Below are 230,686 nucleotides of genomic sequence, written 5' to 3' on the forward strand. Positions count from 1 at the left end.
GCGAAGCCACGGTGAAGCGCTTCAAGCGCGAGGACGGACACGTGTGGCTGCTGCCGCACAACTCCGCGTACCAGCCGATCCCCGGCGACGAGGCGACGATCCTCGGGAAGGTCGTCGCCGTACTGCGGAGGGTGTGACACCGCGACGGGCGGACCTCCGCCCCCGCCCCTGACCGGGCCCCGGAACCAACTGCGCCGGTTCCGGGGTCCTGTGCGTTCTCTGGCCGGGGGCCTCGACCGGACTCGCGGTCCTTCGATCTCGGGGTGCCGGGGTTCCCCAGGCCCCCGTGCCCACGGAGCCATGTGCGCCACGCGGCTCGTGGGTGCGGGCTCCGCGTGGCTCGTGGGTGCGGGGCCACGGGCCCCACGCGGCTCGTGGGCACGGGGTACCTGGCCACTCCCGGGCATGAGGGTGCGGGTTCCGCGTGCCTCGTGTGTAGGGGGCTCGGGTTCCGTGCAGCTCCCGGGCACGGGGCCACAGGCTCCGCGTGCCTCGTGAGCACGGGGCTCGGGTTCCGTGCAGCTCCCGGGTGCGGGGCCACGGGCTCCGCGTGGCCCCTGTGTGCGGGGTACCTGGCTACTCCCGGGCATGAGGGTGCGGGCTCCGCGCGGGTAGGGGGCTCGGGTTCACCGCGGCTCGTGTGCCAGGTCCGGGGAGCCGTGGGCCGGGGCCTTGGCGTTACGCGTCCGCCGGCTCGCTCGGGGGCTCTTCGGCCTGGCCTGCCGCCTCCTCGGTCGCCCTCGCCCTCTCGTCGATCGCCGCGAGGGATCTACGGACCTGGTTCGGATCCGTGGTGTACCAGAAGTCGGGGAGCGAGGCCTTGAGGTAGCTGCCGTACCGAGCCGTGGCCAGCCGTTGGTCCAGTACCGCCACCACTCCCCGGTCCCCGGAAGCGCGTACGAGGCGGCCGGCGCCCTGGGCCATGAGGAGCGCGGCGTGGGTGGCGGCGACGGCCATGAAGCCGTTGCCCCCGTTGTCCTCGACGGCCTTCTGGCGGGCGCTCATGAGCGGGTCGTCGGGACGGGGGAAGGGGATCTTGTCCATCACCACCAGCTGACAGCTGGGGCCCGGCACGTCCACGCCCTGCCAGAGCGAGAGCGTGCCGAAGAGGCAGGTCTTCGGGTCGGCCGCGAAGTTCTTGATCAGCTCGCCGAGTGTCTCCTCGCCCTGGAGCAGGATCGGGTACTCGGGGATGCGGCTCCGCAGTTCCTCCGCCGCGAGCTGGGCCGCGCGCATCGAGGAGAACAGACCGAGCGTACGACCGCCTGCGGCCTGGATCAGCTCGGTGAGCTCGTCGAGCATGTCGCCGCGGTCGGCGTCCCGAGCGGGGCGCGACAGGTGCTTGGCGACGTAGAGGATGCCCTGCTTGGGGTAGTCGAAGGGCGATCCGACGTCGACGCCCTTCCACTGGGGAAGGTCCTCGCCTTCCGTACCTTCCGGGGCGAGCCCCATCGACGCTCCCACGCCGTTGAAGTCACCGCCGAGCTTGAGGGTCGCGGACGTCAGGACGACCGAGCGGTCCGCGAAGAGCTTCTCCCTGAGGAGTCCGGACACGTTCATCGGAGCCACCCGGAGCGAGGCTCCGAAGCGGTCGTGACGCTCGTACCAGACGACGTCCCATTCGGAGCCGTTGGCGATGCGCTCCGCGACGGCGTGCACGGCTTCGACGGACGCCAGCGCCTGCTTGCGTACGGCGTCCTCGTCCTGGACGGACTTGTCGCGGGTGGAGCCGATCGCGGAGATCACCGTACGGGCGGCGTCGCGCAGCGCCATCAGCGCGTACCCGAGGTCCTCCGGGATCTCCTCCAGACGTCCCGGCAGCGCCAGCTCCATCAGGCGCTCGAAACCCTCGGCGGCGCTCTGGAGCTGGTCGGCGGCCTTCTCGTTGGCGAGCTTCGCGGCGCGGCGCACGGCTCGGTTGACCTGTCCGGGCGTGAGCTCGCCGGTGGCGACGCCGGTGACCCTGGAGACCAGCTCGTGGGCCTCGTCGACGATCAGCACATCGTGCTGCGGGAGGACCGGCGCGCCCTCGATGGCGTCGATCGCGAGCAGCGCGTGGTTGGTGACGACGACCTCCGCGAGCTTGGCCCGCTCACGGGCCATCTCGGCGAAGCACTCCGCTCCGTAGGCGCATTTGGTGGCGCCGAGACACTCCCGGGACGACACCGAGATCTGGCCCCAGGCCCGGTCGGAGACACCGGGTGTGAGGTCGTCGCGGTCACCGGTCTCGGTCTCGTCCGACCAGTCGCGCAGCCGCATCAGGTCCTGGCCCAGCTTGCTGGTCGGCGCGGCCGCCTCGAACTGGTCGAAGAGTCCCTCTTCCTCGTCCTGCGGCACGCCCTCGTGCAGGCGGTGCAGACACAGGTAGTTCGACCGGCCCTTGAGCATCGCGAATTCGGGGCGGCGGCGCAGCAGCGGGTGCAGCGCGTCGACGGTGCGCGGCAGGTCCCGCTCCACGAGCTGCCGCTGGAGCGCCAGGGTGGCTGTCGCGACGACCACCCGCTCCCCGTGCGCGAGCGCGGGGACCAGGTATCCGAGTGACTTACCGGTACCGGTGCCCGCCTGGACCAGCAGGTGGGAGCTGTCGTCGATGGCACTGGCGACGGCTTCGGCCATCGTCACCTGGCCGGGGCGCTCCGTACCGCCGACGGCAGTGACGGCAGCATGCAGGAGTTCGGGGAGTGAGGGCTTCGTCATAGCGATGCCAGCCTACGGGGCAGCACTGACAACCGAGCGATCAAGGCCGGAACCGGCGGCGTGATCAAGGCGTGCGGTGGCCCGGGGATCACGGCTGGTGAGCGGGGTGCGCGACGGGCACGCGTGAGGTCACGGACGGGACCGAGGCCAGGACCGGCTCCCGGCGGCCCCGGCACGATCGTCTGCCCGTACGCGCACTCACCGAACGTGGTCGCCGACGGGCGCCGGCCGGCAGGCTCCCGGCGGTCCCCGCGCGGCTCGGGTGGGTCGTACGGCGCGGGCGTCTCCCCGGGAGCCGGGGCGGCGGATGGATACGACACGAGACTCCTCGACAGGGAACCGGTTCGGGGCGAGCGGTGTACCGGGGGTGACGGCGCTACAGCAGCTCGCGCAGGGCCCGGTCCCGGACCATGAGGGCTGCCCGCTTGCCGGGCAGATCGACCTCGGCGGAGAACCGGAAGCCGGCGCTCAGGAAGGCGGACACGGAGGGGGTGTTGCGGAGATCGGGTTCCGCGACGACCCGGGCGCACGAGGGGCGCTTGTCCAGTACGCGGTCGGCGACGGCTCTGAGCAGGGTGGAGCCGAGCCCCCGCCCGCGGTTGGCGACACCGCCGATGAGGAGGTGGATTCCGGTGTCGTGCGGTCGGGCGGGGTAGTGGCGGGCCAGGGGGTCGAGGTCCGCGCGGTAGATCTCCCAGTAGCTCATCGGGGTGCCGTCCAGCACCCCGAGGCAGGGCACGCTGCGTCCGTCACCGCCGAGTTGCCGGAGGACGTGTTCCTCGACCACGGACTCGGGTCCCGCCAGTTCCCAGAACGCGGCGACGGCCGGGTCGTTCATCCAGCGGGCGAGGAGAGGGAGATCGCGCTCGGCCCGGACGGGGACGAGCTGGAAGACGCCCGCGGGTGTCCTGGCCGGCCCCCAGCCGCCGACCCGGTCGAGCAGATCGTCCCCGTCCGGAGACCCGTCCCGGGATCCGGTGTCTCCGGCGAACAGCGCGATCAGTTCGTCGGGGAGGCGCAGGTCGAGTGTGTCCTCGCAGTCCGTGCCGCCGCCGGGGTCGGATCCGGGGCCCGCGTCGGGTCCGGGACCGGATCCGGGGTCGAGTCGGGTGGCGCGGGCGGTGCCGGCGTCGGTGCTCGCATCGGGGGGAGGCACGACGACGCTCCTCTCAGGAGACGGGATGGGTCATGTTCCTCAGGAATGAAGGGGGTTGGAGATCGTGACGTAGACCGACTGGGTGTCGACGGGACCGACGAGTTCGTCGAGGCCGTGCAGCCGGGTGAGCAGGTTGGCCTTGCAGCGCAGGACGGGTGAGTCGAGCAGCAGGGCGGGCAGCGGCGTCCGCAGCCGGTCCGGGCCGGTGGCGACGCCGGTGAGGAAGCGCCGGAAGGCGGCGAGCAACAGGCGTTCGTCGGCGAGGCGTTGGGAGCCGAACGCGCCTACGAGGCCGAGCACGTTGTTGATCGCGAGGTAGTAGGCGAAGCGTTCGTCGGTTACCTCGTCGGGGACGAAGGTGTCGCTGTGCGCCCCGATGCCGGGCAGCCGGGCGTCGAGTTCCGCGCGCCGGGACTCGCGGAAGTAGTAGCCCTGGTTGTCGCGGTAGCGGCCCCCCGCGGGCCAGCCCTGCGCGTCCAGAAGGAGCAGGGTGTTCTGCTGGTGCGCCTCCAGAGCGATGCCCGCCTCGCTGTCCAGCCAGAGCACGGGGCGTACGACCTGTTCGAGATAGCGCAGGAACCACTCGGTGGCGACGGCGGCGAGCGAGCGGCCGGTGCGGGCGGCGAGCCCTGTGACGATCTCGGCGAGCCGGGACCGCATGAAGGGACCGCCCGCTGCCGGGTCGTGCGTTCCGGGACGGACGTACGGCCGGGGTGAGACCAGTCCCGCGACGCACCCGACGTCGTCCGTCGGCCCGAACGGGTTGTGGCGGATCATCACGTCGAGCCCGGGAAGCGGTCTGCCGTCCGGGCCGTCGACGGCGAGCCAGGATGGGTCGCGGACGACGTCGAAGCCTGGGTGGACCGCCTGCCACTGCTTGAACAGGCCGCCGCGCAACAGGCGGTGGACCTCCACGCCGCGGTGGAGTTCCTTGCGGAGGTTCTCACGGCGGGAGTTGGTGATGCGCAGGCCCAGCGACAGCTTCAGCATCGCGGGGGCGCCCGAGCGGTAGACGGTCCGGACGGAGGAGGTGGGGTGCCATGGGGCGCCCTGCGGACCGAGGTCCTGGAGCAGCCCGGCGTCCAGCAGGGCGGCGGTCTCCTGCCGGTGCCGGACCTCGCGCATCTGCCACGGGTGCAGTGGGAGCGCGGCGGTGTATCCATCGGGGAGCGTCAGGCCGGGCCCGGCCAGCCGCGTGGTCAACTGCTCCGCCGACACGGGGCGGCCGCGTTCCGTCCATGCGGAGTCGGACGCCAGTACCGAGGGGGCGACCGCCATCCAGTGCAGGGGGAAGGAGCCGCGCAACTCGGGTGAGTAGAGCCGGCCTTCCGCCTCGGAGAGGCCGTCGCGTCCCTTCGGGGTCGGGTGCAGGGGGTGGCCGAGGAGGAGGGCCTGCTCCGCCGCGAGGAAGAGGTCCGGCGTGTCGGTGGGGTGTGCCCTGCGGTCCGTGATGAACACCGCGGTGCGCCGGACCGAGTCGGCGACGCGGCCGACCAGGTCGGTGCCTTCACCGGCCGGGCTGTCCGAGTGCCGGGGCTCGGGCCGGCTCGGCGCGGCTGCCGCCGGCCGGGTGGCGGGTGCCGCGGTGGCCGCGTCCACGGACGTCGGCGTCGGGGACGCCGGGTCCGGGGAGGCGGTGGGGGCGGAGACCCGGTTCGCGGTCGGTGTTCCGGCGGCCGTCTGCCGTGCGAGGAGGGCCGCCACGGTCACCGCGTCGACGGCCGGTGCCCGGTCGGGAGCTTCGGCGAGGAGGGGGAGGCCGAAACGGTGCCAGCCGGAGGGGGACCAGTGGCGGACCGGGACGAGCAGGGTCGATCCGCTGGCCGGCAGGGGGATGCGCAGGGTGCCGTCGTCGGGGGCGGGCAGGTCGTTCTCCCGGACCCAGCAGCGCAGCAGGTTCTCGACCGCCGCCGCCTGGGCCGCGATCCGGATGGCGGGGTGGTCGAGCGGGTCCAGCGCGTCCGCAGCGACCCCGGGTGGCCGTCCGGACGCCTGGGCCGCCTCCTTCTGCCGGGGGATGGACTCCCCCTTGGGCAGGTACGGGACCGGTGTGCCGCAGACCGCCCGTTCGTACGGGGAGGGAGGGCTGTCGGGTGCGGGGGTGGCGTTCACGAGCATTCCTTGAAGGTCGTTCGGGCTCGTGCGGCGACGAACCGGGGCGGTACTGGTCTGCGTCGGACGCCGGGCGTCCCTGGTCGGCGACTGTGGACGGGAAGGCGGCGGGGTGGGCAGGCGTGACGGGGGGGGCAGGCATGACGGGGGCGTGGAGGAACGCGGAGGCCGCACCGGAGCGGACGCCGACACGGACCCCCGACGGGACCGCGGCGGGGGACGGCCGCGGGCCGGAGTGGTCCGTTGCCGCTTCTGTGCGCCGACGTGGCGGCCCCCGTCCGGCCGGGATTCGAGCGGACCAGGGGTTCCACCAGGCCCCGGCCGAAGACGTACGCCATGTGTCGAGCCGTTCAGACCGTCACGGCGGGCCGTCGGCACCCTGTGCCCCGTCCCTCCCGACCCGCCGGTTCCCCTGGGCCACCGCCCGCACCGCGTCCGCGAGCCGGTCGAGGACGGCGGACGTCTGTTCGTCACTGATCGTCAGGGGCGGAAGGAGACGGACGACACTCGACCGGCGGCCCCCGAGTTCCACGATCAGGCCTCGGTGCAGGCACTCCCGCTGGACGGCGGCGGCGAGCTCGGGGGCGGCCGGGCGGGGGCCGTCGGGGGTGGGATGCGGAGGCCCTTCGGGGTCGACCAGTTCGAGGCCGAGCATGAGGCCACGGCCGCGCACCTCGCCGATGCAGGGGAACTCGGCCGCCAGGCAACGGAGTTGGGTCAGCATGCGGGCTCCGACGGTGGCCGCGCGTTCGGCGAGGCCGTGTTCGCGGACGTAGGCCAGGGTGGCCGTGCCGGCGGCCATGGCCAGTTGATTGCCGCGGAAGGTGCCGGCGTGGGCCCCGGGCTGCCAGACGTCGAGGTCGTCGCGGTAGACGATGACCGCCAGCGGCAGACTGCCCCCGATGGCCTTGGACAGGACCATCACGTCGGGTGTGATCCCGCTGTGTTCGACCGCCCAGAAGGCGCCGGTCCGGCCCACTCCCGTCTGGACCTCGTCCACGATCAGCGGGATGGACCGGGCCGCCGTGATCTCGCGCATCCGCCGTGTCCAGGTGTCCGGCGCGGGAAGGACCCCGCCCTCGCCCTGGACGGGTTCGAGGATCATCCCGGCGGGGAGCGGCACGCCCGACTTGGTGTCGTCGAGGAGTGACTCGGTCCAGCGCGCGCCGAGTTCGGCGCCGGGGTCGCCGCCGACACCGAAGGGGCAGCGGTAGTCCTGGGGATAGGGCAGGCGCGCGACGCGTGCGTCGGTCGCGCCCCCGGAGGCTTCGAGCGCCCCGGCGGTCATCCCGTGGTAGGCGCCGGTGAACGCGAGCATGCCGGTGCGGCCGGTGGCGGCGCGTACGAGCTTGAACGCGGCCTCCACGGCGTCCGTCCCGGCCGGTCCGCAGAACTGGACCCGCGCGCGCTCGGCGAATCGCGGGGGAAGGGTACGGAACAGTTCGGTGGTGAAGGCGTCCTTGACCGGTGTCGCGAGGTCCAGGACCTGCAGGGGCGCACCCGAGTCGAGGACCTTTCTGATCGCTTCCAGGACGACGGGATGGTTGTGCCCGAGGGCCAGGGCCCCGGCTCCGGAGAGGCAGTCGAGGTAGCGGCGTCCGTCGGCTCCCTCGACCGTCAGCCCGCGGGCCCGGACCGGAACGATCGGGAGGGCGCGCGCATAGGTTCGTGCCGCCGATTCGCGCGCCGACTGACGGCGCAGAATCCCCTCGTGCGCCGCGCGCGCCCGCTCGGTCGCTCCGGGGCCCCCGTCCCGCGCCCCCTCGGGCTCCCCGGGCGCCCCCACCGGCACCACCGCTGACTCGGTCACGGCCACGACTTCAGGTCCTCCCGCTGTCCAGAGGCGAGTTGGCAGGGGGTCCGAACGCAGGCGTCAGGCCCCCCGTACGTACCAACGACGCCGCTCGCGTTGGGAAGCGGGTGAATTCGAGGTTCCTTGCCGGTTTCTCACCGGGTTCGGAACCGTGGCCACCGGCCGGGACGCGGCCGAAGTGCGGCGTCCCGGCACGGCGACCGGGGCCCGGGTCCGCCTCCGCGGCCCCTCGATGCCATCGGTCGCCGGTCTCGGCGCGGCCCGCACGAGGACGACGGGCACGGAGGAGCCAGAGATGACGGAGGAGCCAGGAGTGATGGAGGAGACGGCGGTGACGGAGGAGCCAGGGGACACAGAGGAGGAGACGGCGGCACGGAAGGCAGTACGGCCGACCGCTGGTCACACGCCGTCAGGGCAGCGGCCCCGGCGGACCACCCCCCGTAGCTGAACCGTTGCCGTTCCGTCGGACGTCCCCCATAGGGACCGCATAGTGTTTGATGCCGTTCGGCCGGACCGAACCAGCCGCTCGGGCGCCCGCACACGCACGCGCACCGCACAGTTCCCATACGTCCAGGGGGAGTTACACCATGCGATCCATACGCCCGCCCTTCGCCGCCCGTCGAGGCAGGAGCGCGCGCCGCAGAACGTCCCCCGTCCTGGCCGCCGTCGGACTCGCCGCGGCCCTCACGCTGACCGCCACCGCCTGCGACTCGGGCGGCGACACGGCGAGCGGTCGGCCGACCGCCTCCGCGTCCCAGGGCGGCGACGGCAAGATCCAGATCCCGGACGACATCAAGAACAAGCTCAAAGAGCACGGCATCGACGTCGACAAGTGGAAGCGCGGCGCCTGGAAGAACTGGGACCGGCGCGAATGGCTGCGCCAGGCCGACGACTTCATCAACCCGATCATCAAGGGCCTGTGGGACCCGGCCCGGATGCGCGGCGCCGACGACCCGGACAGGAACAAGGGCGTCGACGACACCGATCTCACGGGTGACCAGGGCGTCACCGACCCCGAACCGGCCCCGGTGACGGCACGGGCCGTGCGGACGTCGTACCACGCCAACGTGCCCGAGGCGGGCAAGGTGTTCTTCGACTCCCCCGAGGGCACGATGGTCTGCTCGGCGACGGTGGTCGAGGACCCGGCGCACCCGGGCAAGTCCAACCTGGTGTGGACCGCGGGCCACTGTGTGCACGCCGGCAAGAAGGGCGGCTGGTACCGCAACATCGCCTTCGTGCCCTCGTACAACGACTCCGGCAGGACGGCGGCGCAGTTGGAGAGCGCACCACGCCAGGAGGTCGCTCCGTACGGCGTGTGGTGGAGCGACTGGGCGCAGACCTCGGACCAGTGGATCGAGCAGGGCGGTTCCACGGGCGGCCAGGGGGCCTCGTACGACTACGCCGTGCTGCATGTGAAGCCGGAGAAGGGCAACGGCGGCAAGTCCCTTGAGGAGACGGTGGGTTCGGCGCTGCCGGTGAACTTCAACGCTCCGGCCGTGCCCAAGGTGTCGAGCATCACGGCGACCGGCTACCCGGCCGCGGCGCCGTTCGACGGCCAGAAGCTGTACCAGTGCACGGACAAGCCGGGGCGGCTGTCGGTGGCGCAGGCCGACCCGACGATGTACCGCATCGGCTGCACCATGACCGGCGGCTCCTCGGGCGGTGGCTGGGTGGCCGCGGGTTCGGACGGCAAGCCGGCGCTGGTGTCCAACACCTCCATCGGCCCGGTCAAGTTCGGCTGGCTGGCGGGTCCGCGACTGGGCTCCGTGGCCAAGGGCGTGTACGACTCGGTGAGCGCGAAGTTCGCCGGGCGCTGACGCCCGGGACGCAAGCCGGGCAGTGACGCGCACGACGTAACAGGGTTCGGACGGACGGCGGCGGGAACGGGGCACGGGAACTGCCACCGGCCCGCCGCCGTCCGTTCCCAACAGGGGGCGGGCCCGGTGGGGTGCCGCGTTCGGCCGGGTTCCCCGGCACGTCGCCCCACGCCCGACCGGCACGGACACAGAGCTTCAACCGGGGGGTACACCCATGCGTTCCTCAGGACGGCGTCCCGCAGTCCTCGCCGCCACCGGCCTCATGGCCGCCCTGGCGCTCACCGCGACCGCCTGCGGTTCCGGTGGCGACGGGCCGGGCGGCGGGTCCACCGTCTCCGCGTCGCGGGCATCGGGCGGTGGCGACGACACCATCCGGATTCCGGACGACATCAAGGACCGGCTCAAAGAGCACGGCATCGACGTCGACCGGTGGAAGAAGGGCGCCTGGAAGAACTGGGACAAGGACAAGTGGCTCAGTGAGGCCAAGGACTTCGTCAATCCGGTGATCGACGGTCTGTGGAAGCCCGCGCGGATGAAGTCCGCCAAGGACCCGGACAAGACGATCTCCGCGCAGGACGCGGCGGCCGACCAGGGCGTCAGCGATCCGGAACCGGCTCCGGTCGCCGCCCGGGCCGAGCGGACGCCGTACCACGACCACGCGGCGCCGGTCGGGAAGGTCTTCTTCGACTCGCCCGAGGGCTCGATGGTCTGCTCGGGCACGGTCGTGAAGGACGTGAACCATCCCGGCAGGTCCAACCTCGTGTGGACCGCGGGCCACTGTGTGCACGCCGGCAAGAAGGGCGGCTGGTACCGCAACATCGCCTTCGTGCCGTCCTACAACGACCAGGGCCGGTCCGCGGCCGAGCTCGGCGGCGCCACCGCCTCGGAGATCGCGCCGTACGGCCAGTGGTGGGCGGACTGGGCCTCGACCTCCGACGAGTGGATCGTCGGCGGGGACGAGACGGGCGGTGCGGGCGCCCCGTACGACTACGCCGTGCTGCACGTGAAGCCGGAGCAGGGCGCCAAGTCCCTGGAGGAGACCGTCGGGAACGCGCTGGACGTGGACTTCTCCGCGCCGTCCGCCCGGGACGCCGGCACGATGGGCGCCTGGGGCTACCCGGCCGCGCCGCCGTACGACGGCCTCAGCATGTTCAAGTGCGTCGACCGACCGGGCCGTCTGTCGCTGAGCCCGGCACTGCCCACGATGTACCGCATCGGCTGCACCATGACAGGCGGTTCGTCGGGCGGCGGCTGGTTCCGGGTCGTCGACGGCAGGACCGAGCTGGTCTCGAACACCTCGATCGGTCCGGCGGCCCACACCTGGCTGGCGGGACCGCAGTTGGGCAAGGGCGCGCAGGCGCTCTACGAGCGGATGAGCAAGGAGTACGGCGGCCGGTAGGCGGCCGCACCGACTAACGCCCGCCAAACGCGCCCCGGGGCCGGTGCGGACACCCGCCCACGCACACCCCGCGCCGGTACGGATGCACGCCCACACGCGCCCCGCGCCGGTGCGAGCGCCCGCCGACACGAACCCGCGTCGATCAGGACAGCCGCCGAGGCGCGCGCCAACGGCGAAGGCCCGCCCCCTCCGCGGGGGCGGGCCTTCGTGCGTCCGGAGCGCTCGCTCACCGGCGGGCGTCCGCGGTGGTGCCTATCGGAGTGCGGGGGCCGGGACGAACGGTGCGAGGTCCGCCGCCAGCTCCTCGTGGACGCGCAGCTTGAGCAGCGTGCCCTCCCCGGTGTGCTCCTCGGAGAGCACCTCGCCCTCGGTGTGGGCGCGGGCGACCAGTTTGCCGTGCGTGTACGGAACGAGCGCCTCGATCTCGACCGAGGGGCGCGGCAGCTCGTTGTCGATGAGCGCGAGCAGTTCGTCCATGCCCTGGCCGGTGCGCGCCGAGACCGCGATGGAGCGCGTCTCGATCCGCATCAGCCGCTGGAGCACCAGCGGGTCCGCCGCGTCCGCCTTGTTGATCACCACGATCTCGGGGACCTTGGTCGCGCCGACGTCACGGATGACCTCGCGCACCGCGGCCAACTGCTCCTCCGGAGCCGGGTGCGAACCGTCCACCACGTGCAGGATCAGGTCGGAGTCGCCGACCTCCTCCATCGTGGAGCGGAACGCCTCGACCAGGTGGTGCGGCAGGTGGCGCACGAAACCGACCGTGTCGACCAGCGTGTACAGCCGTCCGCTCGGCGTCTCGGCCCGGCGCACGGTCGGGTCGAGGGTCGCGAACAGGGCGTTCTCGACGAGGACGCCCGCGCCGGTGAGGCGGTTGAGCAGGGACGACTTGCCGGCGTTGGTGTAGCCGGCGATGGCGACCGAGGGCACCTTGTTGCGACGGCGCTCCTGGCGCTTGATCTCGCGGCCCGTCTTCATGTCCGCGATCTCCCGGCGCATCTTCGCCATCTTCTCGCGGATACGGCGCCGGTCCGTCTCGATCTTGGTCTCACCGGGACCACGGGTGGCGAGGCCGCCGCCCTTGCCGCCGCCCATCTGACGGGACAGCGACTGACCCCAGCCGCGCAGCCTCGGCAGCATGTACTGCATCTGCGCGAGCGCGACCTGCGCCTTGCCCTCTCGGGACTTGGCGTGCTGGGCGAAGATGTCGAGGATCAGGGCCGTACGGTCGATGACCTTGACCTTGACGACGTCTTCCAGGTGGATGAGCTGGCCGGGGCTCAGCTCACCGTCGCAGATCACGGTGTCGGCGCCGGTCTCGATCACGATGTCCCGGAGCTCGTTGGCCTTGCCGGAACCGATGTACGTGGCCGCGTCGGGCTTGTCCCGGCGCTGGACGACGCCGTCGAGCACGAGGGCTCCGGCGGTCTCCGCGAGCGCGGCCAGCTCGGCGAGGGAGTTGTCCGCGTCGCGGATGGTCCCCGTGGTCCAGACGCCGACGAGGACGACGCGCTCCAGACGGAGCTGTCGGTACTCGACCTCGGTGACGTCCTCGAGCTCGGTGGACAGGCCCGCGACGCGGCGCAGGGCCGCCCGCTCGGAGCGTTCGAACTGCTCGCCGTCCCGGTCTCCGTCGATCTCGTGGCTCCAGGCGACGTCCTCTTCCATCAGGGCATCGGCCCGAAGACCTTCGGGGTAGTTCTGCGCGGAGTTCTGCGCGTCCTGGGAAGGGGAAGAAGAGGAGGTCATTGGATCCTTACGTAGGTGGGGAGAGCCGCGGGCCGACGAATGCCGTCCGTCACAGGGAACAACGTCCGGGGCCACCGGGAGATTCCCGGTTCCGGCCGGGCCAACCCTCCGAGGGGGGCCGCGCCGCCGACTGGAAGATGGTCGCACGGTGCGGCCCGTCCCGTCACTCGACTTATCGGGACCGGCCGGACCCCGCGGGGATCACTCCCGCGGGGGGTCACGGTGCGTCCGGTCCCGTCGGTGGGCGGGCCGCCGGGCGTCGCTTCCTCAGGCCTCAGGCGCCCTTGCGTGCCTTCGGGGCGTCGCTCTTCCAGTCCGGATGCCCCGGCATCGGCGGTGTCTTCTTGGCGTACAGCCACTCCTTGAAGAACCCGCTCAGATCGCGAGCCGCTACGGCGGAGGCGAGGTCCTCGAAGTCGGCCGTCGAGGCCACACCGTCGCGGTTGACGCTCACCCACGTCCGTTCCAGGCGCTCGAAGGCCGGGCGCCCGATCGTCTGGCGCAGCGCGTACAGGGCCAGGGCCGCGCCGTCGTAGACGTTCGGCCGGAAGATGCTGATCTTGTGGCCGGGCTCGGGTGCCTTGGGCCTGGCGGGCGGCCCGCCGGTGGCGCGCCAGGAGTCGGACAGCCGGTAGGCGGCCTTCATCCGCTTCTCCATGGGCTTGTGCGCCTTCTCCTCGGCGTACAGGGCCTCGTACCAGGTGGCGTGCCCTTCGTTGAGCCACACGTCGGACCAGGTGCGGGGGGTGACGCTGTCGCCGAACCACTGGTGCGACAGCTCGTGCACCATGATCGACTCGACGTACCACTTCGGGTACGCGGGTTCGGTGAAGAGCTCCTTCTCGAAGAGCGACAGCGTCTGTGTCTCCAGCTCGAAGCCGGTCTGCGCCTGGGCCATCAGCAGCCCGTAGTTCTCGAAGGGGTAACGCCCGACCTTGCTCTCCATCCAGGCGATCTGGCCGGGCGTCCTGCGGAGCCACGGTTCGAGCGCCGCGCGGTCGCCGCTGGGGATCACGTCCCGTACGGGCAGTCCGTGCGGGCCCCGCCGGTGGAGCACGGTGGAGCGGCCGATGGACACCTGGGTCAGCTCGGTGGCCATGGGGTGCTGGGTCCGGTACGTCCAGGTCGTGGCCCCGCGGGCCCGGTGGGTGCCCTCGGGCAGGCCGTTGGCGACGACCGTGTAGGCGTCGGGGGCGGTGACGTGGACGGTGAACATCGCCTTGTCGGAAGGGTGGTCGTTGCAGGGGAAGACCAGGTGCGCGGCGTCGGCCTGGTCGGCCATCGCGAGCCCGTCCTTGGTCCGTACCCAGCCGCCGTCCTGGCCCTTCGCGCTGACCGGATCGCTCGTGTGACGCACGGTGATGTGCAGCGGGCTCCCCGCGGACAGCGGTTCGGCGGGGGTCACCACCAGGTCGTCGCCCGCCCTCGCGAAGTCGGCCGGGGCTCCGTCGACGTCGACCGAGAGCACCGTTCCGTGCGCGAAGTCGAGGTTGACGCGGTCGAGCGGGGCGGTGGTCAGGGCGTCGATCGTGGTGACGGCCGTGAGCGGCTTGTCGTTGCTGCCGCCGTAGGTGAAGTCGAGGTCGTACGACTCGACGTCGTACCCGGGGTTGCCGAGGGTGGGGAAGAGGCGGTCACCGACCCCCAGGGGCACGGCCGGGTCCGGGGCACTCGCGGCGATCAGGCAGACGGAGACGGCCGAGGCGAGCAGGGCCGCCGTGACGCGGCGGCTCCTCGGACGTGCTGACGTGGGGGTGGGGTTGAGCGACATGGACCACGGCTACCAGCGCACGCGGGTTCCGCGCCGCCGACTCGCGCCCGTCCCACCCGAACGGGTCGGTCCTCGGACTCATTGGGGCCAGCTTGCGGCAGTCCGTGCCCGTCGCCGGATGCCTTGTCCCTACGGGGCCGCCGTCGCCCGGTGTCCGCGGGGTGGCGGCCGCCGGCCTACTGGGCGGCCGTCGCCGGATGCTGGGCCCGGCTGACGTCGTACACGCCGGGCACGTTGCGCATCGCCCGCATCAGGCCCTGGAGCCGGGCCGCGTCGGGGAGTTGGAGCGTGTAGGTGTGGCGGACGCGCTGCTGGCTGGGGGGTTCGACGGTCGCCGAGACGACGGCGACCCCCTCCGCCGCGATGGCCTCGGTGAGGTCGGCGAGCAGATGCGGGCGTCCGAAGGACTCGGCGACCAGGGTGACGCGGCACTCGGTGGTGTCCCCCCAGCGCACACCGACCTCCGGGCGCCCCGCGCTCTTCATGCGCGCCGCTCCGGCGCACTCCACGCGGTGCACGGTGACCACTCCCCCGCGGACGGCGAAGCCGGTCACCTCGTCGGGCGGTACGGGCGTGCAGCAGCCGGCCATGCGTACGGACGCTCCGGGCGGGTCGGCGACGGCACTCGCGGGGCGGGAGAGCTGCGCCTCGGCGGGACGCGCCGGGGCCTCGGCGGGCGGCCTGGGGCCCGTCGCGGAGGTCCCGGACGTCTCCTCGTCGCCGGGTGCGGGATGCGTCGCCATCCAGCGCTGGATGGCGATCCGCGCGGCGGCCGTGTGCGCGTGCTCCAGCCACTCCCTGGACGGCTCGGAGGCGGGGTCCTGGCCCATCAGGAGCTGGACGGTGTCGCCGTCCTTCAGGACCGTACTCAGCGTCGCCAGACGGCCGTTGACGCGGGCGCCGATACAGGCGTGCGCGTCCTCGCCGTACTGCGCGTACGCCGCGTCGACGCAACTGGCGCCCTCGGGAAGGCCCAGCGAGCCCCCGTCGGCTCGGAAGACGGTGATCTCCCGGTCCTGGGCGAGGTCTTCGCGGAGCGTCGACCAGAACGTGTCCGGGTCGGGGGCGCCCTGCTGCCAGTCGAGCAGCCGGGAGAGCCAGCCGGGGCGGGTCGGGTCGGCGCGCTCGCCGTCGAAGGGGCGCTCCCCGCCGCCGTCCGGCTGGTCCTCCGACGGCGGCGCGTAGGGATTGCCGAGCGCGATGACGCCGGCCTCGGCGACCTTGTGCATCTGGTGCGTGCGGATGAGGACTTCGGCGACCTGGCCGTCGCCCCGGGTGACGGCCGTGTGCAGCGACTGGTACAGGTTGAACTTGGGGACGGCGATGAAGTCCTTGAACTCCGAGACCACCGGGGTGAGACAGGTGTGCAGTTCGCCGAGGACGCCGTAGCAGTCCGCGTCCTCGTTCACGAGGACCAGCAGACGTCCGAAGTCGGCGCCGCGCATCGGACCGCGCTTGCGCGACACCCGGTGCACGGAGACGAAGTGCCTTGGCCTTATGAGGACTTCGGCCTGGATACCGGCATCGCGCAGGACCGTGCGCACCTCCTCCGCGATCTCCGCGAGGGGGTCGTCGTCGCGGCCCGCGTTCGCCGCGATCAACTCCCGGGTGTGCTCGTACTCCTCGGGGTGCAGGATCGCGAAGACGAGGTCTTCCAGTTCGCTCTTGAGCGCCTGGACACCGAGGCGCTCGGCGAGCGGGATGAGCACGTCCCGGGTCACCTTGGCGATCCGCGCCTGCTTCTCCGGGCGCATGACGCCGAGGGTCCGCATGTTGTGCAGCCGGTCCGCGAGTTTGATGGACATCACCCGGACGTCGTTGCCCGTCGCGACGAGCATCTTCCGGAAGGTCTCCGGTTCGGCGGCGGCGCCGTAGTCGACCTTCTCCAGCTTGGTGACGCCGTCGACCAGATAGCAGACCTCGTCGCCGAACTCCGCACGTACCTGATCCAGTGTCACTTCCGTGTCCTCGACGGTGTCGTGGAGCAGGGAAGCGGTCAACGTCGTTGTCTCGGCGCCGAGTTCGGCGAGGATCAGGGTCACGGCGAGCGGATGGGTGATGTACGGCTCGCCGCTCTTGCGCATCTGGCCGCGGTGCGAGGACTCCGCGAGCACGTAGGCCCGGCGCAGGGGCTCCAGTTTGGCGTCGGGGTGGTACGCGCGGTGGGCCTCGGCCACATGCCCGATCGCGTCCGGCAGCCGGTCGCGGGTCGCGGGCCCGAGCAGTGCGGCCCGCCCCAGCCGGCGCAGGTCGATCCGGGGACGCGACTTCCTGCGGTGCGCCGGGGGCACCTCCGGCTCCAGCGACGCCGAACGCTGGGGGGCGGGCGTTGCAGGGCCTGGCGTCGCGGGATTCGTCGCCTCCGCACTCATGGGCACCTCCGGCTGCGTAAGACCGGCGGACGGGTGCCCCATGGCGTACTCGGCTCAGGGGATGGTGTCGATCCCCCGTCCGGGCCGGTGCTTGATGCTACCGACCCCACCACGCCCGGTTGACCGCCTCTCGCCGAGCGTGAAACGGATCACCCATTCGAGCGAAGGTTTTGGGGTTTACGATTTCGAATTTCTGGAAGGGACGGCATGCACGTACGACGTCCGACCCATGACGTCGGCCGCACGGTTCAGCGCAGGGCGCCGTCCAGCCACTCCGCGTCGATCTCGCCCTCGGCGACGATCACCGCGGGACCGGTCATCTCGATCTCGCCGTCGGCGCTCTCGGTGATCACCAGGCGTCCGCCGGGCACGTCCACGGTGTAGGTCGCCGGGGTGCCGGTCACGGCGGGGTCGGCTTCGTCGCGGCGCGCCGCGGCGACCGCCACGGCACACGCGCCCGTGCCGCAGGAGCGGGTCTCGCCGGAGCCGCGTTCGTGGACCCGCAGGGCGACGTGCCGGGGCCCCCTGTCGACCACGAACTCGACGTTGACGCCGTCCGGGTACGCCGCGGCCGGGCTGAACGGCGGCGGAGTGAGCAGATCGCCGGCGTGCGCGAGGTCGTCCACGAAGGCGACGGCGTGCGGGTTGCCCATGTTCACGTTGCGCGCGGGCCAGGTGCGCTCGCCCACGCTCACCGTGACCTCTCCCTCGGGGAGGAGCGCCTTGCCCATGCCGACGGTGACGTCTCCGGTCTTGGCGATGTGCACGGTCTTCACGCCCCCGCGCGTGGCGACCGCGCTGTCTCCTTCGGCCACATATCCGGCACGGTGGAGGTAGTGGGCGAACACGCGCACTCCGTTGCCGCACATCTCGGCGACCGAGCCGTCGCCGTTGCGGTAGTCCATGAACCACTCCGCCTCGGCCGCCATGCCCTTGGCCTCGGGGTGCGCGGCGGACCGTACGACGTGCAGCAGACCGTCGCCACCGATGCCCGCGCGGCGGTCGCACAGAACGGCGACGGCGGTGGGAGGCAGGTCGATGACGTTCTCCGGGTCCGGGATGATCACGAAGTCGTTCTCGGTCCCGTGCCCCTTGAGGAAGGCGATCCGCGTGCTCATTCCTCGATCGTACGGGTTCGGTACGACAGCCGGTCGGCGCGGGGCGGTGCCTCGGCGCGGGTCCGGTACGACGGCCGGTCGGCGCGGGGCGGGTGCCGGTACGTCATGTCCGTCCGCGTCCGGCGAGAACCCCGCCGGGTCCGTGTCCTGGCGAACGGGTCCCGTGTCCCGGCGGATCGGGCCGGTGGGGTCAGCGCAGCCGGGCCACGCGCCACACGGCGAGCACCGCCACCGCGGCGAGGACCACGACGTACGCGATCACCACCCGCCAGTCGGCGCGCCGGCCTGAGCCGCGCTGCGGGAAGCCGGGCAGGGCGTAGCCGACCCGGCGGGCGGCCATCATTCCCCAGCCGGCGGCGCACAGGCAGATCAGCAGGCCGAGCATGGCGACCACCGCACCGCCGTCGCCGAATTCGAAGGCGAGCGGGAAGGCGAACATCAGGGAGCCGGTCGTGGCCAGCGCCACGATGGGCGCGAGCTGCCAGATGCGCAGCAGCCGCTGCGGGCGCAGCTCGACCTCGACCTCCGGTTCCGGGGACATCGCGCCGGGTTCGGGACCGTCGGCGATCACCCCGCCGGGGGTGTCCTCGGGGCCGTCGGAGCTCAGGCGCTCCGCGCCCAGCTCGGGTTCGACTCCGGGATCGGCGTCCGGACCGATGCCCGGACGGTCTCCGTCCGGATCAGCGCCGTACTCGGTTCCCCGTGCGGTGTCGCGAGGGCCGGCCTCCATCGCCACGCGCCCTCCCAACTCGGATTTCACTGGTCGATCGAAGCTTGATGATGGCACGGCGCCGGAGGCCCGGATGACGGCCGGAGCGTCCCGATGCCATGACGTGATCAGGCTGTGACCGGTCGTTCGACCAACGCCAGTGCGAGTTCCGGGAGTTCTGTGAGATCCGCCGCAGCCCCACTGAGCCAATGCACCCGCGGGTCGCGTCGGAACCATGAATCCTGACGGCGCGCGAAGCGCTTGGTGGCGCGAACGGTCTCGGCACGGGCGTCGTCCTCGGTGCACTCCCCGGCGAGCGCCGCGAGGACCTGCTGATAACCGAGCGCGCGTGACGCCGTACGCCCCGCGCGCAGGCCGTGCGCCTCCAGGGTGCGCACTTCGTCGACGAGCCCGGCCTCCCACATCCGGTCCACCCGGCGCGCGATGCGCTCGTCGAGCTCGGGGCGCGCCACGTCGACACCGATCTGGAGGGTGTCGTAGACGGAGTCGTGGCCGGGCAGATTGGCGGTGAAGGGCTTTCCGGTGATCTCGATGACTTCGAGGGCGCGGACGATGCGGCGGCCGTTGCTGGGCAGGATCGCGTGCGCGGCCTCGGGGTCGGCCATGGCGAGGCGCGCGTGCAGGGCTCCGGAGCCGCGCAGGGTGAGCTCCTCCTCCAGGCGGGCGCGGACCTCGGGGTCCGTTCCGGGGAACTCCATCTTGTCGACGGCCCCGCGCACGTACAGTCCGGAGCCGCCGACCAGGATCGGCCAGCGCCCCTCGGCGAGCAGCGCGTCGATCCGGGCGCGGGCGAGCCGCTGGTACTCGGCGACGCTGGCGGTGACCGTCACGTCCCAGATGTCCAGGAGGTGGTGCGGGACGCCGCCCCGCTCGTCGGGCGTCAGTTTGGCGGTGCCGATGTCCATCCCTCGGTACAACTGCATCGAGTCGGCGTTGACGACCTCGCCTCCGAGACGCCTGGCGAGGAAAACGCCCAGATCGGACTTTCCTGCCGCGGTCGGTCCGACGACGGCGATGACCCGGGGGGTGGGGGGTGCGCTGCTCACGGTCCCAGTCTCGCAAACACCGGGGCCTCTCCTCCAACGAGCGACGTGACGCGACGGGTCCGGGTTCGTTGCCTGTTGCGAGGTCCCGGCCACCGGTCCAGAGAACCGGCGATCCGGGTGACGCAATGGGACGCACCGGGCGACGCGGAATTTCGCCCCCACGAGTAACGTATGGAGCGGATATGGGTGTTTTTGAACGGCTTCTCCGGAGGTCGAAGGCTACGGAGGAGGCGGTGACCGCCGACGGGCAGGCCACCGCTCAGCCGGCCGCCACCGAGGCGCAGGTGGCCGTGGAGGGGGAGCAGGCGGCCGTGGAGGGGAAGGGTTCGTCCGAGCACGAGGGCGACGGCGACGGCGACGGCGAGGCGACGGCGGCGAGCGCCGAGGCGGCCACCACGGAGGACGTCGACATCCCCAAGCAGCAGACCGCCGAACAGGCCGCCGACAACGACGCCGGCAAGGGCTCCCGCACGTAACTGTCCCGCGAGGGAAGGCGAACCATGGGTCTGATGGACAATCTGAAAGCCAAGCTGGAGCCCGCCAAGGACAAGGTCTCCGGGCTCGCGCAGCAGCACGGGCACAAGGTCGCCCACGGCCTCGACAAGGCCGCGAAGGTGGTCGACGAGAAGACCAAGCACAAGTACAGCGACAAGATCCAGACGGGCACGGGCAAGGCGAAGGACGCCATGGACCGCCTCGCGCACAAGGACGGCGGCGGAGCCGCGAGCCCGTCGGCCCCGCCTCGGACGCCCTGAACAGCCCCTTCATCGGTGGACGGCCGCGAAGCGCTCAGGCTGCTTCCGGCCGTCCGCCGTGTCCGCACCGACGCGCCTGACGACCCGTCCGGACCGGATTCCTCCCCCCGCAGGCGTGCGGGCCCGTACGGTCCATGCAGGCCCGCTCTGACGGGTCTGACGGGTCTGACGGGTCTGACGGGTCAACCTCGCCCGTCCGGGACACCACGGCGGGCGGCGTGTCCGGGGCGGTGCGGCTCTGACGGAGTGTCCCCGCCCGTACGGCCGACGGGGAGTTCGTACCCGGAAGCCGGCGCAGAGGTCGTAGGTCGCGCGCGCCCGCGCACCGGACTTCATGCCTGTGCGGCCCGACGGGCCGCGGCTGTCCCGGCGCGGCCGCTACGACCAGGCCGCCACCACGTAGCCCACCCCGTACGGAGCGTCGTCGTAGAGCAGCGCACCGCCGAGCCCCGCGCCCGCGGCCGCGCCCGCGAGGACCTGCCAGGGGGCCCGCCCGGCAACCTTCAGCTCGTGCGCCAGAGCGGTGTCCAGTGTCTTGAGTGCCTCGACGTCCGCGGACCCGAGAGCCCGCGCGATCTCCGCGTCGAAGTCCGCCGCGCGCTCGTCGAGATAGCCCGGCGCCTTGAGCGTCCTGCACGCGCTGGCGTCACCCATCACCAGCACGGCCACCCGCTCGGCCCGCCCGCCGATGTGCTCCCCCGCCTTGATGCACCGCTCGGTCTCCAGGGGTTCCCCGACGCCGAGCCCCTCCACCGGGGCGTCGGACCAGCCGGTGCGCTCCAGCAGCCAGGCGGCGACGGCGAGGGAGGGCGGCAGCTCGCGCTCCGCGGCCTCGCGGTTCTCGGCCGAGTCGGGGCCTGCGTCCGCCGCGGCCGGGCGGCCCAGGCGGACGTCGAGGTCGACGCCGAAGCCGCTGAAGGAGCCGCGCGTGCCTTCGGGATGGGGCCCGCGACCGCTCTCCTCGGCGGGGCCGACGACGACGAGCAGGTCGGGACGGGAGGCGGCGAGCACGCCGAGCGCGTCCGTGCACGCCGTGCGCGCGGCGTCCAGCTCGGGTGCCGCTCCGGCGGCGACGTCGGGGACGAGCAGCGGAGGACAGGGGCAGACTGCGGCGGCTACAAGCATGGGCCGCAGCGTAACGCCGTACAACGACGATCCGCCCCGGACCCGCGCGGACGCCGCGGGCCCGTCCCCACCTGCTCCCGGGCCCCGTCCCCCTGCGTCTCCCTGTGTCTCTGTGGCCTCTGTGTCTCTGTCCCGTCAGTCGCAGCCGCAGCCGCTGCCCGTGGCGACCGGCAGCGGCTCCGGGGCGCCGATCTTCGGCAGGCCCAGCATGACGCCGGCCGGCTTGACGGCCTCGGCGGCGTTGCGCTTCTCCCAGGCGTCCCCGGCGCGCGTACGGCGCACGTCCAGGACGGCGCCCTCGGCGAGCAGGTGGTGCGGGGCGGCGTACGTGATCTCGACGGTGACCACGTCGCCGGGGCGGACCTCTTCGCCGGGCTTGGTGAAGTGGACCAGCCGGTTGTCGGGGGCGCGGCCGGAGAGGCGGTGGGTGGCGCCGTCCTTGCGGCCCTCGCCCTCGGCGACCATCAGCTCCAGGGTGCGGCCGACCTGCTTCTTGTTCTCGCTCCAGGAGATCTCCTCCTGGAGGGCGACGAGGCGCTCGTAGCGCGCCTGGACGACCTCCTTGGGGATCTGCCCCTCCATGGTCGCCGCCGGAGTGCCGGGGCGCTTGGAGTACTGGAACGTGAAGGCCGCCGAGAAGCGGGCCGCGCGGACCGCGTGCAGGGTCTGCTCGAAGTCCTCCTCCGTCTCACCGGGGAAGCCCACGATGATGTCGGTGGTGATCGCCGCGTCCGGGATGGCGGTCCGGACCTTCTCGATGATCCCGAGGAACCGTTCCTGTCGGTACGACCGGCGCATCGCCTTCAGGACGGTGTCCGAGCCGGACTGCATCGGCATGTGGAGCTGCGGCATCACGTTCGGCGTCTCGGCCATGGCGGCGATCACGTCGTCGGTGAAGTCGCGCGGGTGCGGCGAGGTGAAGCGGACGCGCTCAAGACCCTCGATCTTCCCGCAGGCGCGCAGCAGTTTGCTGAAGGCCTCGCGGTCGCCGATGTCGCTGCCGTAGGCGTTGACGTTCTGGCCGAGCAGGGTGATCTCGGAGACACCCTCGCCGACCAGGGCCTCGATCTCGGCCAGGATGTCGCCGGTCCTGCGGTCCTTCTCCTTGCCGCGCAGCGCCGGGACGATGCAGAAGGTGCAGGTGTTGTTGCAGCCGACGGAGATCGACACCCAGGCCGCGTACGCGCTCTCGCGGCGGGTCGGCAGCGTGGAGGGGAAGGCCTCCAGGGACTCGGCGATCTCGATCTGCGCCTCTTCCTGGACGCGGGCGCGCTCCAGGAGGACCGGCAGCTTGCCGATGTTGTGCGTGCCGAAGACGACGTCCACCCAGGGCGCCCGCTTCACGATCGTGTCGCGGTCCTTCTGGGCGAGGCAGCCGCCGACGGCGATCTGCATGCCGGGGCGCTTCGTCTTCATCGGGGCGAGGCGGCCGAGGTTGCCGTAGAGCTTGTTGTCGGCGTTCTCGCGTACGGCGCAGGTGTTGAAGACGACGACGTCCGCGTCCCCGTCGGAACCCTCGGCCGCCCGCACGTAACCGGCGCCTTCGAGGAGCCCGGAGAGCCGTTCGGAGTCGTGGACGTTCATCTGGCACCCGTAGGTGCGCACTTCGTACGTCTTGGATTCCTGAACGTCCACTGCCTGACTCCGGTCGCCGCTGCTCATGTGACAAGGGTAGGCGGTAGCCGGAGTGCGTCCGGACGCCGGAGCCCTCGCCCCCTGCACCCGTCACGCGACGTGCGGCGTCCGGTACCCGGCGTGCGGTCCCCGGCCGGTCACCCGCCCAGTGCGGCGAACCGCTCCGCGACCGTTCCCGCGGGCGCTCCGAGCAGGATCGTGTAGTGGTTGGAGCCCTCGATCAGCTCGGCGGGGAGGCAGCCGGACCGGCCGGTCCACCGCTCGACGACGGACGCCCGCAGCATCGGCGGCTCCTGGCCGAGCATTCCGAGCGGCGCGTGCAGCAGCAGTGCCGGGACGGAGAGCCGCGTGAGGTCGGCGGCGAACAGATCGGCGGAGGTCAGCAGATCACGCCCGTCGTGTCGTACGGCCTCCTCGCGCGCCTTCGAGCGCCGGGCACCCCGGGGACCGGTGAGGTCGTAGCGCACGTAGCGCTCGATGTCCGCGTTCCAGTGGGGGCCGAGCGCCGGATGCGCGCGGAAGAAGTCGACATAGGCCCCGTCGGTCCCGAACGTCCGGCCGAGGCGGGCCAGCGCGGGACCGAGGGTGTCGTCGAGGACGGCGTCGAGGTCTGCTCCGGGTGGCACGGGAAGGGGCAGCCCGCCGTCGACGAGCAGCAGCCGGTCGAAGAGCTCCGGACCGCGCGCGGCCGCCCGCAGCGCGATGTACGCGCCCATCGAGTGCCCGGCCAGCGCGACCGGACCGGCCGCGCCCAGGTGTTCCGCCAGACGGCACAGATCCAGGGCGTGCCGGTCGAGTCCGTACGGGCCCGGGTTTCCGGCGCTGCCGCCGCGGCCCCGCAGATCGGGCGCGAACAGGCTCCACTCGCCGGGGAGTCGGCGGGCCATGGCACGGAAGGACATCCCGGACCCGGTGATGCCGTGCGCCGCGAGAGCGATCCGCGGCCCCCGGCCGAACCTCAGGACACGGAGCGTTCCGCCCTCGACGGGCAGATCGAGTTCGGCGGGCTCGTTCATGCGCTCTCCTGGTCGTCGCTGACGGGCGTCCGGGCGGTGGCGGTGGCCGTGCGGTGGCGGTGGCCGTGCGGCGCCCCTCCTGGGGGCGCCCCCGGGTGTTACGCGTCCGGAGCGCTCCACCCCTGCCGGCGCAGTACCTCCGACACGTCCGGTGCCCGATAGTGCTCGCCCTTGAGGACCTTGCCGTCGTCCCTGCGGACGACGTGCCCGTCGGGGCCCAGCTTGGTCATGTTGGCCCGGTGGATCTCGGCGATCACCGCGTCGAGGTCGATCCCGTGGACGAGGGCCGTGCCGTACGCCACGTAGACGACGTCGGCGAGTTCGTGCGCCAGCCGGTCGAGCGGGCCGTCGACCGAGACCTCGGCGACCTCGGCCGCCTCCTCGGCCAGCAGTTCGCCCCGGTGCGCGGCCAGTTCCGGGGAGACCTCGGTCGGTGCGGGGCGGACATCGAGGCCGAAGGCGAGATGGAACGCACGGACCAGGGCGGCCGGGGAGGCTGCCGGGGCCGTGGACGGCGGGATCCGCGACGGGGAGGACGGCTGCATCCGGCGAGCCTACCGATCCGCCGGGACCCCTGGCGGGCCCGGCCCTGGCCAGGACCGCCGCGGGCTGGCAGGATCGCGCGCATGTTCCAGGCACTCCCCCGTATCGGCCGGCGCCGCGCGCTGTTCGGCTCGACGGCCGTTCTCGCGGTGGTCGGGCTGCTGCTGTGGTGGCTGCTGCCGCTGGGCGAGGAGTCCCCGAGCGGGACGATCACCTTCAGTACGGGCACCCGGACCGGGGTCTACCAGATGTACGGCAAGCTCCTCCAGGGCGCCATCGCCAAGGACATGCCCCACCTGAACGTGAAGCTGGTGAGCAGCGACGGATCCCAGGAGAACGTCCGGCGGGTGGCCACGGGCGAGGCCGACTTCACCATCGCGGCGGCCGACGCCGTGGAGACGTACATCCTGCAGAACAAGCCGGGATCGGGGCGGCTGCGCGGCTGCTCGCGGCTCTACGACGACTATGTGCACCTGGTGGTCCCGCGCTCCTCGCCGGTGCGGTCCGTGGCGGACCTGAAGGGCAAGAGGGTCGCCGTCGGACCGGGCGGTTCCGGGGTGCGCCTGATCGCGGACCATGTGCTCCAGGCGGCGGGTCTCGACCCCGACACGGACATCAAGCCCTTCGCCGACGGCATCGCGACCATGCCCGACCTGCTTGAGCACCACAAGATCGACGCCTTCTTCTGGTCGGGCGGCCTGCCGACGAACGCCGTTCAGGAGCTCTCCAAGGCCGACGCCGTCCGGCTGGTGCCGATCGGCAGCGACCTCGTCGAGAAGCTGCACGAGCAGGGCGGCGCGTCCCGCTACTACCGGTCCGCCGTGATGCCCGCCGACGCCTATCCCAAGGCGCAGCGGGGCTCGTCAGTGCAGACCCTGGCCGTGGCCAACTTCCTGATCACCCGGGAGGACGCGGACCCGAAGCTCACCGAGGACCTCACCCGCACGGTGATCGCCAGCCGCGACCACATCGGCGACGTGGTGCACGCGGCCCAGCTGGTGGACGTGCGCACGGCGATCTACACGGACCCGCTGCCCCTGCACGAGGGCGCGAGCCGCTACTACCGGTCGATCAAGCCTTAGCCGTACGGCCCGGCGCCACCGGGATCTCAGACCGCCGGCCCCGACCTCGGTACCGTCACCGTCACCCGCAGGCCGTGCGGTTCGTTGCGGCCGTACGCGATGGACCCGCCGCCCGCGGCGAGCAGCGCCCGCGAGATGGAGAGGCCGAGGCCCGAGCCCTTGACGTTCTGGTGGGCCGCGCTGCGCCAGAACCGGTCGCCGATGCGGGCCAGGTCCTCGTCGCCGAGGCCGGGGCCGCCGTCGGTGACCACGACGGTCGAGGACTCGCCGTTCGAGGCGACCGCCACCTCGACGCTCTCCCCCTCCGGGGTGAACTTGACCGCGTTGTCGATGACCGCGTCCAGGGCGCTGGACAGCGTGACGGGGTCGGCCCACGCGGTGACCGGCGGGCAGTTCCCCGCGAGGCGCACGCCCCTGCTCTCGGCGACCGGCTGCCAGGACGCCACCCTCTCGGCCGCCAGCGCGCCGATGTCGGTGAGGCGCACATCCGCCTCGGCGTGCTCGGCGAGCGCCAGGTCGAGCAGGTCGTCGAGCACCTGGGTGAGGCGCTTGCCCTCGGTGCGGACGGAGGCGATCTCCTCGTTGCCCTCAGGGAGTTCGAGGGCGAGCAGCTCGATCCGCAGCAGCAACGCCGAGAGCGGGTTGCGCAGTTGGTGCGAGGCGTCGGCGACGAAGGCGCGCTGCTGCTCCAGCACGTCCTCGACGTTGTCCGCCATCTCGTTGAACGACCGGGCCAGGCGCTGGAGTTCGGGCGGCCCGCCGGCGGGCGCGACCCGGGACTTGAGGCGGCCGGTCGCGATGTCGTGGGTGGTGGCGTCGAGAACGCGTACGGGTTTGAGCACCCATCCGGTCAGCCGCAGCGCGGCACCGAGCGCGAGGAGCATCGCGGCGATCTCGCCGGCACCGATGATCAGCCAGCCGTGCAGGGTCTTGGAACGCATCTGGCCGGTGGGCGAGTCGGTGACGACGACCGCTATGACATCGCCGTCCCTGATGACCGGGGAGGCGACCACGAGACGGTGATGCTGCCAGGGCCAGACCTGCTGGGGGTCGTGGCTGCGGCGGCTGACGAGCGCCTCGTCGAAGGCGTCGCGGGCCACGCCGGCCTTGGGCAGGAGCCAGTGGTCCGGCGCGTCGGCCATGGGATTGTCGTTGCGGTAGAAGACGCCCGCCCGGATGCCGTACACCTCGTAGTAGCGGGCCAGTTCGGTGCGCAGGGTCTCGCGGCGTTCGTCCGGGTAGCCCCCCTGGGAGCCGCCACTCGGGGGCTCGGTGACGTACTGGGCGAGGGACGCGAAGCGTGCGGTGTCGTCGATGCGGTCGACGACCACGCGCTGCTGCTGCGCCGCCGCCACGCTCACCGCGAGCGGGACGCCGAGCGCCAGCAGTACGGCTGCCATCAGGACGATGAGCAGCGGGAGAAGACGTGTGCGCACCCGTGCCCGCTACGAAGCCGGGGCGACGAGCCGGTAGCCGACGCCGCGGACGGTCTCGATCAGCGCCGGCATGCGCAGTTTGGAGCGCAGCGACGCGACGTGCACCTCCAGGGTGCGTCCGGTGCCTTCCCAACTGGTGCGCCACACCTCGCTGATGATCTGCTCCCGGCGGAACACCACTCCGGGGCGCTGGGCGAGCAGCGCGAGCAGGTCGAACTCCTTGCGGGTCAGCTGGACCGTCGAACCGCCCACGGTGACCTGGCGGTTGGGGAGTTCGATGCGTACGGGGCCGAGGAGCAGCATGGTCTCGCCGGTGGCCGAGGCGTCGTCGTGGGCGGTGCGCCGGCTGACGGCGTGGATCCGGGCGAGCAGTTCCCCGGTGTCGTAGGGCTTCACCACGTAGTCGTCGGCGCCGAGGTTGAGGCCGTGGATGCGGGACCGTACGTCCGCGCGAGCGGTGACCATGATCACCGGGGTGGCGGTCCGTTTGCGGATCTTGCCGCAGACCTCGTAGCCGTCCTGGTCGGGCAGTCCGAGGTCGAGCAGGACGACGCCGAAGCCGTCGCTCTCCGGGACCAGCGCGCGCAGGGCCTCCTCGCCGCTGCGGGCGTGGGTGACGTCGAAGCCGTGCCGGGCCAGCACCGCGGACAGGGCGGCCGCGACGTGATTGTCGTCCTCGACGAGGAGCAGTCTCATTCCGACCCCCTCCGGTTCATCGGTCGTGCGGTCTCTGGTGCGGAACGCGGTGCACGCGTGCACCAAGGAAGTCACGCCGATGAACAAGGACGGCGTCAAGGGGCTTCGGGTTGCTCGACGCTTCCGTTACCCAGCCGGTACGCGCGTCTGTACGGACTGCTACGACACGTGTCCGATTGCTACCGGATCGTGATGCTCAAGTTCCCCTCAGATGTAATGACGCTGGTCATGCGGCGTTACTACTGTCCACCGAAACCGAGGAGGACGGAGCCCAGAAGCGATGACCGAAGTATCGGTGGCCAAGGACGCCATGGCCGCGACCGACGAACTGGTCGTCCTGAAGAGCGTCAACAAGCACTTCGGCGCGTTGCACGTGCTCCAGGACATCGACCTGACGATCACCCGTGGCGAGGTCGTCGTGGTCATCGGGCCCTCCGGGTCCGGGAAGTCCACCCTGTGCCGCACCGTCAACCGCCTGGAGACCATCGATTCGGGTGACATCTCGATCGACGGCAAGCCGCTGCCCCAGGAGGGCAAGGCGCTCGCCCGGCTCCGGGCCGATGTCGGCATGGTCTTCCAGTCCTTCAACCTCTTCGCGCACAAGACCGTGCTCGAGAACGTGATGCTGGGGCAGATCAAGGTCCGCAGGACCGGCAAGAAGGCGGCGGAGGAGAAGGCCCGCGCCCTGCTCGACCGCGTCGGCGTCGGCACGCAGGCGGACAAGTACCCGGCGCAGTTGTCGGGCGGCCAGCAGCAACGCGTCGCCATCGCACGGGCGTTGGCGATGGACCCCAAGGTCATGCTCTTCGACGAGCCGACCTCCGCGCTGGACCCCGAGATGATCAACGAGGTCCTCGAAGTCATGCAGCAGCTCGCCCGGGACGGCATGACCATGATCGTCGTCACCCATGAGATGGGGTTCGCCCGTTCGGCTGCCAACCGGGTCGTCTTCATGGCCGACGGCCGCATCGTCGAAGAGGCTGTGCCGGACCAGTTCTTCAGCAATCCGCGCAGTGACCGTGCCAAGGACTTCCTCTCGAAGATCCTGCACCACTGATGTCCCCGCGCGCGGGGAACCTGACCTCCCCGCGCGTGGGGGACCCATCTCGTCACCCGCCCGTCGGCGGGCCGTACTTCGCCCTTACTCAAAGGATGTTCACCATGAAGCTCCGCAAGGCAGCCGCCGCCTCGGCCGCCGTACTCGCGCTCGCCGTGACCGCCACCGCGTGCGGTTCGAGCGACAAGAACGACAGCGGGTCCTCGTCCTCGGGCGGCGGCAAGATCAAGATCGGCATCAAGTACGACCAGCCCGGTCTCGGCCTGCAGCAGCCGGACGGATCCTTCGCCGGTTTCGACGTGGACGTCGCGACCTACGTGGCCAAGCAGCTCGGATACAAGCCCAGCCAGATCCAGTTCATCCAGACCAAGAGCGCCGACCGCGAGAACGCTCTCGCCCGCGGCGACGTGAAGTTCATCGCCGCGACCTACTCGATCACCGACGAGCGCAAGCAGAAGGTCGACTTCGCCGGCCCGTACCTGCTGGCCCACCAGGACCTGCTCGTCAAGTCCGACTCGAACATCTCCAAGGGCACGGACCTCAACGGCAAGAAGCTCTGCTCCGTGACCGGCTCCACGTCGGCGCAGAACGTCCAGAAGACGATCGCCCCGAAGGCCCAACTGCGCGAGCTGAGCGGCTACTCGGAGTGCATCGCGGCCCTGCAGAGCGGCGCCGTCGACGCGGTGACCACCGACGACTCGATCCTCGCGGGCTTCGCCGCGCAGGACAAGTACAAGGGGCAGTTCAAGCTCGCCGGCCTCAAGCTGAGCAACGAGAACTACGGCATCGGCGTCAAGAAGGGCGACACGGCGACGGTGAACAAGATCAACACCGCGCTGGAGAAGATGGTGAGCGACGGCTCCTGGCAGAAGGCGGTCGACAAGAACTTCGCCCCCGCCCACTACAAGTACGAGCAGGCCCCGAAGATCGGCGTGATCGTCAAGTAGCGCGGGGGACTCGACTGCCGTCGAGCAACCCAGGGGATCACCGAGTTCACGCAGGAACCCACGGGCAACGCAGGAATCCGCGGTTCCCGCGGGGTCGCTGCGAGTGTGCCGCCGCCCGCCGCGATCACGGCGGCGGCACACCGCGGCCACCCCGTCCGTCACGTACGCCACCACCCGGAAGCGCGGGAGATCGTGTTCGACTTTCTTCAAGGTTATGACGTCCTGGGGGCGTTCTGGATGACGGTGAAGCTCACCGTCTTCTCCGCCCTCGGCTCCCTGGTCCTGGGCACGCTGCTGGCCGCGATGCGGGTCAGCCCGGTCCCGCTCATGCGCGGCTTCGGCACCGCCTACGTGAACATCGTGCGGAACATCCCCCTGACGGTCATCATCGTCTTCAGTTCGCTCGGCCTCGCGGACATCTTCGGTGTGACGATGGGCGCGTCCGACGACTTCAAGCTCCAGGGTTTCCGGCTCGCGGTGCTCAGTCTCGTCGGCTATCACGCGGCCTTCGTCTGCGAGGCGCTTCGCTCCGGCATCAACACCGTTCCGGTCGGACAGGCCGAGGCGGCCCGCGCGATCGGGCTGAGCTTCAGCCAGACCCTCCGGCTCGTCGTGCTGCCGCAGGCGTTCCGTTCCGTCATCGTCCCGCTGGCGAACGTGCTGATCGCGCTGACCAAGAACACGACCGTGGCCGCCGCCATCGGCGTGGCCGAAGCCGCCAGCCTGATGAAGACGATGATCGAGAACGAGGCCCAGACGGTCCTCATCGCCGCGGTCTTCGCCTTCGGGTTCGTGGTCCTGACCCTCCCCACCGGCCTCATCCTCGGCTGGCTGGGCAAGCGACTGGCGGTGAAGCGATGACCTCCGTCCTCTACGACGCCCCCGGCCCCCGCGCCAAGCGCCGCAATGTGATCTTCTCGGTACTCTTCGTCGTCCTGCTCGCACTGCTCCTGTGGTGGATATGGCTGACGTTGGACGACAAGGGCCAGCTGAAATGGGCTCTGTGGGAGCCGTTCACCACGGCGGACGCCTGGAGCACCTATCTGTGGCCGGGCCTGCTCGGCACACTGAAGGCCGCCGCGCTCAGCATGGTGATCGCACTCCCCCTGGGCGCCGTCTTCGGCATCGCGCGCCTGTCCGACCACCGCTGGGTGCGCGTTCCGGCGGGCGCCGTGGTCGAGTTCTTCCGGTCGATCCCGGTCCTGCTGCTCATGCTGTTCGCGAACGAGCTCTACGCCAAGTCCCCGAACATCGCGAGTGAGGACCGCCCGTTCTACGCGGTCGTCACCGGTCTGGTGCTCTACAACTCCTCGGTCCTCGCCGAGGTCGTACGGGCCGGCATCCTCGCCCTCCCCAAGGGACAGACGGAGGCCGCGTACGCGATCGGGCTGCGCAAGGGCCAGACGATGACCAGCATCCTGCTGCCGCAGTCGGTCACCGTGATGCTCCCGGCGATCGTCGGCCAGCTCGTCGTCATCGTGAAGGACACCGCGCTGGGCGGCGTGATGATCACCTACGGGGAACTCCTCACCGCCCGCAGCACCCTCGCGGCCAACTACGCCAACGTCGTCCCGAGCTTCATCGTGGTCGCCGTCATCTTCATCGTCCTGAACTTCTCGATCACCAGCTTCGCCTCCTGGCTGGAGGGCCGGCTGCGCCGCGGCAAGAAGACGACCGGCGCGGTGCTCTCGCCGAACGACGCGACCATCGCCGGTACGGCGGCGACGGGGGCCGGCGGGGGCGTCGCATAGGAGCGCGGTCCGACGAGTCGTCCGAAGAACAGTCGACCAGCGTGACCGGCGGGGCCAGTGGCATGATCACCGCCGACCCCGTCACTTGACGCAAGCAGCGGCAATGGGTTGCATACGTTCTGTGATCGCGCACCCCGCTCCACCTGCCTGTTCCCGTACGTCCCTCAGGACACAGCTCCGTGCAGGGGGCACCGCGCCGTGGACCCGGTGATCATCGTCGGAGCCGGGCCCGTGGGGCTCACGCTCGCCCTTGCGCTGGCCCGCCAGGAGGTCCCCTCCGTGGTCCTCGACGAAGGGCCGGGCAAGGACGAACTACGGCTCGCGCGGACCGTGGTGCTGCGTGAGGACACCGTCGCGCTCGTCGAGCGGCTCACCGGTCTGCCTCTCGACGACGCCGGCTTCCATTGGGCCGGATGGCGGTCGATGCGGCGCAAGCAGGTGATGCGCGAGATCGCGTTCGGGGAGAGTCCCGGGAGCCCGGAGGGCGCCGGGGGCGCCACCGGTCCCCGGGTCACCGAGGCCGCGTGGGGCGAGGGTCCTCGGGGGGCCGTCGCCGCACGCGGTACCGGACCTTCCCGGGGCGCGGAAAGCCCGGCGGACGGCGAGGAGTTCACCGCCCCGCTGCACATCGCCCAGCACGCGCTGACCGGCGCCCTGCGCGAGGCCATCATCCACGAGCGGCTCATCAAGGTCGCCGCGCACAGCCGACTGGACACCGTGGAGCAGGACCCCTCCGGCGTCACGGCGCACACCCGGGGGCCCAAAGGCACCTGGTGGCGCGGCAGTTACCTGGTCGGCTGCGACGGACCGCGCTCGACCGTGCGCAAGCTCCAGGACATCCGCTTTCCCGGTCGTACCGCCGTCGAGCGGCACGCGGTGGCAGCCCTGCGTACGGAACTTCCCTGGCCCGGCGAGGCGTTGCTGCACCGGATGACGCCGTGGCGGACCTCCGGCCCCTCGGCCGGCGAGGTGAGCGCGCGTCCACTCGCGGAGGACGTATGGCGGCTGGACTGGCTGCTGCCCCCGGGCAAGGACCTGGTCACGCCCGACCTGCTGGTCGCTCGCATCCGGGAGACCCTCGGCGGCTGGAGCGGGGGCACCACACCCGCGTACGAACTGCTCGACACCGGAGTCCACTCCGTCCACCACCGACTGGCCCGCCGCTGGCGCGCGGGCCGGGTCTTCCTCGCCGGGGACGCGGCACATCTGCTCGGCGCCCTCGGCACCCAGGGCCTGGACGAGGGACTGCGGGACGCCGACAACCTCGCCTGGAAGCTGGCCCTCGCCTGGCACCACGGCCCGCACCCGGCGCTCCTCGACAGCTACCAGGCGGAGCGTCGCGCCGTGGTCGCCGCCCGGCTGCGCGCCGCCGACCAGGCGCTGCCACTGCTGCGGAGCGGCGGCGGCCTACGTGCCTATGTCCCCGGTTCCGCGCGGGGCCACGACGCGTTGCTCACGGACGGCCACTTGGGGCGCGGCCCGCTGGGCGCGCCGGGGGCGTACGCCGACTCCCCGCTCATGCCTCCGGCCGCCGATTCGCACACCCCCGTCGACACCGAACCCGGCGCACCGGTCGTCGATGTGCGGGTCACCGCGGAGGACGGCTCGTTCGTACCGCTGCGGGAGCGGCTCGGGCGCGGGGTCCTGCTCGTCGTGCTGATCGCTCCGGGTACGGGGGTGTGGGAGCGCAAGCACTGGGTGACGGCCGGCATCATGCCCCGGCTCGCCGCGGCCGTGACCGCCCTGCCGCACCCCGCCGAGCTGCTCGTCGCGGAGAGCTATCCGGGCGCGGCGGCGCACACCGTGCTCCTGGTCCGCCCCGACGGACATCTGGTCACCGCCCTCGGCGGAGTCCGCCCGGCCGACCTCTACGAGGCCGCCGAGGCCACCCTCGGAGGCCCTGCGAAGACGGAGCGGGACGCGGAGACGGTGGCGGAGGCGACAGCCGGCCGGAGCTGAACGGTGACGGGCCTGAGCCGAGGCGAGGACCGCGGGAGCTGGGCGAGGACGGCGGGAGCCGGGCGCCGACGGCGGGCCTGAGCCGAGGCGGCGGCGTGCGGGAGCCGGGCGACGGCGTGCGGGAGCTGGGCGACGGCGGTCCCGAGGTGATCGGCGAGGGGCCGGTCCTGAACGCTCGGTAATCGTCCGACCTGGGGTTTCCCGGCTCCTTGGGCCTCCATGGTCCATATAGTGACGGTGAGTTGACCGGTCTGCTGCACCATGGTGTACTCCGGATCGTGACCGACACCTGTGTGCGCCTGTGGCGGAGGGTCCATATGGACCTCGTCCGCTATGCGGGCTGCGTGTGTCGTCCGTCCTTCTGACTTCGCATCCTCATCTCCCGCGCGCCGCTCCTCGTGGCACCGCGCGCTCCTCTCGCGAACTCCCAGGACGGTCCGAGTGTCTGTGTCGCCCTCTGCCCCCACGTCTGCCGCTGTCTCCACACCCTCGGGTGTCTCCGGCACCTCCGGTGTCCCAGCTTCAGCCCGTACCCCCACCCAGGCCGATCTGCTCGACTTCGTACGCCGTACGGCAGCCGATGCCGAGCTGATCGCCTCGCTCCCCCTGGACCCCGAGGGCCGCACCTGGGTGCGGCTCGAAGGCCCTGGTGGCAGCGAGGCCTGGCTCATCGGCTGGCCGCCCGGTACGGGAACCGGCTGGCACGACCACGCCGAATCGGTGGGAGCCTTCCTCATCGCGTCGGGCGAACTCAGGGAGAACTCCCTCGCCGCCCGGCTGCCCGCCGACGGCTGGAAGACCCTGGAACTCACCGAGGAGATCGACCGGCAGCGGAAACTGCCCGCGGGCACCGGCCGCGCCTTCGGCCGCCATCACGTGCACGAGGTGCTCAACGAGTCCGCCGAGGAGCACGCGATCTCGGTCCACGCCTACTACCCGCCGCTCCCGCAGATCCGCCGCTACAGCCGTACGGGCCAGATCCTGCGCCTGGAGCACGTCGAGCGTCCGGAGGACTGGCAGTGAGCACCCCGCCGCCCGTGGGCATCGACGCGTTGCTGGAACAGGTCCGCGCGGACCTGGACCGGGTGGAGGCCGCGGACGCCTTCGAGGCCGTGCGGAACGGTGAGGCGCTGCTGGTCGACACCCGGTACGCCGCCCTGCGCGAACGCGACGGCCTGATCCCCGGCGCACTCGTCGTCGAGCGGAACGAACTGGAGTGGCGGCTCGACCCCACCGGCAGCCACCGCGCCCCGGAAGCCACCAGCCATGACCTGCGGATCGTGGTGTTCTGCAACGAGGGATACGCCTCCAGCCTCGCCGCCGAGTCCCTGCGCCGACTGGGACTGCACCGGGCCACCGACCTCGTCGGCGGCTTCCAGGCCTGGAAGGAAGCCGGCCTTCCGGTGACGGCCGCCGACACGGAGGACTGATCACTGCTCGCCCGGACGGAAGTCGGTCACCGCCACGTGCACGGATGACCGATCGAGCCGGCTGACCGGCCGCTGGCTGGCTGGCTGGCTGGCTGGCTGGCTGGCTGGCTGGCTGGCTGGCTGGCTGGCTGGCTGGCTGGGAAGGGTGACCGGGATCGGGTCGGTTCGTGCACGGTGAACGTGATCAGGTCCGCGCGCTCCTGGTGACCGGTCGAGTCAGCACGCGCACCGGTGACCGGTACCGAACCCCGCAGGTTCAGAAGCCCTCGTCATCGAGCCCGAGCTCTTCCGTGTCCTCGCCCTCTTCCTCCAGTGCCCGTCGGACCACGCTCAGGGCCATGCCCTGGGAATAGCCCTTGCGGGCGAGCATGCCCGCGAGGCGTCTCAGCCGTTTGTCGCGGTCGAGTCCGCGTGTGGAGCGCAGCTTTCGGGCGACCAGCTCACGCGCGGTCGCCTCCTCCTGCTCGGCGTCGAGCTGTCCGACGGCCTCGTCGATCAGCGTCGACTCCACGCCCTTGGTCCGCAGTTCCTGGACGAGCGCCCGCCTGGCCAGCCCCCGGCCGTGGTGCCGGGACTCGACCCAGGCGTCCGCGAAGGCGCCGTCGTTGATCAGCCCGACCTCCTCGAACCGTGACAGCACCTCGTCCGCCACCTCGTCCGGGATCTCCCGCTTGCGCAACGCGTCCGCCAGTTGCTTCCGCGTGCGCGGGGTCCCGGTGAGCAGGCGCAGACAGATCGCGCGCGCCCGCTCAGCCGGGTCCCCCGGGGACTCCTCCTTCTCGGCCCTCGACGAGGAGGAGGTGCCTCCGCTCTGTGGGTCGCCGGACGGCTCACCGAAACCGCCACGGCCGCGGCGACCCCGTCCGCCGCGCGGTCCGCCCTCACCGCGTCGGCCACGCCGGGAGGCCGCGTCCGGCGAACCGTGACCGCCCGGCGGGCCGTCACCCCGCCACGCGTCACCGCCCGTCGAACCGCCGCCGTCCACGTCGGCACCGTGGAAACCGTCGACTCCGTGGAGCCCGCCGTCGGTGCCGTACGGCCGGCCGCCGTACCCCCCGGCACCGCCGTACGACCTGTCTCCGTCTCCGGCCGGGCCCCCGTCGCCACCGCCGTACCCCTGCCCCGGCTCCTCGGGGATCTGGGGATAGGCGTACTCGGCCCAGTCGGTTCGTCGTGTCATGGACTAGCTCTTTGCCGCCGCGGCCCTGGCCTTGGTGGTCTTGGCGGCCGGAGCGGGCACCGTCTTCGCGGCGTCGTCCGGGGCAGCCGAGACCGCCGCGTCCGCGCCCGGCTCGGCGGTGGGCGCCACGGGCTTCACACCGACGCCCAGCTTCTCCAGGATCTTCTTCTCGATCTCGTTGGCGAGATCGGGGTTGTCCTTCAGGAAGTTGCGCGCGTTCTCCTTGCCCTGGCCGAGTTGGTCGCCCTCGTACGTGTACCAGGCGCCGGCCTTGCGGACGAAGCCGTGCTCGACGCCCATGTCGATCAGGCCGCCCTCGCGGCTGATGCCCTGCCCGTAGAGGATGTCGAACTCGGCCTGCTTGAAGGGCGGCGCGACCTTGTTCTTGACGACCTTGACGCGCGTGCGGTTGCCGACCGCGTCCGTGCCGTCCTTCAGCGTCTCGATGCGGCGGATGTCGAGTCGCACCGAGGCGTAGAACTTCAGCGCCCGGCCACCCGTCGTGGTCTCCGGGGAACCGAACATCACGCCGATCTTCTCGCGGAGCTGGTTGATGAAGATCGCGGTGGTCTGGGACTGGCTCAGCGCACCGGTGATCTTGCGGAGCGCCTGACTCATCAGACGGGCCTGCAGACCCACGTGCGAGTCACCCATCTCGCCCTCGATCTCCGCGCGCGGCACCAGGGCGGCGACGGAGTCGATGACGATGAGGTCGAGGGCACCGGAGCGGACCAGCATGTCCACGATCTCCAGGGCCTGCTCGCCGTTGTCCGGCTGCGACAGGATCAGGTTGTCGATGTCGACGCCGAGCTTCTTCGCGTACTCGGGGTCGAGGGCGTGCTCGGCGTCGATGAACGCCACCTGGCCGCCGGCCTTCTGCGCGTTCGCCACCGCGTGCAGGGTCAGGGTCGTCTTGCCGGAGGACTCCGGGCCGTACACCTCCACCACTCGGCCGCGCGGCAGGCCGCCGACGCCGAGGGCGACGTCGAGCGCGGTCGACCCGGTGGGGATGACCTCGATGGGCTCATTCGGCCGCTCGCCCAGGCGCATCACTGCACCCTTGCCGAACTGTCGTTCAATCTGCGCGAGCGCGGCGTCGAGCGCCTTCTCGCGGTCGGTTCCTGCCATGGGTTCCACCCGGTTTGCTTGAGTCGATCGCTTCACGTCAAAGACGCTAACGCCTGCCACTGACAATGCGCCCCGACGCCCGTCCGGCCTGTGGATAACTCGGGCACATATCCGTCGAAACCGTGCCGAATCCCCCGTCGAGAGCTCCGCCGGAACTTCCATGAGAATGGATGTTCGATTTTCGTGTCAAGCGCACCACGCGGCACCTCCGAGACTACGTTCACGCTCCGACAACGCCCCGAAGACCGTACGGACCGGACCCGCCCCATCGCTCCCCGCCGCCGGAAGGGCCACCGCTCCCGGCCTCCGGAGCCGACGCCCCTCCCGGCCTCCGGACCGGGCCCGCCACGACCCCCGACACCCGGGCCCCGGACCCCGGACCCCGCCTACTCTCCCTGGCGTACCACCGGTGCCTCCGGCCGTACGACGACGCCGTCCGGCCCGCCCGGCAGGCTGTGCGCCATGCCAATGACGACGACCCGCCCTCCGACCCGGCCGAGACCCTCGCTCCGGCCGGCCGAGTGGCTCTGCTGCGCGACGGGCGCCCTGCTCGTCCTCTCCGGCTGCCTGCATCTGCTGGTCTTCGCCGTCGACGGCGGCCCGTGGGACGGTCCCGTCTCCTGGCGCAAGCCCGTCACCTTCGGGCTCTCCTTCGGGCTGACCCTGGTCGCGATCACCTGGGTCACGTCGTACGTACGGATGCGGGCGGGGCTGCGCACCGCGCTGCTCGCCGTGTTCGCCGCGGACTGCGTGGTGGAGGTCGGCGGGATCACCCTCCAGGCGTGGCGCGGGGTGCCCTCGCATCTCAACATGGAGACCGGCTTCGACACGGCGGTGTCCATGATGCTCGCGGTGGGCGGCGGAGTCCTGGTCGTGGTGCTGACCCTGTTCGCGGTCGCCTCGTTCCGGAACCGGCCCACAGGTCCGGCCGGTATGCCGCTCGCCGTGCGCTCGGGCTTCGCGATCCTGCTCGTCGCGCTGGCCTCGGGCGCGGCGATGATCGCGCGTGGGGTCTTCCTCACCCGGACCGGCCACCAGGAGGCCGCGTACCACTCGACGGCTCCCCTCAAGCCGCTGCACGGAGTGAGTCTGCACGCCGTACTGGTGCTGCCCGCGCTGGCCTGGCTGCTGTCGCGCACCGAGTGGAGCGACACGACCAGGCGGCGGATCGTGCTCGGGGCGGTCGGCTGCTACGCGACGGCGGTCCTCGTCACCGGCGTCCTCGCCGCCCTCACCTGGTGACCGCGCGGCGAGGACCCGCTCACCGGGCGAACTGCCGCCGCACGCGCGCGACGAGACCGCCCGAGGCTCGCGTGCGGTGCCCGTGCACCCGCGGGTCGTCCGTGACGTCGTAACGCTTCACGTACGCCCCCAGGAACGCCTGCAGGGTGGCCACGGCGGGGATGGCGATGAGCGCGCCGACGGCCCCGAGGAGCGCCGTGCCCGCGATGACGGACCCGAAGGCGACCGCGGGGTGGATGTCCACCGTCCGGGAGGTGAGCTTGGGCTGCAGGACGTAGTTCTCGAACTGCTGGTAGACCACGACGAAGACGAGCACCCACAGCGCGTACCAGGGGTCGACGGTGAACGCGATCAGCATCGGCAGGGCGCCCGCGAGATAGGTGCCGATCGTCGGGATGAACTGCGAGACCAGCCCCACCCACACGCCGAGCACGGGCGCGTAGGGCACGCCCAGCGCCTGCAGCAGGATGTAGTGCGCCACGCCCGAGACCAGCGCCATCAGTCCCCGCGAGTAGAGATAGCCGCCGGTCTTGTCGACGGCTATCTCCCAGGCGCGCAGCACCTCGGCCTGCCGGGCCGGTGGCAGCACCGAGCACAGCGCGCGCCGCAGCCGCGGCCCGTCGGCGGCGAAGTAGAACGAGAACAGCGCGACCGTCAGAAGCTGGAAGAGACCGCCCAGCACCTGCCCGGACACGTCCAGGACGCCGGTGGCGCTGTTCTGCACGTACTTCCGCAGCCAGTCGGAGTGGAGCAGGCCCTCCTGGATGTCGACCCTTCTCAGGTCGGTGTGGAAGTGCGTGTTGACCCAGTTGATGACCGAGTCGAGGTAGTCGGGAAAGTCCTCGATCATCTTGATGATCTGGCCCGCGAGCATCGAGCCGAGCAGGGTGACGAACCCGGCGATCATGATCAACGAGCCCAGGAAGACGAGGAAGGCGGCCAGCCCCCTGCGCATACCGCGCGAGGCCATCCAGCTGACCGCGGGTTCTATCGCGAGCGCCAGGAAGAACGAGATCAGGATGTTGATCAGCAGGCCGGTGAGCTGATGGAACGCCCAACTGCCCAGCTGGAAGACGGCGACGAGCGTGAGGGCGAGCACCATGGCACGCGGCAGCCAGCGCGGCATGCGCGCGCCCTGACCGGCGGCTTCCCCGCCCGGAGGATCGGGCGGCGTCGTGCCGAACGGTGTTGTCTGCTGATCGACCTGCGTGTTCTCGTCTGTCGGGGCCACCGGGCAAGTCTGGCCCACGCCACCGACAGCGGGTCCACGTACCCCCGGTCTTCGGGTCCCGTCAGCGGTTCTCGTACGGAACGTCCATGGTCGCGCACACCACGCGCCACACGTCCTTGGCCTCCCAGCCCGCGTTCAGCGCCTCGTGGACGGTGCGCCCGCCGAGTTCCGTCATCACATGATCGCGCGCGAACGTCTCGGCGTACCCCGCGCCGAAGTGATCACCCATCCGCTGCCAGAAGACCGTCAACCGCATGACTCCAGTATCCCGCCCCTGAGAGTGGGCCCCGAGCCGGGACCGCGTGCCGGGACCGCTTTCCGTCCTACGGTCTGACGCATGGCCGCAACAGGAGCATCCCCACTCCCCCAGACGCCCCCGGCGCACTCCCCACTGGCACGCGCCGAGCAGTTCGTCTGGCTTACCGCGCGCGTGCTGGAACAGCGCCGCTTCGCCTATCACTTCCTCGGCGGCGGCGCCGACGCGGTGGAGACCGCGCTGGCCGCCTACCGCAACGACGACGAGGGGTACGGTCACGCGCTCGAACCCGATCTGCGCGGTCCGGTCAGCCAGCCGCTGCACACCGGGCACGCGCTGCGGGTGCTCGACTCGATCGGACGCTGCGGCGGGCAGCGCGTGGAGCGCTTGTGCCGCTATCTGACCTCGGTGTCGACGGCGGACGGCGCGCTGCCCGCGATCCACCCCAGCCAGCGCGGTTACCCGACGGCCCCGTTCGTGCCGGTCGTCGACGATCCGCCGAGCGAACTCCTCGCCACGGGTCCGGTGGTCGGCCTGCTCCACCGCAACGAGGTGTGGCACGCCTGGCTGTTCCGGGCCACCGACTTCTGCTGGCAGGCGGTCGAGTCCCTGGAGAAGTCGCATCCGTACGAGATCGAGGCGGCGGTCGCCTTCCTGGACTCCGCGGCCGACCGCCAGCGCGCGGAGGCGAGCGCCGACCGGCTGGGGCGTCTCGTCCGCGAGCAGCGGCTCGCCGCGCTGGACCCGGGGCAACTGGAGGCGTACCCCGTCTCGCCGGGTTACGCGCCGGGCGAGCACCATTTCCCGCACGACTTCGCACGGACTCCGGACTCGCTCGCGCGCGCGTGGTTCACCGACGAGGAGATGGCACGCTCGCTCGACCACCTCGCGGACGAGCAGCGGGAGGACGGGGGATGGCCGATCCGATGGCGCCAGTGGGCACCGGGGCCCGCCCTGGAGTGCCGTCCCATGGTGACGATCGAGGCCCTGCGCACGCTCCGGGCGTACGGCCGGCCCGTCGCGTGAGACCGCTGCCGGACCGGGGCCCTGGGGCCGGTGCGTGTCCGGACGCGTCCGACGGCATGTCCAGGTGCGCCGACGGGTCCGGGTGCCGACTCCGTGTACCGGGGCGTCAGCCTGTCATCGCGCGGACTCCGGCCGTGACCACCACGGCTACGGCGACCACCACCAGGAACGGTGCGCGCAGGATCAGGGCGACGGCCGCCGCCGCGAGCCCGGCGGCCTTCGCGTCGATGACGAGGACGCGCCCGTCCGCGAAGGTCTGCTGGGCCGTGAGGGCGGCCAGCAGGGCGACGGGGAGCAGCGCGGCGAGGCGCTGCACGAGCGGCCGCTCCAGTACGCCCGCGGGGATCAGCAGACCGATGAGTTTGACGGCGTAGCAGCCGACGGCGGTGGCGCCGATGGCGATCCAGATGTTCAACGGTCTTCCCCTGATATGTCGTTCAGCGCGCCGGCCGGTCGCCCGGTCGCCGCGCCGGCGCCGTCCGGTGCCTCGTTCGTCACGCCTGCGGGTGCGCCCTGGGCAGCCGTCGCACCGCGGCGCCCGGTCACGTAGAGCACGGCCGGGGCGGCCAGGGCGGCCACCAGCACCGGGACTCCGGCGGGCAGCACGGGCAGCAGACCGAGCCCCAGAAGGACCGCGATTCCGGCGACGGCACGTTCCGTGGCGGTCTTCAGCATCGGCGCGAGCAGGGCCAGGAACACGGCGGGTCCGGCCGCGTCCAGGCCCCACGCGTCGGTGTCGCCGATGGCCTCGGCCCCGGCCGCGCCGGCCAGGGTGGTGAGGTTCCACAGCAGGTACAGCGAGAGGCCGGTGACGGTGAAGCCGATCCGCACGCTACGGCGGGTGGGCTGGGCGAGGGCGACGGCCGTGGTCTCGTCGATCACCCACTGCGCGGCGAACGGGCGCACCGCGCGCGGGAGGGCGAGGAGCTGGGACAGACGCAGTCCGTAGAACGCGTTGCGCACCCCGAGGAAGAACGCGCCCGCGGCCGCGGTGAGCGGGTTGCCTCCGGCTGCGAGCGCGCCCACGAGGGCGAACTGGGACGCCCCGGTGAACACCAGCAGGCTGAGCGCGCAGGTCTGGAGCAGGGTGAGCCCGCTGCCCGCGGAGGTCACTCCGAAGGCGAAACCGGACAGTCCGACGGCGATCCCGACTCCGAGGGCGTCGCGGACGACGGCGGCGTCGGGTTTTCCGCCTTCTTCGGTACGTATGTCTGCGAGAGCTGTCTGTTGTGCCACGCGTCGGACGGTACGGGGAGTCGGCCCCCGGCGTCTTGTACGTTCTTGCGCTCGCGCTGGTAGGCGCCCGGGGGGACGCCCACGATCCGGGTGAAGTGACGGTTGAGGTGCGGCTGGTCGGTGAAGCCGACGGCGACGGCTGCCTCGGCGGGCGTGTCCCCGGCGTCCAGGAGGTGGCGCGCCCGGCGTACCCGGGCATCGGTCAGCCAGGTGTGGGGTGGCATGCCGTAGGCGTCCCGGAACGCGCGCAGCAACGCGAACGGGCTGGTGCCGAGGCCGGCGGCGAGCCGCTCCAGGGTCGGTGGCTCGGCCATCCGCTCCTCCAGCACGCCACGCGCGCGTGCGGCGAGCCTGCCGCCCGCGCCGCGCACGGCCCGCTGCGGCAGGGGACCGCCGTTCAGGCGCAGCAGCCGCGTCACGGCGACCCGCAGCAGAGTGTCGGCGGCCAGCGCGTTTCCCTCGTCCGCGGCCCGGAGCACCTGGTGGACCAGGCCCGCCGCGTAGGGGTCGTCGAGTACCGGGCGGACGAATCCGGGGGTGCCGCGCAGGGCGGTGGTCTCGGCGGCGATCTCGGCCACCATGTCCGGCGAGGGGTACACGGCGCCGTACCTCCAGCCTTCGGGAACGCCCGCGCGCCCGGTGTGCGGGGTGTCGGGGTTGACGAGTGCCAGGGAACCCGGGCCCGCGTACTGGTCGGCGCCGCCGTGGTGGAAGACCTCGACGCCCTCGGCGACGGCGGCGATGACGAAGTTCTCGTGGGTGTGCCGCACGAAGATCTTCTCGACGTAACGCGCCCGCAGCAGATCGACACCGGGCAGCTCCGCGTACTGCCAGTGCCGTGCCCGCTCCTGCCCCGAACCTGCCACGCCCTCATTCTCCGCCACTCCGCCGGGACCCGCGGCCGACGTCCGCCCCGCCCTGCCCTGCCCCGCCCTGCCGATGAGTTCTCGCAGGTCAGAGCGATTGTCAGTGGCCGGGTGCAGGATGGACGCATGGTCAGCTCCGCACACCGAGCCCTCGACGGCTTCTCCCCCGCGACCCGCGGCTGGTTCACGGGGGCCTTTTCCGCGCCCACCGCGGCCCAGGCCGGTGCATGGGCGGCCATCGGTGCGGGCTCGGACGTGCTGGTCGTGGCCCCGACCGGTTCCGGCAAGACCCTGGCCGCGTTCCTCGCCGCGCTCGACCAGCTGGCCTCGACGCCCCCGCCGGCGGACCCGCGGAAGCGCTGCCGGGTTCTGTACGTGTCACCGCTCAAGGCGCTCGCGGTCGACGTGGAGCGGAATCTGCGCAGTCCCTTGACCGGCATCCGGCAGGAGTCCGTGCGGCTCGGGCTGCCGGAGCCGGAGGTGAAGGTGGGCATCCGTTCCGGTGACACCCCGCCCGCCGTGCGCCGGGCGCTGGCCACCCGCCCGCCGGACATCCTGATCACGACCCCCGAGTCGCTGTTCCTGATGCTGACCTCGGCCACGCGCGACGCGCTGACGGGCATCGAGACGGTGATCCTGGACGAGGTGCACGCGGTGGCGGGCACCAAGCGCGGCGCCCATCTCGCGCTCACCCTGGAGCGCCTCGACGAGCTGCTGCCGAAGCCCGCCCGGCGTATCGGCCTCTCCGCGACGGTGCGCCCCGTGGACGAGGTGGCGCGCTATCTCTCTCCGCAGCGCAAGGTGGAGATCGTCCAGCCGCCGTCGGGCAAGGAGTTCGACCTCTCCGTGGTGGTCCCGGTGGAGGACCTGGGAGAGCTGGGCGGGTCCCCGGCCTCCGACGGCAAGGAGGGCGCGGAGAAGCCCTCCATCTGGCCGCACGTCGAGGAGCGGATCGCCGACCTCGTCCAGTCGCACCGCTCGACGATCGTGTTCGCCAACTCGCGTCGTCTGGCCGAGCGTCTGTGCAACCGGCTGAACGAGATCGCCTACGAGAGGGCGACCGGCGAGCCCCTGGAGGAGGCCCACGCCCCGGCCCAGTTGATGGGCGGCTCGGGCGCGGCGCAGGGGGCACCGCCCGTCATCGCCCGTGCCCACCACGGTTCGGTCTCCAAGGAGCAGCGGGCCCAGGTCGAGGAGGACCTGAAGGCCGGCCGGCTGCCCGCCGTGGTCGCCACCTCCAGCCTCGAACTGGGCATCGACATGGGCGCGGTCGACCTCGTCATCCAGGTCGAGTCACCGCCGTCCGTGGCGTCGGGGCTCCAGCGCGTGGGCCGCGCCGGTCACCAGGTCGGCGCGGTCTCGACCGGTGTCGTCTTCCCGAAGTACCGGGGCGACCTGGTGCAGGCCGCCGTGGTCACCGAGCGGATGCGCACCGGCTCGATCGAGTCCCTGCGGGTCCCCGCCAATCCCCTGGACGTGCTGGCCCAGCAGCTCGTCGCCATGACCGCGCTCGACACCTGGCAGGTCGACGATCTGCTCAGCACGGTCCGCAGGGCGGCCCCCTTCGCCTCGCTCCCGGAGTCGGCGTTCACCGCCGTGCTGGACATGCTCGCCGGCCGCTATCCGTCGGACGCCTTCGCCGAGCTGAGGCCCCGCGTGGTGTGGGACCGCGTCGCGGGTACGGTGACCGGCCGCCCCGGCGCCCAGCGTCTCGCCGTCACCTCCGGGGGCACCATCCCCGACCGCGGGCTCTTCGGGGTCTTCCTCGCGGGGGCCGACCCCAAGAAGGGCGGCGGCCGGGTCGGCGAGCTCGACGAGGAGATGGTCTACGAGTCCCGGGTGGGCGACGTCTTCACCCTCGGCACCAGTTCCTGGCGCATCGAGGACATCACCCGGGACCGGGTCCTGGTCTCCCCGGCGCCCGGTGTCCCCGGCCGGCTGCCCTTCTGGAAGGGCGACCAGCTCGGACGCCCGCTGGAACTGGGGCGCGCGGTGGGCGCGTTCCTCCGCGAGGTCGGCTCGCTCCCCGAGGACGACGCCCGGCTGCGCCTGCTCGCCGCGGGCCTGGACACCTGGGCCGCCGACAACGTACTCGCGTACCTGAAAGAACAACGCGAGGCGTGCGGCCACATCCCGGACGACCGCACGATCGTCGTCGAGCGCTTCCGGGACGAGCTGGGCGACTGGCGTGTCGTCGTGCACTCACCCTTCGGCGCCCAGGTGCACGCACCCTGGGCCCTCGCCCTGGGCGCCAAGCTCTCCGAGCGGTACGGCATGGACGCCCAGGTCATGCACGCCGACGACGGCATCGTGCTCCGGCTGCCCGACGCGGACCTGATGGGCCTGGACCTGCTGGACCAGGTGCCCGGGAAGGCGGGCACGGAGTGGGACGCGGAGAAGGCGCCGGTCGGCGCGGCGGACGTCGCCTTCGACAAGGGCGAGGTCAACCAGATCGTCACGGACCAGGTCGGCAGCTCGGCCCTGTTCGCCGCCCGCTTCCGCGAATGCGCCGCGCGCGCCCTGCTCCTGCCGCGCCGCAGCCCCGGCAAGCGCACCCCGCTGTGGCAGCAGCGCCAGCGCGCGGCCCAACTGCTGCAGGTGGCAAGTGAGTTCGGCTCGTTCCCGATCGTCCTGGAAGCGGTGCGCGAATGCCTCCAGGATGTCTTCGACGTCCCGGGCCTCACGGAACTGATGGGCGACATCGAGTCCCGCAAGGTGCGGCTCGTCGAGGTCACCACACCCGAGCCCTCCCCCTTCGCCCGCTCGCTGCTCTTCGGATACGTCGCCCAGTTCCTGTACGAGGGAGACTCGCCCCTCGCCGAGCGGCGCGCCGCCGCGCTGTCGCTCGACTCGCGGCTGCTGGCCGAGCTCCTGGGCCAGGCCGAACTGCGCGAGCTCCTGGACGCCGACGTCCTGACCGAGCTGGAGCGCGAACTCCAGTGGCTCACCGAGGACCGCCGCATCAAGGACGTGGAGGGGGTCGCCGACCTGCTGCGTCTGCTGGGGCCGCTCACGGAGGCCGAGTTGGCCGAGCGGGGCGCGCAGCCGCCCTGGGCGGGGGAACTGGCCGGCGCCCGCCGTGCCATCCGGGTCCGGATCGCCGGGGCCGACCACTGGGCCGCCATCGAGGACGCCGGCCGACTGCGCGACGCCCTCGGTACGGCGTTGCCCGTCGGTGTCCCGGAGGCCTTCACCGAGCCGGTCAAGGATCCGCTCGGCGACCTCCTCGCCCGGTACGCGCGCACCCATGGCCCGTTCACCTCCACGGCGGCCGCCGCACGCTTCGGTCTCGGTACGGCCGTCACCGACGGCGCGCTGCACCGGCTCGCCGCGAACGGTCGCGTCGTCCAAGGGGAGTTCCATCCGGCGGGCATCGGCCAGGAGTGGTGCGACGCGACGGTGCTGCGCAGGCTGCGCCGCCGTTCGCTCGCGGCGCTGCGCCATGAGCTGGAGCCGGTGCCACCGGCCGCGCTCGCCCAGTTCCTGCCGCAGTGGCAGCACGTGGGCGGCGGTCACGGGCTGCGCGGCATCGACGGACTGGTGCGCGCCGTCGAGCAGTTGCAGGGGGCGTCCGTGCCGGCGTCCGCGCTGGAGAAGCTCGTACTGCCGTCCCGGGTCGCCGGTTACACGCCCGCGCTGCTCGACGAACTCACGGCGGCCGGGGAGGTGGTGTGGGCCGGGGCGGGTTCGCTGCCGGGCAAGGACGGCTGGGTCTCGCTGTATCTGGCGGACGCCGCCCCCCTGCTCCTTGCGGAAGCGCATCCCCTGGAGCCGACCGCGCTGCATCAGTCGGTCCTCGATGCCCTCGGCGGGGGATACGGCCTGTTCTTCCGTCAGATCGCCGATCAGGTCCGCGCCACCACCCACCCCGACGCCACCGATCCTCAGCTCGCCGACGCGATCTGGGACCTGGCCTGGTCCGGGCGCCTCACGAACGACACGCTCGCGCCGATGCGTTCCCTCCTGGGTTCGGGCCGTACGGCGGGATCCACGGCCCATCGCGCCAAGCGCTCGGTCCCCCGCGGTCGCTACGGCTCTCTCACGGGAGGAGCGCGCCCCCAGTCGCGTACGGGTCCGCCGACCGTGGCGGGCCGTTGGTCGCTGCTGCCCGAGCGCGAGCCCGACCCCACCGTGCGCGCCCACGCCCTGGCGCGCACCCTGCTCGACCGGCACGGGGTGGTGACGCGGGGCGCCGTCGCGGCGGAAGGCGTGGAGGGCGGCTTCTCGGCGGTGTACCGCATCCTGTCCGCGTTCGAGGACAGCGGCCAGGCACGGCGCGGCTATGTGGTCGAGGGTCTCGGCGCCGCCCAGTTCGCGATGGACGGCGCGGTGGACCGCCTCCGCGCGGCGGCGAACGCACGGGACCGGGGCGACTCCCTGTCCGGCCCGGCGCCGACGGACAACTCCCCCGCCGCACACGGCTTCCCGGACGCCCCCGTCCTCCCGTATTCCGACGCGGAGTTCGATGTCGACGGCAACGGCAACGGCTTCGGCGACGGCCATCACCAACACCAACACCAAGGTGAGGGCGACGGCTTCGACTTCGGCTCCGGGGACAGGGCCGCCTTCGCGGACGGCCCGGGTCCCTTCGGCACTCCCGACCCTGGCCCCAACCTCGGCACCGGCTCCGGCCATGGCTCCGACCCCGGCGACGATCCCGACCGCGGCAACGGTCTCGGCTCGGGTCTCGACCCGGACCTCGACTTCGGCGACGACCACTCCTTCTCCGCCGACTCCGCCTTCTCGGCCGGCTCCCCCTACCCCGGCGCGCCCCGCCGCCGCAACACCGCGTCCGACCGCGACGGCTCGCCGTACGCGACGAACCGCTCCGGCCGTCCCGGCGGTGCGGGTCTCCCCGGCGCCCGCGCCCGGCCCCGTACGGCCTCCCCCGCTGTGGTCCTTGCCGCCGCCGACCCCGCGAACGCCTACGGCGCGGCCCTCCCCTGGCCCGAGTCCCCGACCGAGGCGGGCCACAAGCCGGGCCGCAAGGCGGGTTCCCTGGTCGTGCTCGTCGACGGTGAACTGACGCTCTACATGGAGCGCGGCGGCAAGACCCTGCTGGCCTGGCCCGCGGACCCGGACGGCCCGGTCTCCCAGGACACGCGGCTGTGTGCCGCGGCGGAGGCGCTCGCCGCCGCCGCGCGCGCGGGCTCGCTCGGCACGGTCACCGTCGAGCGCGTCAACGGCACCTCGGCCCTCACCTCCTCCCTCGGTGCCCTCCTGGAAGGAGCGGGTTTCATCGCCACACCGCGCGGACTCCGCCTGCGCGCCTGACCGGCCGGCCCCCGCCCGTGCCACCCTGGAGTCATGCCCGAAGGAGACACCGTCTGGCAGGCCGCGAGGCGGCTGCACGTCGCCCTCGCGGGCAACGTACTGACCCGTTCCGACCTGCGGGTGCCCCGGTTCGCCACGGCCGACCTCACCGGCCGCGCCGTCCTGGACGTCACACCGCGCGGCAAGCACCTCCTCACCCGGATCGAAGGCGGTCTGACGCTGCACTCGCACCTGCGGATGGACGGTTCGTGGAAGGTGTACGAGGCCGGCCGACGCTGGAGCGGGGGCCCCGCCCACCAGATCCGGGCCGTTCTCGGCACGGTGGACCGCACGGCGGTCGGCTACCGCCTGCCCGTACTGGAACTGCTCCGCACCAGCGACGAGGCCCGCGCGGTCGGTCACCTCGGCCCCGACCTCCTCGGTCCGGACTGGGACCCGGGCAAGGCGCTGGAGAACCTCCTGGGCGATCCTGACCGCGCGCTCGGCGAGGCCCTCCTCGACCAGCGGAATCTCGCCGGAATCGGCAACGTGTACAAGAGCGAGCTGTGTTTCCTGCTCGGCGTCACCCCCTGGCTCCCCGTCGGCACCCTGCCCGCCGACCGCGCCGCCCGACTGCCGCTCTTCGCGAAGAAGTTGCTGGAGTTCAACCGCGACCGCCCGGCCCGCGTCACCACCGGGCGCCGCGACCAGAACCTCTTCGTGTACGGCCGCGCCCCGCGCCCCTGTCTACGCTGCGCGACGCCGATCCGCGCGGCGAACCAGGGCGACGGCTCCCGCGAGCGCCCCACGTACTGGTGCCCCCGGTGCCAGACGGGCCCCACCCCGCCGCCGGGCGCCCGCTCCACCGCCGCCGCGTACCGCCCCACCGGACCCGAGTCCCCCACCTCCGGCCGGGGGCGTCACTAGAGCCGTGCACCAAGTCCCGCCCGCACAATTGACGACCCGTCAGAAACCCTCGTACCGTCGCCTCATGGCCCTCCCCGCGTACGACCTCACCGGACGCACCGCGTTCGTCACCGGCGCGGCCGGCGGCATCGGCCGCGCGGCCGCGCTCCTGCTCGCGGAGGCGGGCGCCTCCGTGCACTGCGCCGACGTCGACGAACAGGGTCTGCACGAGACGGCGACGCTGGTCAAGGGACAGGGCGGCACCGCCCGTACCCACCCGCTCGACGTCACCGACCGCGCCGGGCTCCAGCAGGCCGTGGCGTCCTGCGGCCGGGTCGACGTCATGGCGGCGATCGCCGGGATCATGCACAGCAGCCCGGTCCTGGAGACCCTGGACGAGGATCTCGACCGGGTGCTCGGCGTCAACTTCAAAGGGGTGCTGTACGCCTGCCAGGAGGCCGCGCGCTCCATGATCGCGAACGGCGTCGGGGGCAGCATCGTCACCATGGCCTCGGGCGCGATCGACACCGGCGGGCCGGGCCTGTTGTGCTACAGCGCGGCCAAGGCGGCCGTCGTCCAGCTCACGAAGACGCTGGCGACCGAGGTCGGCGCGCACGGCATCCGCGTCAACGCCGTGGCGCCCGGCTGGATCCGTACCCCCATGACCGACCGCCACGGCGAGCGGCAGGCTCACACCGAGGCGTTCATGGCTCGCCTGTCACCGCTGGGCCGCGTCGGGGAACCCGAGGACATCGCCCACGCCGTGCTGTACCTGGCGTCGGACGCGTCGGCGTTCACGACGGGTCAGATCCTCCGCCCCAACGGCGGGGTCGCGATGCCCTGGTAGTCCGCCACCCGCCGCTCCCGCGCCGGCGCCAGGCCTCCCGCAGGCGGGCGCGCCATCGGTCCGAGCCCATGGCGCCGACCGCCCGGGACTTGGGCACGCAGTGGACCGGAAGCAGGCTGAGCCCCCACCCGCCCGCGGCGACCGTTCCTTCGATCACCCCGGCACCGGGCGCGAACACGAGCCGGAGCACGCTGAACCACCACAGCGCGCCGAACGCCAGGGCAGCCCCCCTGCGCACTATTCGCCCTGCCATGGCACCCTCCTCCGGGCCCCGTACCGGGCCGCCGACTCACGTGCGGGCAGGGCACCCCGCCGGTCCACGGGACCGGCCGGGGCGCAGCGGTTCCGGGGCCGTCACCCGTTCTCCGCCTGGAACATCCAGTGATGCTTCTCCAGGTCGGCCGTGATGCCGATGAGGATGTCCTGGCTCACCGGGTCCGGGTCCCCCGTGGCGGCCACCCGTTCCCGCATCCGCGCGATCACCGCGCCGAGCGCCTCCACGAGGGTGCGGACGGCGTCGGTGTCCTTGATCCAGCCCTCGGGCGTCGCCGCGACGCCACTGCTCGACGCCACCGTCGCGGCCCGCCCGTCCGGCGGGACACCGATGGTCGAGGCGCGCTCGGCCACCGTGTCGGAGTGCAGTCGCGCGACGTCCACGACCTCGTCGAGCTGGAGGTGGACGGAACGGAAGCGCGGCCCCACCACGTTCCAGTGGACCTGCTTCGCCACGAGGGAGAGGTCCACCAGGTCGACCAAGGCACCCTGCAGAGCCTCGGCGACGGTCTTCAGGTCCGCGTCGGACAGGGAGCTCTTCACGACGTACATCCGCATCCTCCGATTCACGACGACTGCGGCGACCTGCCTCACGGCCGTACCGGTCCCGGGGGTCCGGTGCCGGCCTCGCCACGTCCCTCCCACCATGGAGGCCGCGCCGGATACCGGCAAATGGACCCAGGAGGAACCCCGGGCAACGCGAAAGCCCCGGCCCTGCTCCTCCGGTTCTCCCGGAGAAGCCCCGGCCGGGGCTTGTCGTTCGCGTTCTCGGCCCGGGAATGCGAGCCGGTGAGCGTCAGGCGGCGACGACGTCGACCGCTTCGGCAGGCGCCTTGATCGTGACCCGTTCCGGTGGCACGCCGGTCACCGATACGGAATTGAGCATCGGGCGACGTACCGGTGCGGACACCGGTTCGGTGGCCGCAGCCGACTGTGCCAGCTCGGCGAGGGCGAGATCGTCGCTCACTTCCCGCATGAGCTCGGACATCCGTACGTCCAGCGCGTCGCAGATCGCGGAGAGCAGCTCGGAGGATGCCTCCTTCTGCCCCCGCTCCACCTCGGAGAGATAGCCGAGTGAGACTCGGGCGGACGAGGAGACTTCGCGCAGAGTACGGCCCTGGCGCTGGCGCTGCCGACGCAGCACGTCACCCAGCAGGCGACGGAGCAGAATCATCGGTGGCTCCCTCCTCGGACCGCGTAGCCGCATCCTTCACGCCCCACCGTACCGCCTTGCGCCGCGGCCGTGCGGGGAGCGATGTCGTGTTCACTCAGGGCTGCAAACATCAAAACCCCCCGTTCTGTTCCGTATCCTGTGCCCGCTCATTCCCGGTCTGTTCGCCCGCGAGCTCCTGCAGGAGCAGCGCGAGTACGCTGCGTACACTCTCCATACGGATTTCCGCCCGGCCGCCGTTCAACCGCAGCGGCGCCACTTTCCCGCCACGATCGGTGCCGAACGGCGCTCCGGAGGGCCCGTCCACGGCCACGTAGACCGTGCCGACCGGCTGTCCGTCCTGGGCATCGGGACCGGCGACGCCGGTGGTCGCGATCCCCCAGTCGGCGCCGAGCGCCTTGCGCACCCCGGCCGCCATCTGGCCCGCGACCTGCGCGTCCACGGCGCCACGTTCCGCCAGAAGAGTGGCGTCGACGCCCAGCAGTTCGTGTTTCAGTTCGGTGGCGTACGCCGTCACGGAGCCGCGGAACGCCTTCGAGGCACCCGGCACCGCGGTGATCTCCGCGGCCACCAGGCCACCGGTGAGCGACTCGGCGACGGCGAGCGTCTCGCCCCTCACCGTGAGTAGTCGCACCACTTCAGTGGCCGTGGATGTCACCGCTCGGCCTCCGCGGCGGCCGCCCGCCGCTCGGCGATCCCCTGGCGGCGCAGCACAATGGCCTGTCTCACATAGTCGAGTCCGGAGACCACGGTCAGGATGACGGCGACCGCCATCACCCAGAACCTCAGGGATGCCAGCGCCCCCGTCAGCGGCAGGATGTACATGCCGACCGCCGTGCCCTGGGCCAGCGTCTTGAGCTTGCCGCCGCGGCTCGCGGGGATGACCCCGTACCGGATCACGACGAAGCGCAGCAGGGTGACGCCGAGCTCGCGCCCGAGGATCACGATGGTGACCCACCAGGGCAGATCACCGAGGGCGGACAGGCAGACCAGCGCCGCGCCCATGATCGCCTTGTCGGCGATCGGGTCGGCGATCTTCCCGAAGTCGGTGACGAGGTCGTAGGTGCGTGCCAGGTGGCCGTCGAAGATGTCGGTGATCATGGCGACGGCGAAGGCCGCCCAGGCCCAGGCGCGCATGGCGGGGTCGTATCCGCCGTCGGCCAGCATCAGCGCCACGAATCCCGGCACGAGGACGAGCCGGATCATGGTCAGGATGTTGGCGATGTTCCAGAGGCTGGCCTGGTTGACGGCCGCGGCGCCCAGTTTCCCGCCCCGCGCCGGCTTCGTGCCCCCGGGGGCACCGGATGCGCCCGGAGTACCGGATGCGGCCGCGGCGCCGGGCACTCCCGGAGCACCGGTCGCGCCGGGGGCGCCCGTCGCCCCTTTGGCGCCCGGGGAGCCGCCCGCCGCGGATGCCGGGACTCCCGTCATCTGGCCGCCTCCTCGGTACACGCGAGCGAGCCCGGGAGCGGCTCGGCCACCAGGTCGACACCTTCCGTACCGACCACCTTGGCCTCGACGATACGGCCGACGGTCAGACCCTCGCCGCTCGTGAACAGCACCTGGCCGTCCGTCTCGGGGGCCTGGTGGGCGGCCCGGCCGTACGCGCCGTCCTCGCCGTCGATGGACTCCACCAGCACGCTCACTGTCTCGCCCACGCGCTCCTCGGCCCGCTGCGCGACCAGTTCCTCGGCGAGACGGGACACCCGCGCCAGACGCTCGGCGACGACGTCCTCGTCCAGCTTGTTCTCGTACGTCGCCGCTTCGGTGCCGTCCTCGTCGGAGTAGCCGAAGACACCGATCGCGTCGAGGCGGGCTCCCGTGAGGAAGCGCTCCAGCTCCGCGAGATCGGCCTCGCTCTCCCCGGGGAAGCCCACGATGAAGTTCGAGCGGACGCCGGCCTGCGGGGCCTTGGAACGGATGGTGTCGAGCAGCTCCAGGAACCGGTCGGTGTCGCCGAAGCGGCGCATCGCGCGCAGCACGTCCGGCGCGGAGTGCTGGAAGGACAGGTCGAAGTAGGGCGCGACGTTCGGTGTCGAGGTGAGGACGTCGATGAGTCCGGGACGCATCTCGGCGGGCTGCAGATAGCTGACCCGCACGCGCTGGATGCCGTCGATCTCGGCCAGCTCGGGCAGCATCGTCTCCAGGAGACGGATGTCACCCAGGTCCTTGCCGTACGAGGTGTTGTTCTCGGAGACGAGCATCACCTCCTTGACGCCCTGCTCGGCGAGCCAGCGGGCCTCGTTCAGGACGTCGCTGGGGCGTCGCGAGATGAAGGAGCCGCGGAAGGACGGGATGGCGCAGAACGTGCAGCGGCGGTCGCAGCCGGAGGCCAGCTTCACCGAGGCGACCGGGGACCCGTCCAGACGGCGGCGCAGGGGCGCGCGGGGGCCGGAGACGGGGGCGACGCCCTCGGGGAGGTCGGTGGGGGCGCCGTGGCCGGGAAGGGCCACTTCCTCGCCGGCGCTCTGCCGCTCGGCCGGGCTGATCGGCAGCAGCTTGCGCCGGTCGCGCGGGGTGTGGGAGGCGTGGATGCCGCCGTTCAGGATGGTCTGGAGGCGGTCGGAGATGTCGGCGTAGTCGTCGAAGCCGAGCACTCCGTCGGCCTCGGGGAGCGCTTCGGCGAGTTCCTTGCCGTACCGCTCGGCCATGCAGCCCACCGCCACGACGGCCTGGGTTCTGCCGTGCCCCTTGAGGTCATTGGCTTCGAGGAGGGCGTCGACGGAGTCCTTCTTGGCGGCTTCCACGAAGCCACAGGTGTTGACGACGGCGACATCCGCTTGTTCGGCGTCCTCCACGAGTTGCCAGCCGTCCGCCTCCAAGCGGCCTGCGAGCTCCTCCGAGTCCACCTCGTTACGGGCGCAGCCAAGGGTGACGAGTGCGACGGTACGGCGTTCAGGCATGGGCTCAAGACTACTTTGTCTCACCGACAGCCCACGTCGACGGGGTTGGCCGATCTTGGCCAACCCCGTCGACGGCGTGATTCCCGGGACCCTATCCGACCTGCGGGTCGCCCTTCGTGTACGTCAGACGCTCGACCGCGCCCGGCTGGAACTGGTCCTCGATCTTCTTCCCGTTGACGAACAGCTGGATGGCTCCGGCGTCGCCGAGGATGAGGTTGATCTTGGAGCTGTCCTGGAAGGTCTTGGACTCGCCCTTGTTCAGCAGCCCGTCGAAGAGCATCCGCCCGTTGTGGTCCTTGGCGGAGATCCAGCTTCGTCCGTCCGCGGCGCTCACCCGGACGGTCACCTTGTCCTGCGGGGCGGCCGCGATGGCACTGTCGGACGGCTCCGGCTTCGGGTCGGCGGGCTTGGTCGCCTGCGTGGACGGCGCGGCGGACTTCTTGGTGATGGGCGTGGACCCCTCGGCGACCTGGGTCTTCGAGTCGTCCCCGTTGCCGCCGCCCTTGACGACGGTGAACCCGACGAAGCCGATCACCGCGACGATCGCGGCGACCATGGCGGCCGTCCAGTTCGGTCCGCGGCGCTCGGGGCGGATGCGTTCCGCCTCGAAGAGCGGGGCGGCGGGCGTCGGCGCGGGACGTCCACCGTGCTCGGCGTCGTACTGCGCGAGCAGCGGGACGGGATCGATCCGGACGGCGCGGGCCACGGTACGGATGTGCCCGCGCGCGTAGACGTCGCCACCACAGGGAGCGAAGTCGTTCTGTTCGATGGCGTGGATGATCGTGATACGGACGCGGGTGGCGTTACTGACGTCGTCGACGGTCAGACCGGCCTCGATGCGCGCCCGCTGAAGGGCACGTCCGATCGAGGGCCGCTCGGCCGCAGGGTCGTCTTCGAACGGACGCTCGTCTTCGGGTGAGTTGCCGTCAGGTGAGTTGACGATGGACACGGGGGCGCCTTTCGAGCGTGTAGCCACCTGTGCTGGAAGTTCAGTCTAGGGGGGGTACGAAAGGGTGGGGCAACCGGACGGTAGGACTTTGTACGCCATCAGAATGGCCGGTCATCCTGATGCAGGGACATGGTGGCGTCCCTTCGCTCAACTTGACGTGCGACGAGGCGAAACGGTTGCTCACCGACTCCTTACGGGTGAGTCACGTTCACATATCAACCAGGTGCGGAACATGACGTTCCGCTACCCGTCCGACGAGCGGCCGCTCCCTGAGCGACCGCCACGCGCTCACCACTGCGTCGCCGACCGTCCCGTCTCCCCTCGCCGGGGGTTCTACGCTTCCGTTTCCCCGCGCATCACGGCCAACACCTCATCCAGCTCGTCGGCCTTCACGAGAACGTCACGGGCCTTGGACCCCTCACTGGGCCCGACGATCCCGCGCGACTCCATGAGGTCCATCAGCCGGCCGGCCTTGGCGAAGCCGACGCGCAGCTTGCGCTGGAGCATCGAGGTGGACCCGAACTGCGAGGTGACGACCAGTTCGGCGGCGGCGCACAGCAGATCGAGGTCGTCGCCGATGTCCTCGTCGATCTCCTTCTTCTGCTTGCTGCCCACGGTGACGTCGTCCCGGAAGACGGGCGCCATCTGATCCTTGCAGTGCTGCACGATCGCCGCGACCTCGTCCTCGGTGACGAAGGCACCCTGCATACGGGTGGGCTTGTTGGCCCCCATCGGCAGGAAGAGTCCGTCGCCCTTGCCGATGAGCTTCTCGGCGCCGGGCTGGTCGAGGATGACGCGCGAGTCCGCCAGGGAGGAGGTGGCGAAGGCGAGCCGGGAGGGCACGTTCGCCTTGATCAGACCGGTGACGACGTCGACGGACGGACGCTGCGTGGCGAGCACCAGATGGATGCCGGCCGCGCGGGCGAGCTGGGTGATGCGCACGATGGAGTCCTCGACGTCACGCGGCGCGACCATCATCAGGTCGGCGAGCTCGTCGACGATCACCAGGAGGTACGGGTACGGGGTCAGCTCGCGCTCGCTGCCCTCGGGCAGCTTGACCTTGCCGTTCCTGATGGCCGCGTTGAAGTCGTCGATGTGCCGGAACCCGAACGCCGCGAGGTCGTCGTAGCGCAGGTCCATCTCCCGTACGACCCACTGCAGCGCCTCGGCGGCCCGCTTCGGGTTGGTGATGATCGGCGTGATCAGGTGCGGGATGCCCTCGTACGCGGTCAGCTCGACGCGCTTGGGGTCCACGAGGACCATCCGCACGTCCTCCGGGGTCGCCCGGACCATCACCGAGGTGATCAGGCAGTTGATGCACGACGACTTGCCGGAACCGGTGGCTCCGGCGACCAGGACGTGCGGCATCTTCGCCAGGTTGGCCATCACATAGCCGCCCTCGACGTCCTTGCCGAGCGCGACCAGCATCGGATGGTCGTCCTCCGCCGCGTCCGCGAGGCGCAGCACGTCGCCGAGGTTGACCATCTCGCGGTCGGTGTTGGGGATCTCGATGCCGACCGCGGACTTGCCGGGGATCGGGCTGATGATCCGCACGTCCGGGCTGGCGACCGCGTAGGCGATGTTCTTGGTGAGCGCGGTGATCCGCTCGACCTTCACGGCGGGGCCGAGCTCGACCTCGTAGCGGGTCACCGTCGGCCCGCGGGTGAAGCCGGTGACGGCCGCGTCGACCTTGAACTCCCTGAAGACGTTCTGCAGGGAGGCGACCACCGCGTCGTTGGCGGCGCTGCGGGTCTTGCCCGGACCGCCGCGCTCCAGGAGGTCGAGCGAGGGCAGTGAGTAGGTGATGTCCCCGGAGAGCTGGAGCTGCTCCGCGCGCGGGGGCAGTTCGCGCGGGCCGTCGGGCGCGGCCTTGGTGAGGTCGGGCACCACGGACTGGACCGGCAGGGCCTCCTGCTTGGGCCGCTTGGCGCCGGGTACGGCCTTGGCGCGGGCTGCCGGTACCGGCGTCGTCTCCTCGTACCCGTCCCGCTCGACGCTGACGCCCTGCGTCAGGTCGGCGACCAGGGGCGAGGGCGGCATCCCGTGCAGCACGGCGCCGTCCAGCGCCGCGGCGGCCGCCGCGGCGACGTCCACCGCGTCCATCGGCCGGTTCATGTCGGGCTGCTGGGCTCCGGGCCGCCGGGGGCGGCTCCGGCGCCTGGTGAGCGCCTCCTGCTCGGCGCCGTCGGGGTCGTACGCCTCGGGGGCGCGCGGGCGTCTGCGGGAGCCCGCCTGCAGCCCGTCGCGCCACTGCTCGTCGTAGCGCTCCTCGTCCTCGGCGAACGCGGCCTCGTCGAAGTCGGCCTGGACGATGCCGAGCTTCTGGCCGAGCAGCCGCAGCCGCTGCGGGATCGCGTTCACCGGGGTCGCCGTGACGACCAGCAGCCCGAAGATCGTGAGCAGCACGAGCAGGGGTACGGCGAGGACGTCACCCATCGTGTACGTCAGCGGGGTGGACGCCCCCCAGCCGATCAGCCCGCCGGCATCCCTTATCGCCTGCATCCCGTCGCTGCGCGCGGGCGACCCGCACGCGATGTGCACCTGGCCGAGCACGCCGATCACGAGCGCCGACAGACCGATCACGATGCGGCCGTTGGCCTCGGGCTGCTCGGGGTGCCGGATGAGCCGGGCCGCGATGACGGCGAGGAGTATCGGGACGAGGAGGTCGAGCCGGCCGAAGGCGCCGGTCACCAGCATCTCGACGAGGTCGCCGACGGGGCCGCGCAGATTGGACCAGGTACCCGCCGCGACGATCAGGCCGAGGCCGAGCAGCAGGAGCGCGAGTCCGTCCTTGCGGTGCGCCGGGTCGAGCCCCTTCGCACCCCGCCCTATCCCGCGGAAGGTGGCTCCGACGGCATGGGCGATGCCCAGCCACAGGGCGCGTACGAGTCTGTACACACCCGCGGTCGGGTTGGGCGCCGGCGCGGGAGCGGGCTTCTTCGCCGCGGCCCTCTTGGCGGGCGCCTTGCCGGCGGCTGCCTTTTTCACGGGGGCCTTCTTCGCCGGAGCCTTCGTCGGAGCGGCCGCCTTCTTCGCGGGCGGCTTCTTGGCTGCGGACTGACGTGAGGCCATGTGTGTGAGGTTACCGGTGGAGACGACAGCGACACGTGTGCCTCCCCCAAGTTCTCGACTTCGCTCGAACAGGGGGGACCCCGGCTTCACCCGATCGTGTCAGCCTTACCGGGAGCGGAACTGACGCTTCCTCACGCCGTTCCGGGGGAGCCCGGACACGTCCGGGCCGGCATCAGTTCTGCGACGGCAGCGAAGGGGCACCGCTGCCCGTACCCGGCTCCAGCGCGTCCAGCGCCCTGCGCAGTCCGGTGAGTTTGCGTTCCAGATGGGCCGCGGTCGCCACCGCCGCCGCGTCCGCCGAGTCGTCGTCGAGCTGCTTGGACAGCGCCTCCGCCTGCTCCTCGACGGCGGCGAGCCGCGCCGAGAGTTCGGCGAGGAGTCCGGCGGGTTCCTTGGACTCGCCGAGCACCGCCTTGCCCCCGCCCTCCAACTGGAGCCGCAACAGAGCCGCCTGCTCCCGGAGTTGACAGTTCTTCATGTAGAGCTCGACGAACACCGAGACCTTCGCGCGCAGCACCCACGGGTCGAAGGGCTTGGAGATGTAGTCCACCGCGCCGGCCGCGTACCCCCGGAAGGTGTGATGCGGGCCGTGGTTGATGGCGGTGAGGAAGATGATCGGGATGTCCCGGGTCCGCTCCCGCCGCTTGATGTGCGCGGCGGTCTCGAAACCGTCCATGCCCGGCATCTGAACGTCCAGCAGAATGACCGCGAAGTCGTCCGTGAGCAGCGCTTTGAGCGCTTCCTCCCCGGACGATGCCCGTACCAGTGTCTGATCGAGCGCGGAGAGGATCGCCTCCAGCGCCAACAGATTCTCCGGCCGGTCATCGACCAGGAGGATCTTGGCCTTCTGCACCATGGCCCGCCCTCCTCGCCCCGGCATGGGGCCTCCCCTGTCCACAGGACTTGGGGTAGCACCGGGCGCCGCCCCAGGGGACGACTCCCTTGCGCCGCCCGTCCTTGTGCCGGTCATGGTAGCCGCACCCCGCCTGTCGCCACACCCTGTCACCGCGATGTCACTGTGCACGTAGCAGAAACGCGGCAGGGGACCAGAAGGTTCCCCGAATCCCCTGCCTCTACACGGCTTCGGGCACAGTCCGTCATCCGAGACCGCGCGGCCGTGCCGCACGGTGTCCAGGCGCCCAACAGCACGTGACGGCCACGCGTCACCGCACCACGAGTCTGTCACCCCTCACGCATCCACTGCGCCATCACGGACAGCAGATGATCGGGATCGACCGGCTTGGTCACATAGTCGGAGGCACCCGACTCGATCGCCTTCTCCCGGTCGCCCTTCATGGCCTTCGCCGTGAGCGCGATGATCGGCAGTCCCGCGAACTGCGGCATCCGCCGGATCGCCGTGGTCGTGGCGTAGCCGTCCATCTCGGGCATCATGATGTCCATCAGAACGACCGTCACATCGTCGTGCTGCTCCAGGACTTCGATGCCCTCACGGCCGTTCTCCGCGTAAAGCACCGAGAGCCCGTGCTGTTCGAGGACGCTGGTCAGCGCGAAGACGTTGCGGATGTCGTCGTCGACGATCAGCACCTTCTCGCCCTCGAACCGGATGCCACGACCCTGCTGCGGTCCCGCGTCCTGCTGGCCCGCGGCCCCCCACGGCTCCTGGGCCACGCCCCCCGCACCGTCCGGCTGTCCGGGAACGGCGGAGTGCTGCTCGGCCGTGGGCAGCGCCCTGCGGCGCCTCCTGAACAGTGCGGCGGGCCCGTTCTGGGCGTCCTGGTACGACTTCACCTCGGCCGGCATCCTGATGTCGTGCAGTTCGGCCTCGGAGGCCAGCAGTTCGCCGGTCTCCAGCGTCGGCGCGAGCTGCCCGTAGCCCTGCGGCGGCAGTTCGCTCGGGTGCAGCGGCAGATACAGGGTGAAGGTCGAGCCGCGTCCCGGCTCGCTCTGGGCGTAGATCTCGCCGCCCAGCAGCCGCGCGATCTCCCGCGAGATGGAGAGCCCCAGACCCGTGCCGCCGTACTTGCGGCTCGTCGTGCCGTCCGCCTGCTTGAACGCCTCGAAGATCACCCGCATCTTGCTGGCCGCGATCCCGATACCGGTGTCGGTGACGGAGAACGCGATCAGATCGGCGTCCGCGTCCCGCAGCGACCCCGACTCCAGCAACTGTTCCCGGATGGCCACCGGCACATCCGTCCCGGCGGGCCGGATCACCAGCTCGACGGCACCGGAATCCGTGAACTTCACCGCGTTGGAGAGCAGGTTGCGCAGCACCTGGAGGAGCCGCTGCTCGTCGGTGTGCAGCGTGGCGGGCAGCTCCGGCGACACCCGTACGGAGAAGTCGAGCCCCTTCTCCGCGGTCAGCGGACGGAACGTGGCCTCCACGTAGTCGACGAGCTGGACGAGTGCGATCCGGGTCGGCGACACGTCCATCTTGCCCGCCTCGACCTTCGACAGGTCAAGGATGTCGTTGATCAGCTGGAGCAGGTCCGAGCCCGCTCCGTGGATCGTCTCGGCGAACTCGACCTGCTTCGGGGTGAGGTTGGTGTCCGCGTTGTCGGCGAGCAGCTTGGCCAGGATCAGCAGCGAGTTCAGCGGCGTACGCAGCTCGTGCGACATGTTCGCCAGGAACTCGCTCTTGTAGCGCATGGAGACGGCGAGTTGCTCGGCGCGCTCCTCCAGCACCTGCCGGGCTTCCTCGATCTCGGTGTTCTTGACCTCGATGTCGCGGTTCTGCTGGGCCAGCAGCTCGGCCTTCTCCTCCAGCTCCGCGTTCGAGTCCTGCAGCGCCTTCTGCCGGTTCTCCAACTCCGCCGAACGCTCCCGCAGTTGCTCGGTGAGCTCCTGCGACTGCCGGAGCAGTACCTCCGTCTTGGTGTTGACGGAGATGGTGTTGACGCTCGTCGCGATCATCTCGGCGATCTGGTTCAGGAAGTCCCGCTGGATCTGCGTGAACGGGGTGAAGGACGCCAGCTCGATGACACCGAGCACGGTCCCCTCGAACAGCACCGGAAGCACGATGACCTGGGCCGGAGGCGCCTCGCCCAGCCCGGAGGAGATCTTCAGATAGCCGCTCGGCGCGTTCTCCACGAGGATCGTGCGCTTCTCCTGCGCCGCCGTCCCGATCAGCGCCTCACCGGGCCGGAACGACGTCGGCATGGAGCCCATCGAGTAGCCGTACGACCCGAGCATGCGCAGCTCGTACGCCTCCTCGTCCTCGGTGCCCGCGTCCTTGCCGTCGACCAGCGGCATGGAGAGGAAGAACGCGCCGTGCTGGGCCGAGACGACCGGAGTCAGCTCGCTCATGATCAGCGAGGCCACGTCGTCGAGGTCACGGCGCCCCTGCATCAGCGCGGAGATGCGCGCGAGGTTGCCCTTCAGCCAGTCCTGCTCCTTGTTGGCGATGGTGGTGTCGCGCAGGTTGGCGATCATCTTGTTGATGTAGTCCTGAAGTTCCTGGATCTCGCCCGAGGCGTCCACGTCGATCTTCAGGTTCAGGTCGCCGCGCGTCACCGCGGTCGCCACGCGCGCGATGGCACGCACCTGCCGGGTCAGGTTCCCGGCCATCTCGTTCACCGACTCGGTGAGGTCGCGCCAGGTGCCGTCCACGTCACGCACCCGCGCCTGGCCGCCCAACTGCCCCTCGGTGCCCACCTCCCGGGCGACCCGGGTGACCTCCTCAGCGAAGGACGACAGCTGGTCGACCATCGTGTTGATGGTGGTCTTGAGCTCCAGGATCTCGCCGCGCGCGTCGATGTCGATCTTCTTGGTCAGATCGCCCTTGGCGATGGCCGTCGTGACCATCGCGATGTTGCGCACCTGGCCGGTCAGGTTGGACGCCATCCCGTTCACCGACTCGGTGAGGTCCTTCCACGTGCCGGACACGCCCGGCACCCGCGCCTGGCCGCCGAGAATGCCGTCCGTGCCCACCTCGCGGGCGACCCGCGTCACCTGGTCGGCGAACGAACTCAGCGTCTTCACCATCGTGTTGACGGTGTCGGCGAGCTGTGCGACCTCGCCGCTCGCCTCGACCGTGACCTTCTTGGTGAGGTCGCCGTTGGCCACCGCCGTCGCGACCTGCGCGATGTTCCGCACCTGGTTGGTCAGGTTGTCGGCCATCACGTTGACGTTGTCGCTCAGGTCCTTCCAGATGCCGGTGACACCCGGCACCCGCGCCTGACCGCCCAGGTTGCCCTCGGTACCCACCTCACGGGCCACCCGGGTCACCTGCTCGGCGAAGTTCGAGAGCTGGTCCACCATCGTGTTGACGGTGGTGACCAGTTCGAGGATCTCGCCCTTGGCGTCGACGGTGATCTTCTTCGACAGATCGCCCTTGGCGACCGCGGTCGTCACCTCGGCGATGTTGCGCACCTGGATGGTCAGGTTGTTGGCCATGAAGTTCACCGACTGGGTGAGGTCCTTCCAGGTGCCGGAGACACCCTGCACCTCGGCCTGCCCGCCGAGCATGCCCTCCGTGCCCACCTCACGCGCCACCCGCGTCACCTGCTCGGCGAAGTTCGAGAGCTGGTCCACCATCGTGTTGAGGGTGTTCTTCAGCTCCAGGATCTCGCCGCGCGCGTCCACGTCGATCTTCTGCGACAGATCACCCCGGGCCACCGCCGTCGCGACCTGCGCGATGTTGCGGACCTGCGCGGTGAGGTTGCCGGCCATGCCGTTCACCGAATCGGTCAGGTCGCGCCACACACCGGCGACGCCGGGCACCTGCGCCTGACCGCCGAGCCGGCCCTCCGTACCCACGTCACGGGCCACCCGCGTCACCTGGTCGGCGAACGCGGAGAGCTGGTCGACCATCGTGTTGATGGTGTTCTTCAGCTCCAGGATCTCGCCGCGCGCGTCCACGTCGATCTTCTGCGACAGGTCACCCCGGGCCACCGCCGTGGTGACCTGCGCGATCTGCCGCACCTGCGAAGTCAGGTTCCCCGCCATGAAGTTGACGGAGTCGGTGAGTTCCTTCCAGGTGCCCGACACACCGTCCACCCGGGCCTGACCGCCGAGGCGGCCCTCCGTACCCACGTCACGCGCCATCCGCGTCACCTGGTCGGCGAAGCTCGACAGCTGGTCCACCATCGTGTTCACGGTGTTCTTCAGCTGGAGCATCTCGCCGGAGACGTCGACGGTGACCTTCTGCGACAGATCACCGTTCGCGACCGCCGTGGTCACCTGCGCGATGTTGCGCACCTGGCCGGTCAGGTTCTGGAACGCCGTGTTGACGGAGTCCGTGAGGTCCTTCCAGGTACCGGCCACCCCCGGAACCTGTGCCTGGCCGCCCAGTTCACCCTCGACGCCGACCTCGCGCGCCACTCGCGTGACCTCGACACCGAACGACGACAGCTGGTCGACCATCGTGTTGACGGTGTTCTTCAGCTCCAGCATCTCGCCGGCGACCTGGACGCTGACCTTCTGCGACAGATCACCGTTGGCCACCGCGGTCGTCACGGCGGCGATGTCCCGCACCTGGGTCGTCAGGTTCCGGAAGACCGTGTTGACCGAGTCCGTCAGGTCCTTCCACGTTCCCGCCGCCCCCGGCACGTTCGCCTGACCGCCGAGCCGCCCCTCGCCACCGACCTCGTTGGCGACACGGGTGACCTCGTCCGCGAACGTCCGCAGCGTCTCGGTCATCTGGTTGATCGTCTCGGCGAGCTGCGCGACCTCACCGCGCGCGGAGACGGTCACCTTCTGCGACAGGTCACCGCTGGCGACCGCCGTCGTCACCTGCGCGATCCCGCGCACCTGGGCCGTCAGGTTGCCGGCCATCAGGTTCACCGAATCGGTGAGGTCCTTCCACACACCGGCCACACCGGGCACCTGGGCCTGACCGCCCAGCTCCCCCTCCGTACCCACCTCGCGGGCGACGCGTGTCACCTCGGAGGAGAACGAGGAGAGCTGGTCCACCATCGTGTTGACGGTGTTCTTCAGCTCCAGCATCTCGCCGGCCACGTGAACGGTGACCTTCCGCGACAGATCACCCTTGGCGACGGCCGTCGTCACGAGAGCGATGTCACGCACCTGCGCGGTCAGCCGGTACGCCATCGTGTTGACCGAGTCCGTGAGGTCCTTCCACGAACCGGACATACCGCGCACCCGGGCCTGTCCGCCCAGCTTGCCCTCGGTGCCCACCTCACTGGCCACCCGGGTGACCTCGTCGGTGAACGTCGACAACTGGTCGACCAGGTTGTTGACCGTCCGCCCGACCTTCAGGAACTCACCGCGCAGCGGATGACCGTTGCCGTCCGCCGCCTGCGCGCGCAGGTCCATCCGCGGCGACAGATCGCCCTCCGCGACAGCGGACAGTACCCGGCCGACCTCGGAGACGGGTCGTACGAGATCGTCCACCAGCGCGTTCGACGCCTCGATCGCGGCCGCCCAGGCGCCGTCACCGGCACCCGTCTCCAGCCGCTCCGTGAGCTTTCCCTCACGGCCCACCACCCGCCGTACCCGCGACAGCTCACCGGTCAGATGCAGATTGCGGTCGGCGACCTCGTTGAAGACCGCCGAGATCTCGGACATGACGCCGTCACCGGAAACGGTGAGCCGCTTGCGGAAGTTGCCGTCCCGCATCGACACCAGAGCCGCCAGCAACCGGTTCAGGGCCGCCGTGTCCACCTCGGTGGTCCCGGTACGCGGTGTGCGCCCGCTGTTCAGGGACTGTCCGCCTTTCGCGCGCGTCCTACCGCCCCGCGTCGCTGCGCCAGACTCCACTGTGTCCCTCCCGCAAGGGTCGACCAATACTGCTCGGCGTACTCGGGTACTGCTGTTCGTGGTGCAGGGGAGGCATTCGGCCTGCCCGGACCTTTCTCCTGAAGCCTGCCCAGTGTTTCACCCCGGCTGAACCAGGCCATAACAGTTCGGCAGCTTCGCACATCGTCCGCACACCCTCGGGACGGAACTCCGCCCCTGGCCGGAGGCAATCACACACACGTGTCCGAACGGAAACACCGGACTCTTCAAGACGGAAACACTCGTGACCGGCATCCGCGGGGGCGGTGAAGGTAAGTAACCTTGCATGCGGCTGTCCAGCCGCGCCGGTCCCGTCCGGCCTGGGCGGTGGCACGAGTACGAGCGGGCAGGCATCGGAGGGGCACCGCACCATGACCACCGGACTGCATCCTGGGGGAACGCCCCAGGATCCCCGGCCGACAGGAAACCACGCCCTGCCAGCACAGGAGCGGGTCGGCCCGGGAACCCCGCATGCCGACGACCGGACAAGGAGTTCTGTGATCACCGCGCGCGCGGCCGCCAGTTTCGAGCCCGTGGGACGGTCCGTCGCGACCGCCCGCTCGTTCGTCCGGGACACGCTCCAGGGCTGGGGGTTCGCCGACATCGTCGACGACGCCGTCGTTCTGACCAGCGAACTGGTCACCAATGCCGTCGTCCACGCGGGCACCGCCGCCGACGTTCTGTGTCTGCGCAGCGACGACGGGGTACGCATCGAGGTCGCCGACCACTACCCGGAACGCGAGATCCCGCTCCAGGCGACCGCCATCAGCATGGGCAGCCCCGACCGCGAGGGCGGCCGCGGCCTCCAGCTCTGCGCGGCCCTCGCCGGCCGCTGGGGCGTCGAGTACACCCCCACCCACAAGCAGGTCTGGTTCCAGCTCGATCTCCCCGAGCGCGCGGTCGGCACCCGCGCCGCCGGCCCCTCGCTCCCCGCCCACCTCCTGCCACTGGCCGACGGCCGCGTCCGCGTCGCGGTCATCCAGATCGACCGCACGGGCTCCATCAACGCCTGGAACGAGGACGCCGAGGAACTCTTCGGCTACGCGGCCGAGCAGGTCACCGGCAAACCGCTCACCGACCTCGCGGCCTGGCCGCACACCCCCGGCACCAGCACCGGCATCGTCGAGGCCCTCCAACTCTCCCGCTGGGAAGGCAGTTACGGCGTCCGCTGCGCCGACGGCCGGGTCACCCCGGTGTACGCCTCCCACCTGCGCGTCCGCGACACCGGCGGCGAACCCTCCACCGTCTGTCTCCTCGTCCGCGACCACGAACGCGCCGTCCTGCAGACCCCGTTGCGCGGACCGTCCGCCGACTCGGGCGCCCACTCCGAGGGCCAGGCCACGGACCCGTTCGAGGTCTTCATCGGATCACCCGCCCCGGACGACCTCGACGGCCTCCTCCAGCGCACGGTGGAACGGGCCCGCGACATGCTCGACGGCGACTCCGCCTTCCTGCTCCTCGCGACCGACGACGAGACCGAGCTGGAGGTACGCGCCTCCACCGGCCTGCCCTCCGCGCGCCAGCGCTTCGCGCGCGTGCCCGTCGAGGCGGGCCCCGGACGCTACGGCTCGGCCCGGATGCCCGCCGTCCACGAGGACCTGTCGGTCGTCCCCGGTGCCGTACCGCTCCTCGGCGGCACCGGCATGCGCTCGGTCGTCACGGTCCCGCTGAAGGTCGAGGGCCGCCTCACCGGCTCCCTCGGCGTCGCCGCCGAATCACCCGGCCGCTACTCCAACGAGGAGGCCCTGCGCCTCCAGTTCGCCGCCGACCGCATCGCCCTGGCGGTGGAATCGGCCCGCCTCGGCGAACTGGAACGCCTGCGCCGCGGCTCCCTGTCCTTCCTCGTCGAGGCCTCCGACCTGCTCGCCGGCACCCTGGACCGCGACCAGACACTCGCCCTCATGGCCCAGATGACGGTCCCGACCCTCGCCACCTGGTGCGCCGTCTACACGATCGCCGACCAGGCCTCCGAGCCGTACCTGTCGTACGTCCTGCACGAGGACGAGGAACGCATCGACGGTCTCAAGGCGTTGCTCTCGAAGATCGCGCCACCGGACCCGGTGCCCACCCCGGGCGCCCGCGTCTGGTCGGCACCGGCCGCGGCGGCGCACGAGGCCGCCCTGCGGACCTCGATGCGCAGCCTGGGCCTCGGCGACCAGGCGTCGGTGAGCTCCGGCATCGGTACGACGCTGGCGACGGCCCACGCCGTCGGCGGCGAGACGGTCGTCCTCCCCCTGGTGGCCCGCAACCGCGTGATCGGCATGCTGACTCTCGGCAAGCCCTCGGACGAGCATTTCCGCCAGGAGATCCTGGAGTTGGCGGAGGACCTCTCCCGGCGAGCGGCCCTCGCCCTGGACAACGCCCGCCTGTACTCGGAGCGCACGGCCATCAGCCAGTCCCTCCAGCGCAGCCTCCTGCCCCCGGAGCTTCCCCAGATCGAGGGCGTCGAGGTTGAGGTCATCTACCGGGCGGCCGGCGAGGGCAACGAGGTCGGCGGCGACTTCTACGACCTCTTCCCGATCCGCGACGGCGCGTACGGCTTCGCCATCGGCGACGTCTGCGGTACGGGCCCGGAGGCGGCCGCGGTCACCGGTCTGGCCCGGCACGCACTGCGCCTGCTGGCCCGTGAGGGCTACGGCGGTCCCGCGGTCCTGGAGCGTCTGAACTCCGCGATCCTCGACGAGGGCGCCCGCAGCCGCTTCCTGACCCTCCTCTACGGCGAGTTGTGGCCCCAGGAGGACGGCAGCGCCGTTCTGAAGGTCGTCTGCGCGGGCCACCCGCTCCCGCTGCGCCTGCGCCAGGACGGCACGGTCGAACCGGCCGCCGAACCGCAGCCGCTCCTCGGTGTCATGGAGGACCTGGAGCTGTACGAGCAGACGGTGACGCTGGATCCGGGCGATGTCCTGCTCTGCGTCACGGACGGCGTCACGGAACGCCGCGAGGGCACCCGCATGCTCGGCGACGACGGCCTCGCGGACGTCCTCACCACGTGCACGGGGCTGACGGCCGGCGCGGTCGCGGCGCGCATCATGCGCGCGGTCGAACGCTTCGCCTCCGACGCCCCGTCGGACGACATGGCGATTCTGGCGATGCGGGTCCCGGGCCTCCCGACCGACTGAGGCCCGGTTCGGCCCGGCCCCGGACGTGCGAAAGGCTCCGGACATGCGAAAGGCCCCCGCCCACAAGGGCGGAGGCCTTTTCTGTCTGAGCCCCCCAACGGAATCGAACCGTTGACCTTCTCCTTACCATGGAGACGCTCTACCGACTGAGCTAGGGGGGCCTGCTGCCTTTTCGAGGTTTCCCCCGCGGCAACGAGATAGATCATACCCCGAACCGAACCGTGTTCCCAACCAGTCCGGCCGGAAGCCGAAGGACCGGATCCGAAGGCCCCGGTCAGCGGCGCGGGACCCGAGGCCCGCGATCAGAAGGCCGGCTGGAGCAAGCCGCCGAGCGCGTTGCACGCGGAGACGATCCGCTGCATCTCCCGCTTCGTCAACACCCCGTCCACCGGCAGCGAAAGTGTCTCGTCGGCGGCCCGCTCGGTCTCGGGAAGCTGTATGTCCCGCCGGAACCCGGGCATCCGGTGCACCGGCGTCTTCACCGGCACCCGGCACTCGACTCCCCTGGCTCGCACGGCTCGTGCGAAGGCGTCGCGGTCCGGCCGCCCGTTTCCAGGCACTCTCACGACGTACTGCTGATAGGTGTGTCCGTCGCCGCCGGCCGGGGTCCGTACGCCCCGCAGCCGGCCGTCGAGATAGGCGGCCCGCTCCCTGCGCTGCGCGATCTCGTCGTACGGCGCCTCGGACTCGCCCTGTTCGAGGACCAGCAGTTCGTGGCGCTGCCCCAGTTCCCGCAGCCGCACCATGTCGGCCGTCCGCCCGAAGCGGTGTACGACAACGAGGGCCGCTGAGCGAGGTGTCACGACGGCCTCGATCGCGCGAGGGTCGAGGCAGTACGTCGACGGGTCTATGTCGGCGAAGACCACCGTGGCGCCGGCCTCGGTCACGGCATCGGCGACCTCCACGTTCCCGAAGGCCGGAACGATGACCTCGTCTCCGGCTCCGACGCCCGCGGCCCTGAGCATTGCAGCAGTACCCATGCCGCGGATATTGGTCGCGCAACGTGAACGCAAAGTGACGCAAAACAAAAAAGAGCTGGTCCCCGAACCGAAGTTCGGGGACCAGCTCTTCAAAATTTGTTCGGCGGCGTCCTACTCTCCCACAGGGTCCCCCCTGCAGTACCATCGGCGCTGTGAGGCTTAGCTTCCGGGTTCGGAATGTAACCGGGCGTTTCCCTCACGCTATGACCACCGAAACACTATGAAACTGTCAACCGGAGCCGTGGCATAGCTACGACGGTTGTTCGTGGTTTCAGAACCAACACAGTGGACGCGAGCAACTGAGGACAAGCCCTCGGCCTATTAGTACCAGTCACCTCCAGCGGTTGCCCGCCTTCCAGATCTGGCCTATCAACCCAGTCGTCTACTGGGAGCCTTAACCCCTCAAAGGGGGTGGGAATACTCATCTCGAAGCAGGCTTCCCGCTTAGATGCTTTCAGCGGTTATCCCTCCCGAACGTAGCCAACCAGCCATGCCCTTGGCAGGACAACTGGCACACCAGAGGTTCGTCCGTCCCGGTCCTCTCGTACTAGGGACAGCCCTTCTCAATATTCCTACGCGCACAGCGGATAGGGACCGAACTGTCTCACGACGTTCTAAACCCAGCTCGCGTACCGCTTTAATGGGCGAACAGCCCAACCCTTGGGACCGACTCCAGCCCCAGGATGCGACGAGCCGACATCGAGGTGCCAAACCATCCCGTCGATATGGACTCTTGGGGAAGATCAGCCTGTTATCCCCGGGGTACCTTTTATCCGTTGAGCGACGGCGCTTCCACAAGCCACCGCCGGATCACTAGTCCCGACTTTCGTCCCTGCTCGACCCGTCGGTCTCACAGTCAAGCTCCCTTGTGCACTTACACTCAACACCTGATTGCCAACCAGGCTGAGGGAACCTTTGGGCGCCTCCGTTACTCTTTAGGAGGCAACCGCCCCAGTTAAACTACCCATCAGACACTGTCCCTGATCCGGATCACGGACCCAGGTTAGACATCCAGCACGACCAGAGTGGTATTTCAACGGCGACTCCACACGGGCTGGCGCCCGCACTTCACAGTCTCCCACCTATCCTACACAAGCCGAACCGAACACCAATATCAAACTGTAGTAAAGGTCCCGGGGTCTTTCCGTCCTGCTGCGCGAAACGAGCATCTTTACTCGTAGTGCAATTTCACCGGGCCTATGGTTGAGACAGTCGAGAAGTCGTTACGCCATTCGTGCAGGTCGGAACTTACCCGACAAGGAATTTCGCTACCTTAGGATGGTTATAGTTACCACCGCCGTTTACTGGCGCTTAAGTTCTCAGCTTCGCCACCCCGAAGAGTGACTAACCGGTCCCCTTAACGTTCCAGCACCGGGCAGGCGTCAGTCCGTATACATCGCCTTACGGCTTCGCACGGACCTGTGTTTTTAGTAAACAGTCGCTTCTCGCTGGTCTCTGCGGCCACCCCCAGCTCACCGAGTAAATCGGATCACCAGTGATGGCCCCCCTTCTCCCGAAGTTACGGGGGCATTTTGCCGAGTTCCTTAACCATAGTTCACCCGAACGCCTCGGTATTCTCTACCTGACCACCTGAGTCGGTTTAGGGTACGGGCCGCCATGAAACTCGCTAGAGGCTTTTCTCGACAGCATAGGATCATCCACTTCACCACAATCGGCTCGGCATCAGGTCTCAGCCTTAATGTGTGACGGATTTGCCTATCACACGGCCTACACCCTTACCCCGGGACAACCACCGCCCGGGATGGACTACCTTCCTGCGTCACCCCATCACTCACCTACTACAGGTCTGGACCGTCGGCTCCACCACTCCCCCTTGCCCGAAGGCTCCGGGGCGGCTTCACGGACTTAGCATCGCCTGGTTCAATGTTTGACGCTTCACAGCGGGTACCGGAATATCAACCGGTTATCCATCGACTACGCCTGTCGGCCTCGCCTTAGGTCCCGACTTACCCTGGGCAGATCAGCTTGACCCAGGAACCCTTAGTCAATCGGCGCACACGTTTCTCACGTGTGTATCGCTACTCATGCCTGCATTCTCACTCGTGAACCGTCCACCACTGCCTTCCGGCGCGGCTTCACCCGGCACACGACGCTCCCCTACCCATCACAGCGGGCGTTGGCCCTATTGCTGCAATGACACGACTTCGGCGGTACGCTTGAGCCCCGCTACATTGTCGGCGCGGAATCACTAGACCAGTGAGCTATTACGCACTCTTTCAAGGGTGGCTGCTTCTAAGCCAACCTCCTGGTTGTCTGTGCGACTCCACATCCTTTCCCACTTAGCGTACGCTTAGGGGCCTTAGTCGATGCTCTGGGCTGTTTCCCTCTCGACCATGGAGCTTATCCCCCACAGTCTCACTGCCGCGCTCTCACTTACCGGCATTCGGAGTTTGGCTAAGGTCAGTAACCCGGTAGGGCCCATCGCCTATCCAGTGCTCTACCTCCGGCAAGAAACACACGACGCTGCACCTAAATGCATTTCGGGGAGAACCAGCTATCACGGAGTTTGATTGGCCTTTCACCCCTAACCACAGGTCATCCCCCAGGTTTTCAACCCTGGTGGGTTCGGTCCTCCACGACCTCTTACAGCCGCTTCAACCTGCCCATGGCTAGATCACTCCGCTTCGGGTCTTGAGCGCGCTACTGAATCGCCCTATTCGGACTCGCTTTCGCTACGGCTTCCCCACACGGGTTAACCTCGCAACGCACCGCAAACTCGCAGGCTCATTCTTCAAAAGGCACGCAGTCACGACGCACTGAGTAAACTCAATGCGCGACGCTCCCACGGCTTGTAGGCACACGGTTTCAGGTACTATTTCACTCCGCTCCCGCGGTACTTTTCACCATTCCCTCACGGTACTATCCGCTATCGGTCACCAGGGAATATTTAGGCTTAGCGGGTGGTCCCGCCAGATTCACACGGGATTTCTCGGGCCCCGTGCTACTTGGGTGTCTCTCAAACGAGCCGTTGATGTTTCGACTACGGGGGTCTTACCCTCTACGCCGGACCTTTCGCATGTCCTTCGCCTACATCAACGGTTTCTGACTCGTCTCACAGCCGGCAGACTGTGAAAGAGAGATCCCACAACCCCTTGCATGCAACCCCTGCCGGGTCTCACACATACAAGGTTTGGCCTCATCCGGTTTCGCTCGCCACTACTCCCGGAATCACGGTTGTTTTCTCTTCCTGCGGGTACTGAGATGTTTCACTTCCCCGCGTTCCCTCCACATACCCTATGTGTTCAGGTATGGGTGACAGCCCATGACGACTGCCGGGTTTCCCCATTCGGAAACCCCCGGATCAAAGCCTGGTTGACGGCTCCCCGGGGACTATCGTGGCCTCCCACGTCCTTCATCGGTTCCTGGTGCCAAGGCATCCACCGTGCGCCCTTAAAAACTTGGCCACAGATGCTCGCGTCCACTGTGCAGTTCTCAAACAACGACCAACCACCCATCACCCTGCCCGGAGGCAAGTTCACTGGGGCCGGCACTGAAGGCAGCCTTTCGGCCGTACCTTCAGACACCCAACAGCGTGCCCGACACCTCAACCACTCGTGATCAGCTTTCCACGCTCCGAAGAGCAGTACTGGCAGCCCGAGATGACTGAGAGTGCCGAATAATCAACGTTCCACCCATGAGCAACCACCGTCGAACGTGTGCCGACGTAATGGCCCTGGACCACCAAGCAAGCTTGGCGGCCTAGATGCTCCTTAGAAAGGAGGTGATCCAGCCGCACCTTCCGGTACGGCTACCTTGTTACGACTTCGTCCCAATCGCCAGTCCCACCTTCGACAGCTCCCTCCCACAAGGGGTTGGGCCACCGGCTTCGGGTGTTACCGACTTTCGTGACGTGACGGGCGGTGTGTACAAGGCCCGGGAACGTATTCACCGCAGCAATGCTGATCTGCGATTACTAGCAACTCCGACTTCATGGGGTCGAGTTGCAGACCCCAATCCGAACTGAGACAGGCTTTTTGAGATTCGCTCCGCCTCGCGGCTTCGCAGCTCTTTGTACCTGCCATTGTAGCACGTGTGCAGCCCAAGACATAAGGGGCATGATGACTTGACGTCGTCCCCACCTTCCTCCGAGTTGACCCCGGCAGTCTCCTGTGAGTCCCCATCACCCCGAAGGGCATGCTGGCAACACAGAACAAGGGTTGCGCTCGTTGCGGGACTTAACCCAACATCTCACGACACGAGCTGACGACAGCCATGCACCACCTGTACACCGACCACAAGGGGGGCACTATCTCTAATGCTTTCCGGTGTATGTCAAGCCTTGGTAAGGTTCTTCGCGTTGCGTCGAATTAAGCCACATGCTCCGCTGCTTGTGCGGGCCCCCGTCAATTCCTTTGAGTTTTAGCCTTGCGGCCGTACTCCCCAGGCGGGGAACTTAATGCGTTAGCTGCGGCACCGACGACGTGGAATGTCGCCAACACCTAGTTCCCACCGTTTACGGCGTGGACTACCAGGGTATCTAATCCTGTTCGCTCCCCACGCTTTCGCTCCTCAGCGTCAGTAATGGCCCAGAGATCCGCCTTCGCCACCGGTGTTCCTCCTGATATCTGCGCATTTCACCGCTACACCAGGAATTCCGATCTCCCCTACCACACTCTAGCTAGCCCGTATCGAATGCAGACCCGGGGTTAAGCCCCGGGCTTTCACACCCGACGTGACAAGCCGCCTACGAGCTCTTTACGCCCAATAATTCCGGACAACGCTTGCGCCCTACGTATTACCGCGGCTGCTGGCACGTAGTTAGCCGGCGCTTCTTCTGCAGGTACCGTCACTTTCGCTTCTTCCCTGCTGAAAGAGGTTTACAACCCGAAGGCCGTCATCCCTCACGCGGCGTCGCTGCATCAGGCTTTCGCCCATTGTGCAATATTCCCCACTGCTGCCTCCCGTAGGAGTCTGGGCCGTGTCTCAGTCCCAGTGTGGCCGGTCGCCCTCTCAGGCCGGCTACCCGTCGTCGCCTTGGTGAGCCACTACCTCACCAACAAGCTGATAGGCCGCGGGCTCATCCTTCACCGCCGGAGCTTTTAACCCCCACCCATGCAGGCAGGAGTGTTATCCGGTATTAGACCCCGTTTCCAGGGCTTGTCCCAGAGTGAAGGGCAGATTGCCCACGTGTTACTCACCCGTTCGCCACTAATCCCCACCGAAGTGGTTCATCGTTCGACTTGCATGTGTTAAGCACGCCGCCAGCGTTCGTCCTGAGCCAGGATCAAACTCTCCGTGAATGTTTACCGGTAATCCGGTGAAACATCATGAGAGCGGAACCGGAGGGAGGAATAATCCCTTCGGTTCACAGCGTCCTCGCTGATGCGCCTACCGGAACAATGCCCGGCAGGACTTTTTCAAAGGAACCTCGTCCCGACCGATCGGCCGGAGACGGGGTATCAACAAATCTGGCGTTGATTTTTGGCACGCTGTTGAGTTCTCAAGGAACGGACGCTTCCTTTGTACTCACCCTCTCGGGCTTTCCTCCGGGCGCTTCCCTTCGGTCTTGCGTTTCCGACTCTATCAGACCGTTTCCGTATCCGATTTCCTCGGTGCTTTCCAGGTTCCCGCTTCCGCGTTTCCCTTTCCGGCGAGTCCGACTCTATCAGATCCTTTCGGGCCTGATTTCCTCGGTGCTTTCCAGGTAATCCGCTTTCGCGTTTCTCTTTCCAGCGGCTCCGACTTTATCAGAATCTCTGAGTCGGAATTCCCGCCCCTCTCGGGGACTGGTCCCGAAGCGTGAAGCTACCGGGTGCCCGTTCAGGCGGAGACGTAAACGTACTGGAGCGGAGCGCCACGATGCAAATCGAGGCGCCCCGCTCCTGGTTGGGGCTCTGCCGGACGTCAGACCTCGACGACGACAGGGAGGATCATCGGGCGCCGGCGGTAGGTGTCGGACACCCACTTGCCCAGCGTGCGGCGGATGAGTTGCTGCAGCTGGTGGGGCTCGACCACACCGTCCTGGGCCGACCGCTCCAGGACTTCCCTGATCTTCGGGATGACATCGACGAACACCGAGTCGTCGATACCGGAGCCACGTGCCTGCACGTGCGGGCCGGCCGTGAGCTTGCCGGTGCTGGCGTCCATCACCACGAAGACCGAGATGATGCCTTCGTCGCCGAGGATCTTGCGGTCCTTGAGCGCGGGCTCACCGACGTCACCGACCGAGAGTCCGTCGACGTAGACGTATCCGGCCTGGACCTTGCCGGAGATCTTCGCCTTGCCCTCGATCAGGTCGACGACGACGCCGTCCTCGGCGATCACGATCCGGTCGTGCGGGACGCCGGTCAGGGCTCCGAGTTCGGCGTTGGCGCGCAGATGGCGCCATTCCCCGTGGACCGGCATCAGGTTGCGCGGCTTGCAGATGTTGTAGAAGTACAGCAGCTCGCCCGCGGAGGCGTGGCCGGAGACGTGCACCTTGGCGTTGCCCTTGTGGACGACGTTCGCGCCCCAGCGGGTCAGGCCGTTGATCACGCGGTAGACCGCGTTCTCGTTGCCCGGGATCAGGGACGACGCGAGGATCACCGTGTCGCCCTGGACGATCCGGATCTGGTGGTCGCGGTTCGCCATCCGGGAGAGGGCGGCCATCGGCTCGCCCTGGGAGCCCGTACAGACGAGGACGATCTGGTGATCCGGAAGGTCGTCGAGCGTCTTCACGTCGACCACCAGGCCCGGCGGGACCTTCAGATAGCCGAGGTCCCGCGCGATGCCCATGTTGCGGACCATCGATCGGCCGACGAAGGCGACCCTGCGGCCGTATTCGTGGGCGGTGTCGAGGATCTGCTGGATGCGGTGGACGTGGCTGGCGAAGCTCGCCACGATGATCCGCTTGCTGGCGCCGGCGAAGACCTGGCGCAGCACGTTCGAGATGTCGCGCTCGGGCGGGACGAAGCCCGGGACCTCGGCGTTCGTGGAGTCCGAGAGAAGGAGGTCGATGCCTTCCTCGCTCAGCCGGGCAAACGCGTGCAGGTCCGTGAGGCGGCCGTCCAGCGGGAGCTGGTCCATCTTGAAGTCGCCGGTGTGGACGACCATGCCCGCGGGCGTGCGGATGGCGACCGCGAGGGCGTCCGGGATGGAGTGGTTGACCGCGACGAACTCGCAGTCGAAGGGACCGATGCGCTCCCGGTGGCCCTCGACCACTTCGAGCGTGTAGGGCCGGATGCGGTGCTCCTGGAGCTTCGCCTCGATGAGTGCGAGGGTCAGCTTGGAGCCGATCAGCGGGATGTCCGGCTTCTCGCGCAGGAGGAACGGGACGCCGCCGATGTGGTCCTCGTGGCCGTGCGTGAGCACGATGCCCTCGATGTCGTCGAGGCGGTCCCTGATGGACGTGAAGTCCGGCAGGATCAGGTCGATTCCGGGCTGCTCCTCCTCGGGGAAGAGCACTCCGCAGTCGACGATCAGGAGACGGCCTCCGTACTCGAAGACCGTCATGTTCCGGCCGATTTCGCCGAGGCCGCCGAGCGGGGTGACCCGGAGGCCGCCCTTCGGGAGGGCGGGCGGTGCGCCGAGTTCAGGATGCGGATGACTCAAAAGACTCTCCTCACCACGCGCGCCACGTACCTGGCAAGGCACGTGGCGCGCGTGACGTTCGTGCAGTAGCTGTTGTGTGGGGTGCGGGCCGATGGCCCGCGGGTGCCGCGTATTCAGTTGTGAAGTCTGTGGTCAGAGCTCTACCCCGCCGGCGCCAAGATCGATCTTGAGCTGGGTGGTCTCCTCGGGCGACAGTTCGACCATCGGGGCGCGCAGCGGACCGGCGGGCAGGCCCTGGAGGGCGAGCGCGGCCTTGGTCGTCATGACGCCCTGGGTGCGGAACATGCCGGTGAAGACGGGGAGCAGCTTCTGGTGGATCTCGGTGGCCTTCTGGACGTCCCCCGAGAGGTACGCGTCGAGCATCGCGCGCAGTTCCGGGGTGACGACGTGGCCGACTACGGAGACGAAGCCCACCGCCCCGACCGAGAGCAGCGGCAGGTTCAGCATGTCGTCGCCGGAGTACCAGGCGAGGCCGGAGCGGGCGATGGCCCAGCTGGCCCGGCCGAGGTCTCCCTTGGCGTCCTTGTTGGCGACGATACGCGGGTGCTCGGCGAGGCGCACCAGAGTTTCGGTGTTGATCGGGACGCCGCTGCGGCCGGGGATGTCGTAGAGCATGACCGGCAGTTCGGTCGCGTCCGCGATGGCCGAGAAGTGCCGGTAAAGGCCCTCCTGCGGGGGCTTGTTGTAGTACGGCGTCACGGTGAGCAGGCCGTGCGCGCCGGCCTTCTCGGCGTCGCGGGCCAGCTCGATGCTGTGGCGGGTGTCGTTCGTGCCGACGCCGGCGACGATGTGGGCGCGGTCGCCCACCGCCTCCCGCACGGCGCGTACGAGATCCGATTTCTCCGCGTTGCTGGTGGTCGGGGACTCACCGGTGGTGCCGTTGATGATCAGGCCGTCGTTGCCTGCGTCCACCAAGTGGGTGGCGAGCCGCTGAGCGCCGTCGAGGTCGAGTCCGCCGTCCGCCGTGAAGGGCGTGACCATGGCGGTGAGGACCCGCCCGAAGGGGGTCTGCGGAGTGGAGGTCGGAGCCATGGGTAATACGCTACTCGCTGCTCAACGCGTGGTCTGCCCTCGGGGGATACGACAAAGCACGACAAAGGTGGAACCCGGCACTGCCTGCTCGGGGGTTCAAGCAGTGCCGGGTCCGTTTGATCAGGCTAGATGAACTTCGCGAAATGCCGCAATACGGACACTTCACTCGGCTCATCCGTACATCTGTGCCGGACCGGTGCGCGGAGGCGCGTTACGGCGCCACGCGCCCGTTGGCGTTGTAGGCCGCGTGCGTGAGTGGCATGAGCTTCGCCCACTCCGCCTCCATCTTCTCGCCGACCATCTCGATCTCCCGCTGCGGGAAGGACGGGACCTTGGCGAGCTCGTGCTGCGTGCGCAGACCGAGGAAGTGCATCAGGGAGCGGGCGTTGCACGTGGCGTACATCGAGGAGAAGAGTCCGACCGGGAGGGTGGCACGGGCGACCTCGCGGGCGACACCGGCCGCCAGCATCTCCTGGTAGGCGGCGTAGGACTGGCGGTAGGACTCCTCCATGGCGCTGGTGACGGCCTCGTGCTGTTCCGGGGTGCCGAGGACGAACTCGTACCTGCCGGGTCGGCCCTGCTGCACCAGCTTGCGGTCCTCGCCCGGGACGTAGAAGACCGGCTCGAGTTCGCGGTAGCGCCCGGACTCCTCGTTGTACGAGTTGTGTACGACGAAACCGTCCGCGATGAAGTTGTGGTGCGGCGGCGGCATGGAGATGTCGTAGGTCATCTCCTCCCCGTCGGCGACGACGGCGACAACGGCCTCCCAGCGCACCCCGTTCTGGAGGGCCCGGCGGCGCACTCCGATCGGCACGCCTTCGCCGTTGGTCTTCTTCTGGTGACACGGCTTGCAGGCCGGTTTCAGGTTCGAGACGTCGAGCGCCTTCGTCAGGTCGGCGTCCACGGGAACGACGTGGTCCAGCTCCAGGTCCTTCGCCTCGAACTTCTCCTCGCAGATGTAGCAGAGGTCCATGGGCGCGACGAGATCGGCTCGCTGCTCGGTGGTCCAGAACTGGATCCCCTCACGCAGGCGCTTCGGGATGCCGACCCGCTCGCCGACCCCCACCCGGCCGAGTCGCCCGACCCTGTCCCCGACGCGCAGGTCGCCGGCGCGAACCCAGCCGTCCGGCGTCCATACACGGTGGTCCGCGGTGCAACGCAGAACCTTGCCGTTGGTCGTCGAGACCTTGAGGATCGGCTTCACGCCGGACTCGAAGACGTCGACCATGGGCGCCTTCTCCGCCAGCCCCGTCTCCAGGTCGATGGTGTCGGCCAGGAGGTTCTGGCAGGACTTCAGTCTGCGCGTGCGCCCCATGGAATCGGGCACACCGATCTTCCAGTCCCGGTAGATGTCCGCGATGCGCTTGGCCTTGCCGTTCTTGCTGGTGCCGACACGGATCATGGCGTCACCCGGCAGACACCACCCGACCCGGTGCCGGTGGAACTCCCGGAAGACGAAGATCGGGGCGCTGATGAAGAAGGTCATCGAGTTGTGCTCGAAGGGGCTGCCGTGGCGGTCCCGCATCAGGTAGTTGATCAGGCCCTTGGAGCGCTCCGGGTCCTTCTGCAGCTCCTCCAGCGACTGCTCCCCGGCGGTGGAGACACGGGCGGCGAACAGCACGTCGGCGTCGGAGGCCGTGTGCTTGATCAGCTCGACGGTGACATCACTGCGGAAGCTGGGCTTGAGGTCGTCGGCCGGGGTGTCGGTCACGTGCGGAAGGTCCTTCCCATCGCTGGCTCGGGCGGCGACCACTCTACGGCCCGGCACTGACAACGGGGCGTTCGGTACCGTGCCGCGACATTGGGCGGCGAACTTCTGCGAATTCGGTGATTCTGGGCACCTCTTGGTGCATTCGACCGTCTGTATGGGTGAGACTGACCTGTTCGAGCAGTTCGAGCCGCTTGTCACCGCACACCGCGCCCGAGCGAGCCCCCAGAGGAGAAGCACCGCCCATGTTCCGTCGGCGCGAGCCCGTCCCGTTCGCCTTCGTCTCCGAAGCCGACCAGTTCCGCAGCAATGTCGCTCCCCCGCCCCGGGAGCGGGCCTCCGCCGGGCAGATAGCCGGCCGGTGCCTCATCGGACTCACCGTGATCGCCGGGATCGCCGGGTCCCTGATCCTCGGAATGCCCGCCCTGTCACAGGATCAGTCACCTGCGACGACGCAGCATTCCGAGGCGTCGGACGGCCGCTGACTCTTCCGGACCCCCAAGGGTGGTGAGCCGGCAACCGGCTCGATAACCTCACCGGGCACAGCCCCTGCGTGGATTGAGTGAGGAACAGTCGTGCCCCTGCCCTTTCTGACGGCGGACCGCGCCTTTGACGAGGCGGCGCAGGATGTCGCGCTGCCCTTCGACGACCGTGACCGCTGGCGGCGCCCCTACCGGCCCGGCCCCTGGCGGGTGGGCGCGGCCGCGCTCGTCCTGCTGCTCGCCTCGTACGTGCTCGTCGCGGCCGTGATAATCGCCGTCGCCGGGACGCTGCCCGGCGCCGGGGCCTGTATGGCCGCGGCGACGGTCGTCATCGCGTGCGCGCTGCGACTGCTGCGCATGGGGGTGTGGGTCAGTGCCCGCGGGCTGCGCCGGGTGGGCTTCTTCGTCACGCGGACGACTCCGTGGGAGCAGGTCGTGGCGGTGCGCACGGTGCAGCAGCCGGTGCGCTGGCTGGGGCTTCCTCGCACGGTTCAGGGCCAGGCCCTGACGCTGGTGAGCGCGGACCGCGCGCCCGGGGACGTGCCGCCGCTGATGACCACGCACAACGCCGACTTCCTGGCGCGCACCGAGGCCTTCGACCGGGCGGCGGACGTCGTCGAGGTGTGGGCCGACGAGTACCGGCGGGTCTGAGACATCACGACGAAGGGGCCGGTCCGCACGCTGTGCGGGCCGGCCCCTTCGTCGTGCGACCTGGTCAGGCTTCCAGGGTCCTGCCCTCGTGGAGGGCGATGGCCCGCTGCATGGCCTTGCGGGCGCGCGGGGTGTCCCGGGCGTCGTGGTAGGCGACGGCGAGCCGGAACCAGTTGCGCCAGTCGTCCGGGGCGTCCTCGGTCTCGGCCTTGCGGCGGGCGAAGACCTCGTCCGCCGAGTCGCGGTCGATACGTCCGCCCTCGGTGCGCCGCAGCTCGTCGACGGGCAGTCCGCCCTCGGCGTCGAGCACGGCGGAGAGCCGGTTGGCCTTCCGGACGAACTGGGTGTTCATCCAGAGGAACCAGATGCCGATGACCGGCAGGATGAGCACCGCGACACCGAAGGTGACGGTGATCAGCGTGCCGTTCTGGATGAGCAGCACACCCCGGCTGCCGACCAGGACGAAATAGACGACCAGGACGGCGGCCGTGATGGCATAGGTGATCTTCGCGCGCATGTCTGCCGGCTAACTGTCGTACGTGCCCCGGCTCAGCCGAGGTCGAGGAAGTGTTCCAGGCCGAAGGTGAGGCCCGGGGTGGACACCACGCGGCGGGCGCCGAGCAGGATGCCCGGCATGAAGCTGCTGTGGTGGAGGGAGTCGTGGCGGATGGTGAGGGTCTCGCCCTCGCCGCCCAGCAGTACCTCCTGGTGGGCCAGGAGGCCGCGCAGCCGGACCGCGTGGACCGGGACGCCGTCGACGTCGGCGCCGCGGGCGCCGTCCAGGGCGGTCACCGTGGCGTCGGGCTGCGGGGCGCTGCCCGCGCGTTCCCGGGCCGCGGCGATGAGCTGAGCGGTGCGCGTGGCGGTGCCGCTGGGGGCGTCCACCTTGTTCGGGTGGTGCAGCTCGACGACCTCGACGGACTCGAAGTAGGGCGCCGCGACCTCGGCGAACTTCATGGTCAGTACGGCCCCGATGGAGAAGTTGGGTGCGATGAGCACGCCGGTCTCCGGGGACGCGGCCAGCGAGGTGCCGAGCTGCGCGAGACGCTCCTCGGTCCAGCCGGTCGTGCCGACCACGGCGTGGATGCCGTGCCGGACGCAGAAGTCGAGGTTGCCCATCACCGAGGCCGGGGTGGTCAGTTCGACCACGACCTGCGTACCGGCGTCGACGAGCGTCTCTAGCTTGTCGCCACGGCCCAGCGCGGCCACCAGCTCCATGTCCCCGGCGGCCTCGACGGCTCGTACCGCCTCGGCTCCGATCCGGCCCTTGGCACCGAGGACCGCCACGCGCAGCTTGCTCATTGCTTCGTTCCTTACCGAGACGGGATTCGAGACGGGATCTACGCGACCGCGTCGTGCAGACGGGACGCCTGCTTGTCCTTGACCGGGCCGATGACCGCGAGCGAGGGCCGCTGTCCCAGGACGTCCCGGGCGATCGAGCGGACCTCGTCCGGGGTGACGGACGCTATCCGGGCCAGCATGTCGTCGACCGACATCTGCTCGCCCCAGCACAGCTCGCTCTTGCCGATCCGGTTCATCAGCGCGCCGGTGTCCTCCAGGCCGAGGACCGTGGAGCCCTGGAGCTGGCCGATGGCGCGGCCGATCTCGTCGTCCGAGAGGCCGTGCTCGGCGACCTGGTCGAGCTCGTCGCGGCAGAGCTTGAGCACGTCGTGGACCTGGCTCGGACGGCATCCCGCGTAGACGCCGAAGAGACCGCAGTCGGCGAAGCCCGAGGTGTACGAGTACACGCTGTAGGCCAGCCCCCGCTTCTCGCGGACCTCCTGGAACAGGCGCGAGGACATGCCGCCGCCGAGGGCGGTGTTCAGGACGCCGAGGGCCCAGCGGCGCTCGTCGGTGCGGGCCAGGCCGGGCATGCCGAGGACGACATGGGCCTGCTCGGTCTTGCGGCCGAGCAGTTCGACGCGGCCCGCGGTGCGGATGGAGCGTCGGCCGTCGCGCGGGGCGATGGGGGCCGCCTCGGCGTTCTTGAAGGCTCCGGCCTTCTCGAAGGCGGCACGGACCTGGCGTACGACCTTGTCGTGGTCGACGTTGCCCGCGCAGGCCACGACCAGGTGCGTCGGGTCGTAGTGCTTCTTGTAGAAGCGGCGGATGCGGTCCGCGGTGAGGGCGTTGACCGTGTTGACCGTGCCGAGGACCGGGCGGCCGAGCGGGGTGTCGCCGAGCATGGTGTGCGCGAACAGGTCGTGCACGCAGTCGCCCGGGTCGTCCTCGGTCATCGCGATCTCTTCGAGGATCGCTCCGCGTTCGACGTTGACGTCGTCCTCGCGGATGAGCGAGCCGGTCAGCATGTCGCAGACGACGTCGATGGCCAGCGGCAGGTCGGTGTCGAGCACACGCGCGTAGTAGCACGTGTACTCCTTGGCCGTGAACGCGTTCATCTCGCCGCCGACCGCGTCGATCGCCGAGGAGATGTCCAGGGCGGACCTGCGGTTCGTGCCCTTGAAGAGCAGGTGCTCCAGATAGTGCGTGGCGCCGTTCAGGGTCGGCGTCTCGTCGCGGGAGCCCACGTGCGCCCAGATGCCGAACGTGGCGGAGCGCACGGAGGGCAGCGTCTCGGTGACGATGCGCAGACCGCCGGGCAGGGTGGTCTTGCGGACCGTACCGATGCCGTTCGCGCCCTTGATCAGGGTTTGGGTACGGGCGACGGCCCGCGCCTCCGAAGAGGTGCGGGCCGTCGTCGTGGAGCTACTCGACGTCACTGGTCGGTGTCGTCCTTCTTGTCGTCGTCGCTTTCGCCCTCGACCACGGGGATGAGGGAGAGCTTGCCGCGCGAGTCGATCTCGGCGATCTCGACCTGGACCTTGGAGCCCACGGCCAGGACGTCCTCGACGTTCTCCACGCGCTTGCCACCGGCGAGCTTGCGGATCTGCGAGATGTGCAGCAGTCCGTCCTTGCCCGGGAGCAGGGACACGAACGCACCGAAGGTCGTCGTCTTCACGACGGTGCCCAGGTAGCGCTCGCCGACCTCCGGCATGGTCGGGTTGGCGATCGCGTTGATCGTGGCGCGCGCGGCCTCGGCCTGCGAGCCCTGCTGGGCACCGATGTAGATGGTGCCGTCGTCCTCGATCGTGATGTCGGCGCCGGTGTCCTCCTGGATCTGGTTGATCATCTTGCCCTTGGGGCCGATGACCTCACCGATCTTGTCCACGGGGATCTTGACGGTGATGATCCGCGGGGCGTTCGGGGACATCTCGTCCGGCGTGTCGATCGCTTCCATCATCACGTCGAGGATGTGGAGGCGGGCGTCGCGGGCCTGCTTGAGGGCCGCGGCCAGGACGGAGGCGGGGATGCCGTCCAGCTTGGTGTCGAGCTGGAGGGCGGTCACGAACTCCTTGGTGCCGGCGACCTTGAAGTCCATGTCGCCGAAGGCGTCCTCCGCACCGAGGATGTCGGTGAGGGCGACGTAGTGCGTCTGGCCGTCGATCTCCTGGGAGATCAGACCCATGGCGATACCCGCGACGGCGGCCTTGAGCGGCACACCGGCGTTGAGCAGCGACATGGTCGAGGCGCAGACCGAGCCCATGGACGTCGAACCGTTGGAGCCGAGGGCCTCGGACACCTGACGGATCGCGTAGGGGAACTCCTCGCGGGTCGGCAGGACCGGCACGATCGCGCGCTCGGCGAGCGCGCCGTGGCCGATCTCGCGGCGCTTCGGGGAGCCGACGCGGCCCGTCTCACCGACGGAGTACGGCGGGAAGTTGTAGTTGTGCATGTAGCGCTTGCGGGTCACCGGGGAAAGGGTGTCCAGCTGCTGCTCCATACGGAGCATGTTGAGGGTGGTGACGCCCAGGATCTGGGTCTCGCCACGCTCGAACAGCGCCGAGCCGTGCACGCGCGGGATGGCCTCGACCTCGGCGGCCAGCGTACGGATGTCCGTGACGCCGCGGCCGTCGATGCGGACCTTGTCCTTGATGACGCGCTCGCGGACCAGCTTCTTGGTGAGCGAGCGGTACGCGGCGGAGATCTCCTTCTCGCGACCCTCGAACTGCGGGAGCAGCTTCTCGGCGGCGATCTCCTTGACGCGGTCCAGCTCGGCCTCGCGCTCCTGCTTGCCGGCGATGGTGAGCGCCTGGGCGAGCTCGCTCGTGACCGCGGCGCTGAGAGCCTCGAAGACGTCGTCCTGGTAGTCCAGGAAGATCGGGAACTCACCGGTCGGCTTGGCGGCCTTCGCGGCGAGGTCCGACTGCGCCTTGCACAGGACCTTGATGAAGGGCTTCGCGGCGTCGAGGCCGGCGGCCACGACCTCCTCGGTCGGCGCCTCGGCGCCACCCTGGACGAGCGTGATCGTCTTGTCGGTGGCCTCGGCCTCGACCATCATGATCGCGACGTCGCCGTCCTCCAGGACGCGACCGGCGACGACCATGTCGAAGACGGCGTCCTCGAGCTCGGTGTGCGTCGGGAACGCGACCCACTGGCCGTTGATCAGCGCGACGCGGACGCCGCCGACCGGGCCGGAGAAGGGCAGACCGGCCAGCTGGGTGGACGCGGAGGCGGCGTTGATCGCCACGACGTCGTACAGGTGGTCGGGGTTGAGGGCCATGATCGTGGCGACGACCTGGATCTCGTTGCGAAGGCCCTTCTTGAAGGACGGACGCAGCGGGCGGTCGATCAGGCGACAGGTGAGGATGGCGTCCTCGGAGGGACGGCCCTCACGCCGGAAGAAGCTGCCGGGGATCTTGCCGGCGGCGTACATCCGCTCCTCGACGTCCACCGTCAGGGGGAAGAAGTCGAGCTGGTCCTTGGGCTTCTTCGAAGCGGTGGTGGCCGACAGCACCATGGTGTCGTCGTCCAGGTACGCGACGGCGGAGCCGGCGGCCTGCCTGGCCAGCCTGCCCGTCTCGAAGCGGATGGTGCGGGTGCCGAAGGAACCGTTGTCGATAACGGCCTCGGCGTAGTGGGTCTCGTTCTCCACTAGCGTTTTCTCCTCGTCTTCGTCCCGTCCTGCCCGTGTGGCAGGGGGACGGTGGCGGAGAAGCGCTCCTTCTGGTGCGGGCCGGTCTTCGATCGAAGCACCCGGGGCTCTTTCGCCCGGGGGCCACTACCGAGGACCGGCGGCGATGAGGCGCGCTTCTCCTCGTTCGTTGTCGTGAGATGCCCTACCCGGCGGGTACGGCGTCGTCACGCTGTGTTCGTACGTGCGGTTTCCTGCGTATTGCGTTGTGCTACCACACTACAAAGCGTCGGTGACACTCCGCACGTAGAGAGCACCTGCGGCAGCACATACAGCAAAAGGAGCGGCTCCCAAGAAGTGGGAACCGCTCCCTTCACGGCGTCTTACTTGGCGCCGCCGGCCGCACCGCGGCGGATGCCCAGGCGGTCGACCAGCGCACGGAAGCGCTGGATGTCCTTCTTGGCCAGGTACTGAAGCAGGCGGCGACGCTGGCCGACCAGGATCAGAAGACCACGGCGGGAGTGGTGGTCGTGCTTGTGGGTCTTGAGGTGCTCGGTCAGGTCCGAGATCCGGCGCGAGAGCATGGCGACCTGGACCTCGGGGGAGCCGGTGTCGCCCTCCTTCTGACCGAACTCGCTGATGAGCTGCTTCTTCGTAGCGGCGTCGAGCGGCACGCTTACTCCTTGTAGTCTCGTGTCTGCCACCGAGTGCCCCTGGTCGAATTCTCAGGGGAGCTTCCGTTACTCGGGAGGCGGGATCCGCTGGGCGCGGCCTCCAGAGCGGAGCTCCGGGGGTGCGTACACAAACGGCCGTTACACAGGGTACCAGCCTGGCCGGATGCTTCCGTCCGGGTCTGCGAACCTTCCCGGACGGCGCGGACCAGGCCACTAGGGTGACGCCAGAGGTCATTCGTACGTGGGGAAGGGGCCGGCGGAACATGACCGAGGAAGCGGACAAGGACGTCAAGGCGCGCAAGGAGCGGGAGAAGGACGAGCTCTACGCCCTCGACATCTCGGATGTCGCGTGGCAGAGCGCACCGGGTACGGAGGCGCACGAGGAGCGGGTCGAGATCGCGTACCTGCCCGGGGGCGCGGTGGCCATGCGGTCGTCGCTCGACCCCGGGACGGTCCTCCGGTACACGGAGGCGGAGTGGCGGGCCTTCGTACTGGGTGCCCGGGACGGCGAGTTCGATCTGGAACCGGCGCCACAGGGCGGTCTGCCGACGGAGTAGCCGGTCTGCGGAGCAGCCGGCCGACGGAGCAGTCGCAGTCGGCCGGCGGGATCACCGGGAACCGAGGGGCCGCGCGGAGAGGTTTCCGTGGCGGCCCTTTTGGCTGCCTGCCGCACGATCCGTCCACGTGACCAAGTGGCCTCCCTGGTGACGTTGTTTGTCTGCTTTCGTGGTCAATAGTGAGCGTGCGTACGCCACTTCTGGGCAGGGTGTGCCGTAAAGGGCTGCCGCGACGGTGTGGACAGGCCTGCCCTGCGGACAGTCCGGGTGATTAGGCTGGGACCGGGCGCGACGCCTGAACCCGTGGACGGGTGGCTCGCGTTAGACGGGGAGCCGGTCAATTCGGACTGTCCCGTACGGACTTCGGGCGGCCTCGGTCGTCCATGGACGCCAACGGACGACAAGCAGACGGTCGCCCCGGCTCGACTTGAGGGTGCTCGACCACACCAGGAGGAATTGTGAACAGCGATCGGGACGGGATCCGCGGGGGCTGGGCCACGCCCGGCGACGACCAGTCCGACGCCGAGTCCGCCGTCGAGACGACGGGCGAGTTCACCATCGACTACGCGCCGCCCGCCTGGTACACGCAGAACGCCTCGGGCGGTTCCGGGGATTCGGGGGGCACGGGCGACTCGCGGGGGTCGGGCGATTCGGGGGACACGGCAGGCTCGGAGAAGCCGGAGGGGCCGACCGGGTCCAGGGAACCGGCGGAGTCGGAGGAGTTCGAGGAATCGGAGGACTCAGCGGCTTCCGGTGCCTCGACGGCTTCGGGGGGTCTGACGGCTTCGGGGGGTCCGGGGACCTGGGACGGTCCGGTCGCTCCGGACGGTCGGGTCGCTCAGGTCGTTCCGATCGTTCCCGCGGCCGGCCCGGCGCTCGTCGGCGGCCCCGAGGCCGTCCGTCCGGCCGTCGCGCAGCCTCTCGTGGCGCAACCCCAGGATCCGGCCGTGGCGCCTGTCGCGAACGGCGGTGGCGTGACCGCTCTGCCGAGCCTTCCCCCGGGCGGTTTCCAGGCACCGTGGGCACCTGCCGCTCCCCCGGCACCCGTCACCGAGCCCGTCGTGCCGGACGCGGCTCCGGTCGCGGCTCCGGACGCGGCTCCGGACGCGGCTCCGGACGCCTCTTCCAGCACCGCCTCCCCCGACCTCGCTTCCTCCGACACGGTCTCCGACGAAACGGATTCCGGAGACGGGGATCTGGAGAGCGGCGCGACCATGCGGTTCTCCGCCGTGGCGCTGAAGCGTGAGATCGCGGACCGGGCCGGCACGGGGGCCTCCGAGAACACGGTGGCGCCCGCCGCCCAGGACGGGTCCGACAGCGCGGACGCGGAAGCCGAGACCGCCGCCGGAACCGGTGGCGACGGCGAGGGCCGTGAGGTGAAGGGCGAGGACAGGGACGAGGACGAGAACGAGGCTCTACCGACCCCTGACGCTCCCGCAGTAGCGCCGATCGAGCCCGACGACTCCGTGGCCCAGCCCGGCACCGGGGTGGTCCGGGACGACCAAGGGGTGCAGCCCGAGCACACGGCACAGTCCGAGCCCCTGGCCGTACCCGCATCGGCCCCCGCGCCCGTCATCGATCCCGTGCTCGCCTACCAGTCGCTGGAGGCCGCCTCCCAGCGCGCGAGCGTGACCGGCGTACCGACGGCGGACCAGGCCGCCACGGGCGAGGCCCGTGTCGCCTCCCCGGGGGCCGAGTCCGCCGGGGAACCGAGCGCTGCCTCGGCCGAGATCGACGACCAGGTCGCCGACGGCGTCGAGCCGGGCGCCGCGGACGGCGAGGTCGGCCCGGAGGACGGTGCCCACGTGCCCGGCGCGCTCCAGCCGCAGGACGACGTCCACGACACGGCCCGGACGGGGACGGAATCCCCCGTCGGGGACCCGCAGGACGACCTCCGCCAGGACGGCGAGCCGAGGGACGCGGTGCCGGTGGTCCGGCCGGAGGAACCCGAGGGCGTGCAGGACACACCCCCCGTCTGGGCTCCGCCGCCGCTGCCGCAGGGCGGCCTGCCGCCGTTGCCGCCCGCCTACCAGCCCGCCGCGCCCGCGCCGGCCCCGCAGTGGCCCGCGTCCACGGAGCCCGCGCCGGACCCTCAGGACCGGCTGCCGCACCAGATCCCGATGCCCCAGCAGGCTCCCACGGCACCCGCGCCGGGGCAGCCTTTCCAGCCCCCGGCCGCACTGCCGCCCGCGCCGGGCCAGCCGTTCCAGCCCCCGGCGCCGTCTCCCTCGCCCAGCGCCGCTCCGGGCCACCCCTTCCAGCCGCACTCCGCACAGCCCCCCGCACCCGGCGGACCCTTCCAGCCCCCGGCGCCGCAGTCCGCGCCGCAGGCGTGGTCCTCCCCCGGTGTGCCCGCTGAGCCCGGTACTGCGGGTTCGTCGCAGGGACCCGTGCCCGTACCGTCGGCCGTATTCGAGAACCCCGCGCCGACCTCACCTCAGGGTGGTTACGGCTTCCCCCAGTCCGGCGCTCCGGACCCGGGCGCCGCCCCGCAGGGCAGCTACGGCTTCCCGCAGCCCGGCATGCCCGCCCCGGCTCGGACGGCTCCTCCCGCCCAGGCCCCGGGCTACGGCTTCCCGCAGCAGAGCGCCCCGCCCCAGGACCAGCAGGCACCCCACCCCGCCGCCGCCCAGGCCCCGGGCTACGGCTTCCCCCAGCAGAACGCCCCGGCGCCGGAGCAGCAAACACCCGCTCCGCCCGCCCCGGGCTACGGCTTCCCGCAGCAGAACACCGCGCCTCAGGACCAGCAAGCGGCTCACGCGGCCGTTCCGCAGGCTCCCGGGTACGGGTTCCCGCAGCCCGCCGCCGTGCCGCCGAGCGCCCCGGCTCCCGCTCCCGCACCTCAGCAGGGCTACGGCTTCCCGCAGTCGGCGCCCAACTCGCCTGTCCCGCAGCCTGGTTACGACCTGGCGCAGCCGCAGCAGCCCCAAGCCCCGGGGCAGGCGGCCCAGTCGTATCCGGCGCCGGACCAGCCGCAGGGTCCGCAGCCTCCGTACCAGCCGGGCCCCCCGCCCGTGCAGCAGCAGCCCGCCGCTCCGGTCGACCCGCGGACCGGGACCGCCTGGCCGCAGCCCGTACAGCACGACCAGCGGCAGCCGACCAACCCCGGTGCCGCCCCGCTCGGTTACACCGCGGCGGTGGAACTGTCCTCCGACCGTCTGCTCAACACCAAGCGGCAGAAGGTCAAGAGCGGGCGCCCGGCCGCCGCGTCGTCGCGCTTCAAGCTGGGCGGGAAGAAGGAAGAGGCCGACCGGCAGCGGAAGTTGGAGCTGATCCGGACTCCGGTGCTCTCCTGCTACCGGATCGCCGTCATCAGTCTCAAGGGCGGTGTCGGCAAGACGACCACGACCACCGCGCTCGGTTCCACGCTCGCCACCGAGCGGCAGGACAAGATCCTCGCCATCGACGCCAACCCGGACGCCGGCACGCTCGGCCGCCGGGTGCGTCGCGAGACCGGGGCCACCATTCGTGACCTCGTGCAGGCGATCCCGTACATCAACTCGTACATGGACATCCGGCGGTTCACCTCTCAGGCGCCCTCCGGGCTGGAGATCATCGCCAACGACGTCGACCCGGCCGTGTCCACGGCGTTCAACGACGAGGACTACCGGCGCGCGATCGACGTCCTGGGCAAGCAGTACCCGATCATCCTGACCGACTCCGGAACGGGTCTGCTGTACAGCGCCATGCGCGGGGTGCTCGACCTCGCCGACCAGCTCATCATCATCTCGACGCCTTCGGTGGACGGGGCGAGCAGCGCCAGTACGACACTGGACTGGCTGTCGGCGCACGGGTACGCGGATCTCGTCTCGCGGTCCATCACCGTCATCTCCGGGGTCCGCGAGACCGGAAAGATGATCAAGGTGGACGACATCGTCAGCCACTTCGAGACGCGCTGCCGCGGTGTCGTGGTCGTCCCGTTCGACGAGCACCTGTCCGCGGGTGCCGAGGTCGACCTCGACATGATGCGGCCGAAGGTGCGGGAGGCGTACTTCAACCTCTCCGCGATGGTCGCCGAGGACATCGCGCGGCACCAGCAGTCGCACGGGCTGTGGACGAACGACGGCAACCCGCCGCCGGTGGCCGCGCCGCCGATGCCGGGACAGTACGTTCCCGGACAGCAGGCTCCCGGACAGTACGCGCCGGGACAGCAGGGTCCGGGTCAGCAGGGTCCGGCGCAGCAGGGTCCGGCGCAGCACGCGCCGGGTCAGCCGCCGCAACCGCAGCCCGGACAGCCGTACGCGCAGCCGGGACAGCCCTACCCGCAGCAGCCCGGTCAGCCGTATCCCCAGCAGCCCGGTCAGCCCTATCCGCCGGCGCCGGCCCAGGGCTACCCGCAGCCGCAGCCGCCCCACCCGGGTCAGCAGTACCAGCCCGGTCAGCCCTACCAGCCGAACCAGGGGCCGGACCAGGGGCCGCCCCCGCCGCCTCCGGCACCCCCTCAGCAGTAGCCCGACCGGGCCCTGTCGAGGGGCCGGTTACCGCGCGAAAGCCCGCACCGTCCACGGACGGTGCGGGCTTTCGCGCGGAGACGGACGGACCGGGGAGGGACTACTCCCCGTCGTAGGCCTCGATCAGTTCGCGCGAGCGCTTCACGTCGTCGGTGATGGCCACGAGCAGTTCCTCGATGGAGTCGAACCTGGCCTGGCCGCGGACGAAGGCGAGGAAGTCGACGGCGACGTGCAGACCGTAGAGGTCGAGGCCGACGCGGTCGATGGCGTACGCCTCCACCGTGCGCTCGGTGCCGTCGAACTGGGGGTTCGTGCCGACGGAGATCGCGGCGGGCATGGCCTCGCCCTGGGCGTGCAGCCAGCCGGCGTAGACGCCGTCGGCGGGGATCGCGGTGTGCGGGAGGGTCTCGACGTTCGCCGTGGGGAAGCCGAGTTCACGTCCGCGCTGGGCGCCGCGGACGACGATGCCCTCGACGCGGTGCGGCCGTCCGAGGATCTCGCGCGCGCCCTCGACATCGCCCCCGGTGACGAGACGCCGGGTGAGGGTCGAGGAGAACGGCTCGCCGCCCCCGGCCTCGCCGGTCACATGGAGGTCCACGACCTCGACCTCGAAGTCGTACGTCTCCCCCTGCTCACGCAGGAAGTCCACATTGCCCGCGGCCTTGTGGCCGAAGCGGAAGTTGGGACCCTCGACGACGGCCTTGGCGTGCAGCTTGTCGACCAGCACCTTCGCCACGAAGTCGGCGGGCGACAGCTTCGAGAACTCGGTGGTGAACGGCAGGATGAGCAGGGCGTCCACGCCGAGTTCGGCCATCAGTTCGGCGCGGCGGTGGTGCGGGGCGAGCAGCGGGGGGTGGCTGCCGGGACGGACCACCTCGCTCGGGTGCGGGTCGAAGGTGACCACGACCGAGGGAACGCCCAGCTCGCGGGCGCGGTCCACGGCATGCCGGATGATCAGCTGGTGTCCGCGGTGCACCCCGTCGTAGGAACCGATGGTGACGACGCTGCGCCCCCAGTCCTCGGGGATGTCCTCCAAGCCACGCCAGCGCTGCACTGTGACCGCTCCTTGTCGAACCCGTGTCCGTGATTGCCTTATTCGCAGCTCTAAGGGTGCCATGCCGTGTGCTCTCGGCTTGCATCGGCATCGGGCTGTGACCGATTGCTCAGCGTCGGCGCGGTGCTGAGCCGAGTACCGCAGCAGCGTGCTGTGCGAGGTGTCGTGCCGAGGGAGGTGCGGTGCGCGGAGTGTGGAGTGTGCAGCGGGGTGGTGGAGTGCGGTGCGCGGACGGGCTCAGGCGGGCACCCGTACTCCGGTCAGGTTCTCGATCATGCGGCGGGTGCTGGGGCCGACCATGCCCGACCAGTCGTCGGGAGAGCCGGTCAGCCAGCGGGCGACCAGGGTGGCGAACCCCGGGATGCCCCGGGCCATGTCCACGAGGCCGCGGTCGAAGCCGGTCGCCCCGGCCGGTGTCCGGACGAGGAGGAGGCCGACGCGGTGCACCAGTTCACGGGTGGCCGGCTCACCCCGCCGGTCCAGACCGTCGGCGACGGCCCTCAGGACGGTGTCGAGAACGACCGGATCCCGCTCGTGCGCCAACAGCAGGTCGAGCAGCTCGCGCCGCAGCGGGGCCGACGTCGTGCCTCCGGGCGCGGCGAGGGTCCGGGCGAGCGCCGTCCGCACCGGTGCGTCACACCCTTCCAGCAGACCGCTGATCAGCGGGAACAGCACCGCCTGGGCGGGGCTCCCCTGGTCGAGACGCCGGTCCACGTGGGCGGCCAGGTATCCGGCGGCCGCCGGCCGGAGCTCCACGGTCTCGCGCACCAGCGCGGCCACCCGGCGGGCCAGCGCCGGTGTGGTGACGTCGGCGAGGGCGGCCAGCAGCTCGGCCGTGTCGGGACCGGGCCGCCGCAACCGGTCGCGGAAGGCCGCGAGCACGGGCTCCGGGTGCGTGGTGAACGCGTCGGCCAGCGCACTCGGGGGCAGCCGCGGGTCGCCGGCCGCGAAGCACTCCAAGGCCTGCGGCAGGTAGGGGGCACGGGTGAGCGGATCCCGTACGAGGATGCCGAGCGCCCCTGCGTGCAGCGCGCCGTCGGCGGGACGGGCCAGCAGGGCGAGCGCGGTGTGCCGGAGCAGCTCGCGGTCGGCGGGAGTCCTCGCGAAGGGCGCCGCCCTGAGGCCGTACGCGACCGCCGCGACCCGCCGGGCCGGCTGTTCGTCGCGCGCCCAGCGGTCCACGGCCCGGCAGATGGCCGACGGCTCCTCCTCGGCCAGTACGGCCAGCAGCTCGTCGCCCCGCCGGTGCGCGCAGGCCACCAGGGCCTCGGCCAGATCGTCCGGCGCCCGCCGCCGGTGCGCGTACAGCAACGCCTGCGCGGCCGTCGCCACGGTCGCGTCAGGGGTCGCGGGGAGAGGCCGTTCGTCGTCGAACCAGCGGGTGAGAGGACGGTGCGCGGCGATGGGGTCGGCGGCGAGGAGGCGGGAGACGGTGTCGAGATGGCGCGGGATGTCGGGGGCCTCACCGGGGCGCGCGGGCTCGGCCGCCGGGGCGCGGCGGGGGTCGGCCGTCACCAGGTGCCTGAGCAGGTCGAAGCGTTCCGCGTCCGGTACGGGCAGCGCCGCCCAGAAGGCCGGGCCGAACTCTCCCGGCACGGTCCTGCCCTGCTCCCGCCAGGCCACGATCCGCTCCGTGAGCAGCCGCAGCACACCGAGGTACGGGGTCGCGTCGGGTACCCGGAGAAGGGTGGAGGTGCAGAGGTGGGTGGCCCACCAGAGCGGGTCGTCCAGCGGGGCGTCTGCCGGATCACCCAGCTGAGCGCCGGGCGAGGCTCCCGGCGGGCCGCCTCGCAGATCGCCCCGCGCAGTCCCGGACCAGGCGCCCTGCGACATGCCAAGCAGATCGCCCTGCGGAGTCCCGGGCAGGTCGCCCCGCAGGATCGAGGCCGGATCACCCAGCCGGGCGGCAGGCACGGCGCCCCACAGAGTCCCGGGCACGGCACCCTGCGAGGTCCCCAGCCCATCGCCCCACGGAGTCGAGGTCGGATCACCCAACTGAGCGCCGGAGGAAGCGCCCGGCGGACCGCCCGGCAGATCGCCCCGCGCAGTCCCGGACCAGGCGCCCTGCGACATGCCAAGCAGATCGCCCTGCGGAGTCCCGGGCAGGTCGCCCCGCAGGATCGAGGCCGGATCACCCAGCCGGGCGGCAGGCACGGCGCCCCACGGAGTCCCGGGCACGGCACCCTGCGAGGTCCCCAGCCCATCGCCCCACGGAGTCGAGGTCGGATCACCCAACTGAGCGCCGGAGGAAGCGCCCGGCGGACCGCCCGGCAGATCGCCCCGCGCAGTGCCGGGCCAGGTGCCCTGCGACATGCCAAGCAGGTCGCCCCCCAGGATCGAGGCCGGATCACCCAGCGGGGCGGCAGGCACGGCGCCCTGCGGTGTCCCGAACGCGGTGCCCTGCGGAGTTCCGGCCGGGGGCCGCTTCCCGGGCAGCAGGTCGTCGACTGCGTGGACGAGGTCCTCCAGACGGAGGGTCAGTTCGGCGGCGCCTTGTTGACGGGCCAGCAGGAGCAGGGTCTCGACGACGGGGCCGATGCGGTGGTGCGGGACGGGAAGGGTGTCCGAGCCCGGGCCCGAGGCCGGGGCCGAGCCCGAGGCCGAGCCCGAGCCCGGCACGGTGGACCGGGCGCGGCGGCGGGCCTGCCGACGGCCGACCGCGGTGGTCGGCGGAGGTCCGGACCCGATGTCCGGTGCCGCGCGCCACCGGTGGACCAGGCTGTCCAGCGCCGCTTCCAGGTCGAGGTGGGTGCCCTGCAGCCAGTCGGCGAGTTCCTCGTGGGCGAAGCGGTAGCCGTCGCCGACGGGCACGAGGAGTCCCTCGGTGAGAACGGCGGACGCCCAGCCGGTGACGCCCGCCAGACGTCCCGGTGCGGCGCCCCAGGGGAACACGGCGTCGAAGGACTCCCGGTCCAGCCGGCCCTGTCCGGGGCCCAGACAGCGGCGCGCCGCCTCGTGGGCCTGGCCGGAGACCCGGGTGGCGAGCAGGCGTACGGCGGTGCCGGGCAGCCCGTTCGCCGCGGCGAGCCGGACCGCGACGCGCAGGCACATCAGGTCGAGGTGGGCCGCGAACACGTCGTCCCGGTCGAGCGACTCGTCCGGTGGGTCCACCGGCGCGGCCAGCACCTCGGAGAGCAGCCGCAGCACCAGCGGATGGCGGGCGTCGGCAGACACGAGGACGCCCTCCCCGACCCCGGCCCACGACCGGACCCGCCGGGCCTCCTCCTCGGTCAGATCCCCGAGCCGGACACAGGCAGGCAGGGGGCCGCCCGCGTGCGGTGGCGGCTGCCCGCCCGCGGGGGGTGACGACCGGCCGACGTCCTGCGGCCCCCGCTCGCCCGGGTGGACGGACGACCGGCCACCCCGATACGCCGACGGATGCCGCCTCGCGTCCGGCGAAGGACACCCGCCCGCGTCCGGCGAAGGACACCCGCCCGCCTCCCGCGTCGGCTGCCCTCCCGCGTCCGGCGAAGGACACCCGCCCGCCTCCCGGGTCGGCTGCCCGCCCTTGTCCGGCGAGGGCCGCCCGTCCGAACGCGGCGGCGCGTGGTCGTCCGGGTGCGTCGGTGGACGACCGCCTCGGTGTGTCGGCGGACGGCCGTCCGGCGGGTGCAGCAGGCCCGCGGGGAAGTTCGCGCCGGCCCGTTCCCAGTACTCCGGGCGGCAACCGATGACCAGGCGGGTGCCTGTCTCTGCCAGCCAGGTGGCTGTTTCCCCGGTCCAGGCCGGGAGGCGGTGGGCCAGTTCGGCCGGCATCTCCTCGGGGCCGTCGAGAAGGAGCAGCAGGGGCCGGGCGGCGGCGCGCGCCGACCGGGCCAGCCGGTCCGGCCCGATGTCGCCGAGTTCACCGCCGTATCCCTCCGGGGGCAGCACATGCGCGTCCGCGGACCGCCGCACGGCCTCCGCCGAGGCACCGCCGGTCCGCCGGGAGGCGGCCACGATCCGGCCCGCGCGCTCCAGGACCCGCGTCGCCGCGTCCGCCACCGAGGTGTCCTCGGCGCGGAGGTCGGCGCCGCGCAGCCAGAGAGTGGGCGACGGGTCGGGGCCGTGGAGACGCCGGGCGGCGAGGGCGGCCAGTTCCGTCGTACGGCCGCTGCCGGGCGGGCCGACGAGCCCGAGGACGACGGCCTGGCCGCTCTCGAACGCCGCGAACTCCCTGATGGCATCGGCCCGTTCGACGAGTCCGGGCGGGAGCGATGACCGGGGTCCGGCCGAGGCCGGCGAGGTCGCGGTGAGTTCCAGCACGCCCGCGAGATTCAGGTCGGCGCCGTACGCGGGCACAGTCGCCGCGTTGCGGGCCAGCAGTTCGGCTAGGGGCCCCGGAACGCCCGCGACACCCCGCAGGGGGACGGCGAAGCCGGGTGCCCGATGGCCGGGCGGGGTCTCCCCCGGCGCGACCGCGCCCGGGTCCCGGGGACGCAGGGCGGTCCCGACGACCGCCACCACTGCGCCGGTCGAGGCGTCGAGGACCGGCCCCCCGGCCGCCCCGCCGCCCGGCCGGAGCGCGTCCGCGCCCGCCGTACCGATCGCCAACTCCAGTACGTCACGCAGGAGATGGACTCGGCCGGTGGCCGGGTAGGTCACGGCGGAGGCGCCCAGTACGCGCGCCTCGCGCCAGCCGCCCGCCGCGATCCGGACGTACGTACCGGTCGCGACGCGGTCCCGCACGGTGACGGGGAGCGGGGCGAGGCCGAGACCTTCGGTGCGTACGAGAGCCAGACCGAGGTCGGGCAGCGGGGTGACGGCTTCGGCGGGCACCGTACAGGTGCGGCCGCCGGGGGTGCGCAGGACGAGCCGGTCCAGGCCGGCGACGGCCTCGTGCCCGGTGATCAGGGTGCCGTGGTGGTCGGCCGCGAATCCCGTGCCGCGTGGGCGGCCCGCCAGGTCGTGGACACGGACGAGGACGTCGTCCCCCGCCTGTCCGGCGCCGTCCGCCGCCTCGTCGTTCCCGGTCCGCGGGCCTCGCCCCGCCATACTCGAACCTCCCCGCCGTGCTCCTTGCTCCGACGGTAGGGGCGAGGTGATCAGCAGGACAGATCACGCGGTGAACGCGCCCCCTTCCGCTCCCTCGGTTCACTCCGAGCGCCTGCCCGATGGGGTGAATACGCGAGGTCGGATGGATACACCCTTGGGTGGGGGTGCCGAGGGGGGACCGTGGAGCGGCGGGCACGAGACCCCGTGATCGCCGCTCCACGGGCGGAGTGTCCGTCCGGCCACCGTGTGGACGGATCGTCCACCGGCCGCCGCGCCCGGTGTGCGCGCGGAAAACCGTGCCGAGGCGGACCTCAGCCGAAGACGGCCAGACTCTTCGCCTTGCCCTTGTGGTCCTCCACCAGCGCGAGGAACCGGCCCTCGGGGTCGAAGACCGCGACGGCGCCCTTGCCCGCGTACTCCTCGGGCATGTCGAGCCGGACGCCGTTCAGCAACAGCCGGGCCCGCTTGGTGTCCACGTCCCAGCGCGGGAACGCGGCCGTGGCCGCCTCCGCGATCGGCATCACGGTCAGCTCCTCCTGGAGCTGGTCGAGGGTGCGCGCGGAGTCCAGCTTGTACGGGCCGACGCGGGTGCGGCGCAGGGCCGTGAGATGACCGCCGACGCCCAGGTCCGCGCCGAGGTCGCGGGCGATGGCCCGGATGTACGTCCCGGACGAGCAGACGACGGAGACGACCAGGTCGAGCACCGGGGTGCCGTCCTCGGCGACCGCGTCACGGATGTCGTACACCGCGAACGAGGAGATGGTCACCGGGCGGGCCGGGATCTCGAACTCCTCGCCCTCGCGTGCCCTCTTGTACGAGCGCACGCCGTCGATCTTGATGGCGCTGACCTTGGACGGCACCTGCATGATGGCGCCGGTCAGCTTGGCGACCCCGGCGTCGATCGCGTCGCGTTTCACGCCGGAGGCGTCCGTCGAGGAGGTGATGTCGCCCTCGGCGTCGTCGGTCAGCGTGTTCTGGCCGAGCCGGATCGTGCCGAGGTACTCCTTCTCGGTGAGCGCGAGGTGCCCGAGGAGCTTGGTGGCCTTCTCGACACCGAGGACGAGCACACCCGTCGCCATGGGGTCGAGGGTGCCCGCGTGGCCCACCCGGCGTGTCCGGGCGATGCCGCGCATCTTGGCGACCACGTCGTGCGAAGTGAAGCCCGACGGCTTGTCGACGATGACAAGTCCGTCGGGCGTGCTGGGCTTCTGCGTCATTCCGCCGCGTCGTCCTCGTCGTCCTCGCCCGGCTTCTTGTACGGGTCCGCGTCGCCCGCGAAGGACGCGCCGGCCGAGACCTCGCGCACCTTCTCGTCCGAGGCCCGTGCCTTGTCGAGCAGGTCCTCGATGGTCTTGGCGGTGTCCGGCAGGGCGTCCGCGACGAACGTCAGCGTCGGCGTGAACTTCACGCCCGCCGCCGCGCCGACGGCCGAGCGGAGTACGCCCTTGGCGCTCTCCAGGCCCGCGGCCGCCTCGGCGCGCTGCTCGTCGTCCCCGTACACCGTGTAGAAGACGGTGGCCTCCCGGAGGTCCCCGGTGACCCGGGTGTCCGTGATGGTGACGTGAGTGCCGAGCCGCGGGTCCTTGATCCCGCGCTGCATCTTCTTGGCCACCACCTCTCGGATGAGGTCCGCCAGCCTCTTCGCCCGCGCGTTGTCGGCCACTGGTCCGTCTCCTTCTTCGCCTTGCGTGTTGCGTCGGTCTTCGTCAGTCTTCGTCGGTGTGGACTCTGCGTCGTACCGACAGCAGTTCCACCTCCGGTCGCGCCGCGACCAGTCGTTCGCACCGGTCCAGTACGTCCGTCAGGTGCATGGTGTCCCCGGAGACCACCGCCAGGCCGATCTCTGCCCTGCGGTGAAGGTCCTGGTTGCCCGTCTCGGCGGCACTCACCGCGTACTTCCGCTGGAGTTCGGCGACGATCGGCCGGACGAGAGAGCGTTTCTCCTTGAGCGAGTGAACGTCGCCGAGGAGCAGATCGAAGGACAGCGTCCCCACATACATGTGTAACCGGATGTCCCGCCGGTACGGGATAGATGGCCTGCCAATGCACTTGGCAGGGACATCAGAACCGTACAACGAACCACCGGCTCGCTCGACGGGGTTTCCGGGCCCCGGGCCGTTCGCCGCCCGGTGACCGGCCGCATGACCGGCCGGGGTCGGTGACACGCAGTTCCCCGCGCCCCGAGATGGGACGCGGGGAACCGCGTGATCCGGCAAAAGCCAGGCTGGCCGGCGGTGACTGCTCACCGCCGGCCAGCCTGGGAACCGCTTTACGAGCGCGGCTTCTCGCGCATCTCGTACGTCGCGATGACGTCGTCGACCTTGATGTCGTTGAAGTTGCCGAGGTTGATACCGCCCTCGAACCCTTCGCGGATCTCGGTGACGTCGTCCTTGAAGCGACGCAGCCCGGAGATGTTGAGGCTCTCCGCGATGACCTTGCCGTCGCGGACGAGTCGCGCCTTGGTGTTGCGCTTGACCTCGCCCGAGCGGACCAGGACACCGGCGATGTTGCCGAGCTTGGACGACTTGAAGACCTCGCGGATCTCCGCCGTGCCGAGCTCGACCTCCTCGTACTCCGGCTTGAGCATGCCCTTGAGGGCCGCTTCGATCTCCTCGATGGCCTGGTAGATCACCGAGTAGTACCGGACGTCGACGCCCTCGCGCTCCGCCATCTGCGCCGCGCGGCCCGCAGCGCGGACGTTGAAGCCGATGACGATGGCGTCGGAGCCGGTCGCCAGGTTGATGTCGGACTCGGTGACCGCACCCACACCGCGGTGCAGGACGCGGATGTCGACCTCGTCGCCGACGTCGAGCTGGAGCAGCGAGGACTCGAGAGCCTCCACCGAACCGGACGCGTCGCCCTTGATGATGAGGTTGAGTTCCTGCACCAGACCGGCCTTGAGGGCCTCGTCCAGGTTCTCCAGGGAGAACCGGACACCCCGGCGGGCGAAGTTGGCGTTGCGCTCACGCGCCGCGCGCTTCTCGGCGATCTGACGCGCCGTGCGGTCCTCGTCGACAACCAGGAAGTTGTCGCCGGCGCCCGGGACGTTGGTGAGACCCAGGACCAGGACGGGGGTCGACGGACCCGCTTCCTCGACGTTGTTGCCGTTGTCGTCGAGCATCGCCCGGACACGGCCGTACGCGTCGCCGACCACCATGGTGTCGCCGATGCGCAGCGTGCCGCGCTGGACCAGGACCGTCGAAACGGCACCGCGGCCGCGGTCGAGGTGGGACTCGATCGCGATGCCCTGCGCGTCCTGCTCCGGGTTGGCCCGCAGGTCGAGCGAGGCGTCCGCGGTCAGGACCACGGCCTCCAGCAGGGCGTCGATGTTCAGACCCTGCTTGGCGGAGATGTCGACGAACATCGTGTCGCCGCCGTACTCCTCGGCCACCAGACCGAACTCGGTGAGCTGACCGCGCACCTTGGTCGGGTCCGCGCCCTCGACGTCGATCTTGTTGACCGCGACCACGATCGGCACGTCGGCCGCCTTGGCGTGGTTCAGCGCCTCGATCGTCTGGGGCATCACACCGTCGTTGGCCGCCACCACGAGGATCGCGATGTCGGTCGACTTGGCACCACGGGCACGCATGGCGGTGAACGCCTCGTGACCGGGGGTGTCGATGAAGGTGATCTTGCGCTCTTCACCGTTGACCTCGGTCGCGACCTGGTACGCGCCGATGTGCTGCGTGATACCGCCGGCCTCGCCCGCGACGACGTTCGTCTTGCGGATGGTGTCGAGAAGGCGGGTCTTACCGTGGTCGACGTGACCCATGACGGTCACGACCGGCGGACGGACCACGAGGTCGTCCTCGTCGCCCTCGTCCTCGCCGAACTCGATGTCGAAGGACTCGAGCAGCTCGCGGTCCTCCTCCTCGGGGCTGACGATCTCGAGGACGAAGTTCATCTCGTCCGCGAGGAGCTTCAGCGTCTCGTCGGAGACGGACTGCGTGGCAGTGACCATCTCGCCGAGGTTCATCATCACGCCGACGAGCGACGCCGGGTTGGCGCCGATCTTCTCGGCGAAGTCGGTGAGGGAGGCACCGCGCGACAGGCGGACGGACTGTCCGTTGCCGCGAGGCAGCATCACGCCGCCGACGGACGGGGCCTGCATGGCCTCGTACTCCTGGCGCCTCTGCCGCTTCGACTTGCGACCACGACGCGCCGGACCGCCGGGACGGCCGAACGCACCCTGTGTGCCACCACGGCCACCGGGACCACCCGGACGACCGCCGAAGCCGGGACGACCGCCGCCACCGCCACCGGGACCACCGGGACGACCGGCGAAACCGCCGCCACCGCCACCGGGACCACCGGGACGACCGGCGAAACCGCCACCGCCGCCACCGGGACCGGCCGGACGACCGGCGAAGCCGCCACCGGGACGACCGCCGCCGCCACCGGGACCACCGGGACGACCGCCACCCGCACCGGGACCGCGGCCACCGGGGCCACCGCCGGGACGCGGGGAGCCCGCGGCCGGACGCTGAGGCATCATGCCGGGGTTCGGACGGTTACCGCCCGGACCGCCGCCGGGACGCGGAGCCTGCGGACGGGGCATGCCGCCCGGAGTGGGACGGGCACCGCCCGGACCGCCCTGCGGACGCGGAGCGCCGCCGGGACCGCCCTGGGGACGGGGAGCACGGTCCTGGCCGCCCGCGCCCTGCGGACGCGGACCACCGGGGGCACCGGCGCCACCGGGACGCGGGGCACCACCCGGACGGGGCGTCTGCGGACGCGCCATGCCGGTGGAGCCACCAGAGGTGAACGGGTTGTTGCCCGGACGGGGACCGGCCGGACGGGCACCGGGACGCGGAGCCTGGCCGCCGGGACGCGGGGCGCCACCCTGACGGTCGCCGCGCTCGGAACGCTCGGGACGCTCGGGACGGTCACCACGACCCTGACCACCCTGGCCGGGGCCACCGGCCGGACGGGCACCGGGACGCGGAGCCTGGCCCGCGGGACGCGGGGCGCCCGGACGGGGGGCACCCGCGGCGGGAGCCGAGGGGGTCGACGGCGCGACCGGCGCCGACGGCGGTGCGGTGAATTCGGCCGCGACCGGAGCCGGAGCCGCCGGAGCGGGCTTCGGGGCCGGCTTGGGACCGGGAGTCGGGCGCGGACCCGCGGCGGCCGGGGTGACCGGAGCAGTCGCGGGCGTCTCGGCCGCGGCCGGCTTCGGGGCCGGCGGGCGCGGGGCGGCCGGACGGGCCGCCTGCGCCGGAGAGGGGGCGCCCGGCTTCGCCGGGGCAGCCTTGCGCGGGGCGGGCTTGCCGCCACCGTTGCCCTGCTGGAGGGCATCTGTCAGTTTGCGTACGACGGGGGCCTCGATCGTCGAGGACGCCGAACGGACGAATTCACCGAGTTCTTGGAGCTTGGCCATGACGACCTTGCTCTCTACGCCGAACTCCTTGGCGAGTTCGTATACCCGGACCTTAGCCACTTCGCTCCTTTTAGGTCCGGGTCTGCGTCCGGACCGTCGCTACTTCATGGGCGTACTCATCGCGTGCTCATCGAGTGCTCATCGCAATCTCGACCTACTTCCAACTCGCGGAATACCAGGGCCGCACGGAGGTTCCGTACGACGCTCTCTTACGGGTTTGCCTGCTCGACGTAGAGGCGCAGCGCCTCGGTGTCGAGCGGTCCCGGAGCGCGCAGCGCCCGCGGGATCGCCCGGCGGCGGACCGCCAGATCGAGACAGACCAGAACGGGATGCACGTACGCACCCCGGCCGGGCAGCGTACCGCGATGATCGGGGGCGCATTCACCCTCGACCGCCACGATCCGCAGCAAGTCTCTCTTGGCCGCTCGCTCCCGGCACCCCACACAGGTGCGTTCAGGGCATGCGCGGGCTCGCGTCCGGCCAGACACTCTTAAGTCTACCTCCCCGTACCGACCTCACCCCTTTGGGGCAAGAATCGAACGGTTGTTGTCGTGATGTAAGCGATCCGCGGGCCGGATCTATTCCCGGCCTATTCCCCGCGCCGCTCGGGCTGCTCGGTGTCCGGACGGATGTCGATCCGCCAGCCGGTGAGGCGGGCGGCGAGGCGGGCGTTCTGGCCCTCCTTGCCGATCGCCAGCGAGAGCTGGTAGTCGGGGACCGTCACGCGCGCGGAGCGGGCCGCGAGGTCGACGACCTCGACCTTGGAGACACGGGCCGGCGAGAGCGCGTTCGCCACCATGTCGGCCGGGTCGTCCGACCAGTCCACGATGTCGATCTTCTCGCCGTTGAGCTCGGCCATCACGTTGCGCACCCGGCCGCCCATCGGGCCGATGCAGGCGCCCTTGGCGTTCAGACCGCTGCGGTTGGACCGGACGGCGATCTTCGTGCGGTGGCCGGCCTCGCGGGCGATGGCGGCGATCTCGACGGAACCGTCGGCGATCTCCGGAACCTCCAGCGCGAAGAGCTTCTTCACGAGGTTGGGGTGCGTACGGGACAGGGTCACGGACGGGCCGCGGACACCCTTCGCCACCCGTACGACGTACGAGCGCAGGCGCAGGCCGTGCTCGTAGTTCTCGCCGGGGACCTGCTCCTGCACCGGCAGGATGGCCTCCAGCTTGCCGATGTCGACCAGCACGTTCTTCGGGTCACGGCCCTGCTGGACCACACCGGTGACGATGTCGCCCTCGCGGCCCGCGTACTCGCCGAGGGTCGCGTCGTCCTGCGCGTCCCGCAGACGCTGCAGGATGACCTGCTTGGCGGTGGTCGCGGCGATCCGGCCGAACCCCGACGGGGTGTCGTCGAACTCGCGCGCCTCCTGCCCCTCCTCCAGATCCTCGGGGTCCTCCTTCGCCCACACGGTCACATGACCGGTCTCCCGGTCGAGTTTCACGCGCGCGCGACGGCGGCTTCCCTCGGTGCGGTGGTAGGCGATGAGGAGGGCCGACTCGATCGCCTCGACCAGCAGGTCGAAGGAGATCTCCTTCTCCCGCACCAAACCCCGCAGGGCGCTCATGTCGATGTCCACGGCTACGCCTCCTCTTCCTTCTTGTCCTTGCGGCTGAACTCGACCTGGACGCGGGCCTTGACGACGTCCGCGAAGGCGAGCCGCTTGGCGGTGGGCTTGCGCCCCTTCACGCCCGGCACTTCGACATCCAGACCGTCGTCGTCGACCCGCAGGATCCTGGCGAGCAGTTCTTCGTTGTCCGCCAGCTGGAACTTCACCAGGCGGTCGGTGGCGCGTACGTAGTGGCGGTGTTCCTTGAGCTCGCGCTCGGCACCGGGGGTTCCGACTTCGAGGGTGTACTCACCCGCGCCCATCGCGTCCGTCTCGTCGAGTTTCGCCGAGAGCGCGCGGCTCACATCGGCGATCGCGTCCAGGTCGGCACCTTCGTCCGAATCCACGACGACGCGCAGAACACGCTTGCGGCCTACGGTCTCCACTTCGATCTCTTCCAGATCGAGGCCCTGGGAGCTCACGAGCGGATCCAGGAGTTCTCGCAGCCTCTCGCTCTGGGTCGTGCTCATCCGGGTGACTCCTCGGCCGCGTGTGCTGTTGTGGGTTGGTCGCGTGTCAGCTCAAAGGGTATCCGGTCGCGGAGGGTGTTGCCGTCCACCGGGACGCGTGCGCTCGCGGCGGCGGGTACCGGAGGGCGTCCGTGAAATCGCGGCCGAGACAGTTGGAGGAGAGCCGCTGGGCGGTGATCGGCCGATGCGCGGGTACCGTGATCACGGGCAGCTCGCCCATACATTCGTACGAGCCCTCCGAGGACGTCTGCCGTGTCGTTCCCCCTGCCGTCGCGCACCCCGTCGGGTCCGCGCCGAAGGACCCTGCTCGCGGCCGCCGCGGGCGCCTTCGCGCTGGCCGGCTGTTCCGCTCCCGAGCCGTCCGGCGAAACGACGGGCGGCAGCCCCTCGGCCGCGGACCGGGCCCGCGCGCGTGCGGCCCGCGACAGCCTGACGCTCTCCGACCGGTACACGGCGGTGATCACCGCCCATCCGGAGCTGGCGGAGCGGCTCGTCCCGCTGCGGGCGGAGGTCTTCCGGCACGTGAAGGCGTTCGGAGGCGGCGACGCGGGGGCGTCGGCGTCCCCGGCCGCATCCACTTCGGCTTCGGCATCCGTGTCCGGGTCCGCTTCGCCCACGGCGTCCACCTCGTCCACGGCTTCCCCGTCCGGCTCTGCGTCCTCGGCGTCCGCGTCCTCGTCGGGGTCCCCGTCGGCTTCGAGCCCTACGTCCAGCACGGCGTCGGCGTCGGCGGCGGCCGGCGCCTCCCCCGGTGTGGCGACCCGGCCCAAGGACGCGCTCAGGGACCTCGCCGCCGCCGAACTCGCGTTCGCGGACGAGCGGACACGGGCCCTGGTGGAGGTTCCCGGTGAGCTCGCCCGGCTGCTCGCCTCGGTGGCGGCGGCCGGTGCGGCCCACGCGTTTCTGCTGACGAAGGCGGCCAAGTGAGCAAGCGGAAGATGACCGAGGAAGCCGAACTCAAGGCCACGCAGGCCGCGTTGGCCGCCGAGCACGCGGCCGTCTACGGCTACGGCGTGGTCGGCGGCCGGATCGGCGAGGCCCGGCAGCCGGACGCCCGGTCGGCGTACGACGCCCATCGGGCACGCCGGGACGAACTGGTGCGGGCCGTGAAGGACCTGGGCGGTACGCCCGAGGCCGCGTCGGCCGCGTACATGCTGCCGTTCCCGGTGACGGACACCGCCGCGGCCATACGGTTCGCGACCGAGCTGGAGGAGCGGGTGGCCGACGTGTACTCCGACCTCGTGCGCGCCGCCACGGGCGACCGGCGGCGCATGGCGGCCGGGGCGCTGCGGGAGGCCGCGGTCCGTGCGGTCCGCTGGAGCGGCGAGAGCGTAGCCTTCCCTGGGCTCGCCGAGCGGGCGGGCACCCCGTCCGCCACGGCACCCTCGCCGACGTAACGCGACCTGGAAGGGAACATCCCGCGCATGGACCCGCGCATGGCCTTCGAACCGCCGCAGCGCCTTCTCCGGGCGCTCGGCGAGACCCGCCGGAGCGGGCCGGAGGAGCCCGGCAAGGCCGACGAGTGGCTGGAGAAGCTGCCCGAGCTGGCCCGACAGGCCGTCGATCTGCGCGAGTTGACCGTGGAGCGGGTGCAGGCACCGGGCGGGCGCAGCAGTCTGGTCGTCCTGGTGCGGCAGGCCGACGGGACACCCGCCGTCCTGAAACTGGCACCCGACCGGGCGCGGCCGGAGAGCGAGCGGGCCGCGCTCGCCCACTGGGACGGCCGCGGCGCGGTCCGCCTCCTCGACCTCGGCGACACCGCCGACGTCCACGGCGCCCCGGGCGTCCTGCTGCTGGAGCGGCTGCACCCGGACCTCTCCGTCCGGTCGCTGCCCGAGGCGAAGGCCCTGCTGGAAGCGGCGGGGACGTTGCGCCGACTGTGGGTCGAGCCGCCCGCGGGCCCGGTCTTCGAGACCGTCGCGGAGCGGACCGGGCGGCAGGCCGAGGCCATGCGGACCACGGCCGAGACCGGTACCGGTACCGAGGTACGGGCCCTGGTCGACGCCGCGCTCGCGGCCCGGGACGAACTGCTGGCCGGGCCGCCCGAGGCACGGCTGCTGCACGGCACCTTCCGGCAGAGCAAGGTACTCGCCGGGGACCGCGCGCCCTGGCTGGCGGTGGGGCCGGACCCGGTGGTCGGCGAGTGCGCGTTCGACCTGGCCCGGCTGGTCCGCGACCGGGTCGAGGACCTGATCGCGTCGCCGTCGGGGGCGTCGATCACGCGCCGCCGGGTGAAGCGGCTGGCCGAGTCGCTGGACGTGGACCAGGAGCGGCTGCGCGGCTGGACCCTGTTCCGCGCCGTCGAGTCGGGCGTCCGGGCGGGCCGGGTCGGCCGCCTCCGCGACGCCGAACTGCTCCTGGAGTTCGCCGGCTGGCTCTAGCCCCTCGACTCCGCGTGCGCTCCTGCGAGTTCGGGGATCGATCACCGGCGTACCGCCACCGGGGCGCGGCACACCGCGGAGCGTCCGACGCACGACCCGCACGGCGCACGCCATATGACGGTCCGTCATGTCCTGTCCGGGCAAAGGCCCCGCACATGGCAAAGGCCCGCACGCGGCAGAAGAAGAGGCGCCCGCGCCGGGCAGACGAACGGCGACGCCCCGCCCCTCCTAAGAGGGGCCGCGGGCGCCGCCGGGTGAAACGGTCAGGCCGTCAGGCGGGCGATCGCCTCGTCGACGGTCAGTTCCTCGCGCTCGCCGGTACGGCGGTCCTTCAGCTCCACGACGCCCTCGGCCGAGCGGCGGCCGGCGACCAGGATCGTCGGGACGCCGATGAGCTCGGCGTCGGTGAACTTCACGCCCGGGGAGACACCGGCACGGTCGTCGACCAGGACGCGGACGCCCGCGGCACCGAGCTTCTCGGACACGTCGAGCGCCAGCTCGGTCTGGAGGGCCTTGCCCGCGGCGACCACGTGCACGTCGGCGGGAGCGATCTCCTTGGGCCAGCACAGTCCCTGGTCGTCCGCCGACTGCTCGGCCAGCGCGGCGACCGCGCGGGAGACGCCGATGCCGTACGAGCCCATGGTCACGCGGACCGGCTTGCCCTGCTGCCCGAGAACGTCGAGGCCGAAGGTGTCGGCGTACTTGCGGCCGAGCTGGAAGATGTGGCCGATCTCGATGGCGCGGTCCATCTTGAGGCCGGTGCCGCACGCGGGGCAGGGGTCGCCCTCCTGCACCACGACGACGTCGAGGTAGTCGTCGACCTCGAAGTCGCGGCCGGCCACGACGTTCTTCGCATGCTTGTTGATCTTGTTGGCGCCGGTGATCCAGGCCGTGCCGGGCGCGATGCGCGGGTCGGCGATGTAGCGGACCTTCTCCAGGCCCTGCGGGCCCACGTAGCCGCGTACGAGATCGCCCCGGCCCTCGAAGTCCTCGGCCGTGACGAGCTCGACGACGGCCGGGGCGAGGTGCTCGCCCAGCTTGCCGAGGTCGACCTCGCGGTCGCCGGGGACGCCCACGGCCACGATCTCGCCGTCGACCTTGACCAGCAGGTTCTTCAGGGTCGCGGAGGCGGGCACGCCGAGGTGCTCGGCGAGGGTCTCGATCGTCGGGGTGTCGGGGGTGTCCAGTTCCTCGACCGCGCCGTGCTCCTCGGAGACGGGCGTGAGCTTGAAGGTCACGGCCTCCGTGTTGGCGGCGTAGTCGCAGGCCGGGCAGTCCACGAAGGTGTCCTCGCCGGCGGCGGCGGGCGCGAGGAACTCCTCGGAGGCGGAGCCGCCCATGGCGCCGGAGACGGCGGACACGATGCGGTAGTCGAGGCCGATGCGCGCGAAGATCTTCTGGTAGGCCGCGCGGTGCAGCCCGTAGGACTCGGCGAGGCCCTCGTCCGTGATGTCGAAGGAGTACGAGTCCTTCATCTGGAACTCGCGGCCGCGCAGCACGCCGGAACGCGGGCGGGCCTCGTCGCGGTACTTCGTCTGGATCTGGTAGAGCATGACCGGCAGGTCCTTGTACGAGGCCACCTGGTCCTTCACGACCAGGGTGAAGATCTCCTCGTGCGTCGGGCCGAGCAGGTACTCCGCGCCCTTGCGGTCCTTGAGGCGGAAGAGGAGGTCGCCGTACTCCTCCCAGCGCGCCGAGGCCTCGTAGGGCTCCTTGGGCAGCAGGGCCGGAAGCAGGACCTCCTGGGCGCCGATCGCGTCCATCTCCTCGCGGACCACGCGGGAGATGTTGTCCAGGACCTTCTTGCCGAGCGGCAGCCAGGTCCAGATGCCCGCGGCGTTGCGCCGTACGTAGCCGGCGCGGACGAGCAGCTTGTGGCTGAGCGTCTCGGCGTCCGCCGGGTCGTCACGCAATGTCTTGACCATCAAACGGGACATGCGCTGGACCTGGGCCATGATTCTCGACTCCTGCTGCGTAAGGGTGATGCCTGGAGGTTAGCCGGGCAGCGGCCGTCCCCGGAAATCCATTAGCGGTGTCGCAGCGGAAGCGGGGCGCCCATCACGGCGTAAGGCTTGGGTGCGCTGGGGAACAGGACCTGCCGTGCGAGGTCCTCGTAGCCGAGCGAGCGGTACAGGCCGCGGGCCGGGCTGTCGAAGTCGATCGCGGAGAGGATCGAGCGCGGTTCGGTCGCGGTGTCCGTGATGGCGGTGATCAGCGCGCGGCCGACACCGCGGTTCTGGAACCGGGGGTGGACGTGCAGTTCGGTGATCACGAAGGAGTCGTCGAGCCAGCCGTCGTGGCCCCGGCCGCGCAGATACGGTTCGACGACGGTGGACCACCAGTGCGCGCGGTCGTTGGGCATGCCGTAGACGAAGCCGACCAGGCGTCCGTCGGCGGTGGTCGCGCCGAGCGCGTGGGCTCCCGGGTAGGTGATGTGGCGCAGCACGATCTGACGGCGTACGGCGATCTCGTCCGCGCCGAGCCCGAAGGCCAGCGCCTGCACGGCGAGCGCCTCGTCGACGCGCGCGGCGAGGTCCAGCGGGCCGAGGAGCACGTCGTCGGAGTCGCGGGGGCCGTGACCGGGGAAGCGCAGCATGCCGGGAGACTACCTGGCGGACAGCGGGACATGTGAGGTCCCGGCGAGCCCGCGCCGGGCGTCAGAACAGGACACTCATGAAGGCGCCGACCTCCTGGAACCCGACGCGGCGGTACGTGGCCCGCGCGGCCGTGTTGAAGTCGTTGACGTAGAGGCTGACGACGGGGGCGACATCGGCGAGGGCGTAGCGGAGCACGGCCGCCATGCCGGGGGCCGCCACCCCCTGTCCGCGGTACTCGGGGGCCACCCACACGCCCTGGATCTGGCAGGCCTGGGCGGTCGCGGCGCCGATCTCGGCCTTGAAGACGACCTTGCCGTGCCGGTCCAGGCGGGCGAAGGAGCGGCCGGAACCGACGAGTTCGGCCACGCGGGCCTGGTAGAGCAGGCCGCCGTCACCGGCCATCGGCGAGACGCCGACCTCCTCGGTGAACATGGCGACGCACGCCGGCATGATCGTCTCCATCTCGTCCTTGCGGATGCGGCGGACGTACGGATCCGGGGGGATGTCTGCGGGCAGCCGGTCGGTGACCATCAGCGGCTGGTTGGCGCGGACCTCGCGGGCCGGGCCCCAGCTCGGTTCGAGCAGCCGCCACAGCTGGGTGGTGGGTTCGGCGGGCCCGACGATCGAGGAGCAGCGGCGGCCGCCCCTGCGGGCCCGGTCGGCGAAGCCGCGCACGGCGCGCTGGGTGGCGCAGATCGGGACGAGGTTGGCGCCCGCGTAGCAGAGGGACTGGAGCATGCCGTCCTCGTACCAGCCCCACATCTCGCCGCCGAGCCGCCATGGGTCGAGCCCGGCGACCTGCACACGGGAAGCGACGAAAGCGTTCGCCACCGGCTCGCGGCCGAGGACGGCGAGCGCGGCGTCCAGGTCACTCGGTTCGAGGACCCTGGTGGTGGTCTGGGTCAACACGTACGGGGGCCTCACCCTGGGGTCTGCTGATTTCCGCACTGTACCTGGCGAGGTTGTGCCTCGCCCGCCCTCTTGCACGGGCTGACCGGCCGGGGGCCGGTGGCCACGGGCCCGGCGGACCCTGACGTGCGGCGGTGCGGGGCCGCTCGCACGGTCCCCCGCACTCCCGGAAACCTCTGTCCCGGCCGGGGCTCACGGGAACCCGGGCCGCTTCCCCCCGGGCTTCCCCGGAAGCCGGCTCCGGCTCCGGGGTCCCGGGAAACGCCGACCGGCCCCGGGCTGCCGAGTACCCAGCCGGGTCCGGAGCCCACGAGGAACCCCGCCCGGTCCGGGTCTTGCCGAGCACCACGGCCGTTTCCGGGATTCACCAGGCGCATGGGCTGATCCCAAGAGCCGCCGGGCGGTCCCTGCCTCGCCGAAGACGTGAACCGGGGCCGGATTCCATGAGAAACCTCGGCCGGTCCGGAGCACGCTGAGCACCTCGGCCGTTTCCGGGGTCAGCGAGCACCTGGGCTGTTCCCAGAATCACCGGGCACCTCGGCTGTTTCCGGATTCACCGGGAGCCGCAGGCGGTCCCTGCTCGCCGGGCACCTGAACCGGGTCCGGAGTCCACGAGAACCTCGCCGGTCCGGGGTCCGTCACGAACGCCGGCCGGGTACCCGGCCGGCAGGGCACTCGGGCTCGGTCCGGAAGCCCTGAGGAGCCTCCGCCGGGCCCGAGTCCGCCACGGACTCCGGCCCAGGTCCCAGGCTCGTCAGGCACCCAGCCGGGTCACGGGGGCGGCAGGAACCCCGGGCGGGCCCAGGTTCGCCGGGAACCTCGGGCCGTCCGGGGCGATGTGCGTGGGGCCGGTGTCAGCCGGCGACGGACACGGACGGCTCGCCGGAGGCGATGCCCTCGGCCTCCATCTGCTCGGCGAGCTTCATCGCCTCCTCGATCAGGGTCTCCACGATCTTCGACTCGGGGACGGTCTTGATGACCTCGCCCTTGACGAAGATCTGGCCCTTGCCGTTGCCGGAGGCGACACCGAGGTCGGCCTCGCGGGCCTCGCCCGGACCGTTCACGACGCAGCCCATGACGGCGACGCGCAGCGGGACCTCCATGCCGGTGAGGCCGGCGGTGACTTCCTCGGCCAGCTTGTAGACGTCGACCTGGGCGCGGCCGCAGGACGGGCAGGAGACGATCTCCAGGCCGCGCTGCTTGAGGTTCAGCGACTCCAGGATCTGCAGACCGACCTTGACCTCCTCCACCGGCGGGGCCGACAGGGAGACGCGGATGGTGTCGCCGATGCCCTCGGAGAGCAGGGCGCCGAACGCGACCGCGGACTTGATGGTGCCCTGGAAGGCGGGGCCGGCCTCGGTCACGCCGAGGTGCAGCGGGTAGTCGCAGGCGGCGGAGAGCTGGCGGTAGGCGTTGACCATGACGACCGGGTCGTTGTGCTTGACCGAGATCTTGATGTCCCGGAAGTCGTGCTCCTCGAAGAGGGAGGCCTCCCAGAGCGCGGACTCGACCAGCGCCTCGGGCGTCGCCTTGCCGTACTTCTGGAGCAGGCGCCTGTCGAGCGAGCCCGCGTTGACGCCGATCCGGATCGGGGTGCCGGTGTCCTTCGCGGCCCGCGCGATCTCCTTGACCTGGTCGTCGAACTGCTTGATGTTGCCAGGGTTGACGCGGACGGCGGCACAGCCGGCGTTGATCGCGGCGAAGACGTACTTCGGCTGGAAGTGGATGTCCGCGATCACCGGGATCTGGGACTTGCGGGCGATCGTGGCGAGCGCGTCGGCGTCGTCCTGGGTGGGACAGGCGACGCGCACGATCTGGCAGCCGGAGGCGGTCAGCTCGGCGATCTGCTGAAGCGTGGCGCCGACGTCCGACGTACGCGTGGTCGTCATCGACTGCACCGAGACGGGTGCGTCTCCACCCACGGCCACGGTCCCGACCTGGATCTGCCGGGTCTTGCGGCGCTCGGCCAGCTTGGTCGGAACGGACGGCATGCCGAGAGAAATCGCAGTCATCTGCTGTGCAACCCCAAGTTGTGGATCAAGGTCCCGGAATCGTGGGCTCCAGGCTTCGAGATTACGGTACGGGCGCGCCACCGAGCACATCACGCCCCCGCCCCTAAACCCACTCAATGGAAGGCGGCCGGACACCCAGGGTGTCCGGCCGCCTTCAACGCAGGCTCACTAGGAGATTTTGACCGGGTTGACGACATCCGCCACGAGCACCAGCAAGGTGAAGCAGACGAAGATCCCCGCCACCACGTAGGCGACCGGCATCAGCTTCGCCACGTCGAAGGGGCCCGGGTCGGGCCGCTTCAGGACCTTGGCCGTGTTGCGGCGCAGGGCCTCCCACAGCGCGCCCGCGATGTGCCCGCCGTCGAGCGGGAGCAGCGGGAGCATGTTGAACAGGAACAGGGAGAGGTTGAACCCGGCGACCAGCAGCAGCATCATCGCGACCTGCTGGGACGCGGGGATGTCCAGGGTGAAGACATCGCCGCCGATGCGGGCCGCGCCGACCACGCCCATCGGGGAGTCGGCCTTGCGGGGGCCGTCGCCGAAGGCCGCGTTCCACAGGTCGGGGACCTTGCCGGGCAGCGAGACCAGGGACTCGACGCCGTTCTGCATCATGTCGCCCATGCGGTTCACGGACTCGCCGAAGGACTGCTCGACGATGCCGGAGGCGGGCGTGAAGCCGAGGAAGCCGGCGTACACGTACTTGCCCTCGACGTAGCCGCCGTTGCCGTCGGTCTTGCTCACCTGGTTCTTGATCAGGTGAGCCTTCAGCGGGAGCTGCTGCCCCTTGCGCTCGACGGTGATCGTGACGTCCTTGCCGGGGTTGGCCCGGATGGCGTACTGCAGGGCCGACCAGTCGTCGACGGGCTTGCCGTTGAACGCGACGATCTTGTCGCCGCCCTTGAGGCCGGCGGCCTTGGCGGGCGCCGCCTGGTCGTTCGCCGCGCACTTGGTGCGGTTCTCGCTCTGCTGGATGACGCAGTCCGAGACCTTGCCGACCGTGGTGGTCTGGGTCTGGACGCCGAACGTCATCATCACGCCGAGGAAGATCGCGACGGCCAGGATCAGGTTCATGAAGGGACCGGCGAACATCACGATCACGCGCTTCCACGGCTTGCGCGTGTAGAAGAGGCGGGTCTCGTCGCCGGGCTGCAGTTCCTCGAAGGCCGCCGACCGGGCGTCCTCGATCATGCCCCGGAAGGGGGAGGTCGCGCGGGCCTCGATGCGGCCGTCCGGGCCGGGCGGGAACATGCCGATCATGCGGATGTAGCCGCCGAGCGGGACGGCCTTGATGCCGTACTCGGTGTCACCCTTCTTGCGCGACCAGATGGTCGGGCCGAAGCCGACCATGTACTGCGGCACCCGGATGCCGAAGAGCTTGGCCGTCGACAGATGTCCCAGCTCGTGCCACGCGATCGAGATCAGCAGCCCGAGCACGAAGACGACTATGCCGAGGATCATCATCAGGGTCGTCATGCACGAGCCTCCGCGGTTGTCGTCTGTGCCGTCAGTTCACGGGCCCGGGCGCGCGCCCAGGTCTCCGCTTCGAGGACGTCCACGAGGGTCAGGGAAGTTCCCGTACGCGGTGTGCCGTGTTCCTCGACGACCCGGGTGACGGTCTCCATGATCCCGTTGAACGGCAGTATGCCGTTCAGGAACGCGTCCACGCACTCCTCGTTGGCGGCATTGAACACCGCCGGGGCCGTACCCGCGAGCCGCCCCACGTGCCGGGCGAGTCCGACGGCCGGGAAGGCGTCGTTGTCGAGCGGGAAGAACTCCCAGCTCGACGCCTTCGTCCAGTCGAAGGCGGGCGCCGCGTCCGGGACGCGTTCGGGCCAGCCGATGCCGATGGCGATCGGCCCCCGCATGTCGGGGGGCGTCGCCTGCGCGATCGTCGAGCCGTCCGTGAATTCCACCATCGAGTGGACATACGACTGCGGGTGCACGACCACCTCAATCCGATCGAAGGGAATGTCGTAGAGGAGGTGCGCCTCGATGACTTCCAGTCCCTTGTTGACCAAGGTCGCGGAGTTGACCGTGATGACCGGGCCCATGGCCCAGGTGGGGTGCGCGAGGGCGTCGGCCGGCGCCACGTCCGCCAGTTCGGCCTTCGTACGGCCCCGGAACGGGCCCCCGGAGGCGGTCACGACGAGTTTGCGCACCTCCGCGCGGGTGCCCGAGGCCAGCGCCTGGAACAGGGCCGCGTGCTCGGAGTCGACCGGGATGATCTGGCCGGGCTTGGCCAGCGCCTTCACCAGCGGCCCGCCGACGATGAGCGACTCCTTGTTGGCGAGCGCGAGGGTGCGGCCCGCCTCCAGGGCGGCGAGGGTGGGCGCGAGGCCGATGGAACCCGTGATGCCGTTGAGGACGGTGTGGCAGTCGGAGGCGGCGACCTGGGTGGCCGCGTCGGGTCCGGCCAGGATGTCGGGAAGGGTCTCACCGGGGGCGTAATGGGCCGCGAGGGCCTCCCTGAGCGCCGGGACGGCGTCCTCGCGCGCCACGGCGACGGTCCGTACCCGCAGCTTGTGGGCCTGCTCGGCGAGCAGGGCGACCCGGCCGCCGGCGGCGGACAGCGCGGTGACCCGGAACCGGTCGGGGTTGCGCAGCACGAGGTCGATGGCCTGGGTGCCGATCGAGCCGGTGGATCCGAGGATCACGACATCCCGGACTCCGTCCACGGGGTCGAAGACGAGATGCGGATCGGCGAGGGGGGCTGGACTGTCGCTCATCCCCCCATTGTGGCCGCATCGCGTGCGCCGGAGGACAGGGCGTCCCTCATTCCCGCCGCCGCTCCCCCGGTTCCCGGTGCCCGGGCGGGTTCCGAGGCCGCCGCGAGGGGGAGCGGCCGGTGCGGGCGTCGGCGGGCGGGTGTCCGGCCGCGGGGGTTCCCGCGCGGCCGGGAACCGTACTGAACCGCAGGTCAGCGGCCCTCAGTGCTTGCGGCGCCGCTCGGGTCCGGGCCTCGGGGGCCTGGGGCGGTCTCGCTCGGGCTGACTGTCGGCGGGTCCGGGAGCGGCCGGCGCGGTCCCGGGCTGCTGTCCAGGGGCGAACGCGCCTTCGACCACCCCGTCGGCCGTGTCGAGGGTCGGCGCGGTGAAGAGAAGGCGGTCGGTCGGGTCGCGCCGGTCCGGGGGCCCGGTCGCCGGGGCCGCGGTGTCGAGGTTGAAGACGTAGCCGACGGACTCCTCCTTGATGGCGTCGGTCATGGCTCCGTACATGTCGAAGCCCTCGCGTTCGTACTCGACGATCGGTTCGCGGCCGAGGGTCCAGCGCAGGCCGATGCCGTCGCGCAGGTAGTCCATCTCGTAGAGGTGCTCGCGCCATTTGCGGTCGAGGACGGAGAGGACGACGAGGCGTTCCAGGTCGCGCAGGGTCCCGGGGCCGAGTGCTGTCTCGCGCTCCTCGTAGCGGGCGCGGATGTCGTCGGTCACCGCCTCGGCGACCCGCGCGGTGGTCAGGTCGTCGCGGCCGCCGTGGCGCTCCTCCAGTTCCTCGACGGTGATCCCCACGGGGTACAGCTGCCCGAGCACGCCCCACAGGCGCTCCAGGTCCCATTCCTCCGCGAAGCCCTCGCCGGTCTCCTGCTCGACGTACGCGCGGACGGTGTCCTCCATGAAGTGGACGATCTGGTCGCGCAGGTCCTCACCTGCGAGGACGCGGCGGCGTTCGGCGTAGATGAGCGTGCGCTGCCGGTTGAGTACCTCGTCGAACTTCAGGACGTCCTTGCGGGACTCGAAGTGCTGCTGTTCGAGCTGTGCCTGGGCGGCGGCGATGGCGCGGGTGACCATCTTGTTCTCGATGGGCAGGTCGTCGGGGACGTTCGTCATGGACATCACGCGGTCGACGACGTTGGCCCGGAACAGCCGCATCAGGTCGTCCTCCAGCGAGAGGTAGAAGCGGGAGGCGCCGGGGTCGCCCTGCCGGCCGGAGCGGCCGCGAAGCTGGTTGTCGATGCGCCGTGACTCGTGGCGCTCGGTGCCCAGTACGTAGAGGCCGCCGAGCTCCTTGACCGCCTCGTGCTCGGATTCGACGGCGGAGGTGATCCGGTCGAGCACCCTGCGCCGCTCCTCCGGGTCGGCGTCCTCGCCCGCCTCGGCGATCGCCATGGCCTCCGGGTTGCCGCCGAGCATGATGTCGGTGCCGCGGCCCGCCATGTTGGTGGCGACGGTGACGGCGCCCCGGCGTCCGGCCTGGGCGACGATCTGGGCCTCGCGTTGGTGGTTCTTGGCGTTGAGGACCTCGTGCCGGATGCCCTGCCGGCGCAGGCGGGTGGAGAGCACCTCGGACTTCTCCACCGAGGTGGTGCCGACCAGGACGGGCTGGCCGCGTGCGTGCCTCTCGGCGATGTCGGCGAGGATCGCGGCGTACTTCGCCTCCTCCGTGCGGTAGATCTGGTCGGGGTCGTCGCGCCGGACCATGGGCCGGTTGGTGGGGATCGGGACGACGTGCAGGTGGTAGATCTGGTGGAACTCGGCCGCCTCGGTCATGGCGGTGCCGGTCATGCCGGCGAGCTTGTCGTAGAGGCGGAAGAAGTTCTGGAGGGTGATCGTGGCGAGGGTCTGGTTCTCGTCCTTGATCGTGACGCCTTCCTTGGCCTCGATGGCCTGGTGCAGTCCCTCGTTGTAGCGGCGGCCCGCGAGAATCCGGCCGGTGTGCTCGTCGACGATCAGCACCTCGCCGTCCACGACGACGTAGTCCTTGTCCTTCTTGAAGTGCTCCTTGGCCTTGAGGGCGTTGTTGAGGTGGCCGATCAGCGGGGTGTGGTCGGACTCGTAGAGGCTGTCGATGCCGAGCTGGTCCTGGAGGTACTCGACGCCGGGGTCCAGGATCGACACCGTGCGGGTCTTCGGGTCGTACTCGTAGTCGTGCCGCATCCGCAGTCCGGCGAGGCGGTCCTTGTCGGCCTGCGTGGTGAACCGCTCCTCCTGCACCCGTACGCCCTTCATGTGCCGGGCGAACTCGGCGAAGGCCTCGTACCAGTGGGTGGGCTGGTCGGCCGGGCCGGAGATGATCAGCGGGGTGCGGGCCTCGTCGATGAGGATGGAGTCGGCCTCGTCGACGATCGCGAAGTGGTGGCCGCGCTGGACGAGTTCGTCCTGGGACCGGGCCATGTTGTCGCGCAGGTAGTCGAAGCCGAACTCGGTGTTGGTGCCGTAGGTGATGTCGCAGGCGTACTGGGCACGCCGTTCGGCGGGGGTCGACTCCGTCCTCACGACGCCGACGGTCAGTCCGAGGAAGCGGTACGCGCGTCCCATCCACTCGGCGTCCCGCCGGGCCAGGTAGTCGTTGACCGTGACGAGGTGGACCCCCTGGCCCGCGAGGGCGTTCAGATACACCGGCAGGGTGCCGACGAGGGTCTTCCCCTCGCCGGTCTGCATCTCGGCGATGTCGCCGTGGTGCAGCGCCGCTCCGCCCATGATCTGTACGTCGAAGTGGCGCATGCCGAGAACGCGGCGGGACGCCTCGCGCATCGCGGCGAAGGCCTCGGGCAGCAGGTCGTCGAGGCTCTCACCGGCCGCGTGACGGTCCTTGAACTCCGGCGTGAGAGCCTGGAGTTCCTCGTCGGTGAGCGCTACGAACTCCTCCTCCAGGGAGCCCACCTGCGCGGCGAGGCGTTCGAGGCGGCGCAGTACCCGGCCCTCGCCCGCCCGCATGATCCTGCCGGTGATGGCGTCGAGACCTTTTCCTGGCATGGGAATTCCCTCGCAAGTCCCCGTTCGCCGTTCCGTTCATTGTTGACGCACAGCCTCGGTGCGGCAAGCAGCGGAACGGCGGACGGGACCTCTGCGCATCACTGTGTGCTACTGGGTGTCACGGGGAATTCCTGATCGGCGCCGGGGAAGGCGAATCAGCGAATGGGCCGGTGGACGTTTTCCCGGGTGCTCGCGCCCGGTGTGGCGTCGGCGATCCAGGGGCCTTCGCCCGACGGGTCGAGAACGCCTTCCTCCAGCCAGGTGTAGGTGCCCGACAGGACGCCCTTGACGACCTTGCGGTCGAGGTCGTCGGTGTTGGTCCACAGCCGTCCGAAGAGTTCCTCGACGCGGATGCGGGACTGCCGGCAGAAGGCGTCCGCGAGCTGGTAGGCCTCGCGGCCGTGCTCGCCGGTGGTGCGCAGGAGTTCGGCCCGTACACAGGCCGCGCTCATCGCGAAGAGCTCGGCGCCGATGTCGACGATCCGGCCCAGGAAGCCCTGCTTGGTCTCCATCCGGCCCTGCCAGCGCGACATCGCGTAGAAGGTGGACCGGGCGAGCTTGCGGGCGCTGCGCTCGACGTAGCGCAGATGCGGGGAGAGGTCCACGTCATGGCGGAACTCGTGGTACGAGCGCGGGAGTTGACCGGCACCCGCGACCAGTTTCGGCAGCCACCTGGCGTAGAAGAGCCCGGCGTTCGCGCCTGCCTTCGCCTTGTCCGAGAGGGCCTTGTCGGGGTCGATGAGGTCACCGGCCACCTTGAGGTGGGCGTCGACGGCCTCCCGGGCGATCAGCAGGTGCATGATCTCCGTGGAGCCCTCGAAGATGCGGTTGATGCGCAGGTCGCGCAGGACCTGCTCGGCGGGGACGGCGCGCTCGCCGCGGGCCGCCAGTGACGCGGCCGTCTCGAAGCCGCGGCCGCCGCGGATCTGGACCAGTTCGTCGGCCATCAGGCAGGCCATCTCGGAGCCGTACAGCTTGGCGAGGGCCGCTTCGATGCGGATGTCGTTGCGGTTCTCGTCGGCCATCTGCGACGACAGGTCGAGAACGGCTTCGAGCGCGAAGGTGGTGGCCGCGATGAAGGAGATCTTGGAGCCGACGGCCTCGTGGAGGGCGACCGGCTTGCCCCACTGCTCGCGCACCGCCGACCACTCACGGGCGATCTTCAGGCACCACTTGCCCGCGCCGACGCACATGGCGGGCAACGAGAGGCGGCCGGTGTTGAGGGTGGTGAGGGCGATCTTCAGGCCCGCCCCCTCGGGGCCGATGCGGTTGGCGGCCGGCACCCGTACCCGGTGGAGGCGGGTGACGCCGTTCTCCAGGCCGCGCAGGCCCATGAAGGCGTTGCGGTTCTCGACGGTGACGCCCTCCGAGGCGGCTTCCACCACGAAGGCCGTGATGCCGCCCTTGTGGCCCTCGGACTTCGGGACGCGGGCCATGACGACGAGGAGATCCGCGACGACGCCGTTGGTCGTCCACAGCTTCACCCCGTCGAGGATGTAGTCGTCGCCCTCGGGTACGGCGGTCGTGGCGAGCCGCGCCGGGTCGGAGCCCACGTCCGGCTCGGTGAGCAGGAACGCGGAGATGTCGGTGCGGGCGCAGCGCGGCAGGAAGGTGTCCCGCTGCTCCTGGGTGCCGAAGAGTTTCAGCGGCTGCGGTACGCCGATCGACTGATGGGCGGAGAGCAGCGCGCCGAGCGCCGGGTTCATGGAGCCGACCAGGGCGAGGGCCTTGTTGTAGTACACCTGGGTGAGACCGAGACCGCCGTACTTGGTGTCGATCTTCATACCGAGGGCACCGATCTCCTTGAGCCCGGTGATGGTCTCGTCCGGGATGCGCGCCTCGCGCTCGATCCGGGCGGAGTCGATCTTCGTCTCGCAGAAGTCGCGCAGTTTGGCCAGGAACTCCTCGCCGCGCTGGGTGTCCTCGTCCGCGGGGAGCGGGTGGGGGTGGATCAGGTCGAGCCGGAAGCGGCCGAGGAAGAGTTCCTTGGCGAAGCTGGGCTTGCGCCAGTCCTGTTCGCGCGCGGCCTCGGCGACCTGTCGGGCCTCACGTTCGGTGACTGTGGGCTTCTGGGGTGTTGCGGACATGAGGCTCACCTCGCCGCGAATAGGGATCTTGGGGCTGTTCGTTACCGAACGGTTCTACTCGATCGTATTTACCGGATTCCCGGTGACCCCACCAGTCCTCGCGCAACGTTCGGCCCCATGGGCGCCCCCTCGGGACCCCGGCCGGCACCGCTCCTCCTCCGGGTCCCGCCCCCTGGGAGAGGCCCGGTCGGCGGTGTTGCGCCGAGACCCCCATCCGGGGGACGGTCTGGGTACGCCGGACATACGCCGGACAGGGGGCCTGCTCACCGCTCGCCGGGGCACCGAACCGCGGCCAGGAATTTCGTTGTCGAAGCGCTTCGACAACCTATGGACACGCTTCCTCCACCGGGCTAATGTCGAGCCACCCTCACTCGCCCCTATCCGTACCGCGCGCACTGTCGAAGCGCTTCACAAAGCTTGGAGAGCTGGATGGTCACCCTCGCCGAGGTCGCCCAGCACGCCGGAGTCTCCGCGAGCACGGTGAGCTATGTCCTCAGCGGCAAGCGGTCCATCTCCGCGGGCACCCGGCAGCGGGTCGAACAGAGCATCCAGGAGCTCGGCTACCACCCGAACGCGGGCGCCCGCGCCCTGGCGAGCAGCCGGTCCAACATCATCGCGCTGATGGTCCCGCTCCGCACCGACATGTACGTACCCGTGATGATGGAGATCGCCATCGCGGTGGCCACGAACGCCCGGACGCACGGCTACGACGTCCTGCTGCTCACCGGCGAGGAGGGGCCCGACGCGGTGCGCCGGGTCACCGGCAGCGGGCTGGCCGACGCGATGATCCTGATGGACGTCGAACTCGACGACGAGCGGCTGCCGTTGCTGCGCGAGACGGACCAGCCGTCCGTGCTGATCGGCCTGCCCGCCGACACCACGGGCCTGACCTGCGTCGACCTCGACTTCGGGGCGACGGGCGCGCTGTGCGCCGAGCATCTGGCACTGCTCGGCCACCGTGACATCGCTGTCATCGGCGAGGCGCCCGCCGTCTACGAGCGTCACACCGGTTTCGCCGAGCGCACGCTCGACGGACTGCGCTCCCGCTCCAGGGAACTGGGGCTGCGTGTGCTGCACCGCCCGTGCGAGGGCGGCTACGACGCGATGGCCCTCACCCTCGCCCGCATCCTCGACGAACGCCCCGGGACCACGGGCTTCGTCGTGCAGAACGAGTCGGCGGTCGAACCGCTGCTGGCGCTGCTGCGCGGCAAGGGCCGTGCCGTGCCCGAGGACGTGTCGGTGATCGCGATCTGCCCGGACCAGGTCGCCACCCAGGCCTCGGTGCGGCTGACCTCGGTCGCCATCCCCGCGCAGGACATGGGCCGGCACGCCGTCGAGCACCTGATCGCCAAGCTCGAAGGCCACGGCAAGGACGAAGTCGTACTGATCGCTCCGGAGTTGACGGTACGGGCGAGCACGGGTCCGGCGCCGACCGCTCCCTGACCCGGCCCGGACCGGGCCCCTCCAGGCCACCCCTCCCGGCTCCCTCCCCTGCTCCCTTCCCGGGCTCCCTCACAGGAACCTCGCGCCCCCGCGGGGCACCCCGCTGTCCGCACCCCTCCCGCGCCCCCTCTCCGCACCCCCGCTCGCGTTCCCTGCCCGCACCCCCGCCTGCGCTGCCCGCCCGCGCCCCGACCCGCACCGCCGGCCGCACCCGCACCGCCGGTGCGCACGCCTTGCCTGCACTCCTTCATGTCTGCACTCCTTCAGGAGCACTCAACGTGAATCAGTCCGCCGAAACCCAGCCCCAGGTCAGCCTCGCGCAGTCCTCCCCGACCATCGGCACGTTCCGTGAGCGGGACGGCGCGCTGGAGTGGACGGGCCGCACGGAGACCGTCCGGATCGAGCCGTGGGGCCCCGACGCGGTCCGGGTCCGCGCCCGGCTCGGCGGCCCCGTGCTCGAAGGCCTGCCGGGAGCCCTGCTCGACGAGCGGGAGGCCGCCGCGAGCACGATCCGAATCCAGGACGGCATGGGCTTGTTGACGGTCGGAGCCCTGACCGTCGATGTGAGCGCCGAGGGGCTGGTCCGCTTCACCCGCACCGACGACGGCGGTGAGCTCCTCGCCGAGGAGCGTGCCCACTTCTGGTGGCCGGGCTCGCGGCTGTACACCCCCACCGGCAACGGCCACCACCGTCTGGAGCAGCGCTTCGCCGCGTACGAGGGCGAGAAGCTGTACGGCCTCGGGCAGCACCAGCACGGGCTGTTCGACCAGAAGGGCGCGGTGCTGGACCTGATCCAGCGCAACGCCGAGGTCACCGTGCCGGTGCTCACCTCCAGCCGCGGCTACACCCTGCTGTGGAACAACCCGGCGATCGGCCGGGTGGAGCTCGCCGGCAACGGCACGCGCTGGGTCGCCGACTCGGCCCGTCAGATCGACTACTGGATCACCGCTGGCACCCCGGCCGACGCCCAGCGCCGCTACAGCGCGGCGACCGGCCGCACGCCGATGCTGCCCGAGTGGGCGGCCGGGTTCTGGCAGTGCAAGCTGCGCTACCGCACCCAGGACGAACTCCTGGAGGTGGCGAGGGAGTACAGGCGCCGGGGCCTGCCGCTGTCGGTCATCGTCTGCGACTTCTTCCACTGGACCCACCTCGGCGACTGGAAGTTCGACCCGGCCGAGTGGCCCGACCCGGCGGCCCTGCAGGCCGAACTCGCCGAACTCGGCGTCAAACTGGTCGTGTCGGTCTGGCCGTCGGTCTCACCGCTCTCCGAGAACCACCAGCTCATGGAGCAGCGGGGTTACTTCATCGGCACCGAGTACGGACCGATGGCGCACGCCGACTGGCCGGACAAGGAGGTCGCGTCCACGGTCCAGGTGGCCTTCTACGACGCCACGAACCCCGAGGCGCGCGCCTTCCTGTGGTCGCGGGTGAAGGACAACTACCTGGATCCGTACGGCATCTCGGCCTTCTGGCTGGACGCCTGCGAGCCGGAGCTGAAGCCGGGCTTCTCCGAGAACCTGCGCTACCACGCGGGCCCGGGTCTCGAAGTGGGCAACCTCTACCCGCGCGAGAACGCCCGCACCTTCTACGAGGGGCTGCTCGCGGCCGGGGAGACCGAGATCGTCTCCCTCAACCGCTCGGCCTGGGCGGGCAGTCAGCGCTACGGGGCCGCCCTGTGGTCCGGCGACATCGGAACGGACTTCGCGACGCTGCGCCGCCAGATCGCCGCGGGCCTCAACACCGCGCTGTCCGGCATCCCCTGGTGGAACACCGACATCGGCGGCTTCCACGGCGGCGATCCGGACGACCCGGCGTACCGCGAGGTGATGATCCGCTGGTTCCAGTTCGGCGCGCTGTCCCCGCTGATGCGCCTGCACGGCTTCCGCGACCCGGGCCTGCCGCTCGGCCCCGGCATGACCGGCGGACCGAACGAGGTCTGGTCGTACGGCGAGGAGGCGGGCACCGTCATGGAGGCGTATCTGCGGCTGCGCGAACGGCTGAAGCCGTATGTGCTGGACGTCATGCGGCAGGCCCACGAGGAGGGGCTGCCGGTGATGCGCCCGCTGCTCCTGGAGTTCCCGGAGGACCAGGCGGCCTGGTCGGTGGACGACGCCTACCTCCTCGGCCCCGACCTGCTGGTCGCGCCGGTCCTCACCGCCGGCGCCACCGCCCGTACGGCGTACCTCCCGGCGGGAGCCCGCTGGACGGACGCGTGGACCGGGAAGACGTACGAAGGGGGCGCGGCCGTCACGGTCGACGCACCGCTCGACCGGATCCCGCTGTTCCTGCGGGACGGAGCCCGGCTTCCCGTGGCCGGCTAGGACCCGGGCCCGTCCGGCCGGATGCGGCCGGTCCCGCGAGGGACCGGCCGCATCATCGTGCGGGGATCAACTGCTGCTGACCGTCAGGTTGTTGGTGGTGAAGTCGAGACCGCCCGCGGACGAGGTGATCTCGAAGCCGAACTGCACGTCGCCGATGGTCGCGCCGCTCGACATCCATCCCTTGGTGTTCGCGATCCACTTCAGGATCGGGAGGATGTTGAGGGTGCCGGAGGTGGAGTCCGAGGTGCGCAGGAACGAGAAGACGTCGTTCGCGCCGTTGTTGCCCTTGTAGACGGTCCAGGTGTTGCCGTTCAGCGTGAGCGTGCCCTGCGAGGTGCCGAGCGCGCCGACGGCTCCGTTGTAGTTGACCCAGAGCATGATCTCGTGGGCGTAGCCGGTGTCCCAGATGTCGTACGAGGTGTCGTACGCGCCGGCGGACGGGACGGTGACGTTGTAGGTGCTGGTGAGGGTGGACAGCCCCGAGATCGTCTTGCCGACGTACTTCTTGGAGTTGGGGTAGGACTTGATGCCGCCGGTGTTGGGGTGGTCGGCCCAGACTCCCCAGTTGGTGCCGGAGTTGGCCCAGATGCACTGGCTGCCGGCGCCGGAGCCCCAGATGTCGTTGTAGAGCGTGTACCCGTTGAGGGTGGTGCTGCCCCACTGGTCGCAGGAGGACCAGACGGCGGCCTGGGCGGGGGCCGAGGCGAGGCCGATGGTCGCGCCGAGCGCGAGCGCGGGTGCGACGAGGGCCTTGGTCATCCTGTTCAGCGTGCGAAGTGCCATGGTGTCCCTTCCATGGGTGGGGGGAGGTGCGGGGGTCTACCGCGGCCCCAGGGTGAGGACGCGGTCTTCTCCGGCGCTCAGTGAGAGCGGTCGCGCGCCGGTGGAAGTCCGGAGTTCGACGCGGCAGGTGCGTTCCGGCCGCAGCACGGCGGTGGCGCCGTCGGGGTTCCAGATGAGGTCCGCCTCCGCGCCGAACCTCGTCCGGATGCCGCGGAGTTCGCCGCTCGGGAGGCCGGCGGGGAGTGCGGGGAGCAGGACGAGCCGCTCGGGCGTGGACTGGATCAGTGCCTCGATGAGCACGGCGGGCAGGGTGTGGGCCGCGTCGGCGTTGTAGACGTGCCGGTTCGGGTAGTGGCCGCTCATCAGGGAGACGTGGAAGAAGTCCCCGGTCAGGACGTTGTCGAGGGCGGCGGCCACCCGCTCCGCGTCCCGCAGCCGGGCGGCCACCAGGGCGTGGTGGAGGTGGCCGTGTGCCGAGTCGTTCTCCGCGCCGCGCAGTTCGAGGGCGCGATGGGCCGCCGCGGCGAGGTCGGGGGTGTCGTAGGGGTTGATCTCGTCGAGCGGCCAGACGCCGTAGAGATGGCTGAGGTGGCGGTGGTCGTAGGTGTCGTCGAGTCCGGCACGGGCCCACTCGGCGAGCGCGCCCTCGGCGTTGACCCGGTGCGGGGGCAGCCGGTCGGCGAGCGCACGCCAGCGCTCGGCGTCCGGCCCCGGGTGGTAGGCGGCGGCCGTGCTCAGGGCGTGCCGGGCCGCGGAGAGGTCCATGGCGGCGTTCAGGGTGATCCATCCGGCGTTCGCGGGCCGGTTCTCCGGGGAGTAGGACGGCACGATCACCAGGTGCCCGTCGTCGTCGGTCCGGGTGAGGAAGTCCTCGTAGAAGCGGGCCACTTCGGCGAGTGCGGAGGCGAGGCGCGGGTCGCGTCCGCCGCGGGTCTCGTCGTGGTCCACGAGGGGCTTGAGCAGCCAGTCCGCGCCGGCGGTCCACACGTGCAGCGGATACGCGCGGCTGAGGTGGTGGATGTGGCCGGACTCGCCGTCGGTGTGGGCGGGGGCCACCGCGCCACGCGCCCCGAAGACGGCTCGGGCGTTGTCGCGCCAGTGCGGCAACTGGCCGTGGACCAGGGCCGCGTGCGCCTCGGTGACCTCGGGGAGCGCGGCAGCCGCGGCCGACGCGGTCTGCAGATTGAGGTTGGCGTCGGTGGTGAACGCACCGGACCAGGCGGTGTCCCAGTCGCCGGTCCACAGCCCGGTCAGCCGGGGCGGCAGCGTCCCCGCCGCGGACAGCAGATGGTGGCGGCCGGCCGCGAAGAGCCGCTCCAGAAGGGCGGGGCTCTTCGGACGGCGGACCAACTCCGACCCCGGGAGCGCCCGTTCGGCGGGATCGGCGTGCAGGTCGAGGGTGACGCGGAGGTAGGCGGGGCGGTGCCGGGCGGTGTGGCGGGCGAGCAGGTGGGCGTAGGCGCGCTCGATGTCCTCGTCGCCCCGGCCGGCCTCGGGCAGCAGGTCCCGCAGCGCGCGGACCTCGGTGAGGGCGTCCAGCTCGCCCGGGTGCCGGTGGACCCGGGTGAGCAACAGCATCGAGCCGGCTCCTTCGACCCGTACGCCGGCCGGCGCGGGACGGGTCGTGCCGTCGGTGACGAGGAGCGTGACCCCGGTGTACGCCAGGTCGCTGTCCGGGTAGCGGGCGCGCAGCGTGAGGAGGGCGCCCTCGGGCGTGCGGACGGCTCCGTGGCCCACCGCCAGGCCCTCGGGCGCTCCCGGCAGCCGGTGGTCCAGGCTCACCTCGACCGCGGGGCCGGGGGCGGTCACGTACTGCGCGATCACGTCGTCGGCGCGGGAGACGAAGACCTCGCTGCGCCGGTCGCCGCTTTCCGCACGGACCACGCCGGTGGTGAAGTCGGCCTCGCGCCGGTAGGCACGGCGCTCCTCGGCCGGGCGGCGCAGCCGTACCTGGAACGCCGGATGGAAGGGCTGCACCCACAGCAGCGGCCGGCCGTCGGTGAAGTCCTCCCCGGCCCGGACGTCTCCGGCCAGCAACCGGTCCTGTACGTCGGCGAGGCGGTCGGCGAGTTCGGGCGGGCGGGCGTCCGCGCTGCCGTTCGGACGGACCAGGCGGTGGTGATTGACGATCACCCGGTCGTCGTTCGGATCTCCGAACACCATGGCGCCGTGTGTGCCGTTCCCGCTCAGGAAGGCGTCCTCCCAGCGGGCGGCGGGCAGGGGTTCCCAGGTTCCGTGGACGGGGGCCGGGACGGGGGCGGCGAGGCGGGCGTCGGCGCGGGGGGCGTCCGTCATGGCGTGAGCACCGCCGCTCCGTAGCGCTCCAGTCGTACGGAGCCGTGCGCGGGCGTGCCGCCGAGCAGGTCGCGATGGCTGCCCGGCACCTCGACGGTCACCGGGGCGCGCCCGTGGTTGAGCAGGAAGAGCAGGTCGCCGCGCCGGACGGCCTCGACCCCGGCGGGCAGCCCGTCGAGCACCGGCCGGACACCCGCGCCGTCCGCCGCTCGCGCCAGCAGTTCGCGCAGGGCGTCCGGTTCGGGAAGGGTGGACAGGTACCGGGCCGTTCCCTTGCGGAGCACGGCGGGCAGGCCGTCGAGTTCGCCGCCCCGGTAGCGCGCCTCGGCGACCGCCGTGCCGTCGGGTTCGATCTCCTCGGACCAGAGCGTGCCGAGGAAGCCGTCGCATGTGGCGGTCTCCCCCGCCTCCAGCGGCCACCACTCTTGGAGCGTGCGGATGCCGAAGAGTGCGCGCAGCCGCTCGTCCATGCCGCCGGGGCGCACGCGGTCGTCCTCGTCGGCCACGCCGGTCAGGAAGCCGCAGACGAGCGTGCCGCCCGCCCGTACATGGGCCAGGAGGTTGCCGATCGCCGCGTCGGTGAGCAGATAGAGCTGGGGCACGACGACCATCCGGTAGGCGGACAGGTCGTGCTCGGGGTGCGCGAACGCGGTGCCGAGGCCGGCTTCCCAGAGGGCGCGGTGCCAGGCCCGGAGGACTTGCGCGTAGTCGTTCTCCGAGGACAGCCGGCCGTCGTGCGCTCCCGCCCACCAGGAGTCCCAGTCGTGCAGGATCGCGATGTCCGAGGTCACGCGAGTGCCCGTCACATGAGCGCTCAGGGCGGCGAGTTCGGCGCCGATCTGTTTGATCTCCTGGAAGGTGCGGCCCCGCTCCCCCGCGTGGCCGATCATCCCCGAGTGGAACTTCTCGGCGCCCTGCCGGGACTGCCGCCACTGGAAGTAGCAGACGGCGTCCGCGCCGCGGGCCACGGCCTGCAGCGACCACAGCCGGTTCAGTCCGCGCGGCTTGGGATGGTTCACACCGCGCCAGTTGACCGCTCCGGCCGCCTGTTCCATGAGCATCCAGGGGCCGCCCGCGGCCTGGGACCGGGTCATGTCCTGGATGAGCGCGCCGTTCTGCGCGCCGAGCGGATCGCGCGGGTCCGGATAGCTGTCGACCGAGACGACATCCTCCTCGGCGGCCCACCGCCAGGCGTCCTGACCGGCCCACATCGGCATGAAGTTGCTGGTGACCGGGATGTGCGGGCTGTGGCGGCGCACGATGTCCCGCTCGGCGACGCAGCACTCCAGGAGCATGTCGGAGGTGAACCGCTTGAAGTCGAGCACCTGCGTGGGGTTCTTCATGTAGTGCGCGTGGCGCGGCGGGAGGACCTCGTGCCATCCGTCGTAGCCCTGGCCCCAGAAGGCGCTTCCCCAGGCCGTGTTGAGGGCTTCGACGGTGCCGTACCTGTCCTGGAGCCAACGCCGGAAGGCGGCCGCCGCCTCGTCGCCGTAGTCGAAGGTGCAGTACTCGTTGTTGATGTGCCACATCGTGAGAGCGGGGTGGCGCCCGTAGCGGGCGGCCAGGTCCTCGGTGATGGCGGCGGCACAGCGGCGATAGACGGCGCTGGAGTGCGAGAAGTGCTGCCGGGAGCCCCACCATTCGGTGCGGCCGCCCTCGTCCCGGGGCAGTGTCTCGGGGTGCAGCCGCCCCATCCAGGGGGGCGGCGAGGAGGTGGGGGTGGCGAGCACGACGCCGACGCCGTGCTCGTGCATCAGGTCCATCAGCCGGTCCAGCCAGGCGAACTCCCTTGCCCCTGGCCGTGGTTCAAGTCTGGCCCAGGAGAAGACCCCGAGGGTGACGGAGTTGACCCCGGCCTCTTTCATGAGCCGTACGTCCTCGTGCCAGGTCTCCTCGGGCCACTGCTCGGGGTTGTAGTCGCCGCCGAAGAGGATGCGGCCCCGGGTGGCGTCGCCGAGGGTCGGCCGCCCGGACTCGGGACCGGTTCCGCGGGGCGTGGGCATGACCTACCTCGATCGGGGTGTGGGGGTGGATCGCCGCGGCCGACCGCTGGTCAGGAGCAGGTCGGCCGCGGCGAGCGGAGGGGGCGGCGGAGCGCTGGGCACGGGGTTCGGGGGCACGGGGTTCGAGGCATGGGGTTCGGGGCGGGGGCGGGGGTCCGGCCGTGGTGGTTCACCCCTTCACGGCGCCGGTGAGCATGCCCTTCTTGAAGTGCCGCTGGACGAAGGGCGAGAGGATCGCCACCGGGAGCAGCGCCATCACCATGACGGCCATCTGGACGGCCAGCGGCGACAGTTGGCCGGTGTTGATCTGGGTGGCGAGTCCGACGGGCCGCTCCTGCTTCTGCACGAGCTGGATCATCACGTTCTGCAGCGGCATCATGTCCTGGTCGGTCAGGTAGATGGAGGCGTTGAACCAGGCGCTCCAGTAACCGACCGCGTAGAACAGCGAGATCACCGCGAGGACCGCCCGGGAGAGCGGCATCACGATCTGCCACAGGATGCGCCAGTCGCCCGCCCCGTCGATGCGGGCGCTGTCGATGAGTTCGGGCGAGATGCCCATGAAGAACGCGCGCAGCACCAGGATGTTGAAGACGCTGACGGCGCTGGGGAGGATCAGCGCGAGATAGGTGTCGGTGAGGCCGAGCGCCTGCACGAGCAGGTAGGTGGGGATGAGTCCGGCGCCGAAGAACATCGTGGCGAGGAGCAGCATCAGGAACCAGCGGTGGCCGAGCGATCCGATGCGGGAGAGTCCGTAGGCGCACAGGACCGACACGGTCATGCTGAACAGGGTGCCGACCAGGGTCACTCCGACGCTGACGAGCGCGGCGCGCTGCACCTGGCCGCCGGTGAGCAGTTCCCTGTAGGCGACGAGGGAGAAGCTCCTGGGGACGACGACCAGCCCGCCCGCCGCGTCGATGGTCTTCTTCGACTGGAGGCTGGTGACGACCACGATCCAGAGCGGGAAGAGGATCGCGAAGGCGGCCAGGGTGAGGGTGAGTCCCTTGCCCGCGAGGCCGGCCTTCGACGGCTCCTCCTCCCAGGGCGGCCGGGGCGGCGCCGCCCAGCGGCCGGGCTTGTCCCTCGGCGCGTGGGTCACGGCGGTCATTTCTTGTACACCCCCTGCTCACCCATGAGATGGGCGACCTTGTTGGCGGTCAGGACGAGCCCCAGTCCGACCACACCCTTGATGAGTCCGGCGGCCGCGGCGTAGCCGAAGTCCTGGTTGCGGATGCCGTTCCACCACACGAAGGTGTCGAGGACCTCGGAGGCGCCGGGGCCCACCGAGTCGCGCTGGAGCAGGAGTTGCTCGAAGCCGACGGTGAGCGCGTCGCCGACGCGCAGCACCAGGAGCAGGGCGATCACGGGGCGCAGGGCGGGCAGCGTGATGTGCCACATCCGCCGCCAGCGTCCGGCCCCGTCCATGGCGGCGGCCTCGTACAGGTCGGGCGGGACGGACGACAGGGCCGCGAGGAAGACGATGATGCCCCAGCCCGCGTCCTTCCAGACGCCCTCGGCCGTGACCAGGAACTTGAAGATCCCCGGATCGGTCATCAGGTCGATGCCCTTGTGCCCGTGCTGGCGCAGGGTCTGCGCGATGATGCCCGCCCCGCCGAAGATCTGCTGGAAGACGGTGACGACCAGGACCCAGGAGAAGAAGTGCGGGAGGTACATGACCGCCTGGGCGACCGCCCGGACCCGGGGCCTGACCACGCTGTTGATGAGCAGCGCGAGGCCGACCGGGATCGGGAAGTACAGCACGAGCTGGAGGAAGAAGAGCACGAAGGTGTTCTGTACCGCGTGCCAGAAGCCCGAGTCCGCGAAGATCCGCTGGAAGTTCTCCAGCCCGATCCAGGGGCTCTCGAACATCGCGACGAAGCCGTTGTCGCTCAGGTAGGGGTCGTAGTCCTGGAAGGCGACGACATTGCCCAGGACCGGTATGTAGGTGAAGACGAGGAGGAGCGCGATCGCCGGCAGGGTCATCAGGATCAGGGTGCGGTCGCGTCCGAACCGGAGCCGGAACCCCAGCTTTCCGGCGTCCTTTCCGGCGCTCCCGCCGGCCCGCCGTCCGGTGGCCCGCCATCCGCGGGCCCGCCGTCCGGTGGCCCGCCCGTCGGCGCCGTCCGGTGGGCCCCCGTCCGGGTTCCGCCTGCCCGCCTTGGCCCCGGCCCTGCTCCGGGGCACCGTGCTGTGCGACACGGCCTTCTCCTTGCCTCAGCCCTGGGTCACTTGGCCGCGGAGCCGTTGTCGTCGAGCAGCTTCTTGTACCAGGCGCGCAGGTCGTCGCCGCCCTTCTGCTTCCAGTCCGCGACGGCCTGCTGCATGTCGCCGATCTTCTTGCGGCCCCGGACGATGTCGTCCTCCAGCTGCTCGAAGTCGTTGGCGAGGTTGGTCCACCGGTTGGGCTCGGTGATGGTCAGGCCGTAGAAGGAGGACTTCTTGGTGAAGGCGCCCATGCGCTGCTGCCATTCGACCTGGAGCTTGGCGATCTCCGGCAGGTCGGGGTGCGCGAGGTAGGCGGCCGGGTCGCCGGTGTAGTCGTAGGCGCCGTTGACCTCGTTGGTGCCCTTGGTGGTCTTGGTGGGCAGGCCGTTCTTGACCGTGTAGTCGGTGCCCTCGACGCCGTACACCGTGAGCATGTACTCCTTGGTGCCGTACGGGGCCGCGCAGAAGTCGGCGAGCGCGAGGAAGTCCTTGATCTGCCGCTTGGACGCCTTCTTGCTGACGAAGGTGAAGATGCCGGCGGGCTGGGTGGCCCAGAGCGTGGGACTGCCGCCGGAGGGACCGAAGATGTCGAACGCGCCCATCTCGAAGTCCGTCTTCTGGGTGCGCTGTTCGGCCGTCAGGCCGTACCAGTAGGACAGGTCGCCGTTGAAGACGAGGGACTGGCCCGCGGTGAAGCGGTTGGACGCGTCGCCCTTGACGGCCTTGGCGTCGGGGTGGACGACGCCCGCCGCGTACAGCTTGCGCGTCCACTCCAGCGCTTCGAGGTACTCGGCGGTCTCGATCCGGTTGACCAGCTTGCCGTCCCGCAGGTCCCACCACAGCGCCTTGTCGCTGCCGTTGAGGACGCCGTAGATGTTGAAGGCGGTCCACTTGAGGTCGTCGCAGGCCCACACCTTCGCCTTGGCGTCGGTGGCCTCCTTCGCCCAGGACAGGAACTCGTCGGGCGACTTGGGCAGGGTCCAGCCCTTCTTCGCGAAGATGTCCTTGCGGTGGAAGGGCGCGATGTTCGTGACGTACGAGGCCGGCATCGGGATCGCGCGCAGCAGGCCGCCGAAGATGGAGCGCTGCCAGGCGTCGGTCGGTACGGCCGCGAGGTTCGGGTAGTCCTTGACCTTGTCGCCGGACAGGTACGGGCCGAGGTCGGCGAACTTGGCGTCGATGGCGGTCGGTATCTTGCCGTTCAGGTTCCAGCCAGGGACGACCACCACGTCCGGGATGTCGCTGGAGGCGAGGATCGCGCCCAGTTTCTCGTCGTAGGTGTTGCCGTCCTGGTTCTGCCAGGTCGCCTTGATGCCGATGGCCTCGTTCATGGCCGTGTAGTACGCGTTGTCGCCGGCCGGCGGGGTGCCCCAGAACGGCGACATGATCTTCAGGTCGCTGCCGCCGCCGAGCTTCTTCGGGACGGCCGTCTTCAGCGAGCTCAGGTCGATCGGCTGGGTGAATCCCGCCGCCGATCCGTTCTTCGACGGGATGTCGGGCGTGACGACACTCGACGCCACGAACGTCGGAAGGATCTTCTGGGCGTCCTTCCCCGAGGTGGTGCCGTCCTTGTTGCCGTCCTGTCCGCCGCCGCAGGCGGCGAGCAGGGGCATTCCGCCGGCCACGGCGGCCGCTGCGACCGCAGTGGAGGCGAGGAAGCTTCTCCGGCTGGGGGCGGAGGTGGCGGAGTTCGGCGTCATTGCGTCAACCCTTCATGGCGCACAGCAGGACACCCGGCGGTGGAGCCGTCGGCTGCGGTGTCTTGAGTGGATCTGCCTGAGCTGAAGCGGTCCTCGGGGGACTGTGCCCTCAGGGGAGGGAAGCCCGTCAATCGAAGCGCTTCGATGTTGCTGCGAGGTTAAGTGAACGCCTGGGGGTGCACAAGGGTCGATCCCAAGATTCCTCCGCGGTGTCCCGCAACAGGGCGACTCCGTAAGTGACTTGATATCACCGCCGGGAAACGGAGTTGCTGCGCCCGGTGTCTTGACACCCACCCCTCGGTCGATCGAGCATCGAAGCGCTTCGAAAGTACGTCGTCGCTCCACCACCGAGGGATCACCACGTGACCGCAGAGACGCCACCCATGCCGCCCTTCCGTGACGCGAGCCTGCCGTTCGCGAAGCGCATCGACGACCTGCTGGCGCGGCTCACCCTCGACGAACGGATCGCGCTCCTGCACCAGTTCGCGCCCGCCGTCGAGCGACTCGGGGTGCGGTCCTTCCGCACCGGCCAGGAGGCTCTGCACGGGGTCGCCTGGATGGGGCCGGCGACGGTGTTCCCCCAGGCCGTCGGACTCGGCGCGACCTGGAACGAGGATCTCGTGCGCCGGATCGGGGAGGCCGTCTCGTCGGAGGCCCGCGCGATGCGGGCCCGCGACGACCGCGTGGGCCTCAACGTCTGGTCCCCCACGGTGAATCTGCTGCGCCACCCGCTGTGGGGCCGCAACGAGGAGGGCTACTCGGAGGACCCGGCGCTCACCTCCGCCATCGCCACGGCGTACACCCGCGGGCTGCGCGGCGACCACCCCGCCTACTGGCGCACGGCGCCGGTCCTCAAGCACTGGCTCGCGCACAACAACGAGACGGACAGGGACACCTCGTCGTCCTCCGTCCGCCCGCGCGTGCTGCACGAGTACGACCTGCGCGCCTTCCGCGAGACAGTCCTGGCCGGCTCCGTCGCCGGCGTGATGCCCGCGTACAACCTGGTCAACGGCCGCCCCAACCACGTCTCGCCGTATCTGCGCGAGCACCTGCGGGCCTGGACCGACCAGGAGCTGCTGGTCTGCTCGGACGCCGGGGCGCCCTCCAACCTGGTCGACTCCGAGCACTACTTCGGCACCCACGAGGAGGCCACCGCCGCCGCGCTCCTCGCCGGCGTCGACAGCTTCACCGACCACGGCACGGACGGCTCGCTGATCACCGGACGCGTCCGGGGCGCCCTGGAACGGGGCCTGCTGACCGAAGCCGACATCGACACCGCGGTCCGTCGCCAGCTCGCCGTGCGCTTCCGGCTGGGCGAGTTCGACCCGGACCTCGACCCGTACGCCGGCACCGTGGACTTCGACACGCCCGCCCACCGCGCGCTCGCCCGGGAGGCCGCGGAGCAGGCGATCGTGCTGCTCAAGAACGACGGTCTGCTGCCGCTGCGCCCCGGTGTCCGGGTCGCCGTCGTCGGCCTGCTCGCCGACGAGTGCAAGCTCGACTGGTACAGCGGCACCCTCATCCACCGCTCGACCCCGCTGGAGGGCCTGTACGAGCGCTTCGGCGCCGAGCACGTGGACTTCGCCGAGGGTGTGGACCGCGTACGCCTCAGGACCTCGTCCGGCGCGTACCTCATGGTGCCCGCCGCCGAGGAGGCCTCGGAGGAGGTGCGCGGCGCCGAGGGCGCCCTCGACCCGGCGCTGCTCGCGGGCCGCACGGATCTGCCCCCGCTGACCGCCGACGCCGTCGGCACCGAACTGGCGCTGGTCGACTGGGGCGAGGGCGTCCTCACCCTGCGGGCCCCCGACGGCCGGTACCTCTCGGTCGCCGACGACGGCTTCGTCCGCGCCTCCGCCGACCGGCCTGGCGGCTGGGTCGTCCAGGAGACCTTCCGGCTGGAAGCCTCCGCAGCCCATCGGAACGGTCACCTCCTGAAGCACCTGGGGACGGGCAGGTACGTCTGTGTCGCCGCCGAGGGCGTGAAGGTTGCCGACGAGGACGCCGGGAACGCCGGGATCTTCGAGCTGGAGTTCGGCGAACGCGGCGAGGACGCGGTGGCCCGCGCCGCCGCCGGAGCCGACGTGGTCCTCGTCGTCGCGGGCAACGACCCGCACATCAACGGCCGCGAGACCGAGGACCGTACGACCCTTCGGCTGCCCGCCCATCAGGAGCGGCTGCTGCGCGCCGCCCGCGCGGCGAATCCGGACACGGCGCTGGCCCTCGTCTCCGCCTACCCGTACGCGGTCGACCACGCCGATCTGCCCGCCCTGCTGTGGACCGCGCACGGCGGCCAGGCCGCGGGCACCGCGCTGGCCCGCGTGCTCGCCGGGGACGTCTCCCCCGCGGGCCGCCTCCCGCAGACCTGGTACGCCGGGGACGAGGATCTGCCCGGCCTGCTCGACTACGACGTGATCGGTGGCCGGCAGACCTATCTCTACTTCGAGGGGACTCCGCTGTTCCCCTTCGGACACGGCCTGTCCTACGCCTCGTTCGGCTACACGGACCTGCGGGTCGGGCGGGAGGCGGCCGCGTTGACCGTCTCCTGCACCGTCACCAACACCGCGGCCGTGCCCGCCGACGAGGTGGTCCAGCTCTACACGCGCGCGGTCGCCCCGTCCGTAGCCCGCCCTCGGCGCGAACTGGCGGCACACCGCAGGATCCGGCTCGCCCCGGGCGCGTCGGCCACCGTCTCCTTCGAACTCCCGCTCTCCGCGCTGGAGTTCTGGGACGTCGCGCACGGTCGCCGGCGTCTGGAGCCGGGCGCGTACGAGCTGCTGGTCGGCGCGTCCAGCGAGGACATCCGGCTCGGCGCGACCGTCGAACTCGACGGCGAACCGGCGGCTCCCCGTCCCGTCCGCGAACGTGGCCTGGACGCGGCCGACTTCGACGAGCAGCTCGACACCGCCATCGTCGACCGTACGAAGGCGGCGGGCGACGCGGTGACCCCGGCGGACGGCGGCACCGGTGAACTCCTGTACCGGGACTGCGATTTCGGCGAGGGGGTCACCGAGGTCACCGTGGAGGCGGCGGGCGAGGGGGTTGTGGAGGTCTTCCTGGACGGCGGCCTGCCGGTCGCCGGACAGCCGCGGGCCGGCGCCCCGGTCGCCGAGGTCACGGTGAGCGGAACGCGGGGGCCCTACGACTACCGCACCATCGCCGCCGCGTTCGCCGCCGGCGGATCGCACGATGTCCGCCTCCGACTGCGCGGGCCCGTGAGGCTCGCGCACGTCGGCTTCTCCGGTTGAGGGTCCGGAGGAGCCGGCACAGGGGTCCGGCACCGGAAGGCATCGGTGCCGGGCCCCTTCTCCGGCGACATTAGCTGAAAACGATTGTCACTGAAGATGTCGTTTTCGGTCACGCTCGACGGAACGCCGGCGGCCGGAGCCTGTGGGCATCCGCGAGCGCTCCCGGGAAGGCGGCCGCACACCCGCTCCGGGCACCGGGCTCTCCGGGCTCCGGGCAATCACGCCCCGGGCAGGGCGTTTCCCCCTCCCGAGCCATGCGCTAACATGATCTTCAGCAGATCGGCAGACGTCACGCCGGTTCGCGACGCGTCGGTGGTCCAAGGAAAGACGCCCCGCTTCCTGCGGGGAAATGCAGGTGCAAGGCCTGCCCGGCGCTCCACGAAGACCCTTGTCCCGCACTGTCCGGGACAAGGGTCCTTTTTTCTGTCCGGGTCGGTTCAGGAGCGGGCCGGCAGCCAGCCCTGCTGAACGGCGCGTGCACCGGCCTCGAAACGGCTGCGTGCGCCGAGGCGGTCCATCAGCTCGGAGGCGATCCGCCGGGCCGTGCGGTGCGACACCCCGAGCCGTTTGGCGATCGCCTCGTCGGTATGACCCTCGGCCAGGAGACGGAGGGCGGTCGCCTGCTGACCGGTGAGCCCGTTCGGGTCGGTGGGGACGACCTCGCCGAGCGGCCGGGCGGCCTCCCAGGTGGTCTCGAAGAGCGCGTACAGCGCGGTGAGCGTGCCCTGGCCGGTCAGCAGGACGGCGCCCGCGGCGGTGTCGTCGCTGCTGACCGAGATCATGGCGGTCCGCCGGTCCATGAGGATCATCCGGGTCGGCAGGGACGGAATCGTGCGGATCCGGCCGCCCAGCCGGGCCAGCCAGGTGGCGTGTTCGACGGTGGGCCGGCTGGAGCGGACGCTGTCGAGGTAGATCGTGCGCATACGCACCCCGCGGCCGAGCAGATCCTGGTTGAGCGGCCGTGAGGCGGCCATGTTCTCCGCGGTCTGCGGACCGCCCGGGGCGAAGGTCAGGAACTCCTCGCGCACCTCGCGGGTGGGTACACCGTCTCCGTGACGGAGCCGGCCGGCGTCCGCCGGGGCGATCTGCCAGCCGGCGTCACCGGCGAGAACGGAGTAGGCCGGAACCGCGTCCGCCGCTGACCGGAGCGTGACTACCGGGGAGGCGAGAGCCGCGGCGACGACGAGGGAGGAGACCGCGGCGACTTTGGCGATTCGGGTACGAAGCATGGGTGTTTCCGTTCCTTCCGGGATGAGATGCGGTGTCCGGCTCGCCGTCGCGTCCCGCGGTGGCGCTCGGCTCGGTGATCCATAGGTTCGTCGCAGCTCAGGCCGTGAGGAGAGTTCACGGATGGACGGAAAGGGCCTTGGACCGATGTGTCCACGCGGGCCGCTTCAGTCCACCGTCCGAGGTTCGAAGGCCGACGGCACTCGCCGGGAGCCGCCTCCAGCGTCTGGCGCGCACGGCCGAGGACGAGGTCGGCAACGTCTCGTGTCGACCCCTCCAGCGGCGACACCGCTCGCTCCTCGACCTCGCACAGCAAGAGGCCCGCGTGTCCTTCGAGCTGAAGCGCCAACAGGTCCAGCTCGGCGCCTCCTCTCGGGCGGGTCCCGCCGTCCAGGCCCTGGGCGCCGGCGTCGCGGATCATGCCGACGTGGATGGGCCGCTCGTCCATGCTGCTCACCGGGCGGCCTCCGCCCGGCGTTCGAGCAGCCGCCGGGCGGCACGGATCATCAGGTCCAACGCGTCCGGGGCGCAGAGGTCACCGGCCGGGTCGAGTGGCACGCACCAGTGCGACGAGGTCGCCTCGGCGGGAGCCCTGACGGAGGGATGCGGGACGCCCACACAGGTTGTCTCGTCGAGGTGAGCGACGTGGCGGTCTCGTCGGCCTCCGGCCCGTTCAGGGCGGATGTCTGCTCGCGGCGGGATGAGGGCGTGGTAGCGGTGCGGGTTGAGATCCATGAACACCGGGCCTCGGATGGCCTCCGCGAGATACTCCTCGACCGCAGGCAGTTCCTCGGTGCCTGCGGCAGCGAAGACCAAGACACCCGAGATCCGTACGGCCTCGAAGGTGCGACCGCCCCGGAGCAGGGCGAGACCGTACTTGTCCCACTCGATGCGGGCGCGGTCGGCGGGGTCCGCCGCCTGCTGGGGCCAGCCCTCTGCAGCTCTGTCCGCGACGGTAGCCGCGGCACGGGTCCATGGACGTCAAGGAGTCTAATGATCTGTCTGTGCCCTGGGCGAAGGGCGCCGTAGTCGCCACGAATCGACGCATCTCTGACCGCGCCTGCCAGACCGACAGCAGGTCTGACGGCCTATCCAGCCGAACTCCTCGACTGGCATCCGTTCCGGTGATATGAACAGGATCCTCTCATTGACGAGACAAGGGCCCGTACGGCCTGATTGAAGCGGCACAAGCGTTACGGGAGCCGAATGTGCACTGGCCCAAAGCCATTTTCCTCGCCACCTTCGTCATGGTCTCCATTCCTGCGACGCTCGGATTGGGGGCGACCCTAGCGCTTAGAGAATTCGGAGGTAATTCACCATGGCGAAAGGATCGGGAATCGATCGGGCGACCTAAGAGTGCACACTTCACAGAAATTGCCGCCGCTGAAGCTCGACGGTCCGTCGCGGCATGCCGACTGTACGGGCACCCGCTAGCCTCATCGCCTTCCCTGCGTGGCCAATATATCCGGTCCGCGATCAGCCTAAAGCAGCTCTCGCGGACGGAAGCGGCCATTTCCGTGGTCGCCGTTATTCCGATGCCCGCGATTCTCGCATATGCCGCATACAAGAAAACCCCCGATTGGCCGTCGACTCCCGAGCAACTGCGCACGTGCGGTCTTCTTTGGGGCATCGCGCTCGCGGCGTCCGCCCTGATGTTTATCCAGATGAATTATTGCCATATGTGGCGCCGCGAAAATTCCGACAACGCCGCCATCATCATATGCTTCTCGATATTGCGACAGCTCTCCGAACTCCCGCGGAACGCGGCGAATATCCTGGAGATTGAAGACCTGTTCGCCAAGCTCGCCAAAGAGATAGCCGACTTTGCCTCCGCTAGTCCACATTTCTCAACGCCGAGTAGGCGGGTCGACGTTGAAAGACACACCTCCGCCGTACGCGCCGAGTTGATGCGCCAGTCCGGCGAACTCCTTTCCAGGGGAGTCACTCAAGTACCTGCGGCAGTGGCAACAATCGGCACCCTGCTTGAGCGGTTGACTCAGCAACGCTGGTTGCAACTCTTGGACGTGGAAGGCGCAGACATCTCGACCCCGGAAGTCGTCGACGACACAGACAGGCGCGACTCCTGGATCATCGTGGGCGGCAGCGCCTTCGCAGCTCTCGGCCTTGGCAGCGCAAGCGCTCTCGGGATCCCTCTTACCGCAGCAATACCCTCAGCCCTTGTCTTCCTCCTGGGACCTGCGACGCTTTGGGGCAGCAGTCGACTGGGCCTGACCCCGCGTTCCGTGCTTGCGTCAACTCGCGCGTCCCTGACGGACGCGACACAAGATGACAGTCCCTCAAGCCCCGGCACAAGGCCTACCTCACTTGGCGCCCAAGCAACTCACGGCTTGAATCGTGATTGAGCGTCTTACGATCTACCGCGGCCTGGATGAGTACTGCCGGCGCTGCGGATCCAGCCCCATGGCCAGCGGGCTTGAAGACCTGGGCCGACTCCGCGTCCTCAAACCGCTCGGTCTGCCAGTCGCCAGACCTCGCCCCGCCTTCTCTCCACTTCACCTGGATACTGGTGACGTCCCCGGCCTTGTTCTTACGCCCTACGACGCTCGCCATGGACGGAGAGTAGCGTCGCGTGTTCCCAACGTGTTCCCAAGGCCGCACGGAAACCAGCCAAGATTCGAGCGTTATTGCACGTCAGGACGCTGGATACGCCGACGGCCGGAGCCCCCGCACAGTGGGCTCCGGCCGTCGGCTTCGGTGGGGCTTCGTCAGAGAGCGAGGCCCGTCAGGACCAGCACGCGCTCGTAGGTGTAGTCGTCCATCGCGAACTTGACGCCCTCGCGGCCCACGCCGGACTGCTTGGCACCGCCGTACGGCATCTGGTCGGCGCGGTAGGAGGGCACGTCGCCGATCACGACACCGCCCACCTCCAGCTCGCGGTGCGCGCGGAACGCGGTCTGCAGGTCGTGCGTGAACACACCTGCCTGGAGGCCGTACTTGGAGCTGTTGGCGGCGGCGAAGGCGGCGGCCTCGCCCTCCACCCGCTGCACGGTGAGGACCGGCCCGAAGACCTCCTCGCAGGAGATCGTGACATCGGCCGGCACGTCGGCGAGGACGGTCGGCGCGTACGAGGCGCCGTCCCGCTTGCCGCCGGTGAGCAGGGAGGCACCGGCCGCGACGGCCTCGTCCACCCACGACTCGACGCGCTCGGCGGCGGCCTCGCTGACCAGCGGGCCGACATCCGTCGTGGCGTCGGACGGGTCGCCGGTGACCTGGGCCTCGACGGCGGCGACGATGCGCGGCAGCAGCCGGTCGTACACCGCCGCGTCCGCGATCACCCGCTGGACCGAGATGCAGGACTGGCCGCCCTGGTAGTTGGAGAAGGTCGCGATACGGGTCGCGGCCCAGTCCAGGTCGGCGTCGCTCGCGAAGTCGGCGAGGACGACGGCCGCGCCGTTGCCGCCCAGCTCCAGGGTGCAGTGCTTGCGCGGCACCGAGTCCATGATCGCGTAACCGACCGTCTCGGACCCGGTGAAGGAGATGACCGGGAGGCGCTCGTCCTGGACCAGGGCGGGCATCTTGTCGTTGGCGACCGGCAGGATGCTCCAGGAACCGGTCGGCAGGTCGGTCTCGGCCAGCAGGTCGCCGATGATCAGGCCGGACAGCGGGGTCGCAGGCGCCGGCTTCAGGATGATCGGGGCTCCGGCGGCGATGGCCGGGGCGACCTTGTGGGCGCACAGGTTCAGCGGGAAGTTGAAGGGCGCGATACCGAGGACGACACCCTTGGGGAAGCGACGCGTGAGGGCGAGCCGGCCCTGACCGCCCTGGTCGGTGTCGAGGCGCTGCGCCTCGCCGCCGTTGAAGCGGCGGGCCTCCTCCGCCGCGAACCGGAACACGGACACCGCGCGGCCGACCTCGCCGCGGGCCCACTTGATCGGCTTGCCGTTCTCGGCGGAGATGAGCTGGGCGATCTCCTCGGTGCGCTCGGCCAGCCGGCGCGAGACGTGGTCGAGGGCGGCGGCGCGCACGTGGGCCGGGGTCGCGGCGAACTCGTCGCGTACGGCGTACGCGGCGGCCACGGCCTCCTCGACCTGGGCCTCGGTGGGAACACTGACCCGACCGACGACCCGGCCGTCCCACGGCGAGGTGACGTCGAACGTGGTCTCACCGGTGGCCTGGCGGCCGGCGAGCCAGAAGGCGTGGGTGGCCCCCACAGTTTCTTCCTGGGGCATGTGCGAGTCCCGGCCCTTCCATAGTGGGGGTGCTTGTTGGGGGTGGAGCTGTGGTCCTGCGCTTTCCCGTCCACGGTAGGGCCGCGAACACCACCGGCGGTTTGTCCGACGCGTAGCAGTCGGCGGGCGCGGTGCGCCGGTTTGGCCTGATCGTCGAGGGTGACCGGGGGTCGCTCTCGTCCCGGGCGGTCACAGGAACGAGGTGCCTCCGCCGCGGCGAGGGCGGGGGATCACTCCCCCGTCGCGGCGGTGGTCTTCAGAGCCAGCCACAGTTCCATCCGGACGTCGGGATCGTCCAGCGACCGGCCGAGGATCTCCTCGACCCTGCGCATCCGGTAGCGCAGCGTGTGCCGGTGGACGCCGAGGTCGGCGGCCGCCGCGTCCCACTGTCCGTGCCGGGACAGCCACGCCCGCAGCGAGGCGACCAGGTCCCCGCGCCCGGTGGCGTCGTGCTCGCGGAGAGCCCGCAGGAGCCCGTCCGCGAAGGCCCGTACCGCGTCGTCCGCGAGCAGCGGCAGCACGGATCCGGCGGCCAGTTCCTCGTGCTCGACCAGGAACCGGCCCCGCCGCCGGGCGACGGACAGGGCCTGTTCGGCCTGCTTGTAGGCGGCGCGGGCGGCGATCGGGCCGGCGGGGGCCGAGAGCCCGACGACCAGCTCGTCCTCGTCCCCGGCGGCCCCCGCGGGCTGCTCGCGCGGGACGGACCGGGCCGACTCCAGCACCACGGCGTAGTCCCCGCAGGCCGCGACCGCGGCGCCGCCGTCCACGGCGAGGACGACCAGCCGCTCCCCGTCGGGCACAACGAGCACCGACTCCCCCGAACGGGCGGCGGCGGATTCGACCACCTCGGCGAGGCCGCCGAGCGGATCGCCGTTGGCGTCGGGAACGGCGACGGCGGTCTTCGCGGGCGCGGCGGCGCCCACGCGCGCGTGCCCGTCGGCGTGCACCCGCCCGGCCGACGCGGACACCGACTCGGCGATGATCAGCCGGAAGGGCGCGTCGAGGAGTTCGCCGTACAGGTCACCGGCGACGGCCCGCGCGTGGTCGGACTCCCCGGCGAGCAGCATCCCCAGCACCGCCGCGCCGATCCGCTGCTCGGCGGCGTGCAGGGACCGCGACCGTTCGGTGGTGAGCGTGAGCAGGGCGATCGCCGAGTGCACGGCGTAACGCTCGGCGGTGCCGAGGGCTCCGGCGGTCCCGACGGCGAGCGCGGCGCGCGGCCTGCGGCCCGTTCCGAGGGAGTGCAGTTCGACGCGGTCCTCCCCGCCGACGACCGAGCTCGCGGGGGCGGGCCGCTCGCGCAGCCGTTCCACGTCCGGGGTCAGCCGCGCGGCGCGGCGCCCCGCCCAGTCCGGCGCGGTGGCGACGACGGCGCCGGACGCGTCGTAGAGCGCGGCCCAGCCGTCGACCTGTCCGGCGAGCGCGCCGAGCAGGCCCTCCGGTCCGTCGTTCAGCGCCTGTTTGGTGAGTTCGCGCTGCGCGGCGAATCCGGCGGTGACCGCCCGGTACTGATCGGCGGCGATGGCGGCGGACACGGCCTTGCTGATGGCGAGGAAGGGGGTGCGCCGGGGTACTTCGAGGAGCGGCAACCCCTCCTCGTCGGCCGCGTCGACGAGCGCTTTCGGGATCTCGTCGTAGTTGACGCCGACGGCGAAGCCGATCCCGACGACGCCGGCGCCGGCCAGCCGCTTCACGTAGCGCCGCATGACCTCGGGATCGTCCGCGTCCAGTTTGAGCGCGGTGATCAGCAGCAGTTCCCCGCCCTCCATGTACGGCACGGGGTCGGCGAGCTCGCTGACGTGCGCCCAGCGGACCGGCACGTCCAGGCGGTCCTCACCCGCGCGCACCGTGAGCTTGAGCGCGGAGTGGTGGACGAGCGAGGCGAGCGTGGGGGGCATGAGGCCTTCAGGTCGGTGTGATCTCTGTGATCTTTTGGCCGCCGCGTATGAACGGCCTGTGTCGATTCTGCCTCACCGTACGGTCGCCGCGTGCGTTCATATCCATACCACCTGGTCAGCGGGTCCGCATATCGATACGCACCGCTCCATACGTCCCGCGAGGCGCACACCGGCCCGCGTACGTCCCGCTGGGCGGTCCCGCGGCGGGCCCGCCGCGGGACCCCGGACCTGGTGTCCTGCCCGGCCGTACGGTTCGGCGGCCGGGCGGGACGGTCAGCTCCGCAGGTCCACCAGCAGGGGCGGGGCATGTTCGCCCCGCACGCTGGTCAGCGACAGCACCGCGTGTCCCGGCGGCACCGCGTGGGCCAGTTCGGACGCGGACCAGTGCTCGCGCTCGACCTGGCGCACGGTGACGGCGTCCGTGGTCACCGCCTTGCCGGTCACCAGCTTGCGCAGCGCGTGGATGGCCCGGGTCATGGGCTGGTCGGCGAAGACGGTGTGCTTGGCCACGTCACGGGCTTCCACCCACTCGGTGCCCCAGGACTCGGCGAAGCGCCCGCCGTCCCACGTCGTGACGCCGGAGAAGGCCATGCGGCAGCCGACCGCCCCGTACAGCGGCCCGTGCAGGGCCTCGGGGATGTCCCCGATGGTCCGCAGGGCGAGGACCACGCCCGCGTTCTGCGCCCGGAAGCCCTGGATGCGCCGCACGGTCTCGGCGGTCAGGGCTCCGGTCGCGTCGTCGAGGACCAGGCAGGCGAAGTGCCCGCGCTCACCGCCCGAGGCACTGCCGCGGACGACCGCGGCGAACTGGGCGAGCAGCAGCCGCGTGATGAGCTGGGACGCCTCTTCGTAGCCGCGTTCCGGGAGATCGATCCGGACGCGCAGCGGATGATGGGCCACCGCCTGGAGGGAGAAGGGCCGGGCGCTCCCGCCCGAGCCGAAGAAGTCCGCGAAGACGGGCCGGTCCAGCAGTGCCAGGCGGTCGGCGAGAACCGGGCCGGGGTCGTTCGAGCCGCCCTTCTGCCGCAGCCGAGCCTCCAGTTCACGGAGCATCGCGGGGTGGCCCCCGGCCGACAGGCCGTCCCGCAGGGGCTCCAGTGCCGCGGGCACGCCTTCCAGGAGTTCGCGCAGTACGGGAATCGTGGGGAAGCGGTCGTGCACGGCCCGGTAGGGACCGAGCAACTGGGCGAGGGCCGTGGCGGCGCGCCGGACGTCGACGCCGTCGACGCTCCCGACCAGTCCCTCGGCGAGAAAGGCCGCCGCCTCGTCGGGGTCCTCGCAGTCGGCGTACAGGTCCAGATCGTGGATCGACGCGGGATCGCCGAGCTTCACGACGACGTCGTACGACGTGTCCGGACCCACCGGTGCTCCGGCGGCGGCCACCACGACCACGGCACACCGTGCGGTCAGGGCCTGGAGCCCGAGCGATTCGACGACCGGCCGGACGAGGTGGCGGGTCTTCCCGGAACCCGCCGGTCCGACCGCGAGGAGCGAGGTGCCGAGCGTCGCCGGGTCGAGTGCGGCACCCGCGCCGGAGTAGGCGAGCGGGGTGCGTTCCCGGGAGACCCACCGGCCGAGGCGTACCTGGGAGGCGAGCAGGTCGTGCGAGGCGGCGCGGGCGGGCAGGTCGCGGGCTCCGGACGGATGGGCCCAGGCCGCGGCGCCCCGCCGCAGCACGGTGTCGCTGAAGACGGCGAGCCGTCCGTCCCGCTTCGCCGTGGTCCAGGCCCGCAGAATCCGCGCGCAGTCCACGTCGTTCATCCGCCCGGTGAGCATCTCGGAGGACAGCAGTTCCGCCGCCTTGAGCTGTCCGGTCGCCCGCAGTTCGGGCCATTCGGACAACGGGGCGGACGGGTCCCGGGGCTCGGCCGGGGGCGCCGCGGCTCCCGCCGGGGCCCGCCGGGAGCGGAACCGGTCCCGGGCGAGCGGCCACCAGCCGCCGAGCTGGGCGAAGGGCAGCAGGACCAGCACGGTGATCACGGTGTAGATGCCGTAACTGACCGTCAGGGACTGAAAGATCTCGTGGCCGCCGGCGAGCAGGGCCACCAGGGAGAACACCGGATCGACGATCGGCAGGGGGTCCCATCCCACGCCCGGGAAGGCGTCCGGCCAGACGAACGTCAGGGTCAGCAGGGCCGCCAGGGCGGCGATCACCGCCCGGCCGGGCTGCGCGCGCCGGACCACGAAGTGCTGGGCGACCTCGCGCCAGCTCCCGAGACGTCCCATGCCGTAGATCAGCACGCCGAAGAAGAGGCCGTCGTAGACGACCCGGGCGTCCACGCCCTGCCAGGACTTCGGCGCCGTCGTCCCGCCCCACCACCAGTCGTCCGGGGTGAACAGCTTCAGCACGACCAGTTGGTAGGGAACGGCCCCGCGGCGCCACAGCGACCAGACGATCAGTCCGATGAGCAGGGGGATCACCAGTCCGACGATCGTCACGCCGGAGAGCCGTCTGCGCTCCTTCGGCGGCCGTGGGGCGACATAGCCGTACCGCCAGATTCCCAGGGCGGCGTCGGGGCGGGGCGCGTCGAGCCAGTCGCGTACGGCCGGCCGGGGCGCGGGGTGCTGTCCCGGCACGGTCGGCGGTCCCGAGGGCCGGGGCGGGGGCGGGGCACCGCCGGGAACCCCCGGGGGTGCGGCCGGACGAGGCACGGGATCGGCATGAGTGCCACGTGCGTCGCGCGTACCGTCGAAGTCCATCGTGTGCGCCCCCTGACCAGCCAGTCCGCTTGTCACTCTCAGCCCAATCTAGTGGTCCCGCGGGGCGAGTTCACCGTTTACACGGCCGGTCCGCCCAGGGACCGGAGCGCCGCGCCACCGCTCCTCCCCTTCCACCGCCGTGTCCACCCCGCGTCCATCGCTATGTCCATCACGGACAACGGATTCCTCCGACAACGCCCACATGGCGCATGCCGACCTCCCCTCCTCGGCTCTAGCCTGCGAAGAAAGAAGGCAAGCGTCCGAAAACACCCCCGCCCGGACCACCCCCCGTCGCCGGGGAGGGTCCGGTACGCAAGATCATCAGGGAGCCCCTCATGACCGCACTTCCGCAGGAGCGCCGCGTCGTCACCGCCATTCCCGGCCCGAAGTCGCAGGAACTGCAGGCCCGACGCCTGGCCACGGTCGCGGCCGGTGTGGGGTCGGTGCTCCCTGTCTTCACCACGCGCGCGGGCGGCGGGATCATCGAGGACGTCGACGGCAACCGCCTCATCGACTTCGGCTCCGGCATCGCCGTGACGTCGGTCGGCGCGAGCGCCGAGGCCGTCGTGCGCCGGGCCTCCGCGCAGCTCCAGGACTTCACCCACACCTGCTTCATGGTCACGCCGTACGAGGGGTACGTCGCCGTCGCCGAGGCGCTCGCCGAGCTGACCCCGGGCGACCACGCCAAGAAGTCCGCCCTGTTCAACTCGGGTGCCGAGGCCGTCGAGAACGCCGTCAAGATCGCCCGCGCCTACACCAAGCGCCAGGCCGTCGTCGTCTTCGACCACGGCTACCACGGCCGTACGAACCTCACGATGGCGCTGACCGCCAAGAACATGCCGTACAAGAACGGCTTCGGTCCGTTCGCGCCCGAGGTCTACCGCGTGCCGGTGGCCTACGGCTACCGCTGGCTGACCGGCCCGGAGAACGCCGGCGCCGAGGCGTCCGCGCAGGCCATCGACATGATCAACAAGCAGATCGGCGCGGACAACGTCGCCGCGATCATCATCGAGCCGGTGCTCGGCGAGGGCGGCTTCATCGAGCCCGCGAAGGGCTTCCTGCCCGCCATCAGCCAGTTCGCCAAGGAGAACGGCATCGTCTTCGTCGCGGACGAGATCCAGTCCGGCTTCTGCCGCACCGGTCAGTGGTTCGCCTGCGAGGACGAGGGCATCGTCCCGGACCTGATCACGACCGCCAAGGGCATCGCGGGCGGTCTGCCGCTCGCCGCCGTGACCGGCCGCGCCGAGATCATGGACGCCGCGCACTCGGGCGGCCTCGGCGGCACCTACGGCGGCAACCCGGTGGCCTGCGCCGGTGCGCTCGGCGCCATCGAGACGATGAAGGAGCTCGACCTCAACGCCAAGGCGAAGCACATCGAGTCGGTCATGAAGACCCGCCTCGGCGCCATGGCCGAGAAGTTCGACATCATCGGCGAGGTCCGCGGGCGTGGCGCCATGATCGCGATCGAGCTGGTCAAGGACCCCGCCACCAAGGAGCCGAACGCGGAGGCGGCCGGCGCGCTGGCCAAGGCCTGCCACCAGGAGGGCCTGCTGGTCCTGACCTGTGGCACCTACGGCAACGTCCTCCGCTTCCTGCCGCCGCTGGTCATCGGCGAGGACCTCCTCAACGAGGGCCTCGACATCATCGAGCAGGCCTTCTCGCGCATCTGACGCCCGAGACGCCGAGGCACCGGAATCCGGGAAACCGCCCACGGGCGGGTTCCGCTCGGGCTCCGGTGCCTCGGCGTTCCGCGTCGGGCGTGTGAAGAAGGTGTGCGAGGTGCATGACGGGACGCGATTCCGTCTGTCGGAGCCGGACCCCCTGCCGTAGGTTCTAACCAGATCAGCGATCCATCCCGCCCACAGGGGACTGTGGGTGGCACCCGGTCGAGGCTCCCCCAGCTTCGCCCTGGCCGTGCCCTCGCGCACACACCCGGAGCCCCGGCTCCGGTGCTCCTCACCGATCGGACGGTCGCCCGCCCCAAACCCCCCGGGGCGCGCGGCGTTCCGGTCCGGTCGGCCGCCTCGGAACCACCCCCCCTGTTCCGGGGCGGCCGACCCTCCTTCCTCGGCCGGGCCCCTTCTTCCGGCGCCGTTGCAGGTGGCTGTGCCGCGACAGCGTCGGACGATGGCAGGCTGTCCCCCATGCCCCGCACGCCCTTCCTGTTCGGCCTGCCCGCCCTCGGCTTCCTGATCGTCACCTGGCAGGTCGTGGCGGACGGCCCGCTCCTGCGCCTGGACGAGCGGCTCAGCGGAGCCCTCGTCCACCCCGACCGGCTCTCCGAGTCGCTCGCCGACCTGGGCAGCGTCCAGGTGGCGGTTCCCCTCCTCGCCCTCACGCTGATGTACGTCGCGTGGCGGGGCCGTGCCATCGGCCTGGACCGGTGGTGGCTGCCCCCGGCCGCCGCCGCGGTCCTGATGGCCCTCGTCCCCGCGGTGATCGTCCCGCTGAAGGAACTCGTCGCCCGGCCGGGCCCCCCGGTCATGGGACCCGGCACCGGCTTCTATCCCTCGGGGCACACCGCCACCGCCGCCGTCGCGTACGGCGCCTCGGCACTGCTCCTCCTGCCCCTGCTGCGCGCCGCGGTCGCCCGCCGCGCGGTACTGACCGTGTGCCTGGTCCTGAACGCGTGCGTGGCCTTCGGTCTGATCCGGCGCGGCTACCACTGGCCACTGGACGTGGTGGCCAGTTGGTGCCTGTGCGCGGTGCTGCTCTGCTCCCTGCGGCTCTTCCTCAGCCGAAGTACGCGTCGAAGTTGTGCGAGAACTCCCAGCCTCCGAACCGGTCCCAGTTGACCGACCACGTCATCAGGCCGCGCAGGCCCGGCCAGGTGCCGTGGGTCGCGTACGAGCCGCAGTTGGTCTTCTTGGTGAGGCAGTCGAGCGTCTTGGTGACCTCGGCCGGGGCCACGTAGCCGTTGCCGGCGTTGGTGGTCGCGGGCATGCCGATGGCTATCTGGTCGGGGCGCAGCGGCGGGAAGACGTTGCCCGCGTCACCCGCGACCGGGAAGCCCGTCAGGAGCATGTCGGTCATCGCGATGTGGAAGTCGGCGCCGCCCATGGAGTGGTACTGGTTGTCGAGGCCCATGATCGAGCCGGAGTTGTAGTCCTGGACGTGCAGGAGGGTCAGGTCGTCGCGCAGGGCGTAGATCACCGGGAGGTAGGCACCGGCGCGCGGGTCCTGGCCTCCCCACTTCCCGGTCCCGTAGTACTGGTACCCGAGCTGGACGAAGAAGGTCTCCGGGGCCATGGTCAGCACGAACTTCGAGCCGTACCTGGCCTTCAGGGTCTTCAGGGCCGAGATGAGGTTGACGATCACCGGCGTGGTCGGGCTCTTGAAGTTCGTGTCGCTCGCGTCCAGGGAGAGCGAGTGGCCCTCGAAGTCGATGTCCAGGCCGTCCAGGCCGTAGGTGTCGATGATCTTCGAGACCGAGGAGACGAAGGTGTCGCGGGCGGCCGTGGTGGTGAGCTGGACCTGGCCGTTCTGGCCGCCGATCGAGATCAGCACCTTCTTGCCGGCCGCCTGCTTGGCCTTGATCGCGGCCTTGAAGTCGGCGTCGCTCTCCACCGTGGGGCACTCGGTGACCGGGCAGCGGTTGAAGCGGATGTCGCCCGAGGTGGCGGAGGTCGGTTCGCCGAAGGCCAGGTCGATGACGTCCCAGCTGTCGGGTACGTCGGCCATGCGCGTGTAGCCGGCGCCGTTGGCGAAGCTCGCGTGGAGGTAGCCGACGAGCGCGTGCGCGGGCAGGTCGGAGGAACCTCCGCCGCCCCCGCCGGAGCCCGCCGGGGTGGTCGCGGTGACCGTGGCCGACTTCGCCGACTCGCCCGCCGCGTTCGTCGCCGCGACCTGGAAGGAGTACGCGGTGGAGGCGGACAGACCGCTCACGGTCGTCGAGTTGCCGGTGGCCGTCTGGACCTTCGCTCCGTCGCGGTACACGGAGTAGCCGGTCGCGCCGGGCACCGCCGTCCAGGACAGGGCGGCCGACGAGGAGGTGACCGTGCCGACCGTCAGACCGGTGGGCGCGGCAGGCGGCTGGCCGGCGTCGACGCCGGGGCCGGTCAGCGAGAGGTCGTCGGCGTAGTAGGCGCCCGTGCCGTACCAGCCGTGCGTGTAGATCGTGACCTGGGTGGTGGCGGCGCCGGTGCGGAAGGTGGTGCTCAGTTGCTGCCAGTCGGTGGCGGACGGGGTCCAGGTGCTGACGTCGGTCGTGCCGGTGCCGGTCGCGCCGAGGTAGACGTATCCGCCGCGGACGTATCCGGAGAGGGTGTACTGCGCGTCGGGTTTCACCGTCACGGTCTGCGAGCACTGCGCGTAGTCGCTGCCGGCCGGGGTCGCCATCAGCGCCGAACCACCGCTGTGTACCGGTGAGTTGACGGTGGTCGCGGCTGTGCAGGTCCAGCCGCTCAGGCCCGACTCGAAGCCGCCGTTGCGGGCGAGGTCCGCGTCGGCCGCGCGGGCCGCCGACGAGAGCGCGACCAGGCCGGGTACGGCCAGGACGGTGGCCGCGCACCCGGCGAGAAGCCTCCGGCGGTGGCGGGCGGACGGTCTGTTGTGTCTGGTGCGTTCCACGACTGCCTCCGGGCATGGGGGAGTTGGAGGATGGAGCGCGCCCAACTTGGTCCAGACCAATTCGCTTGTCAAGCCCTCCGGCAGGCAAGGGACTTCGAGCAGCGGCCGGGCCGGACCGCGTACGGTCGCCGGACCCGGCTTCCCGCGGGCGCCGGGCCGGACCGCGGACGGCCGTCCGGCCCGGCCGCTCAGCGCCGTCGGTCCTCGTTCCCGGCGAGGCCCGCCGCGGCCTCGTGCATGGCCAGTTCGAGCAGGGCCGGGTCGGTGAGCGTGCCCGAGCCGTCCGGCGGGACCAGCCAGCGGACCCCTCCGGTCGACCGTCCCGGGTACGGCACCACGATCCAGGTGCCGTGGCCCGCCGTGCGCACCCCCGTACCGAGCCACCGGGCCGCGGTGCCCGCGGGCACGAAGAAGCCCATCCGGGCGTCGCCGAAGTCGACGAGCACCGGCCCGGGCTGGTCGATCACCCGGGTCAGTACGTCCAGGGTCGGATAGCCGAGCTCGCCCGGCAGGATCAGGACGTCCCAGGCCTTCCCCGCGGGCAGCAGCGCGATCCCCCGCGGATTGCGCTCCCACTCCCAGCGGCAGGCCTCGGGATCCGGAGCCACGGATGCCAGCCACTCGACCGCCGCCTTGGGCCCTGTCATGACGGAACCTCCCTCTCGTGTCGACGCCGGTCGCGTCACAGTGGAGAGGGAGGTCCCGGCCGGTCATTACGCGGGTTCCGGCAACCAATTGACAAAAATTCAGCACACGCGGCCGGCGAGCGAGGTACGCCGCCGGGTCACGTCCGGACGCGAGCGCCCTCAGCTGTCGAAGCCGAGGCCCAGCCTGTCCATCGACCTCAGCCACAGATTGCGCCGGCCGCCGTGCGCGTCCGCCCGTGCCAGCGACCACTTGGTGAGCGCGATACCGGTCCAGGCGAAGGGCTCGGGCGGGAACGGCAGCGGCTTCCTGCGGACCATCTCCAGCTCGGTGCGTTCGGTGCGCTCCCCCGCCAGCAGGTCGAGCATCACGTCGGCGCCGAAGCGGGTGGCGCCCACGCCGAGGCCCGTGTAGCCCGCCGCGTACGCGACCTTGCCCTGGTGGGCGCTGCCGAAGAACGCCGAGAACCGCGAGCAGGTGTCGATCGCGCCGCCCCAGGCGTGCGAGAAGCGGACGCCCTCCAGTTGCGGGAAGCAGGTGAAGAAGTGCCCGGCGAGCTTGGCGTACGTCTCGGGGCGGTCGTCGTGCTCGGCGTTCAGCCGGCCGCCGTACGGGTAGATCGCGTCGTAGCCGCCCCACAGGATCCGGTTGTCGGCCGACAGCCGGAAATAGTGGAACTGGTTGGCCGAGTCGCCGAGTCCCTGGCGGTTCTTCCAGCCGACGGAGGCCAGCTGGTCGGCGGTGAGCGGCTCGGTCATCAGCGCGTAGTCGTAGACCGGGACGGTGTACGGGCGGACGCGCTTGACCAGGTTGGGGAAGATGTTGGTGCCGAGGGCCACCCGGCGGGCGCGGACCGAGCCGTACGGCGTGCGGACGGCCATTCCGGCGCCGGACGGCTTCAGCGCGAGGGCGGGTGTGTGTTCGTAGACCCGCACTCCGAGGGACTTGCAGGCCCGCTTCAGACCCCACGCCAGCTTCGCCGGATGGAGCATGGCGACCCCGCGGCGGTCGTGCAGCCCGGCCAGGAAGGTCGGGGAGTCGACCTGTTCCCGTACCGCGTCGGTGTCGAGGAACTCGATGCCCTCGGCGAGGCCCCTGCGTTCCAGTTCCTGGTGCCACTCGCGCAGTTCGGCCGCCTGATGCGGCTCGGTGGCGACGTCGATCTCACCGCTGCGCTCGAAGTCGCAGTCGAGGGAGTAGCGGGCGACGGCCGCCTCGATCTCGTCGAGGTTGCGGGCGCCCAGCTCCTCCAGTTTCGCGATCTCGTCCGGCCAGCGGGTGAGCCCGTTGGACAGACCGTGGGTGAGGGAGGCGGCGCAGAAGCCGCCGTTGCGGCCCGAGGCGGCCCAGCCCACCTCGCGGCCCTCCACCAGGACGACATCCCGCCCGGGGTCGCGCTCCTTGGCGATCAGCGCGGTCCACAGTCCGCTGTAGCCTCCGCCGACGACCAGCAGATCGCAGGTCTCGGCGCCGGTGAGGGCGGGCTCGGGGCGGGGTTTGCCGGGGTCGTCCAGCCAGTAGGAGACCGGCTGGACGTCGGAAAGGGATTTCGTCCACTGATTACCACGGGTCATGGCGCTTGGGGCCATGATTTCAACTCCCTACAAAGGTGACGAGCGTTATGCCTTCTGCCTGTTCCGGCGATTTCCGATGATCATTCCGGACAGGACGAACAGTACGGCGACGAGGAACATGGCCGTACCGATGACATTGATCTGAACGGGTGTTCCGCGCTGTGCCGAACCCCAGACGAACATGGGGAACGTGACGGTCGAGCCCGCGTTGAAATTGGTGATGATGAAATCGTCGAAGGAGAGCGCGAAGGCCAGCAGCGCGCCCGCGGCGATTCCGGGGGCCGCGATGGGCAGGGTGACGCGCAGGAACGTCTGCGCCGGGCCGGCGTAGAGGTCCTGGGCGGCCTGCTCCAGGCGCGGGTCCATCGACATGACACGGGCCTTGACGGCCGTCACGACGAAGCTGAGGCAGAACATGATGTGGGCGATCAGGATCGTCCAGAAGCCGAGCTGGGCGCCCATGTTGAGGAACAGGGTCAGCAGCGAGGCGGCCATGACGACCTCGGGCATCGCCATCGGCAGGAAGATCAGCGAGTTCACGGCGCCGCGTGCGCGGAAGCGGTAGCGGACGAGCGCGAAGGCGATCATCGTGCCGAGGACGGTGGCCCCGATCGTCGCCCAGACGGCGATCTGGAGGCTGAGTCCGAGCGAGCCGCACATGTCGGCGACGCCGCACGGATCCTTCCAGGCGTCCGTGGAGAACTGCTGCCACTCGTAATTGAAGCGGCCCTTCGGCTTGTTGAAGGAGAACACGGTGACGACGACGTTCGGCAGCAGCAGATAGCCGAGGGTCAGCAGTCCCGCGATGACGACGAGATGGCGCTTGAACCAGGTGACGACGGACATTTAGACCAGATCCTCCGTCCCGGACCGGCGGATGTAGACCGTGACCATGAGCAGGATCGCGGCCATGAGGATGAAGGAGAGGGCGGCGGCCGTCGGATAGTCCAGGATCCTCAGGAACTGGGTCTGGATGACGTTGCCGATCATGCGGGTGTCGGTCGATCCGAGGAGTTCCGCGTTCACGTAGTCACCGGCCGCCGGGATGAAGGTGAGGAGCGTTCCGGAGACCACGCCGGGCATCGACAGCGGGAAGGTGACCTTGCGGAAGGTCGTCCACGGCTTCGCGTACAGGTCGCCCGCGGCCTCGTGCAGCCGGCCGTCGATGCGCTCCAGCGAGGTGTAGAGCGGAAGGATCATGAACGGCAGGAAGTTGTACGTCAGACCGCACACGACGGCGAGTGGTGTCGCCAGGACCCGGTCGCCGGCGGTCCAGCCGAGCCAGTCCGTGACGCTCAGGACGTGCAACGCGTTCAGCGTGTGCACGACCGGGCCGCTGTCGGCCAGGATCGTCTTCCAGGCCAGGGTGCGGATCAGGAAGCTGGTGAAGAACGGGGCGATCACCAGGATCATGATCAGGTTGCGCCAGCGGCCCGCGCGGAAGGCGATCAGATAGGCCAGCGGGTAGCCGAGCAGCAGGCACAGGACCGTGGCGGCGGCCGCGTAGAGGACCGAGCGCAGGAACTGCGGCCAGTACTCGGTGAGCGAGTCCCAGTAGGTCACGAAGTGCCAGGTGACCTTGTAGCCCGACTCCAGGGAGCCCGTCTGCACGGACGTGGAGGCCTGGTAGATCATCGGCAGCGCGAAGAAGACGACCAGCCAGAGCAGGCCGGGCAGCAGCAGCCAGTACGGGGTCCATTTGCCGCGCTTGCGCGGCGGCTTCTTCTCGGGGATCGGCGTCACGGGTGGCGCCTCGGTGACGACGGCCATCAGGCGGCCTCCTCCTCGGCCGTGTCGACACCCGCGGAGCCCGCTGTCCCGGCAAGCAGGGACTGAGCCGCGTCGAGACCGAACGTGTGCGCCGGGCTCCAGTGCAGGACGACTTCCGCGCCGGGCACCAGCCGGGAGTCGCGCTCGATGTTCTGGGCGTAGACCTCGAACTCGGGGCACACGGGGCTGTCGATGACGTACTGCGTGGAGACGCCGATGAAGCTGGAGTCGGCGATCCTGCCGGTGATCCGGTTGCGGCCGACGGGTATCTCGCCGGCGTCGTCGGCGTGCGTGAGGGTGATCTTCTCCGGGCGGACACCGACGAGCACCTTGCCGCCGGGGCGCGCCGGGGCGGAACAGCGTGCCTCGGGCAGCACCAGCTTGCCGCCGCCCGCCTTCAGGACGATGTCCGTGCCGCTCGTGGAGTCGACCTCGGCCTCGATGAGGTTCGAGGTGCCGAGGAAGTTGGCGACGAACGTGGTGTTCGGGTTCTCGTAGAGGTCGGCGGGCGCGCCGAGCTGTTCGACACGGCCCGCGTTCATCACGGCGACCGTGTCGGCCATGGTCATGGCCTCCTCCTGGTCGTGCGTGACATGGACGAAGGTGATGCCGACCTCGGTCTGGATCCGCTTGAGCTCAAGCTGCATCTGGCGGCGCAGCTTGAGGTCGAGGGCGCCCAGCGGCTCGTCGAGGAGCAGCACCTTGGGGTGGTTGATCAGGGCGCGGGCGACGGCGACACGCTGCTGCTGGCCGCCGGAGAGCTGGTGGGGCTTCTTGCGCGCCTGCTCGCCGAGCTGGACGAGGTCGAGCATGTCGTCGACCTGCTTCTTGACGCTCTTGATCCCGCGCCGGCGCAGGCCGAAGGCGACGTTCTCGAAGATGTCCAGGTGCGGGAAGAGCGCGTACGACTGGAAGACGGTGTTCACCGGCCGCTTGTACGGCGGCAGGTTCGTCACCTCCTGGTCGCCGAGGTGCACGGTGCCGGAGGAAGGTTCCTCCAGACCGGCGATCATGCGCAGGGTGGTGGTCTTGCCGCAGCCCGAGGCACCGAGCAGGGCGAAGAAGGAGCCGTGCGGCACGGTCAGGTCGAGCGGTTGTACGGCCGTGAAGCCGTTGTCGTAGGTCTTGCTGATCCCGGTGAGGCGGACGTCGCCGCTGTTCTCTGTCGTCATGATCGTCACGCCCCTGTGAGCTTCGCGAACTTCTCTTCGTAGGCCGTCTCTTCCTTCGCGCTCAGTGAGCGGAAGGCGTGGGACCGGGCCTGCATGGCCTTGTCGGGGACGATCAGCGGGTTGTTCGCCGCGTCCTGGTCGATCTTGGCGAGGTAGGGCTTCACTCCTTCGACCGGAGTCGCGTAGTTGATGTACGCGGCGAGCTCGGCGGCCTGCTGAGGCTCGTAGTAGAAGTCGATCAGCCGCTCGGCGTTCGTCTTGTGACGCGCCCTGTTGGGGACCAGCAGGTTGTCGGTCGACGTCATGTAGCCGCTGTCCGGGATGACGAAGTCGACGTCCGGGCTGTCGTTCTTGAGCTGGACGATGTCGCCGGCCCAGGCCACACAGGCCGCGATGTCGCCCTTGGTCAGGTCGGACGTGTAGTCGTTCCCGGTGAAGCGGCGGATCTGGCCCTTGTCGACGGCCTTCTGGAGCCGGGCTGTCGCCGCGTCGAAGTCGTCGTCGGTGAACTTCGCCGGGTCCTTGCCCATGTCGAGCAGGGTCATGCCCATGGTGTCGCGCATCTCGGACAGGAACGAGACCCGGCCCTTCAGCTTCGGGTTGTCGAGGAGGTCGGAGACCGACTTCACCTCGATCCCGTCGAGCGCCTTCTTGTTGAAGGCGACGATCGTCGGGATGCCCTGCCACGGGTACGAGTAGGCGCGTCCCGGGTCCCAGTCCGGATTGCGGAACTGCGGCGACAGGTTGGTGTAGGCGTGCGGCAGGTTGGACGGGTCGAGCTTCTGGACCCAGCCGAGGCGGATCACGCGCGCGGCCAGCCAGTCGGTGAGGACCATCAGGTCGCGGCCGGTGTCCTGGCCCGCCGCGAGCTGCGGCTTGATCTTGGCGAAGAACTCGTTGTTGTCGTTGATGTCCTCGGTGTACTTCACCGAGATACCGGTCCGCCTGCGGAAGGTGTCCAGCGTCGGATGGTGCTTGCCGCTGTCGTCGAGGTCGATGTACTCGGTCCAGTTGGAGAAGTTGAGGGTCTTCTCCGTGGCCGAGTGGTCCTGGGCGGACGTGCCGCCCTGGGTCCTGCCGGCCGCGGGGATCCCGCAGCCGCTCAGTGCCCCGAGGCCGCCGACGGCCAGCGCACCGCCCGCCGAGGCGCGCAGCAGTGACCGGCGGGTGAGGGCCGCCCTGCCGTTCCGGAAGCTGCGCCGCATGGCGGCCAGTTGTACCGGGGACAGGCGTTCGGGCTCGTACTGCTCCATGCTCTGATGCCCTTTCGGAAGGGTCGCGGCCGTGGTCGCGGCCTGGTCTGCCACAGGGCCGTAGCGGGTGGACGTGCTACGGCCGGTCCCCGAAGACCGTGCGGTGCCAGTCCTTCCTGGCCACCGCGGTGTTGTCGAACATGACGTGCTTGACCTGTGTGTACTCCTCGAAGGAGTAGGCGGACATGTCCTTGCCGAAGCCGGACGCCTTGTAACCGCCGTGCGGCATCTCGCTGATGATCGGAATGTGGTCGTTGACCCACACGCAGCCGGCCTTGATCTCGCGGGTCGCGCGGTTGGCACGGTAGACATCACGGGTCCAGGCGGAGGCCGCGAGTCCGTACGGTGTGTCGTTGGCCAGCGCGATGCCCTCTTCGTCGGTGTCGAAGGGGAGCACCACGAGGACCGGGCCGAAGATCTCGGCCTGCACGATCTCGCTGTCCTGCCCGGCGTCGGCGACGAGCGTGGGCGCATAGTACGCACCGCTCTTGAGCTCCCCCTGTGGTGCCTCCCCGCCGGTGACCACGCGCGCGTAGCCGCGGGCCCGGTCGACGAATCCGGCGACGCGGTCGCGCTGGGCGTGCGAGATGAGCGGGCCGAGGTCGGTGCCGGGCGCGAAGGGGTCGCCCACGCGGACGCTCGCCATCAGGGCGCCGGTGCGCTCCACGAACGCTTCGTAGAGCGGCCTCTGCACGTACGCGCGCGTGGCGGCCGTGCAGTCCTGGCCCGTGTTGATGAGCGAGCCGGCGACCGCGCCGTGCACGGCGGCCTCCAGGTCCGCGTCGTCGAAGACGAGGAAGGGTGCCTTGCCGCCGAGTTCCAGGTGGAGGCGCTTGACGGTCGAGGTGGCGATCTCGGCGACGCGCTTGCCGACGGCGGTCGACCCGGTGAAGGACGTCATGGCGACGTCGGGGTGGCCGACGAGGTGCTCACCGGCCTCCTTGCCCAGGCCCGTGACGATGTTGATGACGCCGTCCGGGATGCCCGCGTGGGTGGCCGCCTCGGCGAACAGCAGGGAGGTGAGCGGGGTCAGTTCGGCGGGCTTCAGCACGATCGTGTTGCCGGCCGCGACGGCGGGGAGGATCTTCCATGCGGCCATCTGGAGCGGGTAGTTCCAGGGCGCGATGGAGCCGACGACGCCGATGGGTTCCCTGCGTACGTACGAGGTGTGGTCACCGGAGTACTCACCGGCCGACTGGCCCTGCAGATGCCGGGCCGCCCCCGCGAAGAAGGCGGTGTTGTCGATGGTTCCCGGTACGTCGAACTCTCGGGTCAGCTTGAGGGGCTTTCCGCACTGCAGCGACTCGGCCTGGGCGAACTCCTCGGCGCGCTCCGCGAGCACGGCGGCGAAGCGGTGCAGCGCGTCGGAACGCTCCCCGGGGGTGGCTCCCGCCCAGCCGGGGAACGCGGCGCGGGCGGCCGCGACGGCCGCGTCCACGTCGGCGGTGCCCGCCAGCTCGTACGTGTACACCTCTTCGCCGGTGGCAGGGTTCACGACCGCGTGCGTACGACCGGAGGTGCCCTTGGTGAGACGGCCTCCGATGTACTGCGCGCCGTCCGCGAGGCGGTCCTGCGCCTGGAAGCGATGGCCCGGATTGTGCATGTCGCTCTCCTCCGCCGTCCTCCCCGTCGAGACGGGGGTCGGCGTAGCTCCAGCTCGATTTGAGTGCCGATCCTGACAGAGCAAAGGGACTCCAACAAGTGATTCCGTTGTTGCCTTTTGGTTACGCGACGGAATCCTTCGACCAGGTGTCGAGTCCTCCGGGGAAAGGCGGGACGGAATGTCAGTGGTGCGTGCCACAGTGGCGTGCATGGGGAAGATCGAGTCGCGGGAAGCACTGGTCAGTGCTGTGGAGTCGGGGACGCGGGTGAAGTACCTGCACTTCTGGGGGCACCGTCCGAGGGCGGACGGACAGGTGGGGCCGAGCTGTCTCAGCCAGTGGTGGCCGTCACCCTTCGTGGTCGAAGGTGTCGGATACGCGACGGCGGAGCACTGGATGATGGCGGCCAAGGCGCGCCTCTTCGGGGACGCCGAGGCCGAGCGCCTGGCGATCGACGCGCCGAACCCGGCGGTGGCCAAGAAGGCCGGGCGGCTGGTGCGCGGCTTCGACGACGCCATATGGCAGCGCGAGCGCTTCGGGATCGTGGTCGAGGGCAGCGTCCACAAGTTCTCCGCCCACGCCGACCTGCGGGCGTTCCTGCTGGGCACGGGCGGCCGAATACTGGTCGAGGCGAGCCCCATGGACCGGGTCTGGGGCATCGGACTCGCCGCGACCGACGAGGGAGCGTCGGACCCGCGCCGCTGGCGGGGTCCGAACCTGCTGGGCTTCGCCCTGATGGAGGCACGCGAGCGGCTGAGCCGGGCCGACCCACCGTCCGGGCCGAGCGGGGCCGACGCACCGGCGGAAGCGGACGGCTCCTAGAACCCGTCCCGGGGCCCGTCCGCCCTTCGCGTCACCGCCTACCGCCGAGGCGCGTCGTCCGCGCGTCCCGGTACCGGTGGCTGCGGATGCGGGGGTGTCCCAACCGGCCAAAACTGTGCGTGTGAGCGGCATCCACGCAGAGCGAAACGACGTCACGCCCACCGCGCCCCGCCAGTCACTGGCGCTGGCGGCGATGCTCTTCGCCGTGGCGATGACGTTCATCGACCAGACGATCGTCTCCATCGCCGCGCCGGACATCGTCCGCGAGCTGGGCCTGTCGGCCTCCGGGATGCAGTGGGTGGTGAACGCCTACCTGTTGTCGCTGGCCGCGTTCTTCGCCCTCGGCGGACGCCTGGCCGACCTGTTCGGGCCACGCCGTGTCGTCGTCGCCGGGACCCTCGTGTTCGTCATCTCCTCGGTGCTCTGCGGATGCGTGCCCAAGGGGGATTTCGCGCAGACCTGGCTGATCGTCTTCCGGGCGACCCAGGGCCTGGGCGCCGCTCTCCTCTTCCCCGCGGCACTCGCCGTGGTCGTGGCGGTGTTCCCGGTCGAGCGGCGCGGCCGGGCCCTGGCGTTGTTCTTCGGGCTGTCCGGGGCGCTGACGGCCATCGGCCCGCTGCTGGGCGGCTGGCTCACCTCGTGGACCTGGAGAGCGATCTTCTGGGTCAACGTGCCCGTCGCCGTCGTGGCCCTGGTGCTGACGGTGCTGGCGCACATTCCCGACCGGCGGCGGGACGAGTCGCTGGACGGCGTCGGGGCCGTGCTGATCGCGGCCGGCATGGGCCTGAGCGTGCTCGGCTTCCAGCAGGCCTCGTCCTGGGGCTGGGGCAGCGTCGCGACCTGGGCCTGCATCGCGGGCGGCCTTCTCGTCCTGATCCTCTTCTGGCGCTACGAACGGGACAGGAGCCACCCGCTCGTCAACCTGGCGGTCTTCCGGGACAAGGCGTTCACCGTGGACTCCATGGTGCTCTTCTTCGCCATGCTCGCCTTCGTGCCGGTCTTCTTCTTCGCGTCGGTCTACGCGCAGGTCTCCCTCAGCGCCTCGCCCAACCAGGCGGCCCTGTACCTGCTGTACTTCTTCGCGGGTTTCGCGATCGCCTCCCAGTGGGGCGGCCGGATGCTGGACAAACAGGGCGCGCGGCCGGCCATGAAGATCGGCACCGCCCTGGGCGCGGTCGGCTTCGCCCTCTGGGCCCACAAGTTGACCGACCTGACGATGCACGACCAGTGGCCGTACGTCGCGCTGGCCGGCGCCGGCATCGGGTTCATCCTGGCGCCCGCCTCCACGGACGCCGTCAACCGGTCCATCGGCGCCTCGTACGGCGAGGTCACCGGCATCACCCAGACCGTCCGCAACTACGCGGCGAGCGTGGGCCTGGCCGTGTTCGGCACGATCCTCACGCACAGGACGACGGACGAGGTCGTCTCGACGCTCCAGTCCCACGGCCTGTCGTCGGCCCAGGCCCACGGTGTGGCCCACGACATCGCCCAGGCGGTCACGGGCAACTCCGACGCACGGCAGCCCACCGGCACCGGCGCCACCGCCTCGACCATGCGCGAGGTGATGGCCGGCGTGCGGATGGACTTCGCCGAGGCCAACCAATGGGTCTTCTACGGCATGGCCATCGCCCTCGCCGTCGGCTTCCTCTGCGCCCTGCGCCACCCCGGAGACCGAGGCGGGTCGACCGCAGCCGAGGAACCCCCGGCGACCGCTTGACCCCGCCGATGCCCGTCGGCGCTAAGGCTGGTGCGTCACCAGGGACGTGGAGAAACCGTCGTCGCCACCCGAGCCGTCGCTGCCGCCGTCGTCCGGAGCGACGGCGATCAGGACGATCAGGACGATAGCGAGGACGAGGCCGACGGCTCCGCAGATGATCCCGGCCAGCGCCTGCCCCGGGTTGGTCGCCTCACCCCGGCGAGCCTTGGCCCGGCCGACCATTCCGAAGATCACGGCGAGGATGCCCAGCACGATCGACAGCGGCCATACGCAGAACAGGACCGCGGCGATGATCCCCAGTACGAGCGCGGCGGTCCCCATGCCGTTGCTCGGCGCGGGCCGGTTCAACGGCCAGCCGTAACCCGGTGCCCCGGGGTAGCCGGCGCCCATGGGAGCGGTGGGGTACTGCGGGTAGCCGTACCTGTACGCGGGGCCCGGACCGTCCGGGGCGATCGGCGGCGGCGGGACGGGCTCGCCGGGGACCTGCTGCGGGTAGGGAGTGCGGGGCGCCGGGGGCGCGAACGGGTTGTCCCAGGAGGGTCCGCCGGGGTTCCCGGGGCCGGGCGGGGCCGACGCGCCGGGCAGCGAGGTGATCGTCGGCAGGCCGTAGGCCGGAGGAGGCGTGGCGCTCACCGGCGCGCTCCAGCCGCCCGAGGCGATCTCCTCGGGCGGTGCCCAGGGGTCGGGTTCGGGTTCGCCGCCGAAGGCCTGCTTCCCGAGGGAGACCCGGGCGTCGGGGACCGGTGCGGCGAACGGCGGGGTGCCCTGCGCGGGCACGGGACCGCTCGGCCCCTGGCCGGACACGCCGCCCACCGCGGGCGTCGCGGCCTGCGGTCCGTCGTCGAAGGCGCTGTCCAGCCACCGCGCACTCGCGAGGGGACCGGCCCCCGGGCCGCCGTCCCGACCGCCGTCCGCGCCGATGCCCGGACCGCTGTCCGAACGAGGTGCGCCCTCGCCCGGACCGGCGTCCGGACCGGTGACCGGTACGCCGTGACCCGCTTCCGGTATCACGTCCTCCGGACCGGCCTTCGGACCAACGTCCGGATCGCTGACCGGGAAACGGTCGCCCGCCCCCGGTACCGCGTCCGTCGGGCCGACATCCGAGCCCGTGACCACATCAGCGGCCGAGAGACGGTCAACCGCCCCCGGTATCGCGTCCGTCGGGCCGGCGGCCGGATCGTGGGCCGGGCCGGCTTCCGGGTCTGTGGCCGGGGTGCGGTCGCCCGCGTCCCGAACCACCGCCGTCGGACCGGCGTCCGGCGCCGTGTCCGGGGACGGGGACGGGGACGGGGACACGTCACGCGCGGACCGCGGGTTCTCCTGGCCGCCCGGCGGAGCCCACGCGCCCGGCGTCTCGTGTGGAGCGTTCGGCGTCTGGGCGTCGTCGGACATGCGCCAGGTCCCCTCTCTCGTACGTTCCGTCATGCTACGGCCCGTGCCGCTCCGGGGATCTCCGCCGTACGAAGGCCCGCGCGGGACACACCGGGTCCGGACGGCGGGGGCCGCCTACGATGATCCCTGAGCAATCGATCAGCCGATCACCCGCGTCCCGCCGAGCACGGCCGAAGGACGCCGTTCCGGGGAGGAACCCCTTGACCGAGCACATCACCGCACGCGACGACCTCCGCGACCCGCACGCCTTCATCGCCGGGCTGCCCAAGGCCGAACTGCACGTCCACCACGTCGGCTCCGCCTCCCCGCGCATCGTGTCCGCCCTCGCGGCCCGCCACCCCGACTCCCGGGTGCCGACCGACCCCGAGGCGCTCGCGGACTACTTCACGTTCACGGACTTCGCCCACTTCATCCAGGTGTACCTGTCGGTCGTGGATCTCGTCCGCACGCCCGAGGACGTCCGGCTGCTGACGTACGAGGTCGCCCGGGACATGGCACGCCAGCAGGTCCGCTACGCCGAGCTGACGATCACTCCGTGGTCCTCCACGCGGCGCGGAATCGACGAGCGCGCCTTCATGGACGCGATCGAGGACGCCCGCAAGGCCGCCGAGGCCGAACTCGGTGTCGTCCTGCGCTGGTGCTTCGACATCCCGGGCGAGGCCGGTCTGGAGGCGGCCGAGGAGACCGTACGGCTCGCCACCGACGACCGGCTGCGGCCGGAGGGGCTGGTCTCGTTCGGACTCGGCGGCCCCGAAGTCGGCGTGCCGAGGCCCCAGTTCAAGCCCTACTTCGACCAGGCCCGCGCGGCGGGGCTGCGGTCGGTGCCGCACGCCGGTGAGACGACCGGCCCCGGGACGGTCTGGGACGCGCTGAACTTCCTCGGCGCCGAGCGCATCGGCCACGGCACGAGTTCCGCGCAGGACCCGAAGCTGCTCGCCCATCTCGCCGAGCACGGCATCGCCCTGGAGGTCTGCCCGACCTCGAACATCGCCACCCGCGCGGTCCGCACGCTCGACGAACACCCCGTCAAGGAGTTCGTGGCGGCCGGGGTGACGGTCACCGTCAACTCCGACGACCCGCCGATGTTCGGCACCGACCTCAACACCGAGTACGCGGTGGCCGCCCGTCTTCTCGGCCTCGACGAGCGGGGTGTCGCCGCGCTCGCCAAGAACGCGGTGCACGCGTCGTTCCTCGACGAGGCGGGGAAAGCGGCACTCGCCGCGGAGATCGACACGTACACCGCGACCTGGCTCGCGCTCTGACCCAGCACAATGGGCCCATGCGCACCGTGACCGCAGTCGCCCATCGCGGCGACCCCTATCGCGTCCGTGAGAACACGATCGACTCGTTGCGTTCCGCGCTCCACCGGGGCGCGGACGCCGTCGAGATCGACGTACGGCTCACCCGCGACCGCGTACCCGTACTCCTGCACGACGAGACACTCAGACGTCTGTGGGGACACGACCGGCCGCTGCGTTCGCTCTCCGGTGAGGAGGTGCGCGGGCTCACGGCGGGGGGTGTGCCGACGCTGGCCGAGGCTCTCGAAGCGACCGGCGGGAGCCGGGTCATGGTCGATCTGCCGGGAGCGGCGGACACCAAGGCCGTAGGCGGAATCGTGGACGTGGTGCGGGCGTGCGGGGCGGCGGAGCGGGTGTACTACACCGGGGCCGCCCCCGCCATGCTCGCGGTGCGGGGCGCCGACACCTCCGCGGAGATCGCGCTGACCTGGACGACCCTGGCGCCGCCGCGCCGGGGGCTGCTCGACGCCGTACGGCCGCGCTGGCTCAACTACCGCTTCCCGCTGCTGGACCGGGACCTCGCGGCCCGTGTCCACCGCGACGGCTACCTGCTCTCCGTGTGGACCCCGGACACCCACCGCTCCATGCGCCGACTGCTCGACCTGGGCGTCGACTCGATCACGACCAACCGCATCGACACGCTGACGGCGCTGCGCAGGGACTGAACGGGCGCCGGGGCCGCGCGAGGAGGGACCGGGAGTCACCGAACCGGGGTTCGGCCGCGCCGGCTCGGCGGTCTCCCGGCCGGTGTCGACGACCGCCGCCCCGATGTCCGGGCAGGGTGGTCGAGTGACCGGCCGCCGCCCTGGGCGACGCACCACGCGCCCTCCGGGGGAACGGCAGCGGTCGCGACGGGCAGCCGTCCCTTAGGGGCGACCCCGGCCCGGATACAGGGGACGGTGCCCTGCCTGATGAGGATCCGGCGGATCGCGCACGACCGGAGGATGAGCGGTGTCCTCTTCCGGCACACCGCAATCAGGAGCCCTCAATGCCCGTACGCCGCCGAGCAGTTGTTCTTGCCGCCGCCCTCACCCTCGGTCTCGCGGCCGGTCCGCTGGGCGCCCCGGCGTTCGCCTCCTCGGCCACGGCGGAGGCGCGGTCGGCGTCCGGGCCCGACGCCGACGCGTTGCGTGCCGCGCTGGCCGGTCTCCCGGACGCGGACGCGACGGCGGCGCTCGTCCGGATCGGCGGCACGGACGGAACGTGGCGCGGCAGCGCGGGGGTCCACGATCTGGAGAGCGGGCGCGCGGCCGATCCGGACGCCCGCTTCCGGGCCGGTTCCACCACCAAGGTCGTCACGGCGGCGGTCGTCCTCCAACTCGCGGCCGAGGGCAGGGTCGGGCTGGGGACGCCCGTGCAGAAGTACCTCCCCGGACTGCTGCCGTCCACCTTCGAGCCCATCACCGTACGGCAGTTGCTCAACCACACGAGCGGCATCCAGTCCGGTGACGGCTTCGGCGACGCCTTCGAGGACGCCTACGCGCACCGCTTCGACACCCTGACACCGCGCGAGGTCGTGGCGTCCGCGGTGGCGAAGGGGCCGGAGTTCGCGCCGGGCACCCGGCAGGACTACCTGAACATCAACTACACGGTCCTCGGCATGCTGATCGAGAAGGTGACCGGCCACACGTACGCGCACGAGGCGGCCCGGCGGATCCTCGGTCCCGCCGGGATGCGTCACACGTACTTCCCGGGCACCGACCCGTACATCCACGGGCCGCACAACCGCGGTTACCAGGCGGTGCCCCGGCCCGACGGCACGACGGCGTTCGTGGACGTCACCGACTGGAACCAGGCGGACCGCTGGGCGGCCGGCGACATGATCTCCACGACGGCGGACCTGGAACGGCTGATCACGCGTCTGTTCAAGGGAGACCTGGTCCCGGCACGGCAGTTGAAGGAGATGTTCACCGTGCCCCCGGGCATCGAGGGCGCCGACATGAGCGCCGGGCTCCAGCGGTTCGAGTACGGGGGCACGGTCTACTGGCTCAAGTCGGGCGCCCGGTACGGCTACAGCACCGTGGTGGCGGCCACCCGGAACCTGTCCCGCACGCTCGTCTACTCGGTCGACTCCACCGACGCCAAGGGCGAGTCGATGAACCCGGTGGCCCAGCGGATCGCCCTGGCGGCGCTCAAGTAGCGGGACCGGAGCGCCTGTCAGCGAATACCGGAGCGGTCAAGTGGCCGGTTGCGGCGCGGTCGTCCGCTCCGGGGTGAGCGCCTCCAGGCGCTTGATCCGCTGCCGGACGACGTACAGCGGGATCACCCCGAAGATCCCGAAGGACAGGTCGACGACCGTCCACCAGAAGGGGATTCCGCGGATCGGTCCGCAGATCAGGGCCAGCGGGACGATGCCCGCGCAGGCGATCATCCCGAACTCGACGACCCAGATGTTGCGGACCGGATCGCGGTACGGGCCGTAGAAGGCGACCGCGATCACCAGGTGCGCGAACGCCAGCCAGTCCGTTCCGTAGAGCAGGAAGGGGTACCGGGCGTCGGCGGTGTCGAGGCCGTGCCGCACCCGCACGATCCAGTCCATCAGGACGGGCAGGTGCTCCGGCACGGACAGGGCCCGGAGCAGGTCCTCGGTCCAGTGCAGTTCGTGCACCAGGGGGAAGGCCGTGGCGCCGCTGATCACCAGGCTGACGACGAAGAAGACAAGCCACGCACGGATGCCCTTGAGCAGGGCGGCTCTGTCGCTCATGCCTGGAGCGTACGCCCCGACTTGAACGCGTTCAAAACCGCCTCCGCCCAAGGGCCGTCGGCTCAGGCTCCGCTCTCCCGCAGCATGTCCTCGCGCTCGACGAGCTTGACGCGCGCACGGCCCTGCGGTTCGCCCAGCGCCTTCTCCGCGGCGTCCAGCCGGTACCAGCCGTCCCACGTGGTGAAGCGGACGTCCCGCTCGCCGAGGAAGGCCTCGACGGCCTCCGGCTCGGGCGAAGTGGGCGCGAGCAGGCGGCCGTTCGCGTGGTCGTCGAGCAGGCTCGCGACCGTCTCGTTGGCGTCGCCCTTGGTGTGACCGATCAGACCGATGGGACCGCGCCGGATCCAGCCGGTGACGTACGTGGACCGCAGGTGCTCGCCGGAGTCCTCCAGCACCCGGCCGGCCTCGTCCGGCACCGTGCCCGAGTCGACGTCCCATGGCAGCTTGGGCAGGCTGTCGGAGAGGTATCCCACGGCGCGGTAGACCGCGGTGACGTCCCAGTCCTTGAACTCGCCGGTGCCCTTGACGTTCCCGGTGCCGTCGAGGGCGGTGCGCTCGGTGCGCAGGCCGACGACCTCGCCGTTCTCGCCGAGGATCTCGGTGGGCGACTCGAAGAAGTGCAGGAACAGCTTGTGCGGGCGGTCGCCGGTGTCGCGGATCGCCCAGTTCTCCAGGGTCTTGGCGACCATGTCGGCCTGCTTGTTGCCGCGCCGGGTGGCGATCGAGCCCTCGTCGTAGTCGATGTCCTCGGGGTCGACGATGACCTCGATGTTCGGCGAGTGGTCCAGCTCGCGCAGCTCCATCGGGCTGAACTTCGCCTGCGCCGGACCCCGGCGGCCGAAGACGTGGACCTCAAGGGCCTTGTTGGCCTTGAGTCCGTCGTGGACGTTCGGCGGGATCTCGGTGGGCAGCAGCTCCTCCGCGGTCTTGGCGAGGATGCGGGCCACGTCCAGCGCGACGTTGCCGACCCCGAGGACGGCGACCTTCTCCGCCTCCAGCGGCCAGGTGCGCGGGACGTCCGGGTGACCGTCGTACCAGGAGACGAAGTCCGCCGCGCCGTACGAGCCGTCGAGGTCGAGGCCGGGAATGTCGAGGGCCCGGTCGGCCGTCGCGCCGGTGGAGAAGATCACGGCGTCGTAGAAGGCGCGCAGATCGTCGAGGCTGATGTCGCGCGGGTAGTCGACGTTGCCGAAGAGGCGGATCTGCGGCTTGTCGAGCACCTGGTGCAGGGCGGTGATGATGCCCTTGATCCGGGGATGATCGGGGGCGACGCCGTAGCGGATGAGACCGAACGGGGCCGGCATCCGCTCGAACAGGTCGATGGAGACACCGGGCTCGGCGGCCACTGCGGATTTCAGCAGCGCGTCGGCGGCGTAGATTCCGGCGGGGCCGGCTCCGACAATGGCTACCCGCAGAGGGCGAGGCATGATCAGATTCCCTTCGAGCAGGGGCAGGGGACTCGACGGGAAGCCTAAACTGAGGCAAACCTAAGTCAGTAGGCGGGTCCGGGCTATGACCTCATAAGGCTGACTTATGGGTGATGAAGGGCCGCTTTATGGGCGGCGCCCGCGCGGGGCTGGAAGGCTACCGGGGGCGCGTCGAACGGAACCGGGCAGGGGCCCGGAACCCCACGCACGCATCGAGCCACCACCCGGCCTCCCCACACGCCACAAACCGCCACCCCGGGCCCCACGCGCGCCACAAGCCGTCACCCGGGCCCCGCCGCGAACCGCAGCCGCCGGCGCCGGCTCCACCGGCCGCTGCCCTTGTCGCGCTCAGCCCACGGACAGCCGCCCCGCACCTCTACCGCTGGACCACCCTCGACGGAGTGGGGACGGCCCGGGTCCTGGCGGCGGACGGCTGGACCGTGACGGAGGTGGGTGTCGGCGACGGAGTGCGGGCGGGGACGGACGAGGCGGTCCGCGCGGTGGGAACGGGCGCGGTGCTCGGCGCCGTGGTCCGGGAAGAACGGCCGGACTCCCGGGGACGGGGGCTGACAGGCTTCGGCGACGCCGACGTCGAGGGCCCGGCCGACGGACCGCTCGCGGGCGGCGGCGCCAGCGGGGGCACCGGGGACACGGGTGACTGCGGCGCGGCCGACCGCAGCGGCAGCACGACGAGAGCGCCGACGGCACACGCCACGCCGACCCCGGCCGCGGCGCGCAGCAGCCGGCGACGTGCCGCACCCCGGCGGATCGCCTCGTAGCGGCCAGGGGGTGGTCCGAGGTAGTCGGCGGGGGGCCGCATGATGACGGCGAGCGGGTCGTCGGGGCCGAAGTCCGGACCATCGTCAGAGTGTGTGATCAAGACTTCTCCTCAGGTGGGCGCGGAGCAGTTCGCGGGCCGCGTGGAGATCGGCCTTGACGGTTCCTTCCTTGCGCCCGGTCAGCGCGGACACCTCCCGGATCGGCATGTCAGCGTAGTAGTGCAGCAGGATCGGGACGCGCAGCCGTTCGGGAAGCGACTGCACCAGCAGACGTACGGACGGATCGGTCTGTTCGTTGCGCGGGCCGACGACGGCCTCGGCGGTCGCCCGGTGCACCGCCCTGCGTTCCCGCTCCAGCTTGCGCCAGTGGTCCCGGACGAGGTTGGCCGCGGTGACGAAGAGGAACCCGCGCGGCTCGGCCACGGAGGTCCAGCGGGCCCACAGCCGGGTGAACGCCTCCGAGGCGATCTCATGGGCCGTCCCGTCGTCGTCGACGAGCCGGCGGCACCAGCCGGCGAGGCGCGGATAGAGGGCGGCGAACAGCTCGGACGCTGCCTTCTCACGGGACCCTTTCAACATTCTCCATGGTCGTGACGGCACTCGAAGGGAAGGATCCCGGGCCAAGGACCTAAGGTCCATCGGCCCAGGATCCCGCCTCCGGGTCCACGGCGGACCCGGAGGGGGTGACGGGTCGGAAACCCGGGCACCGCGGGATGCGGCCGGCGGGTCAGGGGTTCGCGGAGGTCAGGGCCGCGAACACGATCACGTTGTCGAGGTAGCCGCTACCGGACCGGGGACCTCCACAGGTGATGAGCCGCAGCTCCGGGCGGCCCACATCCCCGTAGACCTCGTCCGTCGGGAAGTCGGCCTTGGCGACCGTGCGGACGCCGGTGACGGCGAACACCGCCGACCGTCCGTTCTCCAGGCGCACCACGATCCGGTCGCCGTGCCGCAACCGCGCGAGGCGGCGGAAGACGCCGTCCCCGTACGCGCCGACCGTGACATGGCCGAGGATCACCGACGGACCGGTCTGACCCGGCGTCGGCGAGTGCCGGTACCAGCCGGCCCGGTCGTGCGCGGCGATCGGCGGCACCTGCACGCTGCCGTCCGGGGCCAGCCCCAGCCGCATGACCGGGGTGTCGACCCCGATGGCCGGTATCCGCAGCCCGACCGGGACCGAACGCCCCAGCGGACGTGCCGACCCGGCGGCGGTACGCGGGGGCGGGGATGTGCTGACGGTACCCGGGACCGAAGGTGTGCTGCGGGACCGCGCTGTCGCGGGCGGACCGGCCGGATGGCCGCCGCAGCCCACGAGCAGCGCGGCCACCGCCGCGGTGACGAACGCGCGCCTGGAGAAGGGCGTCATTCCCCGGTCGCCCGCCGACGGCGCACGACGAGGACCGCCGCGCCCGCGACGAGGACCGCGGCGGCGCTCCCGCCGATCAGCCCGCCCGGCCCAGAGGACTGCGACGCCGTCGGCGCCACCCCGGTGTCGGGCGCCCCGCTCGGCCGGACGGAGACCTGCCGCGAGGCCGGCGCCCGGGTCGGTGCGGCGCTGGGTGCGGTGGAGGGCTGCCGGGTCGCCCGGGGGCTCGCGGGGGCCGGTGAGGCGCTGACGCTCGGACGGGCCGTGGGGCTCGCGGAGGGCCCGTGGGCGAACGCGGGCACCGTGCCCACCAGCACGGCGGTGCACGCGAGTGCCGTGGCACTGAAGACGGTTCGGCGCATGAATCGCTCTCTTTCGTCGGTCCGCCCGCCCGTTGGCACGGCGGGCTGCGTTAGGGATCGAGCGGAGAGACGAGCCGGCGACGGACGGGGTTGTAAAGAACGGGCAAAGGCGTCGCGGGGAACGGGAATCCGGCCGGGGCCGGGGCGACGCGCTCCCGTTCCGGCGCCAACCTCGGCCCGACTGGCCGGTGTTGGCGCGACACCCCAGGGGCACGAGACCTGGTTCGCCCGGGAAAGGGGGCAGTTGTACGGCCGGACCGAGCCCTGTAATGCCCGAGTAACAGCGTCTCCCTAGCGTCCGTGCTCCCCCTACCGTTCCCGGAGGAGCACCCCCGATGCACCTGCCCCAACCGGCCCGGCGCAGAGGCGCCGTCTGGGTGGCGGCCGCCTTCACCGCGACCGCCCTGCTGACCGCGTCGACACCCGCACTCGCCGCCGGCGCCCCGCCGTCGGCCGAGGTCGACTCCGCGCTCACCGCCGCCGTGGCCAAGGGCGGTGACGCGACGTTCTTCGTCGTCCTGAAGGACCGGGCGGACCTGTCCGCGGCCAAGAAGCAGAAGACGCACGCCGCGAGGGCCGGGGCCGCCTTCAAGGAGCTGCGCGCGAAGGCCGCGGACAGCCAGTCCTCCCTCGCGTCCTTCCTGGACAGGAAGAGGATCGGCCACAAGGACTACTGGATCGCGAACGCGATCCAGGTCACCGGTGACCAGACCCTCGTGAACGAACTGGCGAAGCGTTCGGACGTCGCGTCGATCGTCAAGGAGCAGCACTACAAGCTCGACGACATCGAGACCGCCGACAACAGGATCACCAAGTCCCGCACGGACTCCTCCGCGAGCGGTGACGACACCCCCGAGTGGGGCGTCGCGGACATCAACGCCGACGACGTGTGGAACCAGTACGACGACCGCGGTGAGGGCATCGTCATCGCCAACGTCGACTCGGGCGTGCAGTACGACCACCCCGACCTCGTCGCCCAGTACCGCGGCAACAACGGCGACGGCTCCTTCACGCACGACTACAACTGGTACGACCCGACCGGCCAGTGCGGCACCAGTGGTGTCCCCTGCGACAACAACGGTCACGGCACCCACACGATGGGCACGATGGTCGGCAGGAACGGCATCGGTGTCGCGCCGAACGCCAAGTGGATAGCCGCCAAGGGCTGCGAGTCCTCCTCCTGTTCGGACGAGTCGCTGCTCGCGGCCGGACAGTGGATCCTCGCGCCGACCGACCACAACGGCCAGAACCCGCGCCCGGACCTCGCGCCGAACATCGTCAACAACTCCTGGGGCGGCGGCGACACGACGTTCTACCAGGACATCGTCGAGGCCTGGAACGCCGCCGGCATCTTCGAGGCGTTCGCGGCCGGCAACGACGGTGACGGCACGACCTGTTCCACCGCGCACGCCCCCGGCTCGCAGGCCCCGTCCTACGGCGTCGGTGCCTACGACTCCACCGGCACCATCGCCTCCTTCTCCGGCTTCGGCCCCTCGCTCGTCGACGGCTCGATGAAGCCGGACATCTCGGCGCCGGGCGTCAACGTCCGGTCCACGTGGCCCGGTTCGTCGTACAACACCGAGTCCGGTACGTCGATGGCGACCCCGCACGTCGCGGGCGCGGTCGCGCTGCTGTGGTCGGCGGCCCCCTCGCTGATCGGCAGGATCGACGAGACCCGCGCCCTGCTCGACCAGGGCGCGCGCGACGTCGACGACACCCACTGCGGCGGCACCGCCGGCAGGAACAACGTGTGGGGCGAGGGCAAGCTCGACATCCTCGCCTCCGTGGACAGGGCCCCGCACACGGCGGCCACCGTCACCGGCAAGGTCACCGACAGGGCGACCGGCGCGGCCCTCGCCAAAATCACCGTCAAGGCCACCGGCACGGGCGGCGACGTCCGCACGGTCACCACCGCCGCCGACGGCACCTACAAGCTCGCCCTGCCGGCCGGCACCTACACCTTCGGGTACAGCGGCTACGGCTACGCGAACGGCTCGGCCACCGGCGTCACGGTCACCGAGAACCAGTCCCTCACCCAGGACATCGCGCTCGCCGCGGTGGCCTCGCACAAGGTCGGCGGCATCGTGCTCGACGTCACCGGCAAGCCGCTCGCGGGCGCCACGGTCGAGGTGACCGGCTCCCCGGTCGCCTCCGTCACCACCGACGCCAAGGGCACGTACTCCTTCGCACGGGTCGCCGAGGGCACCTACGGCCTGACGGTCGAGCCCGCGGCGCCGGTCCTGTGCAACGGCGTCTACACCGGCACCGCCACCGTCTCCTCGGCCGACCTGACGAAGGACGTCCAGGTACCGGCCCGCACCGACAGTTCCGGCAACGGCTGCGCCCCGGCCGCCTACTCCTGGATCGCCGGCTCCAAGAAGGTCGCGCTGACCGGCGACGAGGACTCGGCGAGCGTCTCGCTGCCCTTCCCGGTGAGCCTGTACGGCGTCTCGTACTCCTCCACCTCCGTCACGACCGACGGCCTGGTGAACTTCCTGTCCTCGCGCGTCGGCGACTACAGCAACACCGCGCTGCCGACGACCGGCCCGAACGGTGTCAAGGGCATCATCGCCCCGCTGTGGGACGACCTCACCCTCGACAAGAAGTCGTCCGTGCAGACCGCCACGACCGGCACGAAGGGCAACCGCCGGTTCGCCGTCGTCTGGAACAACGCCGCCTACGCCAACGGCACTTCGGGCCGCTCCTCCTTCGAGGTCGTCTTCGACGAGGCGACCGGAGCGGTGACGGTCCAGTACCGGTCGGTCGCGGACAAGGGCGCGGGTGCCACCGTCGGCATCGCGAACCAGTCCGGCACCGACGCCCTCCAGTACTCCTTCAACCAGTCCGTGATCGCCGACGGCACCGCCGTCCGCTTCGCGCAGGGAGCCAAGTGATGAGAGCCCACCACTCGCGGCGGGCCCTGCGGCTCGCCTCCGCCCTGGTCTCGGCGGGCCTGTGCCTGACCGTGAGCCCGCGGGCCCTGGCCGCCGACGACAGCGGCTCGGCCATGAAACTGACCAGCGCCGAGGCCGGGACGCTCGCCGCCCACGTAGGCCTCGACCCGAACGCCGACGCCACCGACACCGGCACGGTCAGCCCCAAGTCCGCCGACACCCCGAAGTCCGCCGCCGACGGCACGGACAACGACTCCGGCAGCGGCAGCGGCAGCGGCTCGCAACTGGACGGCGCCTCCGCCGACGCCGACGCGACCGCCGAGGTCACCCTGACCGCCGGGTCCACGCTGGAGGGCGTGCGCGGCATGGGCGCCACCGTGCCCGTCGGCAGGAACGGCGACTACTTCACCGTCAACAGCATGGGCTATGTGCAGCGGCACACGGCCGACGGCGGTGAGGTGTGGGCGCGCACCAGCGGTTCCTTCTACACCGATTGGCAGGTCAAGCCGACGCAGCCGTGGCGGACCGAGCCCTACCCGGCGCAGATCCTGATGGGCTACAACGCCGTCTCGCCGTTCGCCGCCACCTCGGACAACGGTTACTCGACCGGCGACCTGACCGGCGACGGCGTCCCGGACGTGGTCTTCTCGGCGCAGGTCGGCACCACCCCGTACCCGCGTCCGTTCACCTCGCCGGGCTCGTCGCTGACCACGGGCACGTTCGTCACCGTCCTCGACGGCAGGACCGGCAGGACCATGTGGTCGAAGCTGTACAACCGCGCCTCCATGGTCAAGATCGTCGACGGCACCCTGCTGGTGGCCGACGCGCCGCGGCTGAGCGGCGACTCCAAGGTCCCGGCCGCCGCCACGGCGACCCTGACGGGCATCCGTTTCTCCTCCGCGGACGGTGTGCTGACACCGGCCCGGACCTGGACGTACGACACCGGGGAGGCCCGCAAGGCCAACTGGGGCGACATCCAGGACCTGGGCAAGGGCAAGGTCGTCGTCTCCTGGAACCTGGCCAAGGCCACCGGTGTCGACGCGCGCGGGCGCACCCTCGTGCTCGACACGGCGGACGGCTCGGTGGACTGGCAGACCGACAGCATGCTCTACGGCCGCCAGCTCCGCGTGGACACGGGCCGCAGGCGGATCGTCGCGCTGGAGCAGCAGGACGCCACCGACGCCGTGCGCTACGAGGTCGCCTCCTACGATCTGAAGACCGGTCACCGCGCCACGCTGGAGACCCGGGACAACGTCCTGCCCACAGCGCTGACGGTCGGTGACCTCACCGCGAAGGACGGCGACGAGTACGCGGTCGCCGAGTCCTCGCTCGACGAGGACTACTGGGTCAACGCCAGCACCGTGCGGGTGCTCGACGGCACCGCCCCGGACACGCTGCTGTGGTCGAGCACGGTCAAGCGCGACGCCGACAACAGCAAGGACGCGGCGAGCGTGTGGCGGCTGCAGGTGGCCGACGGCAGGCTGGTCACGTCCGCCCAGGACGACCGCGAGATCAACGGGGCGAACAACCCCGGCGGCGGGCGGTACGCGTCCTTGACGGTCTACTCCGTCAAGGGTGACATCAAGTGGCAGCAGAAGGGTGTCGCCGCCGCCCCGATGTACCAGGACGTCTTCACCGATGCCCGGGGCACGCACGTGCGGGTCGTCGACCAGGCGGAGAACGTCCGCACGTTCAAGCTGGGCAGTGGCAAGGCCGAGGACGTGACGCCGCTGATGGGCGACATCGCGTACGCCAAGGCCACCGACCTGGACAAGGACGGCAAGAAGGACGTCGTCATGGCCGGCTCGTCCGACGGCGTGTGGGCCTACTCGGGCCCGTCGCTGGTGAGCGGCAAGCCCGAGAAGCTGTGGCAGGCCACCGTGCCCGGCGCGGTGCACGACGTCGAGACCGGTGACGTCGACGGCGACGGCAGGCCGGAGATCGTCGTCGCGGCCGACACCGCCGTGGTCGTCCTCGACGGGAGGACGGGCAGGACCCTCGCCACGATCGAGGGCGGCGAGGGCCAGTACGTGCGCTCCGCCAAGCTGGCCGACCTGGACGGCGACGGCGAGCTGGACATCCTCGTCCCGACCGACGCCCTGCGCGCCTACCACGGTGACGGCCACGCGCTGTGGACGTACAGCGCGCCCGGGTCCGCGGGCGAGGTGCGCTTCACCGACCCGTCCGTGAACGACGGCAAGGTCTACGCGGCCTATGCCGGTCTCGACGCGTACCAGCGGACCGACGCGGTGACCGACGCCGTGGCGCTCGGCGCCAGGAACGGCAAGGTCCGCTGGGACGTCGCGCCGAAGGCCCCGGCGGAGGCGGTCGGCGGCGTCCGCACCGCCACCCCGAACGACGGCGTCCTCGCGTCGAAGGAGATCCCGTACGCGGACGGGCACGCGGTCGTCTACCAGTGGAACGTCACCGCCCCCATCGACGTCGACGGTGCCCAGTCCCTCAGCCCGCGGAACTACTTCGAGATCCGCGACGGCCGCACCGGTGAGGTGCTGCACTCCGGCTACGCGGGCGGTCTGTGGACGCACTTCAGCTACTTCACCGACGACGGTGCGCTGTACGAGGGAGGCACGGCCTCCTTCCGGCGGTACGAGGCCGACGGCGTGGACACCAAGGCCGGGGTGCTGCCGCAGTCCTACGGCGGCGGCTTCCTGACCGGTCCCGGCGGCCGCAAGCTGCTGGTCGCCGGCGTCGAGGGCGGGCTCTACCTGTGGGACCCGAGCATCTTCGAGTCCACCGACACCTGGGCGGACAGCGCCGGCAGCGCGACCCTCATGGGCGCGCGCGACTACCTCGCCGCCGACCTGGACGGTGACGGGGTGGACGAGGCACTCTCGCTCACCGGCGACTACAACGGCCTCGACCGAATGGCCGAGGAGTTCGGCGGTCGCTACTACCTGCCGAACAACGCCATCCACCAGGTCACCACGTACAAGCTCTCCTGACCCTCGCTCCACACCGGTGGACCGCACCCGGACCCCCTGGGCCTCGCCCAGGGGGTCCTCGGCGTGCTCGGCTACGCTGTCGCCCACATGAGCGCGCACGAGGCGAACGGGACGGAACCGGCCGCTCCACTGCTCCGGCTGCGCCTTTTCGGCGGGTTTCACGCGACTCGCGACAGCGGTCCCCCGCTCGCCGAGAAATGGCCGCGGCCCGGCGCCCGCGCCCTGGTCAAGCTCCTCGCCGTCGTCCCCGGCCACCGGCTCCACCGCGGCCAGGCCATGGACGTCTGCTGGCCCGACGCCGACCCCCAGGCCGCCGCCGGCAGCCTCCGGGTCGCCCTGCACGCGGCCCGGCACGCCCTGGAACCCGAACTCGCCAGGCGCGCCGCCTCCTCGTACCTGATCTCCGACGGGACGCTGCTCCGCCTCGACCCGGCCACGGTGCGGATCGACGCCGACGACGCCGAGACGGCTGCCCGGGCCGCCCTCGCCGACGGCGACGTGGCCGAACTGAGCGACGCGCTGGGCCGGTTCACCGGTGAGATCCTGCCGGAGGACCGTTACGCGAGCTGGGCCGAGGAACGACGCGGGCAACTCGCCCTGCTGCGTGAGCAGTTGCTGCTCCGGCTCGCCGAAGGGCAACTGGAGCGGGGTGCCGCCTCCGAAGCGGCGGCCGTGGCCGAACAGGTCCTCGCCCTCAGCCCGACCGAGGAACTGGCCCACCGCGTCCTCATCGACGCCCTGCTGCGCCAGGGACTGCGCCGCCAGGCCGTACGCCGGTACCACGTGTGCCACGAGGTCCTGTCGGCGGAACTCGGGGTACGGCCGGGCCCCGAGACGGAGCGGCTGCACCGGGCGGCCCTGGCCGCGGCACCCGCCCCCGTCCCCGCGGCCCCGTCGCTCCCCGCCCCGCTCCGGGCCACCCGCACCGAGCCGCCGTTGCGCGGCCGGGACGCCGTGCTCGACCGGCTTCTCACGGCGGACGGACCGCCGGTCACCCTGCTCACCGGCGAGGCGGGCGTGGGCAAGACCCGCCTGGTGAGCGAGGTCGCCCGGCGTGCCGCCGCGGACGGCACGGCCGTGCTGTGGGGCGGCGGCCAGGACTCCGAGGGACACACGCCGTACGGGGCGTTCGCGGAGGCGCTGGAGGGCTGGCTCGCCGAACACAGCGCCGACGAGCGGGCCCGGGTCGGCTCCGAGTACCCCGAACTGGCCTCGTTCCTCCCGTCGCTGGGGCAGGTGGGAACCTCCGGTGAGCGCAGTCCGGAGGAGGAACGGGACCGGCTGTTCCGTGGCATCACGGCACTGCTCGGCGACCTCGCCGCGGCCCGCCCGGTGCTGGTCGTCCTCGACGATCTGCACGCCGCCGACACGGACTCGTACCGCCTGCTCGGTCATCTGGCCCGTCGGGCCGTGGAGCGGGACACCGCCCTGCGGTTCCTGGCGACCTACCGCGAGGAGGAGCTGCCCGACGGCGACGCGCGCCGCTCGGCCGTGGCCTCCCTCCTGCGCCGACGCCACGGCGCACGCGAGGAGTTGAGCCGGCTCGACAAGGAGGCGTGCCTGGCCGTCGTCCGTGACGCGGCCACGGACCCCTCGGACGAGGACCGGGTCCACCGGGTATGGGAGCTCTCCCTCGGCAACCCGCTGTTCGCCCTCGAACTCGCCCACGGCCCGGCCGCCGAGGAGGGCGAGGGTCTCGCCCCCGAAGGTGTACGGGGGCTGGTGGCCGACCGGCTCGTACGGCTCGACACGGACGCGCGCCGCGTCGTCGAGGCGCTCGCCGTGGCGGGCGGCGACACCGCGCTGTCCGAACTGCTCGATGTCGCCGAACACGGGCTGCACCCCCCGGTCGCCGGGGCCGCGGCGGCCGACGCCCTGGAGCAGGCCATCGCCGCCTCGCTGGTCGAGGAACGGCCCGTCGTGGTGGCCGGACGGTCCGAGGAAGGGGTGGCCTTCCGGCATCCGCTGGTCCGGCTCACCTGCTACGAACAACTCGCGGGAGTCCGCCGCAGGCAACTGCACGCCGCGTTCGCGCAGGCGGTCAGACGGCGCCGGCCCGACGCCGTCGACACCCTGGCCTCCCACTTCGCCCGCGCCGACGACCCGCGCGCGGCCGAGTACCTGCGCCGAGCGGCGGAGCGGGCCGCGGCCCTGTACGCGAACGACACCGCCGACCGCTACTACCGCGACCTGGTGGCCCGGCTGGACGTCGACGCGGCCCGCGCCCGGCTCGCCCACGCCCATGTCCTGCGGAGAATGGGCCACTTCGAGCAGGCGGCCGACGCCCTGCGGCTCTCCCTGGCGGAGTTCGAGCGGCGCGAGGACGGTGACGAAGCCGTCCTCGCCTCGGCGCTGCTCGCCGAGACCCTGGCCAGGACGAGCGCCCCGGCAGCCGCCCGCCGCACGCTGCGGGAGCACCCGGTGACCGCGGACACCGGTCCGGAACCGGCCGCGAGTCACTTCCTCGCCCTGTCGGTGGTCCGCTGCGTCCAGGGGCGGTACACGTCCGGGCACGAGGCCGCCCGGCAGGCCCTGGCCGCGGCGCGGAACGTGCCGGGAGGGTCCGGGCAGCGGCTGGTGGCCCGCGCCTTCGCGATGCAGGCCGCCAACCTCGGGCTCGCCGGCCGCTTCGACCAGGCACGCGAAGCGGGCGACCAGGCGCTGGCGCCGGCCGAGGCGTACGGAGATCCGACCCTGCTGGGCTCGGTCCTGTCGATGCTGCGCGAGAACGCGCGGCGGGCGGGAAGACTGCGGGAGGCCGTCGACATCGGAACCCGCGCGCTCGGCCTCGCCGAACAGTCCGGCGATCCGACCGCCGCCGCGTTCGAGCGGGCGAACCTCGCCGAACTGCGGCTCCTGCTCGAAGAGCCCGAACCGGCCCGCGTCCTGGCCGAGCAGGCCGTGGCGGGCGCGCGGGCGTACGACGCCTGGTGCCTTCCGTACGCCCTCGCGACACTGGCCCGCGTGCGGGTCCTCGCGGGCGCGCCGGCGGAGGCCACCGCCCTCCTGGACCGTGCCGGGGCGGAGGCCGCCGCGCTCGGCGACCGGCAGGCGGAGCACGAGGTGCGCACCGCGCGTGCCGAACTCGCGCTGCACGCCCGCCGTCCGCAGGACGTGCTGCGCGCCCTGGACGGACACACCGGCGACGCGCCCGTGCTGGTGGCCTGGGCGGAGCTCCTGTCGGGACGGGCCGAGGCGGCGCTGCGGCTCGCCCGCGCCGAGGTGTCACGGGCCGAGCGCACCGGGGAACGTCTCGCCGAGGTCGAGGCCCGGATCGCCCTCGGGACCTCCCTGTCCCGACTGGCGCGTCCCGGGGAGGGCGGAAAGGAACTGACGCGGGCCGAGTCACTGGCCGGGGTACTGCCGTATCCCGCCGGAACACGCCGGGCGGCCCGGGCCCGGGACCTGCTGCGCGACGCGCGACGGTGAGCCCGTCCCCGCCCGGCACCCACGTTCCCTGATGCCGGGGGCGCGTGTATCGCGGGTGTATCGAAAATCGCATACGCCGCCGCAACGGCCCACCGTCTCTCATGAGGACATGGACCACAACGCATCCCTGCCGGCACCACCACGCCGCCTGCGCCGGATCGTGCTGCTCGGCCTGGCGATCCTCGGCTCCGCGGGCGCCGCCTTCGTCGTACGGCGGCCGCTCATGATGTCCGCCCCTGTGTGCGCGGCCGGCCGGTGGCACGGCTGCTTCGACACCTTCAACGGTGTGGTGCTCATGACCCTGGCCGCGCTGCCGTTGGCCCTGCTCGTGGTGTGGGTCCTGGCCCGCGTCCGGCGTGCCGCGGGCGTCGCACCGGCGCGGGCGTGGCGGATGTCGCTGGCCGAGGTGGGCATGGTCCACGGGACGGTGCCGTTCCTGTGGCTGACCATGATGCCGGGCGCCGGACCGGGCACCGCTGCACGCCGGGTGAGCCTGGTGCCGCTGCGGGACCTGGTCACGATGGGACCGCTCGGGATCGCCGGCAACCTGCTGGTCCTCGCGTCGCTGGGGTTCTTCGCGCCGATGCGGTTCGCGGCGCTGGCGTCCGTGCCGCGGATCCTGGCCCTCGGGGTGGGCTGCTCAACCCTGATCGAGACCGCGCAGTACGTCCTGTGGCTGGACCGGGTGTCCTCCGTGGACGACGTACTGGTCAACACCGTCGGCGCCGTGCTGGCCGCGCTGGCTTCGCGCCGCTGGTGGCGCACCGCTGCGGAGGTGCCGTCGGACCGGCCCCGCCCCGCGCCGGCACCGGTGGGCTGAGCCACGCGTCCGGTGTGCGCGGGTCGTTGCATACGTCGGCGATATCGCGCGCTGCTTAGGCTTCAGCCATGCGTGTACTGATCGTGGAGGACGAGCCCTACCTTGCCGAGGCCGTCCGTGACGGTCTGCGGCTGGAGGCGATCGCCGCCGACATCGCCGGTGACGGCGACTCCGCGCTGGAGCTGCTGAGCATCAACTCCTACGACCTCGCGGTCCTCGACCGTGACATCCCCGGCCCGTCCGGCGACGAGGTCGCCCGGCGTATCGTCGCCTCCGGCAGCGGCATCCCGATCCTCATGCTCACCGCCGCCGACCGGATCGACGACAAGGCTTCCGGGTTCGGGCTCGGCGCCGACGACTACCTCACCAAACCGTTCGAGCTGCGGGAACTCGTCATGCGGCTGAGGGCGCTCGACCGCAGACGCGCGCACGCCCGGCCCCCGGTCCGCGAGATCGCGGGCCTGCGGCTGGACCCCTTCCGGCGGGAGGTCTCGCGCGACGGACACCATGTCGCCCTCACCCGGAAGCAGTTCGCCGTGCTGGAAGTCCTCGTCGCGGCCGAAGGCGGTGTCATCAGCGCCGAGGAGCTGCTGAGGCGGGCCTGGGACGAGAACGCCAACCCCTTCACCAACGCCGTGCGCATCACGGTCTCCGCACTGCGCAAACGGCTCGGCGAACCCTGGATCATCGCCACCGTGCCCGGCGTCGGCTACCGGATCGACTCCGGGACCGGCGACGGGAGGGACACCGGCGTGGACACCGGTACGGGCGGCATCGCCCCCGGCGGGGACAGCACCGGCACCGGCGGCGCGCGTGCCTAGACGCCCAGGGCTCAGCGCGCGGCTGAGACTCGCCCTCAGCTACGCCGGGTTCCTCGCCGTCGCCGGAGCTCTCCTGCTGACCGTCGTGTGGGTGTTCCTGCTGCGCTACGTACCCGACAACTCCCAGGGCCTTCTCGGGGTCTCGCCCAACCGCTATCTCCTTGAGCACACCTTCGCCCCCGCCGCGGCCGAGGCGATGCTCTTCCTGCTCGTGTTCGGTCTCCTCGGGGGATGGATCCTCGCCGGCCGGATGCTCGCACCGCTCACGCAGATCACGGCCGCGGCACGCCTGGCCGGGAACGGGTCGCTGTCCCACCGGATCCGCATGAAGGGCCGCCAGGACGAATTCCGTGAGCTCTCCGACGCGTTCGACTCGATGCTCGAACAACTCGAATCCCATGTCGCGGAGCAGCGGAGGTTCGCCGCGAACGCCTCCCACGAACTGCGCACCCCGCTGGCCGTCTCGCGGACGCTCCTCGACGTCGCCCGCAAGGACCCCACGCGGGACAGGGGCGAACTCATCGAGCGCCTGCACGCTGTCAATACGCGGGCGATCGACCTCACCGAGGCACTCCTGCTGCTCAGCCGCGGCGACCGCGGGAACTTCACCCGCGAGAGCGTCGACCTCTCCCTCCTCGCCGAGGAAGCCGCCGAAACGCTGCTCCCCCTCGCCGAACGGCGCGGGATCACCCTGGACGTCACCGGCGGGCCGGCCCGGACCAGCGGCTCCGCGGAGCTCCTGCTGCGGATGACGGCGAACCTCGTCCAGAACGCCATCGTCCACAACCTCCCCGCCGGCGGCACCGTCACGGTCCGCACCGAGGAGCACGGCGACACGAGCGTGCTTCGGGTGGAGAACACGGGCCGTCCGCTCCCACCGGAACTGGTACCGACCCTCACCGAACCCTTCCAGCGCGGAGCGGCACGGGTACGCACGGACGAGCACGCCGGCGTGGGCCTCGGCCTGGCCATCGTGCACAGCGTCGTCCGCGCCCACGACGGGACCCTCGGCCTCGCCCCCCGCCCGTCCGGCGGCCTCGTCGTCACGGTCCGGCTTCCGCGCGGTTCCTGGGGATAGGTCCTCGCGGGGCCTGGACCGTCGAGGAGGTCCGCCCGTGGTTCACAGCCCGGCTATCGCGTTCCAGCGCTTGGCGAACTCCGTGCGCTCGGTGGACGTGATGTCCCGGGCGATCGCGAGGCGCTCGCGCATGGTCGCGTCCGGGAAGATCAGCGGGTCCTCGGCGAGGGCCGCGGTGTCCTTGTCCTTGGAGGAGGCGAGGACGTCCTGGGCGGCGGGGACCGGACAGACGTAGTTGACCCAGGCGGCCAGCTCCGCGGCGACCTCCGGCTGGTAGTAGAAGTCGATGAGCTTCTCGGCGTTCGCCTTGTGCCGGGCCAGGTTCGGGATCATCAGCGACTCGGCCCACAACTCGGCGCCCTCCTCGGGGACGACGAAGCGGATGTCGGGGTCGTCGGCCTGGAGCTGGATCACATCGCCCGAGTAGGCCTGGCAGGCCAGTACGTCCCCGCCCGCGAGGTCCTTGATGTAGTCGTTGCCGGTGAAGCGGCGGATCTGGCCGCGGCGCACCTGCTTCTCGACCTGATCGCACACCTGGTGGAAGTCGTCGGGCCGCCACTTCGTGATGTCGACGCCGTTGCCCTGCATGAGCAGCGCGAACGCCTCGTCCAGGCCGGAGAGCAGGGTGACCCGGCCCTTGAGGTCGTCGGCCCACAGATCCGAGACGTGCCGGATCTCCCGGCCGACCTTGCGGCGGTTGTACGCGATGCCGGTGATCCCCGACTGCCACGGCACGGAGGCCTTGCGGCCGGGGTCGAAGGCGGGCGAGCTCAGCAGCGGATCGAGGTACCTGGCGACGTTCGGCTGCCGGGACCGGTCCATCTCCTGGACCCAGCCGAGCCGGACGAAACGGGCGCACATCCAGTCGCTGATGACGATGAGGTCGCGGCCGGTCCGCTGGTGGTTCATCAGGGACGGGCTGATCTTGCCGAAGAACTCGTCGTTGTCGTTGATCTCCTCGATGTAGTCGACGGAGATCCCGGTGCGCTTCTGGAATGCCTCCAGCGTCGGGCGCCGGGTGGTGTCCTTGTCATCGGTGTCGATGTACAGCGGCCAGTTCGCCCAGGTCAGTCGCTTGTCCGTGGCCGAGAGGTCGGCTCCGGCGCGATCGCCCGGTCCCACGTACGCCGCCGGTACCCCGCATCCCGCCAGGGCTCCGAGCGCGGCACCACCGCCCAGGGCGCGCAGCAGGGACCGGCGGGACGGGGGCGGGGTCTTCCGATTCACTGGCACGCGCGAAGCATGTCCAACCGGGCCCGGTCCGGACAATGGACGCTGCGTCGACCAGTCGCCCGCCGACCCGACACCCTGTCGATCAGTTTCCGGCCCTCTCGAAGACCGGGGGCGCTTCGGCCGATTCCGGCCGGGGAGCGGGCGGTGCGCAGGCGGGGAACGTGACCTTCACCGTCAGGCCGCCCCGCGGACGGGGCCATGCCTCGACGGTGCCGCCGTGAGCGGTGGCCACGGCCGTGACGATGGACAGACCGAGGCCCAGTCCCTCGCGATGACGGCCCTTCCCGCCCGACCGGGGCCGAGGGTGCGCGCGGGTCCGTTCCGCGCCCAGGCGCCGGAACGGCTGGAAGAGTCCGGCCACCTGCTCGCGCGGGATCACCGGGCCCGTGTTGTCGATCCGCAGGACGGGTCGGCCCGCCTCCGTTCCGGTCCACAGCCGAACCCAACTCTCGCCGTTCTCCGGGCTGTTGTGCCGTACGGCGCTGTCCGCGAGGTTGACCACCAGGCACTCGACGAGCTGAGGGTCACCCAGGACGGACGCGGGTCCCAGGTCGGCCCGCACCCGCGGCCCTCCGTCCTCGGACCCGCCACTCTCGGACCCGGCATTCTCGGACCCGGCATTCTCGGACCCGGCGTCCACCGCCGCGTCCGGCAGCCGTCCCCGCACCATCTCGGCGAGGTCGATGAACTCCCGGCGCTGGAGCCCCCGTTGGCTGCGCGCGAGCGTCAGCAGGGCGTCGATCAGCCGGACCTGTTCCTGCCCGGCCGCCCGCACCCGCAGGCACGCGGCCCGCAGGCTCGCCACCGACGGCCCGGGATCGGCGAGCGCGACGTCCACGATGGCCTGCTGGAGCGTGAGAGGGGTGCGCAGTTCGTGCGAGGCGTTGGCGACGAACTGCTGCTGCGCCTCGAACGCGCCCTCCAGCCGCCCCAGTACGTCGTCGAAGGTGTCCGCCATCGCCTTGAGTTCGTCCTCGGGGCCCGGTACGGCCAGTCGCTGGCGGAGGTTGTCCGCGGAGATCCGCCGGGCGGGAACACCGCGGCCCCGGACGGGATCAGCTCCCGTCCGGGGCCGCGGTGGTTCACGCCGTACGTACTACGCGTCGAGCGACGTCATCACGTGCTTGATGCGCGTGTAGTCGTCGAAGCCGTACGCGGAGAGGTCCTTGCCGTAGCCGGACTTCTTGAAGCCGCCGTGCGGCATCTCGGCGACCAGCGGGATGTGGGTGTTGATCCACACGCAGCCGAAGTCGAGGGACTTGGACAGGCGCATCGCGCGGCCGTGGTCCTTGGTCCACACCGAGGAGGCCAGCGCGAAGTCGACGCCGTTGGCCCACTCGATCGCCTGGGCCTCGTCCGAGAAGGACTGGACGGTGATGACCGGGCCGAAGACCTCGTTCTGGATGATCTCGTCGTCCTGCTTGAGACCGGAGACGACGGTCGGGGCGTAGAAGTAGCCCTTGTCGCCGACCTGCTTGCCGCCCGACTCCACCTTTGCGTGCGCGGGCAGCCGCTCGATGAACCCGGCGACCTGCTTGAGCTGGTTGGGGTTGTTCAGCGGGCCGTAGAGCACGTCCTCGTCGTCCGGCTGACCGGTCTTGGTCTCGGCGGCGGCCTTGGCGAGCGCGGTGACGAACTCGTCGTGGATCGACTCCTGGACGAGGACGCGGGTGGCGGCCGTACAGTCCTGGCCGGCGTTGAAGAAGCCCGCGACCGAGATGTCCTCGACGGCCTTGGCGATGTCGGTGTCCTCGAAGACGACGACCGGGGCCTTGCCGCCCAGCTCCAGGTGGACGCGCTTGACGTCCTTGGACGCCGACTCGGCGACGGAGATGCCCGCGCGGACGGAACCCGTGATGGAGGCCATCGCCGGGGTCGGGTGCTCGACCATCGCGCGGCCGGTGTCGCGGTCGCCGCAGATGACGTTGAAGACGCCCTTGGGCAGGATGCCGCCGAGGATGTCGGCGATCAGGACCGTGGAGGCCGGGGTGGTGTCCGAGGGCTTCAGGACGACCGTGTTGCCCGCGGCGAGGGCCGGGGCGAACTTCCACACCGCCATCATCATCGGGTAGTTCCACGGCGCGACCTGGGCGCAGACGCCGATCGGCTCACGGCGGACGATCGAGGTCATGCCCTCCATGTACTCGCCGGCCGAGCGGCCTTCGAGCATGCGGGCGGCACCCGCGAAGAAGCGGATCTGGTCGACCATCGGCGGGATTTCCTCGGACCGGGTCAGCCCGATCGGCTTGCCGGTGTTCTCCACCTCGGCCGCGATCAGCTCCTCGGCCCGCTCCTCGAACGCGTCCGCGATCTTCAGGAGGGCCCTCTGGCGCTCGGAGGGGGTCTTGTCCCGCCACTGGGGGAAAGCCGCGGCGGCGGCCGCCATCGCGGCGTCGACGTCCGCCTGGCCGGAGAGCGGCGCGGTCGCGTACGCCTCGCCGGTCGCGGGGTTGACCACCTCCGTGGTCCGTCCATCGGCGGCATCGCGGAACTCTCCGTCGATGTAATTGCGCAGACGACGCAGCTCGGTGCTCACTGCCCGGCCCTCCTGTCGGATGTCCAACGACTCAGGTGTCCACTACCTGAGATGCCTGGCCCCCACCCTAATCCGTGACTCCACGTTTTCAACACCCCCGAACGGCTCAGAACTGCGAAATCCGCAAGACACGTACCCGTAAACAACGAATTTCATTGCCTGAACCTTGCGGAACTGTCGAGACGTCGTGCACAGTGGGGTCGTGGTCAGTCGAAGCGCGGAACCCAGGGACTCCCGCGAGTCCAGGAACGGCAGTCCCCAGTTGGACACCGTCTCCCTCGCCATCATCGAGCAGCTCCAGCAGGACGGACGCCGCCCGTACGCCGCGATCGGCAAGGCCGTGGGCCTCTCCGAGGCCGCCGTGCGCCAGCGTGTCCAGAAGCTGCTCGACCAGGGCGTCATGCAGATCGTCGCCGTCACGGACCCGCTCACCGTGGGCTTCCGCAGGCAGGCGATGGTGGGCATCACGGTCGAGGGCGACCTCGACCCGGTGGCCGAAGCGCTGACTGCCATGTCGGAAGTCGAGTACGTGGTGATGACCGCGGGCTCGTTCGACATCCTCGCCGAGATCGTCTGCGAGGACGACGACCACCTGCTGGACGTCATCAACAAACGCATCCGGGCCCTGCCTGCGGTGCGCTCCACCGAGAGCTTCGTCTACCTGAAGCTCAAGAAGCAGACCTACATGTGGGGAACCCGATAGCCGTGAGCACCAAGGACCTCAGCAAGACCGCGTACGACCACCTGTGGATGCACTTCACCCGCATGTCCTCGTACGAGAACGCGCCCGTTCCCACCATCGTCAAGGGTGAGGGCACCTACATCTACGACGACAAGGGCAAGCGCTACCTCGACGGTCTCGCGGGCCTGTTCGTGGTCCAGGCCGGTCACGGCCGTACCGAGCTGGCCGAGACGGCCTTCAAGCAGGCCCAGGAGCTGGCCTTCTTCCCGGTGTGGTCCTACGCCCACCCCAAGGCCATCGAGCTGGCCGAGCGCCTCGCCCACCACGCGCCGGGCGACCTGAACAAGGTGTTCTTCACGACGGGTGGCGGCGAGGCCGTCGAGACCGCGTGGAAGCTGGCCAAGCAGTACTTCAAGCTGCAGGGCAAGCCGACCAAGTACAAGGTCATCTCGCGTGCGGTCGCCTACCACGGCACCCCGCAGGGCGCCCTGTCCATCACCGGCCTGCCGGCCCTCAAGGCCCCCTTCGAGCCGCTGGTCCCGGGCGCCCACAAGGTCCCCAACACCAACATCTACCGCGCCCCGCTCTTCGGCGACGACCCCGAGGCCTACGGCCGCTGGGCCGCCGACCAGATCGAGCAGGAGATCCTCTTCGAGGGCCCGGAGACCGTCGCCGCGGTCTTCCTGGAGCCGGTGCAGAACGCCGGCGGCTGCTTCCCGCCGCCGCCCGGCTACTTCCAGCGCGTGCGCGAGATCTGCGACCAGTACGACGTACTGCTCGTCTCGGACGAGGTCATCTGCGCCTTCGGCCGCCTCGGCACGATGTTCGGCTGCGACAAGTTCGGCTACGTACCGGACATGATCACCTGCGCCAAGGGCATGACCTCGGGCTACTCCCCGATCGGCGCGTGCATCGTCTCCGACCGCATCGCCGAGCCGTTCTACAAGGGCGACAACACCTTCCTGCACGGCTACACCTTCGGCGGCCACCCGGTCTCCGCCGCCGTGGCGCTGACCAACCTCGACATCTTCGAGCGCGAGGGCCTCAACCAGCACGTGCTGGACAACGAGGCCAACTTCCTGAAGACCCTGCAGAAGCTGCACGACCTGCCGATCGTCGGCGACGTCCGCGGCAACGGCTTCTTCTACGGCATCGAGCTGGTGAAGGACAAGGCCACCAAGGAGACCTTCACGGACGAGGAGTCGGAGCGCGTGCTCTACGGCTTCGTCTCCAAGAAGCTCTTCGAGTACGGCCTCTACTGCCGCGCCGACGACCGCGGTGACCCGGTCATCCAGCTCTCGCCGCCGCTGATCTCCGACCAGTCGACCTTCGACGAGATCGAGGGGATCGTCCGTCAGGTCCTGACGGAGGCGTGGACCAAGCTCTGATCTTCCCCCCGGAGATCAACAACGGCCCCGGTGCCGCCCGTTCGAGTGAGAATGGGCGGCCCGGGGCCGCGTGCTGTCCGGCCTCCCGGCCCCGACTCCCTAGCGTGCCCAGTGACCGATCGGCCCTGCCTTCGTTCCCCCGTCCGGGGGACCGAGCGACCTCGAAGAGATCGCCGGGCACGGCACATCAGATCTGAACGAGGTGTACGCGATGGTGGCCCCGCCTGACAACGACGTGCTCTGGGCACGCGCCCTGCACGTCAAGCACAACGGATCCCCCGCGCTCAGCGGTGTCTCGCTCGGCGTCCGGGAGGGCGAGATCCTCGCCGTCGGCGGCCCGCGCGGCAGCGGCAAGACGACCCTCCTCCAGTGTCTGTCCGGCCAGCTTCTGCCGCAGGCGGGCGAGGTCTGGTTCAACAGCTCGCCCGTGCACACCATGGGCCCGCTCACCCGCGAGCGGCTGCGCCGGGACCGGTTCGGCTGGATCGACCCGGTCGCGATGCTGGTCCCCGAGCTGAACGCCTGGGAGAACACCGCCCTGCCGCTGATGCTGCGCGGCTGGACCCGCCGGGCCGCCAAGACCACGGCCCTGGAGTGGCTGGAGCGCCTGGACATCGGCGGCTGCGCCCGCAAACGCCCGCACGCCCTGCTCCAGGCCGAGCGGCAGCGCGTCGCGATCGCCCGCGCCCTCGCCCCCACCCCCACCGTGCTGTTCGCAGACGAGCCGACGGCCCCGCTGCACCGCGCCGACCGCGCCCATGTGCTGCGCACGCTCACCACGGCGGCCCGCTCGCACGGCATCACCGTCGTCCTCGCCAGCCACGACGCGGACACCACGGCGCTGGCCGACCGGACGGTGTCCCTGCTCGACGGACGGCGTGTGAACACGGTCCACCTGCCCCCGGTCACCGAGACGGAAGGCCGGGCCGCGTGCTCGCTCTCCGTCTAGCCCGCGGCGGCCACCCCCTCGTCCAGCTCCGCCGGCTCCTGGTCGCCGCCGCCTCCGCGGGCACCGGGTTCCTGCTGCTGTGCACGCTGGGTTACGCGATGAGTCACCCGGACGCCTCGGCCGCCGGCGCGCTGCGCCTGGCCTGGTGCGTCGTTCCCCTCGCCTCGACGGTCTACTTCGCCGTGGCGGTGGCCCGTACCGACCCCGCCACCCGGCCCCGGACCGGCCTGTCCGCCATCGGCCTCGGTCCCGGCCGACTGATGGCGATCTCCGCGGTCACCACGGCCCTCTCCACGCTCCTCGGCTCGCTGCTCGCGCTGCTCCTCTTCCTGCACCTGCGCGGCGACCTGACCGGCATCCCGTTCGGCGGCGCGGCGGCGGACTTCCTCGCCTCCGGCCAGTCCCTGCCCCTGCCCGCGGCCCTGACACTGCTCGCGCTGGTGCCGGTCGCGGCGTCCGGCGCCGCCGCCGTGGCGCTGCGCCCGCGGCACGGCGGGCCGCAGCGCACCGCCTGGTCGTACGGACGCAGCTGGATCTCGGCACGGCAGAACGCCATCGCGAGCGCCCCGCGGCGCGGGCCCCTGACCGGCGGACGGCAGGCGGACGACCGCCGGGGCGCGCCAGACGGCCGGGGCACGCTCACCGCCTCCACCGGCCCGCCCGGCGCCTCCGCCCCGGCCGGCACGGCCGCCGTCCCCACCGCGAGCGGCACGGCCGACGGCTTCACCACGACCGGCACGGGCGACGCGTTCCGGGACGCGTCCGCGGACGCCGACGGTGCCGCCCCGCCCCAGCCGGACCCGCGGACCCCGGACGCCGACGCTTCGGCGGGCTCCGACGGCCCCGACTTCCACTGGACCGCCGAGGCCTACGCCGGCGGGGACACCGCTCAGCGGGTGGGCGTACAGGACCGTTCGGGCGCCGCCGCCCTCGGGCGCCCCGGGACGCCCGCGCCCTACGAGGCGGCGGACGGATCGTACGAGGGTCCGGACTCGCCCGCGGGCCACACGGACCGGCATCGGGCCGCCGAGGCCGACGCCCGTCGGCTGCCTCCCGGGGAGACCTCCCCGAACGGGCTCCCCTGGGGCGCGGCCACCCTCGCGGCCGGGCTGGCCGTCGAGACGTACGCGAGCCGTTCGGGACCCGCGCCCGCGCTCGCGCTGCCCGGCGGATTCATCGGCGGTCCGGCCGGGGTACTGCTCGGCTGGGTGCTGACGGCGGTCGGTCTGGCCCTCGCGGGACCCGCGATCACGTACTTGTGCGGGCGGCTGCTCCAGGCCGTACGTCCGGGCGCGCTGCGCCTGCTGGCCGGGCGGGTGCTCCAGTCGGAGGCGCGGCGGATCGGGCAGCCGCTGGGCGTGGTGTGCGCGGTGGCGTCGGGCGGGTTCGCCATGACGGCGCTGTACACCGGTGCCCGGCCCGCCTTCGGTCCGCTGACCACCCTCGGCGCCCTGCTGGTCGCCGGGTGCACGCTGCTGACGCTGGCGACAGCCGCCGTCGAGGCGAAGCACGCTCGCGCGGACACCACGGCGGCCCTGCTGCGGCTGGGGGCCCCCGCCACGCTGCTGCGCGGCGCCGCGGCACTGCGCGCCGGGGTGCTGTTCGCCGCGTTCGCCCCGCTGACCTGGGCGGTCGCCGAGCTGGCCGCGCTTCCCCTGATCGGCTGAACCGCCCACGGACCGGTCCTCGCGATCCGGGAGGAAAAAGTCCGCGCCGGGCGATGATTTCGGGGCGGGCCCCCGGTCTATCCCTGCGAACGGCACCACACTGACGGGAGACCCTCACATGTACCAGCAGATGATCTTCGTGAACCTGCCGGTGTCCGATGTGGACACCTCGAAGAAGTTCTTCACGGAGCTCGGCTACGCGATCAACCCGCAGTTCTCCACCGACGACTGCGCCTGCGTGGTGATCAGCGACACGATCATCGCGATGATGCTCAGCAAGCAGCGCTACGCGGACTTCACCAAGAAGCGGATCGCGGACGCGACGAAGACGAGCGAGGTGCTGCTGTGTCTGAGCGCCGAGAGCCGCGAGAAGGTCGACGAGCTGGTCGACGCCGCGATCGCGGCGGGCGGCTCGGGGACCGGCGAGGCGCAGGACCAGGGCTTCATGTACGGCCGCGCCTTCGACGACCCGGACGGCCACACCTGGGAGGTCATGTGGATGGACCCGGCGGCGGTCCAGGGCTGAGACGGGCTGCCCGGTTCGCGTTCCGGGGCCGGCGCGCGGTACAGGGGTCCGCGCGCCGGCCCCGTGGCGTCACCTCCCGGGGCCGGCTCGGCCTCCCGCTCGGCCGGGCCCTCCCGTTCGCGCCCACGGCCCCGGAGTGGCCCGGGTCGGCCCGCGTCGGCCCGGAGCGGCCCGGTGTCCGTGTGCGTCGCATGGCGGAGCGTCACCCGCGCACCCGGCGAACCGGGGTGACACGACAACAGGCGAGTCCCCGTGCGGGCTCCGCCGGTCCGGGGGTACTCCGAAGGGCAGCCCCTAGCATGGCCGCGTGCTGCCCACTCCTCTTCACTCATCCCATGACCGCGAGATCGAGTCCCTCAGCGAGTTCGACGACGTGGTCTCGACGGGCGGCTCGCTCGCCCGGTTCCGTGTCCAGGCCGTCGATCTGACGGGCCGTACGCGGGATCTGCTCTCCCTGGACACCGCGGGTGCCGTCTTCCTCGGCTGCCCGATGGAGCCGGAGGCCGCCGCGGGCGTCCGGGCCTCGGGCGCCCTCGTCTTCCCGCCCGTACCGGGCCTCCCCCTCGACCCCTACCGGGGCCGTCTCTACTCCCCCGACGAACTGTTCGCCTCCCTCGACGCGGGATACGAGGCGACCCCGGACGCCCGCGCGTACGCCTGGTTCCAGCAGACCAGATCCGACGGCGACATATTCGCGTCGATGGTGCGCGCGGTCCACGACGACTCCGTCTCGGACGCGCTCGACGAACTCCTCGTCGGGGTAAGGGTGGTCGGTGTGATGGGGGGCCACGCGATGGCCCGCGGCACCGAGGCGTACGCGGGTGCCGCGCGGCTCGGCCGCACACTCGCGCGCTCCGGACTCATGGTCGCCACCGGCGGCGGCCCCGGCGCGATGGAGGCGGCGAACCTCGGCGCCTACGCGGCTCCGTTCGACGACGCCATGCTCGACGAGGCGCTGCGCGTCCTGGCCGCCGTCCCGTCGTTCACGCCCTCGATCACCGACTGGGCGCGCGCCGCGTTCGAGGTGCGCGGCCGCTGGCCCTCGGGTGGCCCCTCGGTCGGCGTCCCCACCTGGTTCTACGGCCATGAGCCGCCGAACGCCTTCGCCGCCCACACGGCCAAGTACTTTGCCAACGCGACCCGCGAGGACGGGCTGCTGGCCCGCTCGAACGCGGGTGTCGTCTTCCTGCCGGGCGCCGCCGGGACCGTACAGGAGATCTTCGACAACGCGACCCCCAACTACTACGGGTCGAGGGGCGAGCCCACCCCCATGGTCCTGGTGGACCGTGCGCACTGGACCGAGAAGTACCCCGCCTGGCAACTGCTCAAGTCGCTGGCCTGCGAACGGGCGATGGAGTCGCGGATCGCGCTCGTCGACCGGATCGATGACGCTCCGGAGGCACTCAAACACTTCGGAGGTTAACGACTCGGCAAAGCCAACGGCAGGGCAGGGCATATGCATTGACAGCACTTAGGTCGCGCTTATAAACCTGTGAAACTCCTGGGGGAGCTGTTGCTGGAATGATTCGCAGCAAATCCCCCGACACCCCCCGCAGTTGCGCAACCTGTGAAGGGCAATCGTGTCCATATCTCGACGCACCGCACATACCGTGCGAATCCTCGGCGTTGCCTCCGCCTCTGCCGCGCTCGCGCTCGGCGTCGCCGGCAACGCACTCGCCTGCAACATTGGTGACTTCTCGGCTGCCGCCACCTGTGACGGCAACGGGAAGGGCATCATCACTGTCACTGACATCGACCGTTCCGCCAAGGAGGCCACCGTCACGGTCTTCCTCGAGCGCAACGGGGCCGACGACCACCAGGTCGGCGCCCCCCAGAAGGTCACCGGCAGCAAGGACGGCGCCACGGTCTCGTTCTCGGAGGACTGGGCTCCCAAGGCCGAGTACCGAATCCACGTCAACGTCCCGAACATCGTGGACAAGGACATCTCCCCGAACCTGGTGACGAAGGACGAGGCCTGCACCACGAAGTCGGAGTCGCCGGCCCCGTCGGAGAGCCCGAAGCCGTCGGACAGCCCCTCCGCCTCGGACACCCCCTCGGACTCGGCGACCCCGTCGGCCTCCGAGAGCAGCGCCGCTCCGGCCACCCCGGGCGACAACCAGCCGTCCGCCGCCGCCGGTGAGTCCAACCTCGCCGAGACCGGTGCGAACTCCAACACCCCGATGATCGCCGGCATCGCCGCCGCGTTCGTCATCGTCGGTGGCGGAGCGGTCTTCTTCGGCATGCGCCGCCGCGGCGCCTCGAAGGCCTGACCCGCGCCCTGAACGACCGTGTGGCCCGTCCCCGTCGAGGGGGCGGGCCACACGGCTGTCCGGGCGCCCCGGTCAGCCTGCGCGGCTCTGGGGCCCTTTACCGGCGGACGACCCGCCGAGCACGACGATCTCGGCCGCGTCGAACTCCACCCCGACCACCTCACCGGGCTCCGGCGCGTCCCGCAGGGCGCACGCCGCCTCCAGCCGGGGCGCGCCCTCGGGCTGAAGCTGTACGGCGACGTGGGTGCCCCGGAAGGTGCGTGCGGCGACCGTGCAGCGCAGCCCGTCCGCCGCGCCCACCAGCCGTACACCGGCGGGCCGTACGAGGAGGGTGCCGGGCCCCTGGGCGGCGCCCTCGGGCACCGGGACCTTGCCCCACGGGGTGTCGGCCGCCGACGCGCTCACCGTCGCCTCGACCACGTTGTCGAAGCCGAGGAAGCGGGCCACGAAGGCGTCCGCGGGATGCTGCCAGACCTCAAGTGGCGTACCGGACTGGGCGATCCGTCCGTCGCGCATCACCACGACCCGGTCGGCGAGCGCGAACGCCTCGCCCTGGTCGTGGGTGACGGCGAGCACCGTCGTACCCAACTCGCCGAAAAGGTCGCGGAGTTCGACGACGAGCCGTTCGCGCAGTGAGCGGTCCAGCTGGCCGAGCGGTTCGTCGAGCATCAGCAGCCGGGGGCTCGGGGCGAGGGCGCGGGCCAGGGCCACGCGCTGCTGCTCGCCGCCGGACAGGGAGGCGACGGCCCGGTCCCGGGCGCCGGGCAGACCGACCAGGTCGAGCAACTCCCCCACCCGGGCCGCCTGTCCACTCCTCGGCGTGCCGCGCATCCGCAGCCCGAAGGCCACGTTGCCGCCCACGTCCCGCTGCGGGAAGAGCTGATGGTCCTGGAACATCAGGCCGACGCCCCGCTTGTGCGCGGGAACGGCCGCCTGGTCCTGTCCGTCCAGCACCACCCGGCCCGCGTCCAGCGGCTGCAGTCCCGCCACCGTCCGCAGCAGCGTGGACTTGCCGCTGCCGCTCGGCCCGAGCACGCACACGATCTCGTGCTCGGCGACATCGAGGTCCACGGCGTCGAGCACGGCCCGCCCGCCGAAGCGTACGGTCGCGCCCTGCAGGCTCAGCAGCATCTAGAACTCCCCGGTCCTGTCGGTCCGTACCCGCTCCAACAGCAGCAGCGCCACCGCGCACACCACCATCAGGATCGTCGAAAGGGCCATCGCCTGGCCGTAGTTGAGATCGCCCGCGCGCCCCAGCAGCTGGGCCACGGCGACCGGCAGCGTCGGGTTGTCGGGCCGTGCGATGAAGACGGTCGCCCCGAACTCCCCGAGGGAGACGGCGAAGGCGAACCCGGCCGCGATCAGCAGCGCCCGTCGCACCATCGGCAGGTCCACCTCGCGCCACACCCGCCACGGCGACGCGCCGAGCACGGCCGCGGCCTCCCGCAGCCGCCCGTCCACCGCCCGCAGCACGGGCAGCATCGTCCGTACGACGAAGGGGACACCCACCAGTGCCTGCGCCAGCGGCACCAGGATCCAGCTCGCGCGCAGGTCCAGCGGCGGCTCGTCCAGCGCGATCAGGAACCCGAATCCCACGGTCACCGCGGAGACGCCGAGCGGCAGCATGAGCAGCGCGTCGAAGCCCCGCATGAGACGGCCGGCCCGCCGGGTGAGGGCCGCGGCGGCCAGACCGCCGATCAGCACGGCGATCGCGGTGGCGGCGAGCGCGTACTCCAGCGAGTTGCCGACCGCCTCGATCGGGGCGACGAGGAAGACTCCGCCGTCGTCGTCGGCCAGCGCCCGGTAGTAGCCGAATCCCGGGGCGCCGAGGGACCGCTGGACGAGGACCGCGAGCGGCAGCACCAGGAGGACGGCGATGCTCACGAGCACGCCCGCGAGGAGCGCCCACTGACCGGCGCCGCGCGGCCGGCGTGCCGTCGTCCCGGGGGCCACCAGACGCAGGGCGGTCTCCCGTCGGCGTACGGTCGCCGCGTGCACGACGAGGATCGCGCCCACCGCCACGAACTGGACGATCGTCAGCACCGCCGCCGTCGCGAGGTCGAAGATCTCGGAGGTCTGCCGGTAGATCTCGACTTCGAGCGTCGAGAAGGTGGGGCCGCCCAGGATCTGCACCACACCGAACGAGGTGAAGGTGAAGAGGAAGACCATCAGGGCGGCGGCGGCCACGGCGGGTCCGAGCGCCGGCAGCGTCACCCGGCGCCACGCGGCGAAGCGCGAGGCGCCGAGCACCCGCGCGGCCTCCTCCTGGCGCGGGTCGAGCTGCGACCAGAGCCCGCCGACGGTCCGTACGACGACCGCGTAGTTGAAGAAGACGTGCGCGACCAGGATCGCCCACACCGTGGTGTCCAGCCGGACGCCCCACAGCTCGTCGAGCAGCCCGCCCCGGCCGAGCAGCGCGAGGAACGCCGTGCCGACGACCACGGTCGGCAGCACGAAGGGCACCGTCACCACGGCCCGGAGGAGTTGCTTGCCCCGGAATTCGAAGCGGGCGAAGACATACGCGCCGGGGAGCGCGATCAGCAGCGTGAGCGCCGTCGAGGCGAGCGCCTGCCAGGTGGTGAACCACAGCACGTGCCGGATGTCGGGCCGGGTCGCCACGTCCCAGATCCGGCCCGGTTGCCAGCCGCCGTCCCCGTGGAGGCCGCGCGAGACGATCGCGGCGACCGGGTAGGCGAAGAAGACCGCGAAGAACGCGACGGGCAGGGCCATCAGTCCGAGCCGCGCGGCGCTCCGCCCGCGCGGCTCCCGCGAGGTCCCGTCGAACGCGCCCGCTCCGCCGGCCCCGTCGGCTCCCCCGGCCTCGCTGGCCCTGTCGGCTACTTCAGTACGAGTGAGGTCCACGACTTGACCCACTGGTCGCGGTCGGCGGCGATCTTCGCGGGCGCCAGGGTCTCGGGATCCTTGGCCTGCGGACCGAACCGCGCGAACTCCGCGGGCACCTGAGCGCCCTCACGGACCGGGTAGACGAACATGTTGAGCGGCATGTCGTCCTGGAACTCCTTGGTGAGCAGGAAGTCCAGGAACGCCTTGCCGCCCTTGGCGTTCTTGGCGTGGCTGAGCAGACCCGCGTACTCGACCTGCCGGAAGCAGGTGCCGGCCGCGACCCCGGTCGGGGCGGTGGCGGGCTTCGGCTTGGCGTAGATGACCTCGGCGGGCGGCGAGGAGGCGTACGAGACGACGAGCGGCCGGTCGGCGTTGGCCTTCTTGCCGCCCGCGGACCCGGAGAACTCGTCGTTGTACGCCTGCTCCCAGCCGTCCACGACCTTCACACCGTTGGCCTTGAGCTTCTTCCAGTAGTCCTGCCAGTTGTCGTCGCCGTAGTGGGCGGCGGACCCGAGCAGGAAACCGAGGCCGGGCGAGGACGTGGCGGCGTTCTCGGTGACGAGGAGGTTCTTGTACGCGGGCTTGACCAGGTCGTCGAAGGACTGCGGCGGCGCCAGCTTGTGCTCGCTGAAGTAGGCCTTGTCGTAGTTGACGCAGATGTCGCCCGTGTCGATGGGCGTGACCCGGTGCTTGTCCTGGTCGGTCCGGTACCGGGGAAGGACCAGGTCCGCGCCCTTGGCCGTGTACGGCTGGAACAGCCCGTTGTCGAGCGCGCGGGAGAGCAGGGTGTTGTCGACGCCGAAGAAGACGTCGCCCTGCGGGTTGTCCTTGGTCAGGATGGCCTTGTTGACGGCCTGCCCGGCGTCGCCGTCCTTGAGGACGCGGACCTTGTAGCCGGACTGCTTCTCGAAGTCCTTCAGCACGCTCTTCGACACGAGCCACGAGTTGTGGCTGACGAGCGTGATGGTCTTCGGATCGCCCGAGCCGGCGGCGCCGGACGAGCCGCACGCGGACAGCACGGGCAGCGCGACGAGACCGAGCCCGACGGCCATGACCGCGAACCGCCTGCTGCTGGTGGTGGTGCTCACTGGATTCCTCCTGGGTGACCAGGAAGAGACGCGGCCCCGCCCGGGACCTCTGACGGTTCCCGGGCAGGGCGCAACAGCTTGAGTAAGGACCGAACTTCCTACCCAGAATGACCTGGGCAAGGTTCAGAGGGTCTGCGGTCTGTCCCGCACTCTCAGCGCTGTGGCGCTCCCCTGTCGGAATATGAAGATGTCGGAATATGAAGGTGTACTGACCCGGCTCAGACTACCGCTCGGTCGCGGCGAGCTGACCACACGCTCCGTCGATCTCCTGGCCACGGGTGTCCCGGACGGTCACCGGCACGCCGTGGGCCGCGATGGCGTCGACGAACGCCTTCTCGTCCTCGGGCCGCGAGGCGGTCCACTTCGAACCCGGGGTCGGGTTCAGCGGGATGAGGTTGACGTGCACGGGCTTGCCCTTGAGCATCCGCCCGAGCCGGTCACCACGCCACGCCTGGTCGTTGATGTCACGGATCAGGGCGTACTCGATGGACAGGCGCCGACCGGACTTGGCCGCGTACTCCCATCCGGCGTCGAGCACCTCGCGCACCTTCCACCGCGTGTTCACGGGGACGAGGGTGTCGCGCAGCTCGTCGTCAGGGGCGTGCAGGGAGATCGCGAGCCGGCACTTGAAGCCCTCGTCGGAGAACCGGTTGATGGCGGGGACCAGCCCGACCGTCGACACGGTGATACCGCGCTGCGAGAGCCCGAGCCCGTCCGGCTCGGGGTCGGTGAGGGCCCGGATCGCCCCGACCACCCGCTTGTAGTTGGCGAGCGGCTCGCCCATCCCCATGAAGACGATGTTGCTCAGCCGCGCCGGACCACCGGGGATCTCACCGTCACGGAGCGCCCGCATACCGTCGACGATCTGGTGCACGATCTCGCCGGTCGACAGGTTGCGGTCGAGGCCGGCCTGTCCGGTGGCGCAGAACGGGCAGTTCATCCCACAGCCGGCCTGCGAGCTGATGCACATGGTCACCCGGTCCGGGTAGCGCATCAGCACGGACTCGACGAGCGTGCCGTCGAAGAGCCGCCACAGGGTCTTGCGGGTGGTGTCCTGGTCGGTCGACAGATGCCGTACGACCGTCATCAGCTCGGGAAGCAGCGCCTCCTGGAGCTTGCCGCGCGAGGCGGCCGGGATGTCCGTCCACTCGGCGGGGTCGTGCGCGTACCGGGCGAAGTAGTGCTGCGAGAGCTGCTTGGCGCGAAACGGCTTCTCGCCGATCGCGGCAACCGCCTCCTTGCGCTCGGCGGGCGTGAGATCGGCAAGGTGCCGCGGCGGCTTCTTGGCTCCGCGCGGCGCTACAAAGGTGAGTTCTCCGGGCTTCGGCATAACCCTTCCAGTGTCGCAGATCAATACCACCGGCCCGGGCCACAGCGGGGTGGGGGCGGTCACCCGCGGGTGCCGTCCGTCCGGAAGCAGCCTGGGTGGGCTTCCGGCCCTGAGCCGCCGCACCTCCCACCCGCCGCGACGGTCCGCGGCCGTGCGCGGCTGTCCGTTGCCCTGCGATGTGCGGGCCTCAGGTATGTCTGCCCCGATACCTGCGGGTGTCCGGCGAAGGCCCGGGTGCTTCCGGCGCCGGCGCGAGCCGTCCCACCTGGCCTCTGACGACACACACCATCACGTATCCGGTCTGCAGAAGACGGACGAAGCAGCCGACGCTCAACCACCAATAGTAGACCGAAAGCAGATGGGCGGAGATTGCATGATGCGTGAAAAGAGCGGCAAAAAAGGCGGAACTGCAAAAATTGAGCACCAGCAGTGGCCAGCCGGAGTCCGTTTTGGCTCTATTGAATTTCTGCCAGGCCGTTCGCGGCATTTTCGTGGGATGCGGGCTGAGGCGGCGTTTGAGTTCACCCATGGAAGATCGCTGTGTCATGAGGATCATGGAACAGTCGAAGACAGCGCCCGGGCAAGCCCATGGGAGCGGCCGATCGCGCCTCGATGCCCGAGTCGAGACAGCGATGCGTCGTGGGCCTCCCGGGGCCGTTCCCGGGCCGTCGCGGGACGGCCCGGGAACGCCTGGGAATACGCGGGAATTCGCGTGAATTGCGGGAATTCGCGTTCGGGCCGGGGAACGGGCCCGGATGTCCCGGCCTAGGCGAACTGGCCGGGCTGATACGCGCCGGCCGGCTGCTGGACGATGACGTTGCCGCGGTTGAAGGCGTTGATGATGGAGATGCAGCACACCAGGGCGGCGAGCTGCTCCTCGTCGTAGTACTTGGCGGCGTTCGCCCAGCACTCGTCCGTGACACCGCCGGACGCGTCGGCGATCCGCGTGCCCTGCTCCGTCAGCTCCAGGGCGGCGCGCTCGGCGTCGGTGAACACCGTCGCCTCGCGCCAGGCCGCGACCAGGTTGAGGCGCACCGAGGTCTCCCCCGCGGCGGTGGCGTCCTTGGTGTGCATGTCCGTGCAGAAACCGCAGCCGTTGATCTGGCTGGCGCGCAGCTTCACCAGCTCCTGCGTGGCGGCGGGCAGGGTGGAGTCCTCCAGCGCCCTGCCCGCGGCGACGATGTGCTTCGTGAACTTGGCCGCGACCGGGCTGGCGAAGAGGTTCAACCGAGCTTCCATGGTGGGCTCCTGTGTCGTCGTTCGTGGTTACACCTCTTCGACGGAACAGCTCGGCGGGGTGTGACATGAACGAACGTGACCTGCGTCTCCCCCTCGCGGAACGGCGGTGACCGCCGTCCTCGCGCTTCGGGGGCAGGGCGCCGACGGGCATGGAGGGACGGGACACGCAGGGGCACCGACGGGCGCCGGCGGGCACGGGTGTCCCGTGACGGCGAACCCCTGGACCCGCGCCATGGGCGCAGGACGGAACTCCGAGCGGGCCCGCTACCGGCCCGGGCGAGGCTTCCGACCCGGGCGGGACATCCGGACGACCGCGGTTCCTCCGTCCAGGTCCACCGTCGTCCTGTTCGGCGGAGCCCCGTCGTCCTCGTTGTCCGGCAGGACCAGCGCCGACTGCCGCTCCTTCAGCTCATGCTGCTTGCCCGGCGAAAGGCTCGCGTGGAGCTGCTCGAACCCTGTCGCCGATATCTGGCTCTGCCGTGCGCCGTTCCGCCACGGCAGGGCCCCCGCCCGTCCCGCGCGCAACAGGAGCTGGTCGACGAAGGCCAGCAGGGTCAGCGCGACGACCAGCCCGGGCAAGGTCATGAAGAAGACGAATTCCACCGGGCCATTGTCGAGGCCAGGACGTACCGGCGCCCAGCCCTCGACGGCACGGGATCGGGGTCCGCCGCCGCAGAAACCGGGCATCGACGTGACGGCGACCTGACAGCGACCCGGGCGGGATGCTGCCGCGAACTCGCACCAAGCCCTAGAATCGAATACGTGTACGAAAAAGTGTCCCGCCTGGAGCACCTGCGCAGCGTCCGCGCCTGGCTGCTCTGGCAACTGCGCCGCACCGACGACACCATCGCCGAGCTGGAACGGCGGGAGGCCGCCGCCACCCGCGCGGCCCGCACGTCACCCCCGCCGCCCCGCGGCTGGAAGCTGGCGCTGCGCCGCACGGGCGGCACCAAGGCCACCCCCGACGCCGTCCACACGGGCGACTGCGGCATGGCGGGGAAGAACACGAAGCCGCTCGCCCGCGAGCAGGCTCTCCGGGCGATCACCGAAGACGGCGTCACGGCATGCCCGTACTGCCGCCCCGACACGGATCTGGGTGTCCTGTGAACCACGAACAAGCGCAGCCGAACCACGAGCGGACACAGTCCGGCGACACGGACACGGCGCCCATCGCGGTCGGCCGCCCGGCCGGGACCGGCGGCCGCCGCGTGACGATCCGCGGCCGGAACGCCGGTATCGCGCACAGCGACGCCGACCTGGTCGAGTTCCTGCGGCGGGCGGGCCTTCCGGACGCGTGGGAGTTCCTCGACGATCCGCACTGGGTGCACTGGCAGGACGGACGGCCCCACCAGTACGACACCACCCCTCCCGGTTCACGGTGATCACGGTGCGGTGATCAGGTGACCGGAAGGGGTGGTGTCGTATACGTGCACGTCGAAAGCCCGTACGTCGTAGATGTGTGCGAAGAAACGATCAGCCGGATCCGACGAAGAGCACGAGCAGCAACCAGACGACCGGAGCCGTCGGCAGCAGGGAGTCCAGGCGGTCCATGATGCCGCCGTGGCCCGGCAGCAGGGTGCCCATGTCCTTGATGCCGAGGTCCCGCTTGATCATGGACTCGCCGAGGTCACCGAGCGTGGCGCTGGCCGCGACCGCGAGGCCGAGGATCAGACCCTGCCACCAGGTGCCGTCGTCGATCAGGAACTCCATGCACAGCGCACCCGCCACCATCGCGAAGCTGACCGCTCCGAACAGTCCCTCGCGGGTCTTTCCGGGGCTGATCCGCGGCGCCAGCTTGTGCTTGCCGAAGCGCCAGCCGACGGCGTACGCGCCCGTGTCGCTGACGACCGTCAGAAGCAGGAAGGTCAGCACACGGCGCGGACCGTCGTCGGCCGTGAGCATCATGGCCACGAAGGTCGCCAGGAACGGCACGTAGAAGGCCGCGAAGACCCCCGCCGTGACGTCCTTGAGGTAGCCCTCGGGCGGTTCCGTCATGCGCCAGACCAGGACGGCCAGCGCGGTGAGCGCCATGGCCACCCAGGCGCCCTCGGCGCCGCGCACGTAGCCGGAGACGACCATGGCGGCCCCGCCGAGCGCGAGCGGCACGAGAGGCGCCTTGATGCCCTTGCGCTCCTCCAGCCGTGAGGTGAGCTCCCAGAGCCCCACCACCACGGCGACCGCTATCACGCCGACGAAGACGGCCTTGACGACGAACAACGACGCGACGATCACCGCGCCCAGCCCGACGCCCACTCCTATGGCCGCGCCGAGGTCGCGTCCCGCACTCTTCTTCTGAGGTGCGGGGGCGGGCTCGGGGGCGGCGCTGGGCATGGGCTCCTGCGGGATCTGCGGGTTGTGCGACGGATCCCCGTAGGGCGCCGCCGGCGGCGGGTCGTTGCGGACGGAGGGGCCGCTCGGCCGAGCGGCCCCCTTGTCGTCATCCTGGTCTCCGCCATGTGCGGGTACGTCGGGCACGGTGGGCATGGGCCGAGTGTGCTGCGCGTCATGCGCATCGTACGTGGGACCCGCCGGGGCTGCCCCCTGGACAGGCCCCTGCTCGGACGGCCCCCAGTACCCGGCTTGTGGCGGCGCCCCCCAGGAAGAGTCGTTCATCAGACCTCGAGCAGCTCCGCCTCTTTGTGCTTCAGGAGCTCGTCCACCTGGGCGACGTACTTCGCCGTGGTGTCGTCGAGCTCCTTCTCCGCGCGACGGACCTCGTCCTCGCCGGACTCCTTGTCCTTGACCATCTTGTCGAGGGCGTCCTTGGCCTTGCGGCGCACGGCGCGGATCGAGACCTTGGCGTCCTCGCCCTTGGTCCGAGCGACCTTGATGTAGTCCTTGCGACGCTCTTCCGTCAGCTCGGGGAAGGTCACCCGGATGATGTTGCCGTCGTTGCTGGGGTTGACGCCCAGGTCGGAGTCGCGGATCGCCTGCTCGATGTTGCGCAGCGCGCTCTTGTCGAACGGGGTCACCACGGCCATGCGCGGCTCCGGAACGGAGAACGAGGCCAGCTGGTTGATCGGCGTCAGCGCGCCGTAGTAGTCGGCCACGATCTTGTTGAACATCGCCGGGTGCGCACGGCCGGTGCGGATCGCGGCGAAGTCCTCCTTGGCGACCACGACGGCCTTCTCCATCTTCTCCTCGGCCTCGAGGAGGGTCTCTTCGATCACCACTTGCTCCTGCGTGTCTTGAGTAGGCCCGGCAGCTGTCTCCTCGTCGGGGGCAGGCGGCCGGCTGCGTCGCGTCTTATTCCTGCACGGTTCCGGACCGGCAGGACATTGTCCATCCCCCGGTCGGGGTCCGTCCTGGACCGGGACGTGCACCCCGGTCCGGAGCGTTTCCCGTCAGGACCGGCCGCTCTGGTCGCCCACGAGTGTGCCGATCTTCTCACCCTTGACGGCCCGCGCGATATTGCCCTCCGCCAGGAGCTCGAAGACCAGGATCGGAAGCTTGTTGTCCCGGCACAGCGTGATGGCGGTCATGTCGGCGACCTTGAGGTCCCGGGTGATGACCTCGCCGTAGCTGAGCGAGTCGAACTTGACCGCTTCCGGGTTGGTCTTCGGGTCGGAGTCGTAGACACCGTCCACGCCGTTCTTGCCCATGAGCAGCGCCTCGGCGTCGATCTCCAGGGCCCGCTGGGCGGCGGTGGTGTCGGTGGAGAAGTACGGCATGCCCATACCGGCGCCGAAGATGACCACACGGCCCTTCTCCAGGTGCCGTACGCCGCGCAGCGGGATGTACGGCTCCGCGACCTGGCCCATGGTGATGGCGGTCTGGACGCGGCTGTCGATGCCCTCCTTCTCCAGGAAGTCCTGGAGGGCGAGGCAGTTCATGACCGTGCCGAGCATGCCCATGTAGTCGGAGCGCGCCCGGTCCATGCCGCGCTGCTGGAGTTCGGCCCCGCGGAAGAAGTTGCCGCCGCCGATGACGACAGCGATCTGGGCACCGTCGCGCACGACGGCCGCGATCTCGCGGGCGATCTTGTGCACCACGTCGGGGTCGACGCCCAGTCCGCCGCCACCGGCGAACGCCTCGCCGGAAAGCTTCAGCAGAAAGCGTCCCGCGCCTTTGCCGTCGTCGCTCTTCTCGCCCTTGTCGGCCTGGGTGGTGGTCATGGAGATCTCCTCATGGTGCACATACGAAGAAGGCCATTGCCGGTGGGGTGTTGTTCGCATCCCATGCTCGGCAATGGCCTCCTCGTCAGATCTGCTGTCGTCCGGCACACACGCGTGGGTGCCGGCGCACGCGGACGACTGCTGTCGACCCTATAGGGGTCGCCCGTCGATCGCGGTACGGACTCAGATGCCGACCTTGATGCGCGAGAAGCGCTTCAGGGTGACACCGGCCTCGTCCAGAACCTTCTGGACGGACTTCTTGTTGTCGAGCGCGTACGGCTGACCGAGGAGGGTGGCCTCCTTGAAGAAGCCGTTGACGCGACCCTCGACGATCTTCGGGAGGGCGGCCTCGGGCTTGCCCTCGGCGCGGGTGGTCTCCTCGGCGACGCGACGCTCGGTCTCGACGACCTCGGCCGGAACGTCCTCCTTGGAGAGGTACTTCGGCGCGAAGGCGGCGATGTGCTGCGCGATGCCCTTGGCGAGGTCGGCGTCGGCCTTGTCCAGCTCGACCAGAACACCGATCTGCGGGGGCAGGTCGGGCATGGTGCGGTGCATGTACGAGGCCACGAAGGCGCCGGAGAACTGGGCGAAGCGGTCCAGGACGATCTTCTCGCCCAGGTTCGCGTTGGCCTCGTCGACGAACGCCTGAACCGTCTTGCCGGGCTCGATCTCGGAGCCGAGGAGCGCCTCGACGTCCGCCGGCGACGTCTTGACGACGTGCTGGGCGATCTCGTTGGCGACGGCCTGGAACTTCTCGCCCTTGGCGACGAAGTCCGTCTCGCACTTCAGCTCGACCAGGACACCGGAGGTGTTGTCGTCAGCGATGATGGAGACCACGGCGCCGTTCTCGGCGGAGCGGCCCTCGCGCTTGGCGACGCCCTTCTGGCCCTTGATCCGCAGCGCCTCGACGGCCTTGTCGACGTTGCCGTCGGCCTCGTCCAGCGCCTTCTTGCAGTCCATCATGCCGGCGCCGGTGAGCTCACGGAGCTTCTTGACGTCGGCGGCGGTGTAGTTCGCCATGATTCCTGGAATCTCTCTCGAAGTCTGAAGATCTACGGGACGAACGGCGGGGGCTTTGTGGGCCCCCGCCGTTCACAAACCCGAAGGGGTGAGGGGTCAGGCCTGCTCGGCGTCCGCGGCGGGGGCCTCGGCGGCGGGCGCCTCGGCGGCAACCTCGGCCTCGGCGGCGGGGGCCTCGACGGCCTCAGCCTCAGCGGGAGCCTCGGCCTGCTCGGCGTCGGCGACCTTCTCCGTCTCGGCGGAGGTCTGGACCTCGGCGTCGTCGGCCTTCTTCTCGCCCTCGAGCAGGTCGCGCTCCCACGCGGCGAGCGGCTCGCCCGCGGCCTTGTCGCCCGCGGCCTTGCCGGCGCCCGAGCGGGAGATGAGGCCCTCGGCGACGGCGTCGGCGATCACGCGGGTGAGCAGGGTGACGGAGCGGATCGCGTCGTCGTTGCCCGGGATCTTGTAGTCGACCTCGTCGGGGTCACAGTTGGTGTCGAGGATGGCGACGACCGGGATGTTGAGCTTCCGGGCCTCACCGACCGCGATGTGCTCCTTCTTGGTGTCCACGATCCAGACGGCGCTGGGCACCTTCTGCATCTCGCGGATACCACCGAGGGTCTTCTCCAGCTTGGCCTTCTCGCGCGAGAGCACGAGAAGCTCCTTCTTGGTGAGACCCGAGGCCGCGACGTCCTCGAAGTCGATCTGCTCGAGCTCCTTGAGGCGCTGCAGACGCTTGTAGACGGTGGAGAAGTTGGTGAGCATGCCGCCCAGCCAGCGCTGGTTGACGTAGGGCATGCCGACGCGGGTGGCCTGCTCGGCGATGGCCTCCTGCGCCTGCTTCTTCGTGCCGACGAACATGACCGTGCCGCCGTGGGCGACGGTCTCCTTGACGAACTCGTAGGCGCGGTCGATGTACGACAGCGACTGGAGCAGGTCGATGATGTAGATGCCGTTGCGCTCCGTGAAGATGAAGCGCTTCATCTTCGGGTTCCAGCGACGGGTCTGGTGACCGAAGTGGACGCCGCTTTCCAGCAGCTCCCGCATCGTGACGACGGCCATGGCCGTTCTCCTCGGTTTTCTCGGTTGCCGCGTGTGCCGGACGGCACACACGCCTGACGCCCGCGATTGCGCCTTGCCACAAAGGACCGAGAGGCGCTGACACCGATCTGTGACGACCAGGTGTCGGGGCGTGCGAAGTCGACTCGGTGACCCGAATCGCCATCAGAAGTGTACGGGACCGGAGAGGGGGCAGGTGACGCCCCTGTCCACAACCGGCCGGTACTCCACAGATCCCGGCCATGATCCGCTCGATGCGGGACGGTTCAGGCATGCGAGTGAACCGATGTGCGCGTACGTGGCCGGGACTCCTCCTGGCCCTGACGGTGACCGTCCTCGGCGCCCCGACCCCGTTGGCCCGGGCCGAGGGGAGCGGCCCCGCCCCACCGGTCCCCGCTCCTGCGGCCCCCGCGCCGCCGACGACGGCCTCCCCTCCGGCGGCCGACCCCTCCGTCCCGGCGCTCGCCCGCGTCTGGCCGGTGGGCGTCCGGCCGTTCGTCGTACGGGGCTGGGAACCGCCGGCGACGGCCTACTCCCGGGGGCATCGTGGCGTCGACCTCGCGGCCGCCCCCGGCGATCCGGTGCGGGCCGTCGCACCCGGACGGGTGTCGTTCGCGGGCCGGGTGGCGGGCCGCGGGATCGTCTCGGTGGAGTTGTCGGGCACCGGGGCGCCGCCGCTGCGGACGACGTACGGTCCGGTCCGGGCGTCGGTGCGCGAGGGCGACGAGGTCCTCGCGGGCGAGGTCGTCGGCTCGCTGGAGGCATCGGACGCCCACTGCGGACCGACCGCCTGTCTGCACTGGGGCCTGCTCAGAGGCACGGCCTATCTGAACCCGCTGTCCCTGCTCCCTCCCTGGCTCCTGAACACGGGCCCGTCCCGCCTGCTCCCCCTCGACCCGGGCGACGCCCCGCCCTGACCGGCCGGAACCCTGCCGAGGCACTCCAGAGGCACGGCAGAGGTACGGGAGAGATAGCTGGAGAGGGTGAGGGAGACGGAGGTACGACGAGGGGTACCGCGGAGGGGCACCGCGGAGGGGCACCGCGGGGGGGCACCGCGGGGGGGCACCGCGGGGGCACGACGAAGGACGAGAGCGGCGGCGCCGCGGACCGTGGCTCAGGAGGCCGCGCCGCAGGCCGTGGGCCGTAGGTCAGGGGGTGCGCGCCATGGGCCGTGGGGCAGGGCCCGCGCCGCGTGTCGTGGGGCAGAGGCCCGCGCCGTGGGCCGCGGGCCGTGTGTCGTGGGGCAGGAGGGGCCCGCGCCGTGTACCGCAGGTCAGGGGCCCGCGCCATGGGCCGTGGGTCAGAGGCCCGCGCCATGGGCCGTGGGTCAGAGGCCCGCGCCATGGGCTGTGGGTCAGGGCCCCGCGGCGACGTCGGCGGGGCTCAGCCCCGGACGCCTCTCAGAGCCATCGCCACGGCCGCCTCGGTGATCGCGGACGGGTCCTCGGCGGCGCCGAGTTCGATGCGCCGGACGGCGGCGTCGACCACGCCCTGCAGGAGCATCGCGGCCAGCCGCGGCTCGGCGTGTCCCATCTCGGCGAGGGCCTCACCGATCATCGTGACCAGCCCGCCGTGCGCCGCCCGGATCTTCTCCCGGGCTCCCGCGTCGAGTTCGCTGGCGGAGATGGCGACCACGGCCCGGTGCCGCCGGTCCCCGACCAGGGCCAGCTGCCGGCGCACATACGCCTCCACCGTCCCCTCGGGGCCGTCCGCCGCGGCCATCGCGGCCGAGACCTCGGCCGCCCAGACGGGGAAGTCGGCCTCGCACAGCTCCTCGACGACGGCCGCCCTGGACCGGAAGTACTCGTACACGGAGGAACGCGCGAGGCCCGTGCGCTCGGCGAGGGCCGGAAAGGTCAGCGCCTCCGTCCCGCCCTCGGACAACAGGGACCGCGCCGCGTCCAGCAGGGCGGCTCGCTGCATCGACCGGTGCTCGGCCACGGAGGCCGCTCGAATCCTTGGCACGTAAACCACTGTACGGACGCACCACCGCGGACGGGAACCACTCCACCGAGCCGACACGTCGGCGTCCGTCGCGGCGGCCCCGATGCCGGCGTGTCGCCGCGGCACAGCGGGGCACCACGGCCCCGCCCGGTTCAGCGTCCGAAACTGGCCAGCTTGGCGCGCAGCTGGAGCACGGACTTGGTGTGGATCTGACTCACCCGGCTCTCGGTCACCCCGAGCACATTGCCGATCTCCGCGAGCGTGAGCCCTTCGTAGTAGTACAGCGTGACCACGGTCTTCTCCCGGTCGGGCAGGGTGTTGATCGCCCGCGCGAGCAGCCTCCGCAGCTCCCGGTCCTCGGCCACCTCGACGGGATTGTCGGCGGCGGTGTCCTCCAGCGTGTCCATCAGGCTCAGCCGGTCGCCGCCCTCGCCGCCGGCGTGCAGCAGCTCCTCCAGAGCGACCACATTGGCCAGCGACAACTGACTGAACACCGCGTGGAGTTCATCCACCCCGATGCCCATCTCGGCGGCCACCTCGCCCTCCGACGGAGTGCGCCGCAGTCGCGCCTCCAGCGTCGCGTAGGCGCGCTCCACATTGCGCGCCTTCTGCCGGACCGACCTCGGGATCCAGTCCAGTGCCCGCAGCTCGTCGATCATCGCGCCGCGGATGCGGGTGATCGCGTACGTCTCGAACTTGATCTCCCGTCCGATGTCGAACTTCTCGATCGCGTCGATCAGTCCGAACACCCCCGACGAGACGAAGTCCGCCTGTTCGACATTGGCCGGGAGCCCCACGCTGACCCGGCCCGCCACATACTTCACGAGGGGCGAGTAGTGCAGGATCAGCTGCTCCCGCAGCCGCTCGTCACCGGTCGACTTGTACGACCGCCACAGCTCGTCGAGCGTCGAGGGCGCGGGCGGGCGCACGCTGCCGCCGTCGCGGGCGGCTGGCGGAGTCGCCGTCCGGTCGGACCCGGAGGTGTGCTGGGGCATTCGTCGCCTTGTGCCGTTCTGCCGTGAACTGGGAAATACCTGCGTGTCCTGTCGGCCTCATGCCGAGATCGCGTGTCTGCTTCGGATTCTTGTGAGCGTAGCGTGACTGGGCTGTCGCAGTGCGCGAAGAGCGGGCTGTCACCCGCACGCGAAAACTTTCCCCGGGGCGTCCCCCGGAGTCACGACGGTCGCCCTGCGTGACCGTCGACGGCCGCCAACTGCAAGGATTCCCAGGCGTGTCGGCGTTCCCCCGGACGGCCGAACACGCTCGGTCAGCACCCCTCCCGGTCGCCGCGGACGGAGACCATCGCCTGGCGTGTCAACTTCCAGCCGTCGCCGTGTCGTTCGACGAATCCAAGTGCTCGGAGTTCGTACAGTCTCCCGACCGCGTCGTCCGTGCTGGTCGCCGCCCTGCGGGCGATCTCCTCGGCTCCCGCCGGATCCCGGGCCGGCAGAGCGGCCAGAACGCGTCCCGCACCCGGGTGGAGCAGGTCGCGCGGCAGGACGGGGCCACGGCGGTCCGGGGCGAGCTCACCCATGTCGCCCACCAGTTCGGCGACTTCCGCGGCGTCGGAGACCAGGACGGCCTCCCCGCGCAGCAGTTCGTGCACCCCCGCCGACAGTCCGCTGGTGACGGGTCCCGGCACACCTATCGTGAACCGCCCCAGACGCTGTGCCGCGCGGGCCGTCACGAGCGCTCCGCTGCGGTAGGCCGCCTCGACGACCACGGTGCCCCGGGTGAGCGCCGCGATGACCCGGTTCCGGAGGATGAATCTGCTCGGCGTGGGGTGCTCACCCGGCGGCAACTCCCCCACCACCAGGCCCTGTTCGGCGATCCTGGCGATCAATTGGGTGTGTCCGCGCGGGTAGGGCCGGTCGACGCCGCAGGCCAGCACGGCGACGGTGGCACCGCCCGCCCCGAGGGCGCCCCGGTGGGCGGCGCCGTCGATGCCGTAGGCACCTCCGGACACCACCACCCAGCCCCGCTCCGCCAGCCCGGCGCCGAGGGTGGCGGCCATGTGCGCGCCGTACTCGGTGCAGGCCCGGGCACCCACGACGGCGACGGACCGCAGGGCCCACAAGCGCAGACCGGGCCGCCCCCGTACCCACAGCCCGATGGGCCGGGCGTCCTCCAGGTCGTCGAGTTGCGCGGGCCACTCGGATTCACCGGGACAGACGAAGCGCACCCCGGTGTCGCGCGCGAGGGCCAGGTCCCGCTCCGGGTCCGCCCGCCCGGCCCTGGCCCTCAGCCCCGCCCACCGTCTGTCGGTCATGCCCCTCGGCTGCCCCAGGTCCCCGTGCAGCCACCGGACCGCCTCCGGGGCCCCCACCTCCCGGACCCAGCGGCCACAGACCTCGTCGCCCGGTTCGACGACGCGGGAAAGCGTCAGGCGGGCCCCGCGCTCGTCGTCCGTCATACCGGCGCGCCGATCGCCATCGGGACCCCGCGCGGGACCCCGGTACGCAGTTGCAGGGCCAGGGCGACGTCCCCGGCGTCGGGCCGGTCGTGACCCGACAGGTCCGCGACCGTCCACGCGACACGGAGCACCCGGTCCAGCCCACGGGCCGTCAGCAGCCCGCGCTCCAGGCCCCTCTCCGCCTCGTCCATCGCTCCCGCCCGCGCCTGCCAGCGACCGCGCAGCTCGCGTCCGGGCACCTCGCTGTTGGTGTGCCAGGGGGTTCCCGTCAGGCGGGCGGCGGTCCGCTCGCGGGCGGCGATCACCCGGTCCGCGACCGTCTTCGTCGACTCTCCCCGCGCGCCGCGCGCGGTGAGTTCGGCCCGGGTGACCGGCTCGACCTCCACCCGGAGGTCGACCCGGTCGAGCAGGGGTCCGGAGAGCCTCGCCTGGTAGCGGCGGATCGCGGAGGGCGGGCATTCGCAGAAGTCGTTCGTCGTGCTGAAGCGGCCGCAGGGACAGGGGTTGGCGGCCAGCACCATCAGGAACTTCGCGGGGAACCGCACGACACCGGCGCTGCGCGCGATCACCACGTGCCCCGCCTCCAGCGGCTGGCGCAGTGCGTCCAGCACGAAGCCGCTGAACTCGGGCGCCTCGTCGAGGAAGAGCACGCCGCGATGCGACAGGGACACGGCGCCGGGCCGTGCGAGTCCCTTGCCACCACCGACGAGCGACTGCATCGTCGCGGAATGGTGGGGTGCGCAGTACGGGGCGACGTCCACCATCGGTTTGCCGGGCGGCAGCAGGCCGGCGACGGAGTGGATCGCCGTCACCTCCAGGGATTCCTGCTGGGTGAGACGCGGCATGATCGACGGCATCCGCTCGGCCAGCATCGTCTTGCCGGCGCCCGGCGGCCCCTGGAGGAAGACGTGGTGACCGCCGGCCGCCGCCACCTCCATGGCGGTGCGGGCCGATGTCTGGCCGACGACGTCACCGAGGTCGTGATCCCGGTCGTGCTCGGGGACGGCGATGCCGCACAGGCCGGTGGCCTCGCCCGTACCGGGCACGCGCAGGCCCGCCAGCAGCGGGTCGGGCCGGCCCTGTTCGTCCGGGTCCTCCTCGGGCACCGGTTCGTCCGCCAGCACCGCGATCAGCTGGCGCAGACTGCGGACCCCGAGCACCGAGACGCCCGGCACCAGCGCGGCCTCGGCCACCGCGCACTCCGGCACCACCACCTGCTCGTATCCGGCGCTCGCCGCGGCGAGGACGGCCGGCAGGATGCCCCGGACCGGCCGCACCCTGCCGTCGAGTCCGAGCTCCCCGATCATCACGATGTCGGCGAGCACACGGGGATCGATCCGCTCGGCGGCGCCCAGCACGGCGCAGGCGACGGCGAGATCGAAACCCGAACCGCCCTTGGGGACGGAGGCCGGGCTCAGCCCCACCGTCAGCTTCTTCTGCGGCCAGGACGCTCCGGAATTGACCACCGCGGCCCGGACCCGGTCCCGGCTCTCCGTCAGGCTCTTGTCGGGGAGTCCCACCAGCGTGAAGGCCGCGATGCCCGGCTCCAGGTCCGCCTGTACCTCGACGACGACGCCCTCCACGCCCACCAGGGCGACCGAACACGTCCGCGCGAACCCCATCAGGCCACCCCCCGCGCGTGCTCGACCACGGGCGCGCCGCGTTCGGGGATCAGGACGCCGATCAGGTCGATGCGGAGGCCGCCGGGTGGGGCTCCGCCGTGTTCCTGGAGCCAGCGTTCGGCCAGGCCGCGCAGCCGTAGGGCCTTGGCCGGTGTGACGGCCGCCATCGGATGCTGGAACGCGCCCGCCCTGCGGGTCTTGACCTCGCAGACGACGAGCGCGTCCCCGTCCCGGGCCACGATGTCGATCTCGCCGGTCCTGCCGCAGCGCCAGTTGCGCGCCAGGACCGTCATACCGGCCCCGGTCAGCCGCCGTGCGGCCAGCTCCTCGCCGTAAGCGCCCAGTGCGTCGCGTGCGTTGCGTGCCTCGGATGTCTTCATGTCGGCACCACCTCCGGCACCAACACTGAGGCCGCGTCATCCAGTTGTTGGATCTTGGTGGACGAGCGGGTGACTGTGGAGAACTCCGTCACCCGCACGAGTCACCTCGATGAACCCGCGGTCCGGCCGATGTGCTCAGCCGCCCGGAGTTCAGCCGCCCGGCAGTTCCAGATCGCTCTTGTTCAGCTCCTCGATATTCACGTCCTTGAATGTAAGGACGCGTACCTGTTTCACGAAGCGGGCAGGCCGGTACATGTCCCACACCCAGGCATCCGCCATGGACACCTCGAAAAACACCTCACCCTGGACCGAGTGCACCTGCATCTCGTAGTCGTTGGTGAGGTAGAAGCGCCGTTCGGTCTCGATCACATATTTGAACAGACCGACGACGTCGCGGTACTCCCGATAGAGCTTCAGCTCCATCTCGGTCTCGTACTTCTCGAGGTCCTCGGCGCTCATGGCATGTTCCCCTTCAGCCGTGCGTCCCCCTATTGTGCGCCAGCCCCGAGAGCCCCTAGACGATTTCCGTGTCGAGGACCTCGGGTGTGGCCGGGGGACCCTCGTCGAGCACCCTGCGCAGCAGCCCGGCGAGCTTGGTCGGATACACCGTCTCATGTGCCTCGGTCAGTTCCCGGCACGTCCACCAGCGCGCTCCGGCGACGCTGCGCCGCTCCAGGTCCGTCAGCCCCGCGGCCACCGTGGCCGTCTGGGTCGTACGGGCCAGGAAGTACCACTCGTCCTGATCCCAGCGCCGTCCCGCGAACGGGAACGAGCAGACGCGCCGCCACAGCACCGGGCCCAGTTCGACTTCTGTGACACCGGTCTCCTCGACCAGTTCCCGCAGGGCCGCCTCTTCGCGGGTCTCGTCGCCCTCCACACCGCCGCCCGGCGTGAACCACCAGTCGTTGGAGGGGTCGTCCGGCTCATGACCGTGCAGCAGCAGTACGCGGTCCTGCGGGTCGAGCAGGACGACCCGGGCGACCTTGCGCAATCCGTCGCGCCCCGGGCCCTCGTCCTGGTCCCTCGCCTCAGCGGGCACCGGCGGTCTCCCCGCGCGCGCGGGAACGTCCCGCGAGCTTGGCGACCGGTCCGTACGCCGCGCCGCCCAGCACGAGCACGGCGCCGGCGATCACCAGGGCGACCATCGTGGGGAGCGGTCCCGGCTGGGACAGGCCGCCGAGCGCCTTGAAACCGGTGGGGCGTTCGAGCATTCCGTTCATCGGCCAGGCGATGGCGTCGACGCGGGCCGTCACGGCGCTGCGCGCCACCGTGCCACTGGCCGCGTCCGACAGGTGGGCGGTGGAGTCGAGGGAGCCCTGCCGCTCGTCTCCGAGCAGGAACAGCCGCCCCTTCGGGACCTTGACGGTCGGGAAGTTCGTGATCTCGGCGAGGCTTCCGGCGGCCAGATACGGTTCGTCGATCTGCTTGCCGTCGACGGTCAGCTTGCCGTCGGTGCAGCAGGAGACGGTGTCACCGCCGACGGCGACCACGCGCTTGACCACGGACGAGCCGGTGACCCAGCTCGTGTCCTTGAAGACGACCACGTCACCGCGCCGGATGTCGCTCCCGTCGACGCGCTGGGCCAGCACCCGGTCGCCCACGTTGATCGTCGGCGCCATCGAACTCGTGGGGACGGTGTACGGGAGATAGACCACCGCCGCCCAGCCGAATCCAACCAGGAACAGCACCAGGCCCAGCGCGACAGCCAGCCCGGACAGCCGCTGTCCGGTCCTGCTGCCCACCGGGGCCTTGCCCGTGCCGCCGCTGCGCGGGGCCGTACGTGTTGCGCTCTCGCCACCCATGGGCCCGCACCTTACCCGGGGGTACGGTCCGGGGTCAGCCCCCGGTCCGGATCGCGATCACCCGCGGGGTCCGGATCCGGCCCCGGACCCGGAGGACGCGCTCCGCCCTCCGGTCGCCCGCGTGCCACCGGCCGCCCACCTGCCCGCTGTCCGCTGCCTGCCGCCGACTGCCGACTGCCGACTGCCGACTGCCGACTGCCGGAAACGAAACGGGGCCGGCCGCTCCGGAGAGATCCGGACCGGCCGGCCCCGAGGGCCGAGAGGTGTCTCAGTCGTCCTTGGACGCCTTGCGCCTGCGGCGCACCACCACGAGCGGCGCCACGCCCAGCAGGGCCACGGCACCCGGCGAGGTGACCGCCGCGGCCGCCTGGTTGCTCAGGCCCGGCTGGTCGAAGGTGTCCGGGACCGGAAGGGTGCCCCAGCGGTTGATGGGCCAGGCCTTGACGATGGCACGGCCGACGACGTCGTTCACCGGCACCATGCCGTGGTGCTTGTCCGCCTGGTTGTAGCGCGAGTCCCGCGAGTTCTGGCGGTGGTCGCCCATCACCCAGATCATGCCCTTGGGAACCTTGACCTTGAACTGGCCGCCGTCCTCGTCCTGGCTGCACGGGGTGTTCCCCGCGTACACGTACGACGACTCGTTCAGGGCCTTGCCGTTGACCATCAGCGGGCCGGTGTTCTTGCACTCGACGGTGTCACCGCCGACCCCGACGACCCGCTTGATGAGGTCCTTCTCCTCGGCGGACGGCATCAGGCCGATCCAGCTGAGCACCGTCTGCAGGGCGTTCGGGTTGGCCGTGGGCTCGCCCGCCAGCCAGTTGTCCGGGTCGTGGAAGACGACGACCTCACCGCGCTGCGGCTCCGAGCCGAACCACGGAGTCAGCTTGTCGACCAGGACGCGGTCACCCTGCTGGAGGGTGTTCTGCATCGAGTCCGAGGGGATCGAGAACGCCTGCACCAGGAAGGTCTTGATGATCAGCGCGAGCACCAGGGCGATGCCGATCAGGATCGGCAGTTCCTTCCAGAAGGAACGCTGCTTGGTGGACTTCGGGTCCTGCTCGGCGCGCCCGGTCGAGACGTCCCCGTCCTCGGAGCCGCTGCCGGAATCCGAACCGTCCTCTACGGCAGGTGCAGCCGCATCCTCGGGCCGCTCCGGCTGCCCTTCGGGACCCTCGTGTCCAGATCGTGCGCCGACCGCCACATCCCCCACATCCACTCCTCACTCCGTGCCGCCGCCCGCGCCGTATTCGGCGCAGGCCCACCACTCCCATAACGAGCGGGAGTTCCGCAGGGCTCGGGAGCGGGATCAATCCATCTGGATCCGCTGAGGCCACCCTATGCGACAGAGTGAGAGCGGAGGCCGACCCTCCAGGCGCGTCGGCCACCGTCGAGAACGTGTTCGGCTCCTGGAGGCGGGTCCAGTGGCCGACGGGCCATCCGATGACCATCGCCCTGCCCACGATCGACTTCTCGGAGACGGTTCCGCTGAACTTGTCGGTGCGGTGGTAACGCGAGTCGGCCGAGTTGCCGCGGTGGTCGCCGAGGACGAACAGCCGGCCCGCGGGCACCTTCACCTCGAAGGAGAACTCCGACGGTTTGTCGCCCGCGTAGATGTACGGCTCGGTCAGCGGGGTGCCGTTCACCGTCACCCTGCCCTGCGCGTCGCAGCACTTGACGGTGTCTCCGCCGAGCCCGACGACCCGCTTGATGAGGTCCTTCTCGTTGTCGGAGGGCAGCAGTCCGATGAAGGTCAGCCCCTCCTTGAACTGCTTGACGACCACGGGGTCGCTCTTCTTCTTGGTGTCCTCGGCCGTGAGCCAGCCGCCGGGGTCCTTGAAGACGACGACGTCACCGCGCTTGGGCTGGGAACCGAACCAGGGGGTGAACTTGTCCACCAGGACGCGGTCGCCGATCTGGATCGTGTTCTCCATGGAGCCCGACGGGATCACGAAGGCCTGCACCAGGAAGGTCTTGAGGACCAGGGCTATCAGTACGGCGACCCCGACGAGAAGGGGTATCTCCTTGACCGTCGAGCGCCGCCTGCGCCGCTTGATCTTCCGCGCGAGCTTGCGCCGCTCGACCCGGCTGGGCCTGGCGGCGCCGCCGGAGGCACGCCGGGCGCCGGTGGGCAGCAGATTGTCGGCGGCTTCGGCGGAGACCCCGCGCGCCCGTCCGCGGTTACCCATGGGCACCCCCGGCGACAGGCACGCCCGCGTACGCGTCGGGACGCGTCAGACGGGTCCAGTGGCCGGCGGGCCAGGCGATCCAGTCGGCCCTGCCGATGACATCGCCGACGGGGACCATGCCGCCGCCGGGCGAGCCCAGGTGGTCACGGGAGTCACGGGAGCGGCTGCGGTGATCACCCAGGAGGAACAGGGACCGCTCGGGCACGACGATGTCGAAGGGCACCTCGGACGGGCTGTCCCCCCGGTAGAGAAATGTCGACTCGTCGACCGATCGGCCGTTCACTTCGAGTCTCCCCTCCTTGTCGCAGCAGACCACGTGGTCTCCCCCTACTCCGACGACGCGTTTGACGTAGTCCGCGTTCCCGAAATAACCGGTGCCGTCGAACACGACGACATCGCCCCGCTGCGGCTCGGAACCGAAACGGTACGCCAACTTGTTTACGAGAACGCGGTCCCCGATCCTCAATCCGGACTCCATGGATCCGCTGGGAATTTCGAAGGGCTGCATCACGAAGCGGCTGACCAGCAGCAGAAATCCCAGACAGATCAGCACGGTCAGGGTGATCCGGCCGCCGGGGAGCCGGTCGGCGACCTTGTCCACGAACGCAGAACGCGACCGCTCCTCCGGCCCCGCTGTGTCCGAGATCTCCTCGGAAGCGGAAGGGCGGGAGGAGCGGTCGCGCTCCACGGGCTGTGCTTCGGTGTCCATCGGGGCCAGATGCTATCCGGCCTCCATGAGACGCCTTCTTACCGGCTCGGTCGTCCACGGTCGCCCGTGGAGCAGCCGGCTCAGTTGTCGCGCTTCTCCTTGATCTTCGCGGCCTTGCCGCGCAGCTCACGGAGGTAGTACAGCTTCGCGCGACGGACGTCACCGCGGGTCACGAGCTCGATCTTCTCGACGATCGGGGTGTGCACCGGGAAGGTGCGCTCCACGCCGACGGAGAACGAGACCTTGCGGACCGTGAAGGTCTCGCGGACACCGGCGCCCTGGCGGCGGATGACTACGCCCTTGAACTGCTGCACACGGGAGCGGTTGCCCTCGATGACGCGGACGTGGACGTTGACGGTGTCACCCGGGCGGAAGGCCGGGATGTCGGTGCGCAGCGACGCGCCGTCGACGGAGTCGAGCAGGTGAGTCATTTTGTCTGCTTTCTTCGCTGATGCCACAGGTCATCAACGGGAGAGAGGTTCGAAGATGATGCTGCCCCGTCGGGACGTGCGTCGTGTCCCCCTGTGGCAGGGGCGCACGCCGGACGACGTAGAGCAGCGGCCTATTCTCCCACGGCCTCGGGCCTGCGCCAAAATCGGCCGCCGGGATCCGGCTGCCAGCCCAGGATCGAGAGCATCTCGCGGTCCTTCTTGTCGAAGGCGGAGGCGTCGCAGCGCTCGATGAGGTCCGGCCGGTTCGCCGCTGTGCGGCGCAGTGCCTCGTCGCGGCGCCAGCGGGCGATCTTCCCGTGGTGGCCGCTGACCAGCACGTCGGGGATCTCACGGCCGCGCCACTGCGGGGGCTTGGTGTACACCGGGCCCTCCAGGAGGTTGGCCATGGCCCCGGGGGCGAAGGAGTCGTCCCGGTGGGACTCGGCGTTGCCGAGGACACCCGGCAGCAGCCGCGCCACGGCCTCGGTGACGACCAGCACGGCCGCCTCGCCGCCGGCGAGGACGTAGTCGCCGATGGAGACCTCGTAGACTGGCATCCTCGTCGCGTACTCGTCGATGACGCGGCGGTCGATGCCCTCGTAGCGCGCGGGCGTGAAGACCAGCCAGGGGCGCTCGGAGAGCTCGGCGGCCAGTTGCTGGGTGAACGGGCGCCCGCTGGGGGTGGGGACCACGAGGACGGGGCCGTGGGCGCCCGTCTCGTAGCCGTCCGCCAGCGCGGAGTCCAGGGCTTCGCCCCAGGGCTCGGTCTTCATGACCATGCCGGGGCCGCCGCCGTAGGGAGTGTCGTCGACCGTGTTGTGACGGTCGTAGGTCCACTCCCGGAGATCGTGCACATGGACGTTCAGCCGGCCGCGCGCGCGGGCCTTGCCGACGAGCGAGACGTTCAGGGGTTCCAGGTACTCGGGGAAGATCGTGACCACGTCGAGCCGCATCAGGCGTCGGCCCCCGCGGCGTCCTCGCCGTCCCCGGCGGAGCCGTCCTCGGCCGAGCCGTCCCCGGTGTCCTCGGACGAGCCGTTCTCGGCGTCCCTGCTGGAGACGATCTCCGCCTGGTCGTCGATCAGGCCGGGCGGCGGGTCGATGACGGCCCGCTGCTCCTCCAGGTCGATCTCGACGACGATCTCCTCCACGAACGGGATCAGCACCTCGGTCCCGTCCGGGCGCTCCACCACGAACAGGTCCTGCGAGGGCAGGTGCGAGATCTCGGTGATGCGTCCGACCTCGGCACCGTCCTTGGTGACCACGTCCAGGTCCATCAGCTGGTGGTCGTAGTACTCGTCCGGGTCCTCCGGCACCTCGTTCGGGTCGACCTCGGCGATCAGCAGGGTGTTGCGCAGCGCCTCTGCGGCGTTGCGGTCCCGTACACCGGCGAAACGCAGGAGCAGACGGCCGCTGTGGACGCGGCCCGTCTCGATGGTCAGTGGTCCGGTGGAGGCCGGATCGGTGAGGAGGACGGCACCGGGCCCGAGCCGGAGCTCCGGCTCGTCCGTGCGGACCTCCACGGTGACCTCGCCCTTGATGCCGTGGGCGCGGCCGACGCGAGCGACTACCAGCTGCACTGTGCTTGATCTCCTGTCGTGTGCCGACGGCCGTGCCGGACGGACGGCTTCGGGTGCGCGGACGCCCGGGGTGTGTGGACGTCCCGGCGGTCCGCGGTCCGCGGCCGCCTGCGAGGGTTCGCAGACGACTACGGGCCGGGGACGGCTCGTAAGCCCTCCCCGGCCCGAGCCGGTGCTGCCTGTTACGTCAGCGGACGTGATCCACGTCGACGAGGTCGACGCGGACACCGCGACCGCCGATGGCGCCCACGACGGTGCGCAGAGCGCGCGCGGTGCGGCCGTTGCGGCCGATCACCTTGCCGAGGTCGTCGGGGTGGACCCGGACCTCAAGAACGCGCCCGCGGCGCAGGTCGCGCGAGGCGACCTGCACATCGTCGGGGTTGTCGACAATGCCCTTCACGAGGTGCTCGAGAGCCTCCTCGAGCATGCTCAGGCCTCGGTCGACTCGGACTCGGCCGGAGCCTCGTCCTTCTTCTCAGCCTTCTTCTTCTGGGTGATGGCCTCACCCTTGCCCGAGTCGTCGCCACCGAGGGCGTCGAACAGCGGGCGCGCGGCCTTCGGCTCGGCCACGAGCAGCGGAGCCGGGGCCGGCAGGCCCTTGAACTTCTGCCAGTCGCCGGTCAGCTTCAGAATGGCGAGCACGGGCTCGGTCGGCTGCGCGCCGACACCCAGCCAGTACTGCGCGCGGTCCGAGTCGACCTCGATGCGCGAAGGGTTCTGCACCGGGTGGTACAGACCGATCTCCTCGATGGCCCGGCCATCACGGCGGGTACGGGAGTCGGCGACGACGATGCGGTAGTGAGGCGAACGGATCTTGCCCAGACGCTTCAGCTTGATCTTGACTGCCACGGAAGTGGTGTCTCCTGGTCTTGACGGGGTTGGACACGACGAGATGGCCGCGTGGGGTTGCGGTACCCGAGTGCCCGATGGACGCGTCAGCCGGAGGAGAGAGGGGTCCTATGCGGCTGTCGAGTACAGCTAGCCATTCTGCCACATCCTCCGGTCCGCCCGGACCGGAGGTGTCCGGGCCCATGCCTGTCGGGCACCCGGCGTTCCGGGTGCCCGACAGGCATGACTCGGCTCCGGCCGGCCGCCGCGCGAGCCGGCGAGGTGTCGCCCGCGCGCACTCGTGCCTCCTGAATTCCCCCACATCCCCAAGGGCTGTGGGGGAGGCACGACTGCTCACGGGCCACGCGCACTCGTCCGGCACCCACGAGACGCCGGTGTGGCACGCACCTCAGCCGGCGGCGGCCCCGACCACCTCCGGAATCCGGAAGGGTTTTCCGCATCCTCCGCACACGATCGGCGCCTGCGCGAGGACCGAGGGGACCACGCGCACATTGCGCCCGCAGTCGCAGACGGCCTTGACGCGGACGCCTCCCCCGGAGGAGCCGTGGCGGGCGGCCGGGCCGCGGAACGAACGGGCGGTGTCGGCGGAGGTGGCGGCCGTGTGCGCCTTCAGCGCGCGCTGGAGCCGCTCGATGGTCGGGCGGTAGCGGCGCTTGGCCTCGGGGTTGAGCGTGACCAGCGAGAAGCCACTGCTGGGATGCGGCTCCTCGGGGTGGTCGAGGCCCAGCTCCTCGGCGATCGCGAGGAATCTGCGGTTGTGATATCGGCCGGCGCGCGAGGTGTCGCGGACTCCGCGGGCGGCGGCGATGCCGTGGACTGCTTCGTGAAGCAGTCGCTCGAAGGAGAGCTCGTGTCCGCAGGCGGACGACGATTCTCCGATCAGGGACTCTGGCGCGGCAAGATCGGGCAGCTCGGAGTGGTGCCGCTGAATGTCGGCCCACGCCCCTGCCAGCTCTGCGGCGAGAACAGGTGGTGTCGTGCTCACGTAATGAGAACGAGCGGGGGTGCCTCTGTGTTCCTATTACGGGGCATCCCAAATAATTTGCACGTACCCGTCAGTTGCCGCTGATGCGTCCTGACGAGGGCGGGTGCGCTGATCTGCGGAGAAGCGTCACAGCTCATACCAAGGCGGTACGTAGGTATACGTACGCCCCGGCGCGTAGACGGCATCCGTCCGCCGGGGCCCCTGAGGTCGGCGGATGCGCAAGAGGTGTTTCGGCCGCCCTCGCGTCCCACTCAGTAGGCGCGGGCGACGACGGCGACGTTACCGGGTGCGTCGTCGGCGCCGGGCACCGACCCGTCCTCGGCGACCAGACACCGTACGGTCACCGCGTGCTCGGCGAGCCTGGCCTCGCCGTCTTCACCGAGGTCCGCCCAGGGGATGCGCGCCCAGCCGCCCGCCACGGCGGCCTCCACCGCCGCGTCGAGCGTCGACACGTCCGAGGTCCGGGACTCGCGGCGCTCGCGGGACTGCCTCAGGAGCAGCGCCTGGTCCTCTTCGAGGACGCCGGGGAGCAGCGCCTCCAGCGCGTCGAGGGCCACGGGCTCCTTGCCTCCGGGGATCCGGCGGACCAGCATCGCCGTGCCGCTCTCCAGGTCACGGGGGCCGACCTCGACGCGTACGGGGACGCCCTTGAGCTCCCAGTCGACCGCGCGGCGCCCGAAGGGGGTGTCCGTACGGTCGTCGACCTGGACCCGTACGCCCGCCGCCTTCAGCCGGTCGCCGATTTCGCGGACCTTGGCCAGAACCGCCTCGTCCCCCTTGATCGCGAGGACGACGACCTGTACCGGGGCGAGCCGGGGCGGCACCCGCAACCCGCTGTCATCACCGTGCGACATGATCAGGCCACCCACCATGCGGGTCGAGGACCCCCAGGAGGTCTGCCAGACGAGCTCCTGCCGCCCGTCCTTGGACAGGTACCGCGTGTTGAACGCCTTCGCGAAGTTCTGCCCCAGCTCGTGACTGGTGCCCATCTGGAGCGCCTTGCCGTCGCCCATCATGGCTTCGAGGGTGAGGGTGTTGATGGCGCCCGCGAACCGCTCGCTCGCCGTCTTCCGGCCAAGGACGACATCGATGCCGAGGACGTCGGTCATGAAGTCGGCGTACACCTCCTTGTGGATGTGCGCCGCGTAGTCCCGGGCGTCCTCGTAGGTGGCGTGCGCGGTGTGGCCCTCCTGCCAGAGGAATTCGGTCGTCCTCAGGAAGATCCGCGGGCGCATCTCCCAACGGACCACGTTCGCCCACTGGTTGATCAGCAGCGGCAGGTCGCGGTAGCTCTGCACCCACTTGGAGAAGTACTCGTTGATGATCGTCTCGGAGGTGGGGCGGACGACGACCGGCTCCTCCAGCTCCTTGCCGCCGCCGTGCGTGACGATCGCGAGCTCGGGGGCGAAGCCCTCGACGTGCTCGGCCTCCCGGGTCAGGTACGACTGCGGGATGAACAGCGGGAAGTACGCGTTCTGGGCACCCGCTTCCTTGATCCGGGCGTCCATCTCCTGCTGCATCCGCTCCCACAGTCCGTACCCGTACGGCCGGATGACCATGGTGCCGCGCACCGGCCCGTTGTCGGCGAGCTCGGCCTTGTTGATCAAGTCCTGGTACCAGCGCGGGAAGTCGTCCGCCCGGGGCGTGAGAACGGGTGCCTTTGCCATGTGGGTGATGGTACGGGCCCACGTTGCCGGTATGTGAATTCTCGCGCCCTTTGCGGCTGGGGCACAAACGGGGCCCCGAAACCCCTGGACGGCACGTCGAGGGCGGAGTTACCTGACATACGGGGGGAGTGCGGGCCTCCTGCGCGGGGGCGAAGGAAAAGGGGGCCCGGCAGCAACTCTCGGCGGATTGGGGCACTTTCGATGACACCTACGCTCGTGCGGCAGCACCTTCCTCATGCGGGCCCATCGCCCCGCGCGGACCGGGGTGCACGCGCGCGTGACTGGGCCGAGATCCAGGAGCGGATGCTGGTGCCGCTCTACGAGGCCGTCTACGAGCGACTCGAAGTGGGCGGCGGGACACGGCTGCTCGGGCTCGGCTGCGGGGCGGGACTCGCCCTGCTGATGGCGGCCTCCCGCGGCGCCGCGGTCACGGGAGTCGACTCCTCGTCACCCGAACGGCTGACCCTCGCACGGGAACGTCTGCTGCCGCAGGCCTGGGACACGCCTCCGCGCGCCGAGGCCCGGCTCGTGGCCGGCTCCCCCGGGGACGCGGCCGTCGCGGGAGCGCCGGCGTACGACCTGGTGACCGCGTTCGAACCGATCGGGTGCGTGGCCGGAGACTCCGAGGGGCTTGCCTCGCTGCTCGCGGAGGCGGCGCCGCTCGCCGGCCGGGGAGCGCCCGTGGTCCTGGTCGGCTGGGGGCCGCCGGAGCGGTGCAGCACCTCGGCCGTGCTGCGGGTGGCCACCAAACTGGCCGACCCCCTGCACGGCGCCGGGAGCTGGCGCGCCGCCTGCCGGGACGACTTGGAGGAGGTCGCCCAGCGGGCCGGGCTGCGGCCGGACGGCTCGGGGCGGGTGGCCTGCCCCTTCGGCTACGCCGATGTGGACAGTGCGGTGCGCGGGCTGCTCTCCACCGGGCTCTTCGACGCCGCGGTCGAGGCCACCGATCAGGCCCAGGTCGACAAGGAGGTGGCCGAGGCGCTGCATCCCCATCTGCGGCGCGACGGCACTGTCTGGATGCCGAACGTGTTCCGGTATCTGATCGCCCGGACGGTCTGAGCCGGTCCGGGGTCCGATGCGGCGGCCGCCTCGTCCGAAGCCGGTCCGAGGTCGCCTGGAGTCATACCTCAGGACGGCGCGACGTCGGCCCGACGTCGGCCGTCGGAGGCCGGATCGATCCCAGGCGGTCGGTCCGAGGCCGCCGGAAGGCCCGGTCTCCGGACGGACGGTCCGAGGCCGGTCCGCCGGCCTCGGAGTCCAGGACCGTCCGCCGAGGGCGGTCCCGGGCGGTCACACGTCCTTCGCCGTACGGGGCACCCCGGCGACCCGGTACGCCTCCGCCTCCTCCAGCGTCTCGTTCGCGAGGAGCGCCTCGGCCAGGGCGTCCAGTTGCCCGCGGTGCTCGCGGAGTTTCTGGCAGGCCTCCTCGTAGCACTCGTCGACGATGCGGCGCATCTCGTGGTCGATCGAGTCGAGGGTTCCCGGGGCCGCCGCAAGCCCGTAGGCCTGCTGGGCGTCGTTGGGCAGTGCGGACAGCCGGCCGACGCGTTCGCTCATGCCCCAGCGGGCCACCATGCCCCGGGCGAGGTTGGTGACCTGTTCCAGGTCGTTCTCCGAACCCGTGGTGATGACGTCGTAGACGACGTGCTCGGCGGCCATGCCGCCGAGGGCGCCGATGATCCGGCCGCGCAGATACTCCTCGGTGTACGCGTACCGGTCCGCGTCCGGCGTCGAGAGGGTGACGCCCAGGGCGCGGCCGCGCGGGACGATGGTGATCTTGCGGACGGGGTCGGCGCCGGGCCGCAGCATCCCCAGAAGGGCGTGGCCGCTCTCGTGGTACGCGGTGCGGCGGCGTTCCTCGTAGGGCATGACCAGTGAGCGTTCGGCGCCGAGCTGAACCTTTTCGAGCGCTTCCGAGAGGTCCCCCTGGGTCACCTCCTGCTGCTTGCGCTTGACGGCGAGGAGGGCCGCCTCGTTGGCCAGGTTGGCGAGGTCGGCGCCGGTCATCCCCGGGGTGCTGCGGGCCACCTGGGTGAGGTCCACGTCGGGGGCGAGCGGGATGTCGCGGGTGTGGATCTCCAGGATCGACTCACGGCCGCCGCGGTCGGGGGGCGAGACGCTGACGACGCGGTCGAAGCGGCCGGGGCGGGTGAGCGCCGGGTCCAGGATGTCCGCGCGGTTGGTGGCGGCGATGACGATGACGCCCTCCGAGCCGGAGAAGCCGTCCATCTCGGTGAGGATCTGGTTCAGCGTCTGCTCGCGCTCGTCGTGGCCGCCCATGGCGGAGCCGCCCGACCGCGACCGTCCGATGGTGTCGATCTCGTCGATGAAGATGATGGACGGGGCCACCTTGCGGGCCTCGGCGAACAGTTCGCGCACGCGCGACGCGCCGACGCCCACGATCATCTCGATGAACTCGGAGGCGGAGGCCGAGAAGAACGGGACCCCCGCCTCCCCCGCGACCGCCCGCGCGAGCAGGGTCTTCCCGGTGCCCGGCGGGCCCGCCAGCAGCACCCCGCGCGGCATCTTCGCGCCCATCCTGCGGTACGCGTCGGGGTTCTTGAGGAAGTCCACGACATCGTTGAGCTCACCGGCGACCTCGTCGATGCCGGCCACGTCCGCGAACGTCGTGCGCTTGCCACCGGGCACGAGTTCGACCGGCTTGGGGGGCGTCTTGCGGCCGAGCATGCCGCCGGCACCGCCCATGCCGGAGCCCATCCGCCGGGCGATGAAGATCCACAGGACGACGAGCAGGATCATCGGGGCGAGCGAGATCAGCAGGTTGAAGAGGAAGCTGCGCTCCTGGACGACCGGCGAGGCGGTGACCGTGACGTCGTGCTTCTGCAGGTTCTCCCAGAGCTTGTCGTCCGCGAAGGCCGGTCGCTGGGTCTTGAACTTGGTGTACTTCCCGCCGCCGTCCGGTTTCTCCTGGGAGTTCTTGAGCTGCCCCTGGATCGCGTCGCCCTTGGAGTAGATCTTGGAGACGTTGCCGTCGGTCACCTGCCTGCTGAACTCCGTGTAGGAGATCGTCGGCTCGTTGCCCTGGTTGTAGAAGGACAGCACCAGGTTGGCGATCAGGAACACGATGAGAGCGGCCAGGGCCAGGCTCCACCAGCCGCCGGGCAGCTTCCGCCGGCCGCCCGACGGCGGGGTCGGCTCGGGCGGCGTGCCCTCGGAACGCCACGGCTGGTCCGGCGCATTGCGCGGCGGCACGGGGTTGCTCATATGGGGACGTTACGTCAGATGGCGGACAGCGGCACCCGCGCCCGCGAACCCGGCACCCGCGCTCACGCCGCTGGGGGCGCCCCTCGTGGTGAGGGGCGCCCCCAGCGGGCGTCGCGAAAGGCTCGTCCGTACGGGACGGAAGGTCAGCCCATGAACTTCTTGAACTCGTCCGGCAGCTCGAAGTCCTCCTGGGCGCCCTGCTGCGGGAGACCGAAGGCGTTGCCGCCCTGGGCCCCGGCCTCACGGCGGGCGGCCTCCTCTTCCTCCTGAAGCTTGCGCTTCATCGGGTTGCCGGAGCGCTGCTTGCCCTTGGCCTGCTTCTGCTTCTTCTTGGCGCGGCCGGGGCCACCGCCCATGCCGGGCATCCCGGGCATGCCCGGCATCCCGCCGCCCTGGGCCATGCGGGACATCATCTTGCGGGCCTCGAAGAAGCGCTCGACCAGACCCTTGACCGCGCTGACCTCGACGCCCGAGCCCTTGGCGATACGGGCACGGCGCGAGCCGTTGATGATCGTCGGCTCGTGGCGCTCGGCCGGCGTCATCGACTTGATGATGGCGGCCGTACGGTCGACGTCGCGCTCGTCGAGGTTGTTGATCTGGTCCTTGATCTGGCCCATGCCCGGGAGCATGCCGAGCAGCTTGCTGATGCTGCCCATCTTGCGGACCTGCTCCATCTGGGACAGGAAGTCGTCCAGAGTGAAGTCCTGGCCCTTCTTGGACGCCAGCTTGGAGGCCATCTTCTCGGCCTCTTCTTGGCTGAACGTCTTCTCCGCCTGCTCGATCAGGGTGAGCAGGTCACCCATGTCGAGGATGCGGGAGGCCATCCGGTCCGGGTGGAACGCGTCGAAGTCGTCGAGCTTCTCGCCGTTCGACGCGAACATGATCGGCTTGCCGGTGACCGAGGCGATCGAGAGGGCGGCACCACCGCGGGCGTCACCGTCGAGCTTGGAGAGCACCACGCCGTCGAAGCCGACGCCGTCGCGGAAGGCCTCGGCCGTGTTGACCGCGTCCTGGCCGATCATCGCGTCGACGACGAAGAGGATCTCGTCGGGGCTGACGGCGTCGCGGATGTCCGCGGCCTGCCGCATCAGCTCCTGGTCGATACCGAGGCGGCCGGCGGTGTCCACGATCACGATGTCGTGGACCTTGGTCTTCGCGAACTCCATGGAGTCCTTGGCGACCTTGACCGGGTCGCCGACGCCGTTGCCCGGCTCGGGGGCGTAGACGGCGACGCCCGCGCGCTGGGCGACGACGCTGAGCTGGTTCACCGCGTTCGGGCGCTGGAGGTCGGCGGCGACGAGGAGCGGGGAGTGACCCTGGTCCTTGAGCCACTTGCCGAGCTTTCCGGCGAGCGTGGTCTTGCCCGCACCCTGGAGGCCCGCGAGCATGATCACGGTCGGCGGGTTCTTGGCGAACCGGAGACGGCGGGTCTCGCCGCCGAGGATCGTGACGAGCTCGTCGTTCACGATCTTCAGGACCTGCTGGGCGGGGTTGAGCGCCTTGGAGACCTCACTCCCCATCGCCCTCTCCTTGACGTTCTTGATGAACGTCCGGACGACGGGCAGGGCGACGTCGGCTTCGAGAAGCGCGATGCGGATCTCCCGGGCCGTGGCGTCGATGTCCGCCTCACTGAGGCGCCCCTTGCCGCGGAGGTTTTTGAACGTCGCGCTGAGGCGGTCGGAGAGGGTATCGAACACGGTGGCTTCGGTCCTCGGAGTCGGGGGCGTTTTGGGCTGCCCTCCAGGGTATCCGGCCCGGCAAGCGAATCGTCCCCGCCGGTCGTATTCAGCGGGCGGGGACGAGGCCACGGGGCGGCCGGGGGCAGGTTCGGGGACCGTCCCGGATCGGCTTTCGGCGAGCGGACCGCCCCCGCGGCGCGGGTGCGCCTGTCCGCTCAGCGCGCAAAACGGGCCGCGGGGTCACGCCCGCAGCGTCTCCTCCAGTGCTCGCGCGACCGACGCCGCCTCCGCCCCCGGCAGGGGCGCCCCCTTCGTGCCGGTCACGTAGAAGGCGTCCACGGCGTTCGCGCCGAGGGTGGAGACGTGCATGCTCCGTACCCGCACGTGCGCCTCCTCCAGGGCCCGCCCGATGCGGTGCAGCAGGCCCGGGGCGTCATGGGCCCGTACCTCGATCACCGTGGCCAGTCGGGACGCCGCGGGCGCGACCGTCACGCGCGCGGGGGGCGCGACGATGCCCCGGCGGCGCGGGTAGGCGGCGTCGCGTTCGGCGAGGCGCGCGGTGATGTCGAGGGAGCCGTCGAGGGCGCGTACGAGGTCGGCGCGCAGCCGGGCGGCCTGCGGCAGGGAGCCGTACTCGGCGGCGACCCGCCAGTTGAGCAGCAGGACCGAGCCCTCGACCCCGTCGGGCAGGTCCAGGGCGCGCAGCTCGGCGGTGCGGACGGTCAGCCGGTGCATGGCGAGGACGCCGGCCACCGAGGGGAGCACGCCGGGCTGGTCCGGGACCGCGATGAGCAGTTCCACACCGAGCGGTTCCGGGTCGTCCGGGACGGTGGTGCTGCCGCTGTCGGTGTCGGTGTCGACCGGTTCCGTCTGCGCGCGCAGCGACAGGACGGGCCCGCCCGTGCGGCACGCCTCGATCGCGAGCCGTTCCTGTTCGGCGGTCGGCGCGGCGGCCTCGGGTTCTTCGGGCGCGTCCCCGGCGAGGACGGCCGAGACCCGTTTGACCAGGTCGGCGACGAGGGAGCCGCGCCAGGTGGACCAGGCGGCGGGCCCGGTGGCCAGCGCGTCCGCCTCGGTGAGAGCGTGCAGCAGCTCAAGGGTGCCCTGCGATCCGACGGCCTCGGCGACCGAGCGGACGGTGGCCGGGTCCTCCAGGTCACGCCGGGTCGCGGTGTCGATGAGCAGCAGGTGGTGCCGTACGAGGGTGGCGAGCACCGCCACGTCGGTCCGGTCGAAGCCGATCCGGGCGGCCACGTCACGGGCGATGATCTCGCCCGCGACGGAGTGGTCGCCGGGCCAGCCCTTGCCGATGTCGTGCAGCAGCGCGGAGACGAGCAGGAGGTCGGGGCGGCCGACGCGGCGGGTCAGTTCGGAGGCCCGGACGGCCGTCTCGATGAGGTGGCGGTCGACGGTCCAGATGTGGACGGCGTTGCGCTGCGGCCGGCAGCGCACCCGCTCCCAGTCGGGCAGCAGCCGGGTGATCAGCCCCTCCGCCTCCAGTGCCTCCCAGACCTCGATGGTGGCGCGGCCGGAGCCGAGGAGCGTGACGAGCTGTTCGCGTGCCTCGGCGGGCCAGGGCGTGGGCAGGGGACGCGCGGCGGCGGCCATGCGCCGTACGGCGTGCAGGGACAGCGGGAGGTCCGCCTGCGCGGCCGCGGCGGCCGCGCGGAGCGGGAGCACCGGGTCGCGCTCGGGACGCGCGGCACGGGCGAGCCCGACCTCGCCGTCCTGTTCGACGACGCCCTCGGCGAGCGGGGACCGTTCGGCGACGGGTTTGCCGCCGCCCAGCATGGCGCGCAGCCGCGGACGCACCGCGCGCGACCGCAGGACGCGTCCCACCTCGCGCCAGGTGACGTCACTGGCGTACGACACGACGCGGGCGGCCTCGTAGACCTGGCGCAGCAGTGTGTCGGCGTCCAGCAGACCGAGTTCGGCGGCGACCTGGTCCTGTTCCTGGAGGGCGAGGCGGTCGGTGGCACGCCCGGTGGCGAGGTGCAGGGCGTCGCGGACGTCCAGGAGCCTGCGGCGGGCGTCGGAGAGTCCTTCACGGGGTGCGTCGGCGAGCCAGGACGCGGCGACGGCGCGCAGCGCGGTGGC

Annotated in this window: 173 protein-coding genes, 2 tRNA genes, 3 rRNA genes and 3 pseudogenes (2 of these 181 only partly in view); 57 read left to right on the top strand and 124 right to left on the bottom strand. The window is 70.9% G+C overall.

The features are described 5' to 3' along the window. Positions 1–137, top strand: partial view of a transcriptional repressor LexA gene (gene lexA, locus OHT01_RS11380; protein ID WP_103549644.1) — the final stretch only. It extends 640 nt beyond the left edge of the window; the window shows 137 of its 777 coding nt (coding positions 641–777); its start codon lies beyond the left edge, outside the window; the stop codon is at positions 135–137. A 541-nt stretch (positions 138–678) separates the two neighbouring features. On the opposite strand, the gene OHT01_RS11385 is transcribed toward lexA, so the two are convergent. The 4 genes from OHT01_RS11385 to OHT01_RS11400 form a co-directional block, all read right to left on the bottom strand. Continuing rightward, positions 679–2,697: an ATP-dependent DNA helicase gene (locus OHT01_RS11385; RefSeq protein ID WP_328553029.1), complete on the bottom strand. Its 2,019-nt coding sequence runs from the start codon at positions 2,695–2,697 to the stop codon at positions 679–681. 376 nt (positions 2,698–3,073) lie between these two features. Next, positions 3,074–3,853, bottom strand: a complete 780-nt coding sequence (locus tag OHT01_RS11390; protein ID WP_328553030.1) for a GNAT family N-acetyltransferase — start codon at positions 3,851–3,853, stop codon at positions 3,074–3,076. 39 nt (positions 3,854–3,892) lie between these two features. Further along, entirely contained in the window at positions 3,893–5,965 is a 2,073-nt protein-coding gene (locus tag OHT01_RS11395; RefSeq protein ID WP_443043386.1) for an IucA/IucC family protein, read from the bottom strand. Between the two features lie 358 nt (positions 5,966–6,323). Beyond that, a complete protein-coding gene (locus tag OHT01_RS11400) occupies positions 6,324–7,781 on the bottom strand; it encodes a diaminobutyrate--2-oxoglutarate transaminase family protein (RefSeq protein WP_328553031.1) in 1,458 nt (485 codons plus the stop codon). Between the two features lie 584 nt (positions 7,782–8,365). Between OHT01_RS11400 and OHT01_RS11405 the strand changes: the two genes are divergently transcribed. Beyond that, positions 8,366–9,595, top strand: coding sequence for a trypsin-like serine peptidase (locus OHT01_RS11405; protein WP_328553032.1), 1,230 nt, complete (start codon positions 8,366–8,368; stop codon positions 9,593–9,595). Positions 9,596–9,809: 214 nt separating this feature from the next. After that, positions 9,810–10,994: a trypsin-like serine peptidase gene (locus tag OHT01_RS11410; protein WP_328553033.1), complete on the top strand. Its 1,185-nt coding sequence runs from the start codon at positions 9,810–9,812 to the stop codon at positions 10,992–10,994. 252 nt (positions 10,995–11,246) lie between these two features. Here the strand turns inward: OHT01_RS11410 and hflX are convergent, their stop codons facing one another. From hflX to miaA, 6 genes are all read right to left on the bottom strand, one after another. Then, positions 11,247–12,743 carry a GTPase HflX gene (gene hflX / locus OHT01_RS11415; protein WP_328553034.1) on the bottom strand — a complete coding sequence of 499 codons (1,497 nt, stop codon included), beginning with the start codon at positions 12,741–12,743 and terminating at the stop codon, positions 11,247–11,249. Positions 12,744–13,017: 274 nt separating this feature from the next. Continuing rightward, positions 13,018–14,514, bottom strand: coding sequence for a M1 family metallopeptidase (locus OHT01_RS11420; protein ID WP_328553035.1), 1,497 nt, complete (start codon positions 14,512–14,514; stop codon positions 13,018–13,020). A 176-nt stretch (positions 14,515–14,690) separates the two neighbouring features. Continuing rightward, positions 14,691–16,886 carry a RelA/SpoT family protein gene (locus OHT01_RS11425; protein ID WP_328553036.1) on the bottom strand — a complete coding sequence of 732 codons (2,196 nt, stop codon included), beginning with the start codon at positions 16,884–16,886 and terminating at the stop codon, positions 14,691–14,693. A gap of 248 nt (positions 16,887–17,134) precedes the next feature. Beyond that, positions 17,135–18,004 (bottom strand): diaminopimelate epimerase, encoded by an 870-nt coding sequence (gene dapF, locus OHT01_RS11430; protein ID WP_328553037.1) that lies wholly within the window; start codon positions 18,002–18,004, stop codon positions 17,135–17,137. Between the two features lie 190 nt (positions 18,005–18,194). Continuing rightward, positions 18,195–18,734 (bottom strand): hypothetical protein, encoded by a 540-nt coding sequence (locus tag OHT01_RS11435; protein WP_328558086.1) that lies wholly within the window; start codon positions 18,732–18,734, stop codon positions 18,195–18,197. 107 nt (positions 18,735–18,841) lie between these two features. After that, positions 18,842–19,780, bottom strand: coding sequence for a tRNA (adenosine(37)-N6)-dimethylallyltransferase MiaA (gene miaA / locus OHT01_RS11440; protein ID WP_328553038.1), 939 nt, complete (start codon positions 19,778–19,780; stop codon positions 18,842–18,844). A gap of 233 nt (positions 19,781–20,013) precedes the next feature. On the opposite strand from miaA, the gene OHT01_RS11445 reads away from it, so the two are divergent. After that, positions 20,014–20,256: a gliding motility protein gene (locus OHT01_RS11445; RefSeq protein ID WP_328553039.1), complete on the top strand. Its 243-nt coding sequence runs from the start codon at positions 20,014–20,016 to the stop codon at positions 20,254–20,256. A gap of 24 nt (positions 20,257–20,280) precedes the next feature. Continuing rightward, entirely contained in the window at positions 20,281–20,535 is a 255-nt protein-coding gene (locus OHT01_RS11450) for an antitoxin (protein WP_328553040.1), read from the top strand. 378 nt (positions 20,536–20,913) lie between these two features. Here the strand turns inward: OHT01_RS11450 and OHT01_RS11455 are convergent, their stop codons facing one another. The 4 genes from OHT01_RS11455 to OHT01_RS11470 all read right to left on the bottom strand — a co-directional run bounded on the left by OHT01_RS11455 (position 20,914) and on the right by OHT01_RS11470 (position 24,856). After that, positions 20,914–21,660, bottom strand: a complete 747-nt coding sequence (locus OHT01_RS11455; RefSeq protein WP_328553041.1) for a class III extradiol dioxygenase subunit B-like domain-containing protein — start codon at positions 21,658–21,660, stop codon at positions 20,914–20,916. Positions 21,661–21,795: 135 nt separating this feature from the next. Then, positions 21,796–23,322: a tRNA (N6-isopentenyl adenosine(37)-C2)-methylthiotransferase MiaB gene (gene miaB / locus OHT01_RS11460; RefSeq protein ID WP_328553042.1), complete on the bottom strand. Its 1,527-nt coding sequence runs from the start codon at positions 23,320–23,322 to the stop codon at positions 21,796–21,798. 110 nt (positions 23,323–23,432) lie between these two features. Then, on the bottom strand, positions 23,433–24,311 hold the full coding sequence (locus tag OHT01_RS11465; protein ID WP_328553043.1) for an alpha/beta hydrolase: 879 nt from the start codon (positions 24,309–24,311) through the stop codon (positions 23,433–23,435). A gap of 98 nt (positions 24,312–24,409) precedes the next feature. Beyond that, positions 24,410–24,856, bottom strand: a complete 447-nt coding sequence (locus OHT01_RS11470; protein ID WP_328553044.1) for a MazG nucleotide pyrophosphohydrolase domain-containing protein — start codon at positions 24,854–24,856, stop codon at positions 24,410–24,412. Positions 24,857–24,937: 81 nt separating this feature from the next. On the opposite strand from OHT01_RS11470, the gene OHT01_RS11475 reads away from it, so the two are divergent. Then, complete coding sequence (locus OHT01_RS11475; RefSeq protein ID WP_328553045.1) at positions 24,938–25,936, top strand: TAXI family TRAP transporter solute-binding subunit; 999 nt, start codon at positions 24,938–24,940, stop codon at positions 25,934–25,936. A 26-nt stretch (positions 25,937–25,962) separates the two neighbouring features. Here OHT01_RS11475 and OHT01_RS11480 read toward each other — a convergent pair whose 3' ends face one another. Together OHT01_RS11480 and OHT01_RS11485 are read right to left on the bottom strand one after the other, a co-directional pair. Further along, complete coding sequence (locus tag OHT01_RS11480) at positions 25,963–27,372, bottom strand: sensor histidine kinase (RefSeq protein WP_328553046.1); 1,410 nt, start codon at positions 27,370–27,372, stop codon at positions 25,963–25,965. Between the two features lie 9 nt (positions 27,373–27,381). Beyond that, positions 27,382–28,068 carry a response regulator transcription factor gene (locus tag OHT01_RS11485; protein ID WP_328553047.1) on the bottom strand — a complete coding sequence of 229 codons (687 nt, stop codon included), beginning with the start codon at positions 28,066–28,068 and terminating at the stop codon, positions 27,382–27,384. Between the two features lie 280 nt (positions 28,069–28,348). Here OHT01_RS11485 and OHT01_RS11490 point away from each other — a divergent pair, with 280 nt between their 5' ends. From OHT01_RS11490 to OHT01_RS11525, 8 genes are all read left to right on the top strand, one after another. Continuing rightward, positions 28,349–29,125 carry an amino acid ABC transporter ATP-binding protein gene (locus tag OHT01_RS11490; RefSeq protein ID WP_328553048.1) on the top strand — a complete coding sequence of 259 codons (777 nt, stop codon included), beginning with the start codon at positions 28,349–28,351 and terminating at the stop codon, positions 29,123–29,125. Positions 29,126–29,229: 104 nt separating this feature from the next. Further along, on the top strand, positions 29,230–30,072 hold the full coding sequence (locus OHT01_RS11495; RefSeq protein WP_328553049.1) for a glutamate ABC transporter substrate-binding protein: 843 nt from the start codon (positions 29,230–29,232) through the stop codon (positions 30,070–30,072). A 192-nt stretch (positions 30,073–30,264) separates the two neighbouring features. Beyond that, positions 30,265–30,933 (top strand): amino acid ABC transporter permease, encoded by a 669-nt coding sequence (locus OHT01_RS11500; protein ID WP_328553050.1) that lies wholly within the window; start codon positions 30,265–30,267, stop codon positions 30,931–30,933. After that, positions 30,930–31,823: an amino acid ABC transporter permease gene (locus OHT01_RS11505; protein ID WP_328553051.1), complete on the top strand. Its 894-nt coding sequence runs from the start codon at positions 30,930–30,932 to the stop codon at positions 31,821–31,823. Before OHT01_RS11500 ends, OHT01_RS11505 begins: the two co-directional genes overlap by 4 nt. A 198-nt stretch (positions 31,824–32,021) precedes the next feature. Further along, the gene (locus OHT01_RS11510; protein ID WP_328553052.1) at positions 32,022–33,782 is read left to right on the top strand and encodes an FAD-dependent monooxygenase; all 1,761 of its coding nucleotides are present in this window, start codon (positions 32,022–32,024) and stop codon (positions 33,780–33,782) included. A gap of 293 nt (positions 33,783–34,075) precedes the next feature. Continuing rightward, positions 34,076–34,147: a putative leader peptide gene (locus tag OHT01_RS11515; protein WP_318658241.1), complete on the top strand. Its 72-nt coding sequence runs from the start codon at positions 34,076–34,078 to the stop codon at positions 34,145–34,147. Between the two features lie 76 nt (positions 34,148–34,223). Continuing rightward, positions 34,224–34,805: a cysteine dioxygenase gene (locus OHT01_RS11520; RefSeq protein WP_328553053.1), complete on the top strand. Its 582-nt coding sequence runs from the start codon at positions 34,224–34,226 to the stop codon at positions 34,803–34,805. Next, a complete protein-coding gene (locus tag OHT01_RS11525; RefSeq protein ID WP_328553054.1) occupies positions 34,802–35,212 on the top strand; it encodes a rhodanese-like domain-containing protein in 411 nt (136 codons plus the stop codon). The genes OHT01_RS11520 and OHT01_RS11525 overlap by 4 nt, the downstream gene beginning before the upstream one ends. Before the next feature lie 256 nt (positions 35,213–35,468). On the opposite strand, the gene recX is transcribed toward OHT01_RS11525, so the two are convergent. Both recX and recA read right to left on the bottom strand, forming a co-directional pair. Further along, on the bottom strand, positions 35,469–36,392 hold the full coding sequence (gene recX / locus OHT01_RS11530) for a recombination regulator RecX (protein ID WP_328553055.1): 924 nt from the start codon (positions 36,390–36,392) through the stop codon (positions 35,469–35,471). A 3-nt stretch (positions 36,393–36,395) separates the two neighbouring features. After that, complete coding sequence (recA, locus tag OHT01_RS11535; protein WP_328553056.1) at positions 36,396–37,520, bottom strand: recombinase RecA; 1,125 nt, start codon at positions 37,518–37,520, stop codon at positions 36,396–36,398. Positions 37,521–37,988: 468 nt separating this feature from the next. On the opposite strand from recA, the gene OHT01_RS11540 reads away from it, so the two are divergent. Continuing rightward, complete coding sequence (locus OHT01_RS11540; RefSeq protein WP_328558087.1) at positions 37,989–38,762, top strand: hypothetical protein; 774 nt, start codon at positions 37,989–37,991, stop codon at positions 38,760–38,762. A 19-nt stretch (positions 38,763–38,781) separates the two neighbouring features. Here the strand turns inward: OHT01_RS11540 and OHT01_RS11545 are convergent, their stop codons facing one another. Beyond that, the gene (locus OHT01_RS11545; protein WP_328553057.1) at positions 38,782–39,993 is read right to left on the bottom strand and encodes an AI-2E family transporter; all 1,212 of its coding nucleotides are present in this window, start codon (positions 39,991–39,993) and stop codon (positions 38,782–38,784) included. 61 nt (positions 39,994–40,054) lie between these two features. Beyond that, positions 40,055–40,249, bottom strand: coding sequence for a DUF3046 domain-containing protein (locus tag OHT01_RS11550; RefSeq protein WP_328553058.1), 195 nt, complete (start codon positions 40,247–40,249; stop codon positions 40,055–40,057). Positions 40,250–40,330: 81 nt separating this feature from the next. Here OHT01_RS11550 and OHT01_RS11555 point away from each other — a divergent pair, with 81 nt between their 5' ends. Continuing rightward, complete coding sequence (locus OHT01_RS11555) at positions 40,331–41,275, top strand: hypothetical protein (RefSeq protein ID WP_328553059.1); 945 nt, start codon at positions 40,331–40,333, stop codon at positions 41,273–41,275. A 106-nt stretch (positions 41,276–41,381) separates the two neighbouring features. On the opposite strand, the gene OHT01_RS11560 is transcribed toward OHT01_RS11555, so the two are convergent. Genes OHT01_RS11560 through OHT01_RS11570 form a run of 3 tightly spaced genes read right to left on the bottom strand, consistent with a single transcriptional unit; the run spans position 41,382 to position 43,377 of the window. Continuing rightward, entirely contained in the window at positions 41,382–41,690 is a 309-nt protein-coding gene (locus OHT01_RS11560) for an AzlD domain-containing protein (protein WP_328553060.1), read from the bottom strand. Then, positions 41,687–42,484 carry an AzlC family ABC transporter permease gene (locus OHT01_RS11565; RefSeq protein ID WP_328558088.1) on the bottom strand — a complete coding sequence of 266 codons (798 nt, stop codon included), beginning with the start codon at positions 42,482–42,484 and terminating at the stop codon, positions 41,687–41,689. Before OHT01_RS11565 ends, OHT01_RS11560 begins: the two co-directional genes overlap by 4 nt. Continuing rightward, the gene (locus tag OHT01_RS11570; protein WP_328553061.1) at positions 42,385–43,377 is read right to left on the bottom strand and encodes an AraC family transcriptional regulator; all 993 of its coding nucleotides are present in this window, start codon (positions 43,375–43,377) and stop codon (positions 42,385–42,387) included. Before OHT01_RS11570 ends, OHT01_RS11565 begins: the two co-directional genes overlap by 100 nt. A 126-nt stretch (positions 43,378–43,503) precedes the next feature. Between OHT01_RS11570 and OHT01_RS11575 the strand changes: the two genes are divergently transcribed. From OHT01_RS11575 to OHT01_RS11585, 3 genes are all read left to right on the top strand, one after another. Then, positions 43,504–48,651, top strand: a complete 5,148-nt coding sequence (locus OHT01_RS11575) for an ATP-dependent helicase (protein ID WP_328553062.1) — start codon at positions 43,504–43,506, stop codon at positions 48,649–48,651. A gap of 33 nt (positions 48,652–48,684) precedes the next feature. Next, positions 48,685–49,557: an Fpg/Nei family DNA glycosylase gene (locus OHT01_RS11580; RefSeq protein WP_328553063.1), complete on the top strand. Its 873-nt coding sequence runs from the start codon at positions 48,685–48,687 to the stop codon at positions 49,555–49,557. A 64-nt stretch (positions 49,558–49,621) separates the two neighbouring features. Further along, positions 49,622–50,383, top strand: coding sequence for an SDR family NAD(P)-dependent oxidoreductase (locus OHT01_RS11585; protein ID WP_328553064.1), 762 nt, complete (start codon positions 49,622–49,624; stop codon positions 50,381–50,383). Positions 50,384–50,737: 354 nt separating this feature from the next. On the opposite strand, the gene OHT01_RS11595 is transcribed toward OHT01_RS11585, so the two are convergent. The 9 genes from OHT01_RS11595 to OHT01_RS11635 all read right to left on the bottom strand — a co-directional run bounded on the left by OHT01_RS11595 (position 50,738) and on the right by OHT01_RS11635 (position 65,429). Beyond that, positions 50,738–51,208: a Dps family protein gene (locus OHT01_RS11595; protein ID WP_328553066.1), complete on the bottom strand. Its 471-nt coding sequence runs from the start codon at positions 51,206–51,208 to the stop codon at positions 50,738–50,740. 244 nt (positions 51,209–51,452) lie between these two features. Beyond that, on the bottom strand, positions 51,453–51,830 hold the full coding sequence (locus OHT01_RS11600; protein WP_328553067.1) for a helix-turn-helix domain-containing protein: 378 nt from the start codon (positions 51,828–51,830) through the stop codon (positions 51,453–51,455). Between the two features lie 109 nt (positions 51,831–51,939). Continuing rightward, positions 51,940–52,485 carry a CinA family protein gene (locus OHT01_RS11605; RefSeq protein ID WP_328553068.1) on the bottom strand — a complete coding sequence of 182 codons (546 nt, stop codon included), beginning with the start codon at positions 52,483–52,485 and terminating at the stop codon, positions 51,940–51,942. Beyond that, positions 52,482–53,258 carry a CDP-diacylglycerol--glycerol-3-phosphate 3-phosphatidyltransferase gene (gene pgsA, locus OHT01_RS11610; protein ID WP_328553069.1) on the bottom strand — a complete coding sequence of 259 codons (777 nt, stop codon included), beginning with the start codon at positions 53,256–53,258 and terminating at the stop codon, positions 52,482–52,484. The genes OHT01_RS11605 and pgsA overlap by 4 nt, the downstream gene beginning before the upstream one ends. Continuing rightward, positions 53,255–54,730 (bottom strand): 30S ribosomal protein S12 methylthiotransferase RimO, encoded by a 1,476-nt coding sequence (gene rimO, locus OHT01_RS11615; protein WP_328553070.1) that lies wholly within the window; start codon positions 54,728–54,730, stop codon positions 53,255–53,257. The genes pgsA and rimO overlap by 4 nt, the downstream gene beginning before the upstream one ends. Positions 54,731–54,821: 91 nt before the next feature. Continuing rightward, positions 54,822–55,679, bottom strand: coding sequence for a helix-turn-helix domain-containing protein (locus OHT01_RS11620; protein WP_328553071.1), 858 nt, complete (start codon positions 55,677–55,679; stop codon positions 54,822–54,824). 333 nt (positions 55,680–56,012) lie between these two features. Beyond that, positions 56,013–58,751, bottom strand: a complete 2,739-nt coding sequence (locus OHT01_RS11625) for a DNA translocase FtsK (RefSeq protein ID WP_328553072.1) — start codon at positions 58,749–58,751, stop codon at positions 56,013–56,015. 172 nt (positions 58,752–58,923) lie between these two features. After that, on the bottom strand, positions 58,924–59,607 hold the full coding sequence (locus tag OHT01_RS11630) for a response regulator (RefSeq protein ID WP_328553073.1): 684 nt from the start codon (positions 59,605–59,607) through the stop codon (positions 58,924–58,926). 326 nt (positions 59,608–59,933) lie between these two features. After that, positions 59,934–65,429 carry a HAMP domain-containing protein gene (locus OHT01_RS11635; protein WP_328553074.1) on the bottom strand — a complete coding sequence of 1,832 codons (5,496 nt, stop codon included), beginning with the start codon at positions 65,427–65,429 and terminating at the stop codon, positions 59,934–59,936. A gap of 389 nt (positions 65,430–65,818) precedes the next feature. Between OHT01_RS11635 and OHT01_RS11640 the strand changes: the two genes are divergently transcribed. Further along, positions 65,819–68,566, top strand: coding sequence for a SpoIIE family protein phosphatase (locus OHT01_RS11640; RefSeq protein WP_328553075.1), 2,748 nt, complete (start codon positions 65,819–65,821; stop codon positions 68,564–68,566). Between the two features lie 88 nt (positions 68,567–68,654). Here the strand turns inward: OHT01_RS11640 and OHT01_RS11645 are convergent. The 9 genes and pseudogenes from OHT01_RS11645 to OHT01_RS11690 all read right to left on the bottom strand — a co-directional run. Continuing rightward, positions 68,655–68,727: transfer RNA gene (locus OHT01_RS11645), tRNA-Thr, on the bottom strand. Between the two features lie 141 nt (positions 68,728–68,868). After that, positions 68,869–69,531, bottom strand: a complete 663-nt coding sequence (locus tag OHT01_RS11650; protein ID WP_328558089.1) for a DegT/DnrJ/EryC1/StrS family aminotransferase — start codon at positions 69,529–69,531, stop codon at positions 68,869–68,871. Positions 69,532–69,644: 113 nt separating this feature from the next. Continuing rightward, positions 69,645–69,761 (bottom strand): 5S ribosomal RNA (rrf, locus tag OHT01_RS11655). An 86-nt stretch (positions 69,762–69,847) separates the two neighbouring features. Further along, positions 69,848–72,971: ribosomal RNA gene (locus OHT01_RS11660) — 23S ribosomal RNA — on the bottom strand. A gap of 310 nt (positions 72,972–73,281) precedes the next feature. After that, positions 73,282–74,807, bottom strand: a 16S ribosomal RNA gene (locus OHT01_RS11665). Together the 16S, 23S and 5S rRNA genes form the textbook arrangement of a ribosomal RNA operon. A 604-nt stretch (positions 74,808–75,411) precedes the next feature. Then, the gene (locus OHT01_RS11670) at positions 75,412–77,097 is read right to left on the bottom strand and encodes a ribonuclease J (RefSeq protein ID WP_328553076.1); all 1,686 of its coding nucleotides are present in this window, start codon (positions 77,095–77,097) and stop codon (positions 75,412–75,414) included. A 132-nt stretch (positions 77,098–77,229) separates the two neighbouring features. Next, positions 77,230–78,129 (bottom strand): 4-hydroxy-tetrahydrodipicolinate synthase, encoded by a 900-nt coding sequence (dapA, locus tag OHT01_RS11675; RefSeq protein ID WP_328553077.1) that lies wholly within the window; start codon positions 78,127–78,129, stop codon positions 77,230–77,232. A gap of 211 nt (positions 78,130–78,340) precedes the next feature. Continuing rightward, on the bottom strand, positions 78,341–79,531 hold the full coding sequence (gene thyX, locus OHT01_RS40165) for an FAD-dependent thymidylate synthase (protein ID WP_405918419.1): 1,191 nt from the start codon (positions 79,529–79,531) through the stop codon (positions 78,341–78,343). Between the two features lie 18 nt (positions 79,532–79,549). Beyond that, a pseudogene (locus tag OHT01_RS11690) lies at positions 79,550–79,840 on the bottom strand (FAD-dependent thymidylate synthase); the annotation flags it as partial. A 242-nt stretch (positions 79,841–80,082) separates the two neighbouring features. On the opposite strand from OHT01_RS11690, the gene OHT01_RS11695 reads away from it, so the two are divergent. Then, positions 80,083–80,322: a hypothetical protein gene (locus tag OHT01_RS11695; RefSeq protein WP_328553078.1), complete on the top strand. Its 240-nt coding sequence runs from the start codon at positions 80,083–80,085 to the stop codon at positions 80,320–80,322. A 90-nt stretch (positions 80,323–80,412) separates the two neighbouring features. Further along, on the top strand, positions 80,413–80,970 hold the full coding sequence (locus OHT01_RS11700) for a hypothetical protein (protein WP_328553079.1): 558 nt from the start codon (positions 80,413–80,415) through the stop codon (positions 80,968–80,970). Positions 80,971–81,034: 64 nt separating this feature from the next. Here OHT01_RS11700 and OHT01_RS11705 read toward each other — a convergent pair whose 3' ends face one another. The 5 genes from OHT01_RS11705 to rpsO form a co-directional block, all read right to left on the bottom strand. Continuing rightward, positions 81,035–81,487, bottom strand: a complete 453-nt coding sequence (locus tag OHT01_RS11705) for a hypothetical protein (protein ID WP_328553080.1) — start codon at positions 81,485–81,487, stop codon at positions 81,035–81,037. Positions 81,488–81,519: 32 nt separating this feature from the next. After that, entirely contained in the window at positions 81,520–82,272 is a 753-nt protein-coding gene (gene dapB, locus OHT01_RS11710) for a 4-hydroxy-tetrahydrodipicolinate reductase (RefSeq protein WP_328553081.1), read from the bottom strand. 38 nt (positions 82,273–82,310) lie between these two features. After that, positions 82,311–83,690, bottom strand: a complete 1,380-nt coding sequence (locus OHT01_RS11715; RefSeq protein ID WP_328553082.1) for a M16 family metallopeptidase — start codon at positions 83,688–83,690, stop codon at positions 82,311–82,313. Further along, positions 83,687–85,903 (bottom strand): polyribonucleotide nucleotidyltransferase, encoded by a 2,217-nt coding sequence (locus OHT01_RS11720; RefSeq protein ID WP_328553083.1) that lies wholly within the window; start codon positions 85,901–85,903, stop codon positions 83,687–83,689. Before OHT01_RS11720 ends, OHT01_RS11715 begins: the two co-directional genes overlap by 4 nt. A gap of 362 nt (positions 85,904–86,265) precedes the next feature. Continuing rightward, positions 86,266–86,556, bottom strand: coding sequence for a 30S ribosomal protein S15 (gene rpsO, locus OHT01_RS11725; RefSeq protein WP_081219736.1), 291 nt, complete (start codon positions 86,554–86,556; stop codon positions 86,266–86,268). Positions 86,557–86,819: 263 nt separating this feature from the next. Here rpsO and OHT01_RS11730 point away from each other — a divergent pair, with 263 nt between their 5' ends. Together OHT01_RS11730 and OHT01_RS11735 are read left to right on the top strand one after the other, a co-directional pair. Next, the gene (locus tag OHT01_RS11730) at positions 86,820–87,113 is read left to right on the top strand and encodes a DUF397 domain-containing protein (RefSeq protein ID WP_328553084.1); all 294 of its coding nucleotides are present in this window, start codon (positions 86,820–86,822) and stop codon (positions 87,111–87,113) included. Between the two features lie 458 nt (positions 87,114–87,571). Continuing rightward, a complete protein-coding gene (locus OHT01_RS11735; RefSeq protein ID WP_328553085.1) occupies positions 87,572–91,564 on the top strand; it encodes an SCO5717 family growth-regulating ATPase in 3,993 nt (1,330 codons plus the stop codon). Positions 91,565–91,664: 100 nt separating this feature from the next. Here OHT01_RS11735 and OHT01_RS11740 read toward each other — a convergent pair whose 3' ends face one another. The 9 genes from OHT01_RS11740 to rimP form a co-directional block, all read right to left on the bottom strand. Beyond that, on the bottom strand, positions 91,665–92,618 hold the full coding sequence (locus tag OHT01_RS11740; RefSeq protein ID WP_328553086.1) for a bifunctional riboflavin kinase/FAD synthetase: 954 nt from the start codon (positions 92,616–92,618) through the stop codon (positions 91,665–91,667). Positions 92,619–92,855: 237 nt separating this feature from the next. Then, positions 92,856–97,592: a trypsin-like peptidase domain-containing protein gene (locus OHT01_RS11745; RefSeq protein ID WP_328553087.1), complete on the bottom strand. Its 4,737-nt coding sequence runs from the start codon at positions 97,590–97,592 to the stop codon at positions 92,856–92,858. A gap of 311 nt (positions 97,593–97,903) precedes the next feature. Beyond that, a complete protein-coding gene (truB, locus tag OHT01_RS11750) occupies positions 97,904–98,809 on the bottom strand; it encodes a tRNA pseudouridine(55) synthase TruB (protein WP_328553088.1) in 906 nt (301 codons plus the stop codon). Continuing rightward, positions 98,806–99,255, bottom strand: a complete 450-nt coding sequence (gene rbfA, locus OHT01_RS11755; protein WP_328553089.1) for a 30S ribosome-binding factor RbfA — start codon at positions 99,253–99,255, stop codon at positions 98,806–98,808. The genes truB and rbfA overlap by 4 nt, the downstream gene beginning before the upstream one ends. A gap of 43 nt (positions 99,256–99,298) precedes the next feature. Beyond that, positions 99,299–99,592, bottom strand: a complete 294-nt coding sequence (locus tag OHT01_RS11760) for a DUF503 domain-containing protein (RefSeq protein ID WP_328553090.1) — start codon at positions 99,590–99,592, stop codon at positions 99,299–99,301. Positions 99,593–99,861: 269 nt separating this feature from the next. Further along, positions 99,862–103,029, bottom strand: coding sequence for a translation initiation factor IF-2 (gene infB, locus OHT01_RS11765; RefSeq protein ID WP_328553091.1), 3,168 nt, complete (start codon positions 103,027–103,029; stop codon positions 99,862–99,864). Positions 103,030–103,178: 149 nt separating this feature from the next. Next, a complete protein-coding gene (locus OHT01_RS11770; protein WP_328447442.1) occupies positions 103,179–103,457 on the bottom strand; it encodes a YlxR family protein in 279 nt (92 codons plus the stop codon). A 101-nt stretch (positions 103,458–103,558) separates the two neighbouring features. After that, the gene (nusA, locus tag OHT01_RS11775; protein WP_328553092.1) at positions 103,559–104,554 is read right to left on the bottom strand and encodes a transcription termination factor NusA; all 996 of its coding nucleotides are present in this window, start codon (positions 104,552–104,554) and stop codon (positions 103,559–103,561) included. A 2-nt stretch (positions 104,555–104,556) separates the two neighbouring features. Continuing rightward, the gene (gene rimP / locus OHT01_RS11780; RefSeq protein ID WP_328553093.1) at positions 104,557–105,054 is read right to left on the bottom strand and encodes a ribosome maturation factor RimP; all 498 of its coding nucleotides are present in this window, start codon (positions 105,052–105,054) and stop codon (positions 104,557–104,559) included. Between the two features lie 252 nt (positions 105,055–105,306). Between rimP and OHT01_RS11785 the strand changes: the two genes are divergently transcribed. From OHT01_RS11785 to OHT01_RS11795, 3 genes are read left to right on the top strand one after another with little or no spacing between them, the layout of a single operon-like run. Continuing rightward, a complete protein-coding gene (locus OHT01_RS11785) occupies positions 105,307–105,981 on the top strand; it encodes a hypothetical protein (RefSeq protein ID WP_328553094.1) in 675 nt (224 codons plus the stop codon). Positions 105,982–105,992: 11 nt separating this feature from the next. Next, positions 105,993–106,451, top strand: coding sequence for a ferritin-like domain-containing protein (locus tag OHT01_RS11790; protein ID WP_328558090.1), 459 nt, complete (start codon positions 105,993–105,995; stop codon positions 106,449–106,451). 39 nt (positions 106,452–106,490) lie between these two features. Beyond that, positions 106,491–107,435, top strand: a complete 945-nt coding sequence (locus tag OHT01_RS11795; protein ID WP_328558091.1) for an aminoglycoside phosphotransferase family protein — start codon at positions 106,491–106,493, stop codon at positions 107,433–107,435. A 263-nt stretch (positions 107,436–107,698) separates the two neighbouring features. On the opposite strand, the gene OHT01_RS11800 is transcribed toward OHT01_RS11795, so the two are convergent. From OHT01_RS11800 to OHT01_RS11835, 8 genes are all read right to left on the bottom strand, one after another. Continuing rightward, positions 107,699–109,390 carry a proline--tRNA ligase gene (locus OHT01_RS11800; RefSeq protein WP_328553095.1) on the bottom strand — a complete coding sequence of 564 codons (1,692 nt, stop codon included), beginning with the start codon at positions 109,388–109,390 and terminating at the stop codon, positions 107,699–107,701. Between the two features lie 71 nt (positions 109,391–109,461). Next, positions 109,462–110,031 (bottom strand): GNAT family N-acetyltransferase, encoded by a 570-nt coding sequence (locus OHT01_RS11805; protein ID WP_328553096.1) that lies wholly within the window; start codon positions 110,029–110,031, stop codon positions 109,462–109,464. 61 nt (positions 110,032–110,092) lie between these two features. After that, positions 110,093–110,941: a GNAT family N-acetyltransferase gene (locus OHT01_RS11810; RefSeq protein ID WP_328553097.1), complete on the bottom strand. Its 849-nt coding sequence runs from the start codon at positions 110,939–110,941 to the stop codon at positions 110,093–110,095. Positions 110,942–111,795: 854 nt separating this feature from the next. Continuing rightward, a complete protein-coding gene (gene ispG, locus OHT01_RS11815; RefSeq protein ID WP_328553098.1) occupies positions 111,796–112,953 on the bottom strand; it encodes a flavodoxin-dependent (E)-4-hydroxy-3-methylbut-2-enyl-diphosphate synthase in 1,158 nt (385 codons plus the stop codon). A 168-nt stretch (positions 112,954–113,121) separates the two neighbouring features. Continuing rightward, entirely contained in the window at positions 113,122–114,426 is a 1,305-nt protein-coding gene (locus OHT01_RS11820) for a M50 family metallopeptidase (protein WP_328553099.1), read from the bottom strand. Then, positions 114,423–115,679 (bottom strand): 1-deoxy-D-xylulose-5-phosphate reductoisomerase, encoded by a 1,257-nt coding sequence (gene dxr, locus OHT01_RS11825; protein ID WP_328553100.1) that lies wholly within the window; start codon positions 115,677–115,679, stop codon positions 114,423–114,425. The genes OHT01_RS11820 and dxr overlap by 4 nt, the downstream gene beginning before the upstream one ends. Positions 115,680–115,880: 201 nt before the next feature. Continuing rightward, positions 115,881–118,643: a preprotein translocase subunit SecA gene (gene secA, locus OHT01_RS11830; protein ID WP_328553101.1), complete on the bottom strand. Its 2,763-nt coding sequence runs from the start codon at positions 118,641–118,643 to the stop codon at positions 115,881–115,883. Positions 118,644–118,798: 155 nt separating this feature from the next. Further along, entirely contained in the window at positions 118,799–120,730 is a 1,932-nt protein-coding gene (locus OHT01_RS11835; RefSeq protein ID WP_328553102.1) for an acyl-CoA dehydrogenase family protein, read from the bottom strand. 429 nt (positions 120,731–121,159) lie between these two features. On the opposite strand from OHT01_RS11835, the gene OHT01_RS11840 reads away from it, so the two are divergent. After that, on the top strand, positions 121,160–122,173 hold the full coding sequence (locus tag OHT01_RS11840; RefSeq protein WP_328553103.1) for a LacI family DNA-binding transcriptional regulator: 1,014 nt from the start codon (positions 121,160–121,162) through the stop codon (positions 122,171–122,173). Between the two features lie 278 nt (positions 122,174–122,451). Beyond that, positions 122,452–124,494, top strand: a complete 2,043-nt coding sequence (locus OHT01_RS11845; protein WP_328553104.1) for a glycoside hydrolase family 31 protein — start codon at positions 122,452–122,454, stop codon at positions 124,492–124,494. Positions 124,495–124,560: 66 nt separating this feature from the next. Here the strand turns inward: OHT01_RS11845 and OHT01_RS11850 are convergent, their stop codons facing one another. The 6 genes from OHT01_RS11850 to OHT01_RS11875 all read right to left on the bottom strand — a co-directional run bounded on the left by OHT01_RS11850 (position 124,561) and on the right by OHT01_RS11875 (position 133,477). After that, entirely contained in the window at positions 124,561–125,277 is a 717-nt protein-coding gene (locus tag OHT01_RS11850) for a glycoside hydrolase family 12 protein (RefSeq protein ID WP_328553105.1), read from the bottom strand. Between the two features lie 36 nt (positions 125,278–125,313). Next, positions 125,314–127,572, bottom strand: a complete 2,259-nt coding sequence (locus tag OHT01_RS11855; RefSeq protein ID WP_328553106.1) for a glycosyl hydrolase family 95 catalytic domain-containing protein — start codon at positions 127,570–127,572, stop codon at positions 125,314–125,316. Further along, complete coding sequence (locus OHT01_RS11860; protein WP_328553107.1) at positions 127,569–129,575, bottom strand: beta-galactosidase; 2,007 nt, start codon at positions 129,573–129,575, stop codon at positions 127,569–127,571. The genes OHT01_RS11855 and OHT01_RS11860 overlap by 4 nt, the downstream gene beginning before the upstream one ends. Positions 129,576–129,744: 169 nt before the next feature. Beyond that, complete coding sequence (locus OHT01_RS11865) at positions 129,745–130,680, bottom strand: carbohydrate ABC transporter permease (protein WP_328553108.1); 936 nt, start codon at positions 130,678–130,680, stop codon at positions 129,745–129,747. After that, complete coding sequence (locus OHT01_RS11870) at positions 130,677–131,771, bottom strand: ABC transporter permease (RefSeq protein WP_328553109.1); 1,095 nt, start codon at positions 131,769–131,771, stop codon at positions 130,677–130,679. The genes OHT01_RS11865 and OHT01_RS11870 overlap by 4 nt, the downstream gene beginning before the upstream one ends. A gap of 26 nt (positions 131,772–131,797) precedes the next feature. After that, a complete protein-coding gene (locus tag OHT01_RS11875) occupies positions 131,798–133,477 on the bottom strand; it encodes a Tat pathway signal sequence domain protein (protein WP_328553110.1) in 1,680 nt (559 codons plus the stop codon). Between the two features lie 362 nt (positions 133,478–133,839). Here OHT01_RS11875 and OHT01_RS11880 point away from each other — a divergent pair, with 362 nt between their 5' ends. Then, on the top strand, positions 133,840–136,722 hold the full coding sequence (locus OHT01_RS11880; RefSeq protein ID WP_328553111.1) for a glycoside hydrolase family 3 C-terminal domain-containing protein: 2,883 nt from the start codon (positions 133,840–133,842) through the stop codon (positions 136,720–136,722). Positions 136,723–137,028: 306 nt separating this feature from the next. Next, a tRNA-Gly gene (locus OHT01_RS11885) sits at positions 137,029–137,101 on the top strand. Between the two features lie 58 nt (positions 137,102–137,159). Here the strand turns inward: OHT01_RS11885 and OHT01_RS11890 are convergent. Genes OHT01_RS11890 through OHT01_RS11895 form a run of 3 tightly spaced genes read right to left on the bottom strand, consistent with a single transcriptional unit; the run spans position 137,160 to position 138,765 of the window. After that, complete coding sequence (locus tag OHT01_RS11890) at positions 137,160–137,951, bottom strand: helix-turn-helix transcriptional regulator (protein WP_328553112.1); 792 nt, start codon at positions 137,949–137,951, stop codon at positions 137,160–137,162. Continuing rightward, positions 137,876–138,397, bottom strand: a complete 522-nt coding sequence (locus OHT01_RS40170; protein WP_443043522.1) for a DUF6415 family natural product biosynthesis protein — start codon at positions 138,395–138,397, stop codon at positions 137,876–137,878. Before OHT01_RS40170 ends, OHT01_RS11890 begins: the two co-directional genes overlap by 76 nt. Before the next feature lie 5 nt (positions 138,398–138,402). Beyond that, positions 138,403–138,765: a hypothetical protein gene (locus tag OHT01_RS11895; protein ID WP_328553113.1), complete on the bottom strand. Its 363-nt coding sequence runs from the start codon at positions 138,763–138,765 to the stop codon at positions 138,403–138,405. A gap of 719 nt (positions 138,766–139,484) precedes the next feature. Here OHT01_RS11895 and OHT01_RS11900 point away from each other — a divergent pair. Further along, a complete protein-coding gene (locus OHT01_RS11900) occupies positions 139,485–140,312 on the top strand; it encodes a hypothetical protein (RefSeq protein WP_328553114.1) in 828 nt (275 codons plus the stop codon). 363 nt (positions 140,313–140,675) lie between these two features. Here OHT01_RS11900 and OHT01_RS11905 read toward each other — a convergent pair whose 3' ends face one another. From OHT01_RS11905 to OHT01_RS11915, 3 genes are all read right to left on the bottom strand, one after another. Then, positions 140,676–142,121 (bottom strand): aldehyde dehydrogenase family protein, encoded by a 1,446-nt coding sequence (locus tag OHT01_RS11905; protein ID WP_328553115.1) that lies wholly within the window; start codon positions 142,119–142,121, stop codon positions 140,676–140,678. 248 nt (positions 142,122–142,369) lie between these two features. Further along, positions 142,370–144,037, bottom strand: a complete 1,668-nt coding sequence (locus OHT01_RS11910; protein WP_328553116.1) for a PucR family transcriptional regulator — start codon at positions 144,035–144,037, stop codon at positions 142,370–142,372. A gap of 273 nt (positions 144,038–144,310) precedes the next feature. Further along, on the bottom strand, positions 144,311–146,737 hold the full coding sequence (locus OHT01_RS11915) for an ATP/GTP-binding protein (protein ID WP_328553117.1): 2,427 nt from the start codon (positions 146,735–146,737) through the stop codon (positions 144,311–144,313). Between the two features lie 335 nt (positions 146,738–147,072). Between OHT01_RS11915 and gabT the strand changes: the two genes are divergently transcribed. Together gabT and OHT01_RS11925 are read left to right on the top strand one after the other, a co-directional pair. Further along, positions 147,073–148,407 carry a 4-aminobutyrate--2-oxoglutarate transaminase gene (gene gabT, locus OHT01_RS11920; RefSeq protein WP_328553118.1) on the top strand — a complete coding sequence of 445 codons (1,335 nt, stop codon included), beginning with the start codon at positions 147,073–147,075 and terminating at the stop codon, positions 148,405–148,407. A 474-nt stretch (positions 148,408–148,881) separates the two neighbouring features. Beyond that, the gene (locus OHT01_RS11925) at positions 148,882–149,532 is read left to right on the top strand and encodes a phosphatase PAP2 family protein (protein WP_328553119.1); all 651 of its coding nucleotides are present in this window, start codon (positions 148,882–148,884) and stop codon (positions 149,530–149,532) included. Here OHT01_RS11925 and OHT01_RS11930 read toward each other — a convergent pair. From OHT01_RS11930 to OHT01_RS11965, 8 genes are all read right to left on the bottom strand, one after another. After that, a complete protein-coding gene (locus OHT01_RS11930) occupies positions 149,471–151,306 on the bottom strand; it encodes a chitinase (RefSeq protein WP_328553120.1) in 1,836 nt (611 codons plus the stop codon). The genes OHT01_RS11925 and OHT01_RS11930 overlap by 62 nt on opposite strands. A gap of 188 nt (positions 151,307–151,494) precedes the next feature. Further along, on the bottom strand, positions 151,495–151,953 hold the full coding sequence (locus OHT01_RS11935) for a hypothetical protein (RefSeq protein WP_328553121.1): 459 nt from the start codon (positions 151,951–151,953) through the stop codon (positions 151,495–151,497). A gap of 159 nt (positions 151,954–152,112) precedes the next feature. Further along, the gene (locus OHT01_RS11940; protein ID WP_328553122.1) at positions 152,113–153,540 is read right to left on the bottom strand and encodes an NAD(P)/FAD-dependent oxidoreductase; all 1,428 of its coding nucleotides are present in this window, start codon (positions 153,538–153,540) and stop codon (positions 152,113–152,115) included. A gap of 30 nt (positions 153,541–153,570) precedes the next feature. Further along, entirely contained in the window at positions 153,571–154,371 is an 801-nt protein-coding gene (locus tag OHT01_RS11945; protein ID WP_328553123.1) for an ABC transporter permease, read from the bottom strand. Further along, a complete protein-coding gene (locus tag OHT01_RS11950) occupies positions 154,372–155,295 on the bottom strand; it encodes an ABC transporter permease (protein ID WP_328553124.1) in 924 nt (307 codons plus the stop codon). Continuing rightward, complete coding sequence (locus OHT01_RS11955; RefSeq protein WP_328553125.1) at positions 155,295–156,467, bottom strand: ABC transporter ATP-binding protein; 1,173 nt, start codon at positions 156,465–156,467, stop codon at positions 155,295–155,297. Before OHT01_RS11955 ends, OHT01_RS11950 begins: the two co-directional genes overlap by 1 nt. Before the next feature lie 5 nt (positions 156,468–156,472). Next, on the bottom strand, positions 156,473–157,720 hold the full coding sequence (locus tag OHT01_RS11960; RefSeq protein ID WP_328553126.1) for a polyamine ABC transporter substrate-binding protein: 1,248 nt from the start codon (positions 157,718–157,720) through the stop codon (positions 156,473–156,475). Positions 157,721–157,796: 76 nt separating this feature from the next. Then, the gene (locus OHT01_RS11965; RefSeq protein ID WP_328553127.1) at positions 157,797–159,323 is read right to left on the bottom strand and encodes a gamma-aminobutyraldehyde dehydrogenase; all 1,527 of its coding nucleotides are present in this window, start codon (positions 159,321–159,323) and stop codon (positions 157,797–157,799) included. Between the two features lie 178 nt (positions 159,324–159,501). Here OHT01_RS11965 and OHT01_RS11970 point away from each other — a divergent pair, with 178 nt between their 5' ends. Further along, positions 159,502–160,143, top strand: a complete 642-nt coding sequence (locus OHT01_RS11970; protein ID WP_405915974.1) for an NADAR family protein — start codon at positions 159,502–159,504, stop codon at positions 160,141–160,143. A gap of 193 nt (positions 160,144–160,336) precedes the next feature. Continuing rightward, positions 160,337–161,860 carry an MFS transporter gene (locus tag OHT01_RS11975; protein ID WP_328558092.1) on the top strand — a complete coding sequence of 508 codons (1,524 nt, stop codon included), beginning with the start codon at positions 160,337–160,339 and terminating at the stop codon, positions 161,858–161,860. A gap of 21 nt (positions 161,861–161,881) precedes the next feature. On the opposite strand, the gene OHT01_RS11980 is transcribed toward OHT01_RS11975, so the two are convergent. Beyond that, positions 161,882–163,252: a DUF4190 domain-containing protein gene (locus OHT01_RS11980; RefSeq protein ID WP_328553129.1), complete on the bottom strand. Its 1,371-nt coding sequence runs from the start codon at positions 163,250–163,252 to the stop codon at positions 161,882–161,884. 133 nt (positions 163,253–163,385) lie between these two features. On the opposite strand from OHT01_RS11980, the pseudogene OHT01_RS11985 reads away from it, so the two are divergent. The 3 genes and pseudogenes from OHT01_RS11985 (at position 163,386) to OHT01_RS11995 (ending at position 166,690) form a co-directional block, all read left to right on the top strand. After that, positions 163,386–164,514 (top strand): annotated as a pseudogene (locus tag OHT01_RS11985) (adenosine deaminase). A gap of 17 nt (positions 164,515–164,531) precedes the next feature. Further along, the gene (locus OHT01_RS11990; RefSeq protein ID WP_328553130.1) at positions 164,532–165,215 is read left to right on the top strand and encodes a glycerophosphodiester phosphodiesterase; all 684 of its coding nucleotides are present in this window, start codon (positions 164,532–164,534) and stop codon (positions 165,213–165,215) included. Positions 165,216–165,538: 323 nt separating this feature from the next. Beyond that, on the top strand, positions 165,539–166,690 hold the full coding sequence (locus tag OHT01_RS11995) for a serine hydrolase domain-containing protein (protein WP_328553131.1): 1,152 nt from the start codon (positions 165,539–165,541) through the stop codon (positions 166,688–166,690). 36 nt (positions 166,691–166,726) lie between these two features. Here the strand turns inward: OHT01_RS11995 and OHT01_RS12000 are convergent, their stop codons facing one another. Both OHT01_RS12000 and OHT01_RS12005 read right to left on the bottom strand, forming a co-directional pair. After that, on the bottom strand, positions 166,727–167,254 hold the full coding sequence (locus OHT01_RS12000) for a hypothetical protein (protein WP_328553132.1): 528 nt from the start codon (positions 167,252–167,254) through the stop codon (positions 166,727–166,729). Positions 167,255–167,316: 62 nt separating this feature from the next. Further along, complete coding sequence (locus tag OHT01_RS12005) at positions 167,317–168,681, bottom strand: FAD-dependent oxidoreductase (RefSeq protein WP_328553133.1); 1,365 nt, start codon at positions 168,679–168,681, stop codon at positions 167,317–167,319. Between the two features lie 401 nt (positions 168,682–169,082). Between OHT01_RS12005 and OHT01_RS12010 the strand changes: the two genes are divergently transcribed. Continuing rightward, a complete protein-coding gene (locus OHT01_RS12010; RefSeq protein ID WP_328553134.1) occupies positions 169,083–169,460 on the top strand; it encodes a hypothetical protein in 378 nt (125 codons plus the stop codon). Positions 169,461–169,544: 84 nt separating this feature from the next. On the opposite strand, the gene OHT01_RS12015 is transcribed toward OHT01_RS12010, so the two are convergent. From OHT01_RS12015 to OHT01_RS12025, 3 genes are all read right to left on the bottom strand, one after another. Further along, positions 169,545–170,036, bottom strand: a complete 492-nt coding sequence (locus OHT01_RS12015) for an RNA polymerase sigma factor (protein WP_328558093.1) — start codon at positions 170,034–170,036, stop codon at positions 169,545–169,547. A gap of 151 nt (positions 170,037–170,187) precedes the next feature. Further along, complete coding sequence (locus OHT01_RS12020) at positions 170,188–170,826, bottom strand: class F sortase (protein WP_328553135.1); 639 nt, start codon at positions 170,824–170,826, stop codon at positions 170,188–170,190. Beyond that, on the bottom strand, positions 170,823–171,188 hold the full coding sequence (locus tag OHT01_RS12025; protein ID WP_328553136.1) for a sortase-dependent protein: 366 nt from the start codon (positions 171,186–171,188) through the stop codon (positions 170,823–170,825). Before OHT01_RS12025 ends, OHT01_RS12020 begins: the two co-directional genes overlap by 4 nt. 335 nt (positions 171,189–171,523) lie before the next feature. On the opposite strand from OHT01_RS12025, the gene OHT01_RS12030 reads away from it, so the two are divergent. The 6 genes from OHT01_RS12030 (at position 171,524) to OHT01_RS12055 (ending at position 183,193) form a co-directional block, all read left to right on the top strand. Continuing rightward, positions 171,524–174,082, top strand: a complete 2,559-nt coding sequence (locus OHT01_RS12030) for a S8 family serine peptidase (RefSeq protein WP_328553137.1) — start codon at positions 171,524–171,526, stop codon at positions 174,080–174,082. Beyond that, the gene (locus OHT01_RS12035; protein ID WP_328553138.1) at positions 174,082–177,045 is read left to right on the top strand and encodes an FG-GAP repeat domain-containing protein; all 2,964 of its coding nucleotides are present in this window, start codon (positions 174,082–174,084) and stop codon (positions 177,043–177,045) included. The genes OHT01_RS12030 and OHT01_RS12035 overlap by 1 nt, the downstream gene beginning before the upstream one ends. An 87-nt stretch (positions 177,046–177,132) precedes the next feature. Next, the gene (locus tag OHT01_RS12040) at positions 177,133–180,474 is read left to right on the top strand and encodes an ATP-binding protein (RefSeq protein ID WP_328553139.1); all 3,342 of its coding nucleotides are present in this window, start codon (positions 177,133–177,135) and stop codon (positions 180,472–180,474) included. Between the two features lie 109 nt (positions 180,475–180,583). Then, the gene (locus OHT01_RS12045) at positions 180,584–181,294 is read left to right on the top strand and encodes a VanZ family protein (RefSeq protein ID WP_328553140.1); all 711 of its coding nucleotides are present in this window, start codon (positions 180,584–180,586) and stop codon (positions 181,292–181,294) included. A 68-nt stretch (positions 181,295–181,362) separates the two neighbouring features. Then, the gene (locus OHT01_RS12050; RefSeq protein WP_328553141.1) at positions 181,363–182,115 is read left to right on the top strand and encodes a response regulator transcription factor; all 753 of its coding nucleotides are present in this window, start codon (positions 181,363–181,365) and stop codon (positions 182,113–182,115) included. Next, complete coding sequence (locus OHT01_RS12055) at positions 182,108–183,193, top strand: sensor histidine kinase (protein ID WP_328553142.1); 1,086 nt, start codon at positions 182,108–182,110, stop codon at positions 183,191–183,193. Before OHT01_RS12050 ends, OHT01_RS12055 begins: the two co-directional genes overlap by 8 nt. Before the next feature lie 42 nt (positions 183,194–183,235). On the opposite strand, the gene OHT01_RS12060 is transcribed toward OHT01_RS12055, so the two are convergent. From OHT01_RS12060 to OHT01_RS12070, 3 genes are all read right to left on the bottom strand, one after another. After that, positions 183,236–184,426 carry an ABC transporter substrate-binding protein gene (locus OHT01_RS12060; protein ID WP_328553143.1) on the bottom strand — a complete coding sequence of 397 codons (1,191 nt, stop codon included), beginning with the start codon at positions 184,424–184,426 and terminating at the stop codon, positions 183,236–183,238. Positions 184,427–184,508: 82 nt separating this feature from the next. Then, the gene (locus OHT01_RS12065; protein ID WP_328553144.1) at positions 184,509–185,384 is read right to left on the bottom strand and encodes a sensor histidine kinase; all 876 of its coding nucleotides are present in this window, start codon (positions 185,382–185,384) and stop codon (positions 184,509–184,511) included. Positions 185,385–185,522: 138 nt separating this feature from the next. Then, positions 185,523–186,962 (bottom strand): gamma-aminobutyraldehyde dehydrogenase, encoded by a 1,440-nt coding sequence (locus OHT01_RS12070; RefSeq protein ID WP_328553145.1) that lies wholly within the window; start codon positions 186,960–186,962, stop codon positions 185,523–185,525. A gap of 187 nt (positions 186,963–187,149) precedes the next feature. On the opposite strand from OHT01_RS12070, the gene OHT01_RS12075 reads away from it, so the two are divergent. The 7 genes from OHT01_RS12075 (at position 187,150) to OHT01_RS12105 (ending at position 194,444) form a co-directional block, all read left to right on the top strand. Beyond that, entirely contained in the window at positions 187,150–187,665 is a 516-nt protein-coding gene (locus OHT01_RS12075) for an Lrp/AsnC family transcriptional regulator (protein ID WP_328553146.1), read from the top strand. Then, a complete protein-coding gene (locus tag OHT01_RS12080; protein WP_328553147.1) occupies positions 187,650–189,032 on the top strand; it encodes an aspartate aminotransferase family protein in 1,383 nt (460 codons plus the stop codon). Before OHT01_RS12075 ends, OHT01_RS12080 begins: the two co-directional genes overlap by 16 nt. A gap of 211 nt (positions 189,033–189,243) precedes the next feature. After that, positions 189,244–189,981, top strand: coding sequence for an ABC transporter ATP-binding protein (locus tag OHT01_RS12085; RefSeq protein WP_328553148.1), 738 nt, complete (start codon positions 189,244–189,246; stop codon positions 189,979–189,981). After that, positions 189,963–191,648 carry a hypothetical protein gene (locus OHT01_RS12090; protein WP_328553149.1) on the top strand — a complete coding sequence of 562 codons (1,686 nt, stop codon included), beginning with the start codon at positions 189,963–189,965 and terminating at the stop codon, positions 191,646–191,648. The genes OHT01_RS12085 and OHT01_RS12090 overlap by 19 nt, the downstream gene beginning before the upstream one ends. Positions 191,649–191,766: 118 nt before the next feature. Continuing rightward, entirely contained in the window at positions 191,767–192,174 is a 408-nt protein-coding gene (locus OHT01_RS12095; RefSeq protein WP_328553150.1) for a VOC family protein, read from the top strand. Positions 192,175–192,481: 307 nt separating this feature from the next. Further along, positions 192,482–193,597, top strand: a complete 1,116-nt coding sequence (locus OHT01_RS12100) for an LOG family protein (protein ID WP_328553151.1) — start codon at positions 192,482–192,484, stop codon at positions 193,595–193,597. A gap of 187 nt (positions 193,598–193,784) precedes the next feature. Then, positions 193,785–194,444, top strand: coding sequence for an LAETG motif-containing sortase-dependent surface protein (locus tag OHT01_RS12105; protein WP_328553152.1), 660 nt, complete (start codon positions 193,785–193,787; stop codon positions 194,442–194,444). A 72-nt stretch (positions 194,445–194,516) separates the two neighbouring features. Here the strand turns inward: OHT01_RS12105 and OHT01_RS12110 are convergent, their stop codons facing one another. The 6 genes from OHT01_RS12110 to OHT01_RS12135 form a co-directional block, all read right to left on the bottom strand. Further along, the gene (locus OHT01_RS12110) at positions 194,517–195,575 is read right to left on the bottom strand and encodes an ABC transporter ATP-binding protein (RefSeq protein ID WP_328553153.1); all 1,059 of its coding nucleotides are present in this window, start codon (positions 195,573–195,575) and stop codon (positions 194,517–194,519) included. Beyond that, on the bottom strand, positions 195,576–197,174 hold the full coding sequence (locus OHT01_RS12115; RefSeq protein WP_443043523.1) for an ABC transporter permease: 1,599 nt from the start codon (positions 197,172–197,174) through the stop codon (positions 195,576–195,578). It lies immediately after the preceding gene. A gap of 107 nt (positions 197,175–197,281) precedes the next feature. Further along, entirely contained in the window at positions 197,282–198,340 is a 1,059-nt protein-coding gene (locus OHT01_RS12120) for a thiamine ABC transporter substrate-binding protein (RefSeq protein WP_328558094.1), read from the bottom strand. A 259-nt stretch (positions 198,341–198,599) separates the two neighbouring features. After that, entirely contained in the window at positions 198,600–199,706 is a 1,107-nt protein-coding gene (gene rlmN, locus OHT01_RS12125; protein ID WP_328553155.1) for a 23S rRNA (adenine(2503)-C(2))-methyltransferase RlmN, read from the bottom strand. Positions 199,707–200,471: 765 nt separating this feature from the next. Beyond that, positions 200,472–200,945: a carboxymuconolactone decarboxylase family protein gene (locus tag OHT01_RS12130; RefSeq protein ID WP_328553156.1), complete on the bottom strand. Its 474-nt coding sequence runs from the start codon at positions 200,943–200,945 to the stop codon at positions 200,472–200,474. A 264-nt stretch (positions 200,946–201,209) separates the two neighbouring features. Further along, positions 201,210–201,548, bottom strand: a complete 339-nt coding sequence (locus OHT01_RS12135) for a DUF6191 domain-containing protein (RefSeq protein WP_328553157.1) — start codon at positions 201,546–201,548, stop codon at positions 201,210–201,212. Positions 201,549–201,707: 159 nt separating this feature from the next. On the opposite strand from OHT01_RS12135, the gene OHT01_RS12140 reads away from it, so the two are divergent. Then, positions 201,708–202,052, top strand: coding sequence for a DUF6233 domain-containing protein (locus tag OHT01_RS12140; RefSeq protein WP_328553158.1), 345 nt, complete (start codon positions 201,708–201,710; stop codon positions 202,050–202,052). Continuing rightward, on the top strand, positions 202,049–202,327 hold the full coding sequence (locus OHT01_RS12145; RefSeq protein WP_328553159.1) for a hypothetical protein: 279 nt from the start codon (positions 202,049–202,051) through the stop codon (positions 202,325–202,327). Before OHT01_RS12140 ends, OHT01_RS12145 begins: the two co-directional genes overlap by 4 nt. 91 nt (positions 202,328–202,418) lie before the next feature. Here OHT01_RS12145 and OHT01_RS12150 read toward each other — a convergent pair whose 3' ends face one another. From OHT01_RS12150 to rpsB, 5 genes are all read right to left on the bottom strand, one after another. Next, positions 202,419–203,558 (bottom strand): phosphatidate cytidylyltransferase, encoded by a 1,140-nt coding sequence (locus tag OHT01_RS12150; RefSeq protein ID WP_328553160.1) that lies wholly within the window; start codon positions 203,556–203,558, stop codon positions 202,419–202,421. Next, entirely contained in the window at positions 203,558–204,115 is a 558-nt protein-coding gene (frr, locus tag OHT01_RS12155; protein WP_328553161.1) for a ribosome recycling factor, read from the bottom strand. The genes OHT01_RS12150 and frr overlap by 1 nt, the downstream gene beginning before the upstream one ends. A gap of 174 nt (positions 204,116–204,289) precedes the next feature. Continuing rightward, complete coding sequence (pyrH, locus tag OHT01_RS12160; protein WP_328553162.1) at positions 204,290–205,060, bottom strand: UMP kinase; 771 nt, start codon at positions 205,058–205,060, stop codon at positions 204,290–204,292. A gap of 183 nt (positions 205,061–205,243) precedes the next feature. Next, a complete protein-coding gene (gene tsf / locus OHT01_RS12165; RefSeq protein WP_328553163.1) occupies positions 205,244–206,080 on the bottom strand; it encodes a translation elongation factor Ts in 837 nt (278 codons plus the stop codon). Positions 206,081–206,176: 96 nt separating this feature from the next. Further along, entirely contained in the window at positions 206,177–207,121 is a 945-nt protein-coding gene (gene rpsB / locus OHT01_RS12170) for a 30S ribosomal protein S2 (RefSeq protein WP_328447629.1), read from the bottom strand. 269 nt (positions 207,122–207,390) lie between these two features. Between rpsB and OHT01_RS12175 the strand changes: the two genes are divergently transcribed. After that, positions 207,391–208,035 (top strand): murein hydrolase activator EnvC family protein, encoded by a 645-nt coding sequence (locus tag OHT01_RS12175; protein ID WP_328553164.1) that lies wholly within the window; start codon positions 207,391–207,393, stop codon positions 208,033–208,035. A gap of 466 nt (positions 208,036–208,501) precedes the next feature. On the opposite strand, the gene OHT01_RS12180 is transcribed toward OHT01_RS12175, so the two are convergent. The 18 genes and pseudogenes from OHT01_RS12180 to proS all read right to left on the bottom strand — a co-directional run bounded on the left by OHT01_RS12180 (position 208,502) and on the right by proS (position 223,685). Further along, the gene (locus OHT01_RS12180; RefSeq protein ID WP_328558095.1) at positions 208,502–209,059 is read right to left on the bottom strand and encodes a TetR/AcrR family transcriptional regulator; all 558 of its coding nucleotides are present in this window, start codon (positions 209,057–209,059) and stop codon (positions 208,502–208,504) included. A gap of 155 nt (positions 209,060–209,214) precedes the next feature. After that, the gene (whiG, locus tag OHT01_RS12185; RefSeq protein WP_328553165.1) at positions 209,215–210,057 is read right to left on the bottom strand and encodes an RNA polymerase sigma factor WhiG; all 843 of its coding nucleotides are present in this window, start codon (positions 210,055–210,057) and stop codon (positions 209,215–209,217) included. Between the two features lie 272 nt (positions 210,058–210,329). Next, a complete protein-coding gene (dprA, locus tag OHT01_RS12190) occupies positions 210,330–211,475 on the bottom strand; it encodes a DNA-processing protein DprA (RefSeq protein ID WP_328553166.1) in 1,146 nt (381 codons plus the stop codon). Next, positions 211,472–213,097, bottom strand: coding sequence for a YifB family Mg chelatase-like AAA ATPase (locus tag OHT01_RS12195; RefSeq protein ID WP_328553167.1), 1,626 nt, complete (start codon positions 213,095–213,097; stop codon positions 211,472–211,474). The genes dprA and OHT01_RS12195 overlap by 4 nt, the downstream gene beginning before the upstream one ends. After that, positions 213,097–213,477: a YraN family protein gene (locus OHT01_RS12200; RefSeq protein ID WP_328553168.1), complete on the bottom strand. Its 381-nt coding sequence runs from the start codon at positions 213,475–213,477 to the stop codon at positions 213,097–213,099. The genes OHT01_RS12195 and OHT01_RS12200 overlap by 1 nt, the downstream gene beginning before the upstream one ends. 150 nt (positions 213,478–213,627) lie before the next feature. Further along, positions 213,628–213,936 (bottom strand): DUF2469 domain-containing protein, encoded by a 309-nt coding sequence (locus tag OHT01_RS12205; RefSeq protein ID WP_003965949.1) that lies wholly within the window; start codon positions 213,934–213,936, stop codon positions 213,628–213,630. A 55-nt stretch (positions 213,937–213,991) separates the two neighbouring features. Beyond that, positions 213,992–214,516 (bottom strand): NUDIX hydrolase, encoded by a 525-nt coding sequence (locus OHT01_RS12210; protein ID WP_328553169.1) that lies wholly within the window; start codon positions 214,514–214,516, stop codon positions 213,992–213,994. Next, a complete protein-coding gene (lepB, locus tag OHT01_RS12215) occupies positions 214,506–215,279 on the bottom strand; it encodes a signal peptidase I (RefSeq protein ID WP_328553170.1) in 774 nt (257 codons plus the stop codon). Before lepB (OHT01_RS12215) ends, OHT01_RS12210 begins: the two co-directional genes overlap by 11 nt. A gap of 268 nt (positions 215,280–215,547) precedes the next feature. After that, positions 215,548–216,489 carry a signal peptidase I gene (gene lepB / locus OHT01_RS12220; protein ID WP_328553171.1) on the bottom strand — a complete coding sequence of 314 codons (942 nt, stop codon included), beginning with the start codon at positions 216,487–216,489 and terminating at the stop codon, positions 215,548–215,550. A gap of 277 nt (positions 216,490–216,766) precedes the next feature. After that, positions 216,767–217,465: pseudogene (lepB, locus tag OHT01_RS12225) on the bottom strand (signal peptidase I); the annotation flags it as partial. After that, entirely contained in the window at positions 217,458–218,174 is a 717-nt protein-coding gene (gene lepB / locus OHT01_RS12230; RefSeq protein ID WP_328553172.1) for a signal peptidase I, read from the bottom strand. The gene lepB (OHT01_RS12230) and the pseudogene lepB (OHT01_RS12225), both read right to left, overlap by 8 nt. 80 nt (positions 218,175–218,254) lie before the next feature. Continuing rightward, the gene (gene rplS / locus OHT01_RS12235; RefSeq protein WP_328553173.1) at positions 218,255–218,605 is read right to left on the bottom strand and encodes a 50S ribosomal protein L19; all 351 of its coding nucleotides are present in this window, start codon (positions 218,603–218,605) and stop codon (positions 218,255–218,257) included. A 131-nt stretch (positions 218,606–218,736) separates the two neighbouring features. Continuing rightward, on the bottom strand, positions 218,737–219,558 hold the full coding sequence (gene trmD, locus OHT01_RS12240; protein WP_328553174.1) for a tRNA (guanosine(37)-N1)-methyltransferase TrmD: 822 nt from the start codon (positions 219,556–219,558) through the stop codon (positions 218,737–218,739). Continuing rightward, entirely contained in the window at positions 219,558–220,184 is a 627-nt protein-coding gene (gene rimM / locus OHT01_RS12245) for a ribosome maturation factor RimM (protein ID WP_328553175.1), read from the bottom strand. The genes trmD and rimM overlap by 1 nt, the downstream gene beginning before the upstream one ends. A 187-nt stretch (positions 220,185–220,371) precedes the next feature. Continuing rightward, positions 220,372–220,611: an RNA-binding protein gene (locus OHT01_RS12250; protein WP_005479813.1), complete on the bottom strand. Its 240-nt coding sequence runs from the start codon at positions 220,609–220,611 to the stop codon at positions 220,372–220,374. Positions 220,612–220,613: 2 nt separating this feature from the next. Next, positions 220,614–221,033 carry a 30S ribosomal protein S16 gene (gene rpsP, locus OHT01_RS12255; RefSeq protein ID WP_328553176.1) on the bottom strand — a complete coding sequence of 140 codons (420 nt, stop codon included), beginning with the start codon at positions 221,031–221,033 and terminating at the stop codon, positions 220,614–220,616. A gap of 388 nt (positions 221,034–221,421) precedes the next feature. Then, positions 221,422–222,018: a hypothetical protein gene (locus OHT01_RS12260; RefSeq protein WP_328553177.1), complete on the bottom strand. Its 597-nt coding sequence runs from the start codon at positions 222,016–222,018 to the stop codon at positions 221,422–221,424. A 251-nt stretch (positions 222,019–222,269) separates the two neighbouring features. Further along, the gene (proS, locus tag OHT01_RS12265; protein ID WP_328553178.1) at positions 222,270–223,685 is read right to left on the bottom strand and encodes a proline--tRNA ligase; all 1,416 of its coding nucleotides are present in this window, start codon (positions 223,683–223,685) and stop codon (positions 222,270–222,272) included. Between the two features lie 201 nt (positions 223,686–223,886). Here proS and OHT01_RS12270 point away from each other — a divergent pair, with 201 nt between their 5' ends. Then, entirely contained in the window at positions 223,887–224,744 is an 858-nt protein-coding gene (locus OHT01_RS12270) for an SAM-dependent methyltransferase (protein ID WP_328553179.1), read from the top strand. Positions 224,745–224,975: 231 nt separating this feature from the next. Here OHT01_RS12270 and ftsH read toward each other — a convergent pair whose 3' ends face one another. From ftsH to OHT01_RS12285, 3 genes are all read right to left on the bottom strand, one after another. Continuing rightward, on the bottom strand, positions 224,976–226,910 hold the full coding sequence (ftsH, locus tag OHT01_RS12275) for an ATP-dependent zinc metalloprotease FtsH (RefSeq protein WP_328553180.1): 1,935 nt from the start codon (positions 226,908–226,910) through the stop codon (positions 224,976–224,978). Between the two features lie 143 nt (positions 226,911–227,053). Then, positions 227,054–228,607, bottom strand: coding sequence for a signal recognition particle protein (ffh, locus tag OHT01_RS12280; RefSeq protein ID WP_328553181.1), 1,554 nt, complete (start codon positions 228,605–228,607; stop codon positions 227,054–227,056). Between the two features lie 222 nt (positions 228,608–228,829). Further along, positions 228,830–230,686, bottom strand: partial view of a [protein-PII] uridylyltransferase gene (locus OHT01_RS12285; protein ID WP_328553182.1) — the 3' portion only. 609 nt of this gene lie beyond the right edge of the window; 1,857 of the gene's 2,466 nt are visible here — the last part of the coding sequence; its start codon lies off the right edge, out of view; its stop codon occupies positions 228,830–228,832.

It is taken from the genome of Streptomyces sp. NBC_00358, assembly GCF_036099295.1.
In the GTDB taxonomy this organism is placed as follows: Bacteria; Actinomycetota; Actinomycetes; order Streptomycetales; family Streptomycetaceae; genus Streptomyces.

What these genes read in the sequence shown, in the direction of transcription:
- OHT01_RS11585 (WP_328553064.1), top strand. Translation starts at nt 49,622, where the DNA reads ATGGCCCTCCCCGCGTACGACCTCACCGGACGCACCGCGTTCGTCACC.
- OHT01_RS12065 (WP_328553144.1), bottom strand. Translation starts at nt 185,384, where the DNA reads ATGGCGGACACCTTCGACGACGTACTGGGGCGGCTGGAGGGCGCGTTC.
- OHT01_RS12270 (WP_328553179.1), top strand. Translation starts at nt 223,887, where the DNA reads ATGACACCTACGCTCGTGCGGCAGCACCTTCCTCATGCGGGCCCATCG.
- OHT01_RS11575 (WP_328553062.1), top strand. Translation starts at nt 43,504, where the DNA reads ATGGTCAGCTCCGCACACCGAGCCCTCGACGGCTTCTCCCCCGCGACC.
- tsf (WP_328553163.1), bottom strand. Translation starts at nt 206,080, where the DNA reads ATGGCGAACTACACCGCCGCCGACGTCAAGAAGCTCCGTGAGCTCACC.
- OHT01_RS11990 (WP_328553130.1), top strand. Translation starts at nt 164,532, where the DNA reads ATGCGCACCGTGACCGCAGTCGCCCATCGCGGCGACCCCTATCGCGTC.
- OHT01_RS11405 (WP_328553032.1), top strand. Translation starts at nt 8,366, where the DNA reads ATGCGATCCATACGCCCGCCCTTCGCCGCCCGTCGAGGCAGGAGCGCG.
- OHT01_RS12130 (WP_328553156.1), bottom strand. Translation starts at nt 200,945, where the DNA reads ATGGAAGCTCGGTTGAACCTCTTCGCCAGCCCGGTCGCGGCCAAGTTC.
- whiG (WP_328553165.1), bottom strand. Translation starts at nt 210,057, where the DNA reads ATGCCCCAGCACACCTCCGGGTCCGACCGGACGGCGACTCCGCCAGCC.
- OHT01_RS11555 (WP_328553059.1), top strand. Translation starts at nt 40,331, where the DNA reads ATGGCCGCAACAGGAGCATCCCCACTCCCCCAGACGCCCCCGGCGCAC.
- OHT01_RS12195 (WP_328553167.1), bottom strand. Translation starts at nt 213,097, where the DNA reads ATGGGGTTCGCGCGGACGTGTTCGGTCGCCCTGGTGGGCGTGGAGGGC.
- gabT (WP_328553118.1), top strand. Translation starts at nt 147,073, where the DNA reads ATGACCGCACTTCCGCAGGAGCGCCGCGTCGTCACCGCCATTCCCGGC.
- OHT01_RS12095 (WP_328553150.1), top strand. Translation starts at nt 191,767, where the DNA reads ATGTACCAGCAGATGATCTTCGTGAACCTGCCGGTGTCCGATGTGGAC.
- OHT01_RS11600 (WP_328553067.1), bottom strand. Translation starts at nt 51,830, where the DNA reads ATGATTCTGCTCCGTCGCCTGCTGGGTGACGTGCTGCGTCGGCAGCGC.
- secA (WP_328553101.1), bottom strand. Translation starts at nt 118,643, where the DNA reads ATGCCAGGAAAAGGTCTCGACGCCATCACCGGCAGGATCATGCGGGCG.
- OHT01_RS11455 (WP_328553041.1), bottom strand. Translation starts at nt 21,660, where the DNA reads ATGCTTGTAGCCGCCGCAGTCTGCCCCTGTCCTCCGCTGCTCGTCCCC.
- OHT01_RS11850 (WP_328553105.1), bottom strand. Translation starts at nt 125,277, where the DNA reads ATGGCACTTCGCACGCTGAACAGGATGACCAAGGCCCTCGTCGCACCC.
- OHT01_RS11540 (WP_328558087.1), top strand. Translation starts at nt 37,989, where the DNA reads ATGACGACGACCCGCCCTCCGACCCGGCCGAGACCCTCGCTCCGGCCG.
- OHT01_RS11595 (WP_328553066.1), bottom strand. Translation starts at nt 51,208, where the DNA reads ATGTACGTCGTGAAGAGCTCCCTGTCCGACGCGGACCTGAAGACCGTC.
- OHT01_RS11450 (WP_328553040.1), top strand. Translation starts at nt 20,281, where the DNA reads ATGGGTCTGATGGACAATCTGAAAGCCAAGCTGGAGCCCGCCAAGGAC.
- OHT01_RS11860 (WP_328553107.1), bottom strand. Translation starts at nt 129,575, where the DNA reads ATGCCCACGCCCCGCGGAACCGGTCCCGAGTCCGGGCGGCCGACCCTC.
- lepB (WP_328553170.1), bottom strand. Translation starts at nt 215,279, where the DNA reads ATGGGTGGCGAGAGCGCAACACGTACGGCCCCGCGCAGCGGCGGCACG.
- OHT01_RS12205 (WP_003965949.1), bottom strand. Translation starts at nt 213,936, where the DNA reads ATGAGCGCCGAGGACCTCGAGAAGTACGAGACCGAGATGGAGCTGAAG.
- dapA (WP_328553077.1), bottom strand. Translation starts at nt 78,129, where the DNA reads ATGGCTCCGACCTCCACTCCGCAGACCCCCTTCGGGCGGGTCCTCACC.
- OHT01_RS11465 (WP_328553043.1), bottom strand. Translation starts at nt 24,311, where the DNA reads ATGAACGAGCCCGCCGAACTCGATCTGCCCGTCGAGGGCGGAACGCTC.
- dprA (WP_328553166.1), bottom strand. Translation starts at nt 211,475, where the DNA reads ATGACGGACGACGAGCGCGGGGCCCGCCTGACGCTTTCCCGCGTCGTC.
- OHT01_RS11915 (WP_328553117.1), bottom strand. Translation starts at nt 146,737, where the DNA reads ATGGACTTCGACGGTACGCGCGACGCACGTGGCACTCATGCCGATCCC.
- OHT01_RS11945 (WP_328553123.1), bottom strand. Translation starts at nt 154,371, where the DNA reads ATGTCCGTCGTCACCTGGTTCAAGCGCCATCTCGTCGTCATCGCGGGA.
- OHT01_RS11550 (WP_328553058.1), bottom strand. Translation starts at nt 40,249, where the DNA reads ATGCGGTTGACGGTCTTCTGGCAGCGGATGGGTGATCACTTCGGCGCG.
- OHT01_RS12250 (WP_005479813.1), bottom strand. Translation starts at nt 220,611, where the DNA reads ATGCTCGAGGAGGCTCTCGAGCACCTCGTGAAGGGCATTGTCGACAAC.
- trmD (WP_328553174.1), bottom strand. Translation starts at nt 219,558, where the DNA reads ATGCGGCTCGACGTGGTCACGATCTTCCCCGAGTACCTGGAACCCCTG.
- OHT01_RS11800 (WP_328553095.1), bottom strand. Translation starts at nt 109,390, where the DNA reads ATGGCCCAGGTCCAGCGCATGTCCCGTTTGATGGTCAAGACATTGCGT.
- OHT01_RS11425 (WP_328553036.1), bottom strand. Translation starts at nt 16,886, where the DNA reads ATGAGTGCGGAGGCGACGAATCCCGCGACGCCAGGCCCTGCAACGCCC.
- OHT01_RS11910 (WP_328553116.1), bottom strand. Translation starts at nt 144,037, where the DNA reads ATGCCCCCCACGCTCGCCTCGCTCGTCCACCACTCCGCGCTCAAGCTC.
- miaB (WP_328553042.1), bottom strand. Translation starts at nt 23,322, where the DNA reads ATGAGCAGCGGCGACCGGAGTCAGGCAGTGGACGTTCAGGAATCCAAG.
- OHT01_RS11640 (WP_328553075.1), top strand. Translation starts at nt 65,819, where the DNA reads ATGACCACCGGACTGCATCCTGGGGGAACGCCCCAGGATCCCCGGCCG.
- OHT01_RS11900 (WP_328553114.1), top strand. Translation starts at nt 139,485, where the DNA reads ATGCCCGCGATTCTCGCATATGCCGCATACAAGAAAACCCCCGATTGG.
- OHT01_RS12200 (WP_328553168.1), bottom strand. Translation starts at nt 213,477, where the DNA reads ATGAAGACATCCGAGGCACGCAACGCACGCGACGCACTGGGCGCTTAC.
- OHT01_RS11865 (WP_328553108.1), bottom strand. Translation starts at nt 130,680, where the DNA reads ATGACCGCCGTGACCCACGCGCCGAGGGACAAGCCCGGCCGCTGGGCG.
- pgsA (WP_328553069.1), bottom strand. Translation starts at nt 53,258, where the DNA reads ATGACGGGAGTCCCGGCATCCGCGGCGGGCGGCTCCCCGGGCGCCAAA.
- OHT01_RS12115 (WP_443043523.1), bottom strand. Translation starts at nt 197,174, where the DNA reads ATGGCCCTGCCCGTCGCGTTCTTCGCGGTCTTCTTCGCCTACCCGGTC.
- OHT01_RS12045 (WP_328553140.1), top strand. Translation starts at nt 180,584, where the DNA reads ATGGACCACAACGCATCCCTGCCGGCACCACCACGCCGCCTGCGCCGG.
- OHT01_RS11695 (WP_328553078.1), top strand. Translation starts at nt 80,083, where the DNA reads ATGTTCCGTCGGCGCGAGCCCGTCCCGTTCGCCTTCGTCTCCGAAGCC.
- OHT01_RS11855 (WP_328553106.1), bottom strand. Translation starts at nt 127,572, where the DNA reads ATGACGGACGCCCCCCGCGCCGACGCCCGCCTCGCCGCCCCCGTCCCG.
- OHT01_RS12000 (WP_328553132.1), bottom strand. Translation starts at nt 167,254, where the DNA reads ATGAGCGACAGAGCCGCCCTGCTCAAGGGCATCCGTGCGTGGCTTGTC.
- OHT01_RS11975 (WP_328558092.1), top strand. Translation starts at nt 160,337, where the DNA reads ATGCTCTTCGCCGTGGCGATGACGTTCATCGACCAGACGATCGTCTCC.
- OHT01_RS11435 (WP_328558086.1), bottom strand. Translation starts at nt 18,734, where the DNA reads ATGGAGGCCGGCCCTCGCGACACCGCACGGGGAACCGAGTACGGCGCT.
- OHT01_RS12085 (WP_328553148.1), top strand. Translation starts at nt 189,244, where the DNA reads ATGGTGGCCCCGCCTGACAACGACGTGCTCTGGGCACGCGCCCTGCAC.
- OHT01_RS12120 (WP_328558094.1), bottom strand. Translation starts at nt 198,340, where the DNA reads ATGGCCGTCGGGCTCGGTCTCGTCGCGCTGCCCGTGCTGTCCGCGTGC.
- rlmN (WP_328553155.1), bottom strand. Translation starts at nt 199,706, where the DNA reads ATGCCGAAGCCCGGAGAACTCACCTTTGTAGCGCCGCGCGGAGCCAAG.
- OHT01_RS11580 (WP_328553063.1), top strand. Translation starts at nt 48,685, where the DNA reads ATGCCCGAAGGAGACACCGTCTGGCAGGCCGCGAGGCGGCTGCACGTC.
- dapF (WP_328553037.1), bottom strand. Translation starts at nt 18,004, where the DNA reads ATGAGCACGCGGATCGCCTTCCTCAAGGGGCACGGGACCGAGAACGAC.
- OHT01_RS11505 (WP_328553051.1), top strand. Translation starts at nt 30,930, where the DNA reads ATGACCTCCGTCCTCTACGACGCCCCCGGCCCCCGCGCCAAGCGCCGC.
- OHT01_RS11490 (WP_328553048.1), top strand. Translation starts at nt 28,349, where the DNA reads ATGACCGAAGTATCGGTGGCCAAGGACGCCATGGCCGCGACCGACGAA.
- OHT01_RS12110 (WP_328553153.1), bottom strand. Translation starts at nt 195,575, where the DNA reads ATGCTGCTGAGCCTGCAGGGCGCGACCGTACGCTTCGGCGGGCGGGCC.
- OHT01_RS12150 (WP_328553160.1), bottom strand. Translation starts at nt 203,558, where the DNA reads ATGAACGACTCTTCCTGGGGGGCGCCGCCACAAGCCGGGTACTGGGGG.
- rimP (WP_328553093.1), bottom strand. Translation starts at nt 105,054, where the DNA reads ATGAGCACGACCCAGAGCGAGAGGCTGCGAGAACTCCTGGATCCGCTC.
- dxr (WP_328553100.1), bottom strand. Translation starts at nt 115,679, where the DNA reads ATGAGCGACAGTCCAGCCCCCCTCGCCGATCCGCATCTCGTCTTCGAC.
- OHT01_RS11745 (WP_328553087.1), bottom strand. Translation starts at nt 97,592, where the DNA reads ATGGCGGGGCGAGGCCCGCGGACCGGGAACGACGAGGCGGCGGACGGC.
- OHT01_RS12035 (WP_328553138.1), top strand. Translation starts at nt 174,082, where the DNA reads ATGAGAGCCCACCACTCGCGGCGGGCCCTGCGGCTCGCCTCCGCCCTG.
- OHT01_RS12020 (WP_328553135.1), bottom strand. Translation starts at nt 170,826, where the DNA reads ATGACGCCCTTCTCCAGGCGCGCGTTCGTCACCGCGGCGGTGGCCGCG.
- OHT01_RS12005 (WP_328553133.1), bottom strand. Translation starts at nt 168,681, where the DNA reads ATGCCTCGCCCTCTGCGGGTAGCCATTGTCGGAGCCGGCCCCGCCGGA.
- OHT01_RS11650 (WP_328558089.1), bottom strand. Translation starts at nt 69,531, where the DNA reads ATGCTCAGGGCCGCGGGCGTCGGAGCCGGAGACGAGGTCATCGTTCCG.
- pyrH (WP_328553162.1), bottom strand. Translation starts at nt 205,060, where the DNA reads ATGACCACCACCCAGGCCGACAAGGGCGAGAAGAGCGACGACGGCAAA.
- OHT01_RS12040 (WP_328553139.1), top strand. Translation starts at nt 177,133, where the DNA reads ATGAGCGCGCACGAGGCGAACGGGACGGAACCGGCCGCTCCACTGCTC.
- OHT01_RS12025 (WP_328553136.1), bottom strand. Translation starts at nt 171,188, where the DNA reads ATGCGCCGAACCGTCTTCAGTGCCACGGCACTCGCGTGCACCGCCGTG.
- OHT01_RS11760 (WP_328553090.1), bottom strand. Translation starts at nt 99,592, where the DNA reads ATGTATGTGGGGACGCTGTCCTTCGATCTGCTCCTCGGCGACGTTCAC.
- OHT01_RS11925 (WP_328553119.1), top strand. Translation starts at nt 148,882, where the DNA reads ATGCCCCGCACGCCCTTCCTGTTCGGCCTGCCCGCCCTCGGCTTCCTG.
- OHT01_RS11495 (WP_328553049.1), top strand. Translation starts at nt 29,230, where the DNA reads ATGAAGCTCCGCAAGGCAGCCGCCGCCTCGGCCGCCGTACTCGCGCTC.
- OHT01_RS12050 (WP_328553141.1), top strand. Translation starts at nt 181,363, where the DNA reads ATGCGTGTACTGATCGTGGAGGACGAGCCCTACCTTGCCGAGGCCGTC.
- OHT01_RS11890 (WP_328553112.1), bottom strand. Translation starts at nt 137,951, where the DNA reads ATGCTTCGTACCCGAATCGCCAAAGTCGCCGCGGTCTCCTCCCTCGTC.
- OHT01_RS11875 (WP_328553110.1), bottom strand. Translation starts at nt 133,477, where the DNA reads ATGACGCCGAACTCCGCCACCTCCGCCCCCAGCCGGAGAAGCTTCCTC.
- OHT01_RS11485 (WP_328553047.1), bottom strand. Translation starts at nt 28,068, where the DNA reads ATGAGACTGCTCCTCGTCGAGGACGACAATCACGTCGCGGCCGCCCTG.
- OHT01_RS11470 (WP_328553044.1), bottom strand. Translation starts at nt 24,856, where the DNA reads ATGCAGCCGTCCTCCCCGTCGCGGATCCCGCCGTCCACGGCCCCGGCA.
- lepB (WP_328553172.1), bottom strand. Translation starts at nt 218,174, where the DNA reads ATGGACACCGAAGCACAGCCCGTGGAGCGCGACCGCTCCTCCCGCCCT.
- OHT01_RS11980 (WP_328553129.1), bottom strand. Translation starts at nt 163,252, where the DNA reads ATGTCCGACGACGCCCAGACGCCGAACGCTCCACACGAGACGCCGGGC.
- OHT01_RS11955 (WP_328553125.1), bottom strand. Translation starts at nt 156,467, where the DNA reads ATGACGACAGAGAACAGCGGCGACGTCCGCCTCACCGGGATCAGCAAG.
- ispG (WP_328553098.1), bottom strand. Translation starts at nt 112,953, where the DNA reads ATGACTGCGATTTCTCTCGGCATGCCGTCCGTTCCGACCAAGCTGGCC.
- ftsH (WP_328553180.1), bottom strand. Translation starts at nt 226,910, where the DNA reads ATGAGCAACCCCGTGCCGCCGCGCAATGCGCCGGACCAGCCGTGGCGT.
- OHT01_RS11960 (WP_328553126.1), bottom strand. Translation starts at nt 157,720, where the DNA reads ATGGAGCAGTACGAGCCCGAACGCCTGTCCCCGGTACAACTGGCCGCC.
- truB (WP_328553088.1), bottom strand. Translation starts at nt 98,809, where the DNA reads ATGACGCAGAAGCCCAGCACGCCCGACGGACTTGTCATCGTCGACAAG.
- OHT01_RS11840 (WP_328553103.1), top strand. Translation starts at nt 121,160, where the DNA reads ATGGTCACCCTCGCCGAGGTCGCCCAGCACGCCGGAGTCTCCGCGAGC.
- recX (WP_328553055.1), bottom strand. Translation starts at nt 36,392, where the DNA reads ATGACACGACGAACCGACTGGGCCGAGTACGCCTATCCCCAGATCCCC.
- hflX (WP_328553034.1), bottom strand. Translation starts at nt 12,743, where the DNA reads ATGACCTCCTCTTCTTCCCCTTCCCAGGACGCGCAGAACTCCGCGCAG.
- OHT01_RS40170 (WP_443043522.1), bottom strand. Translation starts at nt 138,397, where the DNA reads ATGGACGAGCGGCCCATCCACGTCGGCATGATCCGCGACGCCGGCGCC.
- OHT01_RS11625 (WP_328553072.1), bottom strand. Translation starts at nt 58,751, where the DNA reads ATGGCCTCACGTCAGTCCGCAGCCAAGAAGCCGCCCGCGAAGAAGGCG.
- OHT01_RS11820 (WP_328553099.1), bottom strand. Translation starts at nt 114,426, where the DNA reads ATGACGACCCTGATGATGATCCTCGGCATAGTCGTCTTCGTGCTCGGG.
- proS (WP_328553178.1), bottom strand. Translation starts at nt 223,685, where the DNA reads ATGGCAAAGGCACCCGTTCTCACGCCCCGGGCGGACGACTTCCCGCGC.
- OHT01_RS11795 (WP_328558091.1), top strand. Translation starts at nt 106,491, where the DNA reads ATGGCCTTCGAACCGCCGCAGCGCCTTCTCCGGGCGCTCGGCGAGACC.
- OHT01_RS11940 (WP_328553122.1), bottom strand. Translation starts at nt 153,540, where the DNA reads ATGGCCCCAAGCGCCATGACCCGTGGTAATCAGTGGACGAAATCCCTT.
- OHT01_RS11630 (WP_328553073.1), bottom strand. Translation starts at nt 59,607, where the DNA reads ATGGTGCAGAAGGCCAAGATCCTCCTGGTCGATGACCGGCCGGAGAAT.
- OHT01_RS11970 (WP_405915974.1), top strand. Translation starts at nt 159,502, where the DNA reads ATGTCAGTGGTGCGTGCCACAGTGGCGTGCATGGGGAAGATCGAGTCG.
- OHT01_RS11385 (WP_328553029.1), bottom strand. Translation starts at nt 2,697, where the DNA reads ATGACGAAGCCCTCACTCCCCGAACTCCTGCATGCTGCCGTCACTGCC.
- OHT01_RS11420 (WP_328553035.1), bottom strand. Translation starts at nt 14,514, where the DNA reads ATGTCGCTCAACCCCACCCCCACGTCAGCACGTCCGAGGAGCCGCCGC.
- dapB (WP_328553081.1), bottom strand. Translation starts at nt 82,272, where the DNA reads ATGAGCAAGCTGCGCGTGGCGGTCCTCGGTGCCAAGGGCCGGATCGGA.
- thyX (WP_405918419.1), bottom strand. Translation starts at nt 79,531, where the DNA reads ATGATCCGTGTCGGCACCAGCAAGAACGGCAAGGCCAAGCGCATCGCG.
- OHT01_RS12030 (WP_328553137.1), top strand. Translation starts at nt 171,524, where the DNA reads ATGCACCTGCCCCAACCGGCCCGGCGCAGAGGCGCCGTCTGGGTGGCG.
- rimO (WP_328553070.1), bottom strand. Translation starts at nt 54,730, where the DNA reads ATGCCTGAACGCCGTACCGTCGCACTCGTCACCCTTGGCTGCGCCCGT.
- recA (WP_328553056.1), bottom strand. Translation starts at nt 37,520, where the DNA reads ATGGCAGGAACCGACCGCGAGAAGGCGCTCGACGCCGCGCTCGCGCAG.
- OHT01_RS11835 (WP_328553102.1), bottom strand. Translation starts at nt 120,730, where the DNA reads ATGTCCGCAACACCCCAGAAGCCCACAGTCACCGAACGTGAGGCCCGA.
- OHT01_RS11935 (WP_328553121.1), bottom strand. Translation starts at nt 151,953, where the DNA reads ATGACAGGGCCCAAGGCGGCGGTCGAGTGGCTGGCATCCGTGGCTCCG.
- OHT01_RS11790 (WP_328558090.1), top strand. Translation starts at nt 105,993, where the DNA reads ATGACCGAGGAAGCCGAACTCAAGGCCACGCAGGCCGCGTTGGCCGCC.
- OHT01_RS12175 (WP_328553164.1), top strand. Translation starts at nt 207,391, where the DNA reads ATGCGAGTGAACCGATGTGCGCGTACGTGGCCGGGACTCCTCCTGGCC.
- rplS (WP_328553173.1), bottom strand. Translation starts at nt 218,605, where the DNA reads ATGACTCACCTGCTCGACTCCGTCGACGGCGCGTCGCTGCGCACCGAC.
- rpsB (WP_328447629.1), bottom strand. Translation starts at nt 207,121, where the DNA reads ATGGCCGTCGTCACGATGCGGGAGCTGCTGGAAAGCGGCGTCCACTTC.
- OHT01_RS11730 (WP_328553084.1), top strand. Translation starts at nt 86,820, where the DNA reads ATGACCGAGGAAGCGGACAAGGACGTCAAGGCGCGCAAGGAGCGGGAG.
- OHT01_RS11805 (WP_328553096.1), bottom strand. Translation starts at nt 110,031, where the DNA reads ATGCTGCGCTTCCCCGGTCACGGCCCCCGCGACTCCGACGACGTGCTC.
- OHT01_RS11995 (WP_328553131.1), top strand. Translation starts at nt 165,539, where the DNA reads ATGCCCGTACGCCGCCGAGCAGTTGTTCTTGCCGCCGCCCTCACCCTC.
- OHT01_RS11475 (WP_328553045.1), top strand. Translation starts at nt 24,938, where the DNA reads ATGTTCCAGGCACTCCCCCGTATCGGCCGGCGCCGCGCGCTGTTCGGC.
- OHT01_RS11410 (WP_328553033.1), top strand. Translation starts at nt 9,810, where the DNA reads ATGCGTTCCTCAGGACGGCGTCCCGCAGTCCTCGCCGCCACCGGCCTC.
- OHT01_RS11705 (WP_328553080.1), bottom strand. Translation starts at nt 81,487, where the DNA reads ATGCGCGCGAAGATCACCTATGCCATCACGGCCGCCGTCCTGGTCGTC.
- OHT01_RS11965 (WP_328553127.1), bottom strand. Translation starts at nt 159,323, where the DNA reads ATGCACAATCCGGGCCATCGCTTCCAGGCGCAGGACCGCCTCGCGGAC.
- OHT01_RS11950 (WP_328553124.1), bottom strand. Translation starts at nt 155,295, where the DNA reads ATGGCCGTCGTCACCGAGGCGCCACCCGTGACGCCGATCCCCGAGAAG.